Below are 224998 nucleotides of genomic sequence, written 5' to 3' on the forward strand. Positions count from 1 at the left end.
CTGGTCTCCATTGCCTCGGAGGCCATCGCCCAGGTCCTCGCCGGCTCCCCGGCCGAGCGCGTCCTCGACCGGACCCTCCGGGACCACCGCCACCTCTCCCGCGAGCAGCGCCAGGCCCTCAAGGAGGCCGTCTACAACGTCGGCCTCTGGCGCCGGCGCCTCGGCTTCCTCCTCGGCCGCGAGGACGCCACGCCCCCCTTCCTCCTCTACGGCCTGCTCCATGGTCTCGCGGGCGTCGCCTCGAAGGAGGCCGCCACCCTGGCCGGGGTGGGGGAGGGCCCGCCCCTCGATACCGCCCCGCCCCCCACGCTCGCCCTCCGGGCCTCCCTGCCGGACTGGCTCGCCGACCACTTCGCCCGCGAGCTCGGCCCCGAGGCCGATGCCTTCTGCGCCCACCTCAACGTCCCCGGCCCCATCACCCTCCGCGCCAACCCGCTGCGCACCTCGCGCGACGCCCTCGCGGACCGCCTGCGTGCCGAGGGCGTCACGACCCGTCCCGGCCCGTGGAGCCCCCTCGCGCTCCAGGTCGAGGGCCCCCGCCCCAACCTCTACGCGCTGCCCTCCCTCCGCGAGGGCCTCTTCGAGGTCCAGGACGAGGGCAGCCAGCTCCTCGGGCTCGTGGTGGAAGCCCGCCCTGGGGAGACCGTGCTGGACGTGTGTGCCGGCGCGGGGGGCAAGACGCTGCTGCTGGGAGCGGAGATGAGGGACTCCGGCCGGCTGCTGGCCTACGACCCGGACCCCGAGCGGTTGGACAGGCTCCTCCAGCGCAGCGCTCGCGCCGGCCTCGCCCATGTGCAGGTGCTCCGTACGCCTCCCGAGCCAGGACTCAACGCCGACCGCGTCCTCGTGGACGCGCCATGCTCGGAGCTGGGCTCGCTGCGCCGCGGCCCCGACCTGCGCTTCCGCGCCAGCCCGGACGTGCTCACCCACTTCCCGCCGCTGCAGCAGGACATCCTCCAGCACGCCGGGGACCTCGTGCGTCCTGGCGGCCGGCTCGTGTATGCGACGTGCACGGTGAACCGCGCGGAGAACGAGGACCTCGTCACCACGTTCCTCGCCTCGCGCCCCGAGTTCCGCCTCGTGCGTCCGGGCGGAAGCTGGCTTGCGCCCGCGTGCATCCGGGACGGCTTCCTCTTCGTCGCGCCGCACCGGCATGGGACGGACGCCTTCTTCGCCGCCGTCATGGAGCGCTCGGCAGGGTAGGGGCGGGGACGCCGAGCGGCCGCAGTGTCCTCGTTCCGACGGACGGGGGTACTCAACGCTTGGAGCAGCCGTGTCTGGAATCGGAGTGCCCCGCACTGCCCCGGTGCTATGAAAGCGCCCGTGCGTTGGCTCAAGCCCCTCCCGCTCCGTCCCCGCGACAACGTCCACGTCGTCGCCCCCGCAGGACCCTTCGACCGCCAGGGCTTCGAGGTGGGTCTCGCTGTCATCGCGGAGCGCTACAGCCCCGTCTATCGCCCCGACATCACCTCCGCGCACCGCTACCTCGCGGGTGACGACGCCCGGCGCACCGAGGAGCTCTCGCGCGCGCTGCTGGACGGCGACGCCCGCGCCATCTTCTGCGCCCGGGGCGGCTATGGCAGCGCGCGCCTCCTCCCGGACCTCCCGCTCGCGGACGCCACGTCGAGCCTCTTCGTCGGCTTCTCCGACCTGACGTCCATCCACAGCGCCATGCAGCGTCTCGGGCGCGTCTCCATCCACGGGCCCGTCCTCACGCAGCTCGGCCGGCAGCCGACGGAGGTTCGCGACTACCTCTTCCGCCTCCTCGAGTCCCCCGAGGCCCCGCCGCCGCTGACGGGCACCGACACCTACGTGCCCGGCATGGCGGAGGGGCCCCTCGTCGGCGGCAACCTCTCCGTCCTCACGCGGCTCATCGGCACGCCGTACATGCCGCCGCTCGACGGCGCGGTGCTCCTCCTGGAGGACGTCACCGAGCGGCCGTACCGTATCGACCGCATGTGGACGCACCTACGGCTCGCGGGCGTCTTCTCGCGCGTGCGCGGCATCGTCCTCGGCGAGTTCTACGGATGCGAGGAGAAGAACGCGGACTTCACCAGTGCGGACGTACTGCGCGACCTGGCGAAGGAGGCGGGCCTTCCCTGCGCCGCCGGCTTCCCCATCGGCCACGGTGACATCAACTACCCCGTCGCCCTGGGCACCCAGGTGCGGTTGGACGCGGATGCCGCGCGCCTCACCTTCCTCGAAGGAGCCGTGCGCGCATGAGCGGCAGTCGCCACCCCATTGCAATTCTGCGGACCGTCCTCGACGACGCCTGCGCGAATGGCGTCTTCCCCGCGGCGCAGGCCGTGGTGCTGCACCGGGGCGCCCAGGTCTTCGGCCACGTGACGGGCAACGTCTCCGGCGACGCCCGCTTCGACCTCGCCTCCGTCACCAAGGTGCTCGGCACCACGTCGCTCTTCCTGCGCCTGTGGACGGAAGGGAAGGTGGGCCCGGACACGCTCGTGTCCCGCTTCTTCCCCGGCTCGCCCGTGGGCGACGCGGGCGCCACCGTGGCGGACCTGCTCTACCACCGCTCCGGCCTCCCGCCCTTCGTGCCCTTCTTCGCCCAGGCGCTCACCGCGCACCCGGAGCTGCTCGACGCGGACTGCCCCTCCGCCACGCGCGCCCGAGTCCGCGAGGAAGTCATCCAGGCCGCCGCCGCCACGCCGCTCGCCGCGCCGCCTCGCACGCGCACCGCGTACAGCGACGTGGGCTTCATCCTCCTCGGCGAAATCCTCTCGCGCGTCGCGGGCGCTCCGCTGGACACGCTCTTCACGCGCCACATCGCCGAGCCGCTCGGCCTGTCCGCGCGCTTCCACCGCCTCACCGACTTCCCCGCGGACGCCACGCCCGCGCCCACCGGTGCCACGCGCCCCCGCGAGCCCGCGCCCGGTCAGGAAGGCCTGTGGAAGGACGTGCCCACCCGGCCCACGCGCCCGGGCGAGGTGGACGACGACAACGCCTGGGTGATGGACGGCGTGGCCGGACACGCGGGCCTCTTCGGCACCGCGGTGGACGTGGCCCGCTTCGGACAGGCCGTGCTGGAGGGCTGCGCGGGCAGCGGTGTGCTTGCGCCCGGCCCGCTGTGGTACCGCCTGCTGGCCACCGACGCGCTCGTGGAGGGCAGCACGCGCTCCATGGGCTTCGACTCGCCGTCCGCCGTGGGCTCCAGTGCGGGGCACTACATCGGCGACACGCCGCCCGGGGCCGTGGGGCACCTGGGCTTCACCGGTACCAGTCTCTGGGTGGACCTGCGCCGCGCGCTGGTGGTGGCGCTCGTCACCAACCGCGTGGCCCACGGCCGCCACGAGCTCCGCATCCGCGAATTCCGACCCGTCTTCCACGACCTCGTCGTGGAGGCGCTCGGCCTCACCGACTTGAAGCAGGGAACGCATGGCTGACGACAACGGAAACGTCCTCGAAACCCTCGAGCCCGGCAGTGTGCGCCGCATCCACCTGGTGGGCGTGGCCGGCACCGGCATGGGCTCGTTCGCCGGCATGCTCAAGGCCGCCGGCTACGAAGTCACCGGCAGCGACGAGAATGTCTACCCGCCGATGAGCGACATGCTCAAGACGTGGGGCATCCCCGCCTCCACGCCCTACCGCCCGGAGAACCTGGACGCGGCGAAGCCGGACCTCGTCATCATCGGCAACGTCATCCGCCGCGTGAATCCCGAGGCCACCGCCGTGCGCGAGCGCGGCCTCAAGCAGATGAGCTTCCCCGCCGCGCTGGGCTCGCTCTTCCTGGAGCGCGCGCACTCGGTGGTGGTGGCCGGCACGCACGGCAAGACGACGACGTCCTCGCTCATGGCCCACGTGCTGGTGGAGGCCGGCAAGGACCCGTCCTTCCTCGTGGGCGGCGTCACCCAGAACTACGCGGGCAACTACCGCGTGGGGAAGGGGCCGCACTTCGTCGTCGAGGGCGACGAGTACGACACCGCGTACTGGGACAAGGGCAGCAAGTTCCTCCACTACCGGCCGCGCACCGCCATCCTCACCAGCGTGGAGTTCGACCACGCGGACATCTTCCGTGATTTGCCCCACTACGAGTCGACCTTCGCGAAGTTCGTGAAGCTCATCCCGAAGGACGGGCAGCTCGTCGTCTGCGCCGCGTACCCCAACGCGGTGAAGTTGGCGCGCGAGGGCTGCCAGGGGCGCGTGGTGACGTACGTGGCCAAGGAAGGCGCGGACGCGGACTACACGCCGCGCAACGTGACCTTCAGCCCTGCGGGCGCGCGCTTCGAGGTGGTGGAGCGTGGGCAGGTGCTGGGCACGGCGGAGCTGCCCATGGGCGGCCTGCACAACGTGGAGAACGCGCTGAGCGTCATCGCCGCGGCGCGCGGCCTGGGGCTGTCCTTCGAGGAGATTCGCAAGGGCCTCTCCACGTTCAGCGGCGTGAAGCGCCGGCAGGAGGTGCGCGGCGAGCCCGGCGGCATCATGGTGGTGGACGACTTCGCGCACCACCCCACCGCGGTGCGGGAGACCATCGCCGCCGTCCACAACCGCTACCCCGAGCGCCGGCTGTGGGCCATCTTCGAGCCGCGCTCCAACACCAGCCGCCGCAACATCCACCAGGAGGAGTACGCCCACGCCTTCACCGGCGCGGCCCGCGCCAGCCTCAAGGTGCCCGAGCGCCACGACAAGGTGCCCGTCGGTGAAGAGCTCGACGTGCGCAAGCTCGTCGAGGACCTCAAGGCCCAGGGCATCGCCGCGGAGGGCTCGACGGACGTGCAGTCGCTGGTGGACCTGGTCGCCCGCGAGTCGAAGCCCGGTGACGTGCTGCTCGTCATGAGCAACGGCGCCTTCGGCGGCTTCATCGACAAGCTGCTCACGGCCCTCAAGGCGAGGATGGGGGCCTGACATGCGCGCACGCGCTTCTCTCGCCGCGCTCGCGGGCGCCTTCGCGCTCGCGGGCTGCGCGCAGTCGCAGATGCCGCCGCTCACCGGCCCCGCGCCCACCGGAAACGGCACGGCACCAGCACCGGCAGCCAAGGCCGGAGCGCCGCTCATCTTCCAGGTGAAGCGCTACCCGGGCGGCGAGCCGTATGACCTCGCCAGCGACCGGGGCAGCGTGGTGCTGCTGGACGTGTGGGCCACGTGGTGCGAGCCGTGCCGGGACGCGCTGCCCTTCTATGAAAACCTCGCGCGCGAGTACGCGGGCCAGGGGCTGAAGGTGTACGCGCTCAGCGTGGACGAGGACCCCCGCGCCATTGCCCCCTTCCTGCAGGAGACGAAGGTGGGGCTGCCCATCCTCCTGGACGAGAATGCCCAGGTGGCCGAGCGCACGCTGAAGGTGAAGGGCATGCCCACCACCTTCTACATCGACCGCCGCGGCGTGGTGCGCCACATGGAAGAGGGCTTCGCCGAGGAGTTCCTCACGCGCTACCAGTCGCACATCGAGGCGCTGCTCGCCGAGCCCGCGCCGTAGACGAAGGGGAAGAGAGCCGTCATGTCCCAGGACACGCCCGCCGCCCTGCGCCGTACCGCCGAGGAGGGCGCCCGCCTCGCCGGCCGCATCCTCAAGGACCGATTCCTGGGCGAGCGGACGATTGAGTACAAGGGCGGCATCGACCTGGTGACGGACGCGGACAAGGCGTCGGAGGAGGCGCTGCTCGCCTTCCTGCGCGAGCGCCACCCCACGCACGCCATCCTCGCCGAGGAGAGCGGCGCCAGCGCGGGCACCAACCACCTGCGCTGGCTGGTGGACCCGCTGGACGGCACCACCAACTACGCGCACCGCGTGCCGCACTTCTGCGTCAGCGTCGCGGTGGAGGGCCCCAACGGCGTCCTCGCCGGCGTCGTCTATGACCCGATGCTGGACGAGCTCTTCTCCGCCGCTCGGGGCGAGGGCGCCACGCTGAATGGCCGCCCGCTGCGCGCGAGCAACGTCGGCAACCTGCACCAGGCGCTGTTGTGCACGGGCTTTCCCTACGACGTGCGCGAGCGGCCCGAGGGGCCGGTGGGCCTCTTCAACCGCTTCATCCTCCGCGCACAGGGGATGCGCCGCACCGGCAGCGCCGCCATGGACCTGGCCTATGTCGCGGCGGGCCGCTTCGACGGCTTCTTCGAGTTCGGCCTCAAGCCGTGGGACATCGCCGCGGGCTCGCTGCTGGTGGAGGAGGCCGGCGGCGTCATCCGCCACGTCACCGGCGCGCCCTTCAGCGTGCTGCGCGGTGACGTGATTGCCGCCGCGCCCGCGCTCGCGCCGGAATTGCTGGCCGAGGCAAAGCGCTTCGTGGACGACCTCGGGTGGAAGCCGCGCGCGTAGACGCCGCGCGCCTAGAAGAAGCTCTCCGGCACGAAGACGATGTCGCCGGGCTGGAGCATGAAGTTCTTCTCCCGCCCCACGCCGATGTCCTCGACGGGCACGCGAATCTTCCGCTCCTGCCCGTCCACCACGCGCGTCACCAGCGTGTTGTTCTTCGCCGCCAGCTTGGTGAAGCCACCCGCCAGCGTAATCGCCTGGACGATGGACATCTCCCCGTCCACCGGGAAGGTGCCGGGCTTCTGCACCTCGCCGAAGACGAAGACCTTCTGCGAGTTGTACTCGCGGATGAGCACCGACACCTGCGGCCGGCGCACGTAGCGCGCCAGGCACGTCTGCAGCGCGTCCGCCGCCCCGCTGGGCGTCATTCCGGCCAGCGGCACCTTGCCGCACAGCGGGTAGTCGATGGTGCCCTCGGGAGACACGCGCCAGGTACCCGAGTGCTCGGGCTCCTGGAAGACGCGAACCTCCACCACGTCACCCGGGCCCAGCGTGCCACCGCCCGCGCGAGCCTCGCCCGCCTCGGCCGCCGGCGTGGGCGGGGGAGGCGGGGGACGGGGAGCAGAGCCGAAGCACGCGGGAAGCGCCGCGAGGAGCAGCACGGCGAGGCTGGAGCGCAAAGACATAGGACAGGATAGGGCGGCCAGAGCCGCGGCGGCTCAGTACGTCACGGAGAGGCGAGCATACCCCTCGTGGCGCGTGTAGTTGAGACCGCCGCCCACCAGCGAGGACGACCGCGTGCTCAGCATGTAGCCGGCCGCGAAGGAGAGCCACGGGCGGAACTGGTACTCGGGCCCCACGTCCATGCTGACGAGCGTGTCGCTGCGGCCCCCGTTGAAGGAGATGAAGTCCACGCCGCCGCCCGCGTGCAGCGTCAGCTTGCCGCCGAAGAGGGCGCGCGCCTCGCCGTAGGCCCGGTTGTCCGTGAGGAGGCCATAGGCCGCCACCGGCTCCAACGTGCGCAGGAAGCCCGCCTTGAAACTCAGGGTGGGGCTGAAGAGGTACGTGCCCTCGAGCTGTCCGAGGAAGGTGCCCCCGCCCGCGGACGCGAAGTTCTGCCCCCAGCCCGCCTTGGCCGTCACCGCCACCTTGGGCGACACGAGGCCCGCCACGCCAACCAGCGCGCGCGCCACCGTGGCGCCCTCGCTGCCGTCGTTGAAGTAGCTGCGCACGTCCACGCCCGTGTCGAGGATGACGGCCGTCTTCGGCAGGAAGCGCCAGCGGCCTTCCAGCCCGAAGTGCAGGTTGCCGTAGTCGAACCGGTCCGCGGTGAGCGGGTCGCACACGCCCTCGGTGCAGTCCACCGGGCTGGTGGCGCCGAGCGGCTCGAAGAACTCCACCGCGTAGGCCGCGTTGGGCGTGAGCTCCACCGCGCCGCCGCCGGGCCGCCACGGCACCTTCACGCGGGCCTCGTTGAAGAGGCTGAGCACGCCCGCGCCAATGGCCGCCGTGCGCGTGCGGTCCGAGCGCACGAACTGGTCCGAGACCTCCAGCGACAGCGGCGCGTCCGGGTTGAGGCGCGCCAGCAGGTCCGCCGCGCCCTCCAGGTGCGAGGCGCGACCGGACTCGGCCGTCATCAGCCCCGTGTACAGCACGTAGTCCAGGTTGGCGCCCAGGTTGAACGCGAGCGTCGAGGAGGGCACCTCCAGCTTGAAGCCGGGCCGGAAGTGCATGGCGAACTCACCGGACAGGTCCGTCGAGAGGCCCGACGGCGTCGGCTCATCCTGCCCGGGGACGGGGGCGAAGTAGCCCACGCCGCTGTCCAGGCGCGTCTCCAGGTCGAAGTACGGGTGCAGCCGGCCGCTGCCGACCTTGATGCCATTGCCGCCCAATGGGGGCGTGGCCGCCGAGTCCTGGGCCGTGGCGGTGCCGCCCAGCGCCAGCAGCGCCAGGACACCCCATCCCCCCCAGAATTTCCCAGGCTGCTTCATGGCTCAGAAGGACTTCCCAGATGGAAGAACGGCCCGCTCCCACCTTTCGTGCTCACGGCCCGAGGCGTCATAGCACGCGCGTACGCTGGGGCCGAATTCATTGTTGGACACCGAGGTGACTCGCCTGGTGGGCCAGAGGGCACACCGCGTGTCAGCGGATGGGGCTGGCGGGAGGAGGGCGGATGACGACTTCCTCCGGAGGAGGCGGCCGGGTGGGGTCACCACCAGGCAGGTTCTCCGGCTCCTCCACCTCCACGAAGAGGTTCTCGTCGGTGCGGAAGGCGAGCTGGCCGATACACTCCTCGGCCTCGGCGCGAAGCTGCGTCACCTTCTGCCGGGCGATCATCACCTTGGTGAACTCGTGGTCGCTGGTGCCCGTTTCCTTGGTGGCCAGCGCCTCCTGGAGCGACACCTCGGCCTGCTCGGAGATGCGCAGCAGGCCCTTGATCTGGGTGAGCTTCTCGTTGGCGCAGTTGAGCTTCACCACGTCCTTGGTGCGCCGCGCCTCCTCCACCTTGCCCAGCACCTGGCGGAGCACGTCTTTCATGACGGCCACGGCCTGGGTGCTGCGCGCCAGCTTCTCCCCGTCCGGGACGTCGCTGGCCTTCTCGAAGGCAGCGGGCGCGGGGGCTGGCGGCGGAGTGCCGGCGGGTTGGGACGGCGCCAGGGCCTGGCCCTGCGCCAGCGCCATTCCGGCGGCGAGTACCACGACGAGCGTTCCCACGGTGCGCATGCGCCTCACGGCTCTCCCGGCCCTTCCATTGGCATCAAAGCGTAGAGTCCGGGGGGTGGGGTGTCAAACCAGCCACGGACGGGGTTTTCAGGCCTTGCCAGCCAGGCGGGCATTGGCCTCACGCAAGCGAGCAGACAGGCTCCGGGCGATGTTGACGACGACGAAGGTGAAGCCGTCGCCGTGGGACTGGCGGAAGGCGCGGAGGTCCTGCGCGGTGAGCTGGAGCAGGTCCGCGTCCGTCTTCGCGCGCACGGTGGCGGAGCGGTAGTCCTTGTCGATGAGGCCCATCTCCCCGAAGAACTCGGGGGCGGACAGGGTGATGAGGGGGTGCAGCTCGCCGGAGGGTTGGCGGCGCACCACCTCCACCTGGCCCTGGACGATGACGAAGAGGCTGTCGCCCAAATCCCCTTCCTCGAAGACGACCTCCCCGGCGTTGAGGCGCCGCACGCGCGCGAGCTCGGCGAGGTGGGCGAGCTCCGCGGGGGAGAGCATCTCGAAGAGGGGCGAAGATGAAATGACGGACAGCTTCTCCATGGTCCCCCCGGGGCCCTGGTGGGTGGCTCGGGCCCTGGAGCCTACCCCGCCGGAGAGAAGACGAAGGGATAGGAAACGGCGGTGTCCGAGTCGGGCTTGAAGGGGAACGCCCAGTTGCGGATGGTGGTGCGGATGCAGCTGCCCACCGCCTCGTTGCCGAGGGTGTTCTCCTCGATGTCGATTTCGCCAGCGCGGCCGGAGGGCTTGATGACGAAGCGCACCACCACCTTGCCCTTGAGGTTGGGGTTGCGCTTCAGCTCCTTCTCGTAGCAGGCCTGGATGGACTTGAGGCGCGAGCGGACGTAGCGGGCCAGCGCCGCGCGGTCCACGTCCGAGCTCTCCACGTCCGGGGCCGCGTCCTGCACGCGCCCCTGCACCTGGGCCTCCTTCTTGGTGCCCAGGTCCACGTTGCCGCCGCCCTGCGTGCCCACCTCGCCGATGCCCGTCACCCGGCCGGTGCCGCCGCCGCGCGGGCCGGTGCCGCCGCTCACGGAGGCCTCGGTGGCCACGCCCACGCCGCCCGCGCCGGCCAGCGCCGCGGCGATGTCCCCACCGCCGCTGGCCCCGCCGAGCACGTCCGCGAAGGCGCCCTGGCCGCTGCCGCTGTTGGAGCCGAGAATCTTGAGCAGGCCCTTTCCGGAGACCTTCTTCACCACCTCAGCGCGCGCCTCGGCGGCGTCGCCGGAGGACTTGCTCGCGGGCTTTTCCGCCGCCTCCTTGCCCTCGTCGCCCTTCTTGTCCTCCTTGGGCGCCTCCTCGCCGGGGCCGGCCTCCGCGACCTTCGGCGCCTCCGCCGGGCGCTGGGGGATGATGGCGCGCACGAAGCGGTCATCCAGCTCGTCCAGGGCCAGCTCGGGCTCCTTGGGGGCTTCCGCGGAGATGATGAGCGCGGCGCCGGAGAAGTGGATGAGGAGCGAGGCCGCGAGGATGCCGAAGAAGACGCGGTCCATCGTCTTCCAGCGGCTGACGCGGATGTCCGCGGGCAGCACCGGCTTCGCCTCTTCGGGCGGCGGCGTGACGAACTGGAAGAAGAGGGTGGCGTCGCCCAGCTCCACCTTGCCGCGCGCGCTCTCCTGGAGCGGCAGGACGTAGAGGTCGCCGCGGCGGGTGGCCATCCCCTGCTGGCGCAGGGAGTCGAAGTCCACGTCGGAGGAGCCGAGGTTGACACGGCCCCGCATGCTCTCGTCGATGACGAGCTGGAACTGCTGGCCCTGGTTCTCCAGCAGGGAGAAGCGGGCCGGCCGGTCGTCCGTGGCGGGCAGGACGATGGTGTTCCGCGCGTCACTGCCGATGGTGACGTTGTCGCGGCGGACGTGGTGCTCCTCGACGATGCGGCCGTTCTGGATGACGCCGACGCGGAGCAGCTTGTTCTGCGGAGTGGCTGCCATGGCTAGAAGGGTTCCTGCTCCACGCTCTTCACGACCTTGGGCACGAAGGTCTCCGTGCGGCTCAGCTCGTCGAAGCTCAGGTTGGAGCGTGGAAGGATGTAGAAGGCCTGGGGCTTCTGGATGCGCCCCTCGACGGTGATGGCGTCCAGGCGGATGACCTTGCGCGGCTTCTTGCCCGCGCTGGTGGACGCGCTGGCGTCGGACGAGGTGCTCGCGGACGAGGAGTCCTGCGCGAGCACGGGCGCGGCGGCAAGCAGAAGGGTGAGGGCGAGGGCAGTGCGCATGGCGGCCTTACTGGGCGTCCTTGGCGAGCTTACCCGAGCCGGCCGGCGCGGGGGCAGGGGTGGATGGGGATTGGGACACCTCTCCCTGGGAAGGGGTTCCCTCGGACGTCCGGGCAGTGGCGGTGCCCTTCTTCTTGCGGGTGGGACGCGCCTTCTTGGAGGTCGCCGCCTTGCCCTCGGGGGCAGGGGCCTGGGCCTCGGCGGCCGGAGGTGTGCCGGCCTGCTGCGCCGCGGCAGCCTTGTCGGCTTCCGCCTTCTGCGCGGCGGCGGCCTTCTCGGCCTCGGCCTTCTGCTGCTCCTCGGTCTTGCGGAGCTGGTCCTTGCGCTCGCGCTCGCGGCGGCGCTCCTCGCGCTCGATGCCCTTGCGCGCGTCCTTCACGTACTGGTCGATGCGCTCGTCGCGGCCGCCCTTGCCCTGGTACTGGTCGAAGTAGCTGATGGCCGACTTGTACCGCTCGAGCGCGTCCATTCCTGGCGGCTCCACGTCCAGGAACAGGATGGCGAGGTTGAAGTACGGGTCCGCCGAGTCCGGCAGCAGCTTCAGCACCTGCTCGTACTCGGCGCGGGCGCGGGCGAAGTCGCCCTGGCCCCGGTACGCATTGCCCAGGTTGAGGCGCGCGGAGGCGAAATCCGGCGCGGCCTGCACCGCGGCCTCCAGCTCCGTGACGGCGGCGGCGTAGTCCTGCGCCTCGTTGAGCATGGCGCCGAAGTTGTTGCGCGCCTCCGCGAAGTCGGGCCGCAGCCGCGCGGCCTCCTTGAACTCCTCCAGCGCCTGCGGGCGCGCCTTGAGGGCGAGGTACACCAGGCCCAGCGCGTTGTGCGTGGCCCCGTCTTCCGCGTCGATGGCGCGCGCGTTCTCCAACACCATGCGCGCCAGCTCGTACTTCTTCTCGCGGTAGTAGACCTGCGCCAGCACCTGCATGGCGCGCACGTGGCGCTCGTCGCCCTTGAGCGCGAGCTTGGCCTCGGTGGCGGCGGACTCCAGCTTCTTCTGTTGGAGCAGGGTGACGGCCAGCGCGGTGTGCAGCGGCACCGAGTCCTTCTTCGTCTCCAGCAGCGAGCGCAGCTCCGCCTCCAGCTTCACCGCGCGGCCCGTGCGGGCGTACAGGCGGGCGAGGCAGTCCCACGCGGCCTCCTGCTCGGGCGCAACGGCCAGCGCCTGACGGTAGGAGCGCTCGGCCTCCTCCGGCTTGCCCAGCCGCTCCTGGACGATGCCCAGGTTCGTCCACGCGTAGTCGAGCTTCGGCTGCTCCTCCGTCAGCGTCTTCAGCGCGGCCTCGGCCGCGGTCAGCTCTCCGCGCCGGGCAATCTCCACCGCGCGCTCGAAGTCCCGCGCCGGGCCCCGGGGCACGTCGGGCCGGGCGAGCTCGGCCTCCGCCGCGGGCTTCGCGGTCGCGTCACCGGCGGTCCCCGCGTCGGCGGCGGTGCTGTCCGCCGAAGGCGGCGTCGTGGAGTCCGTGCGCGGCTGGGGCCCCGAGGCGCACGCGGACAGCCACAGGCCGGCCACGAGGGCGGCGAGGAGCGTACGGACGCCGGGGACACGCGAGGTGGGGCTCACTGTTCACCTCCGCCACTGACCTTCGGTGCTTCGTTCTGCGCCGGAGCCGGAGGCACAGGTGCCGGAGCCGGAGCGACGGGATGCGGTCCGTCCACACTGCCCACGAGGCCCTCCGGGTACGCTCCGTCCGAGGAGAGCGACTGCTTGGGCTCCTTCAGCACCGGGTACTCCTTGGGGCGGAAGCGGTTGAGGGCCTCGAGCGTGCGCCGCGTCCACTCGTTGGAGATGCGATTCTTCCGCGCCTCCGCGAGCGTGGCCGCGTAGCTCTCCACCGCCGCGTCCTCCAGGGCCGTCGTCTGCTGCGCGAGCTGGTCCTGGTACACCACCACCGCCTCTTCACCCAGGCGCTTCACCTCCACCGGGACGGGCGTCTCGATGATGGTGTTGGCGAAGCGCTCCAGCGCGTGGCCTCGCCGGTACAGCGCCGCCAGCGTCCACTCCAGCCGCTTGTACGGGTAGACGCGCGCGTAGGCCTCGTTCACCGACTTCACCGCGTTGCGCTTCGTCGTGAAGCTGCGCTCCAGCGCCTTGCCCCGGCCGCCAATCTTCAGCTTGTCGAACTTCTTGAACTCGGCCTCGGCCGCCTGGAAGCGCCCGTACGCCGCCGCGTCCGCCGCGAGCGGATACGTGTCCGGCGGGAGCTTGCGCCGGTCGAACTCCGCGGACGCCTGCGTCCACGCGCGCTGCGCCTCGCGCTCGTTGCCCAGCTTGTCGTACGCGTCACCCATGCGCCGGTAGGCGTCCACCACCAGCTCCACCTGGCCGGGCTTGCGCGAGAACTTGGTGACGAACTCCTGGAGCGCGCGAATCTGCCCGCGCGCGTCGCCCTGCTTCTCGTAGATGAGGGCGGCGCGGTACTGATTCTTCGGCGCGTCCTCCGCGTTGGGGAACAGGTCCGCGTAGCGCAGGAAGGCCGCCGCCGCCTCGGGGTAGCGCTGCTGGCCTTCCAGCAGGCGGCCGGTGTTGAAGAGCGCGGCCTCGCGGTCCTTCGAGGCCGGGTAGTCCTTCACCAGCTTCTGGTAGCTGGCCACCGCCTTGTCGAAGTCGTACGAGTTCTCCGCGTTCACCGCCACGCGGAACAACGCCGCGTCCGCCAGCGGTGACTTGGGGTACTCGCGGTAGATGCGCTCGTACAGCTTCATCGCCGAGTCGAAGCGGCGCGTATTTTCATAGGCCACCGCGGCGTTGTTGAGCGCCTTGTCGGCGAACTCGTGGCGCGGCTCCTCGTCCACCAGCTCGATGTACTTCTTCGAGGCCTCGTCGTACTTGCCTTCCGCCAGGAGCTGGTCGGCGCGCTTGAAGCGGCCGGCGAGCTTGAACTTGACCAGGTCCTTGTGGAGGTCGCTCGACGGGTCGATGACCTCCGAGTTGGCGGCCAGCCGCGCGCTGACCTCCTCCACGCTCTTCCAGTCCTTGTCGATGAGGAACGTCTCGACGATGAGGTTGGTGGAGTACTTCGCCACCTCGTGCTTCGGGTACGTCTGGACGATGGACTCGAAGCGGCGGCGCGCCTCGGGCAGGTCATTGTGCGTGTAGTACAGCTCTGCGGCCTTGTAGGCGATGCCCGGCGCCTTCTCCCCCTTCGGGAGCATGGCCAGGTACTTGTCCGACGCGGTGATGAGCTTCTGCTCGGTGGCGGCGAAGGGGATGGGCTTCACCACCTCACCCTCGGGGCGCTCGGTGGAGCGCAGCGGCTTCAGGTCCGGCGCCTGGCCGGACTGCACGTCGACGTTGAGCTGCTGCTGCCACGCGAGCACCGCGTTGAGGGCGGCGTCGTCGCGGTGCTTCTCCGCCACGCCGGTGTCGCGGACCACTTCGTAGCCCTTCGCGGCCTCGGCGAACTGGAAGGAGTTGTAGAGGCACTCCGCGTGGTAGAAGCGCATCTCGCCCGCGCTCTTGCTGCGGGGGAAGCGCTCCAGGTAGGCGCCGTACGCGCGCGCTGCCACCTGGAAGCCCGCGTGGGCCTGCTCGAGCTTGCCTTCCTGCTTGAAGACCAGCGCCTGCTGGTGGTGGTACGTGGCGGTGCTGTAGAGGCTGCGCTCGACGAGCGCGTTGGCCTCGGAGATGACCTCCGGGTCGCGCTTGTTCTTCTGATACCAGGCGGTGCCCGGCTGGTAGAGGTCGGCCAGCTTCTCCGACTCGAGGAAGGACTCGTTCATCAGCCGGTCGCCCGTGTACGCCTGGACGATGCGCTGCTGGAGCTTCGGCGCGTCTGGCGCGAGCGGGTCCTTCTCCAGCACCAGCCGGTACGCCTCAATCGCGGCGGGGTACTTCGTCTGGTCGAAGTAGACGTTGCCGAGGCGCCGGTACACCTCCGCCTCGTACGGGCGCGCCCCGCGCTTCTCGAAGAGGGACTTCGCGCGGGGGATGCCGCCCCAGTTCTCGTCCGCGAGCGAGATGGCCACGTACTGCAGTGACTCCTCGCGCAAGTCGCCACCGGCCTTCTCGTCGCCCCGGGCCACGCGCTGGGCCTCGTAGAAGTCCGCGAGCGTGAGGAACGAGCCCACCGCCTCGTCGAAGCGGTCCATCCGGTAGTACGTCCAGCCCAGCTTGTAGAGGGCCTTGTCGTAGAGCGGGTGGGCGGTGTCGCGGCTGGCGGACTCGAAAGCGAACGCGGCCTTCTGCAGCGCCTTCGGGTCCTCGTACTCCTCGAACCAGTGCTCGCCGATGCGCACCCACGCCTCGGTGGAGAAGCGGCTCTTCGGGTAGCGGGCGATGAGCTGCTCGTACGCGACGAGGCTCTCGTCGAACTGCTTCTGTTCCTCCAGGCAGTAGCCCAGCAGGTACGTGGCGCCGTCGTTGAGGCGGTACTCCGGGAAGTCCTTCAGCAGCCGGCGGTACAGCGCGATGGAGCTCGAGTAGTCCACCGTCGGCTCGGTGGGCACCTCCGCGTCGGGGTTGCCGTCGGCGGCCTCGAGCCTGTCGCGGTACTCCTTGCCGGCCACCTGGAACGCGTCCGCGGAGCGCTCGAAGTACAGCTCCGCGAGTCGGAACATGACGTCCGGCGTGTAGCGCGGCTCGTTGGGGTAGCGGCGGAGGAACTCCTCGAAGCGGGCGATGGCGGACAGGCGCGCCTTGCGCTCCTGGGTCTCCTGGTCGCGGATGGCCTTCTCGTACGAGCCCGCGAGTTCGCCGCGCTTCTGCTCGTACTTGCGCTCCACGACCTGCTGCACCTCGCGGTGGAACTCGCGCGACTCCTCTTCGTACGTCTTCAGCGCGCGGCTGACGTCCCGGAGCATCGCCTCCTGCTCGGGCGTGCGGCCCATGCCCTCGAGGTACTCCGGGCGGGCCGGAGCGGCGGGCTTCGCGTCGGCGGCGGGCGCTTCCGTGGCGGCGGCCGGAGCCTGCGCCGGTGCCTCGGCCTTCGCGGCGTCCTGGGCGGCGCCGGAGGGCAGGGAGGTGAGGGCGAGCAGGGCCGCGAGGACGCTCCGGCGCATCACTTGCTGCCCTCCTCGACGAGGACGTCGCGGAACTCGGCGTCCAGCTCGTGCAGGGCCTTGTCCTTCTGCGCGGACAGCTTCTGGATTTCCGTCGTGCGGTCCTGCTTCTCGGTGAAGGCCACGTCCACCACGCCGACGTCCGCCTTCAGCACGAGGTCGTAGAACTGCTGGCGCACGCGGCGGAAGCTCTCGTAGGCGATGCGGCCCACGATGTTCCGCGCGTCGCCCGTCACCTCCGCCACCTCCGCTTCGTAGCGGTTGAGCATCTCCTGCTCCGCCACCACCTTCTCGCGGATGACGCGGCCGCGCTCCGCCACGCGGCGGCGCAGCACGTCGCGGGCGGTGGCCACGCGGGTACGCATCGCGTCCGTCTTCGCGCGCACCTCGTGCGCCCTCTGCAGGGTGCTCGCGGCGTCCGGGGACAGGCGGCCCTGAGCGGCGTCCAGCAGCTCGTGCTCCCGGCGCAGCGCCTCGGCGTAGCTGGTGCGGATGGTCTGCTCGCCGGCCAGCGCGGTGGCCGCGGCGTTGCGCTCGTCCGCCAGCCGCGCGCGGGCGCCGCTCAGCTCCGCCTGCAGGTCCGTCACCGTCTGCGTCTCCGCCTGGAGCTGCACGAGGAACTCGCGCTCCTCATCCGGGTTCGACTTGCGCTCCAGGCGCGTGTCGTCCACCCACTTGCGGATGGAGGCGGCGACGGCTTCCAGGCTGCGCAGCTCGTAGCCCAGGCGGAAGGCCTCACGGTCCACCGCGTCCACGCGGGCCTGCATGCGCTGGCGCCGCTCCTCCAGCTCCTGCATCGTGGTGGGCAGCTTCGCGAAGCGCGTGCCCAGTGCCTCGCGCTCGCGGCGCAGGCCCGCCAGTTGCTCGCGCTCCGCGGGGTTGAGCACGTCCTCCAGCGCGGCGCCCTCCACGCGTACCAGCGAGGCCTCCGCGTGGATGAGGGCGCTGTCCACCGCGTCCGCGCGCGTGTAGCCCTCCTGCAGCTCCGGGAAGGTCTCCAGCCCGCGCGTGTCCAGCGCCTCGAGGATGCGCTTCGCCAGGTCCTGCGCCTCACCCGCGCCCTTCCGGCCGCTGTCGATGTCCCCCACCATGCGGATGGCGTCGGTCACCTGGCGCTCCGTGGTGGCGTAGCGCAGCGCCAGCGGGGGCAGCAGCGTGCTCACGTCCGGAGACGCCTCCGGGCGCGCGAGCAGCCGGTCGAAGTACACCACCGGATCCCTGTCCACGCGCAGCAGGTTGTCCATCGTGTCGCGCACCGGGCGGAAGGTGTCGATGACGTGCGTGTACGTGTCGATGGAGTGCTCGTACTGGTGCAGCTTCTGGAGCAGGTTGCCGTGGAGCAGGCGCGCCTCGGGCGCGAGCTGCGAGTCGGGCGCCACCATCAGCAGGATGTCGATGGCGTTCTTCGCCAGCTGGTGGTTGCCCATCTTCACGTGGACCCAGGCCACCTCGTAGAGCGAGTCCGGGAAGGACTCGCTGTCGCGCGGCACCCGGCTGTACGTGTCCAGTGCCTCGTCGTAGCGGCCCGTCTCGTAGAGCAGCCGCCCCAGCGACATCAGCGCCAGCTCGCGCACGCGCTGCGCGTCGACCTCCGGAGAAGTGACGGCCTCCGCGCCGGGACGCCTCAGGCCGGGCGGCGGCGCCGGCACCTGCGAGGCCGGCGTGGCGGGCGCGACGGCGAGCTGCTGGAACTGCTGGATGGCGCCCGGGTAGTCGCCGGCCTGCACGGACAGCACGCCCAGGTGGTACGCGGCCTGGAGGCGGAAGGGGCCATCCGGCGCCTGCGCCAGCGGGGTGAAGGCGGCGCGCGTGCGGGCGAGGCGCTCGTCGGGCGGCAGGTCCACGCGGCGGAAGAGCCACTTCGCGTAGACGTACGCCATCTCCGGAGGCAGCTGCCCGCCGGACAGGACGCGCGCCTTCTCCACGTACGCGTCCACGCCCTCGTAGTGGTTGAGCCGCCCGGCCACCACGAGGAAGCGCGACAGGGCGTCGCGGTAGCGCGCGGCGGAGATGGGCAGCGAGAGCAACTCGCGGAGGTAGAGCCGCGCGCCGATGTAGTTCTTCTGCTGGAGCAGCGAGTCCGCCAGGTAGAAGAGCGCCTCCGTGTAGCGCGGGTGGCTCTTGAAGCGCGGCTCGCTGACGAGGTCGTAGAAGAGGACGGAGGCAGCCGGCCAGTCCTGCAGCAGGTACTGAATCTCTCCGTCGGAGAAGCGGCGCTCGCGCGAGTCGTCCTCGCCAGGCTCGGTGCGCTGCGTGTACTGCGTCTCCACGAAGCGCAGGTTCTCCTCGGCGCCGCGCAGGCCCTGCTCCACGGCGCCCAGTTGCTGCGCCAGCTCGCGCGCGGACGGGCGCGGCGCCGGGCCGGGCTCGGCGGCGGAGGCGGGCGTGGTGCCCAGCAGGGCAGCCGCCAGGGCGAGGGCGCGGAGCGACGCGTTCACCAGGGGTTCCTACTTCGTCTCGGAGGAGGTGGTGGCGGGGGCCTGGGCGCCGTCCGTCGGCGTCACCTTGCGGCCCGGGTCCTTCGACACGTCGATGTCATAGCGCACCGCGGGCCGGTCCTTCAGGTCCGTCGTCATGCCGCCCTGCTCGAAGCCCACCACGCGCACCGTGGACAGCTTTCCGGGCTCCGCGTTGAAGGTGTAGCTGGATTGCACCTTGAACTTGTAGCCCTCCAGGTAGCTGAACACGCCGTAGCCGTTGCCGCGGTACACCAACCGCACGGCAATCTGGTGCTGCCCGGGGACGATGCGGCCGTTGAAGATTTCGAACTCCTGCCGCTTGCCCAGGTCGCCTTCGGTGTCCACCTGCGTGTAGATGGGCGCGCCGTCGAGCGCGTACGCCACGGACTCCAGCATGAAGGAGCCGCCCATCTCGTTCTTGTGGACGATGACCGCGCGCGAGCCGGTGGAGACGTCACCGCCGAGCACCGACTCCTGCAACAGGAGCAGGCGCGCCTTGGAGCGGTAGATCTTCTCCTTCAGGTCGACGACCTCCTCCTCCAGCGTCTTCACGCGGACATCGAAGGCCTCGTCCGCCGTCTGGGGTTGGGCCTGCGCCGCGGGAGCAGTCTGCGCGGCGGCCGGTGTGGCGGAGGGCTCCTGCGCGAGCGCCGGCATCCAGGCGGTGGCGCTCAGGAGCGCGAGGAGGTGGAAGGTGGCGGCAGCGACACGCACGGTGCGACCTCAAGAAGCTGGACGGCCCGACCCGACGGCACGAGGTCATAGCACCGTTCGCGGCGGGCCGTCTTGTCACGCTCGGTGAGAGGCACCCCGGCGCCCGCCCGCCGGGCTGCTTTCAGCCGCCCTTCTTGAGCTCCGTGAGGACCAGCTTCGCCACGGCCTTGAGCGTGTCGAACACGCCGACGCCGGTGGGGGCCACCGCCTGGTACTCGGGGATGTTGCGCGGGTTGAGCGCCTTGCGCATCTCCTCCACCGTCACGGCGTTGGGAAGGTCGCGCTTGTTGTACTGGACCACGTACGGAATCTTGTTCAGGTCGTAGCCCTGCTCGGCGAGGTTCACACGGAGGTTCTCAATCGACTCCATGTTGGCCTCCATGCGCTCGATCTGGCTGTCGGCGACGAAGACCACGCCGTCCACGCCCTTGAGGATGAGCTTGCGGCTGGCGTCGTAGAAGACCTGACCGGGCACCGTGTAGAGGTGGAAGCGCGTCTTGAAGCCGCGAATCTCACCGAGCGACAGCGGGAGGAAGTCGAAGAAGAGCGTGCGGTCCGTCTCCGTGGAGAGCGAGATGAGCTTGCCCTTCGTCTCTGCGGCGGTCTTGTTGTAGATGTACTGGAGGTTGGTCGTCTTCCCGCAGAGCCCGGGCCCGTAATAGACAATCTTGCAGTTGATTTCGCGGGATGAGTAGTTGATGAAGGACATGGCTTCCCGGGTTACTCGCTGAAGAGGTTGTCGATATCGTCGTCGGAGATCTCGGCGAAGGGCGACCCGGCTCCAGGGCTGTCCGTCTTCTTCACCAGACTCTCGAAGATCTTCGTGAGCTCGTCGCTGGCCTTCTTGATGCGAAGGCGGACGAGGCCGAGGCTGGTGCGGTTGTCGAAGATGACGACCAGCACGACCCGGCTCCCGACGATGGTCATGTAGAGCGAGTCCTTGGCCCCCTCGTGGAACTGGTTGGGGAACTCGTTCTCACCGATCAGCTTGGCCAGGCCGCCCATCGCGGCCACGTTGCCGGCCGTCAGCGAGGCCAGGGACGTGGTGTCGATGTTCTGCGTCTGTCCGGCCGAGGAGATGAGCTGCCCGTTCTTGTCGACGAGGAACACCACCTTCGCGTTCGCGTCCTTGGTGAGCCGGTCGCAAACGGCGTTGATCTTGGTGAACTCCTCTTCGTACATCACCAGTTGCGTGCCCATGGGCGTATGCGCTCCTCAGCGTTCGCTCGCCCCGCTCACGGCGATGCTCCGATTGTTTCTGGAGTGAATCCCGGAGGTTAGACGAGCCGCTACCGACCGTGAGGATGCTTAGCAAAGCGAACCCACTCCAGCAAGAAGCCATCCACGTGTCGGAGCGTGTTCGCATGCCGTCCGGACGGGCTGTAGGAAGGCAACAAGGGCGCAAGCGCCCTCGCGGGACATTCCGGGGCCTTCAGGTGGCACGGGGTTGGGAGCCTTCGCGGCTTTCTCTATACTCCGCCGGGCTTTGCCTCGCCCCAACCCCTTCCTTGCCCTCGTGGCGCGCCTGGTCCTGGTGCTCCTCGTGCTGGCCACCCCGCTCGCGCAGGCGGAGCAGGTGGCCGAGCATGCCTCGTTGCGGCTGCGCTACGGCGTGGCGCTGCGCGACGGGCAGCAGGCGGATGTAGGGCCGGGGCTCACCTACGACGGGCTGACGCCGAACGATTTGGCGGCGGTGGGCACGGGGTGGGTGGGGCGGTGGCTGGGGGCGTGGGCGGGGGTACAGCGCGAGGCGTTCGATTTGAAGGAGGGCTCGCTGCGGATCACCGGCGGCAGCCTGCTGCGCGCGTCGGCGGGGCCGAGGGCGCGGCTGTTCCTGGGGCCGGTGCGCGCGGAGGTGGGAGCGGGCTACGGCTTCTCGCAGCTCCCGCTGTTCGGCGACTCGGCGGAGCCGGTGCTGGCGCGCGGGGTGCGGCACGCGGCGCTGGTGAATGGGCGCCTGGTGGTGCCGCTGTTCCTCGGGCTGAAGCTGGAGGCGCGCGGCGAGCTGCCGGTGACGCTGTCGGCGCAGGACGCGTCGGGCGCGGAGGCGGAGGCCACGGGCTTCTCGGCGGGCGGCGCGCTGCTGGTACCGCTGAAGCGCACGGGGACGTGGGGCGGGACGCTGGTGTTGGACTTCCAGCACGTGCGGGACACGGTGACGCTGGCGGATGGGACGCGCTCGGAGCAGCGGCTGCGCCGGGTGGGCGCGGCGCTGGAGCTCTCGTGGAATGACTTCACGCCGCCAGCGGTGGTGGCGCCTCCTCCAGAGCCGCGGGTGCCGCGGGGCGCGGTGTCGCTCCGCGTGCTGGACGCGGAGACGGGCGCGGCGCTGCCGGGTGCGCGCGTGGTGCTGGGAAACGTGGAGCGCGTGGCGGACGCGCAGGGCGCGGTGGAGGTGGAGCTGCCTCCCGGCGAGGTGACGGCGCGGGTGAGCGCGGAGGGCTACGCGCCCGCGGAAGCGCGGGCCACGGTGGAGGACGGTGGGCGCGCGGCGCTGGAGGTGCGTGCGAGCCGGCTGCCTCCGCCCACGGGTGGGCTGCGGGTGACGGTGGTGAACGCGCAGACGGGCGTGCCGCTGCCGGGCGTGCGCGTGGCGGTGGGCGCGACGGAGGTGCGCACGGACATGATGGGGCAGGCGCAGGTGAAGGACCTGTCGCCGGGGCCGGTGGCGGTGACGGTGAGGTCCCCTGGCTTCCGTACGTCAGAGGAGGCGGCGGTGGTGGTCGCCGGGCAGGAGGCGGCGCTGTCGGTGCCGCTCGCGCTGGAGCGCAAGAGCGGGCCCGCGACGCTCACCGGACAGGTGCGCAGCACACGGGCCGGAAAGCCGCTGGCCGCGACACTGCGCATTCCCCAGGCGAAGGTGCGCACGCGCACGGACGCGAAGGGGGCCTTCACCGTGCGCGTGAAGGGTGGGACGTACCGCATCACCATCTCCGCTCCCGGGCACCTGTCCCAGACCAAGACGGTCAAGGTGCGCGAAGGCGAGCAGGCCATCTTCAACGTCGACCTCTTCCCGAGGCAGAAACGGTGAAACGAGGATGATGCAGTGAGTAGCACCGTGCGCCACTGGGGCCTGGCCCTCCTGCTCCTCGTCGCGGGCTGCGATGAGGATGCGGCCACGCCGTCCGCGACGCCCGTGGCTCCGGCCTCCGTATCCGACGCGGGCGTGGGGGCGGAGCTGGCGCGCCTGGAGGGACTGTCCGGCGACGTGCGGCTGGAGCGTGGAGGGAAGTCCATTCCGGCGGTGGCGGGGCCGCTCCATGGCGGTGACGCGGTGGAGACGGGCGTGGGCGGCGCGGCGACGGTGAGCTTTCCGGACGGCCGCTCGGTGGAGGTGGGCCCGGACGCGCGCTTCGCGCTGAGCGAGGACTCGGGCGGCATCATCCTGCAGGTGGAGCGCGGCATCGTGCTGTCGCGCGTGCCCGCAGGGACGCGGCCCGCCGCGCCGGGGGCGAAGAAGGTGACGCTGAGCATCCTCACGCCCTTCGGTCTCACCCGCGTGGGCTCGGACGCGCCCAGCGAGGTGAGCGTGGCGGTGGAGAAGGACGCCGGCCATGTGGAAGTGCGGCTCGGCGCCATCGAGTTCGTCAGCAAGGACGGCCAGCAGCTCCGCGCCGCCGAGGGCGAGTCCGTGGCGGTGGCGCAGGGCCGGGCGGAAGTGGTGCGCACGCCGCGCGTGGTGCAGCTCGCGCCCATTCCCGTCACGGTGCACCTGGGCTCGGGCCGCGCGGAGATGCGCCCCCAGGGCACGGTGCGCTGGCGCCCGGTGAAGAAGCAGGGCGAGGTGCTGGCGCCCGGAGACGGCGTGCGCACCCGCCCGGGAGGCACGGCGGTGCTCTCGCTGGAGGGCTCGTCCTCCGTGCTGTCGCTGGGCCCGGCCACGGAGCTGGTGCTGGAGTCGGCGGGGCAGGGCGGCACCACCGACGAGGCGCGCGTCGACTTGCGGCAGGGCGGGCTGGGGCTCCAGCTCGCGCAGGGCCGCACCAGCCGCGTGGTGCTGCCGGGCCTGGGTGTAGAGGGCCATGGCGCCGCGGGCCTGGAGGTGCGGCGCACGGCGACGGGCTACCGCGTGGATGCCTTCACCGGGCAGGTGACGCTGGTGCGCGGCGAGTCGCGACAGCCGCTGCGGGCGGGTGAGCGCGCCACGATGGAGGGCGACGCCGGTGTCGCGCGCGTGGAGCCGCTCGCGCCCGCGCCGGTGGCGTTGAGCGCGAGCGAGGGCGCCGAGGTCTACCACCAGGGCCTGCCCGAGGTGGCCTTCACCTGGGAGGGCGAGGGCGCCGCGCGAGTGGAGGTGGCCACGGACGCGGACTTCACGCGGCCGGTGCTGACGGGAACCGTGTACCGCCCCTTCGTCAACGTGCCCGTCCCCGCGCGCGGCACGTTGTACTGGCGCGTGCGCCGCGAGGACGGCACCGAGGTGGCGAAGGGCAGCGCGAGCTTCGCTCCGGAGCGCCAGTCCAAGGACCTGGACCGCTTGCGCAACGTGGTGCCGGAGGGGCTGGAGAAGACGACCATCTTCTACCAGGACAAGCCTCCGGCGGTGACCTTCACCTATGGCGAGGAGGCCTCGGCGGCGAGGTACCGCGTGGCCGTGTACCGCGTGGGCGCGCTGGGGACTCCCGTGGCCGAGCGCACCGTGACGGAGACGCGCGCCGCGCTGGACGCGGGGGCGCTGGGCGAGGGCAGCTACCTGTGGTCCGTCACGCCGCTGTCAGCGTCGGGCGCGCAGCTTCGGGGCGGGCGGATGAACAAGCTGGAGCTGGTCTACGACAACTCGGTGCCGGAGCTGGTGGTGGCCTCGCCGCGCAACGGCACGCGGGCGGCGGACAAGGTGCGGGCCACGGGGGTGGCGCCGGTGGACGCGCGCCTGTCCATCAATGGACGTCCGGTACCCCTGGATGGCAAACACCGCTTCAGTACGTGGGTGGAGCCGGTGGGCTCGCCCCCGATGCTGGTGTTTAAGATGAACCGTCCCGGTGCCCCGGAAGTCCACACCGTGCGCACCCTGAAACAGCGAGGGCCGTGAGGATGGCACCCCCCCAGACGACACGCCCCGTTCCCGAGGAAGCCGCCGCACCCCTGCTGCGGCCCTATGGCCAGTACGTGTTGGTGCGGAAGCTGGCCGAGGGCGGCATGGCGGAAATCTTCCTCGCCAAGCTGCTGGGCGCCGACAACTTCGAGCGCAACGTCGTCATCAAGCGCATGCTGCCGCACCTGTCGAACATCCCCGACTTCGTGGAGATGTTCCGCGACGAGGCGCGGCTGGCGGCGAAGCTGGCGCACCCCAACATCGTGCAGATTCAGGAGCTCGGCTTCACCGAGGGCTGCTACTACATCTGCATGGAGTACCTCGCGGGCGAGGACTTCTCCACGACGCTGCGGCTGGCGGGACGGCGGCGGAGCTATCTGCCCTTCCCCATCGTGCTGCGCGTGCTCATCGACGCTGCGCACGGGCTGCACTACGCCCACGAGTTCTGCAACGAGTCCGGGCAGCCGCTGAACATCGTCCACCGCGACATCTCTCCCTCGAACCTGTACCTGACGTACCAGGGGCAGGTGAAGGTGCTGGACTTCGGCATCGCCAAGGCCGAGTCGAGGCTCGTCAACACGCGCACCGGCGTGGTGAAGGGCAAGTACATGTACATGGCGCCGGAGCAGGCGCAGGGGAAGGAAGTGGACCGGCGCGCGGACGTCTTCGCGCTGGGCGTCAGCCTGTACGAGGCGCTCACCCACGTGCGGCCCTTCTCGCGGGAGAACGACCTCGCGGTGCTCAACGCGCTCCTGCAGGGTGACTTCAAGCGCCCGCGCGAGCTGCGGCCGGACCTGCCCCAGGAATTGGAGGCCATCATCCTCAAGGCCATGTCCTTCAAGCCGGAGGACCGCCACCAGACGGCGGAGGCCTTCGCGGAGGACCTGGAGGCGTTCCTCGGGGAGAACCTGAGCGCGTCGGGCTCGACGCACCTGGGCGCGTTCCTGCGCGGCCACTTCGGCGAGGAGCGCTTCACCGAGCGCACCCGCATCCCCACGCTGTCCACGCTCACCGCCACGCACGGCACGGAGGGCTCGCCCGTACAGATGCCGGCGGGTGAGAAGGCCCCGACGGATGTGTATGGCCGCCGTCAGCAGGGGGCCGAGATGGCGCCGATGCGGCCATCTCCCGTCGCGACGAGTGTGGTGCAGGCCGGGCCGCAGGTGCCTGGTGCGACCGCACCCGTGGGCTCCGCGCCCGCGGGCCGGCGTAGCCTCATGGTGGGTGTCGGCCTCGCGGCGGCGCTGCTGCTGGGCGGTGCGGCTGTCGTTGGCTACACCGGGGTTCAGCGCATCCAGACGTCGCCGTCCATCGTGCAGTCCGGTGAGTCGGGAGGTGCGGCGGGGATGGCTCCGGCGATGGGTGGCCCCTCTGGGGGAATGGCCGCGACGGGCGGCGTCGCCGCGGGGCCGAATACGGGGGTCGGTGGCGCCGCGTTGACGGGGACCGCTGCCGCGAACGAAGCGCCAGTGGGGGCGCCCGGCACGACAGGCGGTACTCAGGCGGAGCTGGCCGCTGCCGCGAACGGAGTTCCCGCGGGGACGGCTGCAGCGACGGGGAGCGTCGCGATGACGGGCACGGCCTCGCCGACGGGGGGGCCTCCTGGCACGGGGGCCACTGCCCTCACGGGTGGCTCGCCGGGTGCGGCGCCTTCCACGGGGTCCCCTCAGGGCACCTCGGTGGGAACCACGGTGGCGACCGCGCAGGGCGTGGGAGCCGCGGGCTCCGAGACGGACGAGACCGCACAGGACACGGGCAGGAAGCCGGAGTCCCGCACCGCCACCTCGAAGAAGCTGGTGACGCTGGGCATCGAGGACATCGAGCGCGTGGTGTCTCGCGGGCGGGCCCGAATCTCCTCGTGCTTCGCGCGCTACAAGGCGGACCTGCCGTCGTCGCAGGGGCAGGTGCAGGTCGAGCTCACCATCGCCTCGTCGGGCAAGGTGCGCGCGACGACGCGCGGCCCCCTGGCCTCCACGGACGTGGGGCGCTGCGTGGCGGCGCAGGCCGAGCGGCTGCGCTTCCCGGCCCACAAGGACCAGGAGCTCACCGCGATGGTGCCCTTCGCGTGGCGGGTGACGGAGTAGCGGCGCCGGGAGCCCGGCGCCGCCAATGCCCTGGCTACAGGTCGCGGCGGGCCGACAGCGCCTTCGCCAGCGTGGCCTGGTCCGCGAACTCCAGGTCACCACCCATGGGCAGGCCCTGGGCGATGCGGGTGACGCGCAGGCCCATGGGCTTGAGCAGGCGCGTGAGGTAGAGCGCGGTGGCCTCGCCCTCGACGTCCGGGTTGGTGGCGATGATGAGCTCCTCCACCCGGCTGTCGTTGAGGCGTTCCAGCAGTTCCTTGATGCGGAGCTGCTCCGGGCCCACGCCCTCCAGCGGCGACAGCACGCCGTGCAGGACGTGGTAGCGGCCCTTGAACTCGCGGGTGCGCTCGAGCGCCATCAGGTCCGCGTAGGTCTCCACCACGCAGAGCACGCGCTCGTCGCGGCGAGAGTCCCGGCAGAAGCCACACGTCTCCGAGTCGGTGAGGGAGAAGCAGCGCACGCACAGGTGCACCTTCTCCTTCACCTCACGGATGGCCTGGGACAGGTCCGAGGCGTACTCGCCGGGCGCCCGCAGGATGTGGAATGCGAGGCGCTGGGCGGTCTTCTCGCCAATGCCCGGGAGCTTCGCGAGCTGGGCGACAAGTCGATTCAGCGGGTCGGGAGTCATCCGGTATCAGGTAATGCCGGGGATCTTGACGCCGCCGGAGATTTTCGCGAGCTCGCGCTGCATGTGCTGACGGCTGCTCGCCAGGGCAGCATTCACGGCGGCGGTGATGAGGTCCTCGAGCATCGACGGGTCATTCGGGTCGATGGCGGACTTGTCGATCTTGATGCTGCGAATCTCCTGGATGCCGTTGGCGACCACGGTGACGCGGCCCTCACCGGACTTGGCCTCGACGGTCTCGTCCGCCAACTGCTGCTTCCGCTCTTCAATCTTCTCCGTCAGCTTGTTCGCCTGCCGGATGAAGTAGTTCAGGTCGACGCCAGGCATGTGCTTCCTCGGTACTCGTGGGAGCGGGCGCCGTCATTGGCCCCGCCCGGGCGTGGAGAGAGGTGCACCCTATCGTTGCGCGCGGTGGTTGTCAGGCGCTGTCGTCCGGAGTATCGGCCGTAGGGACGGCCGAAGGGCGCTCGGGCTCGTAGACCTGGATGTGCTCGATTTCGCCCCCGAAGAACTTGAGCACCGTACGGACGGCGGGGTGGCTGCGAACCTTGCCCTCCGTGCTCTTCTCGTGGTTGGCGCGGCTCTGGGCGTCCTGCTCGGCGATGCTGAGCGTGGCCCGGCCGTCGTCCGGGCTTACGTCCTGGAAGGACAGCTTCACCGGGCGGCCGAAGTGCTCGGCCAGGGCCTTGTCGATGGTGGCTTTGCCCGCGGCGGCGGACACCGCCATCTTGTGCAGGCCCGCCGTCGGGAGGAAGCCGAGGACGATTTCCCCCGCCCGCATGGACAGGAGCCGGCCGTTGGCCAGCGCCGTGCCGTGACGGATGGAGTTGGCCTTCACGCTCTCCACCGCGGCCCGCCACCGCTCGATGAGGGGCAGGTTCGGGTTGTCCCGGCCGCGAGCCACGGGCGCCGGGGCAGCGGCAGGTTCAGAATCCGATTCGCCGTCCGGCTCCGGGGCGAAAGCCCGTGGAGCCGGCGCGGGAGGTGTGATGGCGGGGCGCGCGGAGACCGGCGGCGGGGTGGGCGCGCGCGGGGCTGGCGCGGGCTCGTGCGTGGCCGGAGACGCGGAGGATGTCTGCGCGTAGGCCGCAGGGCCATTCGAAGCCGGGGGCGACGCGAACGACGGCGCGGCGCCGTGTGCCTGCATGCCCGACGCAGGCGAGAAGCCAGGAGTGCCGGAGGCCTGCGGAGCCGCAGTGGGCGCGCTCGCGGCGACGGGCTCGGAAGGAACCTCGTCCGGGATGCACTCGCCGGAGGCACAGCCTTCGGGCGAGGCCTCCTCGGGGTAATAGCGCGCGTCCTCGTCGTTGTAGGGCGGAGGCTCCGGGGGACCGGGCGGAGGCTCCGGCTTGCGCACGTTGGTGACGCGGACCGAGGGCGCGGGCTCCATGGTGCGCGACAGCGGCGTGGCTCCCGCCGGAGGCTGCGACGGCACGGCGGGCGGAGGCTGCGCACCACCCGCGCCACCATTCCTCCGGAGGAAGGAGAGCGGGCGAGCCGCCGTCGGAGGCAGTCCTTCCATCAGCGGACCGGAGGGCACCACGTCCTCGGCGGAGTACACGGGCACGGCGGCGGGCGATGAAGCCGCCATCGCGGTGGCGCCAGCGCCTCCACCATTGCGCAGGAAGGAGAGGGGACGGGCCGCCGACGGAGGCAGGTCGTCCATGACGGACCCGGTGGGCGCCACGGGCGGCATGACCGGAATCGCGGGCCCCGTGTGCACCGGCTCGGTGTAGCGCGGCGTCTCAGCGGGACTCGCGGGCCCCGTTACTCGCATGGGCTCGGCGGAGTGCGCAGGCTCCGCATACGTCGACGGTGCCGCCGCGCGCACCGGCTCGACCTGCCGCTCACCCATGTGCACGGGCTCCGCCGGGCGCGAGGGCGCGGCCACGGGGCGGCCTTCCCACGGATGCGGGGCAGGGGCGTGCTGAGAGGGAACGTCGTGCCTCGGCTCAGGCGCGAAAGTTGGCGGAGCTGGAGCGACCTCCCGGCGCTCCAGCGGAGTTCTTCGTCGCACCGTCCCCCTGGGGCAGTCCGGCCGCGAGCCGGTCCACCCGGGCGAGCAGCTCCGGAATGGAGCCACCCGGCGAGAGCTGGATGGCCTTCAGCAGCGCCATCTCCAGCGCGAGCCTCGGCTGCGCCGCGCGCGACACGTCCCAGATGCAGCCGTGCACCACGTCGAACAGGCGCGTGAGCTGCGCGACTTCCGCCTCCTTCGCCAGCGCGAGCAGCGCCTTCTGCTCGGACTCGGCCAGCTCGTTGGGCGCCTGGCCCAGCGTCTTGGTGACGAAGAGGTGCCGCAACTGCAGCGCCAGCTCCTCCGCCAGCCGCTTCAAGTCGAGCCCGCGGTTGAAGACCTCTTCCACGCGCTCCAGCACCCGCTTCGCGTCCTTGCGCACCAGCGCCTCGGCGAAGTCCTGCACCATCGTCCGGTCGATGGCGCCCAGCGCCTCGGCCACTTCCTCATCCGTGGGGTTGGCGCCGCACGACGCCAGAATCTGGTCCAGGAGGCTGAGCGCGTCGCGCATGCCGCCCTCGGACTGGCGCACCACCAGCGACAGCGAGCGGTCCGAGATACCCGCCCCCTCCGCCTTGCAGATCTCCTGCAGCCGCTGGAGCATCCGCGCCGCCGGAATGCGGCGGAAGTTGTGGCGCTGGCACCGCGAGAGGATGGTGTCCGGGAGCTTGTGCGCCTCGGTGGTCGCGAAGATGAACTTCACGTGCCCGGGCGGCTCCTCCAGCGTCTTGAGCAGCGCGTTGAACGCCGCCCCCGACAGCATGTGTACCTCGTCGATGATGTAGATCTTGTGCCTGTCCCGCTGCGGCAGGTACTTCGCGTTCTCGCGAATCTCGCGGACGTTCTCCACGCCGTTGTTGGAGGCACCGTCGATTTCCGCCACGTCCACGCTGGTGCCGGCGGCAATCTCCGTGCACGCGCGGCACTCGCCACACGGGCTCGCCGTGGGGCCCTTCTCACAGTTGAGGGCCTTGGCGAGCAGGCGGGCGGCCGTCGTCTTGCCCACCCCACGAGGCCCGCAGAACAGGTACGCGTGGGCGACCCGGTCCATCTTGATGGCGTTCGCGACGGTCCGGACGACGTGCTCCTGTCCGGTCATGTCATCGAACTTCTGCGGACGCCATTTACGCGCGAGGACGAGGTAGCTCATGGGGTTGGTCATCTAAACACGACGGCGTGAATGATCCATCTCGTTGCCATCCCACCAGGTGGGACTGCACTCAGCGTCCGAGCGCCTGTAGCACCACGCCCGCGGCGTTGTGTCCGGCCGCGCCGACGACGCTGCCGGCGGGGTGACACCCGGCGCTGCAGAAGTAGAGCCCCTGCACCGGCGTCTCGTAGGGCAGCCGGTCGGTGAAGCCCCGCTTGTTGTCCACATGGTGGATGTGGCCGCCTGTAATCCCGAAGTGCTTCTCGATTTTCGGCGGCGTGAGCACGAAGGTCTCCTGCACCAAATCACTGGTGCCGGGAGCGAAGCGGTCGCAGATGGAGAGCAGCTGCTTCACGTAGCGCGACTCCTCCTGCTCCCACGTGGTGCCCTTCAGCGTGTGCGGCACCCACTCCACGAAGAGCGCGGAGTTGTGGTGCCCCTCCGCGTCGCGCAGCGACGGGTCCACCGTGGTGTGGATGTACCACTCGATGGAGGGGAACTCGGACAGCCGGCCCTCCTTCGTGTCCTGGTACGCGCGCGCCAGCGCCCCGAGCACGTCATCCTCCTGCGGAAGCAGGTGGATGGTGGGGCCGAACTGGCCGCGGTCCTCGGGGAGGCAGGTGAAGCGCGGCAAATCCTTGAGGCACAGGTTCACCTTCAGCGTGGTGCCCGGCACCGCCATGGCCTCCACCTTCTTCCGGTAGTCCGCGGGCAGCGCCGCCTGCTCCACCAGCTTCAGCGTGCGGAACGGGTCGCCGTTGGACACGACGACGGAGGCATTCACCTCCTCGCCGTTGGCCAGCACCACGCCCTTCACCACGCCCCGGTCCACGCGCACGGACTCGACCTTCGCGCCGGTGCGAATCCGAGCACCGTACTTGCGAGCGACGTTGGCGATGGACTCGGTGACGGTGCCCATGCCGCCGCCGACAATCATCCACGTGCCGCCGCTGCCGGGCAGCCGGCACATGTTGTGGACGAGCAGGTTCATGCCCGTGCCCGGCGTGTCATAGCCGCCGTCGAGTCCGGAGAACGCGTCCGTCACCGCGTACATGGCCTTCACAAAATCGGACTTGAAGCCGAAGCGCTCCAGGTACTCGCGCGCCGTGCCGCGACACAGGCGCACGAAGTGCTGGCGCAGGGCAGGGCGGACGAAGCGCTCGGCGGTCTCCTCAATCGACACCGGCGGCATGAGCCACGTCGGGGCGATGTCGTCGCGTATCGCCGCCAGCTCGGCGTTCATCGCCTGGTTGGCCTCCCAGTCCTCCTGGGAGAAGAACTCCAGGAACTGGCGCTTCAGCTCGCGCTCGTCCGAGCCGAACAGGAGGTAGCGCTTGCCGGTGGTGGGCAGGAAGTAGTGCGGGTCTCGCCGCTTGAGGGGCAAGTCCAGCTCCAGCTCGCGCAGCAGCTCCGGCGGCATGAGCCCCAGCAGGTACGCGCCGGTGGACACGCCCAGCTTCGGCGCGGTGCGGAAGGGGTACTCCGTGCGGCACGCGCCGCCAATCACGTCCTTCTCCTCGAGGACGGTGACGGAAAGGCCCCTGCGCGCCAGCAGCGCCGCTGTCACGAGCCCGTTGTGCCCCGCTCCCACGACGATGACGTCCGGCATGTCTTCTCCTCCTGGATGGTCCGCGTTCCTTACCCCAACCCGAGCGGAGAGCGAGCGGACGAACGCCACGCATCTTGCGCCGGGGCTGCGGGGCGGGGAGAGTCGCTCGCGCCCGTGTCCGCGCCTGCACCCCACATCCCAGCTCCCGCCGTTCCCGAGTCAACACCCGAGCCGGCTCCGGACCTGCCCGGCCCCGTGCCTGGGAATGGTGGACGCTGGCCCGTCCTCCTGCTGCCGGTGGTGGCGCTGCTGCCCGCCGTCATCGCCGTGCTGCAGCTCGGGCGCATCCACCCGGACGAGGTGTACCAGGCCCTGGAGCCCGCCTTCTGGCGCGTCCACGGCTACGGCGTACTCGCCTGGGAGTGGAAGGACGGCATCCGCAACTGGGCCGTGCCCGGCGTGCTGGCCGGCTTCCTGAAGCTGGCGGACCTGCTCGGAATCACGAGGCCCCAGGGCTACCGGGCGGTGGTGGCCCTCCCGCAGGCCGCGCTGCACGCATGGAGCCTCTGGGCCGCGTACCGCTTCGCCGCGCGTCGAGCCGGGCCCATGGGCGGGGGACTGGCCGCCCTCCTGGTGGGCCTCTACGGGCCGGTGCTCGTCTTCGCGGGGCGCACACTGGGCGAGTCCTTCTCCGCGTCCTTCCTCGTGGTGGCCATGGAGGCGCTGGACAGGCGCGAGCGTCCGGTGCGCGCGGGCCTCCTGGGCGGCGCGGCCCTGGGGCTGGCGGTGGTGACGCGCTACCCGTCCGCCATCTTCGTCCTCGCCGCGCTGGTGTGGCTGGCGGCGGCGCGGCGCTGGAGGCTCCTGGCCTTCACCTGCGTGGGCGGCGCGGTGGTGGCGGCGGGCCTGGGCGTCCTCGACTTCGCCACGTGGGGCAAGCCGTTCCACTCCTTCCTCGCCTACGCGCGCTTCAACGTCTTCTCCGGCGAGGCGGCGGCCCGCTTCGGCTCCGACCCTCCCAGCTACTACGTGCGGCCGCTCCTCAGCGCCGTGCCCCTCTGGGCCTGGGGGGCCGCGCTCCTGGGGCTGGCCGGTTTGAGCCAGCGCCGCGCGGTGTCCCTGCCGCTGTGGTGCGCGGCCGTGTACACGGCGGTGCTGCTGACCACCGCGCACAAGGAGGAGCGCTTCCTCTACCCCGGGCTGGTGCTGGCGGTGCTCGCCGCAGCGGCGCCGGTGGCCGCGTTCATCCGCGAGCGCACCCGGGCGGCGGCCCGCTGGGGCCTCGTGGCGCTCGCCCTGGGGACGGGGCTGGGCGCGGCCGCCTTCTTCCCCTCGACGGACCTGCGAGCGGACCAGTTCCGCGCCATTGTCGCCGCCACGGAAGGGGGCGGCGCGCGCGGGCTGCTCATCGTCAACGAGGGGCTGTGGGGCGCTGGCGGCTTCTTCTACCTGGGCCAGCAGATTCCCTGGCTCACCTGCGACTGGCCGCGCGACGGCGCCTTTCAGCACGCCATGCGCGACAGGAACTTCAACCGCGTCGTCACCTTCGAGGACCGCGCCCTCACGGAGCTGCAGGCCGCCGGCTTCCGCATCGCCCGCCGAATCGGCCGCGAGACACTCCTCGTCCGCGATTAGGGCAGGGAAGGGCCCGGGCGAAGGCTCGCCCGCAAAGGCGAAGAGCCGGCACCCTGAAACAGGATGCCGGCTCCTCACAAGAAACGGCCGGGACACACGCGGAAGTACGCTACCGTTGCTTCCTTCCGGACCTGGCGGGGTTCACGCCCCCACGTTGTCCCGACCACAAAGTCTGTAACAACCTACTGCTGAAACAACAACGGAGAGGGTGGGATTCGAACCCACGATACCCTTTCAGATATACACGCGTTCCAGGCGTGCGCCTTCAACCGCTCGGCCACCTCTCCAGAAATCTGGAGCGGAGAGCGTAGGATTCGAACCTACGGTACCGTTGCCGGTACGCCTGATTTCGAGTCAGGTGCCTTCGACCACTCGGCCAGCTCTCCAGTATTCAGTTTTCACGTTTCTTCGCGCGCAGGCGCTCGAAGAACGTCTTCAAAAGCAGGCGGCTTTCGTCCGCCAGGATACCACTCGTCACCTGGAGCCTGTGATTGTGTCGGGGCTCCTCGGCGAGGTTGTAGAGAGAGCCGACCGCGCCGGCCTTCGGGTCCGTGGTGCCGAACACCAACCGCGTCACCCGGGATTGAACCAGGGCACCGGCGCACATGGCGCACGGCTCCAGCGTCACATACAAAGTAACGCCTGAGAGCCGCCAGACGCCCAGACTCCGCGCCGCGGCATCCATCGCCAGCATTTCCGCGTGAGCAAGGGGGTGTCGGTCCACTTCGCGGCGGTTGAAACCCGTGCCAATGACCTTGCCGTCATGCACCGCCACCGCGCCGACTGGGACCTCTCCGAGCTCTGCTGCTTCCCGCGCGAGCGCGAGCGCCTGCTGCATGAAAGCTTCGTCAGAACTCATGAGAAACAACGCATCAAGAAGAAGTGCGCTCCCTGGAGGATTCGAACCTCCGGCCTTCGGATTCGTAGTCCGACGCTCTATCCAGCTGAGCTAAGGGAGCATTTCTTCCGGCGCTGCTTACCACAACAAGTGGCGGAGAGAGAGGGATTCGAACCCTCGATACCCTTTCGAGTATGCAGGTTTAGCAAACCTGTGCCTTCAGCCTCTCGGCCATCTCTCCAACTCTTCTCTGTCAAAGAACCGCGAAACTCAAGCCCAAAATCGGAGGCGGTAGGATTCGAACCTACGGAGAGCTTGCACCCTCTGCGGTTTTCAAGACCGCTGCCTTCAGCCGCTCGGCCACGCCTCCATGCTACAGAGCCGGCGGAGTCCCGCGGTCCGACGGCGACCGTGGGGCCGCCCTTCTACCTGATTCGGCGCCCGTTGCAAGCCGGTATTCGGCTCAAAGTGGCTTCAGCTCCTTCAGCCCCCCCATGTACGGCCACAACGCCTCCGGAATGGCCACGCTTCCGTCCTCGCGCTGGTAGTTCTCCAGGATGGCGACGGTCGTCCGCCCCACCGCCAGGCCACTGCCGTTGAGCGTGTGGACGAGCTGGGGCTTGTCCCCCTTCTGTGCCCGGTAGCGAATCTTCGCCCGGCGGGCCTGGAAGTCGCCGAAGTCCGAGCAGGAGGAAATCTCGCGGTACGTGTCCTGGCCGGGCAGCCACACCTCGATGTCGTACGTCTTCCGGGAGCCGAAGCCCATGTCGCCGGTGCACAGCAGCATCACCCGGTGGTGCAGGCCGAGGCGCCGGAGGATGTCGCAGGCGTCGTCCGTCAGCTGCTCCAGCTCGTCCAGGCTCTTCTCCGGCGTGGAGAACTTCACCAGCTCCACCTTGTGGAACTGGTGCTGGCGGATGAGGCCGCGGGTGTCCTTGCCCGCCGAGCCGGCCTCGGCGCGGAAGCAGGGGCTGTAGGCGCAGTAGCGCAGGGGGAGCTGCTCGCCCTCCAGGATTTCGTCCGCGTGGTAGTTGGTGACGGGGACTTCAGCCGTGGGGATGAGGAAGCGCTCCGGGTCCCCCAGCGTCTTGAAGGCGTCGTCCTCGAACTTGGGCAGCTGCCCGGTGCCCATCATCGTCTCGCGCAGCACCAGGTAGGGCGGCAGCATCTCCAGGTAGCCCTTCTGGTTGTGCACGTCGATCATGAACATGACGAGCGCCCGCTCCAGCCGCGCCAGCGCGCCCTTGTAGAAGGCGAAGCGGCTGCCGGACACCTTCGCGGCGCGCTCGAAGTCGAGCATGCCCAGCTTCTCGCCCAGCTCGAAGTGCTGCTTGGGCGCGAAGAGGAGGTTGGGCTTCTCGCCCCAGCTGCGCACCAGGACGTTGTCCTCGGCGCCGCCGCCGGTGGGCACGGACTCGTGCGGCACGTTGGGGATGAGCAGGAGGATGCGGTTGATTTCCTCCTCCACCTCCTTGAGGCGGGCCTCCTTCTCCTTGATTTCCTGCGACACGGCGCGCAGGTCCCCGCGCAGCGCGTCCAGCGCCTTGGGGTCCTCCTTCGCCTTGCGCTTCATCTCCTCGTTGGCCGCGTTCCGCCGGGCGGACAGCGACTCCATGGAGACGTACAGCTCGCGCCGCTCGGAGAAGAGGCGCTGGAAGGGGCCCAGGTCCAGGTTGCCGCCCCGCGTCTTCAGGCGGGCGACAACGGCATCGAAGTTCTGCGCGACGTGGCGGAGGTCCAGCATGGTGCGCCTTGTAGTCACCCCGGGTGGGGGCCAGCAAGGTTCCTCGCACCCGGGCTGCTCAGGGGCGGACGCCCGGCGCTCTTTTCACCTGACGGCGCCGGCCGTGCGGAAGCGTCCACGGCCGGCGGGCTACCGGTTGCTACTGGCGGCGGACCTAGTGCTCGAGGTCGTAGATTTCGTCCTCGATGTCCTTCTTGTCCGTCGCCTCCGGCTTCTTGGAGAGGTACTCCCTGAACGCCTGGACGGCCTCCCGGCGCTTGTTCCTCTCCTTATAGGCGAAGCCCAGGTAGTAGTAGGCCATGGGGTTCTCCGGCTCGGCGCCGGTGGCCTTGCGGTACCAGTCGATGGCCTTGGCGTACTGGGCCTGCTCCGTGAAGGCGCGGGCGACCTTGTAATAGACGTACGTGAGCTTCGGGTCCTCCTTGAGGGCCGTCTGGTAGCGCTTCACGGCGTCCGTCCACCGGGCGGCGCTGAAGTACGCGTCACCGATGGAGCCCAGCACGCGGGTGCGGCGCGGGTCGGCCTTCAGGCTGGCCTCGAAGGACTCAATCGCCTCGTCGAACTCGCCGTTCTCCAGGTGCGCGTGGCCCAGGGCCTCGTGCGCGTCCGCGTTGTTCGGGTCCAGCTCCACCGCCTTCTGCCACTCCTTCATGGCGTCCGGCAGGTTCTTCGCGTCGCGGAGGATGACGCCGTAGGCGTAGTGGTAGTCCGGGCGCTGCGGCGCGCGCTCCACCGCCTTGCGCATGTTGTCCACGGCGCCGGTGAACTCCAGGCGCTTCGCCTTGACGAGGCCCAGGTAGTAGAGCGCCTCGTGGTTGGAGGGCTCGTTGCTGAGCGCGAGGCCCAGGTTGCTCTCCGCGCCGGCCAGATCCCCCTTCTCCAGCAGCACCGCGCCGAGCGTAATCGGCGTGGTGGTGGAGCGCGGGTCCTCCGTCTTGGCCTTCTCCAGCTCCGCGACGGCCTCCTCGAGCTTGCCCAGCCGCCAGAGGACGATGCCGCGCTGCAGCCGGCCGTCCTTCAGGAGGTGCGGATCCAACTCCAGGGCGGTGTTGGCCTCCGCCTGGGCCTTCTCCAGATTTTCGTTCAGCAGCGCCACGCGGGACAGGCCGAGGTGGGCATCCGCGAGGTTGGGGTCCACCTGCACGGCGCGCTCGAACTCCTGCTGCGCCAGGAGCGCGTTGTTCTCCGCGAGGGCCAGCTCACCGAGGCCGGCGCGCACGCCGGCATTGTCCGGGGCCTTGGCGGCCGCCAGCTCCAGCTGCGTGCGCGCCTCGGCGTTGCGGCGGGCACGCAGGTAGAAGCGGCCCAGGTAGAGGCTCGCCTCCACCAGCTTCTCGTCCGCGGCGATGGCGCGTTTGTAGTGGCCCTCCGCCTCGACGGCCTTGTCGAGCGCGTCCTCGATGCGGCCGTAGAGGTAGGCGATGCGCGCCTCGCTGGGGAACTTCGCGTTGGCCTTCTGCACGGCATCCAGCGCGGCCTGCATCTTCCCCGTCATCACCAGCGTGGTGATGTGGCCATCCGTGTACTCGAGGTTGTCGGACTCCTTGGAGGCGAGGTCCGCGTAGAGGGGCTGGGCCTCCTCGTAGTTGCGCTGGGCGCGCAGCACCTGGGCGAGCCGGGCCTTGAGGAAGGCGGAGCCCGGGTCCTTCCCCATGGCGGCCTTCAGCTCGGCCTCGGCCTCCTTGGGCTTGTGCTGCTGGAAGAGGGCCACGCCGCGCAGGCCGCGGGCGCGGGCGAGCTCCGCCGGGCCCAGCGCGGACTGGACGTCCTCGGCCAGGGCGCGGTCCACGGCCTGGGCGCCCTTGTCTCCGTCCTTGCGCACCAGCAGCTCCACCGCGGCCAGCTCCACCGCGGAGGCGACGTGCTTCGGGTCGGCTTCCAGGGCGGCGGCGTACTCGGCGGCGGCCTCGTCCGCGCGGCCCGCGGCCTGGTGCAGGTTGCCCAGGGCGTGGTGGGCCTTGGCGGACTTGGGCTCGCGGGCCAGCACCTTCTTCAGCGTCTCGATGGCGCGGGCGGTGTCGCGCTTCTGCCCGTAGGCCTCGGCCAGCAGGAAGGCCAGCTCCAGGTCGCCCTGGTTGGCCTCGCGGCTGTACGCGTCCAGCAGGGCGGGGAGCACGGTGTCCGTCTGGCGCGAGGTGAGGGCCAGGGCCGCGGAGGCCTTGATGAAGTCCACGTCCTTCTCACCGAGGAGCGCGACGTCCGGCATCACCTCCTGGCACTTGGAGATGTCGTTCACGGTGGCGGCGGCGTAGCGGCGCTGCAGGTAGTGGACGGACTGGCACCACAGCGAGCGCACCGCGGGGTACTCGCCCGTCGCCAGCACCTGGGTGCTGAGGGAGTACGCCTGCTTGTAGCTGGCGAAGGTGTCCTGGAGCAGCGCCTTCTGGGCGTCGTCCACCTGCTTCGCCTGGGGCGAGCCGGCGGAGACCTTGGCGGGGAAGAGGGCGCGGCGGCCATAGGCGCCGTAGCGCGAGCCGAACTCCATGCCCACGCCGATGCCGAGCACCACCACACCGATGCCGGCGGCCACCAGCAGGGGGATGCGCTTCTTCCACTTCTCCTGGGCGCCGCTGCGGTCCACCACGGCCACGCCGGCCATGCGGCCCTCGTAGAGCTGCTCCAGGCGCTTCATGCTGGCCTGCGGAGCGGCCTCGGCGCGAGGGGCCTCGGCGGCGGCCACGGTGGGTGCCGCGGCGGGCGCCACCACCTTGGCCGGGCCCTCCATCAGCCGCTGGATGGCGGCGGCGAAGGTGGACACGGTGCCGATGGGCGACCAGCTCTCCGAGTCCGTGGAGACGTCCTCGTTGCCGAGGAGCTGGCCGTCCTCCAGCATCTTGACGATGACGCCTTCGTCGAACGGGCCGAACACCTTGCCCGAGCGGCGACGCACGTGGAAGCGGCGCACCTTGGCGCCCGCGTTGGCGCCCGCGTCCTTTCCGGCGTCGTCGATGAACGACAGCATCTCCAGGCCGTCCGCGGGGCCGGCGTTGGGCGGGGGCGGCAGCGGCTCGGAGAGGTCCGCTTCCAAATCATCCGCGGGCCGGGCGGTGGGGTCGAACTCGAGCGAGTCGGGGATACCGGCGGCCTGGGGCGGCGGCGAGCCGAAGTCCACGTCACCGAAGTCCACCGTCGGGTTGACGGGGGCGGCGGCCGGAGGTGGCTCGGCGAAGTCGAGGTTGAAGTCCGGCGCGGGCGGCGCGGCCGGCGCGGGCGCGAAGTCCAGGGCGAACGGGTCCGCCGAGGGCGCGGGGGCCGCGGGCAGAGGCTCGGCGAAGTCGAAGGACAGGTCCTGCGGCGGCGCGGCCGGCGCGGGCAGGTCCGAGAAGTCCATGGCCGGCGCGGGCGGGGCCGCGGGGGCCGGCAGGTCCGAGTAGTCCATGCCCGCGGGCGGCGGGGGCAGGGCGAACGGGTCCTCACCGGCGGGGGCGGGCACCTCGCCGAAGTCGAACGACGGCGCGGCGACGGGCGGCGGCGGCAGGGCGAACGGGTCCTCGCCAGCGGCCGGTTGCGCGTACGCGGCGGGCGGAGGCGGCAAGGCGAACGGGTCCGTCTCGGGCGGCGGGGGCAGGGCGAACGGGTCCTCACCGGCGGCCGGCTGCGCGTACGCGGCGGGCGGCGGGGGCAGGGCGAACGGGTCCTCACCGGCCGGAGCGCCGAAGTCCGGCGCCTGCGCGCGGTTGGGCGTGGGCGGCAGGGCGTAGGCCTGGGCCTCGCCGCTCGGCGTCTCGACGTCGAAGGCGAACGGGTCCGCCGCGGGCTGCGGCTGGGCGGGGACGGGCAGCGCGTCGTCGGAGAATTCGAAGTCGCGCGCGGTGCCGGGCACGTCGGCGGCGGCGTAGGACTCGGCCGGGGCGTCCACCGGGAGCGGCGGCTCCTCGGAGAAGTCGAAGTCGCGCGCCGTGCTCTGCATGTCGCTGCTGGTGCCGTAGGCGTGCGTGGGGGGCTGCGGCTCGCGGTAGGCGTCGCTCGGCAGGGGGATGCGGACGACGCGCGTCGCGTCCCGGGTGTCCACCGCGGGCGGGTTGTCGTCGTACTCGCCGAAGGCGTCCGCCGGCGCGGCGCCCGGCAGCGGGATGGCATCGCCGTACGACGAGGCACCCGGCAGCGGAATGGCGGAGGCGGACGTGACGGCGGTGGCGCCGTCATCGAAGGCGAACGCGTCATCCGCCGCGGGCGCGGCACCCGGCAGCGGAATGGCATCGCCGTACGACGAGGCACCCGGCAGCGGAATGGCATCGCCGTACGACGAGGCACCCGGCAGCGGAATGGCGGCGGACTGCGGCGCGGCGGCACCCGGCAGCGGAATGGCGCCCGTGTCGAAGGGGACGGCGGCGGAGCGCGGCGCGGCGGTGCCCGGCAGCGGAATGGCGGCGGACTGCGGCGCGGCGGCGCCCGGCAGCGGAATGGCCGCGGCGGAAGGGGCGGCGTATCCCGGCAACGGAATGGCCGCGGCGGCGGTGACAGCGGTGGCGCCGTCATCGAAGGCGAACGCGTCCGCCGCGGGCGCGGCGCCCGGCAGCGGAATGGCCGCGGCGGACTGCGGCGCGGCGGCGCCCGGCAGCGGAATGGCGGCGGACTGCGGCGCGGCGGCGCCAGGGAGCGGAATGGCGGGAGCCTGCGGCGCGGCCGGCGCCGAACCGCTCACGGCCTCGAGCTTGATGGGGAAGGTCGTCTGGCACCGGGCGCACTTGAGCTTCGCGCCACCGGGGGGGATCCGCTTGTCATCGATGTTGTAGTTCGTCTGGCAAGACGGGCAGGAGACTTTCATGGGTTTCCTTCGACGGGACCGGCAGGCGCGAATGGCTCGCGAGCGGGCTTCGGAGCGCCTTCGCGGTGCGCGCAGGGTAGCAGAGCCGTTTCCAGCCCGGAAAGAACGCGCATGTCGATGCCAGAACGAACCCTCCCTTGGCCTCCCAGCCGGGCGGCCGAGGGCTCTGTCCACCCGTCGGAGAGCGTCATGCGTTCGTTGCCCCCTCCCGGCGCGGAGGTGGTAGACCCGCCCCGTCATGGAACCCATCGTCATCCTTGGCGCGGGACTCGCGGGCCTGTCCACCGCCCACTTCCTTCGCAAGCCCTGGCGTCTCATCGAGAAGTCCGACCGCGTCGGAGGACTCATCAAGACCGAGGTCATCGATGGGTGTTACTTCGACCCCACCGGCCATTGGCTCCACCTGAGGGACCCGGAGATTCAGGACCTGGTGAACACCGTCTGGCTGCCGGGGCAGATGGTCCGCATCCAGCGCAAGGCGGGCATCTTCACGCGCGGGGTGTTCACCCGCTTCCCGTACCAGGTCAACACGCACGGCCTGCCGCCGGACGTGGTGGCGGAGAACCTCACCGGCTACGTGGAGGCCATCTACGGCGAGAAGGGCCGCGCGCTGCGTGAGCGCGAGCCGAAGAACTTCGAGGAGTTCATCCTCCGCTACATGGGCGAGGGCTTCGCAAAGAACTTCATGGTGCCCTACAACCAGAAGCTCTGGACGGTGCACCCGCGCGAGCTGTCCGCCGCCTGGGTGGGCCGCTTCGTGCCCCGCCCCAACCTGAAGGAAGTCGTGGACGGAGCGCTGGGCGCCGGCAGCGACGCCGTGGGCTACAACGCCTCGTTCCTCTATCCGCGCGAAGGCGGCATCGAGAGCCTCGCCCGCGCCATGCAGCGCCACCTCCAGGGCGGCGAATTGAGCGTCCACACCGAGCCCACCGCCATCGACTGGAAGGCGCGCAAGGTGACGCTGTCCGACGGGCGCGTGCAGGGCTACTCGGGCCTCGTGTCCAGCATCTCGCTGCCGGGGCTGGTGGCGCTGCTGGCGAAGGGCGGCGCGGGCGTGCCGGAGGAAGTCACCGCCGCGGCGAAGCGGCTGCGCGCCACCACCGTCACCTACGTGGCCGTGGCCGCGCGCGGGCCCAACCGCCAGCCCTGGCATTGGATCTACCTGCCGGAGCCGGAGTTCCACACGTACCGCATCGGCTCGCCCTCGGCGGTGTACGCGCCGCTGGCGCCGCCGGACACGTCCACCTTCTACGTGGAGTACAGCCACCACGGTGAATTGGCCCCCGCCACCGCGGAGAAGTACGCGGTGGAGGACCTGGTGCGCTCGCGGATGATTCACTCCGCGGACGACGTCCTCTTCGCCCACGCGCGGGAGATTCCGCACGCGTACGTCCTCTACGACGACGCGTATGGACCGGCGAAGGCGGAGATCCTCCGCTTCCTGGAGCACGCCGGTATCCTCATCGCCGGGCGCTACGGGCAGTGGGAGTACTCCTCCATGGAGGACGCCATCCTCGCGGGCCGGGCCTGTGCCCGGACGCTGAACGGTTGACGGCCCGGCGGCCGCCCCATATCTGAGGGACCCAATTCCATGGCCCCCCATCTGTCCGTCGTCATTCCGGTCTACAACGAGGAGTCCATCATCGCCTCGGCGGCGGAAGAGCTGCGCCAGGGGCTGGATGCGCGCGGGCTCGACTACGAAATCATCTTCGCGGAGAACGGCTCCAGGGACGCCACGCCGCGCATCCTGGAAGACCTGTGCGCGAAGAACCCGCGCCTGCGCTGGTTCCACTCGGAGCGGCCCAACTACGGCTCCGCGCTGAAGGCCGGCATCCTCCTGGCGAAGGGCACGTACGTCATCTGCGACGAAATCGACCTGTGTGACCTCACCTTCTACGACGCGGCGCTGCCGCGGCTGGAGCGGGGCGAGGCGGACATGGTCGTGGGCTCCAAGGCGGCCAAGGGCGCCAGCGACCAGCGCCCGCTGGTGCGCCGGGCGGCCACGCGCGTGCACAACAAGCTGCTGAAGGTGGCGCTGGGCTTCAAGGGCACGGACACGCACGGCCTCAAGGCCTTCCGCCGCGAGGCGCTGCTGCCCGTCATCCACAAGTGCGTGGTGGACATGGACGTGTTCGCCAGCGAGTTCGTCATCCGCGCCTGGCGCGAGGGGCTGAAGGTGATGGAGATTCCCATCCAGCTCCACGAGAAGCGCCAGCCGTCCATCCACCTCTTCAAGCGCGTGCCCAACGTGCTGAAGAACGTGGGCAAGCTGGTCTACGTCATCCGCATCCGCGGGACGTGAGGCACCGTGCGGCTGGCGTCCATCTCCGTCGACCTCGACTCGCTGCCGCACTACTGCCGCATCCACGGCCTGCCGGAGTCGCTGCTCGACGCGCGCGCCCGCGCACTGGTGCACGCCGTGGCGGTGCCGCGCTTCCGCGAGCTCTGGGACGGGCTGGGCGTGCCGGGCACCTTCTTCGCCATCGGCGAGGACCTGGAGTCGGACCCGGGCGCCGCGGCGGGGATGCGCGCCGCGCACCAGGCCGGCATCGAGGTGGCCAGCCACACGTACGCGCACGACTACGCGCTCACGCGACGGGGCCTGCCCGCCATCCGTGAGGACCTGGCCCGCGCGGACGCCGCCATCCTCGCGGCCACGGGCGTGCGCCCGGTGGGCTTCCGCGCCCCGGGCTACACGCTGAACGCGGACCTGTACGCGGCCACGGTGGAGCAGGGCTACCTGTATGGCTCGTCCGCCTTTCCGGCCGCGCCGTACTACGCGGCGAAGGCGGCGGTGATGGGGGCGCTGGCGGTGCTGGGGCGGCCGTCCCGCTCCGTGCTGGACACGCCGCGCGTGCTGCTGGCGCCGCGCGTGCCCTACCGGCCGGACCCGGCGCGGCCGTATCAGCGAGGTTCGGGCGCGGTGCTGGAGCTGCCCATGGCGGTGACGCCGGGCGTGCGCTTCCCCTTCATCGGCACCTTCGCCACCACGCTGCCGCTGTCCGCCCTGCGCGCGGCCTGGCGCGCGTGCCGGAAGGACGCCTTCTTCAACTTCGAGTTGCACGGCGTGGACGTGCTCGACGCCACCGACGGGATTCCTCCCGAGCTGGTGCGGCAGCAGCGCGACTTGCGCGTGAGCGCCTCGCGGAAGATGGAGCGGCTGCGCGAGGTGTTCGGCTGGCTGAAGGCGGAGTGCGACGTCGTCACGCTGCGCGACGCGGCCGGGCGGCTCTCCGCGACGCTGTGAGCCCCATCAGCGGGCCACGGCGGGAGAGCCCAGCACCTCCACCACGGCGTCGATGACGCGCGCATCGGTCAGCATCCACGGGTGCAGCATCACGGGGAACGTCCGTTCGCAGGCGCCCCGCAGCCGTGAGCTGAAGGCGGGGACAATCATCAAATCCCACGGCGTCCAGAAGCTGTGGACCTCCACCTCGCCCCAGGGCCGGCGCTCGCTCTGGAGGTAGCGCAACAGCGGGCTCCCGGGCCGCATCTGCCGTACGCCCTTGCCCCGGCGCAGCCACGCCATGCGCGTGCCCGCGTGCGGCCCGGAGATGGAGATGAAGCGGCGCACCACCAGCCGCCCACTCTGCGCCTGCAGCCAGTAGCGCGAGACGAGCGCCCCCATGCTGAAGCCCACCACGTCCACGCGCCTGGCGCCCGTGCGCGCGCGCAGCGCCTCGGCCTCGCGCGCCACCTGCCGGGCCAGCGCGGGGATTCCCTCCGAGCCGTCATTGGGCACGAGCGAAATGGCCTGGAGGTGCACCCAACCCTCGCGCTCGAGCCGGGCGCGCATGGCGTCGAAGGCGCTCGCGTCGTCGTTGATGCCGTGGACGAGCAGCACCGGCGCCCGCTGTTCCACGGGCGCGAGCAGCGGGGCTGGGGCCCGGGCCACCGCGGTCGTCACCGCACCACCTCCTGACAGACACGCCACGAACGCCGCATGCATGCACGGGCCCGGATGCCCGCCCCACCCATGTTCCACGGGGCACTTCGTCCACGAGTGGAGCCGAAGAGACCCGGCATGTCCGTAAGCGTACTCCGTCCCTCCCGGAGTCGGGGCCGGTGGTGTAAAGAACCCCTCATATGCTGGAGCGTCTCACCGACCGAGTGAAGAAGGGCCTGCGCGACTGGACGGACCGGCTGGCCACCGACGAGCAGAAGCAGCGGATGCTGGCGCTCGCCCGCCCGGCGAACGAGTACGGGGTGGACCCGTTCGGTTTCAGCCTCGACTACAGCCTTTCCGCCCTGGCTCCCTTCGTGTGGCTCTACCGGAACTACTTCCGCGTGGAGACGTTCGGCATCGAGAAGGTGCCCCCCGGCCGGGTGCTGCTGGTGTCCAACCATTCGGGACAGTTGCCACTGGATGGCGCGATGATTGGCGTCGCCATGATGCTGGAGGCGAGCCCCCCGCGCGCCATCCGCAGCATGGTGGAGAAGTGGGTGCCCTCGCTGCCCTATGTGTCCACCTTCATGGCCCGCGTGGGACAGATTGTCGGCACGCCCGAGAACTGCCGCCGGCTGCTCGAGACGGAGGAGGCCATCCTCGTCTTCCCCGAGGGGACGCGCGGCATCAACAAGCTGTGGCCCCAGCGCTACCAGCTCCAGGAGTTCGGCCTGGGCTTCATGCGGCTGGCGCTGGAGACGCGCACGCCCATCGTCCCCGTCGCCGTGGTGGGCGCCGAGGAGCAGGCCCCCGCGCTGATGGACCTGAAGCCCGTGGCGAAGCTGCTCGGCTTCCCGTCCTTCCCCGTCACGCCGACGGGGCTGCCCATTCCCCTTCCCACGAAGTACCGCATCTACTTCGGAGACCCGCTGCGCTTCACCGGACGCCCGGATGACGAGGACAGCGAGCTGGACAAGAAGGTCCGCACCGTGAAGGCCGCCATCCAATCCATGCTGCATCAGGGGCTCAAGGAGCGCCGGGGGGTGTTCTGGTGAGCACCGCCTCCAGCAGTTCCACGCGCCCGGCCGTCGTCGTCACCGGCATCAGCGGCAACCTGGGCCGCGCGCTCGCCAAGCTGCTCCACAAGCACGAGCGCATCATCGGCATCGACCGGCGCCCCTTCGTGGGCCGGCCGAAGGACGTGGAGATGTACGAGCTGGACCTCCGCAAGAAGAAGGCGGAGGACGTCTTCCGGAAGAACGAAGTCAAGGCCGTCATCCACATGGGCATCATGCATGACCCGCGGATGAGCGAGGAGGAGCACCACTCGTTCAACGTCGTGGGCACGACGCGCCTGCTGGAGTACTGCGCGAAGTATGGCGTGAAGAAGGTGGTGGTGCTGTCCTCGGCCAACGTCTACGGCCCCAGCCCGGACAACTCCAACTTCCTCACCGAGGACGCGCCGCTGATGGCGGCCAGCCGCTTCTCCGGAGTGCGGGACCTCATCGAAGTGGACATGCTCGCGCATGGCTTCTTCTGGAAGCATCCCCACATCGAGACGGTGATTCTGCGCCCCGTCCACATCGTCGGGCCCACCATCAAGAACGCGCCCTCCAACTACCTGCGCCTGCGCCGCCCCTGGGTGATGGCCGGCTTCGACCCCATGGTGCAGCTCATCCACGTGGAGGACGTGGCGCGCGCCATGGTGGAGGCCCTGCGCCCCGAGCCCAAGGGCGTCTACAACGTGGTGGGCCCCGGCGAGGTGCCGCTGTCCGCGGTGATGCGCGAGCTGGGCAACACCCCCATCCCCGTGCCGCACCCGATTGCCCGGCCCCTGCTGAGCACGCTGTTCAAGTACCGGCTGTCCAACTTCCCGCCGCCCGAGCTGGACCACATCCAGTTCCTCTGCGCCGTGGACGGCAACCGCTGGGTGAAGGACGTGAGCTGGAAGCCCCGCCACTCCATGCGGGACACCATCCGCTCCGTGCTCGGCGAGTAGCGACGGGAAAGTCCGAGACCGCCCTGACATCCGTGTCGCGCCTGGCGTGACGCCTTCTGCTCGGGGCACTGACAGCGATGTCAGGACCCGGGCGGGCGGGCAGGCGTGCGGCCGGGCGTCTGCGATTGCAAACCCTTGAATCTCCAGTGGGCCGCCGGTCTCCAATGACTCGCATGGAGGCTGGCATTCGCATTGCTCTAGGGATGCCACGAAACGGCGAGGCGGCGAGGGCCTGAGCACGGCGCCGCCTCAAGCCAGATTGTCAGGGCGTCCCATGGGGGGACTCCCGACGCCTACCGTCTCGGCCGGCCCCGGGACGGTAGGCGGATTCTTGTAGGGCGCTCCATTGGGGGGCTCCCGACGCCTACCGTCTCGGCCGGCCCCGAGACGGTGGGCGGATTCTTGTAGGGCGCTCCATTGGGGAGCTCCCGACGCCTACCGTCTCGGCCGGCCCCGAGACGGTGGGCGGTTTCTTTTTGGGCGCCCCGCTACGGCAGCTCGCCGTCGAAGGGGCCGTCCTCCTGCCTCTCCAGCAGCCACGTTCCGTCGCGGAGGACGAACTCCGAGGTGACGAGGGCGGTGCGCGCGGAGGCGGACGGCAGGCGCATCCACTGGATGCGGCTGTGCACGGTGGCGCGCTGCAAGTCGTCGGACAGCTTCACGTCCTCGATTTCGTAGTCGGTGACGGTGAGGTCCTGGTCATCATTGAGGCGGACGCGGGCGCGCTGGAAGTCCTCGCGCCGCTCCGGGACGATGAGGCTGGCGGCGGAGCGGTAGTCCCTCCAGCGGATGAGCTGGTGAAAGCTCTCCACCGCGGGCTTGAGTGCCTCCAGGCTGGATTTCTTGGATGCGGTTGCGCACGCCCCGAGGACGAGCACGAGGAAGAGGGCAGGCAGGCGTTTCACGTCCGGGACGGTAGCACCCGTCTGCATGAACGGACGAGCGCGGTGGTATGGTCCGGCTCCCCTCCCGAGTACCGGAGTCGCGAGCACACATGGCCAAGTCGATGGTGGAGCGATACGAGCAGCTCCTCCGGCAGGACCCCACTTCTTCCGTCTTCGTCGAGCTGGCCAAGGCCCTCCTGGAAAAGGGGGACGCGGCGCGTGCCATCGAGGTCTGCGGGCAGGGCATCTCCCACCACCCCACGTCGATTGTGGGCCGGGTGCTGTGGGGCAAGGCGCTCATCCAGTTGGGGCGTCCCGCGGAGGCGATGGAGCAGTTCGACCAGGCCATCAGCATCGAGAAGGACAACCCCTACGCGTACAACCTCATCGGCGAGGTGCTGTTGCAGCGCGGGTTGTACCGCTCGGCGCTGCCGATTCTGCGCAAGGCCGTGGCGCTGCAGCCCAATGACGGGCGCGTGAAGCTGTGGCTGGAGCAGGCGCAGCAGGCGCTGTCCGGTGGGCCGGCTCCGGTGTTCGCGGACCTGATGGGGCTGGAGAAGACGAAGGCTCCGAAGGAAGGCGAGTCCGCGGAGACGGGCGGGGAGGGCGCGCAGGAGGCGGCTCCGGCGACGGCGCCCAAGGCGGCCGCGAGGCTGCGGGCCGCGGCGCTCGGTGACGCCGCGAAGATGAAGCCGGCCGAGGGTGGCGAGGCGGGTGGGCGGAAGGCGGGTGGCCCGGCTGGCAATGGCGCGGCCGAGGCGGGCGCGCGCGCACCGCGTGCCGCCACAGGTGGCGATGCGACTGCACGGAGCGCTGGCGGCACCGAGGCTGGCGGACGGCGTGCGGACGGCGTTGGCACCAGCCCGGACGCTGGCGCCGAGGGCGCGCTCGACACGGGGGCCGCGACGGACAGCGGTGCCGACGATGCGGGCCTGTCCGGTCGCGCGGTCACGGGCGAGCACGCTTCCGTCGGAAACGGTGACGCCACGGGCGACGTGGCGTCGTCGCTCGGACTCATCAACCGGTCGGTCCCCGTGCTGCGGCCCGTGCCGGACACCCAGCTCCCGGGGCTGGACCTCTCGCTCGACGATGACGAGGACTCGTCCAAGGGCGACAGCGACCCGGCTTCCCGCGAAGCCTCGGGCACGTCCGAGGACGGCTCTTCGGGCGAGCGCTCCGCTTCTTCGGAACAGGAGTCGGACAGCGCTTCTTCGGGTGACGAGGGCGCCTCACCGGATGCGCTCCAGGCCGCACCGCCCGAGGGCACCAGCGAGCTGCCGCTGCTCCTCTCCGGCGAGTTCACCACCGCGAAGCCCACCATTCCCGCCGCGGGAGGAGGGCTCCTCGGCGACCTGCCGCCTCCCGAGCCCACCGCGCGGAATCCCGTCGCCGCGCGCGCCGCCACGGCGGTGCGTCCGTCGGGCGGCAAGCGCTCGCTGCTCGACGACATCCCGGACGCGACGGCGTCCTCGCCTACCGTCGCCGCGAAGGCGAAGGCTCCCACGCCGGACACCGAGGCGCTCACCGCCGCCTATGAGAAGGAGCTCCGCGAGAAGCTGGCGCGCGAGGCCGCCAAGAACTCCTTCATCGCCCGGCACGGCGTGAAGATTGCCGGCGGCGTGGTGGCGGTGCTGGTGCTCGTCATCGTCGTCATCGGCTTCATCAAGATCAACTCGGACAACGGCGGCCAGACGCTGAACGAGGCGCTGGCCAAAGCCGAGGACCTCACCCTCCAGGACACACGGACCTCGCTGGACGCGGCGCTCGCGCAGCTCCAGCTCGCGCGGGAGATGGACGAGAGCAGCAGCCGCGCCTGGGCGCTCACCGCCTGGACGCACGCGCTCCTCTTCGCGGACCACGGCATGTCCCCCGACGACCGGCGCCAGGCGCTGGAGGCGCTGGAGAAGCCGGGCGTGAAGGAAGGCTCGCCGGGGCTGGTGCTCACCACCAACGTGCTGGTGGCGGATGACCGGGGCCGAGAGCCCTCCCGCCGCGCGCTGCTCGCCGCCACCGAGGACAGCACCGAGGTCCACGCGCTCGCCGGCAGCCTCCTGCTCGCGTCGAAGGACGAGAAGAAGGCCCTGGAGCACTTCGACCGCGCGCTGCGCGCCTCGCCCATCAACGTGCGCGCGCTGGTGGCGCTGGGCAACTACTACCTCGCCTCCGAGGACTTCCCGCAGGCCATCGAGATGTTCGAGCGCGCCCGCAAGAAGTCCCCCGAGCACCCCGCGGCCCGCATCGGCCTCGCCGAGGCGCGGCTCGCGCTGGACCAGGACCTGGACGCGGCGCTCGCGGACGTGGCGCCGCTCGCGGACGACGCGAAGCTGCCGGCCGCGCTCAAGGGACGGCAGCAGCTCATCCACGGCGAGCTGCTCTCCGCGAAGGGGAAGCACGACGAGGCCCGCGCCCTCTTGAGCAAGGGCGCCCAGGGCCCCATGGCCTTCGACTTCCAGCTCGCGCTCGGCGCCGCCAGCCGCGCCGCGGGGAAGCTGGACGCGGCGCAGGCCGCCTACGAGGCCGCCCTCAAGCTGCAGCCCAAGAGCGACGAGGCCCGTGAGGGCCTGGGCCGGGCCCTGCTCGACAGGGACCGTGAGCGCGACGTGCTGACGCGCCTGGAAGCGGACGGGGGCCGCAAGGTGGCCCTGGTGCGCGGCGCCGCCTACGCGCGCCTGGGTGACTGGAAGCGCGCCCGCGCGGAGCTGGCGCGCACGCGCGTGAATGACCGCTACCCGCCGGAGGCCGTCTCCATGCTGGCCCTGGCCGACGCCGCCGAGGGCAACGCGCCCCAGGCGCGTGAGCTCCTGGAGAAGGCCCTGGCCGCCTCCAAGCGCCCGCGCAACGACATGCGCCTGGCGCTGGGGCAGGTGTACTGGCGCGAGCGCGCCTTCGACAAGGCGCAGGCCCAGTTCGAGGAGGCGCAGAAGGACCCGCGCGACTACGAGGGGTCCTGCTCGCTGGGGCGGCTCTTGCTGGCGCGCGGGCTGCCGGACATGGCCCTCAAGCCGCTGACGCAGGCGGTGGAGCGCAACGGCGCGCATGGCGAGTCCCGCGACGCGCTGGGCCGCACGCTGCTGGCCCTGGGGCGCACGCCGGAGGCCCTCAAACAGTTCGAGGCCTGGCAGCTGGAGAACCCGGGCAGCGCCGGGGCGCACAAGGGCTTCGCGCTGGCGCTGTACCAGGCCGGCCGCCGCAAGGAGGCGGATGGGGCGGTGGGCCGCGCGGTGAAGCTGGCGCCCGATGACGCGGAGGCCTACCGGCTGCGCGCCGCCATCCTCTTCGCCGCCGGGGACGCGAAGGGCGGCTTCTCCTCGCTGGAGCGCGCCAACAAGCTGGACCCGAAGGACCCGGACACCTTCTGCGAGATTGCCCACGCCTTCCTGCGCCAGGGCAACGCGGACAACGCGGACGCGGCCTTCGCCGCCGCCCGCCGCGAGGGGCCGGACGCCACCTGTGGCCGCGTGGGCGAGCTCTACGTGCAGCTCCCTTCCGGCGGGCGCCCCGCGGCACGGACGCTGGAAGATCTGGCCGCCCGCGCGCCCGCTGTCTGGGACAAGGCCTTCGCGCAGGCCACCATGGCGCGGGTGCTGCTCGGCGCGGGCGCGGTGAAGGACGCGCGCACCGCGGCGGACGAGGCGGTGCGGCTGGCGCCATACGAGGCGCGCTCGTACCTCGCGCTGGGCATGGTGGCCCTCAAGCAGCGCAAGGAGGACGAGGCGAAGGCGGCGCTGCTGAAGGCCGTGGAGCTGGAGCCCACGGACGGAATGGCACACCTGGCGCTGGCGGACGTGCTGGTGCGCGAGTCGGCGGAGCTGCCCCGCGCGGTGGAGTCCTACGAGGCCTTCCTGCGGCTGGCGGAAGGCTCACCGGAGGCGGCGCGCGTGAAGAAGGCGCTGCCGGCCCTCAAGAAGAAGGCGGCCAGATAGCGTGACGTCCTACCCACCCCGCCCCGAGGCCGCCCCGCTGCTTCGCATCATGTGGGGCAACGCCTTCCTGCTCTCGCTGCTCTACCTCGTGCTGGGGCTCGGCGTGGAGCTGGCGCTGCGGCTGTACCCCACGCGCTTCCTCCAGCGGCTGTCCCTGTCGCTGGACTCGCTGCCCGCCCGCGCGCTGGAGCTGGCGGGCGTCATGGACCCGCTGCGCGAGGCCTACTTCAACGGCCGCATCTCCGAGTTCGGCGTGCGCGTCGTCTTCGGCGTCACCACGGTGCTCGTCATCTTCCTGCTCGCGCTGGTGGTGGGCTCCATCATGGGCGGGCTCCGCCTCTTCATGGCGCGCAGGGCGTGGCGCCGCGCGGGCGGAGGCTGAGGAAGCACCTCAGGCCAGGCGCCGGGACTTCCTCACCCGGGGCGGAGTCGCCGGCACCGCCTGCGGCTCATGTCCCGCCGCGCGCGCCATGAGGCAGATTTCCACCACCTTGGGCCCGAAGCGCTCCCAGCGGCTCTCCCCCGTGCCCTTCACGGCGAGGAAGCCCTCCCGGTCGATGGGCAGCGTCGCGGACAGCCCCAGCAGCGTGGCGTCGTTGAAGATGATGAAGGGCGCCACGCCCAAATCCTTCGCCAAATCCCTCCGCCAGCGGCGCAGCTCCGTGGAGGCCAGCTCGCTGTAGCTCGTCACCGGCGCGGAAGCGAAGGCCGAGGCGCGCGGCCGCGACGCCCCCGGAGGCGCGGCGAGCAGCGACGGCATCTTCTCCGGCGCGCACACGTCGCAGTTGCCGCACGAGGCCCGCGCGTCCTGCTGGCCGAAGTAGCGCAGAATCGCCGAGCGCCGGCACTTCTTGTCCCGGTCCGAGTACGCGTACTCCGTCATCCGCCGGAGGAGCTGCAGGTTCTGCCGCTCCTGCTCGCGCACGCGGCTCAAGTCCAGCCCCAGCTCACGGAAGGGCACCCGCTCCAGCGCGCGGATGGAGCGCCCCGCGAAGGGCCGCCGCACCCGCGCCGCGCCGGACTTCTCCAGCAGACTCAGCGCGTGCCGCACCTCGTCCACCGACAGCCCCGTGCGCCGCGCCAGAATCGGCAGCTCCGTGGTGGCCTGCCGTCCCACGGGGAAGGTCTCCAGCAGCGACTTGAGCAGCCGCTGTGCGTCCTCCGCATGCGGGTGCGCGGCCAGGGCCTTCTCCGTCAGGGTGATTCCGTGCTCGCCCTCGCCGCGGCCGCCGCGCTCAATCTTCCCCTCGCGCTCCAGAATCCGCAGCGCCGCGGACACCTCGAACTCGCTGGCATTCACGGTGCCCGCCAGCGCGTACACACCGCGCTCGAACTCCTCCACCGACTGGAGCACGCTCCACACGTCTCCGAAGACGGCCTCGGACGGGTGGCTGCTCTGGATGAGCCGCTCCTGCGTGTACACGTCCGAGTGGTTGAAGAGCAGCACCGCCCGCGCGTCACCACCGTCGCGGCCCGCGCGTCCAATCTCCTGGTAGTACGCCTCCACCGCGCGGGGGATGTTGGCGTGGGCCACGAAGCGGATGTCCGGCTTGTCGATGCCCATGCCGAACGCGTTGGTGGCCACCGCCACCGCGTCCTTCGTGGACATGAACGTGTCCTGCGCCCGGCGCCGCGCGTCGTCCTCCATGCCCGCGTGGTACAGCACCGCCTTCAGGCCCTTGCCGTGCAGCTCGGAGAAGACACCCTCCGCCGCGCGCCGCGTGGAGCAGTAGACGATGCCGCTGCCCCCCAGCGCCGCGAGCCGCCCGCAGGCCTCGTGCCGGTCCGAGTCCCCGCCCACCTCCTGCTTGCCCAGGAAGAGGTTGGGCCTGTCGAAGCCCTCGGTGAACTCCTGCGGGTCCTTCATCAAGAGGACGCGCTGGATGTCCGCCCGGACTTCCGGCGTGGCCGTGGCCGTCAGCGCCACCGTGCGCGGCGGACGCAGGCGCTTGCGCACCTGCCCCAGCAGGGCGTAGTCCGGCCGGAAGTCGTGGCCCCACTGGGAGATGCAGTGCGCCTCGTCCACGGCGAACAGGTCCACGCCCACCGAGCCCACCGTCTCCAGGAAGCTCTGGCTGCGGAAGCGCTCGGGCGCCACGTACAGCAGCTTGTACTCCCGCGCGCGCAGCCGGCGCATCCGCTCCGCGCGCTCCAAATCCGTCAGCGACGAGTTGATGAAGGTGGCCGGAATCCCGCGCGCGGTGAGCGCCTCCACCTGGTCCTTCATCAGCGCAATCAGCGGCGACACCACCAGCGTCAGCCCCGGCAGCAGCGTGGCCGGCAGCTGGTAGCAGAGGCTCTTGCCCGCGCCGGTGGGCATCACCACCACCGTGTTGCGCCCGCTCATCACCGAGGAGATGACCTGGGCCTGTCCCGGCCGGAACTGCGTCAGGCCGAAGTGGCGAACCAGCCCCTGCTGGGCTTCTTCGAGGTAGGGCAGGGCCACTGGCATCGCGCGCATGTTCTCCATCCTCGTCCAGCCGTCAACGGAAACGTCGCCGGCGCATCACCCCACCTCACAGGTCGAGCCCCGGCGGGAGGGGAATGGCCAGCAGCGCTCGCCTGCGCGCCACCTCCCGCACCCGTTGCGCCGTCCGCTCCGGCTCCAGCCGGCCGTCAACCACCACGTCCCCCTCGCGCACTCCCGCCGGCAGCGTCCACCGCTCCACCGTGCATGCCTGCCCGGTGTCCAGCCGCACCACCTGCGCTCGCGACTCCTCCAGCACCTCCACCTGCACCGCGCTCCACACCCCCACCGCGCCCACCATCATCCGCCGCCTCCATTCGCGCTCCAGCGCTTCGTCTCCCACCCACCGTCGGGGAACAGTCCCCGCTCCATCATCGACACGTAGCCGCCGTCCCCCACCACCACGTGGTCCAGCACCTTGATGTTCAGCAACTGCGCCGCGGCGATGAGGTGCCGCGTCAGCCCCACGTCCTGGATGCTCGGCTCCGGGTCTCCCGAAGGGTGGTTGTGCGCGAGGACGATGGCCGTGGCGCGCGAGGTGAGCGCCGCGGCGAACACCTCGCGCGGGTCCACCGGGCACGCGTTCATGGTGCCCTCCGCCACGCGCGCGTCATGCACCAGCACGTTGCGCGCGTTGAAGCACAGCACGTGGAACACCTCGCGCCGCATCGCCCCCAGCTTCGGCGCCAGGTACGCGTGTATCTCCTCCGGCGTGCGCAGCTTGGGCCGCGTCTCCACCGTGCGCTGCGCGCGGCGCCCCAATTCCAGCGCCGCCAGCACCTGCGCGGCCCGCACCGGCCCGACGCCGGGCAACAGGCTCAGCGCCAGCGGCTCTTCGTGCACCAGCGCCTTGAGCCCTCCGCCGCGCGCCAGCAGCGTGCCCGCCAGCTCCAGGGGCCCGGGCGAGCGCGGCCCCGGGCCCCACACCACGCACAGCAGCTCCGACTCGGTGAGGGCCTCCGCCCCCAACCGGAAGAGGCGCTCGCGCGACTCCTCCACGCTCCCGGCCCCGCGTCCCCGCACCGACCCGCCGCCCGCTGAATCTCCGCCCGCCCACGCCGCTCCTGCCGCCTGCTCCATCCCGCCCACCTCCACGGGTGGGAGATAAAGCAACGTGCGTGCCTGACTGCTCTACCTCGGGGGTCTTCCTCCCACCCGTCCCGACTCGTGCAAAGAGGCCCGTCTTCCGGACGGACATGCACGCACCACCCGACCTCTCGGGGCGTGAGAGGCGCGGAAGGTAGGAGCCCGTCAGAAGCGGGAGATGGCGAAGAAGGCCTTTATCTTGTCGTTCGTCTCGCGCAGCCGCTCACTGAGCGTGCGGACGAACGTCCAGAGCAGTACGTACGCCAGGTCCTTGTCGGTGAACATGAGCTGGTCCAGCTTGGACCGCTCGATGACCCACACCGTGCAGCTCACGTGGGCGATGGCGTCCGCGGAGCGGGGCGAGTCCTCGATTACCGCCATTTCTCCGAAGTATTGCCCCGGCTCGAGGATGGCGAGCGCCTCCTCGCCGATGCCGGGCACCGTCTTGGAGATGCGGACCTTGCCCTTCTCGATGACGAACATCTCCTGGCCGGCCTCCCCCTCGCGGAAGAGGTAGGCGCCTGCCGGGAAGTCCCGGGAGTGGCCGATTTGCGCCACCTTGGCGAGCTGGCCCTGGGTCAAACCCTCGAACAGCGCAACCTTTTTGAGGATGGCGGCATCCATGTGGCCAGCTTCGTATCACGTGGCCGGAGGGCTCTGGTACCTTCGCGGCTTCAACACGACAGGGAGGATCAGGTGGCGGAGGAGAAACTCAACAAGGTGACCATCATCGGCTCGGGGCCGGCGGGCTACACCGCGGCCATCTATGCCGCGCGTGCCAACCTGCAGCCCGTCGTGTTCGCCGGTGGCCCCACGCTGGACCACCCGCAGCGCGTCCCCGGCGGCCAGCTGATGATTACGACGGACGTGGAGAACTACCCCGGCTTCCCGGAGGCCATCACCGGCCCGGAGCTGATGGACCGCTTCCAGAAGCAGGCCGAGCGCTTCGGCACCGTCATCCACATGGAGAACGTGGTGAAGGTGGACTTCTCGAAGCGCCCCTTCCGCATCGAGGGGGAGAGCGTGAGCTACCTCTCGGAGACGGTCATCATCTCCACCGGTGCCACGGCCAAGTGGCTGGGCATCAAGGGCGAGGACACCTACAAGAACCGGGGCGTGTCCGCGTGCGCCACGTGTGACGGCGCGTTCTACAAGAACCAGGACGTCATCGTGGTGGGCGGCGGCGACACGGCCATGGAGGAGGCCACGTACCTGGCGAAAATCGTCAAGAGCGTCACCCTCATCCACCGCCGCGACACGCTGCGCGCCTCCAAGGTGATGCAGGAGCGCGCGAAGCAGAACCCGAAGATTTCCTTCATGTGGGACTCGGCGGTGGAGGAAGTCGTGGGCGGGCCCAAGGGCATGACGGGCGCGGTGGTGCGCAACCTCAAGACGGGTGACAGCAAGCTGCTCAACGTCACGGGCCTCTTCGTGGCCATCGGCCACACGCCGAACACGGAGCTGTTCCAGGGCGTGCTGGAGACGCACCAGGGCGGCTACCTCAAGACGGTGCCGGGCAGCACGCGCACCAACATCGAGGGCGTGTTCGCCTGCGGCGACGTGCAGGACAGCTACTACCGCCAGGCCATCACCGCCGCCGGCACCGGCTGCATGGCGGCCATCGACGCCGAGCGCTGGCTCATCGAGCACGGCGAGTAGGCAGTAGCACCCGCGGCACCGGCGATGCACTCCACGAGGCCGGCCCACACTGTCGGGCCGGCCTTGCCATTCGAAGCAAGGACGCAAGCCCACCCATGAGCAAGAAGCAGAAGACAGTGGCGGTGCACGCCGGCAGCCGGCTGACGGGCAGCAAGGCGGTGCCCGTCTCCCCGGCCATCTACCCCGCGGCGGTGAACTGGTTCGACAGCAGCGATGATTTGGACGGCGCGCTCGACGGGAAGGACTACGCCTACGCCCGCATCAGCGCTCCGAACACGACGCTGCTGGAGGAGGCGGTGGCCGCGCTGGAGGGCGCCGACGGCTGCGTGGCCTACGCCAGCGGCATGGCCGCGCTGCGCTCCGTCTTCGAGGCGCAGGGCTTCAGGTCGGGGGACAAGCTCGTCATGCCGGCGGACGGCTACGGCGTCACGCGGCTGCTCTACAAGAACCTGTGCGCCACCCTGGGCGTGGAGCTGCACCCGCTGTTGATGACGGACGCGCGCACGCCCGAGCGCATCCGCGAATTGCGCCCGCGCATGGTGCTGGCGGAGAGCATCACCAACCCGCTGCTGCGCGTGCCGGATTTGCGCGTGCTGTCGAAGGTGAGTCACGAGGTGGGCGCCACCTTCGTGGTGGATGCCACCTTCCCGTCGCCCGCGGGGCAGCGCTCGCTGGACTTCGGCGCGGACTACGCGGTGCAGTCCACGAGCAAGTGGCTCAACGGGCACAGTGACGCGCTGGGCGGCACGGTGAGCGGCTCGGCCGCGCGCATCGCTCCGCTGCGCTCGGCGCGCATCCTCGCGGGTGACGTGCTGGGGCCCTTCGAGGCGTGGCTCACGCTGCGCGGCCTGCGCACGCTGCCGGTGCGCATGAAGGCCCATGCCGAGCATGCGGCGCACGTGGCGCGGCGACTGTCGGACTCGCCGCTGCTGGAGCGGGTCATCTACCCGGGGCTGCCCTCGCACCCGGACCACGCGGTGGCGAAGGAGCTGCTCACGGGCGGCGGGCCCATGGTGGCCTTCGAAATCAAGGGCATCGGCCGGCCGGAGGCGATGCGCTTCCTGGAGGGGCTCAAGACATGCAGGCCGGGCCCGTCGCTCGGCGACGTGTGCACGCTGGTGATGCACGCGGCCAGCGCGAGCGCCCGCCGCATGACGCCGGAGGAGCGCGCCGCGGCCGGCATCCAGGAGAACCTCATCCGCGTGTCCGTGGGGCTGGAGGACCCGGACGACATCGTCGAGGACCTGCTCGGCGCGGTGGCGAAGGTGGTGCGCAAGTGAAGATGGTGGACGTGGGAGACAAGCCCCGGACGGAGCGCGTCGCCGTCGCTACCGCGCGCCTGCGCATGATGCCCGAGACTCGCGAGCGCATCCTCGCGGGGAAGGTGGAGAAGGGGGACGTTTTCGCGGCGGCGCGGTTGGCCGGCATCATGGCCGCCAAGCGCACCCCGGACTTCGTCCCGTTGTGCCATCCGATTGCGCTCGCGGGCGTGGAGGTGACGCTGACGCCGGAGCTGGCGGGGCTGTCCGTCCGCGTGCAGGTGAAGACGGTGGACCGCACGGGCGTGGAGATGGAGGCGCTCACCGCGGCGTGCGCGGCGGCGCTCACCGTCTATGACATGTGCAAGAGCGTGGACCGGGGCATGGTGCTGGAGGCGGTGCAGCTCGAGCACAAGGCCGGAGGCCGCTCCGGCACGTGGCAGCGCCCGCCCGAGAAGCAGGCCCCGGGCCCGCGCGGTGCGCGCCCGTCCCCGGCCGTGCCCGGCCATCAGCACGGCGGCAAGGCGGAGCTCGTCCATCCCGACGCGGGGGCCGAGCCCGAGCTGGACTTCGGGAGCACGACGGCGCTCGTCCCCGCTCTGCGCGGTGCTGGCGCGGCGAGCAACAAGGGTGCGGGTGCGCGTGGTGCCAGCACGGTGAGCGACAAGCGCCCGCGCGGTGCTGCCGCGGCGAACGCCAAGGGCTCGGGTGCTCGCGGTGGGAAGCGAGGCAAGGCGGTGGCCGCGCCACTGAAGGCCCCTCCGCAACGCAGCCGGGGCCGGCGCCTCGGAGACGAGGAGGGGCTGCGCGAGGCCCTGGAGACCATCGTCACCGAGGGGAAGCGCAGGAAGCGGCGCGGCTGAGGACGCGCGCTACCGCCACGACACGTCGAAGGTGGCTCCCGCCCCGTCGCGGGAGAGCACCTCCACGCGCACGTCGCTGCCGCCCGCCAAATCCAGGCACGCTTCCAGGATGCCCTGGTAGTAGCCCGGCTGGTCCAGCACCTCGTTGATCCACACCTCGCAGTGCGTGGGGCCCCGCTCCGTGAAGCGGGACTCCACGTAGTTATCCGCGCTCTTGAAAGTCTCATTGATTCGCCGCATCGAGCGCAGCGGCCCCAACAGCCGCCCCATACTCACCATGGCGCGCCCCAGCGCGGTGCGCTCCACGCTCCTCACCAGCATCTGCCCCAGCATCCGGTACGCCTCGCCCGTGGGCACGGCCGGGTACAGGTCCGCGACGATGATGGCCAGGCTGCGCCTCCACGTCTCGAAGGAGTAGGCGGGCTTCAGCCGCTCCGTCGGGTCCAGCCCCGCCTCCCTCAGCGCCTTGTACGCGGCCGGAGACAGGCGCAGGCGCACCGAGGGCTGGAGCAACCAATCCACGGTGTGCTCGAAGATGACGCGTTGCCTGGGCTCCGGCACGGCCCGGACCTGCTCCCCCCGTGCGTGCATGGCGCGGCTCCTGGAGTGCTCCGGCGGTGTGGCGCCGGGGAGACAGGATACGAGAGGGGTCCCCACATCGCCGCATGGCCGCGCGCCACAACCGACGCCTCCCGGACGTTGCGCGCGCGCCATGTTCATCCCGCGACGTCGCCGCGCCGCGGCGAGGACGCGTGGCTACTTCGTGCCTCCGGCCTCCGCGCGCAGCCGCTCCAGGAAGAAGGCCACCACCACCAGCGAGTGGGTGATGTGTCCTTCCAGAACCAGCCGGGGCACGTCCGCGCGCGGGTGCAGCTCCACGACGATGTCCTCGCCCTCGTCCTGCTGTCCCGCGTGCTTCTTCACGCAGTCCAGCGCGAGGTAGCTGAAGCACCGGTTGGGCTGCAGCGCCGGGTTGGGGTGCACCGCGCCGAGCGGCACCACACGGCCCGCCACGTAGCCCGTCTCCTCCTCCAGCTCGCGCGCCGCGGCCGCCGCCGGGTCCTCGCCCGGCTCCACCATGCCGCCCGGGACTTCCAGCGTGGGGGCCTGGATGCCGAAGCGGAACTGCCGCACCAGCACGAGCTGGTCCTCCGGCGTCACGGCAATGACATTCACCCAGTCCGCGCAGTCCACCAGCACGCGGCCCTGTTCCTGATTCGTGCGCGGGTCCGCCCAGCGGTCCTCGCGAACCTTGAGGACGCGGTAGTCGAATTCCAACCCCCGGCGCAGTCGCAGCCAGGGCTTCACCGTCTGGGACACGTGGGTTTCTCCAGGGCCGCATGGCCGCGGCCCGTGTCGGTGCTTCAGTTGAGCAGGGACGCGCGCTCGCGCAGCTCGCGGGCCGTCAGCTCCAGCCTGTCGCGGTCCGGCGCCTCGGGGGACAGCTCCAGGCACCGCTCCACGTCCTTCAGCGCCGCGCGGTACGCGCCCAGGTTGGCCAGCAGCGCCGCGCGCGTGCGCAGCTCTCCCGGGTGGTCCGGCGCGAGCAGCAGCAGCAAATCCACCACCGCGAGCCCGCGCTCGGGGTCCTCGCGGCCCAGGTACACGCGCCGCAGGTTGGACAGCATGCGGTACGTAATCAGCTCCACCGGCGCGGGGGCCAGCATGGTCCTATCGAACTTGAGCTGCGGCGCCACGCGCTTGAGCAATTCCTCACAGCCGTGCTCGGTGAGGATGTCCCCGTGATGGAACGGGTCCATGACGAGCTTGTGGTCCCCCGCGTCGTGCGCCACCAGGAAGTGTCCGGGAAAGGGCACGCCGTACAGCGAGATTCCCGCGCGCCGCGCCACCTCCAGGTAGACGACGGAGAGCGTTATCGGCAGGCCCACCTTCCGCTCCAGCACCTGGTCCAGGAAGCTGTTCTCCGGCGAGTGGTAGTCCTCCTCGTTGCCGCGAAACCCCTCGATGTCCGCCAGCACGTGGCGCAGCGCGCGCAGGGGCGCCAGGGCCTCGCCCTTCTCCTTGAGCCGCTCCGCCTCCACCTGCACCCGGCACGCCAGCACGTCCAGCATGTGCAGACAGCCGGGAGCATCCAGCCCGGGCCGGCCCAGGGTGGCGATGGCGAGCGCCGCCAAATCCAACCGGGGCGGCTCCGCGGCGAGGGCGGACACCAGGCGCTCGCGGGCCAGCGGCGGGCTGAATCCAGAGGGGATGCTCACGGGCGGAACCAGTAACCCACGATGGGCCGGACGGCAAAGGCAGGCAGGCGACCGTCAGAATGCAGGCGGAGCAAGTGGCAGCCGTCCCTTGATTTCCGCACGCAACGCCACCTGGGCCGAAATCAGCCCCGACAGGATTCCATCCTCGAACTCGAATGTAGGATGTTCCTTCAGTTGCGGGAAGTCGTGGGGATTGCGCAGCTCCTCGGGGGTGATGTTGGGCACGGCCTCGCGGGCGAGCCGCATCACCTTGGCCTGTTGTTGAGAAATCATCCGCTCGAAGAGCTGGGACGACAGCTCCAGCATCTCCTCGGCCACCTGCTCCGTCATATGCGTGCCTACTCCTGGGCGATGTCCCACTTGGCCCGGCGGTAGCTGTAACGGAAGTCGGACGCGTCCGCCTCCCTCGCGTTGCCTTCTGCTTCCCGGCCGTCCAGGAAGGCCACGAAGTCCAGCTGCCTGTCCTCGCGGCCGAACTCGGCGTCGAAGACGCGGACCAGTTCGTTGGCGGGCAAGGTGCGCCTGCCGGCCACGTCCACCAGGGGGACGTCCAGGCCCTTCATCTCCGTGGACTTCGCGTAGGACTTCCACACCAGCTCCGTGCACACGAGTGTCTGGTCGGAGAAGAAGTCGAAGTTGAAGTCATAGGGCCGGCCCTGGAAGGTGAAGGCGCGCAGCACGGCGCGGGCCTTCTCCAGCTTCGACAGGCGCGGGCGCATGACGCCGAGGTAGTCCACGCGCATGCCGTGCTCCAGGCCGGTGAAGGACACGCCCTCGCTGATGGACTCGATGATGCGGATGGGGTCTCCGTGCGCGTCCTTGCCGCTGTACTCGGCCCACTTGGCGGGGAACGTCTTCGCCAGGTGCTCCGTGAATGTCGCGGGCTTGCCGGGCAGGGCGGCGACCCAGGCCTTCACGTCCGCGTCAGAGTCGAAGTAGGCGGCGAGCTCGTCCGGCGTGCCGACGAAGAGCTCCGCGTGCGGCCAGAAGCCCGGCAGGCCGACGTTGGAGAGGTACCAGTTCTGCCGGGCCACCATGACGTCGCCGGGCTCCATGCGCTTGAGCACGGCGAGCACCTGCTCGCGGGTGATGAGCGGCTGGCCGCTGCGGCGCACGCGCGTGTCGCCCATCCACTCGGCCACGGCGCGCTGCACGGGGAAGAAGGCGCGCTGCGCGGAGTCCTGGGTGATGTCCGCCGCCGCCTTCGCGAAGAGGGTGGCGCCGCGCTTCACGAGGAGCCCCTTGGCCACCTTGCTGTTCTCCTTCATCTCCTGCAGCACCCACGGCACGCGCGGGGCGTCCAGCGCGCCGGCCTTCGTCAGCAGGGGACGGAGCTGCTCCTTGTAGCCGTCACCCGTAATCAACTGCGTGGTGGTGGCCACGTGGATGACCTTCTCCTTGAAGCGGGCGAAGGCGCGCTGCGGGAGGCCGTACTCGGGGGCGGGCTCGTCGAGGAGCACCTCCAGCTGCTTCTTGCCGCCGGCGAGGTCCGCGTACGTGAGGCCGTGCGCGAGCTCCGTGGTGAGCGCGCCGTGGGTGAGGAGGAAGCCCCAGGCGTGCTTCTTCGGCTGTGTGAGGGCGGGCACCTTCACGAAGTCCCAGTAGCGCTGACGGATGACCTCGGTGGAGACGAAGTAGTCGAAGAAGGCGGCCCACGTGGTGAGCAGGAGGCGCTTCTGGTCCGGCGTGTACGGCTCGCTCTGCTTCTGGAGGTAGACGGCGCGCGCCTGCTTCACGGACTCCTGGAGGCCGCGCAGGCCCATGGCGTAGCGCTCCAACTGGGCGAGGTCCCGCTGGGCCTGGGCCACGAAGGCCTCATCGTCGAGCGCGTAGACATCCGCGGTGGGCGCGGGCGCGGCGGAGGCGGTGGGCGCGGTTGGCGGGACGGCGGGCGTGCTGGCGAGCGCCAGCCAGGCGAGCAGGACGGGGGCGGCGGGCATGGGGAATGGGGCTCCGGCGGAAACAGGGCTGCGGCGAGCACTGTACCTCGGGAAGGGGCGAGGGCGGCTGGCCCCCTGGCCGGGTAGGGGCTGGGGAGGATGTGGGGCCGGTGGTTTCGCGCAAGGGGCATCCCCATTTTGTTCCTACCAAGCACTGCGCCCGGACCCTTGTGTCCGGGCAGAAAGGCAGAGTCGCGATGGCATACGGACTCGCGGAAGACCCCGGGCTCTCCATCACCTCGCACCTCGATTCGGTGGACTACCCCGCGGAGCGAGAGCAGATCGTTCGGGCCGCGGAGGACAACGGCGCTCCCGTCGACATCATCAACGTCCTCAAGTCGCTGCCGCGGACGGAGTACGCGTCACGCGAGCAGGTGATGCGGGATCTGGCCGAGGCGGCGAGGCGGTTCGGCGCGCCCTGGTTGAAGGACGACGATGGGGTGGACAGGGACCGGCGCAACATCGGGCGTGATTTGGTGGAGAACGCGCCCGACGGCCACACGCGGCACCCGTGAAGTACCGAGCCGTTGGATGAGGAAGCGCTCGCGGGCGCTGGCGCTTTCTGCCAGCGTGCGCGGGCGCATGCGTCCAGGCCTCCTGCTGAGCTGTCTCATGCTGTCCGTGATTGCCGCCTGTCGGAGGGCGCCGCCGCCGATGGTCCCCGCGGCCGCGCGGCCGCCGCCGGTGCGGCTCGACTTCCAGCCTCCCGTGGACCGGGTCCTCATCGAGACGGTGCGCGCCGTGCAGATGGTGGAGCGCGGTGGCATGGCCGTGCGCGAGGAGGCGGAGCTGACCACGGAGACGCGCTTCACGCCGTCGGAGGGTGGGTGGCTGCTGGCGCAGGTGGTGCCCCGCTCGCGGCTGATGCGTGGAGGCGCGGCGGGCGCGGTGGATGGAGGCACGGCGGCCGCAGAGGTGGACACGTTCGTGGACGACGTGCTCGCGCGCTTCACGCTTCGCGTGAAGCTGGCCGCGGACGGCACCTTCGTGAAGCTCGTCTCACCCGAGTCCGCGCAGGAGGCGCTGCATCAGGTGGTGCCAGCGGGCGTGAGCGCGCCCGAGCTGGAGCGCTTCTTCTCGCCAGAGGCCCTGGATGCACGGACGCGCCGCGAGTGGGAGGCGCGCTACTCGGGCCTGTTCCGGCGCAACCTGACCGAGGGGCAGCGCATCTGGTCGGTGGACGTGTTGCCCCTGGGAGAGACGCAGGTGGCATACGTGCTGGAGCGCACGGTGCAGGGCACGCGTGACACCGAGTACGGTGACGCGCTGGTGCTGAGCCTGCGCTGTCTGGACGCGCTGCCGGCGGACGCGCCCGAGGAGCTGACGGATGCGTGGACGACGGCGGGACGGCCGCAGCTCACGGCGGGCGTGAAGTGCGAGGGCGAGCAACTGGTGGCGCGGGGCCGGTTCGTCCCGGTGAGCCGGGAGCTGACAGTGAAGGCGACGGTGGCGGAAGCGCAGTGGACCGTCACCACGGAGTCGCGAGCGCAGGGACTTCAGGAGGAGGCGCGATGAGCTGGGAACAGAACCTCGTGGAGGACGAAGCGGGCGTGGAGCGCGTGGTGCAGGGCGCGCGGCGGGTGGCGGTGCTGGGCATCAAGACGGAGCAGCAGTCGGGGCAGCCGGCCTACTACGTGCCGGACTACCTCGCGAAGGCCGGCGTGGACGTGGTGCCGGTGCCCGTCTACTACCCGGACGTGACGCACATCCTCGGCAAGCCGGTGTTCCGGCGGCTCGCGGATGTGCCTGGTGACGTGGACGTGGTGGACGTGTTCCGCCGTCCACAGGACATCGACGCGCACGTGGACGACATCATCGCCAAGAAGCCGAAGGCGGTGTGGTTCCAGTCCGGCATCCGCAACGACGCGGCGGCGGAGAAGCTCGCGAAGGCGGGCATCCAGGTGGTGCAGGACCGCTGCCTCATGGTGGACCACCGCCGCTACGGCCGGCGCTGAAGCAGCACCGGGCCCGCGTCACGAAGCACGCGGGCCCGGGCCTTGACTCAGTACTGCCCGGAGATGACCTTGGGCAGCGCCTTGCGCAGGTCCGGCAGGGGGCCAATCTGCTGCGAGCTGGAGGCCTGCGCGGTGCCGTTGTTGCGCAGCAGGCCGCGCATCTGCACGCTCGTCAGGCGGCGGCCGTTGGCCAGGGCCACGCCCTGCGCGCTGGCGGCGGCGCCGACGATGATGGGCGAGGCGCTCGACGTGCCGCTGAACGTGGACGTGTAGTACTGGTCCTCGCCGTTCGCCGAGCCGAAGACGTTGCCGTAGCCCAGGGAGTAGACCTTCTCACCCCAGCCGTGCACGTCCACGCGGCTGCCGTAGTTGGTCCAGCACATGGGCACGCGCGTGGTGGCGGTGCTGGCGCCCACGATGATGGCGCCCGAGTCACGCACGCTGCGGTTGAAGGCGTTGCCGTACGCGGCGGCGTCCAGGTTGGCGCTGCCGTTGCCCGCCGCCTCCACCACGACGACGCCGTTGGCCGTCGCCGTGCGGATGGCGTCGTAGTTCGCCGTCCAGTACTCCATGGCGATGTAGTTGCACTGGCTGGTGTTGCACGTGCACGCCGTGCCGTCCGACGGGCCGCCCGCGTGCAGCTCGATGAGGATGATGCCGCCCAGGCCCGCCGCCGTGGCCGCCTTGGAGATGGCGCTCGCGGTGCTCTGTGACGCGACGCCCTCGATGCCCACCCGCGCCGCGTTGGCGATGCCCGTCGTGCCGTATGCGTTGGACACGCTGGCAATCTCACCCAGCACCGCCGTGCCGTGGTTGCGCCAGGCGAGGTCCGCGTACTGCGTGCCGCCCGTGTAGAACATCGCCGGCATGTCCTCGTGCGTGGTGCGCCAGCCGCCCTCGATGTCCACCACCTTCACGTTGGCGCCGTTGCCGCCCGTCACCGTCCACGCGTAGGTGGCGTCGATGCCGCCGGGCGCCACGTTCAGGTAGCCCTGGTTGGACTGGTACAGCGGCGTGGTGGGCGGGATGTCCGCCGCGGCCAGCAGGCTACGCACCGCCGCGTCCATGCCGAAGTTGACCATGGCCGGCTCGGGCGGCGGCTCGGCGTAGGCCACCTCGACGCCCTCCAGGCGGTTGAGCTCGCCCACCAGGTCCGCCACGGCGCCGGCCGTGGTGCCCGGCAACAGCGGCACCTCGAAGTAGAGGTTCAGGTCCGCGAGCTGCACGCCGCTCTGCGCCTCACCGGAGGCCTTGCGCGCCTCGAGCACGGGCTCGGCCTCGTCGAAGAGGCGCGAGGGAGCGCCGATGCGCGGCGCGCGCTCCAGCAGGGCCTCCACGGAGGCGGCATCCGCGCGCAGGCGCGCGTCGCTCAGGCCCTGGCCGGCCAGCAGCGAGCGCTCCGCCTCGCCGCGCTCGGTGGCGAGCGGAACGAGACGGTTGTCACGCAGGCGCACGCGGCTGCCCTCGTGGAACTTCACCACGATGCGCTCCACGTACGTGTCCGCGGCCAGCTCGCGGCCGGTGTGCTTCGCCACGAGCCCTCGCGGCTCCAGCTTCGGTGCCGCCTCGGCGGTGGGTGCCAGTGCCAGCAGGGAGAGGGACAGCAGTGCGCCACGCGGGGGACGCATCGACAGGAGGAACGACGTCGGCATGGACTGCCTCCACGACTTCGAGGGGGACGGCCGTGATTCGCCACGCCGCCGGGCCCTGCCCGAAGCGGAGCGCGAATCACGCGGACATCTTGCGTTCCTGGTCTGTCATTTTATCCCAGTTGAAGTCTGACAATTGTCCTGAAGCCGACAGGGGCTTTCACCACTCCGCCTGCTCGAAGGGCACGGGAGGCCGGGCCAGCGCGCGCTCCGCCGCGAGCCGCGCCTGGTCCAGCGCATCGAAGCCGCGCTCCATCGTCGTCGGCGTCACCGGCGGCAGGTTGGACACGACGACGTAGACGGGCACCTTCCGCGCCTCCAGCACGGTGAGCTGGAGGCGGAAGTGGTCCCGTCTCAGCGCCGCGGAGCCCGAGGCCAGTCCCTGCGCATACGCCATGGGTCCGCCCACCACCTTGCGCGTCCGGCTGGGCAGGAAGTGCACGAGGATGGCGTCCAAATCCTTCCCCACCGCGCTCTCGTTGAGCGACAGCGCGGGCGCCTTGTCCACCAGCCCGCCGTCCCAATAGAGGTTCCCCTCCAGCGGCACCGCGCGGAACAGGCCCGGGTACGCGCAGGTGGCGTGGACGCGCGGAGCCAGCTCGCCCGAGGTGAACACCTCGTGCCGCCCCAGCGTGAGGTTGGAGGCCACGAGCAACAGCGGGGATGGCAGCTCCTCGAAGGTGCGCACCGACAGCGTGTCCTCCAGCAGCCGCCGGAAGCGCTCGCCCTTGAGCAGGCCCGTCATGCCGTGGCCCACCGAGTCCGCGTTCAGCACCGCGCCAATCGGGTCCGGGTCCCAGAAGTTGGCGCGCGTCTGCCGCAGCACCAGCTCTTCAATCGCGTGCACCGGAATCCCCGCCGCCGCGTACGCCGCCACCATGCCTCCGGCGGACGTGCCCGCGTACGCCTGGGGCTTGAGCCCCGAGGCCGCCAGCCCCTTGAGGAAGCCGGCGTGCCCATAGAAGCCGAAGTAGCCCGCGGAGAGGACCAGGCCGAACCGCTTGCCGTCGAGGAGCTGGTGCAGGGTAGGAGAGGCCATTCCCAGGATGTACGCCACTGTCCGGAAACAGGCAACGCGACGCGTCTAGAGAGTGCTGGCCTCCGACAGGACATCGACGTATGTTGATGCGGCGATATGGACGAGCTGTCCCAGTCATTCCGCGTGCTCGGAGACCCGACGCGCCTGCGCATCCTCCGGTTGGTGGCCGAGGCTCCGTTGAACGTGACGGAGCTGGTGTCGCTCGTCGGGGTGGCGCAGTCGTCCGTCTCGCACCACCTGGGCAAGCTCAAGGGGCTGGGCCTGTTGCGCGAGGAGCGGCAGGCGGGCTTCAGCTACTACTCGCTGGCCCTGGAAGAGGCTGACTCGCGCTGGCCGCTCATCCGCCTGGCGCGCGAGGCGGAGGACGCGGCGGGGGACTCGGCGCGGCTGCAGGATTTGCTGCGCGCGCGTGAGGACAGACAGGCGCTCAACGAGCGGCTCCTGGAGCCGGGCCAGTCGTGGTTCCTGTGGGCCGGGGCGCTGGCGTCGCTCTTGCCGCCGCTGGACGTGGCGGACTTCGGCTGCGGCACCGGCGTGCTGAGCGTGGCCATTGCGCGGTGGGCGCGGCACGTGTGGGCCATCGACCAGAACGCGGACGCGCTCCAGCAGGCCCGCGAGCGCGCCGGCCGGGAAGGGCGCTCCAACATCACCTTCCTGCGCGAGGATTTGCACCGCCTGTCGCTGAAGGCGGGGCGGATGGACCTCGTGGTGATTTCGCAGAGCCTCCACCACGTGGAGTCCCCCGCGGCGGTGCTGGCCGAGGCCGCTCGCCTGCTCAGGCCGGGCGGCCGGCTGGTGGTGCTGGAGTTGATGCCGCACGACGAGCGTTGGGTGCTGGAGCGGTTGGGCCACAAGCACCTGGGCTTCGCGCCCGAATACCTCGAAGCCGCCCTGCGCGAGGCCGGCTTCACGTCCCTCACCCGCGAGACGCACGCGCGCGACGGGGCCAGTCCCTTCCGCGTCTTCCTGCTGACCGGAGTCAAGCCATCATGACGAGCCATCTGCCCGCCGCACTGCCGCCCCCTTCCGGAGAGAACGGCCGCCGCGTGGAGGCGCTGCGCACCGCCCTGCGCGAGCGCGTGCTGGTGCTGGACGGCGCCATGGGCACGCTGCTCCAGGGCCATGACCTCAAGGCGGCGGACTTCGGCGGCGCGGAGTACGAGGGCTGCAACGAGCACCTCGTCCTCACCCGGCCGGACATCATCGAGGGCATCCACGCGCGCTACTTCGCCGCGGGCGCGGACGTGACGGAGACGGACACCTTCGGCGGCACGCCGCTCGTCCTCAACGAGTTCGGCCTCGGGCACAAGGCGCTCGAAATCAACGAAGTGGCATCCCGGCTCGCGCGCAAGGCCGCCGAGGCCGCCGAGGCGAAGGACGGCCGCATGCGCTGGGTGGCGGGCTCCATCGGCCCCACCACCAAGGCCATCAGCGTCACCGGCGGCGTCACCTTCGAGGAGCTGGTGGAGAACTTCGCCGTGCAGGCCGAGGGACTCGCGCTCGGCGGCTCCGACTACCTGCTGGTGGAGACGGCGCAGGACACGCGCAACATCAAGGCGGCACTGCTCGGAATCGAGAAGGCCTTCCGCAAGCTGGGCTGGGCGCTGCCGGTGGCGGTGTCCGGCACCATCGAGCCCATGGGGACGATGCTCGCGGGCCAGAGCGTGGAGAGCCTCGCCGCGTCGCTGGAGCACGCGGACCTCTTGTACCTCGGGCTCAACTGCGCCACCGGTCCGGACTTCATGACGGACCACATCCGCTCGCTGTCCGCGATGAGCCCGTTCCCGGTGTCGTGCGTGCCCAACGCGGGCCTGCCGGACGAGAACGGCCGCTACCTCGAGACGCCGGAGATGATTGCCCGCTCGCTGACGCGCTTCTGTGAGCAGGGTTGGCTCAACGTGGTGGGTGGCTGTTGCGGCACGCACGCGGGCCACATCGAGACGCTGGCGAAGGCGGTGCGGGGCCTGCAGCCGCGCCACTCCACGCCCCGGCCGCGCGCCTCGCTGTCCGGCGTGGACTACGTGGAGGTGAAGGAGGACGAGCGTCCGCTCATCGTCGGTGAGCGCACCAACGTCATCGGCAGCAAGAAGTTCAAGGAGCTCATCATCGCGGGGCAGCTCGACGACGCGTCGGAGATTGCCCGCGCGCAGGTGAAGCGGGGCGCGCAGGTCATCGACATCTGCCTCGCCAACCCGGACCGGGACGAGTTGGAGGACATGCGCCGCTTCCTGGAGGTGGTCGTCAAGAAGGTGCGCGTGCCCCTGATGATTGACTCCACCGACGAGCGCGTCATCGAGATGGCGCTCACGTACAGCCAGGGAAAGGCCATCATCAACTCGGTCAACCTGGAGGACGGCGAGGAGCGCTTCGAGAAGGTGGTGCCGCTGGCCCGCCGCTTCGGCGCCGCGCTGGTGGTGGGCTGCATCGACGAGACGGGCATGGCCGTCAACCGCCAGCGCAAGCTGGAGGTGGCGGAGCGCTCGTACGAGCTGCTCACGAAGAAGTACGGCATGAAGCCGGAGGATTTGTACTTCGACCCGCTCGTCTTCCCGTGCGCCTCGGGCGATGCGCAGTACACGGGCAGCGCGGTGGAGACGATTGAGGGCGTGCGCCTCATCAAGCAGCGCTTCCCGCGCTGCAAGACGGTGCTGGGCATCTCCAACGTGTCCTTCGGCCTGCCCACCGCGGGCCGCGAGGTGCTCAACTCCGTCTTCCTGTACCACTGCGTCCAGGCAGGCCTGGACAGCGCGCTGGTCAACTCCGAGAAGCTGGAGCGCTACGCCTCGCTGCCGGAGGAGGAGCGCAAGCTGGCGGAGGATTTGCTCTACAACCGGGGCACGGACCCGGTGGCGCCCTTCGCCGCGCACTTCCGCGAGCGCAAGCCGGCCCGCGCGGCGGTGAGCAGCCTGCCGCTGGAGGAGCGGCTCCAGCGCTACATCATCGAGGGCACGCGCGACGGCCTCACCGCGGACCTCGAGGAGGCGATGAAGAAGTACACGCCGCTGGAAATCATCAACGGCCCGCTGATGAAGGGCATGGACGAGGTGGGCCGCCTCTTCGCCGCGAACGAGCTCATCGTCGCGGAGGTGCTCCAGAGCGCCGAGTCGATGAAGGCCGCGGTGAGCTGGCTGGAGCCGTACATGAGCAAGGCCCAGGCGGCCATGCGCGGCAAGGTGGTGCTCGCCACGGTGAAGGGCGACGTGCACGACATCGGGAAGAACCTGGTGGAAATCATCCTCGCCAACAACGGCTTCCACGTCGTGAATCTGGGCATCAAGGTGCCGCCCGAGCAGCTCGTGCAGGCGGTGCGCGAGCACCGGCCGGACATCCTCGGCCTGTCGGGCCTCTTGGTGAAGAGCGCGCACCAGATGGTGGCGACGGCGGAGGACCTGAGGCGCGCGGGCGTGGAGACGCCGATTCTGGTGGGCGGCGCGGCCCTCAGTCGCAACTTCGTGGACCGCAACATCGCCCCGGCGTACGGCGGCGGCACGGTGGCCTACGCGCAGGACGCGATGAGCGGCCTGGACCTCGCGAAGCAGATTGTGGACCCCGGCGCGCACGAGAAGCTGCGCGGCGACCTCGCGACACGCCGCGAGAAGCTGGCGCAGGAGGTGAAGGAGCGCCCGGCCGCGACGGCGCCCGTGTCGCGTACGCGCAGCGCCGAAATCCAGGTGCTGGAGACGGTGCCGTCCGCGCCGGACTGGGAGCGGCACGTGCTGACGAACACGCCGCTGGACCACATCTGGAAGTTCATCAACCCGGTGATGCTGTACGGCCGTCACCTGGGCCTGCGCACCTCGTCGCGCGCCCTGGGCACGCCGGCCGAGGCGGACCTCGCGAAGACGGAGGAAGGGCGCAAGGCGCTGGCGCTGAAGGAAGCGGTGGAGGAGCTGAAGGGCACGCTGCGTGGCGGCCTCATGCACGCGCGCGCCGTCTTCCAGTTCTTCCAGGCGGGCAGCGACGGCAACCGCGTGGTGCTCTTCGACGGGCGCACCGGCAAGGAGGCCGCGTCCTTCGACTTCCCCCGGCAGGACCGCGAGGGCGGGCTGTGCCTGGCGGACTACCTCAAGCCCCTTGACGGCGGTGGCGGCGCGCCGCGCGACAACGTGGCCATGTTCGTCGTCACCGCGGGCCGGGGCATCCGCGAGCTGGCGGAGGAGCTGAAGGCGAAGGGCGAGTTCCTGAAGATGCACGCGGTGCAGGCGCTCGCGCTGGAGACGGCGGAGGGCTACGCGGAGCTGCTGCATACGCAGTTGCGCAGCATGTGGGGCACGCCGGACCGTCCGGACATGACGATGCTGGAGCGCTTCCGCGCGGAGTACGCGGGCAAGCGCTACTCGTTCGGTTACCCCGCGTGCCCGCGCCTGGAGGACCAGGCGAAGCTGTTCGCCGCGCTGCGGCCGGAGGAAATCGGCGTGCAGCTCACCGACGGCTGCATGATGGAGCCGGAGGCCTCGGTGTCCGCCATCGTCTTCCACCACCCGCAGGCCTCGTACTTCTCCGTGACGTGAGCGGGTGACGGCGGCGCGTGGCGCGGAAGGTGCATTCCAGCCCCCCACGTCCCCTCGGGCCGAGAGGGGGCCACCCCGCTGGAGCGTTCCGTGTCTGACATTCGTGTCGTGCTGTGCGTCCTCGCACTGTCTCCCGGCCTGTCGTGGGCCCAATCCGGTGAGCTCCAGGCCCCGCCGCTCATCGAGGTGGAGGACGCGAGGGACTCGGACGCGGGGGATGCGCCCGTCCGCGACGCGGTGCTTCCCTCGCCCGAGGTGCTGACGGAGACACAGCGGTCGCCGGACGCTCCGGAGTGGGTCGCCGGACGCGTGCTCGTGGAAGCCATGGGCGGCGCGGTGGCCGGCGTGGGAGGTGGCTTCGTGGGCGTGCTCGCCATGCTCCCCCTGGGGGGCACGACGATGGGCTGTGACGGAGACAACTGTTCCGCCTCGGGCCTGTTGGCCGGAGGCATCATGGGCTGGTCGCTGGGCTCGGCCCTGGGCGTGTACGGCTCGGGCTCGATGTTGCAGGGGCGCGGGCGCCTGCTGCCCACGCTGGGACTGGGTCTGCTGGCGGGCGGCGTGTCCACGGGGCTGTACGTGTCCGAGGCCGTGGATGAGGAGATGGCGCTGGCGCTCCTCGCGCTTCCGCTGGCGACGTCCATCATCACCTACGAGGTGACGTCGGCCGCGTCCCGGCCGCGCGTGCTGACGTCGTCCGGTGACTCCGGCGCGTGGTGGACGCCCACGGTGGGGGTGACCTCTCACGGGGGCGCGCTCGGACTCGCGGGCCGCTTCTGAAGCGCTCGCGGCCTAGAAGCGCATGCCCAGGCTCACTCCCGCGGTGACGAGGTCTCCCTCGTAGTAGGGGCCGCTGCCGACGTCGTCATTGACGAGGATGCGGTACGTGGCGCGCGCGCCCGCCGTCACGCCGTAGAACCGGTACTCGACTCCCGCCCCGAGCGGGATTTCCGGGACGAAGTCGTTGCTGAAGGGCTGCTGGTCCGCCTCGCCGCTGGTGTCGAGGAAGCTGATGCCCACGCCCGCGCTGAGGAAGGGCTTCCAGCGGCCTCCCAGCGTGGGGCCGAGCTTGGCGGTGGCTCCCAGGTTGTGCCGCCACAGCGTGCCGACGTTGGACTCCGCGAAGCCATTGGCGGAGCCCTCGTAGCCGGCCTCCACGCCGAGCCCCGGGAAGAGCGGCACCTCCCCCTGGATGTCGAGGAAGGCGCCCACGTTCGTCTCGCTTCCGAGCGCGCCGGTATAGGACGCCAGGCCGGTGTGCACCGTCACACCCGCGGCTCCGAAGCCTGGGGCCGGCTGCAGGGCCGGGCTGGTGACGGCAGGGGTGTTCTTCGCGAGCGCGGGTGCGGCCAGCAGCGCCGCCGTCAGGGTGCCCGCCCGCCATGCATGTCGCGTCATCGCCGCACACCTCCTCGGCCACCGGGGGCTCTCCTGGAAGACCATGGTGCCGGCGCGAGAGGTCCGGAACCCGGCACGCGAGGGATGTCAGGCAGCCCCCGGGGGAGGGGCGAGCGGTTAGAGTGCATGGCATGAGCGCGCCGAACATCCGCCGAGCCGTCCAGCTTCTCCCCGCCTGTGCCACCACGGGCATCGGGAGCCTGCCGCACACCCAGGTGGAACTGGGCCTCCAGGCCGCGCTGGCACAGGACATCCCCTTCCTGCCGCAGCTCCCGGTGGGCCACCCGTCCGAGCTGATGATTCCCGCGGCCCTGGAGGGGCTGCCGGGCCTGTCCTTCGACGCGGAAGGCCTGTGCACGGTGGACCTGGCGGCCTGGGAGGCGGGGCGCGCGGACTTCGAGGCGCGGCTGGACGCGGCGCTGTCCGCGGGGGCGCTGGAGGCCTACGAGCCCTCGCCCGAGGGCTGCCGCGCGTGGCGCCCCTTCCTGTGGGAGGTGGAGACGCGGAAGCTGGCCTTCGCCAAGGCGCAGCTCGCGGGGCCCTTCACGGTCCGCTCGGTGACGCGCACTTCCTCGGGGCAGCCCGCGCTGGAGGTAGCGGGGCTGGACCAGGTGATGTTCCGCCTGGTGCTGGCGCGCTCGCTGGCCATGGTGAAGGCGCTGCGGCGCGCGGGCACCACGCCGCTGTTCTTCCTGGACGAGCCGGGCCTCTACGCCTTCCAGCGCACGCAGCCGCAGCACCTGTTGGCGCTGCAGGAGCTCAAGCTGCTGGTGGTGGCCCTGCAGCGCGAGGGCGCGCTGGTGGGCGTGCACTGCTGCGGCAACACGGACTGGGGCGCGCTGCTGGACGTGCAGCCGGATTTGCTGTCGCTGGACGTGCGGCTGTCGCTGGACGCCATGGTGGAGGAGCGCGAGGCGCTGGAGCGCTTCCTCGCGTCGGGCGCGACGCTCAGCCTGGGCATCGTCCCCACGGACCTGGCATCCGCGTACGAGGTGGGGGAGTTGGTGGACTCGGTGGAGGCGACGCTGAAGGCGGCGCTGCCACGGGGCTTCACCTTCCCGCAGGTGGTATCCACGGTGGTGCTGACGCCCGCGTGCGGGCTGGCGATGCGCTCGGTGGTGGACGCCGAGCGCATCCTGGAGGAGCTGAAGGCGGCACAGCGGCGGCTGCGCGGGGCGCTCGAGGCGGAGCGTCCCGCGGCGCGCCAGACGCCGAATCCCCACTGAGGAGGCGGACTACTGACGGCCGAGCCGGAGCTCACGCTCCGCCTGGAACCAGTCCTGCTCGGGGTTGCCGGGCGTGCCGCCGCGGGCGAGGAAGATTTCGTAGGCGCGCCGGGCAATCTGCTCGTGCGTGGGGATGTTGCGAGGGGCCGACGTCGCGGGTTCCGGGGTGGGCGTGCGCGCGGGCATGCTCGACGGCGTCGTGTGGGGGGCCTGCTTGTTGGCGGTATTGCGTGCCATGGGGGGAGCCTCTCCTCCAGTGAGGTTGGACGCGCGGAGTCTGGGGTTCGGGTAGGCGCACGCGAAAGCGACCCCCTGGGACAGGGGTTCTCGGAGCAACAGGACGAATGGGCCACTGTCGGGAGAAGGACAGGGGCAGTGGCGCATCGTCAGCCGCCGCGCAGCACGCCCGAGGCGAGCGCGGTGTCCAGCGCGCGCTGCATGGCGGTGCTCATGCCGAGCGCGGAGGCCTCGTCGGGCGTGCACCAGCGCAGCTCCTGGAACGCGGGCGTGCGGGTGGGGCGCTGAGCGCCGGACACTCGGAAGAGGCGCAGCGTGAGGTCGCGGTGGGTGAGCTGCCGCTTCACCGTGCCGAGCGCGCCCTCGAGCTTCACCTCCGTGCCCAGCGCGGCCGCGAGCTTCGTGGCGGCCTCGGCGGCGGGGAGGTCCTCGTCCACCTCGGCGGCGGGCAGTTCCCACAGGCCGCCGAAGAGGCCCGCGTCCGCGCGGCGCGCGAGGAGGAGCGTGCCCGCATGCGGCCATACCGCGAGGGCCAGCGTCAGCTTCTTCGGCGTGGCGCGCACCTTGGCGGGAGGCAGCTCGTCCACGCGGCCCTTGCGGAAGGCGAGGCACGCGTCGCGCACGGGGCATAGCAGACACAGCGGGCTCTCCGGCCGGCACACCGTGGCGCCGTGCTCCATGAGGGCCTGGTTGAAGTCCCCGGGCCGCTCGCCCTTCACCAGCGCGGTGGCGAGCGCCCACAGCGTGGCCTCGCGCTCGCGGTCTCCGGGAAGGCCTTCCACCTCGAAGATGCGGGACAGCACGCGCGCCACGTTGCCGTCGACGAGCGGTGCTTCCTCACCGAAGGCGATGGAGGCCACGGCGCCCGCGGTGTAGCGCCCGAAGCCGGGCAGGGAGAGGAGCTCCTCGGCGGTGGAGGGAAGGCGGCCGCCGAAGCGGGACACCACCTCCTGCGCGGCGCGGTGCAGGTTGCGAGCGCGGCTGTAGTAGCCCAGGCCCTTCCACCCGGCGAGCACGTCGTCCAGTGGCGCGGCGGCCAGCGCGAGCGCCGTGGGGAAGCGCGCGAGGAAGCGCTCCCAATAGGGAATCACCGTCGACACCTGCGTCTGCTGGAGCATGACCTCGCTCAGCCAGATGGCATACGGGTCCTTCGTGCGGCGCCACGGCAGGTCACGTTTGTTGCGGTCGTACCAGCCGAGCAGCGGACCGCGCACGGCGGCGAGGTGCTGTGGCGTCGGGATGACGGAGGGCGCGGCGGGGGCGGCGCGCGAGCGTGTCGTCTTGCCCTTCACTCGCGGCTTCGCGTCAGTGGAGTCGGCGGGAGCATCGGAGGCCGGGACCTGCTCGGACCCGGCCCGCTTCGTACGGGGACCGCGGAGACTCATGCATCCTTCTTCGTCAGCTTCGGCGCGGCCGCCAGGCGGCGGGCAACGCGGTCGAACAGTCCAGGCACCCACCGGTTGGCCAGCACCATGACCCGGCCGGGCAGGGTGAGCACCGTGTCGCGGCGTCCGCGCAGGCTCGCGCGCACCATCGCGTCGGCGACCTCCTCGGCGGACATGGCCTTCAATGGAATGGCCTCCTGCTTCCAGCCTTCCGCATGCAGGCGATTCTCACGGAACTCGCTCTCCGTGAGACCCGGGGACACGAGCAGCACGCGGATGCCCTCGGCGGCCAGCTCCGCGCGGAGCGACTCGGTCATCGCATTCACGGCGGCCTTGGAAGAGCAGTAGCCGCCCAACAGCGGCAGGCCCCGGTGCCCCAGCACCGAGCTCACGTTCATCACCTGCGCTCCAGACCTCCGGCGCAGCAACGGCAGCGCCGCGCGAGTCACCCGCCACAGCGCGAACACGTTCAGCTCGAACACCTGCCGGAGCTGCGCCTCGCTGATTGCCTCCAGCGGCCCGTAGAGCCCCTGGCCGGCGTTGTTGACGAGCACGTCCAGCCCCCCGAAGGTGGCCTCCGTCTCGCGCATCAGCCGCTCCACGTCCTCGCCGCGCGTCACGTCGCACCGCACGGGCAGCGCCCTCACGCCGAGTGACGTCACTTCACCGGCCGCGTCCTCCAGCTCCGCGGTGCGCCGGGCGGCGAGGACGACATCCGCGCCCGCTGCCGCGAACCGCTTCGCCGCCGCCCGGCCGATTCCAGCGGAAGCCCCCGTGATGAGGACCGTCCGGCCCTTGAAGGGTTGGGTCTTCATGCCGCGAGCACCTTACCCGTATGGTTCAGTAGCCCAAGTGTCTTTCACCTCAAGACGGGCGCTCGTTTCCTTGTCTGTTCCCTTTCTTGACGAGCAGGCGAACGCCTAGGATGCACCGCTTCCATGCGGCGTCCCACCCTCAGCAACGACTTCTCCTGGTCCAAGAGCCGTCACGAGAAGTTCTCCGAGTGCCTCCGTGCGTATTACCTCTACTACTACCGCTCCTGGGGCGGGTGGGAGGCGGACGCGGCGAAGGACGTGCGGGAGCTGTACGTGCTGAAGAAGCTGGCCAACCGCTTCAGTTGGGCGGGCAGCGTGGTGCACGAGAGCATCAAGGACGTGCTGCTGGACTGGCAGGCGGGGCGCGAGGTGGACCCGGCGGTGGTGGAGGCGCGGGCGCGCAAGCTGATGCAGGACGACTTCCGGCACTCGCGCGGCAAGGCGTACTGGACGGCGAAGTACCGCAAGCAGTTCACCGGCCTGGTGGAGCACGAGTACGGCGACGTGGTGCCGGACGAGGCCTGGAAGCAGAACTGGGAGACGGTGCGCGGGGCGCTCGCATGGTTCTTCACGTCGCGCTGGCCGGGGATTGCCCGGGGGCTGAAGCCGCAGCAGTGGCTGGAGGTGGACGCGGGCTTCGACTTCGCGCACTTCACCCTGGACGGTCTCAAGGTGTTCGCCATTCCGGACTTCGCCTTCGTGGACGCGGACGGCACCACGGTGGTGGTGGACTGGAAGACGGGCAAGGCGCGGGACGGGTACGACGAGCAGGTGCTGGGCTACGCGCTCTACGTGTCGCAGCGCTACCGCGTCCCGGTGGAGAAGGTGCGCGCCTCGCTGGTGTACCTCAACGAGGGGAAGGAACAGGACGTGACGGTGGACCCGGCGGCGATGGATTCCTTCCGCCGGCACTTCGAGGGCAGCGTGGCGAAGATGCGCGCGCTCCTGAAGGACGTGGCCACCAACACGCCCCTGGACGCGTCCGCCTTCCCGCTCACGGAAGAGGTGTCCGCCTGCACGCGCTGCGTCTTCCGCCGTCCGTGCGGACGCGAGGCCGCCGTGGCGGCGCAGGCGCAGCAGCGTCAGCAGCAGGTGGCGTGACGACTACCGCGCCGAGGCCAGCCGCCGCACCACCACGCCGGCGGCATTCATGCCGAAGCACGACGTGACGAAGGCCACGCTGCCGTCAATCTGCGTGCGGTGGTCGCACGTGTGGAAGTCGTTGTCCTGCGGGCACACGCAGAGGAAGCCGTCGGTGGCGTCGTCGTACTGGAGCGCCACCGGCATCCGCCGCGCTTCAATCGAGTAGACGGCGGTGATGCCGGTGTGCCGGTCCGTCTCCACGCCGTACTTGCGCTTGAGCAGCTTGCGGATGTCCTTGGCGAACGGGTCCATGTGCGTCTCGGACAGGTCCTCCACGCGGATGGCCGTGGGGTCCAGCCGGCCCGCGGCGCCCATGGAGCTGACCACCGGCACGCCCAGCGTCACGCAGCGGTGCAGCAGGTGCAGCTTCGCCTTCACGTTGTCGATGGCGTCCACCACGAAGTCGTACTGGCCGGCCTGCAGCATCTGCTCGGCCACCTCCTCGCGGTAGAACTCGCGGACCGCCGTCACCCGGGCCTGCGGGTTGATTTCCTGGCAGCGCTGGCCCATCAGCTCCGCCTTGCTCTTGCCCACGTTCTTCACCGTGGCGTGGAGCTGGCGGTTGGTGTTGGTGACGCACACGTCGTCATGGTCCACCAGCGTCAGGTGGCCGATGCCGCTGCGCACCAGTCCCTCGGCCGCGTAGCTGCCCACGCCGCCCAGGCCGAACACCACCACGCGCGCGTTGGCCAGCCGCTCCATCGCGGAGTCACCCAGCAGCCGGCCCGTGCGGTCGAAGCGCCGGGAGAGCTTGAAGGGGCGGGCGAGCGAGTCGTCCGCCTTCGCCGGGGCGGCCGGGGAAGCGGGCGGAGTCTCGGTCTCGGGGGTGGTAGTCGGCTGCGTGTTCATGGCGCTCCTCTATAACGCGACGCTCGCCTACCGCGAAGGCGGGGGGAAAGCTTCCCGGAACAGCCTACGTGCGTTCTCGGTCGTCTGCTGGGCGACCACCTCGACGGGCTCTCCCCGGACGCGGGCCATGCCTTCGATGATGCGAGGCAGGTAGCCCGGCTCCGAGCGCGCTCCCCGGTGCGGTGTGGGTGCCTGGTCCGGTGCGTCCGTCTCCGCCATCAGCCGGTCCAGGGGAATGGCTCGCAGCGCGTCCAGCGGCTTGCGCGCCTCCGCCCAGGTGACGGGGCCGGCGAAGGAGAAGTGGCAGCCCTTCTGGAGGTAGAAGCGCGCCAGCTCCACGCCGCCGCTGTAGCTGTGCATGAGCACGCCGGCCTCGGGCAGCTCCTCCTGCTTGAACAGTTCGATGAGCGCGGGGTGCAGCCGGTGGCAGTGCATCAGCACCGGCAGCCCGTATTTGCGCGCCAGCGCGAGGTGCCGACGCAGCACCATCACCTGTCGCTCCAGCGGAGCACCGGGGATGGAGGGACCGTCCAGGCCACACTCGCCCACGGCCGCGGCTCCGCCCTTCGAGAGCAGCGCATCGAGGTGTTCGAGGACGGCCTCGTCCTGTTCCGGCGGCATCTCAGGCAGGAGCTGCGGGTGGATGCCGAGCCCCACCTGGAGGCGCGCGTCGTTCCGCGACAGCTCGAGCAGGGGTTCCCAGTCATGCGGGCCGACGCCGGGAATCACGATGCCGTGGAGGCCCGCGGCCCAGGCGCGTTCGAGCACGGCGGCACGGTCAAGGTCGAAGCGCGTCGCATCGAGGTGGCAGTGGGTGTCTATCATTGAGCACGCAGCGGCGCCTGGCCGTTCAATCAGGAACACGGTTGTCATTGCCGCGCACCAAACCCGGCGCGGCTCGGAGTGGTGAAGCTATACGCGGCCCCCTGGTACTTCGGAGGGTCTTTATGACCAAACGTGTCGTTATCAGCGCGCTGTGCTGCGCGCTGTGGGTGCTCACGACGGGTTGTGGGGATGAGTGTGTCGATACGTTTGATTGCCGTGCCGACAACGGAGCGCCTGCCGCGGGGCAGGAGTGGGTCTGCAATGCGGACAACGAGTGCGAGCAGCGCGCGGTAGCGACTCCCGAGCAGGACGCGGGGACCGACGCAGGTACGGAAGTGGACGCTGGCACCGACGCGGGTACCGAGGACGCCGGCACCGACGCGGGTACCGAGGACGCTGGCACCGAGGACGCGGGTGTCGACGCGGGCAGCATGAGCGTGCCCAAGGGCGGGGCCTGCGTCTCGTCCATGGACTGCCAGCCGGGCCTGCGCTGCGAGGGGACGCCGTCCCTGTGCCAGGCCATGCACGTGGCCGTCACCGCCACCGCGGACACGGGAGGAGAGAGCAGGGCGCTGGTCATGCGCTACGACACGCCGGGCATGGTGTCGCTGACGGACGCGGGCACGCCCAGCTTCTATCCGCGCTGGGGTCCGGGAGGCTCGCGGATTGCGTTCGTCCAGGATGCGGTGGAGTCGAACACGGCCTCCGAGCGCAAGGCGGGTGACCTCGTGGTGCGCGACATCCCACCCGTGGAGGGCCAGGTGACGTTACTCGCGGACGGCGGCACCGGCAACACCGAGCAGTTCCGCTACATGGAATGGGAGCCGGGCCCCGTCATCCTCTACGTGCGCCGCAATGGCGGCAGCTCGTCGGGCATCTCCTCGGCTCAGGTGGATGGTGGCGCGGTGAGCTCGGAGGAGGAGAATGGGACGTTCCCGGACTGGTCCACCGACGGCAAGACGTTCGCGTTCAGCGCGGCCACGGAGGGGCTGTCGACCTCCACGCTAAGCGGCTCTGATTCGCTCATCGCGAACTCCGGCGGCACCGCGGAGCAGCCGCACTACAACCGGGTCAACGACCAGTTGCTGTTCCTCCGCACGGACACGACGAAGCCCGAGGGCTTCAATACCTCGCTCTTCGTGATTCCCACCGGCAGCGGCACGGTGCAGCCGATTGCGGACTTCTCGACCGAGTCCTCGACGGGTGGGACCATCGGCTCGTACATCGCCAATCCCATCTGGTCTCCCGACGGCACGCTGGTCGCCTACGTCCGGGCCTACTTCTTCAAGCCCACGAGCGGGGCCCCGGTGCTCTGCGGCGGCGGCAGCTCGCCCTGCGCGGATCGGCCCGGCAACATCATCTTTGTACGCCGCATCGACCCGGCGTCGGGCGCGGGCGCGGCGGCCGAGGCTTCCTTCGTCGAAGGCGGCACGCTCCCGTCCTTCTCTCCGGATGGGCGTTTCCTCGCGTACGTGAAGGGCGGCCAGCTCTACGTCCAGCAGATCGACCCGGCCACGGGCCTGCCGGCTTCCGGTGCGGCGGCCATCGTCCACCCGAAGGGCGGCTACACCATCCAGACCGGAGCTGGTGACGACCACCGCCCGCGCTGGCAGCCCAAGTAGTCCCGGATGACGGACGTCCTGCGCGTCGCGCACGGGACGTCCTGAACGAAGTCCAGGGCCCGCGTCCCGCCACCGAGCGGGGCGCGGGCCTCTTCACGCAGGGCCGTGTCCACCAGGCCACAGGCCCGTGCGCCCGCTGCCGCGCTCATGCGCCGGAGACTCCGAGCCGTGACTGACGGGAAACCCAATCCGTCAGCGCCGGCATCCGCATTCACGCGGGCGACATCTGACGGCGACGGGACAGTAACGGAGGAAACGCAACTGCCCTCCCGCCCGCGTCCCATCATCCGGGAGCGGCAGGAGGGGGAGGCGGAGGGCCTAGCCCTCCAGGATGATGCGGCGCCCCAGCGCCCGGGTCATCTGCGGCGAGGTCATCAGCTCCATGACTTCCCCCAGCTCTCCGCCGGAGGTGTCGAAGGCCGCCGCGATGATCTCCCCCACCGTGAGGTGGGCCTTCTCCGCCACTGCCCGGGCCCGCTGGGCGGTCCGCCGCAGCGACGGCATCACCCTTCGCCCCTGCCGGGTGAGCGTCCCGCTCTTGCGTGTCGTCCTCTTGGCCATGTGTTCCTCCCACCGCGCCGCGACTGCACGGGTGAGTACACCGGGGGTCTGACATATGCAGGCGGAGTGCCAGTGGCTCGGCTACCTGCCCGGTGTGACAAGACCTACGTTTCCTCAGTCGGATAGCGGGTTTCCGCAACACCCTGGGTGAAGCCAAAACCCGCCCCATGGGGTGGTGTTCCGTTCTGTCGAGCTTTTTCGTTCAGCTCGTCGCGGGTCCCTCGACGTTTCGTTCAACAGTCAAGGTTCTGTCACCTGCCGAAAAGCGTCCGTCGTACAGGTCGCCGTCACCCCACCTTCGGCCGTCCTCTCCGACTGGAGGGCCATGCTCCCGGGTGGGATTCGAGGGTGCCCTGACGTGGAAGTCGCGTTGCGGTAAGGGAGCGACGCCATGAACGTCCAGGTCCTCTTCCACGACAGCTGCTTCGACGGCGCCGCCAGCGCGGCCGTCTTCTCCCGCTTCTACCGGGAGCGCATCCGCCCGGACGCGGCCTTCCGCTACCTGGGGCTCGCGCACAAGCCGGGCGCGGAGGGCATCGACCCGGCCGTCTTCACCGGCGAGGAGAACGTCATCGTCGACTTCCGCTACAGCCAGGACCCGAGGCTCACGTGGTGGTTCGACCACCACGTCTCGGCCTTCCAGCAGCCCGGTGACGAGGACCACTTCCGCGCGGATACCAGTGGCCGCAAGTTCCACGACGCGCACCGCAAGAGCTGCACGAAGTACCTCGCGGACGTGGCGCGCGAGCGCTTCGGCTGGGACGCCTCGCCCATGGCGGACCTCATCCACTGGGCGGAAATCATCGACGGCGCGCAGTTCCCCACGCCGCAGATGGCCGTCGCGCTGGAGGAGCCCGCGCTGCGCATCATGACGGTGCTGGAGGCCAACAAGGACCCGGCCCTCATTCCCGAGGTCATCCGCCGCATGCAGACGGAGTCGCTCGCGGCCATCGCCGCCTCGCCGCTCATCGCCACGCCGCTGGCCCCGCTGCTGGAGCGCCACCGAGGCCACATCGAGCTGGTGCGCGCGAAGGCCCGCTACGAGCGCGGCGTCGTCTTCTTCGATTTGGTGGACGAGGGCGTGGACAGCCTCAACAAGTTCATCGCCTACGCGCTCTATCCGGACGCGCGCTACACGCTGTGGGTGGGGAAGGGCGCCTCGCGAGCCAAGGTGTCGCTGGGCTCCAACCCGTGGAAGCCCGAGCTGCGCAAGCACGACCTCGCCGCCATCGCCGGCCGCTACGGCGGGGGCGGGCACCCCGTCGTCGCCGCGGCCAGCTTCAAGGCGGACCAGGCGGACAAGGCCCGCGCCGCGTACGCCGAAATCCTCGCGGAGCTGTCCACCGCGGGCTGAAGGCTACCGCCGCTCGAAGAAGGGGAAGCCCGACTGCCGCAACAGGCGCACCACGGCCACCATGGGCAGGCCCTGCACGTTGGAGCGGTCTCCCTCGAGCCGCTCCAGCAACGCCTGCCCGGCGCCCTCCACCCGGTAGCTGCCGCAGCAGCCGCGCCACTCCTCCAAATCCAGGTAGCGCTCCAGCTCCTCGGGTGACACCCGGTAGAAGGTGAGCCGCGCGCGCTCCACGGTCTCGGTGATGTGGCCGCCCGGCCCCACCAGGCACACACCGGTGTGGATGTCGTGCGTGCGCCCGAGCAGCTTGCCGAGCTGCCGCCGCGCGGCGTCCCGGTCCGCGGGCTTGGTGAGGATTTCGCCGCCCACCTCCACGAGCTGGTCCGCGCCCAGCACCCACGCGCCCGGGCTGCGGTCCTTCACCGCGCGGGCCTTGCGCGCCGCCAGCTCCAGCACGGCCTCCTCGGCCGACAGGTGGGGGGACACGTGCTCGTCCACGCCCGGGGCCTCGGTGCGGTAGGGGGTGCCCAGCCCGTCCATCAGGGCCCGCCGGGCGCTCGACGTCGACGCCAGAATCAGGTCTCGCATAGGGCTGCCAAGGATGCCGCCTGACGGGCAGGCATGCACGTCAACGCTTCACGACCACGGGGTGATGCCGTACCCTGGCGGCCCATGTCGCGGCGCGGTCTGCTCGCCCTCTGTCTCCTCCTGTCTGCCTGCAAACGGAACGCTCCGGCCCAAGCGGTGCCGGACGCGGGTGCCCAGGCCTCATCCACGGTGGGCGCCTCCGCCACGCAGCCGTCAGCGTCCGGTGACACGCCCTCCATGACTCCCGGGGACGCCACCCACCGGGTGCAGCCGCTCGCGGTGTGCCGCGCGGAGGGCGCCGCTCCGCTGGACGCCGCGCGCCGCTACTTCGACGACGGCCGCTTCGAGGAGGCCCTGTCCTGCGCCGCGCAGGCCGCCGCCCTGGAGCCGGACCTCGCCGCCGCCCACGCCGAGCGTGGCGTGGCGCTCGCCGCCCTCGGCCGTGAAGCCGAGGCGCAGCTCGCCTACGCGCGCTCGCTCGCCATCGACCCGGGAGACCCGGACGCGCTGCTCGGCTCGGCGCACCTGTACGCGGTGCAGCTGCCCTCCACGCGCGAGCGCGACGAGCTGGGCGCCCTCTACGCCGAGCGCGGCCTGTCCCAGCCCAACACGCCGCCGGAGCTGGTGCCGCACCTCGCGCTGGTGGCGGCCATGGCCTTCAACGATTTGGGCCAGTCCGAGGAAGCCCTCGCGCGCGCCGCCATCGTCCTGGCCCGTGAGCCCGGCAACAAGGAGGCCCTCTACGAGCGGGCCCTCGCCCTCTTCGAGCTGTGCCGCTTCGCGGAGGCCCGCGCGGCCTTCTCCGCGCTGGTGGACGACGAGGAGCGCGCCGCGCACGCGCACCAGCACCTCGGGCTGCTGATGGAGCGCGAGGGCAAGTGGAAGCAGGCCCAGGTCCACTTCGACAAGGCCCGGCAGCTCGCGCCGGAGGACTTCCCCGCGCCGCCCCTGCCCTCGGAGGAGGAGTTCCGCGCCCAGGTGGTCCAGGCCGTGGCCGCGCTGCCCGCCGACATGCGGGGCGATTTGGAGGGCATCCCCGTCACCGCCGAGGAGCTGCCCGCGGACGGGGATTTGCTCGCCAACCAGCCTCCGCTGTCGCCCACGATTCTGGGCCTCTTCCGCGGGCCTCCGCTGGGAGAGCCGTGTGACGGCACCGAGACGCCGTGCCGCTCCGTGGTGCTCTACCGGCGCAACCTCGCGCGCGCGGTGCGGACGTCCGATGAGTTTCGCGAGCAGATTCGCGTGACGTTGCTGCACGAAATCGGGCACCTTCGCGGCGAGGACGACGAAGAGCTGGCCGCGCGCGGCCTGGAGTGAAAGCCCGATGCCCCCCCAAGCAGCGCTCCCCGTGGCGCGCACCACCCCGAAGGGCGCCAAGTCGCTCCGTCGGGGCAACCCCTGGCTGTACCGCACCGAGCTGGCCGCCCCGCCCGACGTGAAGGGCCCCGGCGCCGTGGTGCTGGTGGTGGACGCGCAGGGCAACCCCATCGGCCAGGCGCTCTACGCCCGCCGCTCGCCGCTGGCGCTGCGCCTGCTCACGCGCAAGGGGCCCACCGAGGAGAAGGTGGACGACGCCTTCTTCCGCCGCCGGCTGGAGGCGTCCCTCGCGCGCCGCGCCTCGCTGTCCGGCCGCGACGGCCTGCGCCTGGTGCACGGCGAGGCGGACCTGCTGCCCGGCCTCTTCGTGGACCGCTACGGCAAGGGCCTCACCCTGCAGACGCTCTCCGAGGGCATGGACGCGCGCAAGGAGTCGCTGGCGCGAATGCTGGCGGAGCTCACCGGCGCCACGCACGTCGTCGCCCGCGACGACGGCTCCGGCCGAGACTTCGAGGGCCTGCCCCGCGAGGCGCGTCTGCTGTACGGCGAAGGTGATGCGCGCTTCACGTACCACGAGGGGGAGAACCGCTTCGAGGTGGACCTCCTCGGCGACATGAAGACGGGCGCCTTCCTGGACCAGGTGGACAACCACCTGCGTGCAGGCGAATTGGCGCGCGGCGAGGGGCTGGACCTCTTCAGCTACCACGGCGGCTTCGCGCTCTCGCTCGCGCGCAACTGCACCTCGGTGCTCGCGGTGGAGCAGGACGCGAAGGCCGCCGCTCGCGCGAAGGCCAACGCGGAGGCCAACGGCCGCGCCAACGTCACGGTGGAGAACGCCAACGCCTTCGACGTGCTGCACCGCTTCGACTCGGAAGGGCGCCGCTTCGACACCATCGTCCTGGACCCGCCAGGGCTGGCCAAGCGCCGCGAGGGGCTGGCCACCGCGCTGCGCGCGTACCACGAGCTGAACCTGCGCGCCCTGCGCTGCCTCAAGCCGGACGGGCTGCTCGTCACCTGCTCGTGCTCCGGCAAGCTGGACCGCGCCGGCTTCGAGGAGATGGTGCTCGCGGCCGCCGCGGACGCGAAGCGGCCGGTGCAGATTCTGGAGCGCCGCGGCGCCGGGCTGGACCACCCGGTGCTCGGCGGCCTCCTGGAGACCGAGTACCTCAAGGCCCTCTACGTGCGGGCCCTGTAGCGAAGCAGTCTCCGGGCTGCTGACTACGGCAGCCCCAGCTCCTTCTTCAGCCGCCCGACGACCTTGAAGTACTCCGTCCGGGGGAAGGGGACGTTGAGGATGTGGAAGTCCTTCTTCGCCAGGCCCACGCAGCCGAAGCAGTAGTTGCAGTCCTGCAGGTTGCGGCTCAGCACGAGGTACGCGCTGCTGGTGCAGTTCTCGCTCTGCACGCAGTAGGCGCACGCGTGGCAGCTCTTGCACTCCACGCAGTGCGAGCAGTTGTTGCACAGCTCGCACCGGGTGCAGTGAGTGCACTGGAAGCAGCTGTCGCAGTCCTTGCAGAACATGCAGTTCGCGCAGCGCTGGCAGCCCTCGCACGCGTACGAGCCGGGGTTGCCCGGGTCCGCCGCGTAGAGCTTGGCCAGCTTCTGGAATTGCTCCAGGAACTCCCGCTTGCCCAGCGTGGCCACCGCCGCCCGCGCAGCCTTCTCCTCCGCGAGCGGGTCCACCTGGGGCCGCGTTCCTTTCTCCTTCACCACCAGGGACACTCCTTGCCCATGTCGGGGTTCACTGCAGCCGGGCCAGCCCGGCCAGGTCGATGCCTCGCGCCACCCGCCGCACCTCCACCGTGCCAGGGAAGCCCCGGCTGGTGACGGCCACCACGTAGCGGTCTCCCACCAGGAGGTTCGCCTCGGCGAGCGACTCCTCCGCGTCGTACCTCACGAAGCCCACGGCGTCGCCCCAGTGGATGGGGGCCGCCGGGTCGCTGGGAGACCTGTTCTTCGCCCGGTCCGCGGCCTCGCGGATGGCCTGTCCAATCTTCCCGCCCATCGTGGTGTCCACGATGCGCACCTTCACCTCTCGTCCCTCACCTCGCGTGTAGAGCCGCTCAGCCTCGGAGACGGACACCTCTCCATACTTCCCCGTGGAGCCCTGGGTGCGCGCCACGGTGAAGCCCTCCAGCGCGTCCGGCAGGAAGGGGGAGAGCTGCTTGAAGTACACGCAGGGCGCGCTCGCCGCCGGGACGGAGGGTGCCACCTCCACCGGGGCGCTGGCCTTGTCCATGCAGCCCGCACCCGCGCCGAGCGCGAGAAATGCGGCAGTCAGCCCCAGGAAGAAGTCGCGCACGGACGAATCAAAGGGTATCCAGGGCGCGCGCGCAATGGACCTCTCGAAGCTCAACCCTCCGCAGCGCGAGGCCGTGGTTACCCTCCAGGGACCGCTCCTCGTGCTGGCAGGCGCAGGCAGCGGCAAGACTCGCGTCATCACCCACCGCATCGTCCACCTGCTCAACGAGCGGCCGGGCCACCTCATGGCCCGCAACATCCTCGCCGTCACCTTCACCAACAAGGCGGCAACGGAGATGAAGGAGCGCCTGGTCCACATGGCGGGCCCGCGCGCTCAGGGCGTGCTGGTGTGCACCTTCCACGCCTTCGGCGCCGAGGTACTCCGCGAGGACATCCACCGCCTCGGCTGGCCGAAGAAGTTCGCCATCGCGGACATGGGTGACCAGCTCGCCAACATCCGCCGCGCCATGCGCGAGCACAAAATCGACGACCGCTCCTTCGACGCGCGCAAGGTGCTCACGCTCATCTCCAAGGCGAAGAACTCCGGCCAGGTGCCGCAGCCCAAGCCCGAGGGCATCGGCGACGACTACGACCTCATCACCCACCTCGTGTACCCGGACTACCAGCTCGCGCTGAAGGCGCAGGGCTCGGTGGACTTCGACGACCTGCTGCTGCTCCCCACGCGCCTGCTGCGCGAGTTCCCGGACCTGTACGCCAAGTACACGCGGCGCTTCCGCTACCTGCTGGTGGACGAGTTCCAGGACACCAACATCGCCCAGCTGGAGCTCTTGAAGCTTTTGGCCGGCGAGCAGCGCAACGTGTGCGCGGTGGGCGACGACGACCAGTGCATCTACTCGTGGCGCGGCGCCGAGGTGCGCAACATCCTCGACTTCGACCGCCTCTTCCCGGGAGGGAAGGAGGTGCGGCTGGAGCAGAACTACCGCTCCGTGCAGATGGTGCTGGACGCGGCCAACGCCGTCATCGCGAAGAATCCCGAGCGCAAGGCCAAGCAGATGTGGACCGACCGCAAGGGCGGTCCGAAGGTGACGGTGGTGAGCTGCCCCAACGACGAGGAGGAGGCCCGCTTCGTCGCACACGAAATCCAGAAGCACATCTCGCTGGGCATCCCCGCGGACGAAATCGCGGTGCTCTACCGGACCAACGGCCAGGCCCACCCGGTGGAGGAGATGCTGCGCGAGAAGCAAATCCCCTACGAGGTGGTGGGCGGCAGCGAGTTCTTCGACCGGCGCGAGGTGAAGGACGTCATCGCGTACTTCAAGGTCATCGTGAACAAGCTGGACGAAATCTCGCTCCTGCGCATCGTCAACGTGCCCGCTCGCGGCATTGGCGACGTGACGATGGAGCGGCTCGCCGTCCACGCGCGCGGCGAGGGCGTCACGCTGTGGACGGTGATGCGCAAGGCCGGTGACTACGAGGACCTCCCGCCCGGCGCCGGCGCCAAGGTGCTCGAGTTCGTGGAGATGGTCGAGCGCTACCGGGACGCGTACGAGCACGGACAGCTCGCCAACGTGACGCGCAAGCTGCTGGAGGAGATTGGCTTCCGCGAGGCCACGCGCGCCCACGCCACGTCCGCCACCGCCGCGGACAAGAAGCTCAAGAGCGTGGACCAGGTGCTCAACTCGCTGGAGAACTTCGAGAAGCGCGAGGGCCCCAAGGCCAGCCTGCTCACCTACCTCAACCGCCTCAGCCTGGACACGCGCCAGGAAGAGGAGGAGGTGCCCGGCGGCCACCGCCGCGTCACGCTGATGACGGTGCACGCCTCCAAGGGGCTGGAGTACCGGCTCGTCTTCTTCATCGGCATGGAGGAGGACCTGATGCCCCACGGCGGCATGCAGGGCGAGGCGCAGAACCTCGAGGAGGAGCGGCGCCTCTGCTACGTGGGCATCACCCGCGCCAAGGAGCTGCTCTACCTCACCCGCGCCAACGTCCGGACCAAGCGCGGCAAGGACGTGCCCCGCACCCCGTCCCGCTTCCTGGAGGACCTGCCGGAAGAGGTGGTGGAGAAGGTGGACCTGGAAGCACCGCGTCAGGGGCCGCCCACCACCGAGGAGAAGAACTTCTTCGCCAACCTGAAGGAGCGCTTCAAGAAGCCCCAGCCGGGCGGCGCCGGGCCCTCCACCGGCCCTGCCTCTGGCCGTACCGGCGGGGCGGCCGGGTAGGGGAGCCCCCCTCCGGAGCCCCGTCCCCGGGACGTGTGGGGGTGGGTGGGCCCGGGAATCCGGACGGGAGGTGCGGAGCGACCTTGACTTGATCCTCCGCACCCACTAGGACGGTCGGCCTTTCCGGGCCAGCGTGGAGTTTTCACGACGGACCCGCGGTTGGTTTGGCACGAGCAGCGGCCCCTGGCATGCACACGGCGGCCGCGAGAAGTCTGGAGTGCAAAGAAATGTCGCAGAAGACCTACAGCGCGAAGGCTGGGGACATCAAGCGCCAGTGGCACGTCATTGACGTGTCCGACAAGGTGCTGGGCCGCGCGGCGAGCCAGATTGCCACCCTGCTCAAGGGCAAGCACAAGGCCATCTACACGCCGTCCATCGACACGGGCGACCATGTCGTCGTCATCAACGCCGAGAAGGTGCGGGTGACGGGCACGAAGGAGAAGGACAAGATGTACTACCGGCACCCCCATGCCGGTTTCCCCGGTGCCCTCAAGATCACCAACCTGGAGAAGCTCCGCCAGCGTCACCCCGAGGACATCATCATCAACGCCGTGCGCCGCATGCTTCCGCGCAACGCGCTCGGCCGCCAGATGATGACGAAGCTCAAGGTCTACGCAGGTGACACCCACCCTCACGCCGCCCAGAAGCCGGCCGCGTTCGAGGTCGAGGCGTAAAGGGAGACAACGTCCATGCCCATCCACCAGGAACTCGGTTTCTACGCCACCGGCCGCCGCAAGGAGGCCACCGCCCGCGTCTGGATTCGTCCCGGCACCGGCCAGGTCACCGTCAACGGTCGCGACCTCAACGCCTACTTCGGTCGTGAGACCTCGAAGATGGTCCTCAACCAGCCCCTCGATATTCTCGAGCAGAAGGGCAAGCTGGACATCACGGTCAACGTGAAGGGTGGCGGTCTCTCCGGCCAGGCCGGCGCCATCCGTCACGGCATCGCCCGTGCGCTGTGCTCCTTCAACCCGGAGTTCCGTCCGGCGCTGAAGAAGGCCGGCTTCCTCACCCGCGATGCTCGCGCGGTCGAGCGCAAGAAGTACGGCCAGCCGGGCGCCCGTCGCCGGTTCCAGTTCTCCAAGCGCTAAGCATCCAGCTCGGCAGCTTGGTTGTCTCTCAGCGGCGGGGGTCCTCTCACGAGGGCCTCCGCCGTTGTCGTTGCGGGGTCAGCCGGGTCCCATCGCATGAGGCCGAAGGCCTCTGCTACCATCCGGGACGCTCATGGAACTGAACGAGATTCTGCAGATCGCCCTGCGCGGCGGTGCCTCCGATATTCACCTCAAGGCCGGCCTTCCGCCCATGTTCCGCGTGGACGGCTCGTTGGTGCCGCTCAAGGACGGGCGCCGCCTCCCCCCGGAGGAGGTCGCGCGCATGGCCTTCGGCATCATGAACGAGTTCCAGAAGGAGAAGTTCAAGACGAGCAACGAGGTGGACCTCGCGTACGGCGTCCCGGGCCTCGGCCGCTTCCGCGTGAACGTCTTCCAGCAGCGCGGCACCGTGGGCGCGGTGCTCCGCGTCATCCCCTTCAAGGTGATGACGATGCAGGACCTGCTGCTGCCCCAGGTGCTCGCGAAGATTTGCGGCGAGGAGCGCGGCCTCGTGCTGGTGACGGGCACCACGGGCTCGGGCAAGTCCACCACGCTGGCGGCGATGATCGACCACATCAACGCCAACGAGACCAGCCACATCATGACGATTGAGGACCCCATCGAGTTCCTCATTCGCGACAAGCGCTCCATCGTGAACCAGCGCGAGGTGGGCGTGGACACGATGAGCTTCGCGCAGGCCCTCAAGAGCGCGCTGCGCCAGGACCCGGACGTCATCCTCGTGGGCGAAATGCGTGACCACGAGACGATTGAGACCGCGCTCCACGCGGCGGAGACGGGCCACCTCGTCATGTCCACGCTGCACACGCTGGACGCGACGGAGACCATCAACCGCATCGTGTCCGCATTCCCTCCGCACCAGCAGAAGCAGGTGCGCCTGCAGCTCGCGAGCGTGCTCAAGGGCGTGGTGAGCCAGCGCCTCGTGCCGCGCGCGGACGGCAAGGGCCGCGTGGCCGCGGTGGAGGTGCTGCGCGTCACGGCGCGCGTGCGCGAGCTCATCGAGGACAAGGACCGCACGAAGGAAATCCACGACGCGATTGCGCAGGGCACGGACTCGTACGGGATGCAGACCTTCGACCAGTCGCTGATGAGCCTGGTGCGCCAGGGGCTCGTCACGTACGACGAGGCCCACCGTCAGGCGACGAACCCGGACGACTTCGCGCTGCGCTTCTCGGGCATCAGCGGCACGTCGGACTCGAAGTGGGACAACTTCGACGCGAAGCCCGGCGAGGCGCGCCCCATTCCGGGCTCCGCAGCCTTCGCGCAGAAGGGCGCGCCCGGGGCTCCGGCGCCCGCGCCCGCTCCGGCGGCGACTCAGCCCACGCCGGCCCCGGTGGCCCAGGCGATGCGCCCGGGGGCTCCGGCGCCCGCGCCCGCGCGTCCTTCGGGTCAGGTTCCCGTAGCCGCGCGTCCGCCCGCACCCGCCGCGCGTCCGCCCACGCCAGCTCCCGCTCCGGCGCCCGCGCCCGCGCCCGCTGCGGGTGGGGATGACGACTTCCAGATTGAGCGCTTCTGATTCACTGACGAGGCGGGGCCGGTAACGCCGCCGGCTCCGCCGCTACGCGTCCTCTTCGCCCAGCAGCGCGCGCAGCCGCGACAGCCGCAGCGGTCCGACGAGGCCTTCCTTCGACAGCGCCTGGAGCAGCTGCGCGGTGGCGTGCACCTTCGCCTCCTGCTCCTCCTCGGGCCGGTCCACCACCTCCGCGTCGAGCAGCGCTTCCATGTGCTCGGGGTTGATGGGCGCGGGCCCCTCGGACCACGCGATGTCGAACAGCGCGCGCGCCATGCCCTCGCGCACCTTGCGCTCCGCGTCCGTCGCGGCGCCCTTCACGAACGCCAGGAAGAGCGCGTCCACCGCCTCCTTCGTGAGCGCGGCCAGCGCGGGCACCTCGCCCAGCGCCTCCTTCACGTACTCCTGGTCGAAGCTGTCCACCTCCTGCTCGTAGCCGAAGGCCTCCTCCAGGAGGATGGACGCGATGAAGGCGTCCGCCTCCTCCTCGCTGGCGCCTTCCTCGGCCAGGGCCTCGCGCGCCTTGCGCGTGGGCTCGGCCAAATCGGCGTCCTCGCGCATGGCGCGGGCCGCGGCGTGAGCGGCCAGCAGCACCAGCGACGCCTGGGCATCGGACGACAGGACGCGGCCGCCCACGCCGAGCAGCACGCCCCGGTGCTTCGGGTGCGCGGTGGCGGCGTCGATGAACACCTGTTCCTCGGGGGAGAGGGCTTCACCGGACTGTTGTTTGCGGAGCGTCTCCCGGGCGGCGTCGGCGGCGAGGAAGCGGGCGAGGACGGGGTGCATGGTTGGGCCTGTTACCACATGCTAGGTATCCCGCCATGCATCCGGAGGATGACAGTCCCCCCGAAGACGCAGGAGCGGACGCCGTCCGCGGCGCCACGGACGCCTGCCTCAAGCTCCTCTCCGTGCGCTCGCGCAGCCGCCAGGAACTGGACGCGGCCCTCGCGCGAAAGGGCTTCGCGGAGAAGGTCCGCGACGAGGCCCTCTCACGCGTGACGGGCTGGGGCTACCTCGACGACGCGCGCTTCGCCCAGGAGCGCGCCGCCGCGCTCTTGCGCAAGGGCAGGCTGGGCCCGCGCGCCGTGCTCCAGCGCCTCGAGGCCCACGGCCTTCCGGAGGACACCGCCCGCCAGGCCCTCGCGCAGGCAAGTGACACGGAGTCCTTCGACGCCCTGTCCGCCGCGCGCGCGGTGCTGGAAGGGAAGGGGTTGCTCGGCCGTCCGCTCGACGCGAAGGAGCGGGCCCGCGCCGGAAGGCTCCTCGACAGCCGGGGCTTCTCCGAGGATGTCATCCACCGATTGCTGGGTGAACCTTCACTGGACCCCTCCGGTCCGGAGGAATAGCGTGGTGGAGATGCGTTCCGCCGTCGCCTTCCTGACTGCCGCCCTGCTCTTCACCTCTGGCTGTGCCTCCCTCACCTCGGGCCAGGCCGGCGAGCCCTCCTACGCCAACACCGCGGACGAGAACCTGCGGCTGGGCACCGAGGCCATGGAGAACAAGGACCTCCTCAAGGCCCAGAAGTACTTCGAGTACGTCCGCGCGAAGTTCCCCTACCAGGACGCGGCGCGCGAGGCCGAGCTCAAGCTGGCGGACGTGGACTTCGCCCGCGAGGCCTGGCCCGAGGCGCGCGACCAGTACGACTCCTTCATCAAGCTCCACCCCACGCACCCCAAGGTGGACTACGCCGCCTACCGCGCCGCCCTCACGCACGTGGAGGACTACCCCTCGGAGTTCTTCGCCCTGCCGCCCTCGGAGGAGAAGGACCAGGTGGAAATCCAGGCCGCGCTGCTGGCCATGGAGGACTTCCGCCGCCAGTACCCTCAGTCCGAGTACGCCGACGACGCCAAGGTCCAGGCGGACGAGGCCCGCCGGCGCCTGGCGGAGCACGAACTCTACGTGGCCCGCTTCTACCAGAAGCGCGAGCGCTGGAAGGCGGTGGCCCAGCGTCTGGAGGGCCTGCTGCGCCGCTACCCTGGCACGCAGTACGAGGAGACGGCCCTCTTCGACCTGCACAATGCCTACGTGAAGCTGAATGACCCGAAGAAGGCGGAGGAGACGCTGCGCCAGGTGCTGCGCCGCCTGCCCGGGACGCCCGCCGCGGAGCGGGCCCAGCGCATGCTGGGCTCGTGAGGACCACCGAGGAGTGGAGCCGCTTCGGCGGCGCCCTCATCGTCCTGCTGGCGCTGGGCGGCGCCCTGGCCGTCTTCGCCCCCCGCTTCCTCGGCGCGGCCGCCGGCCCCGAGGCGGAAATCATCACCGCCCTGAAGGAGACCGAGGCCGAGGGGTTCTCCCTGCCCGTGCCCGGCTCGGACGTGCCCCTCAAGTCCCGCCGGCACCGCTTCGCCCGCATCACCGTGGTGGTGGCCCCGGGCGGGAAGCGGGCCGAGGCCCACGCCACGCTGGACTTCGACGGCACCCTGGGGCCCACCGAGGTGGGGACGGCCGGGGTGGAGCGGGTGCCCTTCGTCCGGCGCGACGGGGACTGGGTGCCGGAGCGCACCGCGGCGCCCCGACTGCTGGCCGTGGTGACGGCGCTGGAGTCGCGGCGGCGGGCCCTGCAGGCGGCGGACGCGGACGCCCTGGCAAGGCTGGCGGCGCCCGGCACTCCGGGTGTGGGCGGCCCGGAGTGGGAGGAACTGCGGAAGATGCGCGCTCGCGGCTACCGCGCGGAGGCCTGGTACGTCCGGCTGGAGCGGGAAGAGGCCCTCGTCACGGAACACTGGCGGTTGCAGGGAGCCCTGCCGGCGCGGCCCGTGGACACCCGGGGGGAGCGGCAACTGTCGCTGACGCTTCGCGGTGATGAATTCTTGTTTTCGCCCGGGCTCATGTAGGCTAGCCGCCTCGGAGGCAGGGCCCCCGTTCGGGCCGATTCATGGAAGAGCCCCTCAAGCAGCTACTGACCCTCGGGCGCGGCTACTTCGAGAAGAAGCAGTACGCGCAGGCCGAGCAATACCTCGCGAAGATCGTCGAGCAGAATCCGACCTTCGCCGACGTATTCAACATGCTCGGCATCATCTACCACGACCAGGGCCAGTTCGCCCGGGCGCAGCGAGCCTTCGAGTCCGCGCTGAAGCTCAACCCCGCGTATACCGAGGCGGCCCTGAACCTGGCCGTCATCTACAACGACATGGGGAAGTACGCCGAGGCGAAGGAGGTCTACCAGGCCGCCCTCTCCCAGCAGAAGAGCGGCCCCGGCGAGCTGGACCCCTACGTCGAGAAGAAGATCGCCAACATGTACGGCGAGATTGGAGACGTCTACGCCTCCAGCGGCGCGTGGGCGAAGGCCATCGAAGAGTACCGGCGAGCGCTCGGGCTTTGCCCGCAGTTCGTGGACATCCGCCTCAAGCTGGGCAATGCCCTGCGTGACGCGGGAGACAACGAGGCGGCCATCGTCGAGTACGAACAGGTCATCGCGCAGAACCCATCTTTCATCCCGGGCCGTATCCAGTACGGAGTGGCGCTGTACTCGGCCGGGCGTCGGGCAGAGGCGGTGCGGGTCTGGGAGGACGTGCTGGCGCGCAGCCCGGATAACAAGAGCGCGCAGATGTACCTCAACCTGGTGAAGGACCCCGGCACGCCGGACCAGGCAGGTTGATGATCATGGACACCCAAAAGACCTACGCCCTCAAGTTCATCTCCGGGAAGTACCAGGGTGGCGAGTTCCCGCTGAAGGTGGACAAGCAGATTGTCATCGGCCGCTCGAGCGAGCTGGACATGGTCCTCGTCGAGGACATGGTTTCGCGCAAGCACGCGAAGATCAGCTTCAGCGACGGGAAGATCACCATCGAGGACCTGGGCTCCACCAACGGCACCTTCGTCAACGGCGAGAAGGTGAAGCAGGCCCGGCTGAAGGAGGGGGACCGCATCCTCATCGGCACCTCCATCCTCAAGCTCGTCCACCAGGGCGCCGAGGGCGCCAACGTCGACGAGAGCATGGCCAAGCAGAAGCTGGAGGAGGCCGCCGCCGCCCAGGCCGCGCGCACCACCAACAAGGCCAGCTCCATGACGGGGAAGATTGAGGAGATTCCCCTCCCGGACCTGCTCCAGCTCTTCCACACGTCGAAGAAGAACGGCGTGCTGGTGGTCAACAGCGACCAGGAAGGCCGCATCTACCTGCGCCAGGGCCGCGTGTACTACGCGGTCATCAACGAGAACCACAACCTGGGCCCGCAGAAGAGCTTCAACCGCATCATCACCTGGGAGAGCGGCGACTTCGAGCTGCGCCCGGCGGACAACCAGGAGTTCATGGTGGAGCTGGACTCGTCCACCGAGGCGCTCCTGATGGACTCGCTCCGCCAACTGGACGAGATGAAGCGCCTGCAGCCGAGCCTGCCGGCGCTCGACGCGCCGCTGGCGCTGGCCATGCCGCTGACGCCGCCGCTCAAGGAGCTGTCGCCGGAGATGCTCGACGTGCTCCAACTGGTGCACAACTACGGCACCTTCGGCGCGGTGCTGGACCGCGCGGACGCGGACGACGTGGTGACGGCGGAAGCGGTGGCGCAGCTCCTGAAGCGCGACTACGTGCGCAAGGTCTGACGGACACTCGCGGCCCTCCAGTCCTCTAGCGGGGGCCGCATCATTGACGGGAAGGGGAGCACCATGGCGGACGAGCAGCCGGTGAAGCCGAAGCGCCTCACCGAATTGAGTCACTGCGCGGGCTGAGCGGCGAAACTGCGGCCCGCGGATTTGGCGCAGGTCCTGCGCCACCTGAAGACTGCTCACAGTCCCCACGCGTTGGTCGGCTTCGCCACCAACGACGATGCGGCCGTCTATCGCCTCACGCCCGGCCTGGCCGTGGTGGAGACGGTGGACTTCTTCCCGCCCGTGGTGGACGACCCGTTCCAGTTCGGGGCCATCGCCGCGGCGAATGCCCTGTCGGACATCTACGCCATGGGCGCGCGGCCCCTCTTCGCGCTCAACCTGGTGGGCTTCCCGGACGGGCAGCCGCTGAAGGTGCTGTCGCGGATTCTGGCCGGTGGCCAGTCCAAGGCGGACGAGGCCGGCATCCCCATCCTCGGCGGCCACAGCGTGAGGGACCCGGAGCCGAAGTACGGCATGGCCGTCACCGGCGTGGTGAACCCGAAGAAGGTGCTCACCAACGCGGGCGCGAAGCCGGGGGACGTGCTCTTCCTGACCAAGCCCCTGGGCTCGGGCATCGCCACCACGGCCATCAAGCGGGGCGTGGCGTCGAAGCAACTCTCCAAGCGCGTGGTGGCGGTGATGTCCGCGCTCAACCGCGCGGCGGGTGAGGTGTTCGCCTCGGGGAAGTTCAAGGTGAACGCCCTCACGGACGTGACGGGCTACGGCCTCTTGGGTCATCTGCTGGAGATGATGCAGGGGGCGAAGGCGCGCGCGGCGCTGGACCTGGAGCGCATTCCGCTCATCACCGAGGTCGCCGCGCTGGCCGAGCAGGGCGTGGTGCCCGGCGGCACGAAGTCGAACCTCGCGCACGTGAAGAAGAAGGTGCGCTTCCCGGACGGGTTGCCCGAGCACATCCAGTGGGTGCTCGCGGATGCGCAGACCAACGGCGGGTTGCTGGCCAGCGTGCCCGCGCGGCAGGCACTGAAGGCACTGAAGGCGCTGGAGGCCGCGGGCGTGGACGCCGCGCTCATCGGCGAGGTGAGGGCAGGGCGGCCCGGCATCGACGTCATCGGCTGATGGCCTGCCGCTCCGTCGCACGGCCCTCACTGCCTCCGAAGCGCCTCCCCGTCACCGACGTCCTCGGCTGAACGTCCCGCCTCGCGCCGGCCCGGATTTCGCCCCCGGGGGTCCCCTCCGCTAGCATCTGTCTCCGGTATGCCGCAGTCGCACCGCCCCCTCTTCGCCGTCCTCTCGTTGCTGTGTCTTCTGCCCTTCGACGCAGGGGCAGGGGAGCGACCCGCGCGCATCGTCATCGACCCGGGACACGGCGGCGCGCAGGAGGGCGCGAAGGGCCCCGGCGAGCTGCGCGAGAAGGAAGTGGCCCTCCAGATTGCCCAGCGTGTGCGCACGCGCCTGGAGGCGGCCGGCGGTGACGTGTACCTCACGCGCGAGCGCGACGCGCAGGTGTCCCTCACCGAGCGCGTGTCGCTGACCAACGACCACGGCGCGGACCTCTTCCTCTCCATCCACGCCAACTCCATGCCCACGAAGCGGATGCGCGAGCGCACCGAGGGCATCGAGACCTACTTCCTCTCCGCCAATGCCTCCGGAGACGCCGCGCGCGCCGTGGCCGACCGTGAGAATGCCGAGGCCCCCGTGTCCCGCGCCGCGCGCGGTGACTCCACGCTGGCCCTCATCCTCCAGGACCTGGTGCGCACCGAGGCGCACGCGGACTCGTCGCGGCTGGCCTACTCCATCCACCCGCGCCTCATCCGCGGCACGCGCGCGGCGGACCGGGGCGTGCAGCAGGCGCCCTTCTTCGTCCTCTCCGGCGTGGAGTGCCCCGCCGTCCTCGTCGAGGTGGGCTACATCTCCCATCCGCAGGAGGGCGCGAAGCTGGGCCGCGCGGAGTACCAGGAGAAGCTGGCCGAGGCGATTGCCGACGGCGTGCTCGCCTTCCTCAAGGAGACCCGCCGCCGCGACGCCACCCGCGAGCCCCAGGTGGCCGGCCCCGTGTCGCCGTGACGGCAGACCGGCGGAGCGGAGATTCCACCCGCGCGGCGCGGCTCTGCTAGAGAGGGGATGCCCACTCCCCACTCCATTTCCCAGGAGCCTGCCTTGCGTTCCTTCCAACGTGGTGCGCTGGACCTTCGCCCCGTCACCCTGACTCCCGGTGTCTCCCGCTACGCGGAGGGCTCCGTGCAGGTGGAGTTCGGCCACACCAAGGTGCTCGTCACCTGCTCCACCGAGGAGCGCGTGCCGCCGCATCTCGTGGGCAAGGGCACCGGCTGGGTGACGGCCGAGTACGGCATGCTCCCCCGCGCCACGCACTCGCGAAACCAGCGCGAGTCCGCCAAGGGCAAGCAGACCGGCCGCACCATGGAAATCCAGCGCCTCATCGGCCGCTCCCTGCGCGCCGCGGTGGACCTGGCGGCCCTCGGGCCCCGCACCTTCACGCTGGACTGTGACGTGCTCCAGGCGGACGGCGGCACGCGCACCGCCTCCATCACCGGGGCCTATGTGGCGCTGGTGCTCGCCATCCGCTCGCTCCAGAAGGCGGGCACGCTGACCAGGCTGCCCAAGCTGACGCCGCTGGCCGCCGTGTCCGTGGGCGTGGTGAAGGGCGAGGTGCGGGTGGACCTGGACTACGACGAGGACTCCAACGCGGACGTGGACCTCAACCTCGTGGCCACCGCCGACGGCCGCATGGTGGAGCTGCAGGGCACGGCCGAGCACCAGCTCTTCGACCGCAAGACGCTGGACGCCATGGTGGACGGCGGGCTGGCCGCGATTCAGCAGCTCGTCGCCGCGCAGGCGAAGGTGCTCGGATGACGGCGAAGCCGAAGCTGCTCTTCGCCACCACCAACGCTGGCAAGCTGCGCGAGCTGCGCGGGCTGGTGGGGGACGCGGTGGAGGTGGTGTCGCTCGCGGACCTGCCGCCCCTGCCGGAAGTCGTCGAGGACGCCCCCACCCTGGAGGGCAATGCCCTGAAGAAGGCCCGCGAGTACTCGAAGGCCTCCGGCCTGCCCGCGCTGGCGGACGACTCCGGACTGTTCGTGGACGCACTGGACGGCCGGCCCGGAGTGCACTCCGCGCGCTATGCGCCGGGGGACGACAAGGCCCGCTACGAGAAGCTTCTGACCGACCTGTCCGGCGTGCCCGACGACAAGCGCACCGCGTCCTTCCGGTGCGCGCTGGCGCTGGTGATGCCCGGAGGCACGTCGAAGGTGGAGGTGGGCCGGTGCGAGGGCCGCATCGGCCATGCGCCGCGCGGCAGCCACGGCTTCGGGTACGACCCGGTGTTCATCGTTTCGGACAAAGGCGGCCGGATGATGGCGGAGCTGACGGCGGACGAGAAGGCGGCGGTGTCCCACCGGGGCGCGGCCTTCCGGCTGATGAAACCGCACCTGCTCGCCCTGGTGGCAGGCTGAAGAGAAGGGCGTCAGCTACGTCGGCCTTGCGCGTCCGTTCGCGATGGTTCAACAATGCCGGACTCTACTTCACGGGGCGTAGCGCAGCCTGGTAGCGCACCTGCCTTGGGCGCAGGGGGTCGGAGGTTCAAATCCTCTCGCCCCGATTTGAAGAGAAGCAGTTGTAGAGCCGAAGCACTGCAGGCGACTCGGCCGGCTCCAGTAGCTCAGCTGGATAGAGCACCGGCCTTCTAAGCCGGGGGTCGCAGGTTCGAGCCCTGCCTGGGGCGCTTGCCGATCTGCCTGCTGTCACATTTGGGCCTTGTCATGGCCCCGGTTTCCACGATAGGGAAGCCGCCGCTTCAAACGCTGTAACGGCGGCCATAGCTCAACTGGTTAGAGCGCAGGACTGTGACTCCTGAGGTTACCGGTTCGATCCCGGTTGGCCGCCCTCCTTCACCCCCGTTTGTGTTGCGCTCGTAGCTCAACCGGATAGAGCACTGGGCTTCGAACCCAGGGGTTGGGGGTTCAAGTCCCTCCGAGCGCGCTCCTCCTCACCCGAGTCGAGTCACCGCCGCCGGAAGGGGACGTGAAAACGCCCCCGCCGCTGGCTTCGCGACGAGGGCGCTTCCTCACTTCAGTTGCTGAACGGTACGCGCGGACGGCTCAGGCCTCGTGGGCCGCGCCGTTGCGGGCGGACGAAGGCACGCGGCAGCGCAGCTCCGTCTCCGCCTCCAGCGCGGCCAGGTTCTCACGCATCGCCTTGGCCCAGCGCGCCTTCGGCTGCTCCATCAGCTTCTCGTTGGCCATGTCGATGGTCTCGCTCAGCTCTTCGTCGGAGAGCTCGGAGGCCGTCTTCCCCTTGTAGGGGCCGAACGCCACGATGACGGAGCTCGGCTTGGGCCGCGGGGCCGCCGCCTCCACCACCACTTCCTTCTCCACCGGCTCGTCGACGGGCGTCGCCGCCACCTTGCCGCTCTTCTTCACCGAAGCGGCTCCCGAACCGGCTCCAGATGCAGCTCCGGAGACGGGCTCGGCCTCCACCGCGGAGGCGGGCGGCACCGGCACGTCCACGTTGAGCGCGGGCACCTTCTCCTCCTTCACCGGCGCGGCGGGAGCCAGGGTGGGGAAGGACGCCTTCACGGGGCCGGGCTTCGCGCCCAGCACCTCGTAGGGGCCGCCCGCGGGGACGGGCTCCTCGGACGCGTGCGGCTGCTCGTAGTCGTCGGCCGGCATCTCCTCGCGCACGTACAGGCCGCCGAAGGCCTCCGGGTACGCCTTGCGCAGGGCCGCCACGCGCGCGCACTTCTCAATCATCGTCGTGGGAATCTTGGCCCACAGCGGCGTCTGCTGGACGTAGCCGCTGAAGTCCAGCCACACCACGACGGGCAGCTTCCCGTCGCGCACCACGCGGGCCCAGGCCCCCACCAGCGCGCCCTTGCGCTTGGCCGGGTTGAAGCGGTGCACCACCTCGCCCTTGCCCTGGTCCACGATGATTTCGTCCTCGGCGAATACGGCGGACGCCTGGATGCCCCGGAAGTCCGGAAAGCGCTCCGCGCGGGCGAGCATGCCGGCCTCGGAGGGCTGGAACTCGTACTTCGTCACCCAGTTGGGCCGCTCGCGGTTGCCCACGTTCTGCCGGCGCGCCACGCAGAAGGCTTCCTTGAGCAGCGGGTCCAGGCCACTGCGCTTGCACTGCTCGATGAAGAGGGCGAACTCGTCCTCGCTGATGCCCTTGGGGCAGATGGTCCGCCGCACGAGCTCCGCGCGCTCCCGGCTCCACGTGCCCTGCGCCGTCTCGGCCTTGGTGTTGGCTTCCGTCACTGTCGTCTCCTGCATACGTCCTTCGCGAAAAGGGCGGACGACCTCCGTCCGCCCGCCTGGTTGCCGCGGCGGCGCGCCCTCGAAGCGCATGAGTGCCCACGAACCGTCTCGTGCGCTTCGTGCCCCGGAGTGCGGCTCGCGCACGACTGCTCGTGCGGCCGGGACGAAAAGCGTGCTGCGGCCATGTTGAACATCCGGGGCAGGGGCCTGCTTCACCCCCGCGGAGAGCCGTTCCGGGGGCTGGCCGCCGGGCATGCGGACCGGCGTCAGGCGCTCGCCGCACCGGGCGTCAGCTGATCAGCAGCGCGGGAATGAAGGGGGGCCCGAAAATACTTTTTGACAGCACGGTCGGGCTTCTGTAGTTACCGCCGCCACCTGGACGTCGCGCTGGCGACGGACCGGGGGAGTGCCGGGAGCGTAGCTCAATTGGCAGAGCAATGGACTCTTAATCCATAGGTTGTGGGTTCGATTCCCTCCGCTCTCACTCCGGGGCCCCTTCAGAAATGAAGGGGCCCCTTTTCTTTTTCCGGCCTCTGCCGTCCAACCGACGTTCGCGGTAAGACGGCCGGCGCGCGACGCACCCTGGGCGGGTGGCGAAACTGGTAGACGCGCCAGACTTAGGATCTGGTACCGCAAGGTGTGAGGGTTCGAGTCCCTCCTCGCCCATTTCGCGTTGACCCGTTCGTGCCTATCCCCTAAAGGCGCACGTCCCACTTTTCCGGCGCCGCTCGGGACGGATGTCCGAGGCGGCGGCGAGCGAGGCCCCCCATGAAGGTCCAGGTCGAGGAGCTCTCTCCCATCGAGAAGAAGCTCTCCATCGAGGTCGAGAACGCCCGCGTGGCGGAAGAGCTCAACCGCGCGTACTCCAGACTCGGCCAGCAGGTGCGCCTGCCTGGCTTCCGGCAGGGCAAGGTTCCCCGCCGCATCCTCGAGCAGCGCTTCAAGGATCAGGTCGAGGACGAGGTCATCCAGCGCGTCGTCCAGACGGCGTACGTGGAGGCCATCCGCGAGCACAAGGTCGACGTCGTCGCCAACCCGCAGGTCACCAACTCCGGCCTCAAGGCGGACGCCCCCTTCACCTTCGAGGCGCGGGTGGAGGTGAAGCCCAGGGTCGAGGCGAAGGACTACGTCGAGCTGCCGCTGACGAAGGCCGACACCTCCGTCACCGACGAGCAGCTCAACGAGCAGCTCGAGCGCATGCGCCAGTCCATGGGCCGCATGGAGCCCGTCACGGACCGCGACACCGCGGCCGCCGGCGACAACGCCACCATCGACTTCGAGGCCACGGTGGACGGCCAGCCCTTCCCCGGCAGCAAGGCCGACGGCATCGCCGTGCAGGTGGCGCCCGGTGAGCTGGTGGAGTCCCGGATTGCCGCCCTGGAGGGCGTGAAGGTGGGCGAGTCCAAGGACATCGACTACGCCTTCCCGGCGGACTACCGCGAGGAGTCGGTGCGCGGGAAGACGGCGCGCTTCCACATCACCGTGAAGTCGCTCCAGAAGGAAATCGTCCCCGAGCTCAACGACGACTTCGCCAAGAACACCGGCATCGCCCAGTCGCTCGACGAGCTGAAGACCAAGATGCGCGAGGACATGCAGAAGGCGCGCAAGCAGCAGGTGGAGGGCGAGGAGCGCGAGGCCCTGATGAAGGTCCTCATCGAGCGCAACCCGTTCGAGGTGCCGCGCGCCATGGTGGAGCGCGCCATGGACTCCATGCTGCGCGGGGCGCTGCAGCAGCTCCAGCGCTCGGGCGTGGACCCCAGCCGCCTCAACCTGGACTTCAACCGCCTGCGCGAGGAGATGCGCGAGAAGGCCGTCCAGGAGGTGAAGGGCACGCTGCTGTTCGAGGCCATCGCCCAGAAGGAGGGCATCCAGGCCTCCGACGCGGACGTGGACGCCCGCATCGAGCAGCTCGCCACCGAGGCGGGCCAGCCCGTGGCCGCGGTGAAGAAGTACTTCAAGGGCCCGGACGAGCGGCTCGGGTTGTCTCTCCGACTGAGGGAGGAAAAGACGATTGAATTCCTGAGGGGTCGGGCGAAGTATTCGTGAGGTTCAACTCCTGAGCTCCGCAGGTCCTCACCGAGGTCGACATGCCCTTCATGCCCGTTCCCTACGTCATCGAGCAGACCCACCGCGGTGAGCGCTCGTACGACATCTACAGCCGGCTCCTGAAGGACCGCATCGTCATGCTGGGCACCGAAATCGACGATGACGTCGCCAACGTCATCGTCGCCCAGCTGCTCTTCCTCGAGTCCGAGGACCCGGACAAGGACATCAACCTCTACGTCAACTCGCCCGGTGGCTCGGTGACGGCGGGTCTCGCCATCTACGACACCATGCAGTACCTGAAGTGTCCGGTGTCCACCATCTGCGTGGGGCAGGCGGCCTCCATGGGGGCCGTCCTCCTGCTCGCCGGCGCCAAGGGCAAGCGCTACTCGCTGCCCTCCAGTCGCATCATGATTCACCAGCCGCTCGGCGGCGTGCGGGGTCAGGCCACGGACATCGAAATCCAGGCCAAGGAAATCCTCCGCATGAAGGCCAAGCTCAACGAGCTCATCGTCAAGCACACCGGCCAGTCCATCGAGCGCGTGGAGAAGGACACGGACCGCGACTACTTCATGGGCGCCACCGAGGCGAAGGCGTACGGCATCATCGACGAGATTCAGAGCCCCCGGAAGGTCGTGGGGCTCGGCAAGGAAGAGAAGAAGTAGGCGGGTGCCCGAGGCCCCGGACCTCGGAGTACGGCCGGAGTCGCGGGAATTCAAACCCGTGATTCCGGCTTTCTGCTTTCTGCGTCGGTGGCAACGCCCTGTTAAGTACCTGGAAGGCGCGTGGACGTTCCGGACAGGGGCTGACTAGATTGGGCTGGAGGCAGGGGTAGGGGCGGTCTTCAGGAGTGGGGCCTTACAGGCGCAGCGAGGGATGACATGGCGGGCAAGAACGTGGAGAAGCGAGACAACCAGACCCTCTGCTGCTCCTTCTGCGGCAAGTCCCAGAAGGAAGTGAAGAAGCTCATCGCGGGGCCGACGGTCTACATCTGCGACGAGTGCATCGGGCTGTGCAACGACATCATCGCGGAGGAAATCGACCGCGAGGAGACCAAGGACACCAAGCTGCGCATTCCGCGGCCCTCCGAAATCAAGGCCGTGCTGGACGAGTACGTCATCGGCCAGGAGCGCGCGAAGAAGACGCTGTCGGTGGCGGTGCACAACCACTACAAGCGCATCGAGTCCAAGGTCGCCATGGAGGACGTGGAGCTCCAGAAGAGCAACATCCTCCTCCTGGGCCCCACCGGTAGCGGCAAGACGCTGCTGGCGCAGACGCTGGCGCGCATCCTCAACGTCCCCTTCACCATCGCCGACGCCACGTGTCTCACCGAGGCCGGCTACGTGGGCGAGGACGTGGAGAACATCATCGTCAACCTGCTCCAGGCGGCCGACCACGACATCGAGCGGGCGCAGCGCGGCATCGTCTACATCGACGAAATCGACAAGATTGCGCGCAAGTCGGAGAACCCCTCCATCACCCGCGACGTCAGCGGCGAGGGCGTTCAGCAGGCCCTGCTGAAAATCATCGAAGGTACGGTGGCCAACGTCCCGCCCAAGGGCGGCCGCAAGCACCCGCAGCAGGAGTTCCTGCAGGTGGACACCACCAACATCCTCTTCATCTGCGGCGGCGCGTTTGGTGGACTGGAGCAGGTCATCGAGCGGCGGCTCGGCGGGCGCAGCCTCGGCTTCGGCGCGGACATCCAGTCCAAGAAGCAGCGCAACCTCACGGAGCTGCTCAAGCACGTGGAGCCGGAGGACCTGCTGAAGTTCGGCATGATTCCGGAGTTCATCGGCCGCCTGCCCATCATCACCGCGCTGGAAGAGCTGGACGAGCCCGCGCTCATCAACATCCTCAACCAGCCGAAGAATGCGCTCACCAAGCAGTACCGCAAGCTCTTCGAGCTGGACGGCGTGGCGCTCAAGTTCACCGACGGCGCGCTGAAGGCCATCGCCCAGGAGGCCATCCGCCGCAAGGCCGGCGCGCGTGGCCTGCGCTCCATCCTCGAGTCGGCCATGCTGGACGTGATGTACGAAATCCCGTCCCGCAAGACGGCCCGCGAGGTGCTCATCTCCGAGGAGGTCATCCTCAAGAAGAGCGAGCCCGTCGTCCTGCACTCGCAGGACAAGGAGGCCCCGGAGCCCAAGAAGGAATCCGCCTAGCGCGCGGACCTCACGGGCCCCTCCTTTCGGGGCTCTTGATTGAATGAAACATGACGGGGCGCGTCAGGGAGGCCTTCCGGGCCCCTCCGGCGCGCCCCGCGTGTCTGGAGAGGGGCCGTGCTCGTACGTCCCCACCACACTTTTTGTGGGACGGCCGGGGGCCTTTCTGTATGTGCTGGGACCCCATGAGAAAGCTGCTCGTCCCTGCGTTGCTGTCCCTCGCCGCATGTGCCAGCCAGAAGGAGGCGGCGCGGGAGGAGCTTCCGGCGTCCGCGTCCGCGGCGCCCGGGGGAATGACAAGGCCGGCCACCCCCGCGTCGGCCCAGGAGGAGTCCTCGCGAATGAGTTACCCCGCGTCCCGGGCGGAAGCCCTGGTGGACACGCTGCATGGCGTGCAGGTGGCGGACCCGTACCGGTGGCTGGAGGACGAGAAGGCCCCCGAGGTGCAGGCCTGGATGAAGGCGCAGGACGCGCTGGCGCGCGCGGAGCTCGCGAAGATGCCGGGCCGCGACGCGCTCGCCCGCCGCTTCAAGGAGCTGTTCTACACGGACTCCATCTCCCCGCCGTCGCGCCGCAACGGCCGCTACTTCTACGTCCGCACCCACAAGGACAAGGAGAAGTCCATCGTCTACTGGCGGGACGGTGAGCACGGCCAGGAGAAGGTGCTCCTGGACCCGAACACGTGGAGCAAGGACGGCACCCTCTCCATGGGCATGTGGGCGCCCTCGTGGGACGGCAAGAAGGTCGTCTTCTCCCAGAAGCCCAACGCCGCGGACGAGGCCGTGCTGCACGTCATGGACGTGGACACCGGCGAGTGGTCCCAGGTCGACGTGATTGAGGGCGGCAAGTACGCCTCGCCCAAGTGGACGCCGGACAACAAGGGCTTCTACTACGAGTGGCTGCCCACGGACCCGAGCATCCCCGTGGACGCGCGGCCCGGCTACACCACCATCCGCTACCACAAGCTCGGCGCGGACCCGAAGACGGACGCGCAGGTGCACCCGCGCACGGGGGACCCGACCACGTTCCTCCAGAGCGACTTGAGCCGGGACGGCAAGTACCTCTTCGTCTACGTCATCCGCGGCTGGAGCGAGAACGACATCTACTGGAAGCGGCCGGGCGAGAAGGACTTCCGCCTGCTCGTGAAGGGCAACGGCGCGAAGTACGAGCTGCACGCGTGGAAGGACCGCTTCTACGTCACCACGGACGAGGGCGCCTCGCGCCAGCGCGTCTTCGTGGTGGACCCGGCGAAGCCCGAGCGGGCGAGCTGGAAGGAAATCATCCCCGAGGACCCGGTGGCCTCGCTGCAGAGCGCCAAGGTCATCGGCGGGCACCTCGCGCTGGAGTACCTCAAGGACGCCACCACCGAGGTGCGCGTGACGACGCTGGACGGCAAGCCGGTGCGCACCGTGCAGCTGCCGGGTGTGGGCGCCGCGTCCAACCTGGTGGGTCTGGAGGACCTGGACGAGGCCTATTACGTCTTCACGTCCTTCACGACGCCGCGGCTCGTCTACAAGACGTCCGTCAGCACCGGGAAGTCCGAGGAGTGGGCCCGCGTGGAGCTGCCCATGGACCCGGACGCGTACACGGTGGAGCAGGTGTTCTACCCGTCCAAGGACGGCACCCGCGTGCCCATGTTCCTGGTGTCGCGCAAGGGCCTGAAGAAGGACGGTACCGCGCCCACGCTGCTCTACGGGTACGGCGGCTTCAACGTGAACATGGAGCCCGTCTTCCGGGCGAGCATCCTGCCCTGGCTGGACGCGGGCGGCATCTACGCGGTGGCCAACCTGCGCGGCGGCGGCGAGTACGGCAAGTCCTGGCACGACGCGGGCCGCCTGGCGAACAAGCAGAACGTTTTCGATGATTTCCACGCGGCCGCCGAGTACCTCACCCGTGAGAAGTACACGCAGCCCCGCAGGCTGGCCATCCACGGTGGCAGCAACGGCGGCCTGCTGGTGGGCGCGGCCATGACGCAACGCCCGGAGCTCTACGGCGCGGTGGTATGCGCCGTGCCCCTCCTGGACATGGTCCGCTACCACCTCTTCGGCAGCGGCAGGACGTGGATTCCGGAGTACGGAACGCCGGAGAAGGCGGAGGAGTTCAAGACGCTGAACGCCTATTCGCCGTACCACCACGTGCGGCAGGACGTGCGCTACCCGGCGCTGCTGATGATGTCGTCGGACCACGACGACCGGGTGGACCCCATGCACGCCCGCAAGTTCGTGGCGGCCGTGCAGAACGCGGCCGGCAGCCGCTCGGCTGCCCTGCTGCGAATCGAGGCCAACGCGGGCCACGGTGGCGCGGACCAGGTGGCCAAGCAGATTGAATCCAGCGCGGACCTCTACGCGTTCCTCTTCCACGCCCTGGAGGTGGAGATGCGCCAGGGTGGGGTGGCGGCGCAGGGCCGCTGACATACCGGGCGGACGCCCAAGAAGGCTCGGGGTGTTCCCTTGATGGCAGGACACCGTTCCCCAATCTTGAGGCGGGGAACGGCGCCCGAAATCGCCGTGTTATAGACGTGCTTCACCCCGTGTGTGCGCTCCCCAGGCGGACAGGCGGGCAACTCTTCAATGGCCCGCCTTCCCGGCGGGCCAGCAGGTGGCGGATACATGTTCTTCGGACGTGACGACAAGAAGGAAGCCCAGAAGCGGGGACTCACCGTCCCGCTCTTGCCCCTTCGGGACATCATCGTGTTCCCGCACATGGTGGTGCCGTTGTTCGTCGGCCGGGAGAAGTCCATCGCGGCGTTGAAGGACGCGATGGCGCACAAGGGGCCGGACGACAAGGCCGTCATCCTGCTGGCCGCGCAGAAGAAGGCCAAGACCAACGACCCCACCCCGGACGACATCTTTCACTTCGGTACGCTGGGCCACGTCATCCAGCTCCTCCCGCTGCCGGACGGCACGGTGAAGGTGCTGGTGGAAGGTGTGCGCCGCGCCCGGGTGAAGAAGTTCCACCCCAACGACGCCTTCTTCATGGTCGAGGTGGAGGAGGTCGAGGAGCAGACGGAGAAGAGCGTGGAGCTCGAGGCGCTCGTGCGCAGCGTGCACTCCGTGTTCGAGGCCTTCGTCAAGCTCAACAAGCGGATTCCGCCTGAGATGCTCATGCAGGTGGCGAGCATCGACGACCCGGCGCGCCTGGCGGACACCATCGTCGCGCACCTCTCCCTGAAGCTGAATGACAAGCAGGCCCTGCTCGAGACGGAGTCCCCGGCCAAGCGCCTGGAGAAGCTCTACGAGCTGATGCAGGGTGAGATCGAGATTCTCCAGGTGGAGAAGAAGATCCGCACGCGCGTCAAGAAGCAGATGGAGAAGACCCAGAAGGAGTACTACCTGAATGAGCAGATGCAGGCCATTCAGAAGGAGCTGGGCGAGCGCGACGAGTTCAAGAACGAAATCCAGGAGATTGAAGAGAAGCTGAAGAACAAGCGGATGAGCAAGGAGGCCACGCTCAAGGTCAAGAAGGAGCTGAAGAAGCTCCGGATGATGAGCCCGATGAGCGCCGAGGCCACCGTCGTCCGCAACTACATCGACTGGATCATCAGCCTGCCCTGGTACGACGAGACCCAGGACCGCCTGGACGTCACCGAGGCGGAGCGGGTGCTCAACGAGGACCACTACGGCCTGAAGAAGCCGAAGGAGCGCATCCTCGAGTACCTGGCGGTGCAGCAGCTGGTGAAGAAGCTCAAGGGCCCCGTGCTGTGCTTCGTCGGTCCTCCGGGCGTGGGCAAGACGTCGCTGGCGCGCTCGATTGCTCGGGCCACCGGCCGCAAGTTCGTGCGCCTGTCGCTGGGCGGCGTGCGTGACGAGGCGGAGATTCGCGGCCACCGGCGCACGTACATCGGTGCGATGCCGGGCAAGCTCATCCAGTCGCTGAAGAAGGCGGGCAGCAACAACCCCGTCTTCCTGCTCGACGAAATCGACAAGATGTCCACCGACTTCCGCGGCGACCCGAGCGCGGCGCTGCTGGAGGTGCTGGACCCCGAGCAGAACCACAACTTCAACGACCACTACCTGGACCTCGACTACGACTTGTCCAAGGTGATGTTCATCTGCACCGCGAACACGATGCACAACATCCCCGGTCCGCTGCAGGACCGCATGGAAGTGATTCGCATCGCGGGCTACACCGAGCCGGAGAAGCTCTCGATTGCTCGCCGGTACCTCATCCCGAAGGAGCAGGAGGCCAACGGGCTGACGGACGTGAAGGTGGACATCAGCGACCCGGCGCTGCGGACCATCATCCACCGGTACACGCGTGAGTCCGGCGTGCGCTCGCTCGAGCGTGAGATTGGCGGCGTGTTCCGGAAGATTGCGCGCGACGTGCTGAAGAACGGCAAGCGCGACGTGGCGGTGGACCGGAAGATGGCGATGAAGTTCCTGGGCACCCCGCGCTACCGCTACGGCATGGCGGAGGCCGAGGACCAGGTGGGCATCGTCACGGGCCTGGCGTGGACGGAGCTGGGCGGTGAAATCCTCACCACCGAGGCCACCATCATGCCGGGCAAGGGCAAGCTCATCATCACCGGCAAGCTGGGCGAGGTGATGCAGGAGTCCGCGCAGGCGGCCATGTCGTACGTGCGCAGCCGCGCAGACAGGTTCGGCATCGACCGGAAGGCGTTCGAGAACTACGACATCCACGTCCACCTGCCGGAGGGCGCGATTCCGAAGGACGGCCCCTCCGCGGGCGTCACCATCTGCACGGCGCTGGTGAGCGCGCTCACCCGCACGCTGATTCGGCGTGACGTGGCGATGACGGGCGAAATCACGCTGCGCGGACGCGTGCTGCCCATTGGCGGCCTGAAGGAGAAGACGCTGGCCGCGCACCGGGCGGGCATCAAGACGGTCCTGATTCCGAAGGCGAACAAGAAGGACCTGAAGGACATCCCGCTGAAGATTCGCAAGCAGCTGCGCATCGTCCCGGTGGAGTTCGTGGACGAGGTGCTCCGCGAGGCGCTGGTGCTGGAGAAGCCGGAGGAGTTCGGCCGCAAGCCGCTCAGCACCGACGGCCAGAAGCAGGTGCCTGCCGCCGAGATGCCGGCCTCCGCGCCGGCCGGGGCTCCGGCCTAGTTGCGGTGAATCGAGGGCTTCCTCTGACTGAGGGAGCACCGGGTTGAAGAGAAGCCAGGATGCCGGACGACTTGGGTCGCCGGGGTCCTGGCTTCTCTGTTTTCTGGGTGTCTGTCTTTGAATTCCGTGTTGATGCCCGTGGGGTGGCGCGTACCCATTTGCAATATTTCTGGAATCTTATAGTCCTCCCGAAGCTCTCTCCCGGAATCGCTGGCTGCCTTTGCCGCCCGGGCCGGGACGGCGGCGCTCGCGCGGCGCGAGGGCAAGAGGGGATTGATGAGACAGGAAGGACGGAAGTGGTTGGCGTGGGTGGCCCTGGCCCTCTGCGCCACGGTGGCGGGCTGCGGTCCGCAGGATGCTCCGGGCGCGGAGCAGGGCATGCAGGAGACGACCACCCGCGAAGCGGCGATGGGCGAAGGCGTCTCGACGGCGCCTGCGAGTCTGGGCTCGTTCAAAAGCACTGCGTTGGGCTTGCAGGGTGCCCAGGCCTCCGCGACTTCCGTGGGGCCCCTGCTTGCCGCGGGCAATGGCAACCACACGGTGGCCGTGAAGCCGGATGGCACCGCCTGGGCCTGGGGCAACAACTTCTACGGCCAGCTGGGGGATGGGACGACCACTCGCCGCTTCTCGCCGGTGCAGGTGCTGACGGGAGCCACCGCCATCGCTGCGGGTAACTTCCATACGGTGGCTGCGAGGCAGGACGGCACCGTCTGGGCCTGGGGGCGCAACAACCTCGGCCAATTGGGGGACGGGACGACCGCTGACCGCCTCATACCGGTATCCGTGACGATTCAGGGAGGAGGGACCTGAACCGGCCCTCAGGTAGCGGCTTGCTCCGCCGGATGCGCCTCGTTCAGCGGCAGCACGTGGTCCAGCTCGCCGCTGAGTGAGGAGCAGCCCTCTCGATGCCTCCGGGGCAATGTGCATCGGATTGAGGCGGGTCCCACGGCCTGGCTCCGTCCCTGCTCCGGCTCCGTGGATGTGGCACGCCCAGCCGGCCAGGGCGCACCCGGGCGAAGGCTCCCTCCCTGAGCGGGGAGGGACGCTGAGATGAAGTGAAGCCAGGATGCCGGACGACCGAGGTCGCCGGGGTCCTGGCTTCTCTCTTTCCGGGGTGCGCGGGCTTCGGGGTACAACGTGGCCCCAAGTGGCCTCCCGCGCTCGACTCCGGTGGACGTTCCTCGTGCTGGCCCTGGCGGCCACGGCCTGCGGGCCGTGTGGCTTCCAGCCGGACCCGGGTGTGAAGGTGGTGGTGGCGGCCATGCCCACCACGCTCGACTGGAGCCACTCGGACCCGGAGAGCTGGGCGAACTACCCGGTGATGATGGCCACCCAGCGCGGGCTCACCATGCTGGGGCCGGACCACTCCGTGCAGCCCGGCCTCGCCGAGCGGTGGGAGCGGGCAGGCGACGCGCAGGGCCGCGAGGTCTACACCTTCCACCTGCGGAAGGACGTGCGCTGGTCCGACGGCTCGCCGCTCACCGCGCGCGACTTCGTCGTCGGCTGGCGGCGCGCACTGCGTGGACGTGAGCGCGGCGAGATGGCGGACCTGGATGGCGCGGCGGAGGCGCTCGCGCTGCAGGAGCGTGGTGCCCCCGAGGCCGAGGTGCGCGCGGCGCTGGAACGCGTGGGCGTGGAGGCCGTGGACGCGCACACGCTTCGGGTGATGCTGGCGCGGCCGCGCAGCTATTTCCTCGCTCGCATCGCCAATGTGTACATCTTCTATCCCGCGCCCTCGGCGGACCTGGAGGGGAAGTCGGACGAGGAGGTCCGCGACTACTTCGACCGGCCTCGCGACGGACGGCCGCTCGCGCTGGGGCCGTACCGTGTCGAGCGGTGGGACCGCGCGGGTGAGCGCGTGCGGCTCGTCTACAACCCGGCTACGGCGTTTCCTCCGCCGCTCGGGCCCGGGGAGGCGCCTGCTCCGGTGATTACGCTGATGAAGTCAGAAATCGGCCCCGCGCTATACGAGCGTGGCCGGGTGGACTTCGTCTTCGTGGACAGCGCCGCGGCGCTGCGCGTGCGGCGGCCGGAGGACCTGCAACGCGAGCCGCTGCTATCCACGTACTTCCTCGCGTTCAACACGGAGCGGCCTCCGTTGAACCGGCCCGAGGTGCGGCGCGCGCTGTCGATGGCACTGGACCGCGAGGCGCTGGTGGCGGGGCTGCTGCCCGCGTCGCGACCGTCCAACACGTTGCTGCCGCCGGAGCTGCCCGGTGCCGCGACTCCCGAGGAGGCCGCGCGCCTGCCGCACTATGCGCCCGAGGCCGCGCGTGCGGCGCTCGCGGGAGTGCCGGGGTTGGACCGGCCGCTGCGGCTCATCTACCGGCAGGGCGATGGCTTCGTGCCGGAGGTGGCGATTGCCGAACGCGTGGCTGCCCAACTGGCGCGCGTGGGCGTGCAGGTGGTGGTGGAGCCACGCTCGGACTTGTCGGCGGAGGTGGCTCGCCGCTCCGCGCAGGGGCCGCGCGTGTATGACCTGTACATGCGGCGGCTCGGCGCGGACTACGCGCACCCCAATACGTTCTTCACGCTGTTCGAGCGCGAGGGCAATCACCAGACGGGCTGGGAGACGCAGGCGGGTGGTGAGCCCATGGCGCGCTTCGAGCGACTGCTGGAGGCGGGAGACGGAGAGCCGGACGAGGCAAAGGCGCGCGCGCTGTATGCGCAGGCCCAGGAGGTGCTCGTCGGCGAGCAGGCGGTGATTGCGCCCATCTACCATCCGGACCGCTACTACCGCGCTCGGGCCCGGCTGCACGGGATGGATGTGGATCCGTTCAACTTCCTCGCGCTGCGTGCGCTGCGGCTGGCGCCTGCGACGGAAGCACGGGCAGGGGCGACACCATGATGCTCGTGGCGCAGAAGCTCACGAGGCAGTTGGTGTTGGTGCCATTGGTGGCGTTGGCCTCGTACTTCCTCATGACGGCGTTGCCGCTCACCACGGAGACGGAGGCCAAGCGGCAGGTGTCGAAGGAACTCGCCGCTTCGTATCGGCGCGACCTCGGCGTCGGTGAGCCGCTGGGCTTCTTGCGTCCCTGGGAGAAGCTGTTTCGCGGCGAGCGGCTGGGCACCAGCGCACAGGGCATCACCGGTGATGAGCTGCTGCTGAAGCTCTCCGGCAGCGTGGGCGTGGGGTTGATGGCGCTGCCGCTCGCGCTGACGTGGGCGCTGGGCTTCGCGTTGCTGCGCACGCGCTGGCGCCGGGGGAAGTGGGCGGCGCTGGGAGATGTGGTGCCAGCGGTGGCCTTCGGCACGCCTGTCTTCATCCCCGCGCTGCTGCTGGCCCCCGGCGTGGTGGAGCGTGGGCACATGCTGCCGGAGCTCTGCGCGGCGCTCGTCACCTCGGTGTGGCCCGGCATCTTCCTGGGCACTCTTGTCGGTGACTCGCTGGAGACGGAGTTGTCTCGTGACTACGTACGCACCGCGCTGGGCAAGGGCCTGGCGCGGAGCACCGTGCTGCGTCGTCATGTGCTGCCCAACGTGTGGCCCGCGCTGCTCGACGCGGTGGGGCCGGTGGCGACTTCGCTGCTGGCCGGTTCGTTCGCCGCGGAGCGCGTCTTCGGCCTGCCCTACTTCGGCCAGCTCTACGTGCTCGCGGTGCTCAACAAGCAGGTGGCCGTCGTCGTCGTCGCCACCACCACCTTCGCATCGCTGCTCGTGCTCGTGAGCCTCGCGGTGGAGGTGGTGCGCTACGCGGTGGACCCTCGCTCGCGGGAGGCCACGACATGAGCCGCGTTCCCACGCGAGCCCGCTTCGGGCTGACGCTGTTGATTGGCCTCGGTGTCCTCAGCCTCATCGCGGGCCGCCTCTTTCCCGAGGCGCTCGCGAGCACCTGTCCGCTCGGCATGGACCCGACGCGTCCGGACCGCACGGTGTGCGAGCTGGCCTTCGGCGGACTCTGGGTCTCCCTCGCCGTGGGCCTCGCGGCGGGCGGGCTGTCCACGCTCATCGGCCTCACTGTCGCGGCGGTGGCGCGTCTCACCGGCGGCACCGTGGAACAGGCAATCCTGCGCACGGTGGACGCCGTCTTCGCGCTGCCCGACGTCCTCGTCGTCATGGTCCTCCAGCTCGCGGGCCAGTCCCTCTCCGACGCGGGCGTGGGCGGAGGGCTCGGCCCCTTCGGCCTCATGGTGGCGTCTCTCGCCCTCGTGGGCTGGGCGGGCCCGGCGCGCATGTTCCGCAACCGGCTCGCCACGCTGGAGTCGCAGGAATACGTCGCGGCCGCCCGAGCGCTCGGCGGGGGAGGAGTCCACCTCCTGCGCGTCCACCTGTGGCCCGCCCTGCGCCCCTTCGCGCTCGCCGTGTTCCTCAGTCGCCTCCCCGCCGCCATCCTCACCGAGTCCACCGTGAGCTTCTTCGGCATCGCCCGCATGGAGCCCATGTCCCTGGGCCGCTATCTCGGCACCAGCTACGCGGCCCTCATCTACGAGGGCGGCGGCCGCGTCGTCCTGCCCGCGTGGGCCCTGCTGGTATTGCTGGTGCTCGGCGCCTCGCTCGCTTCCCAGGCGCTCTCGGCGGCCCCTCGTCGCGCCGCCTGAGCAGGCGCGCAGGGGTGGGAGAAGCACCTCCTCCCATGGAATTCCCAACGTCGGGGGGTGGGTTTCCATCACACGGAAACCTTTTGCCCAACCGGTGCACTCATGTCCCTGCCCACCGTCGAAGAGCTGCCCATCTCCACTGGCCACGATTCGAGCGAGCGCACCACGCGCAATGACGACCTGAAGCTCGAACCCGCGCGCGGCGCGGTGCTCGTCGTCGAGGACGACCCCACGCATCGCGAAATCCTCGTGGAGCTCCTGGCGGGCTGGGGCTACGAGCCACTGCCGGTGGGCAGCGCCGAGGAGGCGGAGTTCGCCGTGCGCAACAAGCGCATGGACGCCGCCATCGTCGACGTCTTCCTGCCCGGCCGCAGCGGCGCCACGCTGATGTCGAAGCTGCGCGAGCGCTTCCCGCAGTCCGTCCTCATCGGCGTGAGCGCCATGAGCGACTCGGCCATGGCGCGCAAGTGCAAGGGCCTGGGCGCGGACCTCTTCATCGGCAAGCCCCTCAACCCCGAGAAGCTCGCCGAGGCGCTCCAGTCCAAGCACACGAGCTGGCACTGACGCAGCCCGCATGTCGCGCGGGTGGACGGACCGGAGCCTCGTGGGACGGGTTCCGGTTGCGCCGCCTTCGCGAACGGTCGATGCTCTTCATGTGAAGAACCTCGCTCCCGGACTCCTGCTGGCGATGCCCCAGCTCGGGGACCCGAACTTCTACCGCTCGGTCATCTTGATGATTGAGCACGGGGAGACGGGCTCCATGGGGCTCGTCATCAACCGGGGGGCCCCCCTCACGCTCGGTGAGCTGGCGCGCGGGCAGAACATGGGCATCGCCTCGGAGCGCACCGCGCAGCCCGTCTACGTGGGCGGCCCGGTGGAGCCGCAGCGCGGTTTCGTCCTCCACGACGACACGGAGCTGCTGGAGAAGCACCCGGTGCTGCCCGGCCTGTTCCTGAGCGTGACGCTGGACGCGCTGGGGCCACTGTTGGAGAACCCCTCGCCGCGCCTGCGCTTCTGCCTGGGCTACGCGGGCTGGGGCCCCAAGCAGCTCGAGAACGAGATTGCCGCCGGCTCCTGGCTCTTCGCCGAGGCGACGGCCGAGGCGGTGCTGGGCCAGGAGCCCGCGAAGCTGTGGGAGACCACGTTGCGTGGCATGGGTGTGGACCCGGCCATGCTGGTGATGGGAAGAGGGATGAATTGATGCTCGACGCAGACTTCGTCCGTGCCCGAATCCTCGAGGCCCTGCCGGGCTCCGAGGTCGAGGTTAGAGATACCACCGGGACGGGAGACCACTTCGAGGCGCGGGTGGTGAGCCCGGCCTTCGCTGGCAAGCCCATGGTGCAGCAGCACCAGCTCGTGTACGCGCCCCTGCAGCAGTGGCTGAAGACGGGCGAGCTGCACGCCCTCGCGCTGAAGACCTATTCGCCCGAGCAGTGGCAGAAGCTCGGGCCACGCTAGAAGGAGACGCTTTCCATGAATCCCGAGCTCAAGGCCCGTCTGGAGCAGGAGACGAAGTCGCACAAAATCGTCCTCTTCATGAAGGGCAATGCCCTCTTCCCGCAGTGCGGGTTCTCCGCGCGCGCGCTGCAGCTCTTGCAGCCCTACGGCCAGGTCCACACGGTGGACGTGCTGGCGGACCCCGAGATTCGCCAGGGCATCAAGGACTTCACCAACTGGCCCACCATTCCGCAGATCTTCATCAACGGGCAGTTCATCGGCGGCTCCGACATCCTCATGGAGCTGGCCGAGCGCGGCGAGCTGGCGGACCTCGTCGCCGGCAAGTCCCAGGCCTGAGGCCGCGCGGACCTTGGGGCGGGGGGAGGGGAGATTTGTCTCCCCCGAAGCGGCTAGAATCACCAGCCGCTTCCCCGAGGAACCGCCGTGGTCACCGCAACACAGCCCAACAGTCCCGAGAAGAAGGACGACACCGTCGAAGCGCCGGGCACTCCGGCCGCCTCCGGGAATGTCGTCATCCCCGACACGAATGCCGCCGTCGCGCTCGCGGCGGACGCGCCCGCCGCGGCGGTGGACCCGGATGACCTGGTCGCCACGCAGAAGACTCCCACCTTCATGGACAAGGTGCAGGAGTTCCGCGCCCGCCACGAGATGTGGGAGATGGCGCTCTTCTTCTTCGGCGGCTTCATCTACGACGTCGTCTCGCTCAGCCGCATCGACGACACGCTGACGCTGGTGCAGAGCTTCGCGTACCTGCTCGTCCTCACCGGGCTGCTGCTCTTGGAGCAGCGCTTCCCGGAGGGGACGGAGCCGCCGAAGCTGCTCTCCAAGGTGTGGCGCTGGCGCGAGGACGCGGTGCACTTCCTCTTCGGAAGCCTGCTCAGCGTCTTCATGCTGCTGCTCTTCAAGGCCACGTCGGGCTTCACGCCCTACCTGTTCGTGGTGGGCCTGTTCGCGCTGCTGGTGGCCAACGAGCTGCCGCGCTTCCGGGAGGTGGGCCCCGTCATCCGCGTGGTGCTGCTCAGCCTGTGCGTGACGCTCTACTTCGCGTGCCTCCTGCCCGTGGTGATTGGCCGCATGGGCTTCTGGGTATTCCTCCTGGCGGTGGCCCTGGGCAGCGCGAACGTCTTCGGGCTGATGCGGCTGATTGAGCGCTGGCGTCCGGACGTGGAGTTCCTCATCCGCAACGTGGCCATCCCCGGCTTCGGCGTGCAGGCGGCGCTGCTGGCGCTCTACCTCGTGGGCGTGATTCCGCCGCTGCCGGTGGCCGTGCAGTTCGCGGACGTCTTCCACAAGGTGGAGCGGGTGAGCCCCGGCGTGTACCAGCTGTCCTCGGTGGATGACTCCGTCTGGTACAAGCCGTGGACGTGGTTCGGCCCGGACTTCGTCATGCAGCCGGGCGACAAGCCGTACTACTTCTTCCGCATCTTCGCGCCCAAGGGCTTCGCGCCCTACAAGGTCCGCGTGCGCTGGTACTTCGACCACCCCGACAAGGGCTGGACGACGTACGGCAACGGCTTCATGGCCAACGTGAGCAGCAACGGGACGGACGGCGGCTACCGCTACTACGCGACGACGTCCAACCTGAAGCCCGGTGACTGGCGCGTGGTGCTGGAGACGGAGGACGGGCACGAAATCCACCGCATCAACTTCTCCGTCGGCCCGGACGCGCGCACCGAGCCGCGCCAGTACAAGCTGGAGTACTCCACCCTCAAGGAGCTGAAGCCGCTGTCCCAGGAGGAGTACGAGAAGACGCGGAAGTCGGCCGCGGTGAAGCCCGGCGAGCCGTCGAAAGCTGCGGCCGGCACCGTGCCCACGCCGGCGGCCGCGCCCGTGGGTACGGAGCCCGGTGAGACGGCACCGCCCGCGGAAGGGACGGCGCAGTAGCCCGGGCATATCGCCGGTGACGGACGGTGCGCCCGCACCGTCCTCCCGCGACGTGGAACGGGCCGCCTACTTCTTGGCGGCCTTCCACACGGACTTCATCCACGCCTCCACGTCCTTCACCGTGCGGGGAATCTTCCCGGACAGCACCTTGCAGCCGCGCGCGGTGACGACGACGTCGTCTTCGATGCGCACGCCGATGCCGCGGTAGCGCCGCGGCACGGTGAGGTCGTCCGTCTGGAAGTACAGGCCGGGCTCCACCGTCAGCACCATGCCCGGCTGGAGCTTGCCGTACTTGTACGCCTCCTGCCGCGCCTGCGCGCAGTCGTGCACGTCCAGGCCCAGCATGTGGCTGACGTTGTGCAGCGAGTAGCGCTTGTAGAACTGGTGCTCGTCCTTCAGCGCCACCTCGGCGTCCTCGAGGATGCCGAGCGTCTCCAGGCCCTTGGCCAGCACGCGCATGGCCACGCGGTTGGGCTCCATGAAGTCGTTGCCCGGCTTCACCGCCGCAATCGCCTGCTCCTGCGCCTCCAGCACCAGCTCGTAGATTTCGCGCTGCTCCTTGGAGAACTTCCCGGACAGCGGCAGGGTGCGGGTGATGTCGGCGGTGTAGAGCGTGTGGCCCTCCACGCCCGCGTCGAGGAGGAGCAGGTCTCCAGGCACGAGCGGGCCGTCATTGCGCGTCCAGTGCAGCACGCATGCGTGCGAGCCGCTGGCGGCGATGGTGCCGTAGCCCACGTCGTTGCCCTCCACACGGGCGCGGAGGTTGAAGATACCCTCCACGTAGCGCTCCGTCTTCGCCGTCTTCAGGCCGCGGATGACGTCCTCGAAGCCGCGCTGCGTGGAGTCGATGGAGGCCTGGAGCTCGCGCAGCTCCTGCGCGTCCTTGAGGAGCCGCATCTCGGAGAGCGCCTGGGCCAACTGCTTGTCGCGGTCTCCGCCCTCGGGCACCTGCGTGTCCACCTTCGGCGAGTAGCCGCGCAGCACGCGCGTGGGATTCGTGGCGGCGCCGCTCAGGCTGGCAACGTAGTCCTTCAGCCCGTCGAGCCCGCGCGCCTCGTCCACGGCGAAGCGGGCCTGGCTCTCCTTCACACCCAGGCGCGGGCCCACCCACAGCTCGCCCTTGTTGCGGTCCGTGAAGAAGGTGGAGTCGCTGCGGCCGGGGTTGGGCTCCACGAAGAGGATGTCGGTGTGGCCGCCGCCCTCCTTCGGCTGGAGGACGAGGACGCAGTCCGGCTCGGTGTTGCCGGTGAGGTAGTAGAAGTCGCTGCCCGGCCGGAAGCGGTAGTACGTGTCGTTGGCGCGCACCTTCTCGTGGCCGGTGGGGATGACGAGCGTCTCGCCGGGGAACAGCTTGGAGAGGGCGCGGCGGCGGGCACGGAAGGCGTCGGCGTGCTTCAGCTTCGGCGGCAGCTTCTTCGCGCCCGGCTTCCACCGCTTCATCATGAAGTCGAGCAGGGCCGGGGGCGGCACCGTGTCGTGGGTGGCGGGCTTCGCGGGCGCGGCCTGTGGAGCTTGCGGCTCCGAGGTGACGAGGGGCTGCTGCTCACCCACGGCGGGTTGCGTGGTGCCGTCGGTGGCGGAGGACGTGGCGGAAGGGGAGGACGTGGCCATGGCGTGTGACTCTTCAACAGCGCCCGGCGGCCCTTCAAGCCCGAGTTGGCTCGTGCCGCGGGGCAATGTCCTCTCGCAGAAGGGCCACCTGTCCGAGGAGGACGGGTACGGCCGTCTCCACCCGGAGGATGCGGGGGCCCAGTGAGAAGGGACGGAAGCCGTGGGCTTCGAGGAGGTCGGCCTCGAAGGGGACCCAGCCGCCGTCGGGGCCGATGGCGAGCACGACGCGCTCGGCCGTATCCGCGCCCACCGCGCGCAGGGGCTGCTTCGCGGGCGGGTGGGGGAGCAGCCGGACGGCGCTCGGCCCGAAGAGGGAGTCGAGCTCGTCCTCGACGAAGGGGCGGAAGCGCTCGCGGATGAGGACCTCGGGCAGGTGCGTGTCGCGGGCCTGCTCCAGTCCCTGGAGGAGGAGCTCGCGCTCGAAGGTGGTGTCGAGCACCTTGGAGTCGAAGTAGCTCTTCTCCACGCGGGCCGCGTTGACGAGCACCACGCGGTCCACGCCGAGCGAGGCCACCGCGGGGAGCACCTTCTTGAGGGCCTTGGGACGGGGGATGGCGAGGAGCAGGTCCACGCCCGCGCGCGGGGGCGGCGGCTCGGTGAGGGAGACGCGCAGGTGGAGGACGCCGGCGCTGTTCTCCAGCACCTCGCCGGTTCCGGTGAGGCCCCCGAGGCGGCCCACGCGCAGGGACTCGCCGGGCTCGGCGCGCAGTACCTCACGGGCGTGCTGCGCGCGGCGTCCCGTGAGGCGGGCGGTGCCGTCCGGGAGGAAGTCCTCGTCGAAGAGCAGGAGCAGGTTCACGAGGGCTTCTGTACTCCGTCAGGAGGGTGCGTGGGAGTCCATCCTGGGAGCAGGGTGGGGGTTGGCTCGCCGTCCGGTCTCCTCGCGGCCTGTCGGCAGTGCTTGCCCCGCCCCGGGGCGTACCGTAAAGGCTGGCTGTGCGTAACCTGTGCCTTCGCTGCCGCCGTCCCGAGAGTGCGTGCTACTGCGCGCAACTGCCGCCCCCGCTGGAGACGCGGACCCACGTCGTCTTCCTCCAGCATCCGCGTGAGCGGCGTGTGGCCATCGGCACGGCGCGCATGGCGCGGCTGGCGCTGAAGAACGCCGAGCTGCACGAGGGCGTGGACTTCGCCGGCCACGCGCGAATCGAGCAGCTCGCGGCCAGGCCGGAGAAGGTGGCCGTGCTCTTCCCCGGGGAGAACGCCATCTCCGTGGAGGAGGCTCGCGAGAATCCCCCGGAGACCATCATCGTCGTGGACGGCACGTGGCCCCAGGCGAAGAAGGTCGTCTCGCGCAACCCGCTGCTCGCCAGCCTGCCGCGCATCAGCTTCGTGCCCCGCCGGCCGAGCAACTACCGCATCCGCTCCGAGCCCGCGGACCACTGCGTGTCCACCATCGAGGCCGTGGTGGAGATGCTGGGCATCCTGGAGGGAGACCCGGCGCGCTTCGACACCATGCTCAAGGCGTTCGAGTACATGGTGGACACGCAATTGGAGCGGCAGTCGCAGCGGACGACGCCGAACCGGCGCCGCATCTACTTCGGCCCGTGGCGTCCGCCCCTGGAGCTGCGCACGCTGGCCGAGCGCTTCGAGAAGCTCGTCGTCTTCTACGGCGAGGCCAACGCGCACCCGTCGGGGGCGGACATTCCTTCCGAGCTGGTGCATGCGGTGGCGTGCCGCCCCGCCACGGGCGAGCGCTTCGAGGCTGTCATTGCCCCCGAGCTTCCGCTGGCGCGCAGCACGCCGCTGCACGTGGAGTTGTCGGAGGAGGTGCTGCTCGCGGGTGAGCCCCGTGCGCAAGCGCTGGCGCGATTCGAGGCGTTCCTCCGCCCTGATGACGAGCTGGCGGTGTGGACGACGTTCGCCCTGGACTTGCTGTGGGACGGAGGCGTCACGCGGCGGCCCGCGCGCAACGTGCGGCTGGCCACGGCGCGCGCGCTGAAGGGCAAGGCGGGCGGGGTGGAGCAAGCGATGGAGCTGCTGCGCGGACCGGACGTGCCCCTGTGGGCCCCGGGCCGCGCGGGTCGCCGCATCCGCGCGCTGGAGTCCGTGGTGCGAGAGTTGGTGGCGCGCGGCAACGCGACGGAGCCGCCGCAGAAGCTGCCGCTCACGGGCACTTGATGCACCCTCCTCAGGGCAGCAGCGCGGTCTTCGCCTCGCGGACGTAGCGGCCGCGCGGGAACTCATTGAGGTACTGGCGGTACTCGCTCTGGGCGGCCTTGGGCTGGAGCTTCTCCTCGAAGCACCGGGCGCGAAGGTAGCGTGCCTGCTCGCGGTGGGCCTTGTGGGGGCTCCGCTGCGCAATCTCCTCCAGCCCGACGAGGTAGCTCTCACAGGTGCGCCGGTTCATCTGGAGGCGCGCGTAGCCGAGGAATCGCTCATCCGCGTCGTTCGACAGAAGCGCCATCGGAACCATGGGCCCCTTCTTGTCCTTGTCCTTTCGCGTGGGCGCCTCCGCCACGGCCGTGGGAGGCGCGGGGGCCTCGGCGGTCTTCGGCGGCAGCAACTCCGTCACGGACTGCGCGGGGTAGGGTGCGAACTCCTGGTCCGGCTCCGCGCCCGGAGGCACCAGGGGCACGGGGGCCGGCGCCGCTTCAGCGACAGCCTGCGTGCTCGCGGGTTCCTCTTTCCGTGGTGCGGTCTGCTCCTTCTGCGCAGCGGCCTTGCCTCCCGTGCGCGGTGTTGCGGAGACCGCCTGCTGCCGCGCCTCCTTCGTGGCGACCGCTGGCTTCTCTGGAGCCGGAGCCTGCGTCGACTGCGCTACCGCCTCGGTCGCAACGGTGTTGCCCTGCGCCGGAGCATTCAGCGCCTCGAAGGCGCGGCGGTCGGGCTCCGATACCGGTGCCTGCTTCAGCGTCTTCTGCTCGGTGTCCAGCTCCACGCGCTCACCCGCGCTCACCAATCGCGCGGGCTGACCTTCCGCCTCCACGCGCACGCGGCCTTCCGCCACGGCCACCGCCGCGCCGTGCTCCGTGCGCTCCACCGTGAAGACGGTGCCCACCACGGACACGCGCAGGCCCGCGGCCTCCACCAGGAACTTCTCCCGCTGCACATGCGAGGCGTGCACCGACAGCCGGCCCTGCTTCACCGTGAGGTGGACGTCACGCGCCTCCGCTCGCGACAGCTCCACCTCTGACCCCGATGACACATGCACCCGGCTCGCATCCGGGAGCCGCAGCAGGGCCGTGGACCGCGTGGGCGTCCGGACCGCAACGCCCGAGCCCAGCTTCGTGCCTGCCTGGAGCGCTCGCTCCGAACCACCCGCGTCGCGCATCACCGCGCCCGTGGTGTTCTCCGCCAACGCCATGTCGAGACGCTCATTGTCTGACCGCGCGGTGGCCGAGGCACCACCCCTCGCTGTCCCCGAGGGAGGTGTCGCCTGCGCACCGTCACCCCGCAGTCCCCCGGTCTGCGCCGTGGCCTGGAGGGCGCCGTCATCATGCACCGCCGAGCCCGAGGCACCGTCGCCTTCGCGCACCACCGCCGGGCCTGACACCACCTCCGGCACGCGCAACATCCAGAAGCCCAGCATCGCCGCGCAGGCCCCCGCGAGCACCAAGGCCCACGGGAGCCGGGACCGGGGCACGGCGGAAGTCGTGGCGGGAGGCTTCACCCACGGGAGCCGCAACACAGATGAAATCGCCGCCCAGGAACGCGGCGGCTCCTGCAATGTCCGCCGCGCCGCCGCGAGCACCTGCGCGTCCACCGCGTCCCACCGCACCTCCGTCGCCACCTCGCGCGCCTCATGCAGCACCGCGCGGGACTGCTTCACCCGCTCCAGTTCGCGCGCGCACTCCTCGCACCCGGCCACGTGCGCTTCCACACGAGCCCGCTCCGCCTCATCCAACTCTCTCGCCGCGAGGGCCCACAGCGCCTGGACCTCAGGGTGTGTCATGGAGACCCCCAGGTCGACGGGTAACGAGCAGTCGTTGCATGGCCTCGTTGAACTCCAATCTCGCGTGATGCAACCGGCTGCGGACGGTGTTGGCCGAGCTTCCCACGGCCTCCGCAATCTCATCCGGGCTCATCCCGCACAGCTCGTAGTAGACGAAGACGATGCGCTTCTTCGGCTTCAGCCGCTCCAGCGCCAGCTCCACCAGCCGCGCCGCCTGACGGCGCTGCGCCGCATGCTCCGGGTCCTCTCCCTGCGCCACCGTCTCCGGCGGCTCCGCGAACGAGTCCTCCGGCCGCCGCCGCTTCCAGCGCAGGTGCGACAGCGCCACGTTGGAGCACACCCGGTAGAAGAATGTCCGGAAGCGGGACTCGCCCCGGTAGCCCTTCACCGCCGTCAGCAGTCGCAGGTACGTCTCCTGCAACAGGTCTTCTACTTCCACGCGATTGCCCACCAGGTGACTCAGCGTCCTCGCCGCGTCCATTCGCGTGAGCTGATAGAGCTGCTCGAATGCCGAGAGGTCACCCTCCTGGACCCGGCGCACCAGATGTTGGAGCCGCGTCTCGTCCGCGCTCTCCGGCACGGGCACGGCACTTCCGAGGCGCTCGGCCGGCGCGCTGACTTCCGCCAGTGAACGAGTTCCTCTGAAGAACACCGCGGGCGCTCCCTCGGGGGCATGCAACGGTTTCGCGCCGTTCAGCAGCGCTCCGCCGCCGATGTGAAAGGTCCAGGCCAGCACAGACTACCTCCGTACTCCCTGGGTCGCCGCTCCCAATGCGGGCGATCAAAATTATTGTTTGATCAGCCGTACCGCCTCCGGCGTCAAACGCACCTGAACCCGGACAACCCACCCGGTGGCCGGACCGGTCCCCCAACTTTCTCGGAGCACCCACTCATGAGGAATACCCCCGCGCGCAGCGTGCTGCTGCCGCTTTGGCTGCTGCTGCTTGGATCGGCCCTTCCGGGCTGCATCATCCACGAGAACGACGACTGGTTCGACGACGAGGACTCCTGCTACAGCGACCTCGACTGTGGCAGTGGGGAGACCTGCCGCGACAATTGCTGTTACGAGGTGCCGGACGGCTCGAAGAGCTGCCGCGCCTCGCACGACTGCGACCGGGGCGAGGTGTGCGTCAACAATGTCTGCTACACGCCATGCTCGCGTGATTCCGAGTGTGGCTACGGCAACAAGTGCGCCGACCACTTCTGTGTCCCCAACAGCTCGCGCCCGGACAGCGGAACGGACGGCGGCACGACGCGCCCGGACAGCGGAACGGATGGGGGCACGCGCACGGACGGTGGGACGGACGGCGGCACGCGCGCGGATGGTGGGACGGACGGCGGCAGCAGCGCGACGTGCCGGCTGAACGCGGACTGCGGTGCGGGGAACTACTGCATCAACAACACCTGCTACCACGGCTGCTCGACGGACGCGCAGTGCCCCTCCACGGATGCGTGCGTCGCCGGCGTGTGCCGCGCGCGCCCGCCGGACCCGACGGCGTGCACGACCGGCTACCAGTGCGAGAGCGGCAAGGACTGCGTGGACGGCCACTGCCGCGCGTCCTGTGACTCCACCACCGAGTGCCCGCCCGAGTACACCTGCCAGATTGGCTACTGCATACCCATCCCCAGCGGGGGCGAGTGCCGCGCCAACTGCGAGTGCCCCTCCGGCAACGTCTGCGTGAATGGTCAGTGCAAGTCGACGCAGCCGGACCCGGGCCAGGCCTGCGTGGCCAACTGTGACTGCCCCTCCGGCCAGGTGTGCACCAACGGCTATTGCAAGTCGCCCACGCCGCCGCCTCCGCCGCCGGACGCGGGCTCGGGCACCGCGTGCGCGGCCAACTGCGACTGCCCCTCCGGTCAGGTGTGCACCAGCGGCTACTGCAAGACGCCCACCCCGCCGCCTCCGGCGGACGCGGGCACCTCGCCGGTGTGCCGCGCCAACTGCGAGTGCCCCGCGGGCAACGTGTGCACGGCGGGGGTGTGCAAGCCGGTGAACCAGGGCAGCGGCAAGGCGTGCGTCGCCAACTGCGAGTGCCCCGCCGGCGAGCACTGCATCGACAACGTCTGCTGGCTGTAGGACGGCACCGGAGCGAAGCGGGTGGCCCCCGGTGACTCAGGGGGCCACCATCCGCCAGCACCGGTGGATTTCCTTCCGCTGGAAGTCCTCGGGGATGGAGCCGGGGGTGATTTCCTCCACGCCCATTCCCCGCACGGCCGAGTCGTTGAGCTCGAAGCCGAGGAAGTTGGTGGAGAAGTAGAGGATGCCGCCGGGCGCGAGCAGCGCTCGGATGGCGGACAGCAGGCGCGAGTGGTCGCGCTGCACGTTGAAGCTGCCGGTCATCTTCTTCGACGTGGAGAAGGACGGCGGGTCGCACACCACGAGGTCGTAGCGCTCCGGCCCGTCCGCCTGTGCCTCCACCCACGCCTTCGCGTCCGCGCGGATGAGCGTGTGCCGCGCGTCCGCCAGTCCATTCAGGTCCAGGTTGTCCTCGGCCCAGTCGAGGTACGTGTTGGACAGGTCCACCGTGGTGGTGCTCGCGGCGCCTCCGGCGGCGGCATACACGGTGAAGGCGCCGGTGTACGCGAAGAGGTTGAGGAAGCGCTTGCCCTTCGCCTCCGTGCGCACGCGCGCGCGGGTGTTGCGGTGGTCCATGAAGAGGCCGGTGTCGAGGTAGTCGCCGAGGTTGACCCAGAACTTCAGGCCCTGCTCCTCCACCACGATTCGCCCGCTGCCCTCGCCCACCCGGCCGTACTGCGAGCGGCCCCACGGCTGGGGCGTGTGCGTCTTCACGAAGATGCGCTCGGGCGCGACGCCCAGCACCTCCGTCACCGCGGCCAGCACCTCCTCGCGCTGGGCCTCGGCGGCGCCGGACTTGAGGGCGCGGCGGCGCGGGTACTCCACCACGTGCGCGCAGTCGCCGTAGAGGTCCACCGCGTAGGGGTACTCGGGAACGTCCCTGTCGTAGACGCGGAAGGCCGTCAGCCCCTGGGAGCGGGCCCACTTGCGGAAGCGCTTCGCGTCCTTGCGCAGCCGGTTGGCGAACATACCCACCGGGTCGGCTGCCCCTTGCGCGTCGTGGTTACCTTCTGAATCAGCCATGCCCAAGCGTCCTCCCGTCCAGACCGCGGCCCCTCTCATCCCCGAGTCCCCGACGTACGACAAGCTCCGAAAAGCGGCCTCGCACTGTCAGGCGTGTCCCCTGTGGAAGACGGGGACCCAGACGGTCTTCGGCGAGCCCGCCGGCAGGCCCCGCCCCGGCCCCCGCGTCATGCTGGTGGGGGAGCAGCCGGGGGACCAGGAGGACCGCGCCGGAAGGCCCTTCGTGGGGCCGTCCGGCCGGCTGCTGGACGAGGCGCTGGAGGCGGCCGGCATCGACCGCTCGCAGGTGTACGTCACCAATACGGTGAAGCACTTCAAGTGGACCGGCCAGGGCAAGCGCCGCATCCACGCGAAGCCGAACACGGCGGAGATTCGCGCTTGCCTGCCGTGGCTGGAGGCGGAGATTCGCGTGTTCCGGCCGGACGTCATCGTCTGCCTCGGCGCCACGGCCGCACAGGCGCTGCTGGGCAAGGACTTCCGCGTCACCCAGTCGCGGGGGCGGCCCATGCCTTCGGATTGGGCGCGCGTGGTGGTGGCCACGGTGCACCCGTCGTCGATTCTCCGGGCCCCGGACCCGGAGGCGCGCGAGGCGCAGCTCGAGGCCTTCATCGACGACCTGCGCACGGTGGCGCGGCTCATCCACGGCCGTGGCGCGGAAGCCGGGGAAGGCGCGCACGCGCCGATGTGAGCGGGAGCGCGCCGTTCGCCATCCGGACCTCGCGGCGCGAGGGGACACGGCATTTCCGCGCAGCGGAATCCGCCTCGGCCCGCGCGCTGCGTCATGGGACGCCGCGGCGCGCGATGTCTTCTCTGAATATGGAACCCTCCGGGGTAGTCTATTCGTCCGCAAACGAACCCCGCACCGGAGGAACTCCGAATGACTGCAAGCCGTTGGTTGGGACTGGCCGCGCTGACCGTGCTGTTCGCCTCGAACGCCCTGGCCGAGGATGCGAAGGCGGACACCGCGACGCCGGTGGGCCGGTGGACGACCATCGATGACGAGACGAAGAAGCCGAAGTCCGTCATCGCCATCTACGAGGAGAACGGGAAGCTCTTCGGCAAGATTGAGAAGCTCTTCCGCGAGCCCAACGAGGACCAGAACCCCGTTTGCGACAAGTGCGAGGGCGCGCTGAAGGACAAGCCCATCATCGGCATGGTCATCCTGCAGAACCTCAAGAAGGACGATGACGAGTGGACGGGCGGCACCATCATGGACCCCGCCAACGGCAAGACGTACAAGTGCAAGATTGCCATCGAGGACGGGGGCAAGAAGCTGAAGGTCCGCGGCTTCGTCGGCATCTCCGCCTTCGGTCGCACGCAGCACTGGGTCCGCGCGCAGGAGTAGGGCAGGCCCCGTGACGGGCAAGCCCGACAAGCAGACGTGGCGGCGTTACCTCCGCGTGCGCCGCTACGCCACCGTGGACGGCCGTGACATCGTCCGCGTCGAGCTGAACCTTCGACGGCAAGGTGAGGTGAGCGCGCGACCCCTGGAACGGACCGCGCGCCTGACGGACACTCGCGGGCCATGAGCGTCCGCGTCGAGAAGAACGGCCCCATCACCACCGTCGTCCTCCACCGTCCCGAGGTGCGCAACGCGGTGGACGGCCCCACCGCCCAGGCGCTCGCGGACGCCTTCCGCGCCTTCGAGGCGGACCCGGACTCGCGTGTGGGCGTGCTGTACGGCGACGGTGGCACCTTCTGCGCGGGCGCGGACCTCAAGGCCATCTCGGAGGGGAGGCCGAACCGGCTTGCTCCGGACGGTGACGGGCCGATGGGTCCCTCGCGCATGCGGCTGAGCAAGCCCGTCATCGCGGCCATCTCCGGCCATGCCGTGGCGGGCGGGCTGGAATTGGCCCTGTGGTGTGATTTGCGCGTGGCCGAGGAGGACGCGGTGCTCGGCGTCTTCTGCCGACGCTGGGGTGTACCGCTCATCGATGGCGGAACTGTACGGCTCCCCCGGCTCATCGGCCTGTCGCGGGCCCTGGACCTCATCCTCACCGGCCGCCCGGTGTCGGCCCAGGAGGCGCTGGCCATGGGGTTGGTCAACCGCGTGGTACCGAAGGGCCAGGCCCGGGAGGCCGCCGAGGCGCTGGCTCGCGAGGTCGCCGCCTTTCCCCAGGCCTGCATGAATGCCGACCGGGCTTCCGCCTACGAGCAGGCGGCCCTGGGCCTGGAGGAAGCACTGCTCGGGGAGTTCGAGCGCGGAGTCAAAGTACTGGAGTCCGAGTCCACCGCCGGCGCTACCCGTTTCGCTCGGGGAGCGGGCCGGCACGGCAGGTTCGAATAGCCCCCCCGAGAGGCGGTGGTGCTCCTGGTGCGTGTGCGGGAGGGCTGTGTTAGTTCCCCGCCCATGCGCTTCGACACGCTTGCCATTCATGCCGGCCAGGAGCCGGACCCCACGACGGGCGCCATCATGACGCCCGTGTACCTGACCTCCACCTACGTGCAGGACGGGCCCGGAGAGCACAAGGGCTACGAGTACAGCCGCACGCAGAACCCCACGCGCAAGGCGCTGCAGGACTGCCTCGCCGCGCTGGAAGGCGCGAAGTACGGCGCCGCGTTCGCCTCCGGCCTCGCGGGCACGGACATGCTGATGCACATGCTGGACGCGGGCGACCACGTCGTCGTGTCCGATGACGTGTACGGCGGCACCTTCCGCATCTTCGACAAGGTCTTCAAGCGCTCGGGCCTCAACTTCTCCTTCGTGGACCTCTCCAAGCCGGGGAGCTTCGAGGCGGCAATCACGCCGAAGACGAAGATGGTGTGGGTGGAGTCCCCCACCAACCCGATGTTGAAGCTCATCGACCTGGCGCGCATCGCCGAGGTGGCGAAGAAGCACAACATCCTCTCCGTCGCGGACAACACCTTCATGACGCCGTACTTCCAGCGGCCGCTGGACCTCGGCTTCGACGTGGTGGCGCACTCGACCACCAAGTACCTCAACGGCCACAGCGACGTGGTGGGCGGCTTCGTGTGCACCAGCCGCGATGACGTCGCCGAGCGGATGTACTTCCTCCAGAACGCGGTGGGCGGCGTGTCCGGCGCCTTCGACAGCTTCCTCGTGCTGCGCGGCGTGAAGACGCTGCACGTGCGCATGGACCGCCACGCGCTCAACGCGATGAAGGTGGCGCAGTACCTCGCCACGCACCCGAAGGTGAAGAAGGTGACGTACCCGGGCCTGGAGACGCACCCGCAGCACCAGCTCGCGCGCCAGCAGATGAAGGGCTTCGGCGGCATGCTGACCTTCGACATCGACGGTGGCCTGGAGGCCGCGCGCACCTTCCTCAAGACGGTGAAGGTCTTCGCGTGCGCCGAGTCGCTCGGTGGCGTGGAGTCGCTCATCGAGCACCCCGCCATCATGACCCACGCCTCCGTCCCGAAGGAGACGCGCGAGAAGCTCGGCATCGCCGACGGCTTCATCCGCCTCTCCGTGGGCATCGAGGACGCGCAGGACCTCATCGACGACCTCGCGCAGGCGCTCGACACGGTGAAGTAACCCGCCCGCTCTTCAGCACGCCGGGCCACCGAGGGCCTCCCCGCTTCCCCTGCTGGAGACGCGCGGAGGCCCTTCGTATGTCCGCATGCCGGAGCGCTCGGCTGCTCCCACGCACGACGGCCGGGCCATGAGGGGCCGCGTCACAAAACGGAATGTCGGTTGGCGGACACCGTTTGGGCTCCCATCATGCGCAACCGTCCCCTCTACGCAGCGCTGGGTGGGCTGCTCGCGGCTGCTTCCGGCTGCGACTCGCTGCCCACTCCCACCACCGACCAGGACTTTCCCGTCGAGTTGCCGGCGCCCGACGCACGCGGCGCGACGGCGGATTTGACGGCCACCGGCTGCAGCATCCTCACCACCGCGTCCGTCACGGCCAGCGGCGACGACGGCGCCGGCAGCGTCGCCGCCAACTCGCAGGACGACAACCTCACCACCCGCTGGAGCGGGCCGGGCAAGGGCGCCTGGCTCACCATGGACCTGGGCGCTTCCAAGCCCATCGCCGGTGCCACCGTGGCCTGGCACCAGGGCAACACGCGGCAGAATTACTTCGTCATCTCCACGTCGACGGACGGTACCACCTTCACGCAGGCGTACTCGGGCACCAGCGCGCTGAATCTCTCCGCGCAGACGTATGCCTTCAGCGCGCGGCAGGCCCGCTACGTGCGCATCACCGTCAACGGCAACACGGTGAATGACTGGGCCTCCATCACCGAGTCGCGCGCCTGCGCGGAGCAGACCAGCCCTCCGCCGGTACCGACGACGGACTCCGGGCCCGCGCTGCCGCGCCTGCCGTACCTCCAGAGCGTGGGCACGACGAGCGCCATCGTCGCCTTCCGCTCCGGCGTGTCCTGCACGCCCTTCGTGCGCTACGGCGAGGGCACGGATTTGTCCCGCACCGCGACGGCCAGCGCGGCGGGCTGGCGTCACGCGGTGAAGCTGACGGGCCTGTTGCCGGGCCGCACGTATGGCTACAGCGTGGAGGCGTGCGGCTCCGTCACCGGCGTGCGCTCGTTCCGCACCGCGTCCGCGACGGGCACGCAGCGCGTGCGCTTCACCACCATGGGCGACTTCGGCACGGGCGGCAGCTCGCAGAAGGCCGTGATTGCCATGATGAACAAGGCGGAGTGGCGCGGTGAGTTCCTGGTGGCGCTGGGCGACAACGCCTACTCCTCCGGCACGGAGCAGGAGTTCCAGGACCGCATGTTCACCCCGATGGCGCCCCTGCTCCGCGAGGTGCCCATCTTCCCCTCGCTGGGCAACCACGAGTACGTGACGAACCAGGGGCAGCCGTACCTGGACAACTTCTACCTGCCCACCAACAACCCCGCGGGCACGGAGCGCTACTACTCGTTCGACTGGGGCAACGTGCACTTCGTGGCGCTCGACTCGAACTGCGCCATCGGCCTGGCGTCTTCGGACCGATGCACCGCCAGCGCGCAGAAGACGTGGGCGGAGCAGGACCTGGCGGCGACGAAGCAGCCCTGGAAGATTGTCTTCTTCCACCACCCGGCCTGGTCCAGCGGCGAGCACGGCTCGCAGCTCACCGTGCGCCGCACCTACGCGCCCATCTTCGAGACGTACGGCGTGGACCTCGTGCTCACCGGGCATGACCACAACTACGAGCGCAGCAAGGCGATGAAGGGCGACGCGGTGGCTCCGTCGGGCACGCGCGGAATCCCATACATCGTGGTGGGCAGCGGCGGCGCCACCCTGCGGCCCTTCCCCGGCAGCCAGCCCTCGTGGACCGCGAAGCGCGACAACACGACGTATGGCTTCATGGACGTGCTGATTGATGGCGGCACGCTGACGGCGCGGCTCATCTCGTCCACGGGTGCGGTGAAGGATTCGCTCACGCTCACGAAGACGCTGCCGGCCACGGTGACGGCGACCACGACGATGAAGGCGCAGTCGCTGGAGACCGCGCCGGGCCCTGTCGATGACCCGACGCGCGCGCCCGAGGGCCTGCGCTTCGACAAGCCGCTGCCTCCCGCGGACCGGCTGGAGGATGTGGCGGACCACAATGAGCCCGTGAATCAGTAGTACCGGGCTCTCGCGTCACTGAAGTACCGGGGCCTCCCGTCGTCCACCGTGAGGACGTGCGAGGCCCTTCGTGTTCACCATACATCAGGCACGTCGAGGGGCCGGAGTCACGAGCGCGTCCGGTGGGAAGAACCTTGCCCAGCGTGGGCAATCCGCGCGTGCGGGGCCTCGCGGTGACTGTTCATGAGGCGAAGGCGGCCAGCCATGGATGCGATTGGCATTGGCCTGGAGGGAGGACTTGCCGGCGTGACTTGCACTGTCCGTGGCACGTGTACACCTGCTGCGCAGGGCCGGGCGCGGAGAGTGCAGGGCAATGAAGCCGGATGGGGTGTGGGGACGCGTGTCGCGCGGGTACGCGTGCGCGCTGGGGATGTTGTGGGTCGTGGGCTGTGGTGGCGAGGGCGCGGAGTCGCGTGAGGAGCAGCCGCCTCCTCCGGAAGACTCCCTCTTCGTTCCCGTTGATGCCGGAAGCGGCCCGGACACGGGCGCGGACGCGGGGCCGGAGGTGGACGCTGGCTCGTCCCCCGAGCCCGATGCCGGCGAGCCGGACGCGGGTGAACCGGACGCCGGCAGCGGAGGCACCGATGCGGGCACTCCGGGCGGGAATGATGGCGGCATGCCCACGCCGGATGCGGGCGTGCCACCTGTGACGGGTGGGCCTGCTCAGCATGGGCCGCACTGGCACGCGTCGTACTACGCGGGCGTGGCGCCGGGCGGCCTCGCCGTGGGCGACTTCAACGGCGACGGCGCGCCCGATGTCGCGGTGAACGACCAGGGAGCGGGCTTCTTCAGCCGGTACAAGGCGCGGCCCGGCAACTTCGCCCTGCTGCTGAATGACGGGAAGGGCGCGCTGCGCATGCCCTCCGCGCGCCGCACGCTCTCCAGTTCCTCCGGGCGGATTGCCGTGGGCGACGGCGACGCGGATGGGAACCTCGATGTGCTGCTGGGCACCCGGTACGGCGCCTGGTTCCTCTCCGGTAACGGAGACGGAAGCTTCAAGGAGAAGGGGGCTTCCTTTGCCTACGGACGCGCCTCGGCCCTGGGCTTCTGGCCGGGGGGCCAGGGCCATGGCGCTCCACGCGCCTGGGCCGTGGGAGGCCATGCCGGCCCCGATGACGGGCCCTACACCGATGCGAACTTCCAGGCCCTCGTCGTCACCGGGGACGGCTCGCTCGGCCGCCTCGAGCTCATGACGGTCGACGACGCGCCGTTGGTGCGCCTGCTCGACTCGGAGCCGGCGGCGGCGGTGGCCGACTTCAACGGCGATGGACGCATGGACATCGTCCTCTCCACGACGTTGTGGAAGGTGACGCGCTTCTTCGGGAACGCGGCCCTGTCCTTCACGCCGTCGTACCTCGATGCGCGGTACCTGGACCTCCTCACGAGCGCGGACGTCAACGGCGACGGCCGCGCGGACCTCATCGCGGTGGATGGAAAGGAGCTGTGGACGTACCTGAACATCGGCAATGGTGGCTTCACCTCCGGCCTGATGACCTCGCTTCCCACAGCGGTGAGCCGGCTCGTGGTGGCGGACGCGGATGCCGACGGCACGCCCGACGTGGTGCTCGTGCACCGTGACGCGGGGCAGGTTTCCGTGTGGCACGGCAACGGCGTGGGTCGCTTCGACGCGCTCGCCGTGCTCGCCACGGGCCGTCAGCCGAGCGACGCCGCCGTGGCCGACCTGGACCGCGACGGCGTGTCCGAGCTGCTGGTGGCGGAGGCGGGCGACAACGCCGTCTCCGTCTACACCCTCCCGCGCAATCCGACCTCCGAGGAGCCCTTCACCCCGCGCTGCCCCATGGGCCTGCGTGACGGCGTGGCCACGGGCGCCGCGCCCGAGCCGCTCCTGTCGCTTAATACCGGAGTGGTGCCACAGGACGTGACGGTGGGCGACTTCGACGGCAATGGGCACCTCGACCTCGCGCTGGGCACGTACGACCGTGGCGTGCGTCTGCTGCTGGGAGACGCGCAGGGGCACTTCCAGACGCGCGATTCACTCCAGGGCTCGCACGTGATGAGCCTCGCGGCGGGAGACTTCAACGACGATGGGCTGTCCGACCTGGCCGTCACCAGCTGGGAGGGGCTCGCGGTGTGGTGGAGCAGCGGGCAGGGCGGCTTCGAGGAGGATGCCCAGCCCATCCAGCTGCGCACGGAAGAAGGCGGCTACGTGGTGGCAGGGGACTTCAACCGCGATGGGCGCGTGGACGTGGTGGCGAGCCTTCCCACGATGTGCGCCACCCGAGCCTTCCTCCTGACGAACCAGGGCGGGCGGAAGTTCGCGCCGGCCTTGCTGCCCGACCACAACTTCGAGCCGGATGACCAGTGCGGCGGCAACATGCGGCCCGTCGTCGCTGACTTCAATCGGGACGGCACGCTCGACGTCGTCCACCTCACCCTGGCCCTCAACCTCAACTACACGACGCAGGAGGGGACGGTGCTGTCCGGCGAGGGCTTCGCTCCCTTCTACTTTGGCGGCGGTGGTGCCCGGAGCGCGGGGGACATCGACGGAGACGGCAAGGTGGACCTGGTCCTCGCGGGCACGAGAGGGATGACCGTGCTGCGCGGTGACGCGGGCGGCACGTTCGAGGCACCGCTGCAGTGCCTGCTGAATGCCGCGGGACAGGCGGCGTTGGAGGCGGTGGACGTCAACAGCGACGGCATCACGGACCTGCTCGGGAAGGACTTGCTGGGCGTCGTGGTGGTGATGGGGGAGGGCGGAGGCACCTACCGCTCCGTGCTGCGCTACCCCGTGGACGCGAGGCCGCTGTGGGCCGCGCCGGTGGACGTGCTCGGTGACTCGCAGCCGGAGCTGGTGGTGCTGACGGAGTCGGGCACGCTGAAGGTGTTCCCCGCGCCGTGAACGCGCGGCACACCGTGGGCTGGCGCGCGCCGGCCTATGGTTTTATGACAGGCCGCATGCGCTACTTCGACGACTTCCAGCAGGGTGAGGTGAGCGAGTACGGGCCGTATGTCATCTCGCGCGAGGAGATCATCGCCTTCGCGAAGCAGTTCGACCCGCAGCCCTTCCACCTGAGCGACGAGGGTGGCCGCGAGGGCATCTTCGGCGGCATCATCGCCAGCGGCTGGCACACCGCCTCCATCTGCCACAAGCTCATCGTGGAGGGACTGCTGGGCAAGGCCGCCAGCCTGGGCTCTCCCGGTCTGGACGAGCTGCGCTGGCTCAAGCCCGTGCGCCCCGGGGACGCGCTGACGGTGCGCACGGAGGTCCTCTCCACCACGCCGTCGCGCAGCAAGGCGGACCGCGGCGCCATCAAGTTCCGCTTCGAGGTCCGCAACCAGCAGGGCGACGTGGTGATGAGCGAGGTGGCCAACGCGCTCTTCGCCCGCCGCCCCGCGGCGGGGTAGCGCGCGCCCGGAGTTCCTGGAGTGCTATGGCTGCGTGCGCTCCAGGAAGCGCAGGAGCCGGTTCCTGAGTGACTGGAACTCCTCGACCCTCTCCGGTTCGAGCTCCAGGACGACTCCGAACCGGATGCCCACCTCGTTGACATGGCGGGTGAAGGGGAGCTGCGCGTCCGTGAGCTGTCGCTCGAATGCGTCCAGTGCGGCGCCCAGTGTCTCCACCGGGGTGCCGTCCCTGGCGACCACGTCGAGATAGCTCCTGACCGTGTTTCCGCCCGGGGGGATGTCGCAGTCGCTTTCGCTCAGGATGCCTGGGGTCTGCTCCGCAATCACCTCCACGGAGGGCATCGCCCAATTGATTGAATCGGCGTGCGGTGTTCCCTGGTGGAGGCTGAGGAAGACATTGATTCCCTCCCTCTTCCCGGATGGGGACTGGACCCGGTGTGCCGTCGCGTACATCAGTGCAGCTCCCGAAGCGGGCTGGATTGCCCCTTGCTGACAGCCTTGTCCTTGAGTACCGGCAGTGCCGTCGCGGGGGGCTTGTCGAGGAGCGGGCGCCAGCGTTGCTTGAGAGGCACCAGCGCGCTTCGGAGCGCGGACCAGTTCTGCTCGGCGACCACCGTCCCAAGCTCTTCCATGGGGAACTTCAGCGCGTCAATGGATGCATGCCACCCCAGTTCCTGCAATCCCGAGAGCCGGGCGAAGAACACCTCCCAGCGTGCCGCCTGGAGCGCGCTGTCCGCAGGCGTGCCGGTTTCGAGCAACGTGGCGTCGTCCAGGAAGATGTCCCGGTCGAGGTCGTCCAGGAGGCTGGACGCCCAGTCCCATCCCAGTGCTGACAAGGGACCTGGGTGGAGGCCGCCGCGGACGAGGCATGCGTGGACCATGGCCCGACCGCCGTCGACAGACCCCGCGAAGAAGAGGGGAAAGCGGGTTGCGAGTCGGCGATCCTCAATCGAATGACAGGTGATGACCTCCCAGGTCAGCGGACTGACGGACGCGTCGCGTTTCTCGCCGGGGGCGCGTTGGGCGCGCGACTCATGGGACGTGAGGTCCGCCATGGAAGGACATGCGGCGAATTCCTCCGCATGCTCGAGCAGGGACTCCTCCGTCAGGAATCGGGGCAGGTCCTTGCGGTGCAGGTACTTGCAGGTCGTCTGGTCGGGTCGCTCGATGAGCGAGCGCCACTTCATGCAGTACCCGCTCCCCACGCCCAGCGTCAGGCCCTGGGACGGGTTGTAGATGCAGTTGCGGCAGGAGAAGAGGTCCATGGCTACGCCCGGGTAAAGTAGCGCCGCACGTGAGGTCTTGCCCACGCGGAGCGTTGCGACCAGCTCCTGATGACCCAGGACCCGGTGCCCGTCAGCCGCCGCGGGAGCTTCATGGAAGCGCCAGAGCTGGGGACCGAAGTCCTTGATGCATGCGGGGGCCGTGCTGAGCGACGTGTACTGGGTGCGCTTGCCACGCGCATGCACGATGTGCTCCGCATAGGTCGCCTCCATCGCCAGGTTGGGAGGCGTAATCTCGTCTGATTGGTCTTGCCTGTAGTAGTCCGCGCCCACGCGCCCTCCAGCCCGCCTCGCAGTGCAAGCCGGGGGCCCGCGAAAACACCGAGGGCCTCCCGCTCCCATGACGGGTGCGTGGAGGCCCTCCGTGCTTCAGTCGCGTGTGATGACGACTACGCCGCCGTGCGGTGCAGGTAGTCGATGAGGTCGATCTTGGTGACGATGGCGACGACCTTCTCGCCCTCCTTCACCACCGCGACGTTGTCCTGGGCGAAGACCTCGCGCAGGCGGGTGATGCTGGTGTCCGGCGACAGCGCGCCCTGCAGCGGCGCGACGATGGGGTCGATGGAGTCCGAGAACTTCACCTTGCCGGCGACCAGGGCGTTGAGCAGGTCGTACTCGTGAACCATGCCCACCGCGCGGCCGTCCTCGCTGACGACGGGCATCTGGCTGATGCCGTGGCCCCGCATGGTCTCCACCACCTGGTCCACCTTGTCGCCCTTGCGCGCCGTCTTCACGTCCTTGCGCTTGTCGCCAATGATGTCCCGGACGGTGCCGGTGCCCTTCTCCTCCAGGAAGCCGTTGTCGCGCATCCACTCGTCGGAGTGGAACTTGCTGATGTAGCTGCTGCCCGAGTCGGGGAGCACCACGACAATCGTCTTGCCCTTGCCCACTTCCTTCGCGAGCTGCACGGCCACGTGCACCGCCGCGCCAGAGGAACCACCCGCGAAGATGCCCTCCTCGCGCGCCAGCCGCCGCGCGGCGATGAAGCACTGGCGGTCATCCACCTGCCGCACGTCGTCCACGACCTTGAAGTCCATGGCGCCGCACAGCATGTCCTCGCCGATACCTTCGACCTTGTAGACGTGCGGCTCGGTCAGCTTGCCCGTCTTGAAGTAGCCCTCGTAGACGGAGCCCTCGGGGTCCACGCCCACGTTCTTCAGGCCGGGAATCTTCTCCTTGAGGAACTTGCCGGCGCCGCTCATGGTGCCGCCGGTGCCCAGGCCCGCGACGAAGTAGTCGAACTTGCCCTCGGTCTGCTCGTAGATCTCCGGACCGGTGAGCTTGTAGTGCGCCTCGATGTTGTCCGGGTTGTGGTACTGGTTGAGCATGAAGGCGCCCGGCGTCTCGCGGAACAGGCGCTTGGCCGTCTCGTAGTAGCTGCGCGGGTCCTCGGCCGGCACGTTGGTCGGCGTCACCACCACCTGCGCGCCCAGGGCCTTGAGGCGGTTGATCTTCTCCAGGGACATCTTGTCCGGCATGGTGAAGATGCACTTGTAGCCCTTCACCGCGGCCGCCAGCGCCACGCCCATGCCGGTGTTGCCGGACGTGTTCTCCACGATGGTGCCACCGGGCTTGAGCTTCCCCTCCCGCTCGGCCTTCTCGATGATGTAGAGCGCCATGCGGTCCTTGATGGACGCGCCCGGGTTCATGAACTCGCACTTCACGAGCACCGTGGCGTCATTCGGGCCGACGAGCTTGTTGAGCTTGACCAGCGGCGTGTGGCCGATGGCGGTGAGGATGTTGTCGTGGGTGTCCATTGCTGCTTCCGGAAAAAGGGTTCGCGGCGCGTCTTATATGTCGCCGCCCGGGCCCGGTCGACAGCACGTGACGTCTCGGGCCTCGGAGAGCAACAGGCCCGGGCTCGGCGTCCTTCCGGACCCCATGTCGCTTCCACTCCGGCCGGTCGCATGCCGGAGTGCGTCGAAGGACGGCTCGCCTCGGGGGCGGGCCCTGGCTCCGCCGCCCGGGCGCCAGGCGCGCTCGCGAAGGCGCGACGGGATGTGGGAGGTCGGGTGCCCCGTCTCGTACGTGACAGCCCGGAGGGCTGACGGCCGTTCGCGTGTCGTGGGCTTTGACCCGGATGGAGGCGCCTCCCATACTCGGGAGTCTCGTTTCAACCCCCTTGCGGAGAACCCTGTCGATATGGAACTCGAGGCCGCCCTGCGCGACCAGGTGGGACAGGCCATTGGCCGTCCCGTTCCCCATGCTGCCATCAAGAAGCTGAAGGGCGACGCGAGCAATCGCTCGTACTACCGCGTTGGCGCGGCGCCCGAGAGCTGGGTGGTGATGGTGATGCCCCTGGACGCGACGAAGAAGAGCGAGGAGGCCACCAAGGGTGAGCCTCCGAAGGAGCTGCCCTTCGTCAACGTGCACCGCTACCTGGACAAGCTGGGCGTGCGCGTGCCGCGCATCCTCCGCTACGACGAGCCCGCGGGGATGATGGTGCTGGAGGACCTGAGCGACATCACCTTCGAGTCCGCGCTGGAGGGCGGCAAGCACCGCGAGGCGCTCTACACCCGCGCGGTGGACCTGCTCGCGCGCCTGCGCGCGAAGGCGGAGAAGCAGCAGGACCCGGAGTGCCTCGCCTTCACGCGCGCGTTCGACGAGGACCTCTACGACTGGGAGCTGCACCACTTCCGCGAGTGGGGCCTGGAGGCGTGGAGCGGCAAGCAGCCCACCGCCGCCGAGCGCGCCGAGCTGGACCGCACCTTCCGGGACATCGCGAAGCAGCTCGCCGCCGCGCCGCGTGGCTTCACGCACCGCGACTACCAGAGCCGCAACATCATGGTGAAGGAGGGCGAGCTCGTCGTCATCGACTTCCAGGACGCGCTCCAGGGCCCGCGCCAGTACGACCTGGTGGCGCTGCTGCGCGACAGCTACGTGGAGCTGGACCGCGCCTTCGTGGACACCATGCTGGACCGCTACATCGCGACGTTCCAGGAGGCGAGCGGAGAGCGCATCGACGCGGCGTCGTTCAAGTCGTTCTTCGACCTGCTCACCATCCAGCGCAAGCTGAAGGACGCGGGCCGCTTCGAGTTCATCAACCGCGTGAAGGGCAACCCGGGCTTCCTGGTGTCCATCCCCGCATCGCTGCGCTACGTGCGCGACGCATTCGCCCGGAAGCCGGAGCTGCGCAAGCTGCAGGACCTGGTGGCGAAGTACGTCCCCGAGCTGGCCGCCTGAGGCGGACGCCCGGGGAGGGGAGGCGACAATGAAGGCGATGGTCCTCTGCGCGGGGCTGGGTACCCGCCTGCGTCCGCTCACCGAGCGCTGGCCCAAGCCGGCGATGCCGCTGCTCGGGCAGCCGCTGCTCCGCTACCACCTCGCGGTGCTGAAGGCCGCGGGCGTCACGGCGGTGGGCATCAACACCCATCACCTGCCGGACACCATGGCGGAGGTGGCCCGCGCCGAGTGCGCGCGCGCGAAGCTGCCGCTGCACGTGGTGCACGAGCCCGTGATTCAGGGCACCGGCGGCGGCATCCGAGGCCTGCGCGACTTCCTCTCCGGGGATGACTTCATTGTCTTCAACGGGGACATCCTCTACCCGGTGGACCTGCGACCCGTGGTGGCCATGCACCGGGCATCCGGCGCGGTGGCCACCATGGTGCTTCAGCCCATGCCCGAGTCGGAGAAGTACGCGGCGGTGGAGCTGGACGACGCGGGGCGGGTGCGGCGCATCGCCGGCCATGGCCCCGGCGGTGAGGGCCTGACGCCGTGGCACTTCACCGGCGTGCACGTGATGTCCCCGCGCATCTTCGACTTCATGACGGCCGAGGGGCCCGAGGACATCAACCGCGAGGTGTACGTGCGCGCGATGCAGGCCGGGCAGACGGTGCGCGGCGTGCGGGTGGACGGGTACTGGTCCGACCTCGGCACGCCGTCGCGCTACCTGGCCACGGTGCAGGACGTGCTCGCCGGGCGCGTGCGGCTGGAGTGGCTGGGCGCGGACTCGCCGCTGGCCGGCACGATGCGCGGGCCCGGGGGCGCGTGGCTGTCTCCGGAGGCGCGCGTGGACACGGAGTCGGTGGAAGGGCCCGTGTACATCGGGCGCGGTGCCACCGTGGCGGCTGGGGCCTCGGTGGGCCCGGGCGTGTCCGTGGGCGTGGGCGCGAAGCTGGGCGACGGGGTGACGGCGCAGCGCGCCGCCGTGTTCGAGGAGACCGAGGTGGCCCCCGGAGAGACGCTGTCCGAGGTGCTCGCGTGGGGGAAGCACCGGATTCCCGCGCCGCTCACGGGGCGTTGACGGAGACTTGGAGCCTGGAACGTCGAAGGGGCGCACGGAGGAGTCCTCCGGCGCCCCTGGGTCATGACGGTGCTTCGAGGCCTCGCGGCCTCAGGCGGTGTGGTAGCGCGCCAGCACGCAGGTGACGTTGTCGTTGCCGCCGGCGGCGTTGGCCAGGTCGATGAGCTGGCCGCAGGCCTTGTCCAGCTCGGGGGTGCGCTGGAGGATGTCCTGCATCTGCGCGTCCGTCACCATGCCGCTCAGGCCGTCCGAGCAGAGCAGGAAGACGTCGCCCTCCTGCGGCTCCACGCGCGACACGTCCACCTGGACGTTCTCCTTCATGCCCAGCGCGCGGACGATGACGTTCTTGTGCGGGAAGTTTTCGATTTCCTCCGGCGAGAGCTTCTTCGCCTTGAGGTAGTCGTTGAGCAGGGAGTGGTCCTCCGTCACCTGCTTCAGCGTGCCGGCGCGGAAGAAGTACACGCGGCTGTCGCCCACGTGGCCCACGTAGGCCACGTCGCTGGCGAAGTGGACGGAGACGATGGTCGTCCCCATGCCCTTGTACTTCGCCTCGATGCTGGCCTTCTCGAAGATGCGCGCGTTGGCGAGCTTGATGCCGGTGGAGAGCCGGTTCTCGTCGTAGTTGCGCGCCTTGTCCATCTTGAAGGGCCAGGTGCAGTCCTGGTCCTTGGACGTCATCCGGTAGAACTCACCCAGCTCGTCCACCGCGATGCGGCTGGCAATCTCGCCGGACGAATGGCCACCCATGCCATCCGCCACGCAGTAGAGGTTCTCTTCCGGGAGCACCAGGAAGTTGTCCTCGTTGTGATTCCGCTTCATCCCGACGTGGGTGCTGCCGGCGACTTCGATACGCATGCTCGGGAACTCTATCTGGGAGGGGCGGGAAACTGGCGCCACAGAGTAACAAAGCCCTCGGAAAACGGTCAAAACTCGCGAGCCTGCCCGGTGTTCAGGCGGGGACCCGGGGCTCAGGGGACCTGTTCGAAGGTCAATCGGTCACCCTCTCGGGTGCCGCTGGCCTCCAGGACGCCCGCCGGCAACTCCAGGACGGAGCGGGCTTGGAAGTAGACGGACGTTGCCCGCCAGGGCGGGAGCGCGGACAACTGCTTGACGATGACGCCCTGGCGGTCCAGGAACACCACGTCGATGGGGATGCGCATGAAGAACGTGTGGATGGAGTTGCAGGGGAGGATGTGCAGCCCCTCGCCCACGGCGAGCGAGCGCCGCCCCATGAGCCCCTTGAAGCGCTGGAGGAAGCCGGTGGCCTGCTCGGCCCGGTCCGCCAACAGCTTCTGCCGCGTCTCGTTGTTCACCCTCCAGCGCATGTAGCGCCTTCTATCCCATGCTCGAACCCCTGGCGCGTCCACTGCATCTCGTCCTGGTGTCCCCCCAGATTCCGCCCAACACGGGCAACGTGGCCCGCCTGTGCGCGGTGACGGGCTGCCGCCTCATCCTCGTGGAGCCGTTGGGGTTCTCCATCGACGACAAGCACCTGAAGCGGGCGGGGCTGGACTACTGGGACAAGGTGTTCCTCCGGCTGTATCCCACCTATGCGGCGTACGTCGCGGACTACCCGGATGCCCGGCGATGGCTGTTCTCCGCGCGGGCCGAGACGTCACTGTACGAGGCGCGCTTCCAGGAGGGGGACCACCTGGTGTTCGGCTCGGAGGTTACAGGCCTGTTGCCCGATGTAATGGAGGGGGGCTCGGGGACGCCGGTGACGATTCCGATGCTCGCGGAGCGGCGGAGCCTGAATCTGTCCACGGCGGTGGGGATTGGCGCGTACGAGGCACTGCGTCAGGTGGCCTTCAGCGGAGCGGCCAGGCAGGCACCCCCGGCAAGTTGAGGGGCCCCGTGGAGGGACTACACTGCGAGGGCGCATGACCCCGTCGCAGGCCGCCGAAGCGCTGTACTCCGCCCACAAGACCCGAGCCACCGGGAGGCTGACGCTTTCCGCGGGAGGGCGTGAGTCGCGGCTGCTCCTGCGCGAGGGGAACCTCGTGGGGACGCGGCTCGGATTTGGTTACCAGAGCCCGGCGCAGGCGCTCCTGCAGAGCGGGATGCTGGGCGCGGAGGCGCTGGACGCGCTGTGGGCGCGGGGCGGGGCGGGGACGCCGGACGAGGAGTTGCTGGAGGACTACGGCCTGGAGCCGGACGTGGTGGTGGAGCAGCAGGTGCTCGCCCACGTGCGGAGGCTGAGTGAGCTGGCCGAGCGCGCCGCGTTCGAGCCCGGGACGGTGGAGGAGGACTTCCGTCCGATTGCGGGCGCGCGGGTGGTGCGCGCGGCGCTGGAGGTGCTGGACGGCGGGGCGCGGGTGGCGCGGGTGTTTCGCTGCGAGGACGTGGCGAAGTGCGCGCCGTGGCTCACGGATGAGGCCGAGCGCGAGTTCCTGGAGACGCTGGCGGAGTTCCGGCAGCCGGAGGGTTTGACGGCCGCGCAGGAGGCACTGCTGCTCTTGCTGGAGCGCGAGGGGTGCGTTCAGGCGCTGTCGGTGGAGGAGTGGGAGGCGCGGGAGAAGGCTCGGCGCGAGGCGGAGGAGGAGGCTCGCCGCGAGGAAGAGGCTCGGCTCGAAGAAGAGCGTCGCAGGGCTGAAGAGGCGCGACTGGCCGAGGAGGCTCGGCTCGCGGAAGAGGCGCGACTGGCCGAGGAGGCTCGGCTCGCTGAAGAGGCCCGGCTCGCGGAAGAGGCGCGACTGGCCGAGGAGGCTCGGCTCGCGGAAGAGGCTCGGCTCGCCGAAGAGGCCCGGCTCGCTGAAGAAGCTCGACTGGCCGAAGAGGCCCGGCTCGCAGAGGAGCGTCGTCTCGCTGAAGAGGCTCGGTTGGCTGAGGAGGCGCGCCTCGCGGAAGAGCGCCGACTCGCTGAAGAGGCCCGCATCGCGGAGGAACTGAGACTCGCGGAAGAGGCGCGACTGGCCGAGGAGGCTCGGCTCGCGGAGGAGCGTCGTCTCGCGGAAGAGGCTCGGCTTGCGGAGGAGCGCCGACTCGCCGAAGAGGCTCGACTGGCCGAAGAGGCTCGACTCGCGGAGGCGGCTCGGCTCGAAGAGGAGCGGCGCAAGGCTGAGGAGGCCCGGCTCGCCGAAGAAGCGCGTCGGGCCGAGGAGGCTCGGCTCGCGGAGGAGCGTCGCAAGGCCGAGGAGGAAGCCCGCCGTGCGGAAGAGGCGAGACTTGAAGCCGAGCGACTGCGCGCTGAGGAGGAGGCCCGGCTCGCCGAGGCAGCACGTCTAGAGGAAGAGCGCCGTCGCGCCGAAGAAGAGGCCCGCCTCGAAGAGGAGCGGCGTCAGGCCGCGGAAGCTGCTCGGCTCGCGGAAGAGGCGCGTCTGGCCGAGGAGGCTCGGCTGGAAGAAGAGCGGCGACTCGCCGAAGAGGCCCGCCTCCGAGCGGAGGAAGAGGAGCGCCGTGCCGAGGAAGAGCGCCGGAGGGCGGAGGAAGCTCGCCTCGAAGAGGAGCGCAGACTCGCGGAGGAGGCTCGGCTCGCAGAGGAAGCACGGCTGGCCGAGGAGGCTCGTCGCGCGGAAGAGGCTCGACTCGCTGAAGAGGCTCGACTCGCTGAAGAGGCCCGACGGGCTGAAGAAGCTCGGATTGAGGAAGAACGGCGCCTTGCGGAAGAGGCTCGACTGGCGGAGGAGGCTCGTCGCGCAGAAGAGGCTCGACTGGAAGAAGAGCGGCGACTCGCAGAAGAGGCTCGCCTCGCCGAGGAGGCCCGCCGCGCTGAAGAAGCTCGGCTGGCTGAAGAGGCTCGCCTCGCCGAGGAGGCCCGCCGCGCTGAAGAAGCCCGGCTGGCGGAGGAGGCCCGCCGCGCTGAAGAAGCTCGGCTGGCTGAAGAGGCGCGTCGGGCCGAGGAAGCTCGTCGCGCCGAAGAGGCTCGACTCGCGGAAGAAGCCCGCCTCGCCGAAGAGGCTCGCCGGGCTGAAGAGGCTCGACTCGCTGAAGAAGCCCGTCTCGCTGAAGAGGCGCGGTTGGCTGAAGATGCTCGCCTCGAAGAAGAGCGTCGTCGGGCCGAAGAAGCACGTCTGGCTGAGGAGGCTCGCCTCGCCGAGGAGCGCCGCCTTGCGGAAGAGGCCCGCATCGCGGAGGAACTGAGGCTCGCGGAGGAGGCGCGTCAGGCGGAGGAGCGTCGACTCGCGGAGGAAGCCCGTCTCTCGGAGGAGGCTCGCCTCGAAGAGGAGCGTCGTCGGGAGGAGGCTCGGCTGGCGGAAGAAGCCCGGCTGGCCGAAGAGCGCCGTCGCGAGGAGGAACGTCTCGCGGAGGAGGCTCGGCTTGCTGAAGAGGCGCGATTGGCTGAAGAGGCGCGCCTCGCCGAACTGCGCCGAATCGAGGAGGCGCGACTCCAGGAGGAACTGAGGCTCGCGGAGGAAGCGCGCCGGGTCGAAGAGATACGTCGCAAGCTCGAAGAAGAAGAGCGGCGGCTCGCCGAAGAGGCTCGCCTGGCCGAAGAAGAGGCGCGCCGTGCCGAGGAGGAGCGACTCGCCGAAGAGGCGCGTCTGGCCGAGGAAGCGCGACTCGCGGAAGAGGCCCGGCGGGCCGAAGAAGCTCGGCTTGAGGAAGAGCGGCGCCTCGCGGAAGAGGCGCGTCTGGCCGAGGAAGCCCGCCTCGCGGAGGAGGCACGCCGCGCGGAAGAGGCACGCCTGGAAGAAGAGCGGCGGCTGGCTGAAGAGGCTCGCCTGGCCGAGGAAGCCCGCCTCGCTGAGGAGGCACGCCGCGCGGAAGAGGCACGACTCGCCGAAGAGGCGCGGCTCGCGGAGGAGCGTCGCATCGCCGAAGAGGCGCGGCTCGCGGAGGAGCGTCGCATCGCCGAAGAGGCTCGGCTTGCGGAAGAGGCACGACTCGCCGAAGAGGCCCGCCTCGCAGAGGAAGCTCGCGTAGCGGAAGAGCGGCGCATCGCAGAGGAAGCCCGCATCGCCGAGGAGGCTCGCAAGGCTGAAGAGGCGCGCCTCGCTGAGGAAGCCCGCATCGCCGAGGAGGCTCGCGTCGCCGAGGAGGCACGTCGGGCTGAAGAGGCACGGCTCGCCGAGGAGGCTCGGCTCGCTGAAGAGGCACGGCTCGCGGAGGAGGCTCGCCTCGCCGAAGAGGCACGTCGGGCTGAAGAGGCGCGGCTCGCGGAGGAGCGTCGCATCGCCGAAGAGGCGCGGCTGGCGGAAGAGGCACGGCTCGCCGAGGAGCGGCGCATCGCCGAAGAGGCGCGGCTGGCCGAAGAGGCGCGGCTGGCTGAAGAGGCACGGCTCGCGGAGGAGCGGCGCATCGCGGAAGAAGCGCGGCTGGCCGAAGAGCGTCGCCGTGAGGAGGAGCGGCTCGCTGAAGAGGCGCGATTGGCTGAAGAGGCCCGTCTTGCCGAAGAGGCTCGGCTCGCTGAAGAGGCGCGATTGGCTGAAGAGGCCCGTCTTGCCGAAGAGGCTCGGCTCGCTGAAGAGGCCCGCCTCGCGGAGGAGCGTCGTCTCGCTGAAGAGGCCCGCCTCGCGGAGGAGCGTCGTCTCGCTGAAGAGGCTCGGTTGGCTGAAGAGGCCCGCCTCGCAGAGGAGCGCCGTCTCGCCGAAGCGGCTCGCAAGGCAGAAGAAGCCCGTCTCGCCGAAGAAGCTCGCATGGCCGAAGAGGCCCGCCAGGCCGAGGCCCTGCGGCTCGAGGTGGAGCGCCGCCGTGCCGAAGCGGTGCGCCGTGCGAAGGAGGCGCGTCTCGCGGAGCAGGCCCGCCTCGCCGAAGAGGCCCGCCTCGCCGAAGAGGCCCGCCTCGCCGAGGAGACCCGTCGCGCCGAGGAAGCTCGCAAGGCCGAAGAAGCGCGTCTGGCCGAGGAAGCCCGGCTCGCGGAAGAAGCCCGCCGCGCCGAAGAGGCTCGCCAGGCCCAGGCCGCGGTCTCGACTCCCTCCGACGATGCCGAGGCCCTCGCCCTCGATGTCGGCGACATCATCCCCGCCGACCCCGAGCCTCCGAAGGCTTCCGACTCGTGGGCGGATGCCGTTCCTCCCTCCGCCGCCTCCTCGCTGGACCTCCCGTCCCAGCCCGAGAGCCCCGATACCCTCCGCATCGCGCGCCAGCTGGCCCAGGCCGCGCTCCTCCACGACCTGGAGGAAGCCCAGCGCCGCTCGCAGAAGCCGCCGCTGGAGCCCTGGCTCGCCGAGGAGCCTCCCCGCGCCACCCCGCCCACCCGCACGAAGGACCACCTCGTCCCCGTGCAGGACGAGCCGTGGAAGGCCCGCGACTCCGCCCAGCCCCCTCCGGCCAGCTCCGAGGCGGAGGACCTGCCCCTCCTGGAGGTCGAGCCCGAGGCCTGGGAAGAAGCCGTCCCCGCCTCCGACCCGCTCCCCGTGCCTCCCAATGCGGCCCGGACGGCTTCCGTCTCGGGGCCTCCCGTGCTCACTCCCCTCGCGCCGCAGCCTCCGGCTCGCGCGGCTCCGCCCCGGGCCGGGCCTCCCGTCCTGACTCCGGCGCCCACGAGCGAGGACAGCGACAGCCTCTGGGCCACCCGTCCCGCCCCCCGCGCCGCGCCGCCGCCGCTCAAGCTGGGCCCCGCGGCCCCCAAGGCGGGGGAGGAGGACCTGTGGCGCATCGTCGCCTTCGACAAGGACGAGGGCGCCGACAACCTCACCGCCTCCTTCGAGGCCGCCCTCCAGCAGGTGGACTCCCACCTGGAGTCGCTCGTCCGCTCGAATGTCAATCCGGCGAGCGTCGATTTCGACGAGCCTCCCGTGGAGGCCATTGTTGAAGCGACCTTCGAACCGGTGGCACCTGGAGTGACGGGGACCTTCCCCGGTGACAACACTGGCCCAACTGGACAGACTGCATGGGCCGAGCCGTCCGGAGACCTGGACGACTGGGACTTCGACGAGGACGACGTGGCGGCAGACCCCTCCAATCCCGACGAGGCAGCGAAGCTCCGGCGCCAGCGCCTGCTGCGCCGTGCGATGGAGAACATGGGCGTACTCGGTGCGCGCCCCGCCGTGGTGGGTGCGACACCCACGACCGACCCTGCCGCCCAGGCCGCGCCGCCGCCCGCCGCCCCGGCAGAGCCGCCCAAGCCCGACGAGGCGCGCCTCGCCCAGCAGATCGAGCAGCGCTACGCCGACATCCAGGCGAAGCGGGACCACTTCTACGTGCTCGGCGTCTCGCAGGACGCGCCGAGGGACCAGGTGAAGACGGCGTTCCTCAACCTCGCCAAGCTCTTCCATCCGGACCGGCTGCCGCCGACGCTTCCCCACCTCGCGCCGAAAATCACCGCCGTCTTCGAGGCCATCCGCGAGGCCTACGAGGTCCTCTACGACGACGCCCGCCGCAAGGCGTACGTGCAGAGCCTCCAGGCCGCCCAGACGCTGCCGAAGGCGCCCGCCCAGGCCACCGCGCCCACCGGCCCCGCGGCCCGCTCCCCGGGACGTCCCGACAGCAGCCCGGACGACCTCTACAAGATGGGCGAGGTCTTCTTCCGCAAGCGCGACTTCACCACCGCGTCGGACCATTACGAGCGCGCGTACTCGATGGACCCCAAGCCCCTGTACCTCGCCGCCCGCGCCTGGGCCATCTACATGGACCCGGCGCGCAAGGCGGACATGGCCAAGGCCAAGCAGATGATGGCCGATGCCGTGCGTACAGACCCCAACTGCGACCGCGCCCACTATCAGCTCGGCGTCATCGCCCGCGTCGAGGGCGACATGGACCGCGCCGAACGCCACTTCCGCGAGGCGGTGCGCGCCAACTCCAAGCACCTCGAGGCCAACCAGGAGCTGCGCCTCATCGAGATGCGCAAGAAGAACCCGCCGAAGAAAGGCGGCTTCTTCCGCTGAATGCCCCGAGGGCGCCCGCGCTCCTCACGCATCGTGCGGGTGTCAGCAGCGGGCCTTCTCGGCTCTCCCCGGAAGCAGGCTCAAGCTGGTGCCTGTCCAGCGGGGAGACAGCCAGACGCCCCGCCACCCCAAGCCATTGACATGCCTGGAAAGCGGGCAGGATGCTCCCGCGTCAGGCTCTCTGTAGAAGAAGTCGCAGTGACGAAAGGCAAGCAACGTGGCCAAGCAGCACCTGCTCCTGGTGGATGGTGACGCAAAGAGCCTCCGCGTGATGGAGGTCAGCCTGAAGAAGGCTGGCTTCTCCGTGACGACGGCCATCCACGGCAAGGATGCGCTGGAGAAGGTTCAAATCAGCCCTCCAGACCTCGTGCTGGCCGACACGAAGATGCCGGAGATGGACGGCTTCGAGCTGTGCAAGGCGCTCAAGTCCGACGAGCGCTTCAAGTTCATCCCCTACGTCTTCCTGACGAACCAGAAGTCGGTCGAGTTCAAGGTGCGCGGCCTCGAGCTCGGCGGCGACGACTACCTGACGAAGCCCATCTACATCAAAGAAATCGTCACCCGCGTGAAGATGATCCTCCAGAAGGCGGAGAAGGAGAGGATCGAGAAACGCGAGACGACGAAGGGAGGCTTCGCCGGCAGCCTCGCCGACATGGGCGTGGTGGACCTGGTCCAGACGTTCGAGATTGGCCGCAAGACGGGCAGCATCTCCATCCAGGGCGAGCGCACCGGCACCGTCTACTTCAAGGACGGGCGCGTCATCGACGCGGAGCTGGGGCGGTTGAAGGGCGAGAACGCCTTCTACCGCATGCTCAACACCTTCGAGGGGCAGTTCGAGGTCCAGTTCACCGCCCTGGACCGCCCGGAGCGCATCGAGATCTCCACCCAGGGCCTGCTGATGGAAGGCATGCGCCGCCTGGACGAGTGGGGGCGCATGCTCGAGCAGCTCCCGCCGCTGGAGACGGTGTTCGAGATTGACTACCACCAGCTCGCCGACCGGCTCTCGGAGATTCCGGACGAGGTGAACGGGCTGCTGCGCCTGTTCGACGGCAAGCGCACGTTGAGCCGCGTGGTGGAGGACTCGGACTTCGAGGACCTCGCCGCGCTGGGCATCATCAGCAAGCTGTACTTCGAGGGCCTCATCCGCGAGCTGGGCAACGCGCCGCTGGAGCCGGTGCAGAGCAGCAAGCCCGGCATCGAGCAGTGGCTCAACGCGGCGCCGCCTCCGAGCGCGCCGGTGGAGCCCGCGCCCCCCGCGCCGGTGGCCGTGGCCCCGGAGCCGCCCGTCGCGCCCGAGCCGCCGCCAGCGGCCGTCCCCGCCGTGGCCGTCGCGCCCGAGCCGCCGCCGAGCATCCCCGCGGAGACGCCGCGCTCCATGCCGCCCAGCGTGCTCGCGCCGCCGGCCGGCGTGGAGGACCCGGGCGCATCCGCCGTCGCCACGGGCCCGGCCCAACCGGCCAACGTCATCCTCTTCCCCGCGAAGCCCCGTCGCAACGGAGCCGCCGAGGAGCCCGCCGACACCGCCGCGTCCGCGGCGGCGCCGCTGCCTCCCGCGGAGGAGGGCTCGTCCTTCCTCGTGGCGCCGCCTCCGGCCCATCGCGCCGCGGAGCAGTCGCACCGCAGCCTGCTGCTGGACTGGAGCCGCGTGGACACCGACGGCATCAGCTCCGCGTCCACGTGGGGGCCGGGCTCGCTCTGGTCTCCGTCGCCGCGCGCCTATGGTGGCGGCTCGGGCAGCTCCGGTGCCGCTCCGGCCCATGCCCAGAGCGCCGCGGTAGAGCCGACGCTTCCGCGTCCGCCCATCTTCGGCGGCGCGGCCGTGGGCCCCAACCCGCTGCCGCCCGTGCCGCCTCCCGCGCCGGCCCCGCCGTCGTCCGAGGTGACGCTGGTGAGCGGCAAGGGCGCCGCTCCGCAGCCCGTTCCCTCCGTGCCGCCGGTGGCGCCCGTCGCCATGTCGGAAGAGCCGATGCTGGAGGTGGAGGAGGTTCCGCAGCCGCCGCCCCAGCAGCTCGCGCTGCCGCCGTACCCGGGCCATGGCGTCCCGACTCCGGCGGCGCCTCCGCTCTCCGAGGAGCCCCGGACGCCGAGCGCCGCGCCGACGCCCGCCGCCGTCACACCGCCTCCCGCCGAGACGAAGCCCGTCGAGGCGAAGCCGGTGGAAGCGAAGCCGCAGCCGGCCGCCGTGGAGTCGAAGCCCGCGGACTCGAAGCCTGCTGACTCGAAGCCGGAGATGTCCGACGCCACCGTGGCCGAGGCCATCCGTCCCAAGCGCACCGGCCTGTACGTCGCCGTGGGCCTGCTGCTCATCGGCGCCGTCGCCGCGGTCGTCGTCTTCGGCGGTGGCTCCGGTGGCAAGGGGCAGGACCCGGCGCCGAAGCCGCCGGTGGAGCAGCCGACGCCCGTCAACACGGTGAAGCCGCCGGAGAAGGACCCGACTCCGCCCACGCCCGTCGAGCCCCCCGCGCCCGTGGCCGCCGCTGACGCGGGCTCGGCCGCCGATGCGGGCTCGGCCACCGCCGCCGTGACTCCGCCGCCGGCCGCCACGCCGGACGCCGGGGCCGCCATCGCGGAGGCCGCGACGCCCGACGCGGGAGATGCGGCCGCCAACACTCCGCCGGTGGACCCGGAGGTGGAGTACGCCAATCTCGTGAAGCAGGCGAAGGCGGCCATCGTCGGCAACCGGTACAAGTCCGCCGCCATCAGCTACCGCAAGGCGCTGCTCCTCAAGCCGAACGCCACGGAGGCGAAGGCCGGGCTGGGGATTTCCCTCGTCAACGGCTCCACCGCGGACGCGGCGTACCGCGAGGCCGCCAAGCTCCTCCAGGAAGTGGTCAAGGAGGACGAGCGGAATGCGCGCGCCTGGCTGTCGCTGGGCATGGCGTACCAGTTCACCAGTCGGAATTCCCAGGCGGCCGAGGCCTACAAACGATACTTGTTCCTGGAACCGACGGGACCCTCCGCCAACGAGGTCCGCTCGCTGCTCAACGGACTGGGCAAGTGAGCGGGCAGGCGGGCGGCACCCCTCGCCTCGGAGAAGTGAGCCGCCTTGCTCGTCCTCGGACTGGAAACCTCCTGTGATGAAACCGCCGCCGCCGTCGTGGAGGACGGCCGGCGCGTGCTGTCGGACGTCGTCTCCACCCAGGTGGACATCCACCGGCGCTGGGGCGGGGTGGTGCCGGAGCTGGCCAGCCGCAACCACATCGTCCAGGTGATGCCCGTCCTCCACGAGGCCCTCACCCGCGCTCAGAAGACGCTCGACGACGTGGACCTCATCGCCGTCACCTCCGGCCCCGGCCTCATCGGCGCGCTGCTGGTGGGTGTGCAGGTGGCCAAGGGACTGAGCCTCGCCACCGGCAAGCCCTTCGTCGGCGCCAACCACCTGGAGGGCCACCTCCTGGCCATCCGCCTCATCGAGGAGGCCCCGGAGCCGCCGTTCCTCGGGCTCGTGGTCTCCGGAGGCCACACCAGCCTCTATGACGTGCAGGCCTTTGGCCGGTACCGGCTGGTGGGCAGCACGCGCGACGACGCGGCCGGCGAGGCGTACGACAAGACGGCGCGCATCCTCGGGCTGCCGTACCCGGGCGGGTTGCCCATCGACCAGCTCGCGCAGAAGGGAGACCCGGAGGCCATCCGCTTCCCGCGTGCGCTGCCCGGCGACAACTTCGACGTGTCCTTCTCCGGCCTGAAGACGGCGGTGCTCCACCACGTGCAGAAGCACGGTGTCCCCGGAGGCCAGGCGCTGTCGGATTTGTGCGCGTCCTTCCAGGAGGCGGTGGCGGACGTGCTGTCGAAGAAGCTGGTGGCCGCCGCGCGCCGGCTGGGCCACAAGCAGCTCGTGTTGTGCGGAGGCGTGGCGGCCAACTCGCGGCTGCGCGCGCTGTGCAAGGAGCGCGCGGAGGAGCGGGGACTGAACATGTACCTGCCGCCGGTGCGCCTGTGCACGGATAACGGCGCCATGATTGCGGTGGCGGGGTATGAGGCGTACCGCCGCGGCCTTCGCGGGGACTTCAAGCTGGCGGCGGACCCCGCCTGGCGCATGTAGAGGGAGACAGACGTGGAACAGCCGCGAGACATCCTCAAGCGACACGGCCTGCGTCCCAAGCACAGCTGGGGACAGAACTTCCTCGGTGACGAGGACGCCCTGGAGACCATCGCCGACGCGCTCCTCCTGCGTGAGGGCGAAGCGGTGGTGGAGCTGGGCCCGGGCCTCGGCCACCTCACGCGCTTCCTCGCCGCCACCGGCGCGCGCGTCACCGCCGTGGAGCGGGACCGCGACATGCTCACGGTGCTGGAGAAGGAGGCGATTCCAGGCGTGAAGGTGGTGGCCGGCAACGCCGCCACGGTGGACTTCGCCGAGGTGGCCGGCGTGCCCGAGGTGGCCGTGGCGGGCAACCTCCCGTACCACCTCACCAGCCCCATCCTCTTCCGAGTGCTGGAGCAGCGCGCCCACGTCACGCGAGCCGTCTTCACGCTGCAGAAGGAAGTCGTGGAGCGGCTCGCCGCGGAGCCCGGCAACCGCGACTACGGCCTGCTCACCGTGCTGCTCGGCCTGCACTTCGACGCGGAGAACATCCTCACGCTGGAGGCCTGGCGCTTCCACCCGCCGCCGAAGGTGGACTCCGCCGTGCTGCGCCTCACCCGCCGCAAGTCCCCGCGCGCGCCCATCGTGGACGAGGCCCGCTTCACCCGCGTGGTGAAGGCCTCCTTCGCGCACCGGCGCAAGACGCTCATCAACTCCATCAAGTCGGACCCGACGCTCGGCTCGCCGGAACAACTCCTCGCCGCGCTGGAGACGGCCGGCGTGGACCCGCAGCGGCGCGCGGAGACGCTCGCGCCCGAGGAGTTCGCCGCGATTGAGCGCGCGCTGGGGCCGGTGGTGACTCCGGTGCCCGCGCCGAAGCTGGAGGAGTAGGGGAGCGGCCGAGCCTTCAGCGCTCGCGCAGGCCGAGCGCCTGGCTCAGGCCGCCCTGCTGCTCCAGCCAGGCGAAGAACGCGGCCTCCGGAATCCGCATGCGGGCGAGCACACCGCGGAGGATGTCCTCCACCGAGCCGTCCTGCCGCCGCTTGAGCTCCAGCGCCGCCTTCAGCAGCACCACGCCGTAGAGTGGGTCGGGCTCCACCGGCGGTGTGGGCGCGGCGCGGGCGGTGGTGTTCTGACGGGCCTCCTCCAGCACCACCACCGTCTTCACCCGCTGCCTGCCGCTCATGTCCGGAGACCGTCCCGCGCACACGCCTTGAAGTCGCGCGGACCGTAGGCAATGCCCTCCATAGCGTCAAGGGAGCGCGAGCCGCCCGGACGGTGGGTGCGGCCGTGGAAAATTGCCGGATTCCAGCGCCCGTGTTGTGTTATCCGCCCGGGTGCGTGGCCGTGCCCTCGCACATGCGGGCGCGCGGCCTCGAGGCACGCATTCCGTGGTCGGGAGGCCTCGGCGGATGGACTTACGGTACATCGTGGTCGAGGGGCCCATTGGCGTGGGCAAGACGAGCCTCTCCAACATCCTCGCGGAGCGGCTGGGTGGCCGGCGCATCCTCGAGGTGGTGGAGGAGAACCCGTTCCTCGCCAACTTCTACGCGGACCGGCAGAAGTACGCGTTCCAGACGCAGGTCTTCTTCCTCCTGTCGCGTTTCCGGCAGCAGCAGGACCTGTTCCAGCAGGAACTCTTCAGCTCGATGACGGTCAGCGACTACCTGTTCGCGAAGGACCGCATCTTCGCGCACCTCAACCTGGAGGCCCACGAGCTCGCCCTCTACGAGCGCGTCTTCGAGGCGCTCGGGCCCCGCGTGACGAAGCCGGACCTCGTCGTCTACCTCCAGGCCCGCCTGGACGTGCTGTTGCAACGCATCAAGAAGCGGGGCCGCGAGTTCGAGCGCAAGTTCGACTCCGCGTATCTGGAGGGGCTGGTCCACTCCTACAACACGTTCTTCTTCCACTACACGGACACGCCCCTGTTGGTGGTCGACACCTCGGACATCGACTTCGTCAACAACGAGGCGGACCGGGAGGACCTGCTGGCCACCATCCGGAAGGCGAAGCCGGGCACCCAGCATTACCTTCCAAAGGCTTCCCGGCGGGGCTGAAGTTCAAGCTCCCGGCGGGCTGCACACCCTCCAGGCCCCCACGGCCGCCCGGAGGGCGTTAGACTGCGGTGGGGAACCCGTAGCTTCCGGCGATTCCGCGAGGAACGGCGAGGGGCGAAGGGTCCACCAAGGCCGTTCAACCCGACGACAACAGGAGGTGAACCGTGAAGGACAAGGTCACCATCCACACGCTGAAGCGCTTCAAGCAGATCGGCCAGAAGATCTGCATGGTTACCGCCTACGACGCCACGTTCGCCCACATCCTGGACCAGGCTGGCGCGGATGTGCTGCTGGTGGGTGACTCCCTGGGCATGGTGGTCCAGGGGCATGACTCCACGCTCCCGGTGACGATGGACCAGATGGTCTACCACTGCGCCGCCGTGACGCGCGGCGCGCGCCGGGCCCATGTGGTGGGTGACCTTCCCTTCATGAGCTACCAGGTGTCGCCGCAGGAGGCGGTGCGCAACGCCGGCCGCCTGGTGTCCGAGGGAGGAGTGGGCAGCATCAAGCTGGAGGGCGGCGCCGAGTTCGCCGACACGGTGCGCGCCATTACCCGCGCCAGCATCCCCGTCATGGGCCACCTGGGGCTGACGCCGCAGTCCGTCCACAAGATGGGCGGCTATGTCGTCCAGGGCCGCGACGAGGAGCAGGCCCGCAAGATTCTCGACGACGCGCTGGCGCTGGAGCAGGCCGGTGCCTACGCGCTGGTGCTGGAGGGCGTGCCGCTGGAGCTGGCGCGCACGGTGACGCAGAGCCTGTCCATCCCCACCATCGGCATCGGCGCGGGCGTGGACTGTGATGGCCAGGTCCTCGTTTGTTACGACCTGTTGGGGATGAACCCGGACTTCAAGCCCAAGTTCGTCAAGCGCTACGCCAACCTGCACGGCTCGATTACGGAGGCCGCGGGCGCCTTCTTCTCCGAGGTCCGCCAGGGCGCGTTCCCCGACGAGGACCACTCCTTCAAGTCGAGCAAGAACATCCGCCTCGTCGCCGGCAGCCCGGCGCCGCGCGTGGAGGGCTCCACCGCCCCCGCCGAGGGTGGCGAGAAGATTGGCCCCGTCTACGGGGTTCCGGTCTAGCCATGGCCACCGCAGTCCTGCGAACCGTGGCGGAGGTGAAGGCGTGGGTTGCGGGACTGCGCCGTGAGGGGCGCCGGCTCGCGCTGGTGCCCACCATGGGCTACCTGCACGAGGGGCACCTCTCGCTCATGCGCGAGGGGCGCTCCCGCGCCGACGTGGTGGCCACCTCCATCTTCGTCAACCCCACCCAGTTCGGTCCCCGGGAGGACCTGTCCCGCTACCCCCGTGATTTGGAGGGGGACGTGGCCAAGTGTGCCAGCGCGGGCGTGGACGTCGTCTTCGCGCCGGAGGACCCGAAGGCCATGTACCCCCCGGGGTACCAGACGTACGTGGAGGTGACGGACGTCAGCCAGGGCCTGTGTGGAGACAGGCGGCCCGGCCATTTCCGTGGCGTGGCCACCATTGTCACCCAGTTGCTGTGCCTCTTCCGGCCGGAGGTGGCGCTCTTCGGGGAGAAGGACTACCAGCAGCTCCAGGTCATCCAGGCCTTGAACCGGGATTTGCACCTGGGCGTGGACATCATCGGCATGCCGACGGTGCGCGAGCCGGACGGGCTGGCGATGAGCAGCCGCAATGCCTACCTGTCCCCCGAGGAGCGGAAGCGGGCGCTCTCCCTCTCCCGGGGGCTGAAGGCGGCCCAGGCCCTGCTGCGGGAGGGCACCCGGGAGGCGGGCGCGCTGGTGGGCGCCGTGCGGCGCGAGCTGGAGGCGGCGGGACTTCGTGAGGACTACGTGGAGCTGGTGGACGCGGAGCGGCTGAAGCCCCTGGCCTCGGTGGAATCCGGCCAGGCTGCCCGGCTGCTCGTCGCGGCGTTCAGCGGGACGACACGCCTCATCGACAACATGCCGCTGGCCGGTTAGGAGACCCGGGACGCGTATGACATCCAGCGGCAAGTCGAAGGGACCCGGCGGTGAGCCCGGGGTGAAGGTCATCACCGAGAACCGGCGTGCGCGCTTCGACTACACGGTGGACGAGAAGCTGGAGGCCGGACTGGAGCTGACCGGCAGCGAGGTGAAGTCGCTGAGGGAGGGAATCGCCAACCTGTCGGACGCCTACGCGCTCCCCAAGGGCAGCGAGTTGTTCCTCCTCAACGCGAACATCGGCTCGTACAAGGCCGCCAGCGTCTTCGACCACCTGCCCACCCGGGGCCGGAAGCTCCTGCTGCACCGGGCGGAAATCGACCGTTGGGCGGCGAAGGTGCGGGAGCGGGGTTATTCCATCATCCCGCTTGTGCTGTACTTCAAGAACGGACGAGCCAAGGTGGAGCTGGGGCTCTGCCGCGGCAAGCAACACGAGGACCGGCGCCAGGACATCAAGGAGCGGGAGACGAAGCGGGAGATGGACCGGGCGATGCGCCGACGTTGAGAGGGGCGCCCGAATTTCTCTCGCCGTACACCGGATGGACGACAAGAAGGGTCTCGACAAGAAGGAGCGGCTATTGGCCGCGCTCGACCAGGGGATGGTGATGATCCACCTGGACGCGCGCCGCCCCGGCGTGCTCGTCCCCGCCTCTCTCAGAGGGGAGGCCCACTTGCGCCTCAACCTCTCCTACCGCTTCGACCCGCCGGATTTGACGGTGGGCGAGTGGGGCGTGCGCTGCACGCTGAGCTTCTCCGGCTCGCGCTTCACGGTGGCGGTGCCCTGGTCGGCGCTGTTCGCCATCGCCAGCCACGTGACGAAGGAGTTCTGGATGTACCCGGACGACATGCCGCCGGAACTGCTCCAGCAGCCCGCGACGGCGCGTCCGCCGCAGCCCGTGCCGGTGGTGCCCGTGGCCGCCGAGCGCCCGCGCACCTTCCTGCGCGAGGTGCCCATGCCGGGAGACGCGCTCGCGGGTGACGCGCCCGAGGTGCCACCCACGCCGCCGACGGACGGGCCCAAGGACGACCCGCCCACGCCACGCCGGGGCCACCTGCGCCTGGTGAAGTGAGGCGCGGCCTCAGCGCTCCGGCGCCCTCGAAGCATGACGGGCTCGCCGCGCCGTGTGAGGTGGCGCGCGAGCCTCAGCGCTCCAGCGCCACCCGGAACTCGACGGGCTTGCCGCCACGGAAGGTGCCCTTCCACGCGCGGTAGCCCTTGAGCTTGAGCTGCACGGAGATGGGCTTGTCCGGGTAGAGGTTGTCCACCGCGAGGGGCGTGGTGCCGACCTCCTGGCCCTCGACGAGGACGGTGGCCCCCGGCGGGTTGCTGACGATGCTCAGGATGGGCGAGGGCATCGGGGCGCCCAGCTTCGCGAGCAGCCCGGTCACCACCGTGGAGCCGGAAGTCACCGCCCACGCGCCGGCGGCGACCAGCACGGCCACCACCCCGAGCGCCACGACGACACGGCCCCAGCGCCTGCGGGTCCGGGGCAGCTCCTGCGTTTCCTGCCAGTCGCTCTCCGGACGCGGTGCGCGCTCGGCCAGCTCCAGCGTTTCGGCGGGCGTCTGGAGCACGCTGCGCAGCGGGATGAGCTCCTCCGGAGGTGGCACACCAGGCGCGGGCTGCTGGGGAGGAGGTGGCATGCCCGGATGGGAGCGGCGGGCGGATGACGCACCGGCGCCAGAAGCCACCGAATGCACCGGTGCTCCGTGCATGGATGCCGCGGAGCTGGAGCCACCAGGAGCCGCCGCGTGCGCCGAGGCACCAGGGGCTGCTGCGAAGAGGCCCGCAGGAGCCACCGCGCCGCGCGCGGACGTCGCCGCGCCCAGGGCCCCGGAGGCGCTCGGAGCCACATGCACCGGAGTGCCATACGCGGCGGTGCGAGCCGGCGCCGCGCCATACGGGGCCGCCCCATCCGTGTCCTGGGGCACTGCCTCGGCATCCACCGGTGCGAAGGCCCGCGAAGGAGGAGAGAGCTCCTCCGCGCAGCGGTAGCACGGCGCATGCAGAGAGGGCAGGGGCGAGCCACAGCGGGTGCACTGATGAATCAGCCGCCCGCTGACGCTGAGCGCCGGCCCACCGGGCAGTGCCTCCTCTTCCTCTGCCTCCATCTCCATCGAGAGGGCGAAGGGGCCCGGATTCGACGGGCGCGTGACGGCCGGCGGGGCCGCTGGAGCCCCCTTCGCGTCTCCTCCACCCGCCTCGGCCAGCTCGCGCAGCGTGGCGGGCAGGGAGAGCTGCCGCATGAAGTCCGCCAGCGCGTGCGACGTGGCGGGCTCACCGGAGCGGGCCAGCCAGCGCGCGAGCGTCTCGCTCAGGGCCTCGGGCGTCGGGAAGCGCTGCTCGGGCGCGCGCGACAACATGCGCAGCACGGCCTCGGCCAGCGGCGCGGGCACGTCCGGAGGCAGCGGCGGCACCTCGCGGGACAGGATGGCGTACGCCACCGCCATGGGCTCCTTCACGTCATGGAAGGGGTGCCGCCCCGCGAGCAGCTCGTAGAAGACGATGCCCAGCGAGAACTGGTCGCTGAGGGCGTTGGCCGGCGCGCCCTGGAGCACCTCTGGCGCGCTGTAGGCCTCCTTGCCGCGGAAGACGCCGGGCTCCGTGAAGGAGCCGCCCTCCAGCCGCGCGATGCCGAAGTCCGTCACCTTCACCTCGCCCTCGCGCGACACGAGGACGTTGGACGGAGACACGTCCCGGTGGGCCGCCATCACCGGCCGGCCCTCGTGCAGCTTCCGGTACGCGTGCGCGAGGCCGGCCTGCGTCTGGAGGACGATGAACGCCGCCAGGTGCGGCGGGAAGCGCGCGCCCTGCCGCGCGGCGGTGCGCAGCAGCACGCCCAGGTCCCAGCCGTCCACCAGCTCCATCACCAGGAAGAGTCCGCCGGGGCCCTGGCCCACGTCGTACACGGTGGCGATGTTCTGGTGCTGCAGCAGCATGGCCAGCCGCGCCTCGGTGAGGAACATCCGCGCGATGTCCGGCTCCTGCGCCAGCTGCGGCAGCACGCGCTTGATGGCCACCACGCGCTCGAAGCCCTCCGTGCGCGCCACGCCGAGGTACAGCTCCGCCATGCCGCCGGAAGCCAACAGCCGCACGAGCCGATAGCGTTCGTTCAGGACTGCCTCCACGTCAGGTGACGGGCTGGGTGACCTCGCGCAGCAGCCTCCACGGGTAGATGCCCGTGGTGTGGCCGTCGCTGAAGGCGAAGGCCAGCGCGTAGTTGCCCACCGGCTGCACCTCCTTGATGCGCAGGTCCGCGGGCACCTTCGTCTGGTCCAGGGTGCGCTTGTTCGTCCACTCGTCCACGCACCCGGCGCACGGGCACTGCTGGCGCAGCACCTGCGCGGTGGCGGAGGTCCTCACCCCGTCGTCCCAGCCCAGCTCCAGCCGCGCGCCGTCCGCAGACACGCGGACGTCCGTGCCGGAGACGGGCTTGGGGGCGGGCTTGATGCGGTCCCAGAAACTCAACGTTGCACCTTCCGAAGTCTCAACAGCGCCGCGCCCTCCCTACCATCCTTCGGAGCCGGCGTGGCGCGAGAAGCCGTGCGCGGACAGCGCCTACGAGGCGAGCTTGACGGGCAGCCGGTGGCCCTCCAGGCGCACGCCCTGCTTCGCCAGCACCCGCCGCAGCGCCAGCACCACCTTCGGGTCCAGCTGCGCGCCGCTGAGGTTGTCGAGAATCTCCATCGCCTTCTCCAGCGGCATGGCCTTCTGGTACGGGCGCGTGGAGGTGCACGCGTCGAAGGTGTCCGCGCACGCGACGATGCGGGCCAAGAGGGGGATGTCCTCGCCCGCCAGCCGGTCCGGGTAGCCGGTGCCGTCCCAGCGCTCGTGGTGGTGGCGCACGCATGCGCGCACCGCGCCGAGGAAGCTCACCGGGCCGATGATGGCGTCACCGATGGCCGGGTGCTCGCGCATGATGGCCATCTCCTGGTCCGTCAGCCGCGACTGCTTGCAGAGGATGGACTCGACGATGCCAATCTTCCCGATGTCGTGGAGGATGCCGCCGTACTGGAGCTGCCGCAGCTCGCGCTCGGTGAGGTTCAGCTCGCGGCCAACCTCCACCGCCACGTCGCCCACGCGCTGACTGTGGCCGCGCGTGTACGCGTCCTTCGAGTCGATGGAGTTGGCCAGCGCGACGATGGTCTCCAGGTAGCCCTTCTCCAGGCTCTCGTAGAGGCCGCGGTTCTCCATGTCGTACGCGAGCAACTGCTTGCTCATGTAGTTGAACGTCTGGGCCAGCTCGCCCAGCTCGTTCTTCTGCGGGACGTCCACCTCCACGCCGAACTTGCCGCGCGCCAGCTCCAGCGCGCCCTTCGTGAAGCCCTTGAGGGGCCGCGTGAGGTTGCGCGAGAAGAGCGCCGCCAGCACCAGCGCCACGAGGATGGCCGCGCCCAGGCCCAGGAGGATGCGGCGCTCCATGGCCTCCACCTGCCGGTACGCGTGCTCCACCGGCTGCTCGGAGAGGATGGCCCAGCCCGTCTCCGGCAGCACCGTGTACGCGGCCACCACCGCGTCCCGGCCCTCGCCGAAGTTGCCCACGTGGAAGGTCTCCGTGTCCGGGTGGCGCTCCAACTGCCGCAGCAGGTGCGCCACCGGGCGGCGCCGCGACACGTCCTCGCCCGGGCCCGCCATGCCTCCGCCGCCCGCCACGAGGTGCCCGTGCCGGTCCGCCACGTACGCGAAGCCGGTGCTGCCCACGCGCTCCTGCTCCAGCATCCGCCGCAGCCCCACGAGCGACAGGTCCGCCGCGATGTAGCCCTTCACCGGCTCACCCACGGGGAAGGCCAGCGTCACCACCGGCCCGTCGCCGTCCGGCCCCATCACAGCGTCCGAGTAGCGCAGCCCGTCCAGCTTCTCCAGCAGCGCGCGGGCGCGCTCCTCGTGCGCCGCCAGCGCGCTGGGGGACACGTCGTGCCGCGAGAAGGCCTGCAACCCCTGCAGCCGCTTGCGGTCCGGCCCGAAGACGGTGAGCGCCAGCACCTCGCGCCGCTGCGTGAGCACCGACGCCAGGTGCGTCTGCTGCGCCTCCATCGGCAGCGAGAAGAAGCCGCCGGGCGCGCGGGCCAGCCCCAGCACCGTGTCGGTGGGCTCGCCAAGGTAGTCCGCCGCCTTGAGTTGGAGCTGCTTCACCCGCTCCTGCGCCAGCTCCTGCGCGTCGCGCACCAGCAGCTCGCGCGTATGGGACACGGAGAGCCAGCCCACCATCAGCGTGGGGACGAAGCCCACCACCAGCATCAACAGGAGGATGGCTTTGAAAAGGCGCACAGTGCTGCTCCTCCAGTCAGTGGCTACTGCCACTGTCCCTTCTGCACTTCGAGCTTCAGCCGCTCCGACACCAGCTCGAAGCGCCGGGCCGGCCCGGGCTCGGATTTGCCCGCCGTCCCCACCGCGCGCACCGTCCACCGGTAGCGGCCCGCGGGCAGCACGGGCAGCTTCACCTCCACGGCGGACACGGCCTGGGCGAAGACCGGGGTGCCTTCCATGTCGCGCAGGACTTCCACCTCGTAACGCTCCGCTCCGGGCACGCTCGCCCAGCCCAGCTTCACCGGCCCCAGCCGGCCCGCCCGGTCCGGGCGCCGCTTCAGCAACTCCCCATCCTCCGGGAATCCCGGGCGCGGCGCCACCAGGGCCGGCGGCGTCGGGGGCGGCTGGCCCTTCGCCACACTCACCGACTCACCCGCGGGCACGGGCCGCGTGACACCCTCGGCCTCCACGCGCACCGGAGGGCCTCTTTTTACCGTGACGGTGGTGGTGCCCCCGTCCGGGCCCACCTCCACGCTGAAGGTGGACGGCTGCGGCGCGGGGGCCGCGGCCACCTGCTTCCCGGCCGCGTTGGCCGCCTCGGAGGCCTGCGCGTAGCGGGCCGCGCGGAAGTGCGCCTCCGCTTCCTTCAACCGCGCCTCGGCGACGGGCGACGCGCCGGCGTCCCCCACGAGCGTGCGCGCCGTCTCCAGCGCCTTCAGTGCCAGCGCGCGCTCCTGGCCGGGGACCTTCAAACGCGTGCCCTCGGGCACGGTGTCCGTGGAGAGGCCGTTGAGCGCCTGGATTTCCTCCGCGGCGTTCGGGTCGCCCACGGTGCGCTCCGCCACCTGGCGCAGCGTCTCGTGCGGGCCCACCACCGCCGTGTCGTGCGCGGTGACGCCCAGTCCGGCCAGCAGCATGAGGAGCGCCGTCTTCATTGGAAGACAATCTCCCTTCCGGCCTGGATGGTGGCCGCCGGCGTGGTGACGGAGAGGGACTGCGCGGCGGGCTGCTCCAGCTCCGCGTCGATGCGGCCGCGCAGCACCGTGAGGTCCGTGCGCTGATGACCGGGCCGGGGCCGCGTCTCGGCGATGCCGATGAGCGAGTCGCCGCCCAGGTGCACCGTGCCACCGTCGCTGGCGAAGATGAGGTCCGCGCCCGCGCCCGACTCGGTGCGCACCTTGTCGTTCTCGAAGAGGGGGAGCCCCTCGTGCCCCGCGCTCCAGTCATCCTCGGTGGCGCGTTTTATCTGCACGGCGCCCTTCACGCCCTTGAGGTGGGCGCGGGGCGCCGGAACCGGACGGGTGGGCGCCGCGGGCGCAGGCGGCGTCTCCTCGGCGGTGCAGCCGAGCGTCGAGGCCGAGAGCGCGAGCGCGAGCAGCATGGGTGGCCAGCGTCGTCCAGTCACGTGGGGGTTCCGGGGAACTGCATTCTAGCGAAGGGGGGGACCTGGGGCGTACGGGCCCGGCCACCAGCACGCTAGTCCAGTCGGCGGTGCTGCAGGCAGGGCAGGTTGCGGCGGATGCGCGCCTGCAGCTCCGGGTCCACCGGCGCCAGCGCCAACCCCTCACCCTCCGACGCGCGCGCCGTCACCAGCCCCCACGGGTCCACCACCATGGCGTGGCCATAGGTGAGGCGGTTGGCGGAGTGTTTCCCACCTTGTGCGGGAGCCAGCACATACGCCTGGTTCTCGATGGCCCGCGCTCGGAGGAGCACCTCCCAGTGGTCCTTGCCCGTCATCAGCGTGAAGGCCGCCGGCACCGCCAGCAGGGTGGCGCCGTCCTTCGACAGCCGCCGGTACAACTCCGGGAAGCGCAAATCGTAGCAGACGGACAGGCCCAGCCGGCCCACCTCCGTGTCCGCGGAGACGACCTCGGTGCCCGGCGCCACGGCGGCGGACTCCTGGTAGGTGGAGCCGTCACCCACGTCCACATCGAACAGGTGCATCTTCCTGTACACGGCCTGACGCTCCCCGCCCGGCCCGAAGAGCACGCTGGTGTTGTAGAGCCGACCGCCCGGCCCGCCGGTCTCCAACACGCTGCCGGCCAGGAGCGTCACCTTGAGCTCCCGGGCCAGCTCCGCCATGCGGGCGAGCGTGGGCCCTTCCAGTCCCTCGGCGGCGCCAGGACGCTCGGGCTCCGGCCCCATCCAGGCGAAGTTCTCCGGAAGACCGATGAGGCGGGCCCCCAGACCGGCCGCTCGCCGCACGAGGCGGGTGGCGACCTCCAGGTTGTGACTCTTGTCCGCGGTGGACACCATCTGCGCGGCGGCAATGAGGTGCATGGGCCCGTTATAACGCCCGTCGCAGTGCTGGAACCCCTGGGAATTCCTTGCCCTGTCGGGCAGGTTTCACCCGGAGCAGGAGGGTGCGTCCTTCCTTTACACCCCGACGGGGCGTGTGCTACGGACGCCCCACATTTTTCGATGATGGACCTCGAAAAGTGGGCCGCGTGCCCGCTTTTCGCGTTTTTGGAGACTGATTTCCCGGTTATGTCGGAGAAGAACCTCAAGCAGACGGTGGAGGAGCGGGCCCAGGCCCTGCTTGACCCCATCGTCGCGCAGGAAGGCCTGGAGCTCGTGGACCTGGAGTTCCTCCGGGAGCGCGAGGGCTGGATCCTCCGGTTGTTCATCGACAAGCCGGGCGGGCGGGTGGGGTTGGACGAGTGCACCCAGGTGTCGCGCGCGGTGGACCCCGTGCTCGACGTGGAGGACCTCGTCCCCCACGAGTACAGCCTGGAGGTCTCCAGCCCCGGGGTGAATCGGCCGCTGAAGAAGCCGGCTCACTTCGAGCGGGTGAAGGGACAGAAGGTGAAGGTGAAGACGTTCGGGCCGGTGGGAGAGCCCCCGCGCAAGAACTTCACCGGCACCCTGACCGAGGTGGCGGGCGACGGCATCTCGGTGGAGGTGGAAGGTGCCGGAACCTTCCACATCCTCTTCAAGGACATCGCGAAGGCGAACCTGGAGTTCGAGTTCTAGACGTCGACATACAGGGCCTCCCTCCGAGCGGGGACGCCCGTGGACCCTTTTAGGAGAACACCATGGCCACGCAGCAAGCCAACCCGAGCGTCAACCTCAACCTCGTCCTCGACCAGGTCGCCAAGGACAAGGGCATCGACCGGGCTGTGCTGATTGCCACCCTCGAGGACGCGATGAAGACCGCGGCCAAGAAGCACTTCGGCCAGGACCGCGAGCTCGAGGCCAAGTACGACCCCGACAAGGGCGTGGTGGAGCTGTTCCAGGCCATCACCGTGGTGGACGAAATCACCGACCCGGTGCAGGCGGTGAACCAGATCACCACCGGTGAGGCGCACAAGAAGGGCATGGAGGTGGAGGCTGGGGACGAGCTCGTCTTCCAGATCTTCTACCGCGACGAGGACGCCGCCGAGGCCAAGGCGCAGGACGACCAGTACGGCGATATCCTCCGCCTGAAGACCTTCCGCCGCGGCTTCGGCCGCATCGCCGCGCAGACGGCCAAGCAGGTCATCCTGCAGCGCACCCGCGACGCCGAGCGCGAGAACGTCTTCAACGAGTACAAGGACCGCAAGAACGAGATCGTCACCGGCATCGCCCGCCGGTTCGAGCGCGGCAACATCATTGTCGACCTGGGCCGCGCCGAGGCCGTGCTGCCGGTGCGCGAGCAGGTGCCGCGCGAGACGTACCGCCCCGGCGACCGCGTGCAGGCCTACGTGCTGGACGTGCTGCGCGAGTCCAAGGGTCCGCAGATCGTCCTCAGCCGCGCGTCCGTCAACCTGCTCACCAAGCTCTTCGAGATGGAGGTGCCGGAAATCGCCGAGGGCATCGTCGTCATCGAGGCGGCGGCCCGCGAGCCGGGTGGCCGCGCGAAGATTGCGGTGTCCAGCCGGGACTCGGACGTGGACCCGGTGGGCGCGTGCGTGGGCATGAAGGGCAGCCGCGTGCAGGCGGTGGTGCAGGAGCTGCGCGGCGAGAAGATCGACATCGTCCCCTTCGACGAGGACCCGGCGCGCTTCGTGTGCTCGGCGCTGGCGCCGGCGGAGGTCAGCCGCGTCATCATCGACGAGGCCAACCACGCCATGGAGCTCATCGTCCCGGACGACCAGCTCAGCCTCGCCATCGGCCGGCGCGGGCAGAACGTGCGCCTGGCCGCCCAGCTCACCGGCTGGAAGCTGGACATCAACAGCGAGAGCCGGGTGCGCGAGCTGCGTGAGTTCGCCAACCGCTCGCTGGGCTCGCTGCCGGGCGTCAACGAGATGCTGGTGGAGACGCTCTACGCCCACGGGTTCCGCCAGGCCCGCGACATCGCGGACGCCAACCCGGAGATGCTGGCGCAGCTGCCGGGCATCGACCCCGCCCGCATCCCCTCCATGCAGGAGGCCGCGCGCAAGCGGATGGTCGAGGATCAGGCGGAACTGTCCCGCATGGATTATGAAAGGGAGCAGGCCCGCATCGCCGAGGCCCGCCGCCATCCGGACGAGCTCACCCAGTCCGAGCGCATGGCGCGTGTCAGGGGTGTGGGCGAGAAGACCATCGAACAGCTCATCCTCGCCGGCTACAAGACGGTGGAGGACATCGCCAACGAGAAGGACCTGGCGAAGCTGGGCGACGTACCGGGTGTGGGAATCAAGAAGGCCCGCCAGCTCAAGAGCGCGGCGGAGAACTACCTCGTGGAGGAGGCGAAGCTGCGCGCGGAGCTGAACGCCGAGCGTGGCGCCATGACGGCGACCCTTGAAGGTGGCGCGGAAGCCACCAAGTCGCCGTAAGCTAGGGAAGGGAAGGGGACGTGGGGCGCCAGCCAGGACGCTCGGTGCCGGAAGAGCGGGGCGCGCAGTCAGGTCCGGTCCGGACGTGCGTCGGATGCGGCTCCAAGCGGCCACAAGCAGAGCTCACCCGGTTCGTGATAGGGGCCGGGGGCGCCATCGAGGTGGACAGGGCACGGCGGCTGCCAGGACGGGGCGCCTACCTGTGCGGTGCCGGTTGTCTGACGGCGGCGCTGAAGCGGAAGGCGTTTGGAAGGGCCTTTCGCGGCAAGGCGGGCCAGGTTGACCCGTCGCAGCTCGGGCAGGCGTGGGAGTCGGCGGAGGAGAGCTGAGGGGTGTGGGGGGGGGGAGTGGGTGTTAAGGACCACTCGCACACATTTTCGGGTTTGGACTAGGGTGCTGCGCCCCGGAAGCCGGCGGAGCAGAAGGCCAACAAGGGCAATATGTCGAAGAAGCGCGTCCACGAAATCGCCAAGGAGCTCAAGGGCCATGGAATTGAGCTCGACAACAAGGAGGTCGTAAACGAGCTTGCGGCGCTCGGGTACGACGTCAAGAGCCACTCGTCTTCTCTCGACGACGACCAGGCCACCGCCGCGGTCCAGAAGATCCTGGACAAGCGCAAGCCGAAGCAGGCCACGCCGCCGGTGACGGCCAAGGGCTTCGTCGTCCGCCGCAAGGTGGGCGCGCCCGCTGGAGGTCCGTCCGCCGAGTCGAGTGAGGGCGCGCAGGCCGCCGAGCACGTTCCGGCTGCCTACGAGGCGCCCGTCCATGAGGCGCCTCCCGTCGCCGCCCGGGCCGAGGAGCCGCCTCTGGCGCCTCAGCCCCCGGCCGAGGCGCCCCAGGCCCCAGTCGAGATGCCGAGGGCCGTTGAAGCCCGGCAGGTGGAGGCCGCCCCGCAGGTCGCGGAGGCCCCCGCCGTTGCCGCCACCCCGCAGCAGCCCGCGCCCGTCGCGGAGGCCCCGCAGGCCCCCGCCGCTGTCGCGGCCCAACCCACGCCCCCCGCCGAGGCCCCCAGGGCCCCGGTCGAGGCACCCCGCGCCGCCGTGCAGCCACCGGTTGCCGCGCAGCCACCTTCCCCAGCCCAGGAGCGCACCACCTTGCCCCAACCCCCCCCTCGCTCACCGGTCCCGCCGACAGTCCGGACGCCGAGCACCTCTACGTCCGCGACCGTCGTGTCCCGTGGCCCGGGTTATGTCCAGCGCGGTGGTCCCGGCGGTGGTCGTCCCGGGGGTCCGGGTGGCCCCGGTGGTCGTCCGGGTGGCCCGGGGGGAAATCGTCCCGGTGGTCCGGGTGGCCCGGGTGGCCGTCCCGGTGGTCCGGGTGGCCCGGGTGGTCGTCCCGGCGGTCCGGGTGGCCGTCCTTCGTACCAGGGGCAGGGATATCAGGGTCAGGGCGCGCGTCCGGGCCAGGGCCCCGTGCGTCCCACCGGGGCGCCGGGCGCGGGTGCGCAGGCCTCCGCGGGCGGCGCCTCCGGGGCTCCCGCCACGGGTCCCACCATCATGGTGGGCGGCGTGCCCCACGCGCAGGTGTCGCCCACGGGCGGCCAGGCGCGTCCCACGGCCACGCAGGCCGTCGTCATCTCGCGCCCGCTCATCCAGGTGCGCCGCGTGACGCCCACGGCCGGCCAGGCCAAGCAGTACCCCATGGCGCCGGGCCGCGCGGGCATCCCCGAGCGGCGTGAGTACAAGGTGGTCCCGGACCACCTCGGCCGGGGCCGCGAGCTGGTGGACGTCTCCAAGAACAAGGAGCGTGGCCAGCGCAAGCGCACCAGCGGCGATACGCAGAGCGTGTCCAAGCAGGAACTGACGGACATGGTCTGGGGCCGCGTCACCATCCCGGTGCGTGGCAAGAAGAAGAAGCCCACGAAGAAGGGCGCGAAGACGCAGATCACCCAGATGGCCGAGGAGAAGAAGGTCATCAAGCTCCAGGAGGGCATCAGCGTGTCCGACCTGGGCCAGCGCATGGGTGTGCGCACCGCGGACATCATCAAGAAGCTGATGGGCCTGGGGAAGATGGCCACGGCCAACCAGATGGTCGACGCGGACACCGCGGAGATGCTGGCTGGCGACTACGGCTGGAAGATCGACCGCGTCGGCTTCGAGGTGGAGGACTACCTGCCCGAGGTGGAGGCCCGTCCCGAGGACGAGCGTCCGCGTCCGCCGGTGGTCACCATCATGGGCCACGTCGACCACGGCAAGACGAGCCTCCTGGACGCCATCCGCAAGGCCAACGTGGCGGCGGGCGAGGCGGGCGGCATCACCCAGCACATCGGCGCGTACAGCATCTCCACGGCGCGCGGTGACGTCACCTTCCTCGACACGCCGGGCCACGAGGCCTTCACGTCCATGCGCGCCCGTGGCGCGGACGTGACGGACATCGTGGTGCTGGTGGTGGCCGCGGACGACGGCGTGATGCCCCAGACGATTGAGGCCATCAAGCACGCCAAGGCGGCGGAGGTCCCCATCGTCGTCGCCATCAACAAGATGGACGTGCCCGGCGCCAACCCGGACCGCGTGAAGAAGGACCTGTCGGCCCACGAGCTCGTCCCCGAAGAGTGGGGCGGCGACACCATCATGGTTCCGGTCTCCGCGAAGACGAAGGAGAACCTGGACCTGCTGCTGGAGAACCTGGCCCTCCAGGCCGAGGTGCTCGAGCTCACGTCCAACCCGAGCCGTCCGGGCGTGGGCGCCATCATCGAGGCCAAGCTGGACCGCGGCCGCGGGCCGGTGGCCACCGTGCTGGTGCAGGAGGGCACGCTCAAGCTGGGCGACGCCATCGTCACCGGTGCGCACTACGGCCGTGTCCGCGCCATGACGAACAGCCGCGGCGAGCAGGTGAAGGAAGTGAAGCCCGGCTACTGCGCCGAGGTCGTCGGCCTGTCCGGCGTGCCGAGCGCGGGCGACACCATCAACGTGGTGGCGGACGAGAAGGCGGCCAAGCAGATCGCCGAGCACCGCAACATGAAGGATCGGCAGACCGAGCTCAGCAAGGTCAACCGCGAGTCCCTGGAGCAGCTGTTCGCCAAGACGAAGGCGGGCGGCGGTCCCAAGGAGCTGCGCGTCGTCATCAAGGCGGACGTGCAGGGCTCGGCCGAGGCCGTCAAGCAGGCGGTGCAGAAGCTCTCCACGCACAAGGTCAAGGTGGAGATCATCCACACCGGCGTGGGTGCCATCACCGAGGGCGACGTGATGCGCGCGGCGGCCTCCAAGGGCATCGTGCTGGGCTTCAACGTCAACCCCGAGTCCGGCGCCGAGGCCGCGGCCAAGGCCCAGGACGTGCAGCTGCGCAGCTACAGCATCATCTACGAGCTCATCGACGGTGTGCGCGAGGACATGGAGAATCTCCTCGAGCCCATCCGCACGGAGCGCAAGCTGGGCCGCGCGGAGGTGCGCAACACCTTCAACGTGCCCCGCCTGGGCACCATCGCCGGTGCGGCGGTGCTGGACGGCGTCATCAAGCGCGGCTCGTTCGTGCGCCTCATGCGCGAGAACAAGCAGCTCTTCTCCGGGAAGATGGCCTCGCTGCGCCGCTTCAAGGACGACGTCAAGGAGGTCGCGCAGGGCTTCGAGTGCGGTATCGGCATCGAGAACTTCAACGACCTCAAGCCCGGTGACATCATCGAGGCGTACGAGATTGAAGAGACTCGTCAGAGCCTGACCTAGTCGACAGTCCAGTGCCCTCCCTGAACCCCTGGGAAGACCCCATCTTCCCAGGGTGCTGATGCCCCGGTGGCCGCCCTGCATGGCGCGTCCACCGGTGGCTGGGGGACTTTCATGTTCGTTGGTGTCGCACGCCTCACCCTCCAGATTCCGGACAGCGGGTCGCTCAAGTCCAAGCGGCAGGTGCTCCGCCGGGTGACGGACCGGGTGAAGGCCCGTTTCAACGTGGCCATGGCCGAGGTCGATGACCAGGATCTCTGGCAGAAGGCCGCGCTCGCCCTGGCCGTGGTGGGGAATGACCGCCGCCACGTGGATGAGCAATTGGAGAAGGTCATCCACTTCATCGAGGAGATGTACGTCGCCCCGTTGATGGCGCGGGAGACGGAGATTCTCGCCTTCGGCGACCAGCTCTTCGCGGGCGGGGCCTCCCGCTCGCCTGGTCGGAGCATGGCCCCGGGCCGGGCCGCCTTGGCGGCGGACGGGGATGGCGACGAGGACGACTCGGACGAGGAGGAGTCGCCCGAGGACGCCGCGGCGCAGACGGAGGCCGCCATCGCCCGCTTCCTGCGGGGCGACAAGGCCTCGCTGGCGGAGGCGGAGGGGCTGGGCGACTGGGAGCGCCGCCATGAAGGCGATAACGAGGGAGGCCCCGTGACGGGCCGCCCGTCTCCGTCGAGCGGTGGACGGATGACGCTGGAAGAGGCGCGGGCTCGGGCCCGCTCCCTGCGCAATCCGCGAGACTGGGAGAAGAAATGACGACGCATTCCCGACCGGAGCGCGTGGGACAGGAAATCCAGGCGGCCATCGGCGACCTGCTCGCCCGGGGCATGCTGAGGGACCCCCGCATCGGCTACATCACGATTACGGGCGTGAAGGTGTCCCCGGACCTGCGCGTGGCGCGTGTCTTCTATTCGATGATGGGCACCGAGCAGGAGCGCGCGGACACGCAGAAGGGGCTGGAGGCCGCCAAGGGATTCGTGCGCCGCGAGGTGACGTCCACCGTCAACCTGCGCGTGTCGCCCGAAATCTTCTTCACCTTCGACGAGTCCGTGGGCGAGGGGGACAAGATTGACCGTCTCCTGCGCGAGGTCCGGAGCAAGGAAGGCTGGTAGTAAAAGCCTCCGGCCCACAATATTGGCCTGACATGGACGGCGTCCTGGTCATCGACAAGCCCTCGGGCCCCACGTCCTTTGACGTGGTGCGACAGGTGCGTTCGCTGCTCAAGCTGAAGAAGGTGGGCCACACGGGGACGCTGGACCCGATGGCCACCGGCGTGCTGCCGCTCTGCCTGGGCGAGGCCACCAAGGTGGCGGGCTTCATCACCGAGGGTGACAAGGCCTACGACGCCACGGTGCGTCTGGGCGCTGAGACGGACACCCAGGACGCGGAAGGGCAGGTGACGGCCCGCGCGCCCGTGCCGCCCCTGACGCCCGCGCTGCTGGAGTCCGCGCTGGCGCGCTTCCGGGGCTCCTTCGAGCAGGTGCCGCCCATGTACTCGGCGGTGAAGGTGGCCGGGAAGCGGCTGTACGAGCTGGCGCGCGCCGGCGAGGAGGTGGAGCGGGCCGCTCGGCAAGTGACGGTGTACGAGCTGGTGCTGCGCGACTTCTCGGCGGACCGGCTGCAGCTGTCCGTGCGCTGCTCCAAGGGCTTCTTCGTGCGCACGCTCGCCTTCGATTTGGGCCGCGCGCTGGGCTGCGGCGCCCACCTGGAGGCGCTGCGGCGCACGCACAGCGGGCCCTTCACGCTGGCGCAGACACTGCCGCTGGCGGACCTGCCGGCGCTGACGAAGGAGGGCACGCTGGCGTCGCGGCTGGTGTCCATGAAGGACGCGCTGGTGGACTTGCCCGAGGTACGGGTGAGCGCGGCGGAGGCCCAGCGTGTGTCCCATGGCGTGCCGGTGGAGGTGCCCGCGGGGCGCCCCGGGCGCGTGCGTGTCATGGGGCCGGACGGCGCGCTCCTGGCCGTCGCGGAAATCATTGCCGGCCGGCTGCGCTACCTGCGCGTGCTCGTCTGACGTGGCGCGCGCCTGGGACGTCACGGTGGTGGTGGCACCCTCGCTACGAGGCGCCTTTGAAGGGCGCCGCGAGGTGAACCTCGGCCTGCCCGCCACCGCGGGGGTGGGCGATGTCCTGGAATCCCTGTTCCAGCTCTACCCTCGGGCCTGGCAGTACATGCTGGGGGAGCGACGCGGGGGAGCGGGCCTCTACCTCCACATCGCGCTGGACGAGCGGGCGGGCGAGGAGCTGGCCCGTGGGGGCAGCGGACTTTCCGCCGGCCTGAAGCTGTATTTCTTCGCACTGTCGAGGACGCCCGGCGTCCGGCAGGCAGGCGTCGATGGTTGACCCTATGGGGGGCGGAGCTTATAAGCCCCCCCGCCGTTAGAAGGACGAGACCCGGTCTGTACCCCTCCGCGGACCGTGGCGACTCTGAAGCAGCACTCCACCGGAGCGGGCGAAGGAAGCGAACATGTCGGCACTGCATCACGAGCGGAAGACGGAGCTGGTCGCGAAGTTCCGGACGCATGAGACGGACACGGGCTCCCCCGAGGTCCAGGTCGCGCTGCTGTCCGAGCGCATCAACATGCTCACCGAGCACTTCAAGACGCACAAGAAGGACCACCACTCCCGGCGCGGTCTGCTGAAGCTGGTCGGTCAGCGCCGCCGCCTGCTGGACTACCTCAAGTCCAAGGACGTGGCCCGGTACAAGAAGCTCATCGAGGGCCTCGGTATCCGCAAGTAGTCATCCGTGAAGCACCCGGGGCGCTGGCAGCAACCAGCGCCCCGCGTGTTTAAGACGTATGCGGTAGGCAGTCGTTGGAAGTGGAAGCGCGGTGGGTGGTGGCGGGCAAGGGAGTGGTGCCGTCGGAGGTTTTGGTTTCCGTTCGGACCGGCTGACCCAGGCAGGTGGGGTCAGCCGGTGCGATCAGGGATCAAAAGTTCCGGGACATCCCTCCGGCGCTCCGCAAGCGCCCTCCGCAGTACAGGCTGGCGGTTGTCTGTCGTGTGCCTGTCTTAGGCCCTGGCGACCGCTCACACACCCCGAGGGCCCTCCCGGGGTGCCCGGTGCCCCTTGCGGGCCGGGTGCGTGCGGTGGGGTCCTCGCCCTGAAGTACCCAGAGGCAAGGACATGCTGAAGAAGAGCGTCAAGATTGGCGAGAGCGAGCTGAGCATCGAAGTGGGCCGCATGGCCAAGCAGGCCGACGGCGCCGTGGTGGTGCGCTATGGCGACACCATGCTGCTCGTCACCGCGGTGAGCGCGCGTGAGAAGAAGGACGTGGACTTCCTCCCGCTCACGGTGGAGTACCAGGAGAAGCTGTACTCGGCGGGCCGCATCCCCGGCAGCTACTTCAAGCGCGAGGGCCGGCTGACGGAGAAGGAGACGCTGGCCAGCCGCCTCGTGGACCGCTCCCTGCGTCCCCTGTTCCCGGAAGGCTACGCGTACGAGACGCAGGTCATCGCGGGCGTCATCTCCTCGGACCCGGAGAACGAGGGTGACATCCACGGCATCACCGGCGCCTCCGCGGCGCTGTGGGTGTCTGACATCCCGTTCAACGGCCCTCTCGCCGGCATCCGCGTGGGCCGCGTGGGCGGTCAGCTCGTCGCCAACCCCACGGCGAAGCAGCGTGAGCAGAGCGACCTGGACCTCGTCATGGCGGTGAGTCGCGAGGCCATCGTCATGGTGGAAGGCGGCGCGGAGGAGGTCTCCGAGGCGGACATGGTGGCCGCGCTGGAGTTCGGCTTCAAGACGGCGCAGCCCGCGCTGGACCTGCAGGACGAGCTGCGCCGCGAGCTGAAGAAGCAGGTGCGCGCCTTCGACAAGATTCCCTCCGTGGACGAGGGGCTGCGCGCCAAGGTGCGCGAGCTGGCCATGGACGGCATCAAGGCGGGCTACGGCATCAAGGAGAAGGGCGCCCGCTACGAGGCGCTGTCCAAGGCGAAGAAGGACACGCTCGCGAAGCTCAAGGAGCAGCTCGGTGAGGGCTACACCCCGCTGGTGGAGAAGCACGCCAAGCAGGTGGTGGAGGACCTGAAGTACGAGCACATGCGCGAGATGACGGTCAACGGTGGCCGCATCGGCGGGCGCCCGCACGACGTGGTGCGCCCCATCACCTCCGAGGTGGGCGTGCTCCCGCGCACGCACGGCAGCGCGCTCTTCACGCGCGGCGAGACGCAGGCGCTCGTGGTGGCCACGCTGGGCACCAGCGAGGACGAGCAGCGTCTGGAGATGCTGGGCGGCATGGCCTTCAAGCGCTTCATGCTGCACTACAACTTCCCGCCGTTCAGCGTGAACGAGACGAAGCCGCTGCGCGGCCCGGGCCGCCGTGAAGTCGGCCACGGCGCCCTGGCGGAGCGCGCGCTGCGCAACATGGTGCCGAAGAGCGAGTCCTTCCCGTACACGGTGCGCCTGGTGTCGGACATCCTGGAGTCCAACGGCTCCTCGTCCATGGCCTCGGTGTGCGGCGGCACGCTGGCGCTGATGGACGCGGGCGTCCCCATCAAGTCGCCGGTGGCCGGCATCGCCATGGGCCTGGTGAAGGAGGGCGACAAGGTCGCCATCCTCTCGGACATCCTCGGTGACGAGGACCACCTGGGCGACATGGACTTCAAGGTGTGCGGCACCACGAAGGGCATCACCTCCATCCAGATGGACATCAAGATCACCGGCCTCACGACGGAGATCATGAGCCGCGCGCTGGAGCAGGCGCGTCAGGGCCGCATCCACATCCTGGGTGAGATGCTCAAGACGCTGGCGACTTCGCGCAAGGAGATCAGCCAGTACGCGCCGCGCATCACCACCATCCAGATTCGTCCCGAGTTCATCAAGAACGTCATCGGGCCGGGCGGCAAGGTCATCAAGGACATCATCGCCCGCACGGGTGCCGCGATTAACATCGAGGACTCGGGCCGCGTGGACATCGCCAGCGCGAACGGCGAGGCGGTGAAGGCCGCCATCGCGATGATTCAGGCGCTGACGCGCGAGGCGGAGATCGGGAAGATCTACACGGGCACCGTGCGGAAGATTGCCGAGTTCGGCGCCTTCGTGGAGCTGTTCCCGGGCACCGACGGCCTCATCCACATCTCCGAGCTGTCCGACAAGCGCGTCAAGAGCGTGTCCGACGTGCTGAAGGAGGGCGACGAGGTGCTGGTGAAGGTGGTCAGCATCGACAAGACGGGCAAGATTCGCCTCTCCCGCAAGGAGGCGATGGCGGAGCGCGCGGCGGCCCAGCAGGGCGCGGCCGGCGGCGAGGGCCTGCCCGCGCAGGCGCCCACGGCGACGCAGCCGGACGCCAAGGCGTAGTCAGGGCCTGATGCCCGCTTGCTCGGGCCCGTGAGGGCTCGAGTCCCGGACGCCCCCTTTCGCCACTGCGCGGGAGGGGGCGTTTTCGTTTCCGGCGTGGATGGCTTAGACCCGGGGAAGGGGGCCGTGCGTTGGAGGTTCGAGCCCCGCCTTGGAGGCCTCGTGCCGCGCCGACAGCCCGCTGCGTCTCCGCCTTCGTCGAGCTTCCTCGCCGACGTGTCCCGCTTCCTCGGCGGCTTCCGGTGGGCCTTCATGCCGCTGGGACTGCTGGCGCTCGTGGCGGTGGGCGTGCACGCCGCGGCGGACACGCTGGATGACCGGCTGCTCGCGGTGGTGGACCGGGTGGACTCGGCCTTCGACGCGCTGGTGGGCCGCTTCGAATTCACCTCGCCCATGGTGGAGTGGCTGTCGCTGGAGTCGCGCACCCGGCTGGCTCGCATGCTCGCGCTGGCGTGGGAATTGTCCGCGGACCTCGTGCTCGCGCTCCCCGCGCTGGGCTACCGCGAGACGCGTGCGCCCACGCAGGCGGAGGCGTGGCGCGCGGCGATGGGAACGCAGGCGGCGCAGCCTTCGTGGCGCGCGCTGTGGACGCGGTGCCTGCGCCGGCCCACGCCCATGCGGTGGCTGCGGCCGCTGGCCACGGCGGCGGTGGTGCTGGCCGGCGCGTGCGCGGTGGCGAAGCTCATCCAGGGCACCGTGTACCTCTCCTGGCGCGAGCTGATGGGCGACAACGCTGCGGACGTGGCGGCGCGCGCCCTGGCCGTGGGCACGCTGCTGGGCGTCTGGGTGTCGCTGGGCTGGCGCGCGGTGCTGCGCAACCTCCAGTCCGCCGACGCGGCCTGCGAGGAGGACGGCGGCAGGGGCGCCTTCCGTCGAGGCCTGCTGGGGTGCGCGGTGGTGGTGCCGCTCGCGGTGGCCGCCGTGCTGGATGCGTCTCCGGTGCTGTCCTTCCTCCGCTGACGAGGCCTGCATGTTCCGAAGCCGCGCGAGGGGGATGCTGGACTTCTGCATGGCGGTGCTCTGCCTCTGGGCGGCGTACCACCACACGCCCGCGGGAGCGCTGGCGCGCAGGGCCGCGGCCTGGGCCACCGGGACGCGGAGCACCGCGCGCCCGCTGCTCGCGTACTACGACGGCGTGAGCGGCACGCAGCTCTCCGAGCCCCTGGTGGCGCCCGAGGTGGCGCTCGCGAGGCCGCTGACGGACGCGGAGGCACTCGCGTGGGGCACGCACCTCGCGCTCAAGGGCCTGGACGCCCGCGCCCGGCAGCCCGTGCTGGCGCTGGCCTCGGAGGTGGGCGTGTCCGCCACGGCGCTGCTCGACACCACCGAGGGCCCCGCGGCAGCGAAGAAGCTGCACGCGGCGCTGGAGGCGGACTTCCCCGGCGACGAGGTGAGGCTCACGGCCCTCTTCGTCGGCCGGGTGCCCGCGCGTTACGCGCTGGACCGCGTGGCCGCAGAAGGGAAGGCACCCACGCTGGAGCGGCTCGCCGGCCAGCTCCCTCCCGGCTTCGAGGGCGCGTCCGTGGGCGCGGCGCAGGCCCTCGCGCTGGCCACCGCCTTCGGCCTCGCGTGGCCCGTCCACGAGGGCGCGCCCGTGTCGAGCCCGTTCGGCGAGCGCCTCCACCCCGTGCTCGGCACGCGGAAGCTGCACACCGGCGTGGACCTGAGCGTGCCCACCGGCACCGAGGTGCGCGCGGTGTCCGAAGGCGTGGTGCGGCGCGCGAGCGAGGACTCGGTGAATGGCCGCGTGCTGGTGCTGGACCACGGGCGCGGCGTGACGACGGCGTACTGCCACAACTCGGAGCTGCGGGTGGCGGTGGGGCAGCGGGTGGAGCGCGGGCAGGTCATCGCCCGCTCCGGCAACACGGGCCGCAGCACCGGGCCGCACCTGCACTACCAGCTCGAGCTCGCCGCGCGGCCCATGGACCCGCTGAAGTTCCGCACCGCGCTGCGCACGGCCTTGAAGGACCTGGAGCCCTGACTGGCTGGAAACTGGCTTCGGTGGGGTGGTGTGGCATGAAGTTGCACATGGCCTCTCCGCTGATTGTGAAGGTGGTTCGCGTGCGCGCGCGGCCGGACCCGCTGCCGCTGCCGCGCTACGAGACGGAGCTCGCCGCCGGGCTGGACCTGCGCGCGGACATCGACGGTGAGCGCGTGCTGCGACCCCTGGAGCGGATGGCGGTGCCCACGGGGCTCGCGCTCATGCTGCCGGCCGGCTACGAGGGCCAGGTGCGGCCGCGCTCGGGGCTGGCGTTGCGGCACGGCGTCACGCTGCTCAACGCGCCGGGGACGGTGGACGCGGACTACCGCGGCGAGGTGCAGGTCATCCTCATCAACCTCTCCAACGAGCCCTTCACGCTGCGTCGCGGCGACCGCGTGGCCCAGCTGGTCGTGGCGCCCGTAACGTCCGTGGAACTTCACGAGGTGGAAGCGCTGGACGCCACGTCGCGGGGCGCCAACGGCTTCGGCTCCACGGGCCGGTAGAGTCAGGGACTCCGCTCGTCGTTCCTTGCTGTCAGGGGAGCGGGCAGAATATGAGTCTGGGCCGCCCCGTGGCGGTCCCCCTCGACTGTCCCCTGGAGTCCCACTGCTTTGCTTTGCCACCGCTGCGGCAGTCACGTCCCATCGACGACAGACACCTGTCCCACCTGCGGGCTGAAGTACGACGCGGCGTCGCGCCAGGCGGCGGGCGCCGCTCGCAGACGGGGACTGGAGGGCGCTCCCTACAAGCCGGGGGACGTCGTCGCCGGCCGCTACTCCATCCAGGAGGTGGTGGGCGCCGGCCCCATGGGCTTCGTCTTCAGGGCCCAGGACCAGGAGATTGACGTCGAGCTCGCCCTCAAGGCCGTGCACCCGCGCCTGGTGCAGCAGCCCGAGGAGCGCACGCAGTTCTCGCTGTCGATGCGCGTGGGCAAGAAGCTCAACCATCCCAACCTCCTGCGCGTGTACGAGGAGGGCCAGGACGGAGACCGGCCCTTCTTCACCATGCAGTTGCTGGAGGGCATGACGCTGCGGCGGATGCTGGAGCAGCGCACCTCGCGCGGGCAGCTCTTCTCGCTGAAGGACGTGGAGCCGCTGCTGGCGCAGATGGCCGCGGCGCTGGACGCCGCGCACCGCTTCGGGCCGCACTCCGACCTGAAGCCGGAGAACGTCATCGTCCTGCCGGACCTGCTGAAGGTGACGGACTACGGCCTGGGGCTCGCGGTGCCGCAGCTTCCCTTCGTGCAGGCGCAGAAGAGCCACCGCGCGGACGTCTACATCGCGCCGGAGTACGTCGCCGGAGGCGAGCTGGACACGCGCATCGACGTGTACTCGCTCGGCGTCATCCTCGGCGAGCTCGTCGCGGGACTGCTCCCGGAAGAGGGCGTCATTCCCGGGCTGACGATGCACCACCCGGACCTGCCGACGTCCTTCGAGGCGCTCTACCGCCGCACACTCAACCCCAACCCGCTGGCGCGTCCGAAGACGGCGGGGGAGCTGCATGCGGAGTTCGCCAGCATCCTCTCGCGTACGCCCGCCGCAATCGCCTCCGCGCAGCGCCCGCCTCCGGGCTCCGCGCAGGCCTCCAGCGGGAAGGCCACCTCGCGGCCTCCGCCGCCTCCGCCGGTGCCCACCGGCATGCTTCCCGCCATGGACGCCCAGGCCGAAGCTCCGGGCGTGGCGGCCCCCGGAGTCGCCGCGCCCAGGCCCCTGCCTCCCGAGGACGAGGAGGAGCCGCCTCCGCCGGATGCCACGCAGCCGCTGGATGCCGCGACGCTGGCGGCCATCATGGGCAGCACTAGGCCGGCCGGGGCGGGCGGCGGTGGGCACCCCTCGCAGCGCCTGACGGAACAGGCCCTGCCGTTCGTCACGCCACCCGCGCCCAAGGCGTCTGCGGCGCCGCGTCCCTCGGGCCCGGTGCCCTCCATGGGCTCGCAGCCGCCCCGTGCCTCGGGACAGGTGGCCTCCATGCCGTCGGCGCCGCGCCCCTCGGGCCCGGTGCCTTCCCTGCCGTCGCCGCGCCCCTCGGGCCCGGTGCCCGCGCAGCCCCGCGCGTCCTCGGCGCGCCACGAGGCGGAGGCCTCCATGGGGCGTCAGGAGGCGGACCGCGCCACCGCGCCCACGCAGGATGCGGGCCCCACGGTCTCCGGCGTGCGCGCCAGCATGCCCACGCTGGAGTCCACTCCGGCGCTGTCCGGCGCGCGCACGGCCCCGCGCACGCTGGACTCCGTGCCCGCGACGTCCGGCGCGCGCACGGCTCCACGCACTTTGGACTCGTCACCCGCGATGTCGGGTGCCCGCTCCGGTGCGCGCTCGCTGGACAGCTCGCCCGCGATGTCGGGGGCCCGCTCGGGCGCGCGGCGGCTGGACTCGCCGACGACGTCCGCGGCGCGCTCGGCCCCGCGCATCGGCGCGCTTCCCACGCAGCCCGTGGTTCGCGCGGCGAAGGCGAAGCCGCGCTCCACGCTGTGGATGGTGCTGCTCATCGTGGGCGGCCTCGCCCTGGGCCTGGGTGGCGGCTACGTCGTGATGCGCGTGCGCCAACAGGCCATGTCCCGCGTGGGCCCGGGAGGCGTCACGCCCCCGGGACAGGCGGGACGCGAGGGCGCCGCGGCTCCCGTCTCCGAGGGGATGTCCGCCGTGGCGGCGCCCGTGGGGGACTGCTCCGCCGGCATGCGCCGCGTGAGTGGCGGCGCGTTCAAGATGGGCACGGCCGGGGACGACACGATGAAGTTCCTCGACGAGCGCCCGATCGCGAGCGTCCAGGTGCCCTCGTTCTGCATCGACGAGTACGAGTACCCCAACCAGGCCGGCGCGCAGCCGAAGGTGGGGGTGAGCTGGGAGGACGCCCGCGCGCTGTGCGAGCGCGACGGGAAGCGCCTGTGCACCGAGGAGGAGTGGGAGAAGGCCTGCAAGGGGCCGGGCAACGCGCGCTTCCCGTACGGCAACCCGTACGACGCCAACGTCTGCAACACCGAGACGGCCTCGGGGGATGACCGGACGCTGGCGGCCTCGGGCACCTTCAAGGGCTGCCGCTCCGCCTATGGCGTGGTGGACCTGGCCGGCAACGTGGCGGAGTGGACGGCCACGCGCTTCGACAAGGTGGACTTCACGCAGAAGGGCGGCGCCTTCAACAAGCCGGACTATGCGTCGCGCTGCTCGGCGCGGAAGAACGGGGCCCCCTCGGAGCGCTCGAATTCGGTGGGCTTCCGCTGCTGCTCGGGAGTGAAGCCCTGAACACGGGGGCGTGCTCGCCGGGTCCCCCGGCCAATGGCCAACAGTTCGGCTGAAGCCGTCCCCCAGCGGCGCGAAAGCGTTGGAACAGTAGCGCTGGCGGTGGGGCGACTGGAGCGGTAGGACCCGCCGCGAGTCAGTCAGGTCCGTCCTCCGTCGCCGTGCTGGAGTGGCTCCGGCTCACGGCGCGGTGGACCTTGCCGCGAAGGTCTGCCCGTGATTCCGCGATACAGCCGACAGGAGATGTCCTCCCTCTGGTCCGACGAGGCCCGCTACCGCCGCTGGCGCGACGTGGAGCTCGCCGCGCTGGAGGGCATGGTGGAGGCGGGGCTCGCCCCCAAGGAGGCGCTGGCCGACTGCCTCCAGCGCGCCGGTGACTTCACCGCCGCCGATGCCGCGAAGATTGAGGAAATCGAGCGCACCACCAAGCACGACGTCATCGCCTTCCTCACCTTCATGGAGGAGCGGGTGGGGCCCAGCGCGCGCTGGCTGCACCTGGGCATGACGTCCTCGGACGTGCTCGACACGTCGCTGGCGCTCACGCTGCGCGACGCGTTGGACCTCATCCTGAAGGACCTCGAGCGCGTCATGGCCGCGGTGGAGAAGCGCGCCTTCGAGCACAAGCACACGCTCCAGATGGGCCGCAGCCACGGCATCCACGCGGAGCCGATTACGTTCGGCCACAAGCTGGCCATCTGGTACGACGAGCTGCGCCGCGGCCGCACGCGCCTGTTGCACGCGCGCGACACCATCGCCGTGGGCAAGATTTCCGGCGCGGTGGGCACCTTCGCGCACCTGCCTCCGGCGGTGGAGGAGCACGTCTGCCGCAAGCTGGGCCTGAAGCCCGCGCCGGCCTCCAGCCAGGTCGTGCAGCGTGACAGGCACGCGGAGTTCTTCACCGCGCTGGCCCTGCTGGGCTCCAGCATCGAGAAGTTCGCGGTGGAAATCCGCCACCTGCAGCGCACCGAGGTGCGCGAGGCGGAGGAGCCCTTCACGGCGGGGCAGAAGGGCTCCAGCGCGATGCCGCACAAGCGCAACCCGATTCTCTCCGAGAACCTCACGGGCCTCGCGCGCCTGCTGCGCGGCTACGCGGTGAGCGCGATGGAGGACGTGGCGCTGTGGCACGAGCGGGACATCTCCCACTCGTCCGTGGAGCGCGTCATCGGCCCGGACGCCACCATCCTCATGGACTTCATGCTCATCCGCTTCGCGCGGCTGATGGAAGATTTGCGCGTCTACCCGGAGCAGATGAAGAAGAACCTGGAGCTGCTCGGTGGCGTGGTGAATTCGCAGCGACTGCTGCTGGAGCTGGCGCGCAAGGGCATGGACCGGCAGGCCGCGTACGTCATCGTCCAGCGCAACGCGATGAAGCTCTATGAGGAGGGCACCGACTTCCGCAAGGCGCTGCTCTCCGACGCGGACCTCCTGAAGATGATGACGCCCGAGGAGATTTCCGACTGCTTCTCCCCGGGCTACCACACGCGGCACATGGACGACGTGTTCCGCCGCGTGTTCGGCCGCAGCGAATAGCCGCGGCGTCGAGGCACGCCGGAGCGGCCAGGCTCCGGCGTGGCGAGGCGGCTACTTGAGGTAGCCCTTCGCGCGCAGGTTGCGCTCGATGCGGGCGTTGACGTCACCGACGTCCAGCGCCAGCGGCGCGCCGGTAATCCGCTCGTACGCGGCGAGGTACTTGGTGGCCAGGTCCACGCGCACGTTGTCGGGGATGACGGGCGGGGTGCCCTGGCCGGAGAAGTTCCGCTCGCGGATGAGCCACTGGCGGATGTTCTCCTTGTCCAGCATGCGCTGGTCCTCGCCCTTGGCGAAGCGCGCCTCGTACTCGTCCGCCACCCAGTAGCGGCTGGAGTCCGGGGTGTGCATCTCGTCGATGACGTAGAGCTGGTCGCCCACCTTGCCGAACTCGTACTTCGTATCGACGAGGATGAGGCCACGCGTGCGCGCCCACTTCTGGCCCTCCAGGAAGAGCCCCTTGGCGGCCTCGGTGACGCGCGCCCAGTCCCTCGGCGTGGCCAGGCCGCGCGCCAGCAACTCCTTCTCGGAGATGGGCTCGTCGTGCTGGCCGTACTCGGCCTTGGTGGACGGGGTGATGATGGGCGCGGGGAAGGCCTCGTCCTTGCGCATGCCCTCCGGGAAGGGCACGCCGTAGGCGGTGTGCGTGCCCTTCTGGAAGTCGCGCCACAGGCTGCCCGTCAGGTAGCCGCGGACCACCACTTCAATCGCGAAGGGCTGGCAGGCGCGCGCCACGGTGACGTTCGCATCCGGCACGTCCAGCACGTGGTTGGGGCAGATGTGCTTCGTGCGCTCGAACCAGAAGGCGGAGAGCCGGTTCAGCACCTCGCCCTTGAAGGGAATCGTGGTGAGGATGTGGTCGAACGCGGAGAGCCGGTCCGTGGTGACGAGGACGAGCTGGTCGCCCTGCCGGTACGTCTCGCGGACCTTGCCGCGGTACTGCTGGCCGAGCGACGGCAGGTCCGTCTGCCGGAGCGTGAGGGGAAGCTGAGCGTGAATTGCGGAGGTATCCACTAGCGCCTCGAGGTCCACCCCCTCGCTGGGAGTGGCGAGAGAAAGGTGGGCCTTCCGTTGGAGGCGCGCGACTCTACTGGAGCGTGGCCGGCATGGAAGCGGGACCGTACGCCGCCGCCAGGTACAGGAAAGCCGGGTTGATGCGGAGGATTCCGTCCACGTACGCCACCGCGTACGGCGCGCCCGAGGCCCGGTCCACCTGCACCGCGCCCTCCGGGTGGATGCCCCAGTGGGCGAGCAGCGTGCGGGCCACCAGCTCCGCGGCCTCGCGCTCGGACAGGCCCTGCAGCGCCTCGCGGCGGTCCTCCGGCCAACGCTCGCCGACGCGCGCGTCGAACACGAGCTGGAAGCCGCCGCCCGCGTCCGGAGACTGGAAGAGGTCCGTCTTCGCGTCGAATCCCCGCGCCGCGAGCAGCTCGCCCTGCTGGCTGATGGGGAACAGCACCAGCGCCTGCGCGGCCTGGCCGGCCTCCACCACGGACTGGCGGGCCACCTCGCGGAACAGCTCCAGCCGCGTCGCCGGGGACTCGCCCTCCAGGAACTCCGGAGGGTTGGTGAGGGCCTGGCGGGCGCTCATCGTGGCGCGCGCGGGCACGCCAGCCTCACCACAAGCGGTGAGGACGGTGACGAGCGAGAGGAGCAGCCCAGGGAGCCAGCGACGCATGACGAGCGGGAATATACCGATCTCCTCCAGGATCAACCAGCTAAACTCGGAGGCATGCGTCCAGGGGAGTATCTCACCGTTGTCCTGCATCAGACGCGCTCGCCGGACAACCTGGGGGCCGTGGCGCGGGTCATGGCCAACTTCGGGTTTTCACGGCTGATTCTGTCGGACCCGGCCACCTATTCGTTCCGCGGCGCCGAGCGCCTGGCGGTGAAGGGCGACGCCGTGCTCGAGCGCATGGCCGTGGCGCGGGACCTTCCAGAAGCGCTGACGGACTGCGTGTACGCCGTCGGCACCACGTCTCGTACCCAGCTCAAGGGGCGCACCGCCCTCACGCCGGAGGAGGCCGTCCAGAAGTTGGCGGAGGAGAGCCAGCGCGGGCGCGTGGCGCTCGTGTTCGGCGGCGAGCAGCGGGGGCTCTCCGACGAGGAGCTGGCGCGCTGCACGGACGTGCTCGTCATCCCCACGTCGGACGTGCAGCCGTCCATGAACCTCGCGCAGTCTGCGGCGGTGCTGCTCTACCTCTGCCACCGTCAGGGGCTGCAGCCCTCCGCGCCCGTGGCGCCGCAAGAGGGCGCGCGGATGGGCACGCTCAACGCGCTGGCGGCGCGCATGCGCGAGGTGTTGCTGGGTGCGGAGTTCCTCAACCCGCAGGCGCCGGAGCACGTGCTGAATGAACTGGAGCTGACGCTGCTGCGTGCGCGGCTCACCCAGCGCGAGGCGGAGCTGTGGCTCACGGCCTTCAAGCACCTGGGGCGCGCGGTGGCGCGGGGCAGCTCCGTCTGAGAGTAGAGCGGGATGCCCCGGCGCCGCGTTGCCGTGAAGCGACGACGGCTCTTAGGCCGCCGCCTCCTTCTTGTACGTCTCGCCGTAGTGCTTCTCGCACAGGCCGGCCTTGAAGGTCTTCACGCGGCACTCCGCCTTGGAGCAGGTGCGGTAACGGGAGTGGGGCAGCTCACCCTGCCGCCACTTCTTGAAGTGGAAGAAGCAGTAGCTCTTGGCGCGGTAGGGGCGCTTGCAGCCCTCCACCGTGCACGCCTTCTTGCCATTGCCCTTGGCGATACGCGGCCAATGGGTGAGCTTCGTCGTCTGGGCCTCGGCCATTTGGAACTCTCCTGCGAACGATGCGGAATCGCGGCGCCACACCGAGGTGGAACCCGCCGCCGGGTACGGAAAAAGGCGCACTGTCTAGCGCCCATGCAACCCGAACGCAAGGAGGCCGGAGAATGCCGGGAGCCCACACAGGGGGCTGGCCCCCTTCAGGGCTCGGGTGCGCCGTCCTCTGAACTCTCGGCTCCGTCCTCCGCTTCCTTCGAGGGAGGGCTCCCCAGGGAGGCCTTGGAGCGGGGCACCGGCGAGAGCAGGTCCTCCAGCACGGACTGCCCCCGGGTGGGCTGGCGCCCGGGCGTGGTGGCGGCCAGGGTGGGGGCGGGTGCCTCCTCGGCCGGCATCTCCTCCAGTTTCACCGTGACGCGCATCGGCCGGCCCAGGCGGTGGACCTTGAGCTTCACGGGACGGCCCACGCCGCGCGCGGCCACCTGCCAGCGCAGGGCGTGGGCGCGCGTCACGCTCCGCGAGTCCAGGCCGACGATGACGTCACCGGCCTGCAGGCCGGCGCGCTCGCCCGGTCCGCCCTCGGCCACCTCCGTCACCACCACGCCCCGGCCGCGCGGCAGGTTGTAGGCGTCCGCGACCTCCGGCGAGAAGTCCTGCACGCTGATGCCCATCCACCCGCGGCGCACGCGGCCGTGGACCTTGAGCTGCGGAATCACCGTCTTGGCGATGTCGATGGGGATGGCGAAGCCGATGCCCTGGCCCGCCACGTTGACGGCGTTGGCCACCGCCACCACGTCGCCGTGCAAGTCGAGCACGGGCCCGCCCGAGTTGCCCGGGTTGATGGACGCGTCCATCTGGATGTAGTCGAAGTCGCCGTCGCGGCCATTGGGCGTCACGTCCGTGCGGCCCATGTAGCTGACCACGCCCACCGTCACCGAGTGCGACAGACCGAACGGATTGCCGATGACGACAATCCAGTCCGCCGAGCGCACGTGCGTCGCCGAGGCCAGCTTCAGCACCGGCAGCCTGCGGGACGCTTCAATCTTCAGCAGGGCACAGTCGGTGCGGTCGTCCTGGCCCAGCACGCGCGCGGGGTACTCCTCCACGCCGCCGCGCGGGTGCAGCACGGTGATGCTCACCTCGGACGCGCCCTCCACCACGTGCGCGCTGGTGAGGATGTAGCCGTCCGGGTGGATGATGAAGCCGGAGCCGATACCCTTCTGCGGCTCCTCGCCGGACACGGCCGTCTCCGCTGTCGCCTGCTTCGTGGTGATGGACACCACCGCCGGCATCGCCCGGCGCGCCACGTCGCTCAGGGTGGCACGCTGCTGGTGCAGCGCGCGGTTCTTCGCCTCGAGCCACAACCGCTCATTCCCGCTTCCGGCGGCCTGCGCTGGCAGCACCAGCGCGCACACCAGCGCGGCAAAGAAAACGACGCTCCTGACCCCGGCCCTGCCCATGGCCCCGCCTCCGCCCCAACACCGCCTGGGCGCAAGCTAGGGAGGGTGCATTCGCGGGGGAAGCGGGCCCGGGGTCCGAGCTACTTCTTCTGAGCGATGATGCGGTTCACCGCCGCACGGTCCTCCGCGCTGATGCGCTCGCGCGGCGCCGGATTCGTCGGGCGGGAGACAGCGTCCTTCGCGTCCTCATACGCGTCCTCCAGCCCGTCCTTCACGCGGTCCACGGCGTTCGGCTTCACCGTGCGCTTCCACGCCCGCTCCATGTGCTCCAGCGGCGTGCGCCCATCCACCTCACCCGTCGCGAGGAAGATGCCCAGTCCCACCGCGCAGGCCGTCCAGACGATGAACTTCAGTGCACCCATTCTTCACAGCCTCCTACCTCCTCGTACACCCGTGAAGCGCGGCTGGCCAGTTTCCGACCGCGGGTGGGCGCAAGTCGCTGACAGGGCCGGGTGGGGCCCTTAATGTCCGCGGGCTTGCAACCCGAAGAGCTCTTCCAACAGGCCCGTGAGCGGGCGGCGCAGCTGGACGTGGGACGTGGTGACGCGGCGGTGGAGCGTGTGCGGGCGGCGGCGTCCGCGCTGTTCGCCCGCATCCCCGAGCCGCCCGTCTACCGACGCGCGGAGGACCCCTCGCGCAAGGCCGCGCAGGCGCTGCTGCCGGAGGTGGAGCGCGTGCTCGCGGAGGCCCTCGCCGCTGGACGGGACCCGTCCGCCACCGCCGCGCTGGAGAAGCTGGTGGCGGCGCTGCTCGCCCATGGCGAGGCGTTGTGTCACACGGCGGACGGCCGGCTGGAGGCCGCCGAGACGGCGTGGCGCCGCGCGCAGGAACTGGAGCGGGCGGCGCACCCCACGCGGCACCTGGTGACGGCGCCGCCGCGCCCGCCGCAGGTGTTCGACAAGGCGACGAAGGTGTCGCGGTATGACCCACGCTCCGCGCCCCAGGCGACGGTGAAGCTCGTGTGCCCCAACACCGGCTGCAAGCGGGTGAACGACTTCGCCTTCCTCACGAGCCACCCGTACAACCGCTTCGTCTGCCCGGTGTGCCACACGCCCTTCCTGGGCTACTTCGGCGAGCTGCGCGGGCTGGAGGTGGAGGTCCGCCGCAGCTCGAAGCGCTACTTCTTCACGGTGGACGAGGTCGGCCCCGCCGGCACCACGCGCATCGAGTTCGAGGAGGCGAGCGGCCAGGAGTTCCCCGCCGCCCGGAGGGACTTGCTCGCCTTCCTCTACACGGAGGCGCGCGAGCTGAAGGCCGTCGTCAATCTCACCAACCAGCGGCTCATGTGGGTGAGCCCGGCGTCCTCGTGCTTCGTGGCCACGGTGGCCTTCGGTGAGGGCGCGCCGGAGCTGGTCGCCTTCCGCGCGTACCGCGACGAGGTGCTGCGGAAGAGGGTGCTCGGACGCGTGTTCATCCGAGGCTACTATCGCTGGGGGCCCGGGGTGGCGGCGTGGGTATCGCGCCGTCCCATGGCTCGCGGCGGCGTGCGGTGGGTGTTGCGGCGGGTGCACGGCCGCCTGACGAGGAGTGGATTCGCGTGACGCAGGAAGGGATTGGAGCTCCGCCGCCATCGCCGAAGGGCCGCGGGACGAAGGTGGTGCTGGGCCTGCTGGCGGCGCTGGGCCTGGCGGGCGTGGTGTACCTCGGCGTGGTGGAGGCGCAGCGCGCGAAGCTGATGCCGGACGGGGCGTCCGCGCCCACCATCGTGCTGGAGAAGCATGGCGGCGGGACGCTGAAGCTGGACGAGCTCAAGGGCCAGGTGGTGATGCTGGACTTCTGGGCCACCTGGTGCCCGCCGTGCCGCGAGGAGATGCCCTCGCTGGTGAAGCTGGCGAAGGAGTACGAGCCGCAGGGACTCGTCTTCGTGGCGGCCAGCCGCGATGACGGCCCGCGTGCGCCCCGGCTGGTGGAGACCTTCATCAAGCGCAACCTGCCGGAGCTGCAGCCCTACGTCGTGTATGCGAGCGACGAGGTGGCGCAGGCCTTCCAGGTGACGGCGCTGCCCACGCTCTACTTCCTGGACCGCGAGGGCAAGGTGATGGACGCGCAGCGCGGCTCCCTGTCCGAGGACGCCCTGCGCCGCCGAATCGAGCGCGCCCTGAAGCAGCAGTGAGCCGCCGGGGCGCACGCCGCCCTGGCCCGGTCAAAGACAGACAAGGAGCCATCCATGTCCTGGGTCCTCACGCTGTCCCTGCTGGCCGCGGCACCGGCGCAGGGCACCGCCGCGAAGAAGGACAACTCCGTCGAGGCCCTCCGCGCCCGCGCGACGCAGCTCTATCGCGCGAGGAAGTACGACGAGGCCTGCGCGCTGTTCGCGCACGCGGTGAAGCTCGACCCGAAGCACGGACCCACGCTCGCGGACCTCGGGTTGTGTCTGCAGAAGCAGGGCAAGAAGGAGGCGGCCCGCACCACGTTCCTCTGGGCGCTCCGGGAGAGCGACGCGGACCCCGTCACGCGCACCCACGTGTACTTCAACCTCGCCGCGTTCGAGGACGTGACGCCGCCGCAGCTTCGGCTGGAGTCGACGCCGACGCCGCGGGGCCACGCGCTCTCGGTGCCGGCCAACGGCCCGTGCGCGCAACTGCCGTCCTCGGAGCCGAGCTGCCGCCAGGAGCTGGGGGCCTGCGTCGAGGCGTGGTCCTCGGCGACCGACCCGGGCCCGTACGCGGACCTCAAGCACCTGACGGCGAGTGGTTTCAACCTGCGCATCTTCGGCGGGGCCAAGCCGGCCGGCACGGTGAAGCAGAAGACAGGGTTCTGCGACAACGCGCCGGCCGCGGGAAGCGTCACGTCGCCGCCCGCGCACCAGTGCATCTACTGGTCGAGCGACCTGGAGGGTGGGGAGGGCTGCCAGACGAACGATGCTCCCTGCATGGCGGAGCTCGACGCCCTCGTGAAGGATGAGGGGAGCTGCAAGCTCGTCTATGTGAATCCGTGCAAGGGACGCGTGGCCGTCGCCTGCACGGGCGCCCGCTTCAAGGTGAAGAAGACCTGGGTGGGTGAGGTCTCGGTGGTGCCCGCGAAGAAGTAGCCGCGGGCACCCACCACCGCGCCGCTACTTCTTCTCCTTCTCCGGGGCCGGCGTTCCTCCACCAGCCGGAGTCTTCCCCGCGGGCGGCTGCTGTCCGGCGGGGACGACGGTCTCCTTCTTCTCGGTCTCCACCTCGGACTTGATGAGGCGGAAGTCGACGCGGCGATTCTTCGCGCGCCCCAGCGCGGTGTCATTGGTGGCGATGGGCCGGTCGAAGCCGAAGCCCGCCGACGTGAGGCGCTTGCGGTCGATGCCCTTGCTCACGAGGTACTCGAGCACGGAGCGCGCGCGCTTGTCGGACAGGTTCATGTTGAGCTGCCGCGAGCCGCGGTTGTCCGTGTGCCCTTCGATTTGCACCGGGCCCAGCGTCGGGTTCTTCCGCAGCACCGTGGCCACCTCGTCCAGCAGCGGGTACGAGCGCTTCTGGATGACGGCCGAGCCCGTCTCGAAGAGGACGTTGCCCTTGATGCGGATGCGGTCCGACTCCACGAAGACGTACGGCGGCGAGTCGAACGGGCAGCCGTTGTTCTCCGGCGGGCCGAACATGTCGGGGCAGTCGTCCTCGTTGTCGGGCACCTCGTCGCCGTCGCTGTCCGGGCAGCCGTCGTAGTCCTTCGGGCCGGGCTTGTCCGGGCACTTGTCGAACTCGTCGGTGACACCGTCGCCGTCCGTGTCCTTCTCCGGGCAGCCCTTGCGCTCCTTGGGGCCCTTCTCCATGACGCAGCCGTCTTCACCGTCCACGACGCCGTCGCCGTCGTTGTCCGGGTCCAGGCAGCCGTCGTTGTCCTGGAAGCCGTCCCTGTCCTCGGCCTCGGTGGGGCACTTGTCGCGGATGTCCGGCACGCCGTCGCCGTCCGAGTCGACGAACTTCTCGTCGTAGCGCAGCGCGAACATGACGCGCAGGGCCTCGCGCCCGTAGCCGGTGGTGAGGTTGACACCGCGGCCCACGTTCAGCTCCAGGCCCCAGTTGCCCCACACCTTCGCGCGGGCGCCGACCAGCACCTCCCACGGCGACTTCAGCGAGTCCGCCTGGTCGAAGTTGAAGGGCCGCACCAGCGGCGTGCCCAGGTGCATCTCCGCCACGCCCTCCACGTCCGTGAAGCGGCCCAGGTTGGGCAGCTCCGCCACCGCGCCCGCGCCCACCGTCAGCTCGTCGTCCACGAGCAGGTTGAGGTACTGCGCATGCGGACGCAGGCGCACGCCCACGTTGCCCAGCACGCGGAAGGGAATGGGCAGGAAGGTGAAGCGCTGCTCCACCGCGAGCCGCGGAGCCCACAACACGCCGCGCTCACCGGTGAAGCTGGACGCGCTGCCGGTGGGCAGCCGCACCTCGGCGATGAGCGACAGGCCCACGGGGAACTGCTCGCGGTCCAGCAGGTGGACGCGCGGCAGCAGGCGGATGTCGCCCAGCGTGGTGCTGCTGACGCCCGCGGCGCCCGGGAAGCCCGGCGCGTCGAGCGCGTCGCTCAGCAGGTCGAAGTTATCGCCCTGCAGCAGCGTGAAGGGCAGGTCCACCGCCAGCTCCAGCCGCTCGTGCAGCTGGTAGGCGAAGAGCAGGTGCGCGTCGAGCCGGTAGGGCAGCAAGTCCCCCAGCTTCTCGTCGCCCAGCTTCAGCGCGAGGATGCGCCAGTTGAAGTCGAAGAGGAGCGCGCCGCGGAAGCTGCCCACGGGCTCACCGGAGGAGGTGCCCTCCAGCGCGATGCCGCTGTGCTGCGCCGCGGTGGGCTTCACCGGGACGGCGTCAAAGCCACGGGAGAAGGGGTCGTGTTCCGCGCGGGCCGCCACCGTGAACAGCAGCAGGCCCAGGGTCGCGAGTCGGATGACTGAGCCGCGCAGGATGCCTCGCATGGCTCACGCTCTTAGCACCCGATACCGAAGGGCGGAAACAAATGACCCACCCTCCGGTATCAAATACAGCCCCGTCTTATTTCTCCATCACACTCTGCGCGGGGACGATTTCAATCGCATCCGGGCGCAGGGGCAGCTTGAACGTGGAGATGGCCTCGTCCTGATTGAGCAGCGCCTCGTCCTTGGGCGAGGCGTACTTGATGGGCGAGGGCGGACCTGCGCGCAGCGCCTGCGCGAGCCCTTCGGCGTCCTGGGTGACGAAGGCGAAGTTGAGCGCGTCCGGGTGGACGTGGCGGCGCAGCGCCTCCTGCACCGTCTGCGGCGTCATGGTGTTGAGTGCCTGACGGTACTGCTCCAGGAAGTTGGGCGCGCCGTAGAAGAGCGAGTCGATGGCGTAGCCCAGGCGCCGCTGGTCCGTCTGCTCCCAGAGGCGGGTGTAGCCCTGGAGGTAGCCCTTCATCAGGGCGAAGCGCTCCGGGTCGATGCCCTCCTTCACCAGCGCGTCGAGGAAGTACACCGCGCCGCGCGTGGCGAAGACGCCGTTGACGGGCACCACCGGGCGAATCCAGATGGAGTGGAGCTGCTGCGTGCGGGCGATGTTGGTGCGGTTGTACGTGGAGCCGGGGTCCTCGATGAAGTTCTCCGCGTAGGCGTAGTTGCCGTAGTTGAGGCCGCGCTTCTCGCGCAGCTCGTTGAAGAGCACGCCGAGGAACTGGCGGTGCTCGCCCAGGTGGGAGAAGGCGAGCGCGAGCGGGAAGAAGTCCGGGTCCCCGCGCCGCACCGGCGTGACGTAGCCCATGCTGATGGCGGTGGAGAGCGTGGGCTTCTGGATGATGACGGCGCGGCCAGCCGTGGTGGGCACCGGCGGCAACTCCACGCGCGCGGCGCCCTGCGCGGGCAGCGTGGACAGGCGCTGCGTGAGGGTCTGCTTCAGCGCGTCATCCACCGGGCCGGCGAGGCCGATGACGAGCCGGTCCTGCGTGAAGACGCGGCGGGCGTGGGCCTTCACGTCGTCGAGCGTAATCGCCTTCAGCCCCTGCACGGTGCCGCCCACGTAGTGCGCGTACGGGTGGCCCTGGTACAGCAGTGCGTCGAGCGCCACCTTGCCGAGCGCCTCGTCATTGGCGCTGCGCAGGCCGTTCTCCACGTCGCTGATGGCGTTGGCGCGCAGGCGCTCCAGCTCGCCAGCGTCCAGGCGCGGGTTGAGGACGACGTCGGTGAAGATGTCGAGGAAGCGCGGCAGGAAGTCCTTGTGGACGCGCCCGGAGAAGGCGGTGAACTCCTTGTCCGTGTACACGCCCAGCTGCGCGGCCATGGGGTAGAGCGCGTCCAACAGCTGCGCCGAGGTGAGCTTCTGCGTGCCACCCTGGGCCATCAGCGCGGACGTCAGGTCCGTGAGCCCCTCCTTGCCCTTCGGGTCATCCACCGAGCCCGAGTGGAAGACGAGCCGGAAGGCGACGATGGGCGTGTCCTGGCGGGCCAGCACCACGAGCTCCATGGGCTTCGGCTGCCGCAGCGGCACCGCGGGCACGGCCTCGGGCCGCGCGGGCGCCTGGGCCTGCGCGGGTGGCGCTTCCGTCAGCGCGGCGGAGGAGGGCACCGCCGGGGGCGGCTCGTTGGAGTCCACGGGCGGCTTCTGCGACGAGGCGCAGCCGGCGAGGCCCAGCAGCGCGGCGAGCGAAACGAGAGCACGCATCTTCATCACTTCGTCCCTCCGGCGCCGGCCGTCTTGGGGGTGAGGCTGAGCAGGATGAGTCTGTTGGCGGTGAGGTACTTCTTGGCGAAGTCCTGGAGCTGCGCGGGCTTCACCTTGGAGAGGTTCTGCAGGTGGAGCTGGAGCCCGTCGGGCGTGCCGAGGATGCCGGCGTTCAGCGCGAGGCGGATGCCCACGTCGCGCGGCGTCTGCAGCGACATCAGCGTGCCGTAGCGCTCGTGGTCCTGGATGGCCTTCACGCGCGCGGCGTCCACCTTGCCGGCGGCGAGGTTGCTCACCTCCTTCAAGAGGGCGAGCCGCACGGTGTCGCGGTCCTTCTCGTTCTTGAGGGTGGCGGTGAGGCTGAAGAGGTTCGGGTCCCTGTGCGCGGAGTAGTCGCTGCCAATCTCCTCCACGAGCTGCTTCTCCAGCACCAGCGACTTGTACGCGGGGCTGGTGGGGCCGGTGAGGTAGTCCACGAGCACCGTCTGAATCGCGGCGTCCATGGTGGTGACGGACGCGGCCGGCGTGCGCCAGGCCAGGACCTGGCGGGGCTGCGTGGGCTGCGGCCAGTCGATGTGCGCGGTGCGCGGGCCCGTCTGCGGCGGCTCGGTGGGCACCGTCACGCTGGCGACCTTGCGGTCCCACGGGCCGTAGTTCTCACGCACCAGCTGCATCACCTTCGCATCGTCGAAGTCACCGACGATGAAGAGCATCGTGTTGTCGGGGGTGTACCAGCGCTGGAAGAACTCGCGGCTGTACTGGTAGGCCTGGGGCATGGCCTTGATGTCGTCGTAGAAGCCCAGGGTGGTGTGCCGGTACGTGTGGCGCGTGAAGGCGGCGGCGTTCAGCTCCTCCTCCATCTTGAGGTACGGCGCGGCGGCGTTCTTGTGGTACTCGCCGAGCACCGCGAGCGCCTCCGTCTGGAAGGCGGGCTCGGCGTACTCGAGGTTGCGGAAGCGGTCCGCCTCCAGCTCGATGAGCTTGGGCAGCCCGGCGGTGGGGCCGTAGGAGTAGTAGACGGTGATGTCGTCGGAGGTGAAGGCGTTGTCGTCGAAACCGAAGGTGCCCATCACCTTCTCGCGCGTGCCCTCCGGGTTGTTCTTCGTGCCCTTGAACATCATGTGCTCGAAGAAGTGGGCGAAGCCCGTCTTGCCGGGCTCCACCTCGTTGCGCGAGCCCACGCGCACGACGGTGACGTAGGCGATGATGCCCTGGGACGGGTAGGGCACGCGCACCACGGTGAGGCCGTTGGGGAGCTTCTCGGTGTTGAGCGTGTAGGGGAAGGAGGCGGTGGGCCCGGACTGGGCGGCGGCCGGGAGGGCGGTGCCCAGCAGGAGCAGCAGGAGGGGGAGCAGTCGTCTCATTCGGGGTCCTCGTGGGCCGGGCTGTGACGATGAGACCCGGCGGGGTGGGGACCCTACGACGGCTCGGCCGTGGAGGGGGCGGCTTGTGGCGCGAGTGTCCGGCGGCGTGCGCCGAAGTGAGAGCCGGGACAGTCAGGAGGATTGACGGCCCCCCGTCAGCGGTTAATGTGAGGAAGCGCGGGTGACGCAGCCCGCGAGAAGTCGCAGTGAGTCAACCTACCGGGGGCGACCTGGTTTCGACGGGGGCATTGAAGTTCGAGACGCGTGCCGAGCTTGTCTGGTAGCTCGTAAATCCAACCCGGCAAGAACACAAAAGCCAACGACAACGTTGAGCTCGCGCTGGCTGCCTAACAACAGCTTCTAGTGCGCGGTCCCCCAGCTCTCGGCCCGTGGGGTTGGGACGGACCGTCATAATGCGGGCTGGCTGCCGAGGGTGCCTGGGCCCGAGGTAGCGAGACCTTTCCAGGACCGGCTCTGAGTATCCCGTCCGTGGGAGCCTCAGGGACGTAGCAAATCGCGGACTACGCACGTAGGGTCGAAGAGCGGAAGGCTTTCGGACGCGGGTTCGATTCCCGCCGCCTCCACTGAGAAGAACGAGCCCCGTGGCGCCAGCAAGGTGCCACGGGGTTTGTTTTTGAGCAGCCGAGCGCGTCGAGGTCCTTCCGCCGCTGCTGGAGGCCTGACCCGAGCTGCCCATCGGAGTCGCCCCTTTCGGCCAGTTCCAGACAGCCGAGACAACACACGTGCATTGAGGGCGTGCGGATGCTCACCCCCGGTGGATAAGACGGTGCAACCCTGGGGCTACGCTTCGAGTGTTGGAGGACCCGTGCCATGAGCCGGTTGCCGCAGCGGGTGGTGCTCGACTTGATGTGCGGATTGGCCGAGTCACGAAGCCTCGCGCAGTTCCAGGAGCGCACAGAGTCGCTTCTGGCGAAGCTCTTTCACGCTGACCATGTGGCGTTCTGCTGGATGCATCCTGACCTTCCCACAGGGTTCGAGTGGAAGGCGAGCACGACGGGGCATTTCCTCCAGAGCTATTACCAATGGTACCAGGGCGACTTCGTCTTCCAGTGGCTCTCGCAGCATCCCAACACGGCTTTCAGCGACACGGAGATGCTTCGAGGCCGGAAGCTCGAAGAGACGGAGACGTTTCGGCGCAGCCGGGAGTCGCACCTGGGCTTGCGGCATGTCCTCGCGGTCTTGCTGGCTGCCGAGCGCCAGATGGGGAGCGGTGCGGTCGCGCTGTACAGTGACCAAACCCAGCCTTTCCGTGCGGAAGGTCGGCGTTTGTTACAAAAACTGACTCCCGCCCTGTCGGGAGCGTTCCAGAACTTCGCGCGATTCGGCGCGCTGTCCGCTCACAACCAACTCCTGGAGGAGATGCTTCGCCAGGAGGGGGCCAACGCCATCGTGCTGGACGCCAGACGGGAGTTCTTCCGGACGGGAGCCGTCACATCGCTGTTGGAGAAATGGTTCCCCTCGCGCTCCGACCGGGACGAACGAGGAATTCCTCGGGCCATGAGCGCGCGGATGGACGCGCTCATGGCGAGGAGCGTCCTTCTCACGCCCACCTCGGACTCGTGGCGGGAAGAGCGAGCGATGAGTGCCTTGGAAGTGAGCTTTACCCGGCTGCCTCGCATCGAGGGGCGCGAATTGTGGGAACTTCGGCTCCGAGAGGTCAACGAAATCCCCGAAGCCTGGCGGGGGAAACTGTCGCGCAGGGAGTTCCAGGCGGCAGTCCTCGTTGTTCAGGGCAAGGCAGACAAACAGATCGCCCACGCGCTGGGGATCGCCGAGGAAACGGCGAAGGACTACGTCCACGGGGCCTACCGGAAGTTGAACGTGCATAGCCGAGCCGAGCTCATCGCTCGGGCCCGGCGCTCCTGAGGCACTTCGGGGACGGAGCGAGCCCATCTGCCAGAAGGACCCGCCCAGCGCTCGGGCAGGCTGCATGCATCGCGTTCTCGCGTGCCTCCTCCGCCAAGAGGCCCAGGTCGAGGACGCGAGTGGTGCGCGCGGCCAGCCGAGACACGGGCACTCCCCCCGAACGGGGGGATATGGCTCTCCAACTCAAGGCTCTAGCTTGTGTCTTGAAACAACCAAGGAGAAGCCAATGGCGACCGTGGGACAGGAATTCAAGACAGGTGACAAGTGCGAGACCAAGGGCGATTACACGTTCGTGCGGTACGCGGACAATGTGTGGGCCCCTGCACCGACAGCCAATGAGCAGGTGATTCCTCTCGACAAGGGGGACACCTTCCCGCCCATCAGATCTCAGAACAAGGCCGCCTGGTGGAGGCTGACCCGTCTGACGTAGCTGTCGAGCGGCGGAGTTCGATCCCGCCGCACCGTACTTCGAAGCCCGGCGGGCTCGTCCCCGATACGTCCTGACGGAACGGGGACGAGCATTGAGTGCGCCGGGATGAACTGGCATGGAGTAGAGCGTCTCCTTCACGCCCGTGAGCTCGGAGGGCTCCACGAACACCCCTCCTGCCGAGAAGTCCGCGAGCCGCGTGGCGGAGGGATATGCGTCCCCGCTCGCGGTGGGGCGTGCTCAGTCGAACGGAACCCGCGCCTCACCTGCTAGGTTGGGCGCAGTTCTTCGGAGGTTGTCCGCCGGTGCCTTCTGTCCCACGTCGGCTCGTTCTGCTGTCTGTCCCCCTGCTGGGCGCGAAGGCCATGGCCCAGGCCCCGAACGCTACGCGCGGGCGCGAACTGAAGCGGCGCCGTGTGGCACTCTCCGTTGCCACAGCCGACAAGCCGGTGGAGCTGCACGTCGCGCCCGACTACCTCACAACCCTGGAGTTCGACTCACCCGTGGACCGCGACACGGTGACGCTCAGTGCACCCAGAGACCGGTTCGCGCTGTTCGAGGTCAACAGCCGCAGCATTGTGCTCAAGCCGGCAATGGAACTGGCACCCAAGCAGAGCGTGGAGATGACCGTACCGTTTGCGGATGGGCTCGCCCCGGACCGCGCCGTGTTCTCGCTCGTCACGCACGCTTCCGAGGTGGACGGCCAGGTGACGGTGTCGCGTCTGCAACGCACGGCAGAGGCAGTGCAGGCCGAGCTGGACGAGGTTCGCGCGGCGTGTGCAGCCAAGGATTCCGAGCTGGAAGCGCTCCGGAGGCGCAGCATGGCGAGCGGCCCGGCCGGGATGATCTTCGCGGGACTGTTGGACGAGAAGGGAGTCCAGGCCGGAAGGCCTGAAGCGAGTTCAGGTCAGGGGGAGGACCGTCTGGTGGCCGAAGAAGTGGTCGCCTACCGGTCGAGCGCCTGGGCCGCTTTGGCGATAGCGGTGCGCAACACCGGCGCGAGGCCCTGGACACCTTCCGAGGCGCGGCTTGTCACCGTCGCGAGCGGGGAGCGCATCAACGTGCTTGCGGTGCGAATGCGGGAGCCGCGGATTGAGCCGGGCGGGACGGCCCTCGTGGTGGTGGAAACCGGAGCCCCAAGTTGGCCGACAGGCACGGCCCTCCGGTTGGATCTGCGCGACAGCGAGGGCGCCCGGCGCCTTCTCATCCCGCGTCTCGCATTCTAGAAATGCCCCATGCTGAACGCGACGAACCCCGCCCACCTGCAACCCGGGCAGATGGTAGACGGCTGGCGTGTGCTGCGGCTGCTGGGCTCGGGCACCTACGGCGCCGTCTACCTCGTGGAGAAGGACGGCCAGCGCTTCGCGATGAAGATCGCCATGCACCGCGCCAGCAGCGGGGACGCGGAGCAGGCGGATGCACGACTGATGCGGGAGATGGTGTGCCTCGTCCAGGTCAGCGGCCATCCCAACATCGTGCGCGTCCACGCCCACGGGCGCTGGCCTGATGTGGCCAAGGGCTGGCTCTACGTCGTCCTCGACTACGTGGACGGCTACACGCTGGGCGAGTGGGTGGAGAAGATGCACCCGACGGCGCGCGAGGTGGTGCGCGTGTTCGCCAAGCTCGCGGCGGCGCTGGCCCACCTGCACGCGCGGGGCGTCTTTCACCGGGACTTGAAGCTGGGCAACATCCTCGTGCGCGCCTCGGACGGTGAGCCCTTCATCCTGGATTTCAGCGCGGGGGACTACACGCTGGCCCCGGAGTTGACAGACACTCCGCTGCCGCCCGGCACCCGTCGCTATCGCTCTCCCGAGGCGTCGAGTTTCCTGCGCGAGCACGGGGACGAGCATGGCGCACGCTACGAGTTCAAGGCGACCGATGACGTGTACGCGCTGGGCATCTGCCTCTATGACGTGCTGACGAATGCGCAGCCAGCCAGCGAGTCGCCGCGTGTGCTGGTGGGGGGCCAGTGGCTGCCACCCGCGCCCCATACCCTCAACCCGCGAGTGCCCGAGCCGCTGAGCACTGTGGTCCTGCACTTCATTGCCCGTCAGCCGGAGAAGCGAGCGTCTACGGCCGAAGTCATGCGCCGGGAACTGGAAGCGTTGCTGTCGCAACAAGGCGGTGAGTGGGTGGTGCCCCTGCATGTTCCCTCGCCACACCTCCAGCTCACCCCCGCCGCGCCGGAGGAGGAGCCGCAAGTGACGTCCCGCCCCCCACGGCGGCGCGTAGCGAGCGCGGTGGCCGCTGTGGCACTCGGCGTGGCGGCACTGGCGGCCTACGCACTGCTGCGCCCCTCTACGCCCCCGGTGGCGCAAGCTCCGGAGGTCCAGGCACCCGCCCCGCCTTCCGTCGCGCGAGATGCCGGCTCCCGCGCGGTGGCCGCCACCTCGCCTCCAGCGCCCGCAGCGTCGTCCCCTGGGGTAGCTTTGCCCCCTCCCGCCCCTGTCCAGAAGGAAAGCCCTCCCGTGAAGCGCGCTCCCTCTCCGATGCCCAACCCCGCCGAGTCCACCGCCAGAAAGCCGAAGGCCCTGGCCTCCCGCCCGAGCTGGCCTCCGTCGCCGTGGGCGGACTTCTTCAAGACCTGCCTGGGCGCGACCGCTGCCGCAGCTCTCCAGTTGGGCTGCCCGGGTGCCCAGGTTCGCCCCGAGCCCGCTGACTGCCCCTCAGAGGCGCGCGATGTCATGTTCAACTGGGAGCGCAAGGAGGGGCTGAGCTTGGAGCCGGGCGACTCGGTGATGCTCACCCTGGACAGGCGCCAGCCCGGCGCGCACGGTGAATCGGGTGTCTACGCTGATGGGCCTGTGACCGGAGTAGTGCGGATCAGCACCCGGAAAGGGTTCCCCGTAGGAACGCTGGTGTCGGGCTACCTGTGGACGAGCGGCGAGGTGGCCGTGGGCCGCTACACCGAGGCACAGCTCCCCGACGGCCGCACCGTGCCGGTCTGCATCGTCCTGGGCAAGCGGGGGTACATGGAGAAGGGGGACAACTCGAAGCCCGGGGCAGCGGAACTCAATCGGACGTTCCCAGCCTACTTCGTCGAGCGCTGGCCGTAGCTCTCTCGGAGCGCGTAAAGCTCCTTTGCAGTTCGGGGTCTCTTTTCTTCACTCGAAGTGAAGTGGAATTCCAAGTTTTTTGACCTATCACGTCGTTCCTCCTGGCATGGGCTGGCATTACCTTGTGCGTGCCTTTGCGCGAATCCCTCTCGCGCGGGCACCGGAGCTTCCCGCCCATGTCCAATCCGTCTGACTCTCGGCGTGCCGGGAGCGTTGTCCTATTCACGAATGGCGACACCGCCTACGAGTTCTTCCGGGACCTGGGGCAAGGGCGTGTTGGCGAGCGAATCCTCCTCGCCCAGACCCGCACGGGAAAGCGGCTGGGTCCCTGTGTGGTGCTCAAGTGCGTGCCCGTCCCGCACGTGGCGAACCTGACCGAGAAGTACCGGCGCACCCGTGCTCGGCTGGAGGAAGAGGTCAGGCTGGCGCAGTACCTCCAGCACCCGCGCATCGCCCGCGTCCACGGCCTTTTTGAAATGGAGTACGGCCTATGCGTGGCGATGGAGAACGTCGAAGGGCTGACGCTCAACACGCTGCTGAGCGTGGCCCAGGCGTGCGGGCGCTACTTCTCCGAGGCGTTCATCCTCTACGTGGGCGCGGAAGTCGCAGCGGCCTTGGACTACGCGCACACGCGCACGGATGACGCGGGCGTGCCGCTGGGCATCGTCAACCGAGACGTGAACCCGGCCCGCATTCGCATGGGCCCGCACGGCGAGGTGAGGCTGACAGACTTCGGGGTGGCCCTCTCGCGATTGGCGGGGCGGTTAGCCACCTCGCTCCCTCGTCCCCAGGGCGAAGTTCTCTACGCCGCGCCGGAGATGTTGCTGGGTGAGGTTGTGGACGCACGGGCTGACCTGTTCTCCCTGGGGCTCACGTTGCTGGAGTTCGCCACCGGGAGGCACCTCTATGACCCGGGCCACCTGCGCATTGAGGATGTGGAGGCGCGGCTATCGCCAGAGGAACGGGAGCAGGCGCTCGCGGCCTCGGTGGCGTCCATGGTGACGGAACTGCCGCCGTTTGCCGAGGACGCCATCTGGTGCGCCATGGCCTATCGCTCCGAGGACGTAGAGCGCGCGGCGGAAGGACTGCCCGTGCCACTCCGGGACATCCTTCACACGCTGCTGAGGCGCAACCCCGCTGAGCGCTTCGCCACGGCTGCCGAGCTGGAAACCGTCATGAGTGCGAGACTGGCGCAGTTGGGGCCCTACACGGGCGAAGACGCCGTGAGAGAAGTTCAGCGAGCGCTCGTAGAGGCGGGCGACAAGCTGTGGGAACTGGAGGTGCCGGAAGATGAGGGCGGCATCACCGTGCCTCTCACTGCTTCGCTCAGCTCAGGTGAGCTTTTGACGGCGACGGAGCCATCCGGAGGCTCGCGGACGGCTGCCGCTTCGTCGCGCCACCCGGACGAGGTGACGACCGCGCCCGGTGGAGGGCCGCATCGCTCGAGTAAACAGACGCCAAGGAAAGATGGGGGCCCTGTTGAGGGGGAGGGTGCAGAGGGGCCGAGGAGCAGGAGAAGACGTCCACCTTGAAAACGCGGCGCAGCAGTCCCGCCCAGGCGAGCCTCGGTGCGCGCTGACACCTGCCGCAGGTGCCCACCACTGCTGTCGCTGCCGCGGGTGCCTCCTCCTCGCTCGGCCTCGCCGCTGCAGGGAGCGCCATTCTGGAGCACCTGGCATTGCCCTCGCGGCTTGCGAAGCTCGTGGCACCGGCACAGGGTCCCCCCAGAGCGCGTAGTGTTGAGCCCAAGCTCCCACGGTGACATGGAAGCCCATGCCCTTGCGCCCTGCCGTCTGGATGTGCCGCCTGGGCCGGCATGTGCCCCGAGGGGCGGCACAGCCTCTGCTCCGGCTCGGTGCACAGCCCTCGTGTCCCCCTCCAGCGGCCCTTCTTCGCCCCTCTTCACCAGCCCGCCGCATTCAACAGGGTTCCTATCCGTCCTATACTTTTCATTCGTTGCGCCCGCGAAGTTCGGTCGCCGTGAATGAGGTGCTTCTTTCCGCAATCAGCCGTTTGCTCTCCTGTGTGATCAAATGAACAGCTTCGACGCAATTAGAAGGGAATACGAAGAGCTCTTGAGCTTGCCCGTTGAGTCGACTGGAGTCGCGAAACGTCGGCGAGGCTTTGCGTTTGAGCGGCTGCTAAATAATCTCTTTGCACTCGACGAACTTGAGCCGCGGGCCGGCTATCGGCCCGCAGGGGAACAGATCGATGGCTCGATTTATCTTGACGGACGCATTTACTTGCTTGAGGCCAAATGGCACGCTGACCCGCTGCCAGCCTCAACGCTCTATCAGTTCAAGGGCAAGGTGGACGGGAAGCTCGCGGGCACGATCGGCATCTTCATATCCATGTCGGGATACGCAGACGACGCCGTCGATGCACTCATCCTTGGCAAGGGCCTCAATGTGATTCTGGTCGATCGACGCGACATGGACGCGGCCATCGTACGCGGCAATGGCTTCAAGAAGGTTCTGAAGCTGAAGCTCCGCAAAGCCTCAGAGGAGGGGGCTGTTTATTTCCCAGCCGAGGGCGAACTCGTCACAGCTGAGAAGACGCGCACCATTGACATCGATCACCTGCGCTTCGACCACGTCACGGACCGAGTTCTGGCTACTAAGCCGGTTGAGCCCGCGGCAGCTGACCTTTTGATCGTTTGCGAAGGGGATTCCGATCGTGTGGTTATAGCCACGCTTGTCGAACGTATCCTAGCGACAGCCGGCTCTGATCGCTCAATCAAGATATTGACTGCGATGGGCAAGCTAACCATCCCGCGCGTTGCCAATGCGCTGCGGAGTACTTTCCGCTCCGACTCCAAGGTACTGATCGTGGCCGACGGTGATAACGACCCTATCGGAACATCCGCCATGCTCTCGAACGGGCTGGAATTCAAAGACTGGGTTGCTTCCATCCCGAATCCATCGATCGAAACCTGGCTGGGCCTTGATCCGGAGAGCCTCCGCCGCAAGGGCGGAAAGTTCAGGATCGAGCAATACCAGTTAGCCGCTTATCAAGCGGATATAGCTGCGCTTAAGATACGGGATGAAGAGTTTAATCGATTTTACAATGCTGTACTCGGAGCTTAAAGCCTCTACCAAACGTGTGAGCCTCACTCGCCTCGGTGGACAGGTTGACTACGCTGCCTGCCTTCGCCCGGCACGAAGACGCCTTCCGGCACCAGCGCATGGTAGTGAGGGGTTATTTGCAAGGCCGAGCCGAAAAATTGGAGAAAAGAGACGGCCCGCGCATAAGAGGGATGGGGGCCCTGTTGAGGGGGAGGGAGGGTGCAGAGGGGCCGAGGAGGGCCGCTGACGGGGCCGCCCGAGCGATGCTCCCGGCCGGTGGACAGGTCGCTTGAGCCCCCTTGGGGCACACGCCTGCCCAGGCCGCGCTCCCATCAGGTGCGTGGCAGGAGCGGTGAGTGCCTTGTCGGACAGCCCCAGGGTGGCCCCGCGCGCCACGCCGGTGGCGAAGGCCTCCACGTCGCGGCTGCCGTACTCCTTCTCCTGGCGCTCCTTCTCGGCCTCCTCGGGGCTGACGTAGCCCCAGCCCATGGAGAAGGTGCCGGCGGCATTCTCGGCGGGGACGGTACCGCGCTGCCCGTCCGGCCCGCGCACCTCCACCAGCCCCTTGGGCAAGGCGTACGCGCCGGAGCGCACGCGCTCCGCCACCTCGCTGTCCGGGACGACTTCTACGGTGTCGGTGGCAAGGTTGAGCAGCTCGGCCATGCCCCCGAGGACACCCCCGAAGGCCCACACCGGCCGGCTGCGGCGAGGACTGCACGGTCCCGGCTCCCGGCAGTCGCGGATGATTGACAACCGCCTGAGGGCAGGACAGGAACCCCTGGTCCCTTTCCCATGGAGACGCTGATGCCGACGCCGATGGACATCGCAACCCGCAGGCTGGAAACGGCCAAAGAGAAGCTCCGTGCTGACTTGGAGCTGTTGCAGTCGCTCAAGAGCCTTCGGGAGGAAGGCGGTCACCCTGTGAACAAGGACACATTGGCGGCGGCGGCCGACCACGTCGCGGCGGAAGTCGAGGGCGCCGCGCAGGAACTCATCAACGCACGCGAGGCGCTGGCGAGCCTCAAGGCCAAGATGGCGGCGTCGGACGAAAAGCAAAAGGCTGCCGGGCGTCAGCTGGGACTTGGGCCGCGCTGACGGCCTTGCCCTGTTGCGGCCGCCCACACCCCGCTTGGACGTATAAGAGGGATGGGGGCCCTGTTGAGGGGGAGGGAGAGCGCATAAGAGGGATGGGGGCCCTGTTGAGGGGAGGGAGGGTGCAGAGGGGCCGAGGAGGGCCGCTGACGGGGCCGCCCGAGCGCTGCTCCCGGCCGGTGGACAGGCCGCGCAGCCCCTTGGGGTACACGCTTGCCCAGGCCGTGCTCCCATCAGGTACGTGGCAGGGGCCTGGGCCTGTTGGCTGTCTTGAGCCTCAACACCACTCGGCCAGGGGTGGCCCTCGTGCCGGGTCCAACCTCGCACATGCCGTGGGCGAGCCCAGGTGCTCCAGCATCGCCCTCGCCTCGGAGGCCCCCCTTCACGTACGCCAAAGCCCCTTAAGCCTGCCTCCACGCCTCACGCAGGCGAACACGTCGAAGTGTGACGGGCCACCCCATTGGATCGCTCGCGGGCCACCCCTTCGGATCGCAGCTTCGATCACGTCGGGGCCCGCGTGCCCGGGTGCGTCAAGGGTCGGCTTCGCCGAAACCTGAAGGCCAACGCCACGACGGTAGGGTACGTGCGGCAGCACCCGCTCCACCAAGTGCACCGCCGTCACCTGAGCCCGCTTCGCGTTGCAGGAGGGGCCCCCCTCGCCCCTTGCACGAGAAGGCGACGAGCAGTCCGTCCTTACAACTCTCGCAGCGCACCCGCGGGAATCCGTGCACCAGCACGCCGCACTCCAGGTGCCTGGCGAAGTCCCGCTTCACGTACCGTGGCAGACCGCGCCCCACGTCGCTCGCCTCCGCCAGTAGCGTGGCAAGGTTCTCCCTTACAGCCTCGTACAGCAACGTCCCCTCCGGCTGCATCCGCCGGTACGCCCACCCCCGCTCCTTCACCTGCCCCTCCCCAGTTCCACCTCGCCAGGGCATACGCTGCCGTCAGGCTCGCACGGGCTTCACGTGAGCCCTGCGAGACTGGGGAACTCGGGCCGCTCGCGTCCGTGAGCGGGTTGACCCTGTGGGGCCGCATGTGCCCCCAGTGTGCCCCTCCAGCGGGGATGAGAACGGGACAAGACGGGGGAAGCCGGGATAGGGCGGCACAACGAACCGACGTGAGATCAAGGCGATAGTGGGTAACAGCGTGTCCTGCCTGAGGTTTCCTATCGCCCTGTCTGCGGGTTCGATTCCCGCCGCCTCCACTGAGAAGAACGAGCCCCGTGGCGCCAGCAAGGTGCCACGGGGTTTTGTTTTTGAGCAGCCGAGCGCGTCGAGGCCCTTCAGCCGCCGCTGCTGGCAGCAAGCTGGCTGTCCCGAGGGGCTGGTGCTGCACTCGGACTACGGTGGTCCGATGAAGGGCGCCACGTTGCTGGCCACCCTGCAGTGGCTGGGCGTCACCCCGTCCTTCAGCCGGCCCCGCGTCTCGGACGATAACCCCGTCTCCGAGGCCCTCTTCCGCACGTTGAAGTACCGCCCCACCTTCCCGCAGCGCCCCTTCGCGTCCGTCGAGGACGCGCGTGCCTGGGTGATGCGCTTCGTGGCCTGGTACAAGACCGAGCACCGGCACTCGGCCATCCGCTTCGTCACGCCTGACGACAGACACTTCGGCCGCGAGGCGGCGCTGCTGGCTCGACGCCACCAACTGTACCAGCGCGCCCGAGTCCGTCACCCCGAGCGCTGGGGTCGCGACACGCGAGACTGGACGCCAGCGGGCCGTGTCCGTCTCGGCCCCTCTCCAAACCTCACCCCGGCAGTGCAGGAGATGAAGCGCATCGGCTGAACCCTCTCACGCGACATCTTCCTTGACGCTCACCGGTGTAGGTTGCAGCAATGGTGCATGACCTCCCGGATGGGCGCCCTACCATTGCCGGCACGCGCGCAGGGGGGCCCCGAGCAGAGGGTCAAGGCGCCGAGCGCCCGCCGATCTCCGGGAAGCGCTCATAGGCCCGCTTCAGCGCGTCCAGGTGGGCGGGGTTGTCCAGGTCGAGCGGCGCGTCCGTGAGCTGCACGACCCACCCACCCGACGACGTGCGCCGCGCCCGCGTGAGCAGTTCGGCATCGCGGGTCGGGTCCGGGAATCCGATGGCCTGCGCGGCAGCCGCAGACCAGTAGTTCAGCCACCCGAGATAATAGGGAATCTCAGGTGAGCGGATTTTCTCTGGGGGTTTGAGCATGGGAAGCCCACGGGGTGAACGCTCCGGTCCATGATCTGAGCGGCGCATCTGCTGCGCGACTTCCGAGCCGTAACCCTCCGACGAGGAATGCCCCCAGAACGCGCGAGCGCCTTCGGCAACACCCTCCAACACACTCGATGCCGCAGCGATAACAGTCGCGTCTAGCGGCAGGTCCGCATGGACATCGAGCAGCGGCTGGCCTCCCGGTGCCTGACTCGCGGGTGTTTTCAACCCGGTAATCGTCACGGGGTAGCTCTCGTCGCCGTTGCATAGCAACGGGAACTTTCCGCGTGTTGCCGCCTCAGAGAGCCAAGCGTCGCGCTGCGGTAATTCGATGGGGCGCCCTCCTTTGCCTACTTCCCACTTTAGGCGCAAACCTGGAAGAGCCCGCTCAATCCCATGGACAACAGCGAGCGTGCGGCCATCGTCGTTCTCGAGCGCGGGCGAGTAGAGGGCGAAATGGAGGCGAGCTTGCGTGGTCATCGTTTGCACCCCGTAACGACGACATTGGGTTCAAGGTCGGGAGCCAAATCGAGCAGCGCCTTCTTGTGCGCGGCGCTGCTAACCCCAACAACGAAGTCATATCCACAGGCCGCAGCAATTTCGCGATCTTCCCGCATCTCATCCACATGATCGCGCGCCACCTGATTCCGAAGAAAGAGCGAGTACGTGTCAAATTCATGGGTCATGATCTCCCACAGCACACGCACGCCGACTTGCAGCGCATCAAAGCGCTTGCCGCCAACGAGCACGTCCATGCCGGGGTAGCGGTTCGGCGGAAACTTGAAGTTGCCCCGTTCCGCGGGGCAGCTTCACGGGCCGCGGGCGCTCGCGCGGGGACGGCTACTTCTCTGGCGAATAAATGGCCACCGGAGGGTATGAGGAACGCCATGAGCGACGAGCGCACGCCTGCCGAGCCCGAAGTGATGGAGCCCACGTTCTGGCGGAAGAACGGCTGGACGGCCAGGGTCATCAAGAACGAGGAGGACGACGGCTGGGCCGTGGAAATCCGCAAGCAGGGGCTCGCCGAGCCCGTCCTCATCAGTCCGTGGGTGATGGGCCGCGACAAGAAGAACCCCAAGCCCTTCGATGCGCCGGCGTTCGCGACCTTCGTGAAAACGGCCTCGGAGGTCCTCGACCGCTCCGCGCGACAGCGCGACCAGGCCATGACCCGGAAGCTCTCCATCGCCTGGGAGGGCCGCTGGTACGAGGTCCGGCTCGAGCTCGTGGCCGATGAGTATGAGCCCCACGCGCTGCTCTCGGCCATCGACGACGCGGGCGCGACCGTCGCGAAGCATCGCGTGCCCATGAACTTCAAGTTCAGCAGAGACGTCGCCAACGCGTGGGTGCGCGGCGGCTTCCCCGAGCCCTGAGCCGGCCTGGGTCCCGCGAGGTTTCAGTCCAGCGGGACCTTCTGGCCATACCTCGCGGCGAGCAGCACGGCAGCCGGGAGCGGTGCCGGTCCCCGGTATAGTGTGCGGGGACCGGCATGGGGCGGTGATGAAGCACCCTTCAGAGAAGACCATCGTGGCCTTCGTCGAGGGCCAGCTGCCGAGCTCGGAGGCCAACGCGCTCGACGCGCACATCGACACGTGCGACGTGTGCCGCTCGCTGGTGGTGGCCGCGGCGAGGGACTCCGTTCCTGGGAGCGGTGCACCGGGCGCGTCCGCCGGGGTGCCCGCTCCGCCCGAGCGGGGCGCGCAGCTGGGGCGCTATACGCTGCTGGAGGTGCTCGGCCGGGGCGGCATGGGCGTGGTGTATGCCGCGCACGACTCCGCGCTGCACCGCAAGGTGGCGCTCAAGGTGCTACGGGCGGACCTGGCGGCGCGCCTGGGCGTGGACCTGGCGTCTGCCCGGCTCCTGCGCGAGGCGCGCATCTCCGCGCGGCTGTCACATCCCCATGTCGTCACCATCTACGACGTGGGCAGTGACGACGGCCAGGTCTTCATCGCCATGGAGTACGTGGACGGCCAGCCGCTCTCGGCGTGGCTCGACGCCGGGCCCCATCCGGCCAGCACCGTGTTGGAGCGCTTCATCCAGGCGGGACGGGGGCTGGCGGCGGCGCACGCGGCGGGGCTGGTGCACCGGGACTTCAAGCCCGCCAACGTCATGGTGGGCACGGACGGCCGCGTGCGCGTGGCGGACTTCGGCCTCGCCGGCTGGACGGAGGAGCCCGCCGGGAAGGACGCGCCGGCGGACGCGGGCTCCGCGACGGACATCCGCACCGCCGGGGTGCAGGGCACGCCGCTGTACATGGCGCCGGAGCAACACCGCGGGGAGCGGGCCGGCCCGCTCGCGGACCAGTTCAGCTTCGCCGTCGCGCTATACGAGGCGCTCTACCGGCGGCGCCCCTTCGAGGAGAAGACGCTGGAGGCGCTGGCCGAGCGCAAGGCCCGGGGCCCCGCGGAGCCTCCCGCGAGCGGCGCCGTCCCGGAGCCGGTGCGCAAGGCCCTGCTCCGGGCGCTCAGCCCGCGCGAGGAGGACCGCTTCCCCTCGATGGATGCGCTGCTCGCGGTGCTCGCGCCACGGGAGGTCGCGCCCTGGCGCCGGCCGCGCCTGGTGGCGGGCGTGCTGCTGCTGCTCGTCGTCGGCGCGCTCGGGGCCTTCGCGCTGGGACGGGGGCCGAGCCAGGTGTGCGCGGGCGGTGAGCAGCAGTTGGTGGGCGTCTGGGACGATGCGCGGCGGCGCGCAGTGAACGACGCGTTCCTCGCCACCGGCGTGCCCTACGCGGAGGATGCCGCTCGCAGGGCCACGACCATCCTCGACGGGTACACGCGGGACTGGGTGGCGGCCCGCCGCGACGCGTGCGAGGCGACCCAGGTGCGCAAGGAGCAGCTGGCCGAGCACCAGGCGTTGCGGATGATGTGCCTCGACGAGCGGCTGGAGCAGGTGAGGGCGCTCGGGACGTTCTTCACCCGGGCCGACCGGGGCATCGTGGAGCGCGCGGTGGAGGCGGCACGCGGGCTGACGCCGCTGGCCGGCTGCGCGGACCTCCAGGCGCTGAGCGCGAAGGTGCCGCCTCCGACGGACCCGGCGGTGCGCGCGAGGGTGGATGCCCTGGCCGTGAAGGCGGCCGAGGCCCGGGCGCTGTATGGCGCGGGACGGTACAAGGACGCCATCGCGGTGGCGGGCGCGGCGCGCGTGGAGGCCCGCGCCACGGGCTACAAGCCGCTGGAGGCCCAGCTGGGGCTGCTCCAGGGCGAGGCCGAGGACCAGGCGGGAGACTACAAGGTCGCGGAGAAGACGCTGCGCGAGGCGCTGTTCGCCGCGGAGGCGGGGCGCGATGATGTCACCGCCGCGCGGGCCTGGACGTCGCTCGTCCAGGTCGTCGGTCGCAGGCTGTTCCGCTTCGACGAGGCGCTCACGCTGGGGGAGCATGCGAACGCGGCCATCGTCCGCCTGGGCAACGCGGAGCTGGAGCAGGCGCGGCTGCTGGCGAACCGTGGTGCCGTGCTGAATGCGAAGGGGGAGTACCCGGAGGCCCTGGCGCAGCTGCAGGAGGCGCTCGCCATCTACAACCGGCTGCTGCCCGAGGACCACCCCGACCTGGCGCAGACGCTCAGCGATGCGGGCGCGGTCTCCGCGACCCTCGCGCGGTATGGCGAGGCCCGCGAGGACCACCTGAAGGCGTTGGCCATCCAGGAGAAGGCCTTCGGGCCCTGGCACCCGAAGGTGGCCATGACGTTGTTCAACCTCGGAAACGTGCTCTACATCAAGCACAGCCCCGAGGAGGTGCTGCCGTACTTCCAGCGCGCGCTCGACATCATGGACGCGGCGTCGCTCGGGGAGCATCCCCTGGTCGTCAAGCTCTACGGCGTGATGGCCATGCTCGAGTACCAGCGCGACGACTACGCCCGGTCCATCCAGTTCGGGGAGCGCGCGCTCGCGCTCGCCGAGAAGCTGCATGGCCCCGAGCACTACGACGTGGGACTCATCCTGATACGGCTGGGCAGGTCCTTCGCGTACTCGGGACGGCTCGACGAGTCGCTCCAGGTGCTCCAGCGCGCGCGCGCCCTCTTCGAGAAGGTGATGGGCCCCGGGCACGCCAGCGTCTGCCTCGCCCTCAACGCGCTGGGCCGGACGTACCTCATGCGCAAGGAGTACGCCGCCGCGAAGGAGTCGTTCGAGCGGGCCATCGCCCTGATTGCCAAGGCCTTCGGGCCCGACGCCGTCGCCTCCAGCTCCAGCGTGGAGGGGCTGGGCGACGTGCTCGCCCGGCAGGGCCGCCGCGCCGAAGCACTCGCGGCGTACCGCAGGGCGCTCGCGCTCGCCGAGAAGGCTGAAGACGCGGGCGGGCGCGATGTGCCGGGCCTCTTGTTGGATATCACCGGCATCCTGCTCGAGCTGCGCCAGTACCCCGAGGCACTGGCCACGGCGGAGCGGGCCCTCGCCGACCGTGAGAAGGAATTGAAGCCCGAGGACCCGAAGCTGGTGGACGCCCTGAGTGCCGTCGGCGTGGCGTCCTTCCACGCCGGACGCCTGGACGCCGCCAGGGCCGCGCTGGAGCGCGCGGTGAAGTTGAAGGAGACGGAGGACAATCGCGAGGCGCTCGCCCGGGCGCGCGAGTACCTGGCGCGCGTCGGCGGGGGCCGGAAGGCAAGGCACGCGTCGCCTGCTCCGTGAGCTTCCTTTTCGTCCGTCCCACCCTCGTGCACTGGGAGGACCGAGTCACCCAGTGGTCAGGCCGGCCTGACCAGGTCGAGGTGAAGCTCGACCTGATCGACGTCGCCTCGGGAAAGAAGGCAGACGTTCGACCCCGGGCCCGGTCCGCCAGCGCTGAAGTTCATGAAGGAGGCCCCCGCCAGCGTGCCCGACGTCCCGCAGAGACTGTCGCCAGCGAGGTGGATGTCCACCGGCACCCTCTGGGGCAGCACGTCGATGCCAGTGAGTGCCAGCAGCTCGTCCTTCACCGCGAGGAAGCCCGCGTAGCGGGCGAAGATGTACTCCTCGTCGATGGGGCAGGGCTCCTGGCAGACGATGCGGAAGGTGTCACCCGGGCGCTGGTACGCGAGGTAGCTCTGCCCTCCGAGCATCACCTGCTCCCGGGGAATGGCGGGCACCTCGGGACGTGTGCCGGCGTCGGTGCCCGCGTCCAGGCCCGCATCCGTGCCCGCATCGGGCTCCGGTGTCCCGGCGTCGGCCGCGTGCTCGGCGTCGCCGCAGGCGGACAGCAGCACGAGCGCGAGAGTCAGCAGGGCGAGAGTCTTCTGGGCGGAGTGTCTGGACGTCATGGCGTGCTGGAGTACTACAGCAACCTGCTCTCGAGGAAATCGAACGCTCCACGTCATCGTCTTCGGCGACTACTCGAGAAGAGGAGAGCTGACAGCGGGCCCTCGGGGACCATTTCCGAGAGCTGGCGTTCCTGTTCATGCCCTCTTCTCGCGCGAGGAACCCATGACGTGTTGGGATGAGGCGATGACAGAAAGACAAACAATAAACACAACAACCCACGCCGTGACTCCCGCTGACCAGGCGGTTTCGAGCTCGCATCCCTGGCGTGGACTCGTGTGCCCTCGGAGTGCCCCTCTCCATCGACAGGGCTTCGCTGAAGGCGTAACAAAGCTTCTCGCGTGGGAAGCTCGCGCCAGAGCCCCCGCGGGCGAATGAGGCATCCCGGAGGTCACACGTGAAGCGCAGGTGGCAACAGAAGGTGTTCGCAATGGTGGCGATGGCCGTGCTGGCGGCCTGCGGCGCCTCCGGCGGTCCGGCTCCCACGGATGAGGCGCCCCGCGACTGCGTTCCCTCGAACGGTGCCACGGGCTCACCTGGAACCATCGAGGAGGCGGTAGCGCTCATCAATTCCCTGCCGCGCCCCACCTCCGTCGCCTGCCTCGTGGAGAGCCTGGACCGCCCCCTGCGGGTGAGCGCCACGGAGAGCGTCACCAGCGCGCAGCCCGCGAACGGCCGGCGCAGCCCTCGCATCTTCCTGTTCTCGGGTCCGCTCATCCTCTCGGTCGTCCCCGAGGGACCGGGAGCGGAGGTCGTCGAGTTCAGCCAGCTCGATGACTCCGGCCGCTCCATCAAGGGAGAGCTGGCATTCCCCATCGAGGCGGACGTGCCACCCGAGGCTCCGTACACGAAGGTCATGTTCCAGCCCGGCGTCACGTCATGCGCGCTCTGTCACGCGGACGAACAGCCCGCGCATCAGGTGGGCAATGCGTGGGCCTACTCCTCCCGCGCCATGCGCCCGGTGGATTCCTCGCTCGTCCCGCTCGAGCAGCTCCGGCAGGAAGCCTCCACCTGTGACGCCTCCGTCGAACCCGAGCGCTGCCGGCTCCTCCAGGAGCTCTTCGAGCACGGCGCACCGCGCGCTCACGCCTTCCCCTCGTCGCTCCGGACCTTCCCCTGAGCAGCGCCGCCGTGGAGCCGTCTACGGTTCGGACCGCCCCACGGCGACTGCCGCTGGCGGCGCCATCCTCTTGCGGCACCCGCCGGAGCGGCGGCGTTGGTCGTGTAGAGGTACGTCTGGGTGACGGACGTGGCCGGAGCGACGGTGAGCTGGAAGTAGCCGGAGACGCCCGGCCACGTCGTAGCCGGGGAACAGCGCCTCCAGCGCCGGAGCCCTGCTTCACGGGGACACGAAGAAAGGCACCCGCGTGCCGTCCTTCGAGCTGGGAGGTGGCGGACAAGGTGAAGGAAGGCACCAGGGACGCCACGAACAAGCTTGCCGAGGGCGCCAAGGTCCTCGGCAAGAACATCAACGGCGGCGTGTCGAGCCTCTTCAGGTTCCGAGCAGACGGACTCGGACTCAGGGAGGCCCGCGTGGGGGCCGGTTACCGACTCTGCATGGCCGCATAGACGCTGGCAGGGGCGGTCGTAATCGTGCTCATCAGGCCCGAGGTGTCCACGGTGGTCCGCTTGAGCCGGAAGCCGTAGGCCACGCCCGCATTCGTCCTGTGGACGAGCAGCTTCTTCTGGTCGTTCGTGTTGTAATTGTAGCTTCGGACCGCATTCAGGATGGCGACCGCCGTCTGGCCGACTCCGTATGAGCTCATGTAGCTGGTCCAGTAGCTGAGTGCCCACGCATCTGGACTCACATTGAGCAGGTTGTCGTAGAACTTCGTGACGATCTGCGCATGGGTCAAGCCCTGGTACTCGGGCGACGTGGAGTAGAGCGCCTGGCATACAGTCGCTTCACTCGAGTACTTCAATTGCGTCAGCAAGCTGTTGCCGGCGCCGGAGTCGACTGCCCGCTTGAAGAACAGGACGTAGTACTGGGCGACCATGCGCTCATACGTGGCATCCGTGAGGAGCGACGGGAGCGCCAGGGCAATGGATTCGGCCATCATCTCATAGCCGGCATTGTTCGGGTGGATACCATCCGTCCCCGCGACGGCGCCCGTTTCGATGTATTTCAGATTGGCGCTGTTATACAGCGGGTCAGTGGAGTAATCATCTCTGATGTCATTGTAGAATGAATTGAGTGCCGCCGAACTGGCCGTGGAGATGCTGTTCGGGCGCACGATGAGGACCTTTTTGCCTGTGCGCAGGAGGCGATCCGCGACCTGCTTCATTTCACTGCGGAAGGTGAGGTAGCCGGTGTTGCTCACCGCGTCGTTGAGCCCCGAGTTGATGACCGCGACCAACCCCTCCGTTCCGCCAGACAGGGTGGCCACACCCGCTTGAAACCATGTGCCATGCAAGGTCGCGCTCAGCGGCGTTGACGACATCGCGAAGTTGTTGCGTTTGGCGATGTTCGGGTCGCCGGGATTGCCGAAGTAGCGATCCAGCGCCCTCCGGGGGGTGTTGGCGTAGTCTCCACCGACGGCGATGTCCTGTTGGACTGCAGAGGTGTATGGGCTATCAGGGTTGGACTTCGCTGCGGGAATGGGATTGTCGTCACGCTCGATTCCGCTCCCCCAGCCACGGAAAGTCGACTCGCCATAGAAATCCACCACAACGGGTGTTTGCTGAGCAAAGGCCGCGCTGGCGTAGAGGGGCAGTGCCAGGGCGACGCTCAACTGCATGAGACGTTTCATCTGCTCTCCAGGAAATGGGCCGGCGCGTGCATCCGGTGCGGAAGGCGCCGACGCTCGCGACACATAGCACCCATTCACTGAGCGTCATTGTTTCTACCACTCCAAGGAGAGGGTTTCATGCAACCCGGTCGCATTTGCCCCAGACGTCACTTTTTCTTTGAGTATGCGATACGCCGAGTTGAGAGCCGTTTCTGTTTCACAGCGCGGTGGCAGTTTCTCCAAGAAGCCCGAGTCGAGGAGCGCGGAAGCCCCCCTGTGCGGATGGGCTCCCACGAATCTCCCTGGAGCACCACCGTGCGCCCCTGGCTCTATCCGCTGTCCGCGAACCGAACACGACGCTCGTCGGCACGTTCTCCAGCAGCAAGCAGGCCATCGACACCTTCATCCGCCTCGCCCTGGAGGTCGCCCCGGACGTGGTCATCGAAAAGGTGTTCGCCATCCCGGTGGAGGGTGGCCACATCGAAAGCAACGAGGAGATGGAAGCGTAGACGGGGGGTGTAGCGGGGGCAGCGCCGGAGCCCACACCCAGCACTGGCGAAGACGTCCAAGGCGAACGTCCGGCGGAGCAGCCCGGCCCATCCTGCGCACGCGCTGAGCCATTGAGCGTTGAACCTTCAAGTTGGTGGGCTGCAAGGGCGACGGAGGTGAGCACCAGCGGTCCCTTCTCGATGGCCCTGAAATTGTTCCCCCACCCCCCGCCATATTGCTTGGAGACGAGACGCGTCACATCGGTGTCTGCCGTCACCATCCGGAGCGGATCAGCGCCGGATCGCACCTCAACGGGGCCGCTGAGGCACGAAACCCGGGCAAGCTCAATCTCGCCCCTCCATCGCCACGGTGTCCCTCTGCCACCGGGGACCTGGATGCTCGGGTTCGAAAAGCTGAGCTCTCCACTCGGCAGCCTTTCGACCCCGCCCTTCGATGCGGTGATCTGGCTCGGCCTGTAGCTGAAAGCTCCGGCTCCTCAGTTGCAGCCCTGGCTGGTCAGCCAGTTCACGCCGCGGGTCCGCTCGCTCGTGCCGTTCGAGCCGCCGTAGTCGACGTTCGAGAAGGACATGGACACGGAGCTTCCCGTGGACTGGTTCTTGATTTCCATCGTCAGGGTGTTGGGGATGAGCGCGGTGGAGTTCGGGTAGCTTGCACCGATGGTGTAGCGCAGCCGGCCGCTCGGCAGGCCCCCGCACAGGGCCATCTTGTTCTCGAGCTGCACCCAGTTGCCACGGTTGAAGTTGGCATCCTGGGGCACCAGGTTCGCCCGGCCTCCCCAGCCCCCGAGCTGCGAGCCGATGAGGTGCCCTCCGTCATAGTCGTTACTGGAGTTCTCCGCGTCGCCCCACTGCCCGACGCTCGTCTGACAGGCGTCGACGCGCGGTGCGGCGACAATCTTGGGCAGGTCCTTGTAGGCCCGGTTCGGACGGCCCGCGCTGTCGATGTAGTAGTACTCGCCGTCGAAGCTGTGCCACTTGCTCCGGTCGGTCGACGGGAAGTACTTCGGGCAGTCGCTGATGACCGCCTCGTTGACGCTCCCGTGGACGACGTACCCCACGCCGTACTGCGCCAGCACCGCCGAAATCTCCTCGTCCGAGTGGCTCTCGAAGAAGTCCATGAGGCCGCTCGGGCCGCCGAAGTCCTGCTCCATCTGAAGGGCAACGTCGTCACCCCCCAGGTCGGCTTGTGTCGCTCCGCAACCGCCGAGCAGCAGGCCCACCACCATGACTGACAGCTTGTTCATGTGCGTCCTCTCTTGAGTGCTTTTCGCCATCTTCGCCGAAAACGGGTCTCACGTACCAAGAGGACAATAGAGGAATCGCAACGATTGGGTCACCCCCGGTGATACAGGCGGAAGAAATTCATCGTGGCTCGGGCCCGCTCCGCGTGGGTTCTTGCAGTGGGCCGGTCATGCGGCGGTGAGCCAGCAATGGCCTGACATGTATTCGTCCGCGCTGGGCACCTGTTCGCTATCTTTTGACGGGAGCGGCGCGGACATGGGACGCGTGAATCGGCATACCGCACGGGACGGGAAAGGGCCGGCAATCCCGCCTCCACGAACGAGCTTCTGACACGCGGTGAGCGCTGGAGGGTGGAGAGGACGTGGTGTTCCTGATGCATCTCGTCCCAGACAGCAAGATCGAGATGGGTGCGCGTCATCCGCGCAATCGTCAGGACTGGCCCTTGGTGGGGATCTTCGCGCAGCGCGCCAAGGGGCGTCCGAACCGGCTCGGAGTCTCGCGCTGCCGGTTGCTGAAGGTAGACGGGCTGAAGCTTACTGTCGCGGGGCTCGATGCCATTGATGCTACGCCCATCCTCGACCTCAAGCCCTACATGGTCGAGTTCGGCCCACGCGGAGAGGTCGTGCAGCCTGCCTGGGCCACGGAGGTCATGAAGGAGTACTACTGAGCCACTGCGAGCGGAGCCGCCCCCCACAACGTCAGGCCCAAGGGTTCTGACGGAAGGGAAGAGAGGCCGGGCTTGTGAGCACCTGCTGTTTGGGGCTCAATTCGCCTGAACTCACTGGCTGGGGGAACCATGCAGCGCATCGTCTACGCGGTTTCGTATGACATCAGTGAGCACCACACCCGTATCAAGAAGCACTGTTGCGAGAACGGCTTCTCCGCCTGGGTGCGGACGAAGCTCGGCAAGCTGCGGAAGCTGCCGAACACGACGCTCGTTGGCACGTTCTCCAGCAGCAAGCAGGCCATCGACACCTTCATCCGTCTCGCCTTGGAGGCCGCCCCGGACGTGGTCATCGAGAAGGTGCTCGCCATTCCGGTGGAGGGTGGCCACATCGAAAGCAACGAGGAAATCGAAGCGTAGGCGAGTGGATTGGCGTTGCGATCCCAGCCGGGGCGGCGACGACGCCATCTGCTGGGGTCAGCGGAAGAGATGGTCCGGCTTTACTTGCGGGAAGAACCCCGCCACCGTGGCGCCGCAGTCCTCACCCGGATGGAGGAGTCATGAGCACGCTTCTGAGGTCCCTGCTGGCAGCCACCGCCTTCCTCACCCTCGCCCCCACCGCCGCCTTGGCCGGCCCGCCGCGGTGCATCTTTGTCTGTGGCTACGAGGCCAGCTGCGATGAGCCCTGCCGTGACGAACGCGGCGCTGACACCACCTGTGGGGAGTATGGCTGGTGCGGCGGCTACACCCTCCTCGACGTGACGCCCTCGGCGAGCCGGTCCGAGGAGCCCGCCCTCGTCTGCAGTGACGAGCAGCAGGCAGCGGAATCCACCGTCTCCGCCGAGAGCTGAGCCGCTGTCTCGTGGAACGGGCATGTGAGGGATGACCATGCCGGCCCCTGCCGCGCGCCCATCAGGTGCGCGGCAGCGGGCTTCCTGGTGCGTCTCCGCACCTGCATGGCCTGCTAGAGCTTCCGCCCCCGTCGCCACATCACGGGCGTGGTGCCATGGACCCGCCGGAAGGCCTTGCCGAAGTGCACCGCATCGGCGAAGCCCGTCGCTTCGGCGACCCGCTCCAACGAAGCCGGCGTCGCCAGCAGCAGCTCCTGCGCGCGCTCGAGGCGGGCCCGCATCTGCCATTGATACGGCGCCAGGCCGGTGGATGCCTTGAAGGCGCGGCTGAAGTGCGCCTGCGACAGGTCCACCAGTGCGGCCAACTCCGACAACCTGATTCGCTCGGGCAGGCGCGACTCCATGAAGTCGCGCACCCGCCGCAGTTGCCAGGGCGCCAGGCCCTTGCCCGTCGATGGACTTTCCCCACGGCGCGAGCCCAACACGGCGAAAATGGCGGCGGTCAGTCCGTCGCCGTAGAGCTGGGTGGTGGGGTCGTCGTCATCCACCGATTCCGCGAGCAGACGCATCAGCGTCCAGAGGCGGTCATCGGCGAAGCGCAACCGCGGCGTCCCCAGGTCGGCGCGGCCCAGGGATTGGCCCAGGCGCTCGCCCAGCTTCGACAGGTCGAAGATGAGCACGACATCGCGCACCAGACGCGAATGGGCGCCGAAGCCCCACAGCGGCATGCCGGCGGGCACGATGTTCAGCTGCCGGGGGACGTAACCGATTTCGCAGGGCCGGCCTCTGCGCAGGCGGGGCTCGCAGGGCGACCCCACCTCCTCCAGCAGCGCGCTCAGTCGCGTGTGGCTTTCCAGGCACAGGTGATACTCGGCCGGGCCCGAACACCGGCTCTCGTTCACGTCCACGCAGATTCCGTTCCATTCCCGCCGGACGACGGAAAGGCCAATCACGTTCTCCGGCAGCGGGCTCAGCCGTTCAGTGCGTGTCTCCACGGCATCGTTCTCCCGATTCTGGCGGGGACCCCGATTCCATCTCTCGGGAGAACGATGTCAGCAGCGTTGGGGAGCGTCCTCCCCCGAACGGGGGAGGACCGCTCGTTCAGACTCCCTGGCCGGCCCGGCCCGCCAGCAACTGCAGCTCCCAGGCGTAGGCCACGGCGCTGCCGCCGCCGTGCGCTCCGACCACGCCGGCCAGTGCGGTGGCACTGGCCTCGCGGGCCCAGTCGCGCTGCCATTCGGCAATCACCGCCATCCAGGTGATGGGCGTCACGCCCGCCATCTGCATGCGCCGCACCGCCATGTCATGCGCCTCGCGGCTGACGCCGCCCGAGGCGTCGGTGACGGCGTAGACGTCATAACCCTCGCCCGCGGCCTGGATGGCGGGCATGGCCAGGCAGATTTCGGTCCACAGCGCGGCGATGACCAGCTTCTTTCGCTCTGTCTTCTTCACCTCGTCCACCACGCGGCTGTCTTCCCACGTGTTGATGAAGGTGCGGTTGATGGGCTTCTGCTCGGGGAACACGTCCTGCAGGCCCTTGACCAGGAAGCCGCCGCGCTCCTCGATGACGGTGGTGAGGATGGTCGGGACCTTGAAAGCCTTTGCGGACTTGGCAAGGCCAATCACGTTGTTCAGCACCATCGTCGGTTCGTGGCTGTGCAGGTTGGCGAACTGGTAGGGCTGGTGGTCGATCAGCACCAGCACGCTGTTCTGGGGCGTCAGCAGGGCGTCGAGCCCGCGATGGGAGGAAGCATGGGCCGTGCTCATGGTCTGGAGGCTCCTGGGAGGAAGTGACATCGGGAGAGGGAAGAACTCATCGGCCGGCTTTGCCGGACCGGGTTCATTCAGGCCCGAGTCCAGGGGCGAAAACACGGTACGTCCCTGCGGCTTCTGGTCAGTTCCTGCGCTGAAATCAGGCTGGGGCGCTCCGGGCCCTCCTTCGTCCTGGTCCCCGGACGTGCCGAACGCTCGCGGTCATCTCACGCGCTTCTTCCAGACCGATGTGACGGCCAGGACCGAACAGCCTAGAGCCGCAGGTACAGGCCGAGCAGACCGCTGAAGTACTGGTCCGTGGCGCCGCCGACGAAGACCGGGGCTCCCTCCTTGGCGTTGGTGGTGATGGAGTAGCGCCGCATCTCGCCGCCCACCCGCAGGCCCACCATGCGCGTCAGGGCGAACTCCACCGCAAGCTCGGCATCCAGTCCGGAGCCGCCCAGCGCCGGGAAGAAGCGGTCCGAGGACAACTCGCCGCCGCTCAGCACATGCTGGTAGCCCACCCGCGCCGACACCGCCCATCGCTCCGTGAGCGCCTTGTACAGACCCAGCTCCACGTGCGCGAAGCGGTAGTCCACGTCCGGCAGGTCTTCCATGCCGGCCTCCGGCGTGAAATCCACCGCGAAGGTGTGAGTGCCGTACAGCACCCCCGGTGTCACCTCCAGCCACCGCAGCGGCAGGCGGAAGCGCAGGCCTCCCTCCAGCAGCTGCGCGGTGGTGGCGTACTTCCTTCCCTCCGGGTCCAGCGAGGACAGCCCGAAGGCGCGTGAGCCCCGCACCAACAGCCCCAGGTTGCGCATCGCCCCATCCGTGAAGTGGGAGAGGGGGTAGTAGCCCACCGAGAGGCTCGCCGCCGCGGCATGGTTGAGGCGGTAGTCGGGCAGCCCGCCGGAGCTGGCCCCCGAGTATTGGAAGCGGCGGAAGAGGCCCTGCCCGGACAGCAGCACCTCCAGGCGCGGCTCGTTCGAGGGACGCGAGTTGGCCGCCTTCGCCTCGGGCTTCATCGGCTCCTCCTTCACGGTGTTCACGGGGGGAGCCGGCGGCTTCACGACCGCCGGACGCGGGGCCTCCGCGACAGGGGTTGGAGGAGTGGGCTCCGGCTCCGGCTTGGGCAGGGGGGCCGGAGGGGTGACGGCGGCGGGCTGAGGCGGAGTGCGCGGCTCCCCGGCCTCTTTCAGGGCCGTGCCCAGCCTGCTCTCCAGCTCACGCCGCACCTCGGGAAAGGCGCGGTTGGGGCGGACGCTCCATCGCTCCTCCGCCAGGAGGGTGCCGTCCTCGCCGGAGTAGACGCGGACCTCCACGTCCCAGCGCTTCGTTCCCTTCACCGAGGCGGTGACCAGCGCGTCCGCTTTGAGCTTCTCGGCCAGCGCCTGCCTCTGGTCATCCGTCTTCGGCCCTCCCCGGATGCGCTTCACCTGAGCATCCACCGTCCGGGAGGGCAGCACCTCGCGCCCGCGTCCCTTCTTGCCCAGCTCCTGCATCAGCACCTTGCGCAGCGCCTCCGCCGGGCGGCCCTCGGGGCGCAGCACCGCTACCCGGACCTTCTGCCCCTGCGCGGCCTCGGCCGGGAGTGACAACATCAACGCCACCGCCAGCAACATCCACCCCACGGCGCGACTCACGGGGCCACCTCCTCGGAGCGGACGGGCAGGGGGAACGACAGGGAAGACACGGACGGAGCAGGGACGCATGAATGCTCGGATTGCAGTGGAGAGTCGGAGACTGCCAGGACGGACGGCGCCGCTTCGCCACGATGCACGCGCATCGCGGCCAGGCGGAGGTCGCGCTACTTCTTGAGCATGCCAATCACTTCCGAGGACGGCATGGGGCGCGAGAACATCGGGAAGTCGTACTTGAGCGCGTTCTTGTGCTCCTCGGAGGAGGTGGCGGCGGCGCAATCGGTGAGGGTGATGACGTCGTAGCCGTTCTCGTACGCGCTGCGCATCGTGGACTCGACGCAGCAGTTGGTGAGGAAGCCGCCAATCACCACGGTCTTGATGCCCTTGCTGCGCAGGATGAAGTCCAGGTTGGTGCTGGCGAAGGTGTCGAGGCCGCGCTTGCCCTCCACCACGATGTCGCCCTTCTGGGGCGCGAGCGCGTCGATGATCTGCGCGCCCCAGCTCCCCTTCACGAACGCCTTCCCGTCCACCACGCCCTTCAGGATGCCGTAGGGGTGCCGGGTCAGCTCGCCGTAGCCCTCCGCGAAGGTGATGGGCGCGTGCATCACCGTCACGCCCTTCTCCCGCGCGGCCTTCACCAGCGCGACGGTGTTCTCCAGCATCTTCGTCTCCGCCATCACGCCCTTCACCGCCGGGTGCAGCACCCCACCCTCGGTGGCGAACTCGTTCTGGTACTCAATCAGCAGCACGGCGGTGGTAGCTGGGTCGAGCGACATGACTCTCTCCGGGGATGGGCCGGGCTATTCCGGACTCACCGCATGATTGCCTGTAGGTCAGACAAGGCGTCAAGCGCCGCAGGGCTGAGGCCTCCTGGCGTCGAGCCGTGCGTGTCGCGGCTCCAGTGGTCTCGTGGCGGTTGCGAAACGCCTTGCCCCGAAGCGAGCCGGGCTATCCTGAGCGGACATGGAAGTTCGATTGCACCGTGCAGCGCCGTGGACGCGCGCCACCGCCCTGTTGACCTGCGCGCTCGTGCTGGGCATCTCCCGCCTGGCCTCCGCCGCACCCGAGGCGACGACCCTTCACGACTTCCACCACACCGCCTGGACGCAGAAGGACGGAGCCCCCGCGGGAATCTGGGCCATCGCCCAGTCACTGGACGGCTGGCTCTGGCTGGGCACCGCGGCCGGGCTGTACCGCTTCGACGGCATCTCCTTCGAACATCACGACCTGCTGCCGCCGGAGAGCACCGCGTCGCGCTCCATCAGCACCATCTTCGCCTCCCGGTCGGGAGACCTCTGGGCCTCCTACTCATTCGGCGGAACGAGCGTTCTCAGGACCTCCGGGCAGGTCGAGCACATGCTCCCCGGTGGCCTGCCCCTGGGCGTCCCCGTGGAGAACTTCGAGGAGGACGGCACCGGCCGCATCTGGGCCGAGACGCCCCAGGGGCTCTACTTCTTCGAGCAGGGACGCTGGCAGCCCGCGGCGCCCCGGTGGGGCATTCCCACGTCCGCCAGGGACAGTCTCACCCGGGACGCGGAGGGCGGGCTGTGGCTCGTGGGCGAAGCCGGGTCGTTCCTCCTGAAGAAGGGAGCGGACCACTTCGAGCGTGTCGAGCTCGACATCCCTTCCGAAGCAGAGCTGCGACTCGGCGCGGATGGAAGACTCTGGGTCCTCTCGAGTACGACCCCGCGCCCGCTCGTCAGCGAACACCTGCCCGAGCCTCCCCGTACTCCCCGGGCCGACTCGGACCGGGGCTGGAGCTCGACGACGCAGGCCTTCGACCCGCGGGGCAGCGTCTGGCATGTCTCCTGTACGCCGGGAGGCATCTGCCGCGAGTCCCTGCCCCCTCCCGAGTCCCCCGCGTCCCCGCGCCAGGAGGTCACCGACCGCTTCACCGCGAAGGATGGCCTCACCACGGACTCCGCGATGACGATGCTCGAGGACCGGGAAGGCAACATCTGGGTCGGCACGCAGTTGGGGCTCGACCGCTTCCGGCGCAATGACGTGATGACGGTGCGGTTCCCCCTGAACGTCATCTACTTCGCGATGACGCCCGACGCGACGGGCGCGCTGTGGAGCGGAACCGCGACCCGGGCCCCTTCACTCGACCGCTGGTGGCGGCTGGACTCCCAGCCCACCCTCATCCCCGGACTCGAGGAGGACGTCACCGCGACCTTCCTCGACCGCGACGGCGCCATCCTCCTTGCGGGGAGCGCGGGCTTCTGGCGCTTCGTCGACGGGCATTTCGAGCCGCTCGCCCGCCCCCCGGAAGAAACCAACCAGCGCGTGCAGGCCATCGTGCGAGACAGCGCTGGCAGGCTGTGGATGTCCTTTCGCGCCTCCACCGTCTATCGCCTGGATGGGGACACCTGGGTGCGCAAGGGCCACCTCGCGGCGCTTCCGGACCTGCCGCCGTCCCGAGCGGTGAACGATGAGCAGGGACGGCTCTGGTTCGGATACACGTCCAACCAGGTCGCCATCCTGGAAGGAGACAGCGTCCGCATCTACTCGGAGGCGGAGGGACTCCGGACCGGAACGGTGACCGCCATCCTCCCCGGCGGCGGGACGACGCTCGTGGGCGGCGCGCTCGGACTGGCCGCGTTCGACGGCGGACGCTTCCGTTCCCTCACCACCACCCGT

General features: G+C 69.8%; 195 protein-coding genes, 11 tRNA genes, 2 other RNA genes and 2 pseudogenes (1 of these 210 only partly in view). 124 read left to right on the forward strand and 86 right to left on the reverse strand.

Features of this window, described 5'->3' with window-relative positions; genetic code table 11:
* Positions 1-9 precede the first annotated feature (9 nt).
* The 6 genes from ACVTJA_RS12575 to ACVTJA_RS12600 all read left to right on the forward strand — a co-directional run bounded on the left by ACVTJA_RS12575 (position 10) and on the right by ACVTJA_RS12600 (position 6268).
* Entirely contained in the window at positions 10-1203 is a 1194-nt protein-coding gene (locus tag ACVTJA_RS12575; RefSeq protein WP_465840370.1) for an RsmB/NOP family class I SAM-dependent RNA methyltransferase, read from the forward strand.
* A 108-nt stretch (positions 1204-1311) separates the two neighbouring features.
* Entirely contained in the window at positions 1312-2223 is a 912-nt protein-coding gene (locus tag ACVTJA_RS12580) for a S66 peptidase family protein (RefSeq protein ID WP_465836607.1), read from the forward strand.
* Positions 2220-3401, forward strand: coding sequence for a serine hydrolase domain-containing protein (locus ACVTJA_RS12585; RefSeq protein WP_465836608.1), 1182 nt, complete (start codon positions 2220-2222; stop codon positions 3399-3401). The genes ACVTJA_RS12580 and ACVTJA_RS12585 overlap by 4 nt, the downstream gene beginning before the upstream one ends.
* Positions 3394-4860, forward strand: coding sequence for a UDP-N-acetylmuramate:L-alanyl-gamma-D-glutamyl-meso-diaminopimelate ligase (mpl, locus tag ACVTJA_RS12590; RefSeq protein WP_465836609.1), 1467 nt, complete (start codon positions 3394-3396; stop codon positions 4858-4860). Before ACVTJA_RS12585 ends, mpl begins: the two co-directional genes overlap by 8 nt.
* A gap of 1 nt (position 4861) precedes the next feature.
* Entirely contained in the window at positions 4862-5428 is a 567-nt protein-coding gene (locus ACVTJA_RS12595) for a TlpA disulfide reductase family protein (protein WP_465836610.1), read from the forward strand.
* A gap of 21 nt (positions 5429-5449) precedes the next feature.
* Entirely contained in the window at positions 5450-6268 is an 819-nt protein-coding gene (locus ACVTJA_RS12600; RefSeq protein ID WP_465836611.1) for an inositol monophosphatase family protein, read from the forward strand.
* 11 nt (positions 6269-6279) lie between these two features.
* On the opposite strand, the gene ACVTJA_RS12605 is transcribed toward ACVTJA_RS12600, so the two are convergent.
* From ACVTJA_RS12605 to mglB, 12 genes are all read right to left on the reverse strand, one after another.
* On the reverse strand, positions 6280-6891 hold the full coding sequence (locus ACVTJA_RS12605) for a polysaccharide biosynthesis/export family protein (RefSeq protein ID WP_465836612.1): 612 nt from the start codon (positions 6889-6891) through the stop codon (positions 6280-6282).
* Between the two features lie 33 nt (positions 6892-6924).
* Positions 6925-8196, reverse strand: coding sequence for a hypothetical protein (locus ACVTJA_RS12610; RefSeq protein ID WP_465836613.1), 1272 nt, complete (start codon positions 8194-8196; stop codon positions 6925-6927).
* 151 nt (positions 8197-8347) lie between these two features.
* Positions 8348-8929, reverse strand: coding sequence for a hypothetical protein (locus ACVTJA_RS12615; RefSeq protein ID WP_465836614.1), 582 nt, complete (start codon positions 8927-8929; stop codon positions 8348-8350).
* Between the two features lie 87 nt (positions 8930-9016).
* Complete coding sequence (locus ACVTJA_RS12620) at positions 9017-9463, reverse strand: cyclic nucleotide-binding domain-containing protein (RefSeq protein ID WP_465836615.1); 447 nt, start codon at positions 9461-9463, stop codon at positions 9017-9019.
* A gap of 41 nt (positions 9464-9504) precedes the next feature.
* Complete coding sequence (locus ACVTJA_RS12625) at positions 9505-10851, reverse strand: AgmX/PglI C-terminal domain-containing protein (RefSeq protein WP_465836616.1); 1347 nt, start codon at positions 10849-10851, stop codon at positions 9505-9507.
* A gap of 2 nt (positions 10852-10853) precedes the next feature.
* Entirely contained in the window at positions 10854-11135 is a 282-nt protein-coding gene (locus ACVTJA_RS12630) for a hypothetical protein (RefSeq protein ID WP_465836617.1), read from the reverse strand.
* 7 nt (positions 11136-11142) lie between these two features.
* The gene (locus tag ACVTJA_RS12635; protein ID WP_465836618.1) at positions 11143-12693 is read right to left on the reverse strand and encodes a tetratricopeptide repeat protein; all 1551 of its coding nucleotides are present in this window, start codon (positions 12691-12693) and stop codon (positions 11143-11145) included.
* Positions 12690-16133, reverse strand: coding sequence for a tetratricopeptide repeat protein (locus ACVTJA_RS12640; protein ID WP_465836619.1), 3444 nt, complete (start codon positions 16131-16133; stop codon positions 12690-12692). The genes ACVTJA_RS12635 and ACVTJA_RS12640 overlap by 4 nt, the downstream gene beginning before the upstream one ends.
* Complete coding sequence (locus ACVTJA_RS12645) at positions 16130-18568, reverse strand: tetratricopeptide repeat protein (protein ID WP_465836620.1); 2439 nt, start codon at positions 18566-18568, stop codon at positions 16130-16132. The genes ACVTJA_RS12640 and ACVTJA_RS12645 overlap by 4 nt, the downstream gene beginning before the upstream one ends.
* A 9-nt stretch (positions 18569-18577) precedes the next feature.
* Positions 18578-19303 (reverse strand): dihydrolipoamide acetyltransferase, encoded by a 726-nt coding sequence (locus tag ACVTJA_RS12650; protein ID WP_465836621.1) that lies wholly within the window; start codon positions 19301-19303, stop codon positions 18578-18580.
* A 121-nt stretch (positions 19304-19424) separates the two neighbouring features.
* Positions 19425-20012, reverse strand: a complete 588-nt coding sequence (mglA, locus tag ACVTJA_RS12655; RefSeq protein ID WP_015347803.1) for a gliding-motility regulator Ras-like GTPase MglA — start codon at positions 20010-20012, stop codon at positions 19425-19427.
* A gap of 11 nt (positions 20013-20023) precedes the next feature.
* On the reverse strand, positions 20024-20503 hold the full coding sequence (gene mglB, locus ACVTJA_RS12660) for a gliding-motility regulator GTPase-activating protein MglB (protein ID WP_002637270.1): 480 nt from the start codon (positions 20501-20503) through the stop codon (positions 20024-20026).
* 316 nt (positions 20504-20819) lie between these two features.
* Here mglB and ACVTJA_RS12665 point away from each other — a divergent pair, with 316 nt between their 5' ends.
* From ACVTJA_RS12665 to ACVTJA_RS12675, 3 genes are read left to right on the forward strand one after another with little or no spacing between them, the layout of a single operon-like run.
* Entirely contained in the window at positions 20820-22334 is a 1515-nt protein-coding gene (locus ACVTJA_RS12665) for an MSCRAMM family protein (RefSeq protein ID WP_465836622.1), read from the forward strand.
* 15 nt (positions 22335-22349) lie between these two features.
* Positions 22350-24332 (forward strand): FecR family protein, encoded by a 1983-nt coding sequence (locus tag ACVTJA_RS12670; RefSeq protein WP_465836623.1) that lies wholly within the window; start codon positions 22350-22352, stop codon positions 24330-24332.
* Positions 24333-24334: 2 nt separating this feature from the next.
* A complete protein-coding gene (locus tag ACVTJA_RS12675; RefSeq protein ID WP_465836624.1) occupies positions 24335-26419 on the forward strand; it encodes a protein kinase domain-containing protein in 2085 nt (694 codons plus the stop codon).
* A 34-nt stretch (positions 26420-26453) separates the two neighbouring features.
* Here the strand turns inward: ACVTJA_RS12675 and recR are convergent, their stop codons facing one another.
* The 5 genes from recR to ACVTJA_RS12700 all read right to left on the reverse strand — a co-directional run bounded on the left by recR (position 26454) and on the right by ACVTJA_RS12700 (position 31820).
* Positions 26454-27047, reverse strand: a complete 594-nt coding sequence (gene recR, locus ACVTJA_RS12680; protein WP_465836625.1) for a recombination mediator RecR — start codon at positions 27045-27047, stop codon at positions 26454-26456.
* Between the two features lie 6 nt (positions 27048-27053).
* A complete protein-coding gene (locus ACVTJA_RS12685) occupies positions 27054-27371 on the reverse strand; it encodes a YbaB/EbfC family nucleoid-associated protein (protein ID WP_465836626.1) in 318 nt (105 codons plus the stop codon).
* 91 nt (positions 27372-27462) lie between these two features.
* The gene (locus ACVTJA_RS12690) at positions 27463-28935 is read right to left on the reverse strand and encodes a DNA polymerase III subunit gamma/tau (RefSeq protein ID WP_465836627.1); all 1473 of its coding nucleotides are present in this window, start codon (positions 28933-28935) and stop codon (positions 27463-27465) included.
* A gap of 61 nt (positions 28936-28996) precedes the next feature.
* Complete coding sequence (gene dnaX / locus ACVTJA_RS12695; RefSeq protein ID WP_465836628.1) at positions 28997-30211, reverse strand: DNA polymerase III subunit gamma/tau; 1215 nt, start codon at positions 30209-30211, stop codon at positions 28997-28999.
* A gap of 70 nt (positions 30212-30281) precedes the next feature.
* Positions 30282-31820, reverse strand: coding sequence for a phytoene desaturase family protein (locus tag ACVTJA_RS12700; RefSeq protein ID WP_465836629.1), 1539 nt, complete (start codon positions 31818-31820; stop codon positions 30282-30284).
* Between the two features lie 114 nt (positions 31821-31934).
* Here ACVTJA_RS12700 and ACVTJA_RS12705 point away from each other — a divergent pair, with 114 nt between their 5' ends.
* The gene (locus ACVTJA_RS12705) at positions 31935-33395 is read left to right on the forward strand and encodes a glycosyltransferase family 39 protein (protein WP_465836630.1); all 1461 of its coding nucleotides are present in this window, start codon (positions 31935-31937) and stop codon (positions 33393-33395) included.
* 77 nt (positions 33396-33472) lie between these two features.
* Here the strand turns inward: ACVTJA_RS12705 and ffs are convergent.
* From ffs to ACVTJA_RS12750, 9 genes are all read right to left on the reverse strand, one after another.
* Positions 33473-33565, reverse strand: an RNA gene (ffs, locus tag ACVTJA_RS12710) — signal recognition particle sRNA small type.
* Between the two features lie 30 nt (positions 33566-33595).
* A tRNA-Ser gene (locus ACVTJA_RS12715) sits at positions 33596-33682 on the reverse strand.
* Between the two features lie 12 nt (positions 33683-33694).
* Positions 33695-33781 (reverse strand) — tRNA-Ser (locus tag ACVTJA_RS12720).
* Positions 33782-33786: 5 nt separating this feature from the next.
* Positions 33787-34254, reverse strand: coding sequence for a tRNA adenosine(34) deaminase TadA (gene tadA / locus ACVTJA_RS12725; protein ID WP_465836631.1), 468 nt, complete (start codon positions 34252-34254; stop codon positions 33787-33789).
* A 26-nt stretch (positions 34255-34280) separates the two neighbouring features.
* Positions 34281-34354: transfer RNA gene (locus tag ACVTJA_RS12730), tRNA-Arg, on the reverse strand.
* Between the two features lie 30 nt (positions 34355-34384).
* A tRNA-Ser gene (locus ACVTJA_RS12735) sits at positions 34385-34474 on the reverse strand.
* 42 nt (positions 34475-34516) lie between these two features.
* Positions 34517-34603: transfer RNA gene (locus ACVTJA_RS12740), tRNA-Ser, on the reverse strand.
* Between the two features lie 93 nt (positions 34604-34696).
* On the reverse strand, positions 34697-35977 hold the full coding sequence (gene serS, locus ACVTJA_RS12745; protein ID WP_465836632.1) for a serine--tRNA ligase: 1281 nt from the start codon (positions 35975-35977) through the stop codon (positions 34697-34699).
* A 154-nt stretch (positions 35978-36131) separates the two neighbouring features.
* On the reverse strand, positions 36132-40745 hold the full coding sequence (locus ACVTJA_RS12750; protein WP_465836633.1) for a tetratricopeptide repeat protein: 4614 nt from the start codon (positions 40743-40745) through the stop codon (positions 36132-36134).
* A 238-nt stretch (positions 40746-40983) separates the two neighbouring features.
* On the opposite strand from ACVTJA_RS12750, the gene ACVTJA_RS12755 reads away from it, so the two are divergent.
* From ACVTJA_RS12755 to ACVTJA_RS12765, 3 genes are read left to right on the forward strand one after another with little or no spacing between them, the layout of a single operon-like run.
* Positions 40984-42297: a protoporphyrinogen/coproporphyrinogen oxidase gene (locus tag ACVTJA_RS12755; protein ID WP_465836634.1), complete on the forward strand. Its 1314-nt coding sequence runs from the start codon at positions 40984-40986 to the stop codon at positions 42295-42297.
* 39 nt (positions 42298-42336) lie between these two features.
* Positions 42337-43047 carry a glycosyltransferase family 2 protein gene (locus ACVTJA_RS12760; protein WP_465836635.1) on the forward strand — a complete coding sequence of 237 codons (711 nt, stop codon included), beginning with the start codon at positions 42337-42339 and terminating at the stop codon, positions 43045-43047.
* Positions 43048-43053: 6 nt separating this feature from the next.
* A complete protein-coding gene (locus ACVTJA_RS12765) occupies positions 43054-43992 on the forward strand; it encodes a polysaccharide deacetylase family protein (RefSeq protein ID WP_465836636.1) in 939 nt (312 codons plus the stop codon).
* A 6-nt stretch (positions 43993-43998) separates the two neighbouring features.
* Here the strand turns inward: ACVTJA_RS12765 and ACVTJA_RS12770 are convergent, their stop codons facing one another.
* Positions 43999-44652 carry an esterase/lipase family protein gene (locus ACVTJA_RS12770; protein WP_465836637.1) on the reverse strand — a complete coding sequence of 218 codons (654 nt, stop codon included), beginning with the start codon at positions 44650-44652 and terminating at the stop codon, positions 43999-44001.
* 179 nt (positions 44653-44831) lie between these two features.
* Here ACVTJA_RS12770 and ACVTJA_RS12775 point away from each other — a divergent pair, with 179 nt between their 5' ends.
* Entirely contained in the window at positions 44832-45686 is an 855-nt protein-coding gene (locus ACVTJA_RS12775) for a lysophospholipid acyltransferase family protein (RefSeq protein ID WP_465836638.1), read from the forward strand.
* The gene (locus ACVTJA_RS12780) at positions 45683-46630 is read left to right on the forward strand and encodes an SDR family oxidoreductase (protein WP_465836639.1); all 948 of its coding nucleotides are present in this window, start codon (positions 45683-45685) and stop codon (positions 46628-46630) included. Before ACVTJA_RS12775 ends, ACVTJA_RS12780 begins: the two co-directional genes overlap by 4 nt.
* Before the next feature lie 488 nt (positions 46631-47118).
* Here the strand turns inward: ACVTJA_RS12780 and ACVTJA_RS12785 are convergent, their stop codons facing one another.
* Positions 47119-47535: a hypothetical protein gene (locus tag ACVTJA_RS12785; RefSeq protein WP_465836640.1), complete on the reverse strand. Its 417-nt coding sequence runs from the start codon at positions 47533-47535 to the stop codon at positions 47119-47121.
* Between the two features lie 89 nt (positions 47536-47624).
* Here ACVTJA_RS12785 and ACVTJA_RS12790 point away from each other — a divergent pair, with 89 nt between their 5' ends.
* Together ACVTJA_RS12790 and ACVTJA_RS12795 are read left to right on the forward strand one after the other, a co-directional pair.
* A complete protein-coding gene (locus ACVTJA_RS12790; RefSeq protein WP_465836641.1) occupies positions 47625-51437 on the forward strand; it encodes a tetratricopeptide repeat protein in 3813 nt (1270 codons plus the stop codon).
* 49 nt (positions 51438-51486) lie between these two features.
* Positions 51487-51819, forward strand: coding sequence for a hypothetical protein (locus ACVTJA_RS12795; protein WP_465840371.1), 333 nt, complete (start codon positions 51487-51489; stop codon positions 51817-51819).
* Between the two features lie 9 nt (positions 51820-51828).
* Here the strand turns inward: ACVTJA_RS12795 and ACVTJA_RS12800 are convergent, their stop codons facing one another.
* From ACVTJA_RS12800 to ACVTJA_RS12815, 4 genes are all read right to left on the reverse strand, one after another.
* On the reverse strand, positions 51829-53907 hold the full coding sequence (locus ACVTJA_RS12800; protein ID WP_465836642.1) for a RecQ family ATP-dependent DNA helicase: 2079 nt from the start codon (positions 53905-53907) through the stop codon (positions 51829-51831).
* A gap of 46 nt (positions 53908-53953) precedes the next feature.
* Positions 53954-54205, reverse strand: coding sequence for a DUF3006 domain-containing protein (locus tag ACVTJA_RS12805; RefSeq protein ID WP_465840373.1), 252 nt, complete (start codon positions 54203-54205; stop codon positions 53954-53956).
* Positions 54205-54984, reverse strand: a complete 780-nt coding sequence (gene radC, locus ACVTJA_RS12810; protein ID WP_465836643.1) for a RadC family protein — start codon at positions 54982-54984, stop codon at positions 54205-54207. The genes ACVTJA_RS12805 and radC overlap by 1 nt, the downstream gene beginning before the upstream one ends.
* Before the next feature lie 171 nt (positions 54985-55155).
* Positions 55156-55614 (reverse strand): Crp/Fnr family transcriptional regulator, encoded by a 459-nt coding sequence (locus ACVTJA_RS12815; protein WP_465836644.1) that lies wholly within the window; start codon positions 55612-55614, stop codon positions 55156-55158.
* 72 nt (positions 55615-55686) lie between these two features.
* Here ACVTJA_RS12815 and trxB point away from each other — a divergent pair, with 72 nt between their 5' ends.
* From trxB to moaC, 3 genes and pseudogenes are all read left to right on the forward strand, one after another.
* Entirely contained in the window at positions 55687-56649 is a 963-nt protein-coding gene (gene trxB / locus ACVTJA_RS12820) for a thioredoxin-disulfide reductase (protein ID WP_465836645.1), read from the forward strand.
* A 95-nt stretch (positions 56650-56744) separates the two neighbouring features.
* Positions 56745-57929 (forward strand): trans-sulfuration enzyme family protein, encoded by a 1185-nt coding sequence (locus tag ACVTJA_RS12825; protein WP_465836646.1) that lies wholly within the window; start codon positions 56745-56747, stop codon positions 57927-57929.
* Positions 57926-58390 (forward strand): annotated as a pseudogene (gene moaC, locus ACVTJA_RS12830) (cyclic pyranopterin monophosphate synthase MoaC); the annotation flags it as partial. The gene ACVTJA_RS12825 and the pseudogene moaC, both read left to right, overlap by 4 nt.
* A 390-nt stretch (positions 58391-58780) precedes the next feature.
* Here moaC and ACVTJA_RS12835 read toward each other — a convergent pair.
* From ACVTJA_RS12835 to ACVTJA_RS12855, 5 genes are all read right to left on the reverse strand, one after another.
* Entirely contained in the window at positions 58781-59362 is a 582-nt protein-coding gene (locus tag ACVTJA_RS12835) for a DUF2378 family protein (protein WP_465836647.1), read from the reverse strand.
* 165 nt (positions 59363-59527) lie between these two features.
* The gene (locus ACVTJA_RS12840) at positions 59528-60091 is read right to left on the reverse strand and encodes an NUDIX hydrolase (protein WP_465836648.1); all 564 of its coding nucleotides are present in this window, start codon (positions 60089-60091) and stop codon (positions 59528-59530) included.
* A 44-nt stretch (positions 60092-60135) separates the two neighbouring features.
* Positions 60136-60960 (reverse strand): SirB1 family protein, encoded by an 825-nt coding sequence (locus ACVTJA_RS12845; protein ID WP_465840374.1) that lies wholly within the window; start codon positions 60958-60960, stop codon positions 60136-60138.
* 84 nt (positions 60961-61044) lie between these two features.
* A complete protein-coding gene (locus tag ACVTJA_RS12850) occupies positions 61045-61320 on the reverse strand; it encodes a hypothetical protein (RefSeq protein WP_465836649.1) in 276 nt (91 codons plus the stop codon).
* A gap of 8 nt (positions 61321-61328) precedes the next feature.
* Positions 61329-62930 (reverse strand): YiiX/YebB-like N1pC/P60 family cysteine hydrolase, encoded by a 1602-nt coding sequence (locus ACVTJA_RS12855; protein WP_465836650.1) that lies wholly within the window; start codon positions 62928-62930, stop codon positions 61329-61331.
* Between the two features lie 197 nt (positions 62931-63127).
* Here ACVTJA_RS12855 and ACVTJA_RS12860 point away from each other — a divergent pair, with 197 nt between their 5' ends.
* The 3 genes from ACVTJA_RS12860 to ACVTJA_RS12870 all read left to right on the forward strand — a co-directional run bounded on the left by ACVTJA_RS12860 (position 63128) and on the right by ACVTJA_RS12870 (position 64885).
* On the forward strand, positions 63128-63445 hold the full coding sequence (locus ACVTJA_RS12860) for a DUF2795 domain-containing protein (RefSeq protein ID WP_465836651.1): 318 nt from the start codon (positions 63128-63130) through the stop codon (positions 63443-63445).
* Positions 63446-63584: 139 nt separating this feature from the next.
* Positions 63585-64445, forward strand: a complete 861-nt coding sequence (locus ACVTJA_RS12865; RefSeq protein WP_465836652.1) for a hypothetical protein — start codon at positions 63585-63587, stop codon at positions 64443-64445.
* The gene (locus tag ACVTJA_RS12870) at positions 64442-64885 is read left to right on the forward strand and encodes a CoA-binding protein (RefSeq protein ID WP_465836653.1); all 444 of its coding nucleotides are present in this window, start codon (positions 64442-64444) and stop codon (positions 64883-64885) included. The genes ACVTJA_RS12865 and ACVTJA_RS12870 overlap by 4 nt, the downstream gene beginning before the upstream one ends.
* A gap of 47 nt (positions 64886-64932) precedes the next feature.
* Here ACVTJA_RS12870 and ACVTJA_RS12875 read toward each other — a convergent pair whose 3' ends face one another.
* On the reverse strand, positions 64933-66537 hold the full coding sequence (locus ACVTJA_RS12875; protein ID WP_465836654.1) for a S8 family peptidase: 1605 nt from the start codon (positions 66535-66537) through the stop codon (positions 64933-64935).
* Between the two features lie 157 nt (positions 66538-66694).
* Positions 66695-67573, reverse strand: a complete 879-nt coding sequence (locus ACVTJA_RS12880; RefSeq protein WP_465836655.1) for a patatin-like phospholipase family protein — start codon at positions 67571-67573, stop codon at positions 66695-66697.
* Positions 67574-67669: 96 nt separating this feature from the next.
* Here ACVTJA_RS12880 and ACVTJA_RS12885 point away from each other — a divergent pair, with 96 nt between their 5' ends.
* From ACVTJA_RS12885 to ACVTJA_RS12895, 3 genes are all read left to right on the forward strand, one after another.
* A complete protein-coding gene (locus tag ACVTJA_RS12885) occupies positions 67670-68566 on the forward strand; it encodes an ArsR/SmtB family transcription factor (RefSeq protein WP_465836656.1) in 897 nt (298 codons plus the stop codon).
* On the forward strand, positions 68563-72084 hold the full coding sequence (gene metH / locus ACVTJA_RS12890) for a methionine synthase (protein ID WP_465836657.1): 3522 nt from the start codon (positions 68563-68565) through the stop codon (positions 72082-72084). Before ACVTJA_RS12885 ends, metH begins: the two co-directional genes overlap by 4 nt.
* A gap of 90 nt (positions 72085-72174) precedes the next feature.
* Positions 72175-72864 carry a hypothetical protein gene (locus ACVTJA_RS12895; RefSeq protein WP_465836658.1) on the forward strand — a complete coding sequence of 230 codons (690 nt, stop codon included), beginning with the start codon at positions 72175-72177 and terminating at the stop codon, positions 72862-72864.
* 12 nt (positions 72865-72876) lie between these two features.
* On the opposite strand, the gene ACVTJA_RS12900 is transcribed toward ACVTJA_RS12895, so the two are convergent.
* A complete protein-coding gene (locus ACVTJA_RS12900) occupies positions 72877-73482 on the reverse strand; it encodes an outer membrane protein (RefSeq protein WP_465836659.1) in 606 nt (201 codons plus the stop codon).
* A 131-nt stretch (positions 73483-73613) separates the two neighbouring features.
* Here ACVTJA_RS12900 and ACVTJA_RS12905 point away from each other — a divergent pair, with 131 nt between their 5' ends.
* Positions 73614-74708, forward strand: coding sequence for a uroporphyrinogen decarboxylase/cobalamine-independent methonine synthase family protein (locus ACVTJA_RS12905; RefSeq protein WP_465836660.1), 1095 nt, complete (start codon positions 73614-73616; stop codon positions 74706-74708).
* 9 nt (positions 74709-74717) lie between these two features.
* Here ACVTJA_RS12905 and ACVTJA_RS12910 read toward each other — a convergent pair whose 3' ends face one another.
* The 3 genes from ACVTJA_RS12910 to ACVTJA_RS12920 form a co-directional block, all read right to left on the reverse strand.
* On the reverse strand, positions 74718-74945 hold the full coding sequence (locus ACVTJA_RS12910; protein ID WP_465836661.1) for a DUF2934 domain-containing protein: 228 nt from the start codon (positions 74943-74945) through the stop codon (positions 74718-74720).
* Between the two features lie 149 nt (positions 74946-75094).
* Positions 75095-76330, reverse strand: a complete 1236-nt coding sequence (gene mutY, locus ACVTJA_RS12915) for an A/G-specific adenine glycosylase (RefSeq protein WP_465836662.1) — start codon at positions 76328-76330, stop codon at positions 75095-75097.
* Positions 76327-77145 carry an SDR family oxidoreductase gene (locus ACVTJA_RS12920; RefSeq protein ID WP_465836663.1) on the reverse strand — a complete coding sequence of 273 codons (819 nt, stop codon included), beginning with the start codon at positions 77143-77145 and terminating at the stop codon, positions 76327-76329. Before ACVTJA_RS12920 ends, mutY begins: the two co-directional genes overlap by 4 nt.
* Before the next feature lie 123 nt (positions 77146-77268).
* Here ACVTJA_RS12920 and ACVTJA_RS12925 point away from each other — a divergent pair, with 123 nt between their 5' ends.
* Positions 77269-78246 (forward strand): PD-(D/E)XK nuclease family protein, encoded by a 978-nt coding sequence (locus ACVTJA_RS12925; protein WP_465836664.1) that lies wholly within the window; start codon positions 77269-77271, stop codon positions 78244-78246.
* Positions 78247-78249: 3 nt separating this feature from the next.
* Here ACVTJA_RS12925 and ACVTJA_RS12930 read toward each other — a convergent pair whose 3' ends face one another.
* A complete protein-coding gene (locus ACVTJA_RS12930) occupies positions 78250-79137 on the reverse strand; it encodes a tRNA threonylcarbamoyladenosine dehydratase (protein ID WP_465836665.1) in 888 nt (295 codons plus the stop codon).
* A 27-nt stretch (positions 79138-79164) separates the two neighbouring features.
* A complete protein-coding gene (locus ACVTJA_RS12935) occupies positions 79165-79962 on the reverse strand; it encodes a TatD family hydrolase (RefSeq protein ID WP_465836666.1) in 798 nt (265 codons plus the stop codon).
* 122 nt (positions 79963-80084) lie between these two features.
* On the opposite strand from ACVTJA_RS12935, the gene ACVTJA_RS12940 reads away from it, so the two are divergent.
* Positions 80085-81584, forward strand: coding sequence for a TolB family protein (locus tag ACVTJA_RS12940; RefSeq protein ID WP_465836667.1), 1500 nt, complete (start codon positions 80085-80087; stop codon positions 81582-81584).
* A 318-nt stretch (positions 81585-81902) separates the two neighbouring features.
* Here the strand turns inward: ACVTJA_RS12940 and ACVTJA_RS12945 are convergent, their stop codons facing one another.
* Complete coding sequence (locus tag ACVTJA_RS12945; RefSeq protein WP_465836668.1) at positions 81903-82145, reverse strand: hypothetical protein; 243 nt, start codon at positions 82143-82145, stop codon at positions 81903-81905.
* Positions 82146-82536: 391 nt separating this feature from the next.
* Here ACVTJA_RS12945 and ACVTJA_RS12950 point away from each other — a divergent pair, with 391 nt between their 5' ends.
* The gene (locus tag ACVTJA_RS12950) at positions 82537-83499 is read left to right on the forward strand and encodes a hypothetical protein (RefSeq protein WP_465836669.1); all 963 of its coding nucleotides are present in this window, start codon (positions 82537-82539) and stop codon (positions 83497-83499) included.
* 3 nt (positions 83500-83502) lie between these two features.
* On the opposite strand, the gene ACVTJA_RS12955 is transcribed toward ACVTJA_RS12950, so the two are convergent.
* Positions 83503-84084 (reverse strand): Maf family protein, encoded by a 582-nt coding sequence (locus ACVTJA_RS12955; protein WP_465836670.1) that lies wholly within the window; start codon positions 84082-84084, stop codon positions 83503-83505.
* Between the two features lie 84 nt (positions 84085-84168).
* On the opposite strand from ACVTJA_RS12955, the gene ACVTJA_RS12960 reads away from it, so the two are divergent.
* Both ACVTJA_RS12960 and ACVTJA_RS12965 read left to right on the forward strand, forming a co-directional pair.
* Complete coding sequence (locus tag ACVTJA_RS12960; protein ID WP_465836671.1) at positions 84169-85401, forward strand: metallopeptidase family protein; 1233 nt, start codon at positions 84169-84171, stop codon at positions 85399-85401.
* A gap of 7 nt (positions 85402-85408) precedes the next feature.
* Entirely contained in the window at positions 85409-86596 is a 1188-nt protein-coding gene (locus ACVTJA_RS12965; protein WP_465836672.1) for a class I SAM-dependent rRNA methyltransferase, read from the forward strand.
* 23 nt (positions 86597-86619) lie between these two features.
* Here ACVTJA_RS12965 and ACVTJA_RS12970 read toward each other — a convergent pair whose 3' ends face one another.
* The gene (locus ACVTJA_RS12970) at positions 86620-87114 is read right to left on the reverse strand and encodes a caib/baif family protein (protein ID WP_465836673.1); all 495 of its coding nucleotides are present in this window, start codon (positions 87112-87114) and stop codon (positions 86620-86622) included.
* 28 nt (positions 87115-87142) lie between these two features.
* On the reverse strand, positions 87143-87613 hold the full coding sequence (locus ACVTJA_RS12975) for a hypothetical protein (protein WP_465840375.1): 471 nt from the start codon (positions 87611-87613) through the stop codon (positions 87143-87145).
* A gap of 124 nt (positions 87614-87737) precedes the next feature.
* Here ACVTJA_RS12975 and ACVTJA_RS12980 point away from each other — a divergent pair, with 124 nt between their 5' ends.
* The 4 genes from ACVTJA_RS12980 to ACVTJA_RS12995 all read left to right on the forward strand — a co-directional run bounded on the left by ACVTJA_RS12980 (position 87738) and on the right by ACVTJA_RS12995 (position 92447).
* Positions 87738-89822: an ATP-dependent helicase gene (locus ACVTJA_RS12980; protein WP_465836674.1), complete on the forward strand. Its 2085-nt coding sequence runs from the start codon at positions 87738-87740 to the stop codon at positions 89820-89822.
* Positions 89823-90049: 227 nt separating this feature from the next.
* Positions 90050-90496 carry a 50S ribosomal protein L13 gene (gene rplM, locus ACVTJA_RS12985; RefSeq protein WP_465836675.1) on the forward strand — a complete coding sequence of 149 codons (447 nt, stop codon included), beginning with the start codon at positions 90050-90052 and terminating at the stop codon, positions 90494-90496.
* 15 nt (positions 90497-90511) lie between these two features.
* Positions 90512-90913, forward strand: coding sequence for a 30S ribosomal protein S9 (gene rpsI, locus ACVTJA_RS12990; RefSeq protein ID WP_465836676.1), 402 nt, complete (start codon positions 90512-90514; stop codon positions 90911-90913).
* Between the two features lie 133 nt (positions 90914-91046).
* Positions 91047-92447, forward strand: coding sequence for a type IV pilus twitching motility protein PilT (locus ACVTJA_RS12995; protein WP_465836677.1), 1401 nt, complete (start codon positions 91047-91049; stop codon positions 92445-92447).
* Positions 92448-92489: 42 nt separating this feature from the next.
* Here the strand turns inward: ACVTJA_RS12995 and ACVTJA_RS13000 are convergent, their stop codons facing one another.
* Positions 92490-93227, reverse strand: coding sequence for a hypothetical protein (locus ACVTJA_RS13000; protein ID WP_465836678.1), 738 nt, complete (start codon positions 93225-93227; stop codon positions 92490-92492).
* Positions 93228-93262: 35 nt separating this feature from the next.
* Between ACVTJA_RS13000 and ACVTJA_RS13005 the strand changes: the two genes are divergently transcribed.
* The 13 genes from ACVTJA_RS13005 (at position 93263) to ACVTJA_RS13065 (ending at position 100982) form a co-directional block, all read left to right on the forward strand.
* Positions 93263-93787 carry a regulatory protein RecX gene (locus tag ACVTJA_RS13005; protein WP_465836679.1) on the forward strand — a complete coding sequence of 175 codons (525 nt, stop codon included), beginning with the start codon at positions 93263-93265 and terminating at the stop codon, positions 93785-93787.
* A 10-nt stretch (positions 93788-93797) separates the two neighbouring features.
* Positions 93798-94574: an outer membrane protein assembly factor BamD gene (locus ACVTJA_RS13010; protein ID WP_465840377.1), complete on the forward strand. Its 777-nt coding sequence runs from the start codon at positions 93798-93800 to the stop codon at positions 94572-94574.
* Positions 94571-95275: a hypothetical protein gene (locus ACVTJA_RS13015; protein WP_465836680.1), complete on the forward strand. Its 705-nt coding sequence runs from the start codon at positions 94571-94573 to the stop codon at positions 95273-95275. The genes ACVTJA_RS13010 and ACVTJA_RS13015 overlap by 4 nt, the downstream gene beginning before the upstream one ends.
* 41 nt (positions 95276-95316) lie before the next feature.
* On the forward strand, positions 95317-96039 hold the full coding sequence (locus tag ACVTJA_RS13020; protein WP_465836681.1) for a tetratricopeptide repeat protein: 723 nt from the start codon (positions 95317-95319) through the stop codon (positions 96037-96039).
* A 5-nt stretch (positions 96040-96044) separates the two neighbouring features.
* On the forward strand, positions 96045-96980 hold the full coding sequence (locus ACVTJA_RS13025) for an FHA domain-containing protein (protein ID WP_465836682.1): 936 nt from the start codon (positions 96045-96047) through the stop codon (positions 96978-96980).
* A 63-nt stretch (positions 96981-97043) separates the two neighbouring features.
* On the forward strand, positions 97044-98102 hold the full coding sequence (selD, locus tag ACVTJA_RS13030; protein WP_465836683.1) for a selenide, water dikinase SelD: 1059 nt from the start codon (positions 97044-97046) through the stop codon (positions 98100-98102).
* Positions 98103-98240: 138 nt separating this feature from the next.
* The gene (locus ACVTJA_RS13035) at positions 98241-99050 is read left to right on the forward strand and encodes an N-acetylmuramoyl-L-alanine amidase family protein (protein ID WP_465836684.1); all 810 of its coding nucleotides are present in this window, start codon (positions 98241-98243) and stop codon (positions 99048-99050) included.
* A gap of 93 nt (positions 99051-99143) precedes the next feature.
* Positions 99144-99857: a ribonuclease PH gene (rph, locus tag ACVTJA_RS13040; protein WP_465836685.1), complete on the forward strand. Its 714-nt coding sequence runs from the start codon at positions 99144-99146 to the stop codon at positions 99855-99857.
* Positions 99854-100456: an RdgB/HAM1 family non-canonical purine NTP pyrophosphatase gene (gene rdgB / locus ACVTJA_RS13045; protein WP_465836686.1), complete on the forward strand. Its 603-nt coding sequence runs from the start codon at positions 99854-99856 to the stop codon at positions 100454-100456. Before rph ends, rdgB begins: the two co-directional genes overlap by 4 nt.
* A 72-nt stretch (positions 100457-100528) precedes the next feature.
* Positions 100529-100602, forward strand: a tRNA-Pro gene (locus ACVTJA_RS13050).
* Positions 100603-100651: 49 nt separating this feature from the next.
* Positions 100652-100725 (forward strand) — tRNA-Arg (locus tag ACVTJA_RS13055).
* A gap of 87 nt (positions 100726-100812) precedes the next feature.
* Positions 100813-100886: transfer RNA gene (locus ACVTJA_RS13060), tRNA-His, on the forward strand.
* Positions 100887-100908: 22 nt separating this feature from the next.
* Positions 100909-100982: transfer RNA gene (locus ACVTJA_RS13065), tRNA-Arg, on the forward strand.
* A 119-nt stretch (positions 100983-101101) separates the two neighbouring features.
* On the opposite strand, the gene bet is transcribed toward ACVTJA_RS13065, so the two are convergent.
* Positions 101102-102274, reverse strand: a complete 1173-nt coding sequence (gene bet / locus ACVTJA_RS13070; protein ID WP_465836687.1) for a phage recombination protein Bet — start codon at positions 102272-102274, stop codon at positions 101102-101104.
* 396 nt (positions 102275-102670) lie between these two features.
* Here bet and ACVTJA_RS13075 point away from each other — a divergent pair.
* The 16 genes from ACVTJA_RS13075 to ACVTJA_RS13150 all read left to right on the forward strand — a co-directional run bounded on the left by ACVTJA_RS13075 (position 102671) and on the right by ACVTJA_RS13150 (position 119413).
* A tRNA-Lys gene (locus ACVTJA_RS13075) sits at positions 102671-102743 on the forward strand.
* 100 nt (positions 102744-102843) lie between these two features.
* Positions 102844-102925: transfer RNA gene (locus ACVTJA_RS13080), tRNA-Leu, on the forward strand.
* Positions 102926-103027: 102 nt separating this feature from the next.
* Positions 103028-104305 (forward strand): trigger factor, encoded by a 1278-nt coding sequence (gene tig, locus ACVTJA_RS13085; RefSeq protein WP_465836688.1) that lies wholly within the window; start codon positions 103028-103030, stop codon positions 104303-104305.
* A 41-nt stretch (positions 104306-104346) separates the two neighbouring features.
* On the forward strand, positions 104347-104967 hold the full coding sequence (gene clpP / locus ACVTJA_RS13090; RefSeq protein ID WP_169344207.1) for an ATP-dependent Clp endopeptidase proteolytic subunit ClpP: 621 nt from the start codon (positions 104347-104349) through the stop codon (positions 104965-104967).
* A gap of 216 nt (positions 104968-105183) precedes the next feature.
* Positions 105184-106464 carry an ATP-dependent Clp protease ATP-binding subunit ClpX gene (gene clpX / locus ACVTJA_RS13095; RefSeq protein ID WP_465836689.1) on the forward strand — a complete coding sequence of 427 codons (1281 nt, stop codon included), beginning with the start codon at positions 105184-105186 and terminating at the stop codon, positions 106462-106464.
* Positions 106465-106805: 341 nt separating this feature from the next.
* Positions 106806-108875, forward strand: coding sequence for a prolyl oligopeptidase family serine peptidase (locus ACVTJA_RS13100; RefSeq protein WP_465836690.1), 2070 nt, complete (start codon positions 106806-106808; stop codon positions 108873-108875).
* Positions 108876-109073: 198 nt separating this feature from the next.
* Entirely contained in the window at positions 109074-111533 is a 2460-nt protein-coding gene (gene lon, locus ACVTJA_RS13105) for an endopeptidase La (protein ID WP_465836691.1), read from the forward strand.
* Positions 111534-111809: 276 nt separating this feature from the next.
* Positions 111810-112343 carry an RCC1 domain-containing protein gene (locus ACVTJA_RS13110; RefSeq protein ID WP_465836692.1) on the forward strand — a complete coding sequence of 178 codons (534 nt, stop codon included), beginning with the start codon at positions 111810-111812 and terminating at the stop codon, positions 112341-112343.
* Between the two features lie 451 nt (positions 112344-112794).
* The gene (locus ACVTJA_RS13115; RefSeq protein ID WP_465840379.1) at positions 112795-114381 is read left to right on the forward strand and encodes a peptide ABC transporter substrate-binding protein; all 1587 of its coding nucleotides are present in this window, start codon (positions 112795-112797) and stop codon (positions 114379-114381) included.
* Entirely contained in the window at positions 114378-115262 is an 885-nt protein-coding gene (locus ACVTJA_RS13120; RefSeq protein ID WP_465836693.1) for an ABC transporter permease subunit, read from the forward strand. Before ACVTJA_RS13115 ends, ACVTJA_RS13120 begins: the two co-directional genes overlap by 4 nt.
* The gene (locus ACVTJA_RS13125) at positions 115259-116071 is read left to right on the forward strand and encodes an ABC transporter permease subunit (protein WP_465836694.1); all 813 of its coding nucleotides are present in this window, start codon (positions 115259-115261) and stop codon (positions 116069-116071) included. The genes ACVTJA_RS13120 and ACVTJA_RS13125 overlap by 4 nt, the downstream gene beginning before the upstream one ends.
* A 102-nt stretch (positions 116072-116173) precedes the next feature.
* Positions 116174-116635, forward strand: coding sequence for a response regulator (locus ACVTJA_RS13130; RefSeq protein ID WP_465836695.1), 462 nt, complete (start codon positions 116174-116176; stop codon positions 116633-116635).
* A 91-nt stretch (positions 116636-116726) separates the two neighbouring features.
* Positions 116727-117272, forward strand: a complete 546-nt coding sequence (locus tag ACVTJA_RS13135; RefSeq protein WP_465836696.1) for a YqgE/AlgH family protein — start codon at positions 116727-116729, stop codon at positions 117270-117272.
* On the forward strand, positions 117272-117529 hold the full coding sequence (locus ACVTJA_RS13140; RefSeq protein WP_206720857.1) for a BolA family protein: 258 nt from the start codon (positions 117272-117274) through the stop codon (positions 117527-117529). The genes ACVTJA_RS13135 and ACVTJA_RS13140 overlap by 1 nt, the downstream gene beginning before the upstream one ends.
* Positions 117530-117544: 15 nt before the next feature.
* On the forward strand, positions 117545-117865 hold the full coding sequence (gene grxD / locus ACVTJA_RS13145) for a Grx4 family monothiol glutaredoxin (RefSeq protein WP_465836697.1): 321 nt from the start codon (positions 117545-117547) through the stop codon (positions 117863-117865).
* Positions 117866-117952: 87 nt separating this feature from the next.
* Positions 117953-119413 carry a DUF2914 domain-containing protein gene (locus ACVTJA_RS13150; protein ID WP_465836698.1) on the forward strand — a complete coding sequence of 487 codons (1461 nt, stop codon included), beginning with the start codon at positions 117953-117955 and terminating at the stop codon, positions 119411-119413.
* Positions 119414-119479: 66 nt separating this feature from the next.
* On the opposite strand, the gene ACVTJA_RS13155 is transcribed toward ACVTJA_RS13150, so the two are convergent.
* Positions 119480-121024, reverse strand: a complete 1545-nt coding sequence (locus ACVTJA_RS13155; protein WP_465836699.1) for an aminopeptidase P family protein — start codon at positions 121022-121024, stop codon at positions 119480-119482.
* Between the two features lie 34 nt (positions 121025-121058).
* Entirely contained in the window at positions 121059-121823 is a 765-nt protein-coding gene (locus ACVTJA_RS13160) for a 16S rRNA (uracil(1498)-N(3))-methyltransferase (protein ID WP_465836700.1), read from the reverse strand.
* Between the two features lie 131 nt (positions 121824-121954).
* Here ACVTJA_RS13160 and ACVTJA_RS13165 point away from each other — a divergent pair, with 131 nt between their 5' ends.
* A complete protein-coding gene (locus ACVTJA_RS13165) occupies positions 121955-123142 on the forward strand; it encodes a tRNA-uridine aminocarboxypropyltransferase (protein ID WP_465840381.1) in 1188 nt (395 codons plus the stop codon).
* 10 nt (positions 123143-123152) lie between these two features.
* On the opposite strand, the gene ACVTJA_RS13170 is transcribed toward ACVTJA_RS13165, so the two are convergent.
* Together ACVTJA_RS13170 and ACVTJA_RS13175 are read right to left on the reverse strand one after the other, a co-directional pair.
* Entirely contained in the window at positions 123153-124916 is a 1764-nt protein-coding gene (locus ACVTJA_RS13170) for a FecR domain-containing protein (protein ID WP_465836701.1), read from the reverse strand.
* On the reverse strand, positions 124903-125568 hold the full coding sequence (locus tag ACVTJA_RS13175; RefSeq protein WP_465836702.1) for an RNA polymerase sigma factor: 666 nt from the start codon (positions 125566-125568) through the stop codon (positions 124903-124905). Before ACVTJA_RS13175 ends, ACVTJA_RS13170 begins: the two co-directional genes overlap by 14 nt.
* Before the next feature lie 240 nt (positions 125569-125808).
* Between ACVTJA_RS13175 and ACVTJA_RS13180 the strand changes: the two genes are divergently transcribed.
* On the forward strand, positions 125809-126993 hold the full coding sequence (locus tag ACVTJA_RS13180) for an EB domain-containing protein (protein WP_465836703.1): 1185 nt from the start codon (positions 125809-125811) through the stop codon (positions 126991-126993).
* Positions 126994-127029: 36 nt separating this feature from the next.
* On the opposite strand, the gene ACVTJA_RS13185 is transcribed toward ACVTJA_RS13180, so the two are convergent.
* A complete protein-coding gene (locus tag ACVTJA_RS13185; protein WP_465836704.1) occupies positions 127030-128016 on the reverse strand; it encodes a class I SAM-dependent methyltransferase in 987 nt (328 codons plus the stop codon).
* Between ACVTJA_RS13185 and ACVTJA_RS13190 the strand changes: the two genes are divergently transcribed.
* The 8 genes from ACVTJA_RS13190 to ACVTJA_RS13225 all read left to right on the forward strand — a co-directional run bounded on the left by ACVTJA_RS13190 (position 128015) and on the right by ACVTJA_RS13225 (position 136918).
* Positions 128015-128704 (forward strand): UdgX family uracil-DNA binding protein, encoded by a 690-nt coding sequence (locus tag ACVTJA_RS13190; RefSeq protein ID WP_465836705.1) that lies wholly within the window; start codon positions 128015-128017, stop codon positions 128702-128704. The genes ACVTJA_RS13185 and ACVTJA_RS13190 overlap by 2 nt on opposite strands.
* A 189-nt stretch (positions 128705-128893) precedes the next feature.
* The gene (locus ACVTJA_RS13195) at positions 128894-129361 is read left to right on the forward strand and encodes a DUF2147 domain-containing protein (RefSeq protein ID WP_465836706.1); all 468 of its coding nucleotides are present in this window, start codon (positions 128894-128896) and stop codon (positions 129359-129361) included.
* A gap of 10 nt (positions 129362-129371) precedes the next feature.
* Positions 129372-129545: a hypothetical protein gene (locus tag ACVTJA_RS13200; protein WP_465836707.1), complete on the forward strand. Its 174-nt coding sequence runs from the start codon at positions 129372-129374 to the stop codon at positions 129543-129545.
* Positions 129542-130303, forward strand: coding sequence for a crotonase/enoyl-CoA hydratase family protein (locus ACVTJA_RS13205; protein ID WP_465836708.1), 762 nt, complete (start codon positions 129542-129544; stop codon positions 130301-130303). Before ACVTJA_RS13200 ends, ACVTJA_RS13205 begins: the two co-directional genes overlap by 4 nt.
* 63 nt (positions 130304-130366) lie before the next feature.
* Positions 130367-131512, forward strand: coding sequence for a cystathionine gamma-synthase (locus ACVTJA_RS13210; protein WP_465836709.1), 1146 nt, complete (start codon positions 130367-130369; stop codon positions 131510-131512).
* A 186-nt stretch (positions 131513-131698) separates the two neighbouring features.
* Positions 131699-133552 (forward strand): discoidin domain-containing protein, encoded by a 1854-nt coding sequence (locus tag ACVTJA_RS13215; RefSeq protein ID WP_465836710.1) that lies wholly within the window; start codon positions 131699-131701, stop codon positions 133550-133552.
* 313 nt (positions 133553-133865) lie between these two features.
* The gene (locus ACVTJA_RS13220) at positions 133866-136412 is read left to right on the forward strand and encodes an FG-GAP repeat domain-containing protein (RefSeq protein ID WP_465836711.1); all 2547 of its coding nucleotides are present in this window, start codon (positions 133866-133868) and stop codon (positions 136410-136412) included.
* 56 nt (positions 136413-136468) lie between these two features.
* Complete coding sequence (locus tag ACVTJA_RS13225; protein WP_465836712.1) at positions 136469-136918, forward strand: MaoC family dehydratase; 450 nt, start codon at positions 136469-136471, stop codon at positions 136916-136918.
* Between the two features lie 24 nt (positions 136919-136942).
* Here the strand turns inward: ACVTJA_RS13225 and ACVTJA_RS13230 are convergent, their stop codons facing one another.
* The 3 genes from ACVTJA_RS13230 to ACVTJA_RS13240 all read right to left on the reverse strand — a co-directional run bounded on the left by ACVTJA_RS13230 (position 136943) and on the right by ACVTJA_RS13240 (position 139958).
* Positions 136943-137260, reverse strand: coding sequence for a hypothetical protein (locus tag ACVTJA_RS13230; RefSeq protein WP_465836713.1), 318 nt, complete (start codon positions 137258-137260; stop codon positions 136943-136945).
* Between the two features lie 110 nt (positions 137261-137370).
* Positions 137371-138474, reverse strand: coding sequence for a hypothetical protein (locus ACVTJA_RS13235; protein ID WP_465836714.1), 1104 nt, complete (start codon positions 138472-138474; stop codon positions 137371-137373).
* Positions 138475-138590: 116 nt separating this feature from the next.
* The gene (locus ACVTJA_RS13240) at positions 138591-139958 is read right to left on the reverse strand and encodes a pyridoxal-phosphate dependent enzyme (protein ID WP_465836715.1); all 1368 of its coding nucleotides are present in this window, start codon (positions 139956-139958) and stop codon (positions 138591-138593) included.
* Between the two features lie 385 nt (positions 139959-140343).
* Here ACVTJA_RS13240 and ACVTJA_RS13245 point away from each other — a divergent pair, with 385 nt between their 5' ends.
* Entirely contained in the window at positions 140344-141384 is a 1041-nt protein-coding gene (locus ACVTJA_RS13245) for an aminoglycoside phosphotransferase family protein (RefSeq protein ID WP_465836716.1), read from the forward strand.
* 28 nt (positions 141385-141412) lie between these two features.
* Positions 141413-142444: a nucleotidyltransferase family protein gene (locus ACVTJA_RS13250; protein WP_465836717.1), complete on the forward strand. Its 1032-nt coding sequence runs from the start codon at positions 141413-141415 to the stop codon at positions 142442-142444.
* A 90-nt stretch (positions 142445-142534) separates the two neighbouring features.
* Here ACVTJA_RS13250 and ACVTJA_RS13255 read toward each other — a convergent pair whose 3' ends face one another.
* Together ACVTJA_RS13255 and ACVTJA_RS13260 are read right to left on the reverse strand one after the other, a co-directional pair.
* A complete protein-coding gene (locus ACVTJA_RS13255; protein ID WP_465836718.1) occupies positions 142535-143299 on the reverse strand; it encodes a Stp1/IreP family PP2C-type Ser/Thr phosphatase in 765 nt (254 codons plus the stop codon).
* 113 nt (positions 143300-143412) lie between these two features.
* On the reverse strand, positions 143413-143769 hold the full coding sequence (locus tag ACVTJA_RS13260) for a DUF192 domain-containing protein (protein WP_465836719.1): 357 nt from the start codon (positions 143767-143769) through the stop codon (positions 143413-143415).
* Positions 143770-143786: 17 nt separating this feature from the next.
* On the opposite strand from ACVTJA_RS13260, the gene ACVTJA_RS13265 reads away from it, so the two are divergent.
* The 5 genes from ACVTJA_RS13265 to rsmA all read left to right on the forward strand — a co-directional run bounded on the left by ACVTJA_RS13265 (position 143787) and on the right by rsmA (position 155122).
* Positions 143787-144290 (forward strand): tRNA (cytidine(34)-2'-O)-methyltransferase, encoded by a 504-nt coding sequence (locus ACVTJA_RS13265; protein ID WP_465836720.1) that lies wholly within the window; start codon positions 143787-143789, stop codon positions 144288-144290.
* 34 nt (positions 144291-144324) lie between these two features.
* Positions 144325-150210 carry a J domain-containing protein gene (locus ACVTJA_RS13270; RefSeq protein WP_465836721.1) on the forward strand — a complete coding sequence of 1962 codons (5886 nt, stop codon included), beginning with the start codon at positions 144325-144327 and terminating at the stop codon, positions 150208-150210.
* A 217-nt stretch (positions 150211-150427) separates the two neighbouring features.
* Positions 150428-153211, forward strand: coding sequence for a response regulator (locus ACVTJA_RS13275; protein WP_465836722.1), 2784 nt, complete (start codon positions 150428-150430; stop codon positions 153209-153211).
* 45 nt (positions 153212-153256) lie between these two features.
* The gene (gene tsaD, locus ACVTJA_RS13280; protein WP_465836723.1) at positions 153257-154252 is read left to right on the forward strand and encodes a tRNA (adenosine(37)-N6)-threonylcarbamoyltransferase complex transferase subunit TsaD; all 996 of its coding nucleotides are present in this window, start codon (positions 153257-153259) and stop codon (positions 154250-154252) included.
* 12 nt (positions 154253-154264) lie between these two features.
* Positions 154265-155122, forward strand: a complete 858-nt coding sequence (gene rsmA, locus ACVTJA_RS13285) for a 16S rRNA (adenine(1518)-N(6)/adenine(1519)-N(6))-dimethyltransferase RsmA (protein ID WP_465836724.1) — start codon at positions 154265-154267, stop codon at positions 155120-155122.
* Between the two features lie 16 nt (positions 155123-155138).
* Here rsmA and ACVTJA_RS13290 read toward each other — a convergent pair whose 3' ends face one another.
* A complete protein-coding gene (locus ACVTJA_RS13290; protein WP_465836725.1) occupies positions 155139-155417 on the reverse strand; it encodes a hypothetical protein in 279 nt (92 codons plus the stop codon).
* 226 nt (positions 155418-155643) lie between these two features.
* Between ACVTJA_RS13290 and ACVTJA_RS13295 the strand changes: the two genes are divergently transcribed.
* The 5 genes from ACVTJA_RS13295 to ACVTJA_RS13315 all read left to right on the forward strand — a co-directional run bounded on the left by ACVTJA_RS13295 (position 155644) and on the right by ACVTJA_RS13315 (position 159297).
* Complete coding sequence (locus ACVTJA_RS13295; protein WP_465836726.1) at positions 155644-156288, forward strand: deoxynucleoside kinase; 645 nt, start codon at positions 155644-155646, stop codon at positions 156286-156288.
* Between the two features lie 164 nt (positions 156289-156452).
* Positions 156453-157367: a 3-methyl-2-oxobutanoate hydroxymethyltransferase gene (panB, locus tag ACVTJA_RS13300; RefSeq protein ID WP_465836727.1), complete on the forward strand. Its 915-nt coding sequence runs from the start codon at positions 156453-156455 to the stop codon at positions 157365-157367.
* Positions 157368-157369: 2 nt separating this feature from the next.
* On the forward strand, positions 157370-158227 hold the full coding sequence (panC, locus tag ACVTJA_RS13305; RefSeq protein WP_465836728.1) for a pantoate--beta-alanine ligase: 858 nt from the start codon (positions 157370-157372) through the stop codon (positions 158225-158227).
* A gap of 16 nt (positions 158228-158243) precedes the next feature.
* Positions 158244-158732, forward strand: a complete 489-nt coding sequence (gene smpB / locus ACVTJA_RS13310) for an SsrA-binding protein SmpB (protein ID WP_206720823.1) — start codon at positions 158244-158246, stop codon at positions 158730-158732.
* A gap of 34 nt (positions 158733-158766) precedes the next feature.
* Positions 158767-159297, forward strand: a complete 531-nt coding sequence (locus tag ACVTJA_RS13315; RefSeq protein WP_465836729.1) for a ClpXP protease specificity-enhancing factor SspB — start codon at positions 158767-158769, stop codon at positions 159295-159297.
* Between the two features lie 73 nt (positions 159298-159370).
* On the opposite strand, the gene ACVTJA_RS13320 is transcribed toward ACVTJA_RS13315, so the two are convergent.
* The 6 genes from ACVTJA_RS13320 to ACVTJA_RS13345 all read right to left on the reverse strand — a co-directional run bounded on the left by ACVTJA_RS13320 (position 159371) and on the right by ACVTJA_RS13345 (position 165755).
* Positions 159371-161323 (reverse strand): serine/threonine-protein kinase, encoded by a 1953-nt coding sequence (locus ACVTJA_RS13320; RefSeq protein WP_465836730.1) that lies wholly within the window; start codon positions 161321-161323, stop codon positions 159371-159373.
* A gap of 34 nt (positions 161324-161357) precedes the next feature.
* Positions 161358-161696 carry a DUF971 domain-containing protein gene (locus ACVTJA_RS13325; RefSeq protein WP_465836731.1) on the reverse strand — a complete coding sequence of 113 codons (339 nt, stop codon included), beginning with the start codon at positions 161694-161696 and terminating at the stop codon, positions 161358-161360.
* Between the two features lie 90 nt (positions 161697-161786).
* Positions 161787-163496, reverse strand: a complete 1710-nt coding sequence (locus ACVTJA_RS13330; RefSeq protein ID WP_465836732.1) for an HD domain-containing phosphohydrolase — start codon at positions 163494-163496, stop codon at positions 161787-161789.
* A 23-nt stretch (positions 163497-163519) separates the two neighbouring features.
* Entirely contained in the window at positions 163520-164410 is an 891-nt protein-coding gene (locus ACVTJA_RS13335; RefSeq protein WP_465836733.1) for a peptidoglycan-binding protein LysM, read from the reverse strand.
* Positions 164407-164856: a FecR domain-containing protein gene (locus ACVTJA_RS13340; protein WP_465840382.1), complete on the reverse strand. Its 450-nt coding sequence runs from the start codon at positions 164854-164856 to the stop codon at positions 164407-164409. The genes ACVTJA_RS13335 and ACVTJA_RS13340 overlap by 4 nt, the downstream gene beginning before the upstream one ends.
* A gap of 95 nt (positions 164857-164951) precedes the next feature.
* Positions 164952-165755, reverse strand: coding sequence for a carbon-nitrogen hydrolase family protein (locus ACVTJA_RS13345; protein ID WP_465836734.1), 804 nt, complete (start codon positions 165753-165755; stop codon positions 164952-164954).
* A 207-nt stretch (positions 165756-165962) separates the two neighbouring features.
* Between ACVTJA_RS13345 and ACVTJA_RS13350 the strand changes: the two genes are divergently transcribed.
* From ACVTJA_RS13350 to purB, 15 genes are all read left to right on the forward strand, one after another.
* Positions 165963-166448, forward strand: coding sequence for a ribosome maturation factor RimP (locus ACVTJA_RS13350; RefSeq protein ID WP_465836735.1), 486 nt, complete (start codon positions 165963-165965; stop codon positions 166446-166448).
* A 62-nt stretch (positions 166449-166510) separates the two neighbouring features.
* On the forward strand, positions 166511-168211 hold the full coding sequence (gene nusA / locus ACVTJA_RS13355) for a transcription termination factor NusA (protein WP_465836736.1): 1701 nt from the start codon (positions 166511-166513) through the stop codon (positions 168209-168211).
* 134 nt (positions 168212-168345) lie between these two features.
* Complete coding sequence (locus tag ACVTJA_RS13360; protein WP_465836737.1) at positions 168346-168540, forward strand: DUF448 domain-containing protein; 195 nt, start codon at positions 168346-168348, stop codon at positions 168538-168540.
* A 111-nt stretch (positions 168541-168651) separates the two neighbouring features.
* On the forward strand, positions 168652-171870 hold the full coding sequence (gene infB / locus ACVTJA_RS13365; RefSeq protein WP_465836738.1) for a translation initiation factor IF-2: 3219 nt from the start codon (positions 168652-168654) through the stop codon (positions 171868-171870).
* A gap of 111 nt (positions 171871-171981) precedes the next feature.
* A complete protein-coding gene (locus tag ACVTJA_RS13370; protein WP_465836739.1) occupies positions 171982-172623 on the forward strand; it encodes a DUF503 domain-containing protein in 642 nt (213 codons plus the stop codon).
* Positions 172620-172979 carry a 30S ribosome-binding factor RbfA gene (rbfA, locus tag ACVTJA_RS13375; protein WP_465836740.1) on the forward strand — a complete coding sequence of 120 codons (360 nt, stop codon included), beginning with the start codon at positions 172620-172622 and terminating at the stop codon, positions 172977-172979. Before ACVTJA_RS13370 ends, rbfA begins: the two co-directional genes overlap by 4 nt.
* A 32-nt stretch (positions 172980-173011) precedes the next feature.
* The gene (gene truB, locus ACVTJA_RS13380; protein WP_465836741.1) at positions 173012-173881 is read left to right on the forward strand and encodes a tRNA pseudouridine(55) synthase TruB; all 870 of its coding nucleotides are present in this window, start codon (positions 173012-173014) and stop codon (positions 173879-173881) included.
* Position 173882: 1 nt separating this feature from the next.
* Positions 173883-174209, forward strand: coding sequence for a hypothetical protein (locus tag ACVTJA_RS13385; protein ID WP_465836742.1), 327 nt, complete (start codon positions 173883-173885; stop codon positions 174207-174209).
* 124 nt (positions 174210-174333) lie between these two features.
* Positions 174334-174606, forward strand: a complete 273-nt coding sequence (gene rpsO, locus ACVTJA_RS13390) for a 30S ribosomal protein S15 (RefSeq protein ID WP_465836743.1) — start codon at positions 174334-174336, stop codon at positions 174604-174606.
* A gap of 387 nt (positions 174607-174993) precedes the next feature.
* A complete protein-coding gene (pnp, locus tag ACVTJA_RS13395) occupies positions 174994-177165 on the forward strand; it encodes a polyribonucleotide nucleotidyltransferase (RefSeq protein ID WP_465836744.1) in 2172 nt (723 codons plus the stop codon).
* A gap of 162 nt (positions 177166-177327) precedes the next feature.
* The gene (locus ACVTJA_RS13400) at positions 177328-178125 is read left to right on the forward strand and encodes a hypothetical protein (RefSeq protein WP_465836745.1); all 798 of its coding nucleotides are present in this window, start codon (positions 177328-177330) and stop codon (positions 178123-178125) included.
* Between the two features lie 10 nt (positions 178126-178135).
* Entirely contained in the window at positions 178136-179146 is a 1011-nt protein-coding gene (locus ACVTJA_RS13405) for a M23 family metallopeptidase (RefSeq protein WP_465836746.1), read from the forward strand.
* Positions 179147-179193: 47 nt separating this feature from the next.
* A complete protein-coding gene (gene dut / locus ACVTJA_RS13410; protein ID WP_465836747.1) occupies positions 179194-179649 on the forward strand; it encodes a dUTP diphosphatase in 456 nt (151 codons plus the stop codon).
* A 303-nt stretch (positions 179650-179952) separates the two neighbouring features.
* Entirely contained in the window at positions 179953-182382 is a 2430-nt protein-coding gene (locus ACVTJA_RS13415; protein WP_465836748.1) for an SUMF1/EgtB/PvdO family nonheme iron enzyme, read from the forward strand.
* Positions 182383-182595: 213 nt separating this feature from the next.
* Positions 182596-183909: an adenylosuccinate lyase gene (purB, locus tag ACVTJA_RS13420; RefSeq protein ID WP_465836749.1), complete on the forward strand. Its 1314-nt coding sequence runs from the start codon at positions 182596-182598 to the stop codon at positions 183907-183909.
* A gap of 51 nt (positions 183910-183960) precedes the next feature.
* Here the strand turns inward: purB and ACVTJA_RS13425 are convergent, their stop codons facing one another.
* Together ACVTJA_RS13425 and ACVTJA_RS13430 are read right to left on the reverse strand one after the other, a co-directional pair.
* On the reverse strand, positions 183961-184920 hold the full coding sequence (locus ACVTJA_RS13425; RefSeq protein ID WP_465836750.1) for a phosphoribosylaminoimidazolesuccinocarboxamide synthase: 960 nt from the start codon (positions 184918-184920) through the stop codon (positions 183961-183963).
* Between the two features lie 73 nt (positions 184921-184993).
* The gene (locus ACVTJA_RS13430) at positions 184994-185584 is read right to left on the reverse strand and encodes a hypothetical protein (RefSeq protein ID WP_465836751.1); all 591 of its coding nucleotides are present in this window, start codon (positions 185582-185584) and stop codon (positions 184994-184996) included.
* Between the two features lie 54 nt (positions 185585-185638).
* Here ACVTJA_RS13430 and ACVTJA_RS13435 point away from each other — a divergent pair, with 54 nt between their 5' ends.
* Positions 185639-186370: an RNA methyltransferase gene (locus ACVTJA_RS13435; protein WP_465836752.1), complete on the forward strand. Its 732-nt coding sequence runs from the start codon at positions 185639-185641 to the stop codon at positions 186368-186370.
* A gap of 51 nt (positions 186371-186421) precedes the next feature.
* Here ACVTJA_RS13435 and ACVTJA_RS13440 read toward each other — a convergent pair whose 3' ends face one another.
* The 3 genes from ACVTJA_RS13440 to ACVTJA_RS13450 all read right to left on the reverse strand — a co-directional run bounded on the left by ACVTJA_RS13440 (position 186422) and on the right by ACVTJA_RS13450 (position 188462).
* On the reverse strand, positions 186422-186688 hold the full coding sequence (locus ACVTJA_RS13440; RefSeq protein WP_465836753.1) for a vegetative protein: 267 nt from the start codon (positions 186686-186688) through the stop codon (positions 186422-186424).
* Positions 186689-186843: 155 nt separating this feature from the next.
* On the reverse strand, positions 186844-188100 hold the full coding sequence (locus ACVTJA_RS13445) for a S1C family serine protease (RefSeq protein ID WP_465836754.1): 1257 nt from the start codon (positions 188098-188100) through the stop codon (positions 186844-186846).
* An 80-nt stretch (positions 188101-188180) separates the two neighbouring features.
* Positions 188181-188462: a hypothetical protein gene (locus ACVTJA_RS13450; RefSeq protein WP_465836755.1), complete on the reverse strand. Its 282-nt coding sequence runs from the start codon at positions 188460-188462 to the stop codon at positions 188181-188183.
* A gap of 102 nt (positions 188463-188564) precedes the next feature.
* On the opposite strand from ACVTJA_RS13450, the gene ACVTJA_RS13455 reads away from it, so the two are divergent.
* The 3 genes from ACVTJA_RS13455 to ACVTJA_RS13465 are packed head-to-tail and all read left to right on the forward strand — an operon-like array spanning position 188565 to position 191131.
* Positions 188565-189641: a CFI-box-CTERM domain-containing protein gene (locus tag ACVTJA_RS13455; protein ID WP_465836756.1), complete on the forward strand. Its 1077-nt coding sequence runs from the start codon at positions 188565-188567 to the stop codon at positions 189639-189641.
* Positions 189638-190213: a TlpA family protein disulfide reductase gene (locus ACVTJA_RS13460; protein ID WP_465836757.1), complete on the forward strand. Its 576-nt coding sequence runs from the start codon at positions 189638-189640 to the stop codon at positions 190211-190213. Before ACVTJA_RS13455 ends, ACVTJA_RS13460 begins: the two co-directional genes overlap by 4 nt.
* Positions 190214-190267: 54 nt before the next feature.
* Positions 190268-191131, forward strand: a complete 864-nt coding sequence (locus ACVTJA_RS13465) for a tetratricopeptide repeat protein (protein WP_465836758.1) — start codon at positions 190268-190270, stop codon at positions 191129-191131.
* Positions 191132-191155: 24 nt separating this feature from the next.
* On the opposite strand, the gene ACVTJA_RS13470 is transcribed toward ACVTJA_RS13465, so the two are convergent.
* The 3 genes from ACVTJA_RS13470 to ACVTJA_RS13480 all read right to left on the reverse strand — a co-directional run bounded on the left by ACVTJA_RS13470 (position 191156) and on the right by ACVTJA_RS13480 (position 196039).
* Positions 191156-192979 carry an OmpA family protein gene (locus tag ACVTJA_RS13470; protein WP_465836759.1) on the reverse strand — a complete coding sequence of 608 codons (1824 nt, stop codon included), beginning with the start codon at positions 192977-192979 and terminating at the stop codon, positions 191156-191158.
* 76 nt (positions 192980-193055) lie between these two features.
* Positions 193056-194681 (reverse strand): M16 family metallopeptidase, encoded by a 1626-nt coding sequence (locus ACVTJA_RS13475; RefSeq protein WP_465836760.1) that lies wholly within the window; start codon positions 194679-194681, stop codon positions 193056-193058.
* The gene (locus ACVTJA_RS13480) at positions 194681-196039 is read right to left on the reverse strand and encodes a M16 family metallopeptidase (protein ID WP_465836761.1); all 1359 of its coding nucleotides are present in this window, start codon (positions 196037-196039) and stop codon (positions 194681-194683) included. The genes ACVTJA_RS13475 and ACVTJA_RS13480 overlap by 1 nt, the downstream gene beginning before the upstream one ends.
* A gap of 221 nt (positions 196040-196260) precedes the next feature.
* Between ACVTJA_RS13480 and ssrA the strand changes: the two genes are divergently transcribed.
* The 7 genes from ssrA to ACVTJA_RS13515 all read left to right on the forward strand — a co-directional run bounded on the left by ssrA (position 196261) and on the right by ACVTJA_RS13515 (position 204495).
* Positions 196261-196626: a transfer-messenger RNA gene (gene ssrA / locus ACVTJA_RS13485) on the forward strand.
* 244 nt (positions 196627-196870) lie between these two features.
* A complete protein-coding gene (locus ACVTJA_RS13490; RefSeq protein WP_465836762.1) occupies positions 196871-197926 on the forward strand; it encodes a helix-turn-helix transcriptional regulator in 1056 nt (351 codons plus the stop codon).
* 226 nt (positions 197927-198152) lie between these two features.
* Positions 198153-198356: a YjzC family protein gene (locus tag ACVTJA_RS13495; RefSeq protein WP_465836763.1), complete on the forward strand. Its 204-nt coding sequence runs from the start codon at positions 198153-198155 to the stop codon at positions 198354-198356.
* Between the two features lie 362 nt (positions 198357-198718).
* Positions 198719-199579 carry a DUF2381 family protein gene (locus tag ACVTJA_RS13500; protein ID WP_465836764.1) on the forward strand — a complete coding sequence of 287 codons (861 nt, stop codon included), beginning with the start codon at positions 198719-198721 and terminating at the stop codon, positions 199577-199579.
* Positions 199580-199588: 9 nt separating this feature from the next.
* On the forward strand, positions 199589-201409 hold the full coding sequence (locus ACVTJA_RS13505) for a serine/threonine protein kinase (protein ID WP_465836765.1): 1821 nt from the start codon (positions 199589-199591) through the stop codon (positions 201407-201409).
* Positions 201410-201585: 176 nt separating this feature from the next.
* A complete protein-coding gene (locus tag ACVTJA_RS13510; protein WP_465836766.1) occupies positions 201586-202941 on the forward strand; it encodes a serine/threonine protein kinase in 1356 nt (451 codons plus the stop codon).
* 501 nt (positions 202942-203442) lie between these two features.
* Positions 203443-204495, forward strand: coding sequence for a TOPRIM nucleotidyl transferase/hydrolase domain-containing protein (locus ACVTJA_RS13515; RefSeq protein WP_465836767.1), 1053 nt, complete (start codon positions 203443-203445; stop codon positions 204493-204495).
* A gap of 23 nt (positions 204496-204518) precedes the next feature.
* Here ACVTJA_RS13515 and ACVTJA_RS13520 read toward each other — a convergent pair whose 3' ends face one another.
* The gene (locus ACVTJA_RS13520; RefSeq protein WP_465836768.1) at positions 204519-204782 is read right to left on the reverse strand and encodes a transposase; all 264 of its coding nucleotides are present in this window, start codon (positions 204780-204782) and stop codon (positions 204519-204521) included.
* Between the two features lie 44 nt (positions 204783-204826).
* Here ACVTJA_RS13520 and ACVTJA_RS13525 point away from each other — a divergent pair, with 44 nt between their 5' ends.
* The 3 genes and pseudogenes from ACVTJA_RS13525 to ACVTJA_RS13535 form a co-directional block, all read left to right on the forward strand.
* A complete protein-coding gene (locus ACVTJA_RS13525) occupies positions 204827-204952 on the forward strand; it encodes a hypothetical protein (protein WP_465836769.1) in 126 nt (41 codons plus the stop codon).
* 314 nt (positions 204953-205266) lie between these two features.
* Positions 205267-205569 (forward strand): hypothetical protein, encoded by a 303-nt coding sequence (locus ACVTJA_RS13530; protein ID WP_465836770.1) that lies wholly within the window; start codon positions 205267-205269, stop codon positions 205567-205569.
* A gap of 1323 nt (positions 205570-206892) precedes the next feature.
* Positions 206893-207348: pseudogene (locus ACVTJA_RS13535) on the forward strand (integrase core domain-containing protein); the annotation flags it as partial.
* Between the two features lie 121 nt (positions 207349-207469).
* On the opposite strand, the gene ACVTJA_RS13540 reads toward ACVTJA_RS13535, so the two are convergent.
* Together ACVTJA_RS13540 and ACVTJA_RS13545 are read right to left on the reverse strand one after the other, a co-directional pair.
* Positions 207470-208225 (reverse strand): DUF5953 family protein, encoded by a 756-nt coding sequence (locus ACVTJA_RS13540; RefSeq protein ID WP_465836771.1) that lies wholly within the window; start codon positions 208223-208225, stop codon positions 207470-207472.
* A complete protein-coding gene (locus ACVTJA_RS13545) occupies positions 208222-208500 on the reverse strand; it encodes a DUF6310 domain-containing protein (RefSeq protein WP_465836772.1) in 279 nt (92 codons plus the stop codon). Before ACVTJA_RS13545 ends, ACVTJA_RS13540 begins: the two co-directional genes overlap by 4 nt.
* A gap of 132 nt (positions 208501-208632) precedes the next feature.
* Here ACVTJA_RS13545 and ACVTJA_RS13550 point away from each other — a divergent pair, with 132 nt between their 5' ends.
* The gene (locus ACVTJA_RS13550; protein WP_465836773.1) at positions 208633-209115 is read left to right on the forward strand and encodes a hypothetical protein; all 483 of its coding nucleotides are present in this window, start codon (positions 208633-208635) and stop codon (positions 209113-209115) included.
* A 127-nt stretch (positions 209116-209242) separates the two neighbouring features.
* A complete protein-coding gene (locus tag ACVTJA_RS13555; RefSeq protein WP_465836774.1) occupies positions 209243-212365 on the forward strand; it encodes a serine/threonine-protein kinase in 3123 nt (1040 codons plus the stop codon).
* Positions 212366-212421: 56 nt separating this feature from the next.
* Here ACVTJA_RS13555 and ACVTJA_RS13560 read toward each other — a convergent pair whose 3' ends face one another.
* Positions 212422-212973: a hypothetical protein gene (locus tag ACVTJA_RS13560; protein WP_465836775.1), complete on the reverse strand. Its 552-nt coding sequence runs from the start codon at positions 212971-212973 to the stop codon at positions 212422-212424.
* 395 nt (positions 212974-213368) lie between these two features.
* On the opposite strand from ACVTJA_RS13560, the gene ACVTJA_RS13565 reads away from it, so the two are divergent.
* Positions 213369-214091 (forward strand): hypothetical protein, encoded by a 723-nt coding sequence (locus ACVTJA_RS13565; RefSeq protein WP_465836776.1) that lies wholly within the window; start codon positions 213369-213371, stop codon positions 214089-214091.
* Positions 214092-214515: 424 nt separating this feature from the next.
* Here ACVTJA_RS13565 and ACVTJA_RS13570 read toward each other — a convergent pair whose 3' ends face one another.
* Positions 214516-215721, reverse strand: coding sequence for an SGNH/GDSL hydrolase family protein (locus tag ACVTJA_RS13570; RefSeq protein ID WP_465836777.1), 1206 nt, complete (start codon positions 215719-215721; stop codon positions 214516-214518).
* A 206-nt stretch (positions 215722-215927) separates the two neighbouring features.
* On the opposite strand from ACVTJA_RS13570, the gene ACVTJA_RS13575 reads away from it, so the two are divergent.
* Positions 215928-216209, forward strand: coding sequence for a hypothetical protein (locus tag ACVTJA_RS13575; protein WP_465836778.1), 282 nt, complete (start codon positions 215928-215930; stop codon positions 216207-216209).
* 476 nt (positions 216210-216685) lie between these two features.
* Here ACVTJA_RS13575 and ACVTJA_RS13580 read toward each other — a convergent pair whose 3' ends face one another.
* Positions 216686-217453, reverse strand: a complete 768-nt coding sequence (locus ACVTJA_RS13580) for a DNA/RNA non-specific endonuclease (protein WP_465836779.1) — start codon at positions 217451-217453, stop codon at positions 216686-216688.
* A gap of 359 nt (positions 217454-217812) precedes the next feature.
* Between ACVTJA_RS13580 and ACVTJA_RS13585 the strand changes: the two genes are divergently transcribed.
* The 3 genes from ACVTJA_RS13585 to ACVTJA_RS13595 all read left to right on the forward strand — a co-directional run bounded on the left by ACVTJA_RS13585 (position 217813) and on the right by ACVTJA_RS13595 (position 218966).
* Positions 217813-218118: a TrmO family methyltransferase domain-containing protein gene (locus ACVTJA_RS13585; RefSeq protein WP_465836780.1), complete on the forward strand. Its 306-nt coding sequence runs from the start codon at positions 217813-217815 to the stop codon at positions 218116-218118.
* Positions 218119-218247: 129 nt separating this feature from the next.
* Positions 218248-218535 carry a hypothetical protein gene (locus ACVTJA_RS13590; protein WP_465836781.1) on the forward strand — a complete coding sequence of 96 codons (288 nt, stop codon included), beginning with the start codon at positions 218248-218250 and terminating at the stop codon, positions 218533-218535.
* Between the two features lie 140 nt (positions 218536-218675).
* Positions 218676-218966 (forward strand): hypothetical protein, encoded by a 291-nt coding sequence (locus ACVTJA_RS13595; protein ID WP_465836782.1) that lies wholly within the window; start codon positions 218676-218678, stop codon positions 218964-218966.
* Positions 218967-219079: 113 nt separating this feature from the next.
* Here ACVTJA_RS13595 and ACVTJA_RS13600 read toward each other — a convergent pair whose 3' ends face one another.
* The 4 genes from ACVTJA_RS13600 to ACVTJA_RS13615 form a co-directional block, all read right to left on the reverse strand.
* Positions 219080-219874 (reverse strand): helix-turn-helix domain-containing protein, encoded by a 795-nt coding sequence (locus ACVTJA_RS13600; RefSeq protein ID WP_465836783.1) that lies wholly within the window; start codon positions 219872-219874, stop codon positions 219080-219082.
* 193 nt (positions 219875-220067) lie between these two features.
* The gene (locus ACVTJA_RS13605; RefSeq protein WP_465836784.1) at positions 220068-220733 is read right to left on the reverse strand and encodes a hydrolase; all 666 of its coding nucleotides are present in this window, start codon (positions 220731-220733) and stop codon (positions 220068-220070) included.
* A 257-nt stretch (positions 220734-220990) separates the two neighbouring features.
* Positions 220991-222361: a hypothetical protein gene (locus ACVTJA_RS13610; RefSeq protein ID WP_465836785.1), complete on the reverse strand. Its 1371-nt coding sequence runs from the start codon at positions 222359-222361 to the stop codon at positions 220991-220993.
* Positions 222362-222525: 164 nt separating this feature from the next.
* Positions 222526-223134 carry a cysteine hydrolase family protein gene (locus tag ACVTJA_RS13615; protein ID WP_465836786.1) on the reverse strand — a complete coding sequence of 203 codons (609 nt, stop codon included), beginning with the start codon at positions 223132-223134 and terminating at the stop codon, positions 222526-222528.
* A gap of 199 nt (positions 223135-223333) precedes the next feature.
* Here ACVTJA_RS13615 and ACVTJA_RS13620 point away from each other — a divergent pair, with 199 nt between their 5' ends.
* Positions 223334-224998 carry the 5' portion of a sensor histidine kinase gene (locus tag ACVTJA_RS13620; protein WP_465836787.1) on the forward strand. Its footprint extends 1398 nt past the window's final position, so the window shows 1665 of its 3063 coding nt (coding positions 1-1665); the start codon lies at positions 223334-223336; its stop codon lies off the right edge, out of view.

The organism is Pyxidicoccus sp. M6 (assembly GCF_055568925.1).

Excerpts from the sequence above, each read along its gene's own strand:
- ACVTJA_RS12835 (WP_465836647.1), bottom strand. The coding sequence starts at position 59,362 with ATGCACGCACGGGGGGAGCAGGTCCGGGCCGTGCCGGAGCCCAGGCAA.
- ACVTJA_RS12625 (WP_465836616.1), bottom strand. The coding sequence starts at position 10,851 with ATGGCAGCCACTCCGCAGAACAAGCTGCTCCGCGTCGGCGTCATCCAG.
- ACVTJA_RS13210 (WP_465836709.1), top strand. The coding sequence starts at position 130,367 with ATGCGCTTCGACACGCTTGCCATTCATGCCGGCCAGGAGCCGGACCCC.
- ACVTJA_RS12800 (WP_465836642.1), bottom strand. The coding sequence starts at position 53,907 with ATGGAGAACATGCGCGCGATGCCAGTGGCCCTGCCCTACCTCGAAGAA.
- ACVTJA_RS13245 (WP_465836716.1), top strand. The coding sequence starts at position 140,344 with ATGGAACTCGAGGCCGCCCTGCGCGACCAGGTGGGACAGGCCATTGGC.
- ACVTJA_RS12995 (WP_465836677.1), top strand. The coding sequence starts at position 91,047 with ATGGAACTGAACGAGATTCTGCAGATCGCCCTGCGCGGCGGTGCCTCC.
- ACVTJA_RS13155 (WP_465836699.1), bottom strand. The coding sequence starts at position 121,024 with ATGGCCACGTCCTCCCCTTCCGCCACGTCCTCCGCCACCGACGGCACC.
- ACVTJA_RS13480 (WP_465836761.1), bottom strand. The coding sequence starts at position 196,039 with ATGAGACGACTGCTCCCCCTCCTGCTGCTCCTGCTGGGCACCGCCCTC.
- ACVTJA_RS12960 (WP_465836671.1), top strand. The coding sequence starts at position 84,169 with ATGTCGCGGCGCGGTCTGCTCGCCCTCTGTCTCCTCCTGTCTGCCTGC.
- dnaX (WP_465836628.1), bottom strand. The coding sequence starts at position 30,211 with ATGAGCTACCTCGTCCTCGCGCGTAAATGGCGTCCGCAGAAGTTCGAT.
- ACVTJA_RS13240 (WP_465836715.1), bottom strand. The coding sequence starts at position 139,958 with ATGGACACCCACGACAACATCCTCACCGCCATCGGCCACACGCCGCTG.
- ACVTJA_RS12805 (WP_465840373.1), bottom strand. The coding sequence starts at position 54,205 with ATGGTGGGCGCGGTGGGGGTGTGGAGCGCGGTGCAGGTGGAGGTGCTG.
- ACVTJA_RS13490 (WP_465836762.1), top strand. The coding sequence starts at position 196,871 with ATGAGCCGGTTGCCGCAGCGGGTGGTGCTCGACTTGATGTGCGGATTG.
- ACVTJA_RS13510 (WP_465836766.1), top strand. The coding sequence starts at position 201,586 with ATGTCCAATCCGTCTGACTCTCGGCGTGCCGGGAGCGTTGTCCTATTC.
- ACVTJA_RS13120 (WP_465836693.1), top strand. The coding sequence starts at position 114,378 with ATGATGCTCGTGGCGCAGAAGCTCACGAGGCAGTTGGTGTTGGTGCCA.
- ACVTJA_RS12610 (WP_465836613.1), bottom strand. The coding sequence starts at position 8,196 with ATGAAGCAGCCTGGGAAATTCTGGGGGGGATGGGGTGTCCTGGCGCTG.
- ACVTJA_RS12965 (WP_465836672.1), top strand. The coding sequence starts at position 85,409 with ATGCCCCCCCAAGCAGCGCTCCCCGTGGCGCGCACCACCCCGAAGGGC.
- ACVTJA_RS13405 (WP_465836746.1), top strand. The coding sequence starts at position 178,136 with ATGTTCCGAAGCCGCGCGAGGGGGATGCTGGACTTCTGCATGGCGGTG.
- ACVTJA_RS13475 (WP_465836760.1), bottom strand. The coding sequence starts at position 194,681 with ATGAAGATGCGTGCTCTCGTTTCGCTCGCCGCGCTGCTGGGCCTCGCC.
- ACVTJA_RS13500 (WP_465836764.1), top strand. The coding sequence starts at position 198,719 with ATGGCCCAGGCCCCGAACGCTACGCGCGGGCGCGAACTGAAGCGGCGC.
- rplM (WP_465836675.1), top strand. The coding sequence starts at position 90,050 with ATGTCGCAGAAGACCTACAGCGCGAAGGCTGGGGACATCAAGCGCCAG.
- radC (WP_465836643.1), bottom strand. The coding sequence starts at position 54,984 with ATGGAGCAGGCGGCAGGAGCGGCGTGGGCGGGCGGAGATTCAGCGGGC.
- ACVTJA_RS12950 (WP_465836669.1), top strand. The coding sequence starts at position 82,537 with ATGAACGTCCAGGTCCTCTTCCACGACAGCTGCTTCGACGGCGCCGCC.
- ACVTJA_RS13615 (WP_465836786.1), bottom strand. The coding sequence starts at position 223,134 with ATGTCGCTCGACCCAGCTACCACCGCCGTGCTGCTGATTGAGTACCAG.
- ACVTJA_RS12930 (WP_465836665.1), bottom strand. The coding sequence starts at position 79,137 with ATGAACACGCAGCCGACTACCACCCCCGAGACCGAGACTCCGCCCGCT.
- ACVTJA_RS13195 (WP_465836706.1), top strand. The coding sequence starts at position 128,894 with ATGACTGCAAGCCGTTGGTTGGGACTGGCCGCGCTGACCGTGCTGTTC.
- ACVTJA_RS13590 (WP_465836781.1), top strand. The coding sequence starts at position 218,248 with ATGCAGCGCATCGTCTACGCGGTTTCGTATGACATCAGTGAGCACCAC.
- smpB (WP_206720823.1), top strand. The coding sequence starts at position 158,244 with ATGACATCCAGCGGCAAGTCGAAGGGACCCGGCGGTGAGCCCGGGGTG.
- ACVTJA_RS13000 (WP_465836678.1), bottom strand. The coding sequence starts at position 93,227 with ATGCACCCCGTCCTCGCCCGCTTCCTCGCCGCCGACGCCGCCCGGGAG.
- ACVTJA_RS12870 (WP_465836653.1), top strand. The coding sequence starts at position 64,442 with ATGAGCTGGGAACAGAACCTCGTGGAGGACGAAGCGGGCGTGGAGCGC.
- panC (WP_465836728.1), top strand. The coding sequence starts at position 157,370 with ATGGCCACCGCAGTCCTGCGAACCGTGGCGGAGGTGAAGGCGTGGGTT.
- ACVTJA_RS13435 (WP_465836752.1), top strand. The coding sequence starts at position 185,639 with ATGCGTCCAGGGGAGTATCTCACCGTTGTCCTGCATCAGACGCGCTCG.
- ACVTJA_RS13550 (WP_465836773.1), top strand. The coding sequence starts at position 208,633 with ATGAGCGACGAGCGCACGCCTGCCGAGCCCGAAGTGATGGAGCCCACG.
- ACVTJA_RS12855 (WP_465836650.1), bottom strand. The coding sequence starts at position 62,930 with ATGCCCGCCGCCCCCGTCCTGCTCGCCTGGCTGGCGCTCGCCAGCACG.
- mglA (WP_015347803.1), bottom strand. The coding sequence starts at position 20,012 with ATGTCCTTCATCAACTACTCATCCCGCGAAATCAACTGCAAGATTGTC.
- tig (WP_465836688.1), top strand. The coding sequence starts at position 103,028 with ATGAAGGTCCAGGTCGAGGAGCTCTCTCCCATCGAGAAGAAGCTCTCC.
- ACVTJA_RS13470 (WP_465836759.1), bottom strand. The coding sequence starts at position 192,979 with ATGCGAGGCATCCTGCGCGGCTCAGTCATCCGACTCGCGACCCTGGGC.
- ACVTJA_RS12850 (WP_465836649.1), bottom strand. The coding sequence starts at position 61,320 with ATGACGGAGCAGGTGGCCGAGGAGATGCTGGAGCTGTCGTCCCAGCTC.
- pnp (WP_465836744.1), top strand. The coding sequence starts at position 174,994 with ATGCTGAAGAAGAGCGTCAAGATTGGCGAGAGCGAGCTGAGCATCGAA.
- ACVTJA_RS12595 (WP_465836610.1), top strand. The coding sequence starts at position 4,862 with ATGCGCGCACGCGCTTCTCTCGCCGCGCTCGCGGGCGCCTTCGCGCTC.
- rbfA (WP_465836740.1), top strand. The coding sequence starts at position 172,620 with ATGACGACGCATTCCCGACCGGAGCGCGTGGGACAGGAAATCCAGGCG.
- ACVTJA_RS13205 (WP_465836708.1), top strand. The coding sequence starts at position 129,542 with ATGAGCGTCCGCGTCGAGAAGAACGGCCCCATCACCACCGTCGTCCTC.
- ACVTJA_RS13130 (WP_465836695.1), top strand. The coding sequence starts at position 116,174 with ATGTCCCTGCCCACCGTCGAAGAGCTGCCCATCTCCACTGGCCACGAT.
- bet (WP_465836687.1), bottom strand. The coding sequence starts at position 102,274 with ATGCAGGAGACGACAGTGACGGAAGCCAACACCAAGGCCGAGACGGCG.
- ACVTJA_RS13250 (WP_465836717.1), top strand. The coding sequence starts at position 141,413 with ATGAAGGCGATGGTCCTCTGCGCGGGGCTGGGTACCCGCCTGCGTCCG.
- ACVTJA_RS13430 (WP_465836751.1), bottom strand. The coding sequence starts at position 185,584 with ATGCGTCGCTGGCTCCCTGGGCTGCTCCTCTCGCTCGTCACCGTCCTC.
- ACVTJA_RS13260 (WP_465836719.1), bottom strand. The coding sequence starts at position 143,769 with ATGCGCTGGAGGGTGAACAACGAGACGCGGCAGAAGCTGTTGGCGGAC.
- ACVTJA_RS13455 (WP_465836756.1), top strand. The coding sequence starts at position 188,565 with ATGTCCGCGGGCTTGCAACCCGAAGAGCTCTTCCAACAGGCCCGTGAG.
- ACVTJA_RS13025 (WP_465836682.1), top strand. The coding sequence starts at position 96,045 with ATGGACACCCAAAAGACCTACGCCCTCAAGTTCATCTCCGGGAAGTAC.
- ACVTJA_RS12630 (WP_465836617.1), bottom strand. The coding sequence starts at position 11,135 with ATGCGCACTGCCCTCGCCCTCACCCTTCTGCTTGCCGCCGCGCCCGTG.
- ACVTJA_RS12775 (WP_465836638.1), top strand. The coding sequence starts at position 44,832 with ATGCTGGAGCGTCTCACCGACCGAGTGAAGAAGGGCCTGCGCGACTGG.
- ACVTJA_RS13570 (WP_465836777.1), bottom strand. The coding sequence starts at position 215,721 with ATGAAACGTCTCATGCAGTTGAGCGTCGCCCTGGCACTGCCCCTCTAC.
- ACVTJA_RS12760 (WP_465836635.1), top strand. The coding sequence starts at position 42,337 with ATGGCCCCCCATCTGTCCGTCGTCATTCCGGTCTACAACGAGGAGTCC.
- ACVTJA_RS12880 (WP_465836655.1), bottom strand. The coding sequence starts at position 67,573 with ATGGCCTCTCCTACCCTGCACCAGCTCCTCGACGGCAAGCGGTTCGGC.
- ACVTJA_RS13595 (WP_465836782.1), top strand. The coding sequence starts at position 218,676 with ATGAGCACGCTTCTGAGGTCCCTGCTGGCAGCCACCGCCTTCCTCACC.
- ACVTJA_RS13505 (WP_465836765.1), top strand. The coding sequence starts at position 199,589 with ATGCTGAACGCGACGAACCCCGCCCACCTGCAACCCGGGCAGATGGTA.
- ACVTJA_RS13225 (WP_465836712.1), top strand. The coding sequence starts at position 136,469 with ATGCGCTACTTCGACGACTTCCAGCAGGGTGAGGTGAGCGAGTACGGG.
- ACVTJA_RS13515 (WP_465836767.1), top strand. The coding sequence starts at position 203,443 with ATGAACAGCTTCGACGCAATTAGAAGGGAATACGAAGAGCTCTTGAGC.
- ACVTJA_RS13220 (WP_465836711.1), top strand. The coding sequence starts at position 133,866 with ATGAAGCCGGATGGGGTGTGGGGACGCGTGTCGCGCGGGTACGCGTGC.
- infB (WP_465836738.1), top strand. The coding sequence starts at position 168,652 with ATGTCGAAGAAGCGCGTCCACGAAATCGCCAAGGAGCTCAAGGGCCAT.
- mglB (WP_002637270.1), bottom strand. The coding sequence starts at position 20,503 with ATGGGCACGCAACTGGTGATGTACGAAGAGGAGTTCACCAAGATCAAC.
- ACVTJA_RS13110 (WP_465836692.1), top strand. The coding sequence starts at position 111,810 with ATGAGACAGGAAGGACGGAAGTGGTTGGCGTGGGTGGCCCTGGCCCTC.
- ACVTJA_RS13190 (WP_465836705.1), top strand. The coding sequence starts at position 128,015 with ATGCCCAAGCGTCCTCCCGTCCAGACCGCGGCCCCTCTCATCCCCGAG.
- rdgB (WP_465836686.1), top strand. The coding sequence starts at position 99,854 with ATGACGGCGAAGCCGAAGCTGCTCTTCGCCACCACCAACGCTGGCAAG.
- ACVTJA_RS13445 (WP_465836754.1), bottom strand. The coding sequence starts at position 188,100 with ATGGGCAGGGCCGGGGTCAGGAGCGTCGTTTTCTTTGCCGCGCTGGTG.
- ACVTJA_RS12935 (WP_465836666.1), bottom strand. The coding sequence starts at position 79,962 with ATGATAGACACCCACTGCCACCTCGATGCGACGCGCTTCGACCTTGAC.
- rpsO (WP_465836743.1), top strand. The coding sequence starts at position 174,334 with ATGTCGGCACTGCATCACGAGCGGAAGACGGAGCTGGTCGCGAAGTTC.
- ACVTJA_RS13540 (WP_465836771.1), bottom strand. The coding sequence starts at position 208,225 with ATGACCACGCAAGCTCGCCTCCATTTCGCCCTCTACTCGCCCGCGCTC.
- ACVTJA_RS13315 (WP_465836729.1), top strand. The coding sequence starts at position 158,767 with ATGGACGACAAGAAGGGTCTCGACAAGAAGGAGCGGCTATTGGCCGCG.
- ACVTJA_RS13545 (WP_465836772.1), bottom strand. The coding sequence starts at position 208,500 with ATGGACGTGCTCGTTGGCGGCAAGCGCTTTGATGCGCTGCAAGTCGGC.
- ACVTJA_RS13005 (WP_465836679.1), top strand. The coding sequence starts at position 93,263 with ATGCATCCGGAGGATGACAGTCCCCCCGAAGACGCAGGAGCGGACGCC.
- ACVTJA_RS12790 (WP_465836641.1), top strand. The coding sequence starts at position 47,625 with ATGGCCAAGTCGATGGTGGAGCGATACGAGCAGCTCCTCCGGCAGGAC.
- ACVTJA_RS12860 (WP_465836651.1), top strand. The coding sequence starts at position 63,128 with ATGGCATACGGACTCGCGGAAGACCCCGGGCTCTCCATCACCTCGCAC.
- ACVTJA_RS12605 (WP_465836612.1), bottom strand. The coding sequence starts at position 6,891 with ATGTCTTTGCGCTCCAGCCTCGCCGTGCTGCTCCTCGCGGCGCTTCCC.
- ACVTJA_RS12585 (WP_465836608.1), top strand. The coding sequence starts at position 2,220 with ATGAGCGGCAGTCGCCACCCCATTGCAATTCTGCGGACCGTCCTCGAC.
- ACVTJA_RS12615 (WP_465836614.1), bottom strand. The coding sequence starts at position 8,929 with ATGCGCACCGTGGGAACGCTCGTCGTGGTACTCGCCGCCGGAATGGCG.
- ACVTJA_RS13370 (WP_465836739.1), top strand. The coding sequence starts at position 171,982 with ATGTTCGTTGGTGTCGCACGCCTCACCCTCCAGATTCCGGACAGCGGG.
- ACVTJA_RS13555 (WP_465836774.1), top strand. The coding sequence starts at position 209,243 with ATGAAGCACCCTTCAGAGAAGACCATCGTGGCCTTCGTCGAGGGCCAG.
- ACVTJA_RS12755 (WP_465836634.1), top strand. The coding sequence starts at position 40,984 with ATGGAACCCATCGTCATCCTTGGCGCGGGACTCGCGGGCCTGTCCACC.
- tadA (WP_465836631.1), bottom strand. The coding sequence starts at position 34,254 with ATGAGTTCTGACGAAGCTTTCATGCAGCAGGCGCTCGCGCTCGCGCGG.
- ACVTJA_RS13185 (WP_465836704.1), bottom strand. The coding sequence starts at position 128,016 with ATGGCTGATTCAGAAGGTAACCACGACGCGCAAGGGGCAGCCGACCCG.
- ACVTJA_RS13530 (WP_465836770.1), top strand. The coding sequence starts at position 205,267 with ATGGAGACGCTGATGCCGACGCCGATGGACATCGCAACCCGCAGGCTG.
- ACVTJA_RS13290 (WP_465836725.1), bottom strand. The coding sequence starts at position 155,417 with ATGAGCGGCAGGCAGCGGGTGAAGACGGTGGTGGTGCTGGAGGAGGCC.
- ACVTJA_RS13125 (WP_465836694.1), top strand. The coding sequence starts at position 115,259 with ATGAGCCGCGTTCCCACGCGAGCCCGCTTCGGGCTGACGCTGTTGATT.
- rpsI (WP_465836676.1), top strand. The coding sequence starts at position 90,512 with ATGCCCATCCACCAGGAACTCGGTTTCTACGCCACCGGCCGCCGCAAG.
- ACVTJA_RS13170 (WP_465836701.1), bottom strand. The coding sequence starts at position 124,916 with ATGACACACCCTGAGGTCCAGGCGCTGTGGGCCCTCGCGGCGAGAGAG.
- ACVTJA_RS13230 (WP_465836713.1), bottom strand. The coding sequence starts at position 137,260 with ATGCCCTCCGTGGAGGTGATTGCGGAGCAGACCCCAGGCATCCTGAGC.
- ACVTJA_RS13340 (WP_465840382.1), bottom strand. The coding sequence starts at position 164,856 with ATGCTGCTCGCGCTCGCGCTCTCGGCCTCGACGCTCGGCTGCACCGCC.
- ACVTJA_RS12980 (WP_465836674.1), top strand. The coding sequence starts at position 87,738 with ATGGACCTCTCGAAGCTCAACCCTCCGCAGCGCGAGGCCGTGGTTACC.
- ACVTJA_RS13415 (WP_465836748.1), top strand. The coding sequence starts at position 179,953 with ATGGGCTTCGTCTTCAGGGCCCAGGACCAGGAGATTGACGTCGAGCTC.
- ACVTJA_RS12620 (WP_465836615.1), bottom strand. The coding sequence starts at position 9,463 with ATGGAGAAGCTGTCCGTCATTTCATCTTCGCCCCTCTTCGAGATGCTC.
- ACVTJA_RS13215 (WP_465836710.1), top strand. The coding sequence starts at position 131,699 with ATGCGCAACCGTCCCCTCTACGCAGCGCTGGGTGGGCTGCTCGCGGCT.
- metH (WP_465836657.1), top strand. The coding sequence starts at position 68,563 with ATGACGAGCCATCTGCCCGCCGCACTGCCGCCCCCTTCCGGAGAGAAC.
- ACVTJA_RS13605 (WP_465836784.1), bottom strand. The coding sequence starts at position 220,733 with ATGAGCACGGCCCATGCTTCCTCCCATCGCGGGCTCGACGCCCTGCTG.
- ACVTJA_RS13255 (WP_465836718.1), bottom strand. The coding sequence starts at position 143,299 with ATGCGTATCGAAGTCGCCGGCAGCACCCACGTCGGGATGAAGCGGAAT.
- ACVTJA_RS12885 (WP_465836656.1), top strand. The coding sequence starts at position 67,670 with ATGGACGAGCTGTCCCAGTCATTCCGCGTGCTCGGAGACCCGACGCGC.
- ACVTJA_RS12580 (WP_465836607.1), top strand. The coding sequence starts at position 1,312 with ATGAAAGCGCCCGTGCGTTGGCTCAAGCCCCTCCCGCTCCGTCCCCGC.
- ACVTJA_RS12750 (WP_465836633.1), bottom strand. The coding sequence starts at position 40,745 with ATGAAAGTCTCCTGCCCGTCTTGCCAGACGAACTACAACATCGATGAC.
- ACVTJA_RS12600 (WP_465836611.1), top strand. The coding sequence starts at position 5,450 with ATGTCCCAGGACACGCCCGCCGCCCTGCGCCGTACCGCCGAGGAGGGC.
- ACVTJA_RS13115 (WP_465840379.1), top strand. The coding sequence starts at position 112,795 with ATGCCCACCACGCTCGACTGGAGCCACTCGGACCCGGAGAGCTGGGCG.
- dut (WP_465836747.1), top strand. The coding sequence starts at position 179,194 with ATGGCCTCTCCGCTGATTGTGAAGGTGGTTCGCGTGCGCGCGCGGCCG.
- ACVTJA_RS13140 (WP_206720857.1), top strand. The coding sequence starts at position 117,272 with ATGCTCGACGCAGACTTCGTCCGTGCCCGAATCCTCGAGGCCCTGCCG.
- ACVTJA_RS12945 (WP_465836668.1), bottom strand. The coding sequence starts at position 82,145 with ATGGCCAAGAGGACGACACGCAAGAGCGGGACGCTCACCCGGCAGGGG.
- ACVTJA_RS13350 (WP_465836735.1), top strand. The coding sequence starts at position 165,963 with ATGTCGGAGAAGAACCTCAAGCAGACGGTGGAGGAGCGGGCCCAGGCC.
- ACVTJA_RS12905 (WP_465836660.1), top strand. The coding sequence starts at position 73,614 with ATGAGCGCGCCGAACATCCGCCGAGCCGTCCAGCTTCTCCCCGCCTGT.
- ACVTJA_RS13010 (WP_465840377.1), top strand. The coding sequence starts at position 93,798 with ATGCGTTCCGCCGTCGCCTTCCTGACTGCCGCCCTGCTCTTCACCTCT.
- ACVTJA_RS13180 (WP_465836703.1), top strand. The coding sequence starts at position 125,809 with ATGAGGAATACCCCCGCGCGCAGCGTGCTGCTGCCGCTTTGGCTGCTG.
- ACVTJA_RS13100 (WP_465836690.1), top strand. The coding sequence starts at position 106,806 with ATGAGTTACCCCGCGTCCCGGGCGGAAGCCCTGGTGGACACGCTGCAT.
- ACVTJA_RS12795 (WP_465840371.1), top strand. The coding sequence starts at position 51,487 with ATGTGGGGCAACGCCTTCCTGCTCTCGCTGCTCTACCTCGTGCTGGGG.
- ACVTJA_RS12925 (WP_465836664.1), top strand. The coding sequence starts at position 77,269 with ATGCGGCGTCCCACCCTCAGCAACGACTTCTCCTGGTCCAAGAGCCGT.
- clpX (WP_465836689.1), top strand. The coding sequence starts at position 105,184 with ATGGCGGGCAAGAACGTGGAGAAGCGAGACAACCAGACCCTCTGCTGC.
- ACVTJA_RS12940 (WP_465836667.1), top strand. The coding sequence starts at position 80,085 with ATGACCAAACGTGTCGTTATCAGCGCGCTGTGCTGCGCGCTGTGGGTG.
- ACVTJA_RS13560 (WP_465836775.1), bottom strand. The coding sequence starts at position 212,973 with ATGACGTCCAGACACTCCGCCCAGAAGACTCTCGCCCTGCTGACTCTC.
- ACVTJA_RS13270 (WP_465836721.1), top strand. The coding sequence starts at position 144,325 with ATGACCCCGTCGCAGGCCGCCGAAGCGCTGTACTCCGCCCACAAGACC.
- ACVTJA_RS13345 (WP_465836734.1), bottom strand. The coding sequence starts at position 165,755 with ATGCACCTCATTGCCGCCGCGCAGATGGTGTCCACCGCGGACAAGAGT.
- ACVTJA_RS13450 (WP_465836755.1), bottom strand. The coding sequence starts at position 188,462 with ATGGGTGCACTGAAGTTCATCGTCTGGACGGCCTGCGCGGTGGGACTG.
- nusA (WP_465836736.1), top strand. The coding sequence starts at position 166,511 with ATGGCCACGCAGCAAGCCAACCCGAGCGTCAACCTCAACCTCGTCCTC.
- serS (WP_465836632.1), bottom strand. The coding sequence starts at position 35,977 with ATGCTGGACCTCCGCCACGTCGCGCAGAACTTCGATGCCGTTGTCGCC.
- ACVTJA_RS13465 (WP_465836758.1), top strand. The coding sequence starts at position 190,268 with ATGTCCTGGGTCCTCACGCTGTCCCTGCTGGCCGCGGCACCGGCGCAG.
- ACVTJA_RS12955 (WP_465836670.1), bottom strand. The coding sequence starts at position 84,084 with ATGCGAGACCTGATTCTGGCGTCGACGTCGAGCGCCCGGCGGGCCCTG.
- ACVTJA_RS12700 (WP_465836629.1), bottom strand. The coding sequence starts at position 31,820 with ATGCCGGACGTCATCGTCGTGGGAGCGGGGCACAACGGGCTCGTGACA.
- recR (WP_465836625.1), bottom strand. The coding sequence starts at position 27,047 with ATGACTCCCGACCCGCTGAATCGACTTGTCGCCCAGCTCGCGAAGCTC.
- ACVTJA_RS13495 (WP_465836763.1), top strand. The coding sequence starts at position 198,153 with ATGGCGACCGTGGGACAGGAATTCAAGACAGGTGACAAGTGCGAGACC.
- mutY (WP_465836662.1), bottom strand. The coding sequence starts at position 76,330 with ATGAGTCTCCGCGGTCCCCGTACGAAGCGGGCCGGGTCCGAGCAGGTC.
- clpP (WP_169344207.1), top strand. The coding sequence starts at position 104,347 with ATGCCCTTCATGCCCGTTCCCTACGTCATCGAGCAGACCCACCGCGGT.
- ACVTJA_RS12900 (WP_465836659.1), bottom strand. The coding sequence starts at position 73,482 with ATGACGCGACATGCATGGCGGGCGGGCACCCTGACGGCGGCGCTGCTG.
- ACVTJA_RS12675 (WP_465836624.1), top strand. The coding sequence starts at position 24,335 with ATGGCACCCCCCCAGACGACACGCCCCGTTCCCGAGGAAGCCGCCGCA.
- truB (WP_465836741.1), top strand. The coding sequence starts at position 173,012 with ATGGACGGCGTCCTGGTCATCGACAAGCCCTCGGGCCCCACGTCCTTT.
- ACVTJA_RS13335 (WP_465836733.1), bottom strand. The coding sequence starts at position 164,410 with ATGAAGACGGCGCTCCTCATGCTGCTGGCCGGACTGGGCGTCACCGCG.
- grxD (WP_465836697.1), top strand. The coding sequence starts at position 117,545 with ATGAATCCCGAGCTCAAGGCCCGTCTGGAGCAGGAGACGAAGTCGCAC.
- ACVTJA_RS12815 (WP_465836644.1), bottom strand. The coding sequence starts at position 55,614 with ATGGATGCCGCCATCCTCAAAAAGGTTGCGCTGTTCGAGGGTTTGACC.
- ACVTJA_RS13265 (WP_465836720.1), top strand. The coding sequence starts at position 143,787 with ATGCTCGAACCCCTGGCGCGTCCACTGCATCTCGTCCTGGTGTCCCCC.
- ACVTJA_RS12910 (WP_465836661.1), bottom strand. The coding sequence starts at position 74,945 with ATGGCACGCAATACCGCCAACAAGCAGGCCCCCCACACGACGCCGTCG.
- ACVTJA_RS13035 (WP_465836684.1), top strand. The coding sequence starts at position 98,241 with ATGCCGCAGTCGCACCGCCCCCTCTTCGCCGTCCTCTCGTTGCTGTGT.
- ACVTJA_RS12865 (WP_465836652.1), top strand. The coding sequence starts at position 63,585 with ATGGTCCCCGCGGCCGCGCGGCCGCCGCCGGTGCGGCTCGACTTCCAG.
- ACVTJA_RS12875 (WP_465836654.1), bottom strand. The coding sequence starts at position 66,537 with ATGCCGACGTCGTTCCTCCTGTCGATGCGTCCCCCGCGTGGCGCACTG.
- mpl (WP_465836609.1), top strand. The coding sequence starts at position 3,394 with ATGGCTGACGACAACGGAAACGTCCTCGAAACCCTCGAGCCCGGCAGT.
- ACVTJA_RS12685 (WP_465836626.1), bottom strand. The coding sequence starts at position 27,371 with ATGCCTGGCGTCGACCTGAACTACTTCATCCGGCAGGCGAACAAGCTG.
- ACVTJA_RS13295 (WP_465836726.1), top strand. The coding sequence starts at position 155,644 with ATGGACTTACGGTACATCGTGGTCGAGGGGCCCATTGGCGTGGGCAAG.
- ACVTJA_RS13580 (WP_465836779.1), bottom strand. The coding sequence starts at position 217,453 with ATGAACAAGCTGTCAGTCATGGTGGTGGGCCTGCTGCTCGGCGGTTGC.
- ACVTJA_RS12920 (WP_465836663.1), bottom strand. The coding sequence starts at position 77,145 with ATGAAGACCCAACCCTTCAAGGGCCGGACGGTCCTCATCACGGGGGCT.
- lon (WP_465836691.1), top strand. The coding sequence starts at position 109,074 with ATGTTCTTCGGACGTGACGACAAGAAGGAAGCCCAGAAGCGGGGACTC.
- ACVTJA_RS12825 (WP_465836646.1), top strand. The coding sequence starts at position 56,745 with ATGAGCAAGAAGCAGAAGACAGTGGCGGTGCACGCCGGCAGCCGGCTG.
- ACVTJA_RS13440 (WP_465836753.1), bottom strand. The coding sequence starts at position 186,688 with ATGGCCGAGGCCCAGACGACGAAGCTCACCCATTGGCCGCGTATCGCC.
- ACVTJA_RS13020 (WP_465836681.1), top strand. The coding sequence starts at position 95,317 with ATGGAAGAGCCCCTCAAGCAGCTACTGACCCTCGGGCGCGGCTACTTC.